Consider the following 230,686-nt stretch of genomic DNA (forward strand, 5'->3'; position numbering starts at 1 on the left):
TTAAACTCCTCAGCGCCAATGGTACTATGGCTCAAGCCCTGGGAGAGTAGGTCGCTGCCAGGCCTGCAAAGGACATCATCCTCTTCACAATCCAAAACGACAACGCCGCGCTGATAACCTCAGCGCGGCGTTGTCGTTTGTCGCGATGGATTGCGGTCTCATGCACTCGCATCAGTCAACGAGCGTGTTGACGGGATCGCTGATCGCGCCGCGCGGTTGTGATTGGTTCAGCGCTGCGGCTCGCTCCGGAGCGGATCAGCACTGGCCTGCTTGCCGCAGGCGCTAGCTAAGGCGCCAATCTCCGTCTCAGGAATTCCTCGCCTTCAGAGTTCAGCCATGGTCGCGGTCGCTTTGCGACGCGGTGGACCCGCGATGTGATACGATCGCTACAGCGGCGGCGCGGCCGCGCCGCAGGGGAGGACGCGAGGGCATGGAACAGACGATGCCTCAGGATCTGAAGACCATCGCGAGCTTTCACGCTCACGTCTATTACGATCAGGAGACCCGCACCGAGGCCGAGCTGCTGCGCAGCTGGATCGGCGAGCGCTTCACCGTGACACTCGGGCGTTGGCACGACGTCCTGGTCGGGCCTCACGAGCGATCGATGTACCAGGTCGCCTTCGCCGTCGAGGTGTTTCCAAAACTGGTGCCGTGGCTGATGCTCAATCACGGTCGCCTCAGCGTGCTGGTGCACCCGAACACGACCGAGCCGCTGGCCGATCACACCGCGCACGCGTTGTGGATCGGAGAGCCCCTGGGGATTCGCGGCGAGAAGCTGCCCGAGACCGCCGAGGCCGAGCTTCCGCTCGCGCCCAACACGACGCCGAGCCTTCCGGCCTGATGCGGGTGCTGCTCGCCGGCGGAGCGCGCTGGACCGAACAGGGTGCGTCCAACGTGATGCCGCGACGGGGGCGACGATGTCGGGCGCCGGCCAGACGGACGGCGGCCGTCACCACCTGGTCTTCGCCGCGATATTGGTATTGGTGACCGCGTTCGCCGTCGCCGACGTCGTGGCTGCCGTGTTGTTGATCAGCGTGAGCAGCTTGTAGTAGTCGACGACCTTGGCGTTGGCGACATACATCACGTCCTTGCTGCGCATCTGGAAGCCGGAGGCCAGCAGCATCCCGGAGGGGTCGCGCAGATTGATGTGATAGATGGTCGGAATGCGGTCATAGACGAAGCGGCCGGTGTTGACGCCGAGCTTCTGCAGCAGCGGACGTTCCTCATAGCGATAAAGAAACACCTCGGCAGGGTCGGACTGCTGGTCGTTCAGCCCGCCCGCCTTGCCGATGGCCTGCGCCAGCGTGAGCGTCTCGGTATCGAACGAGATTTCCGAATTGAAGCCGAAGACGTTCTGGTTGAGCGCACCGAGCGCCGTGAAGGTCGGGGATTCGCGCGTGATGTAGACGACGTCGTTGGGGCGGATGAAGATGTTTTCGCGCGGATCCTGAACGACGCGGCTGAGCAGCACGCGGACGCGGCGGCCGTCGCGCTGCAGGGTGACGTAGCTCTCGATGGCCTCGTGCTTCGGGCCACCCGCGCGCGCAATCACCGCCAGCAGCCGTTCGCCGACGCTGTTCAAGGCGAGCACGCCCGGCGTGTTGACGTCGCCGAGAACGCTCACGACGCTGGAATGCTGCTGGTTCAGGCTGACGACGACCTGCGGCTCCAGCGCGCGCTTCTGCAGCCGGAATACGACCTCCTGCTCGATCTCTGGAAGCGTACGGCCCGCCGCGGCAATCTCGCCGGCATAGGGCACGCGGATGTTGCCGCGCTGATCGACGGCTTGCGCGGGAAGGTCGACGAAATTGCCCGGACGGGCCCCGGCGGCGGTCGGCGGCGTGAACAGGCCGCCGGGTGCCGCTTCGAAGATCGAGACGTTCAGCACGTCGCCGATTCCAGCAACCTGCACCGGCTTCGGCCGCTTGTCCGGAAATACCCCCGAGAAGGTGACGACGTTGGGCTGCGATAAGAAGCCGATCGTCTCCGAGCTGACGTCGACGAGCGCGTAGGGAAGAGCCGTCGTCGAGCGCACGCTGGCGGTGGCGTTGTCGTTGACCGCCTCGCTGGTCGGACCGGTGCCCGGAAGCAGCGAGCAGGCCGGCATCAGCACAAGAAGTGCGAACGCGATCAGCAGCCGTGATCCGCGGCGAAGGTCATGAAACCTGCGTTGGCCCGAGACAAAATTTCGGATGCGAGATCCGGCACCGCAACTCGATCCGCGCGGTGCTGACGGGATGTTCAACGCGTTCAACGCAACCTCGGGTACAACAATACAACGTTTCCCCAGCGCTCTGCTCGTGAGCCGAAAAGGCGCTTTCTTAACAAGTTCCAACGTACCCGGCAGCCATGTCCGGTAAAAGGCATGCTTGTCAGCAAAACCGGCTTTTGCCGCGTCGTGCTAATTAGGTCACAGTTGCCTCACCGACGTACCTGCCGGGCACTATCAAGCCGATCGATGAGGCACCTGATCCCCAGCGTGGTACCAACCGAGCCCGTCGTCAGTATTGGACGCAGAAATCAGTTGAGCATCGGTTTCCGAGTTGATCGGTGTCGGCGAGCATGAGCGCCGAGCCCGGGTTGTCGGGCGTGGCCGATCATGTCTATGTTGTGGCCGTAGTTGTTTCGGAGCTCGGGAGCCGCCTTTGCCGCATGCAAGCATGATCGCCGCTACCGCCTTCGCAGTGGTATTTGCAGGGGCGGTGAGCCCGGCTCTCGCCCGCGGCAACTATCCGCTAACCGAGTGCGGCCCCGATCTCGGTCGGCTGTGCCGGCTGCACGGCGCGTTCGACGCCACTCCCTTTCATTATCATCTGGCGATCTATCCGGGATGCATTCGGCGCGTTGCGGTCGAGACACCGGGAGGCCCGCGCTACAACCCGCGCCGTGGTGTGCGGCGCGCCGGACCGGCCGATGATCCGGTAAGACCGGTCGCCGTCTGCACCCGATCGGCCGGCCCGATTTGTCGGGGAGGTGGTCATCAGTCCAATTCTGCGCAATCGCACGAATGATTGGCGCGCAGCCGCGGCTGGACCGCTGGTCTCGGAGCGGTGGTTCCCGCTTGCACGAGGGAGCCGGTATCGGCCGAAGGCGTGCGGCTCGAATTAAATTCACCGGTTGCATGCTTGATTAATTGCAATCTTGAATTAAATATTTTTGCTTCTGGTGGAACCGTTCTAGTCAATAAAAAAGGCGCGTCCTGAACAAACTTAAGCTTCAATTTTCCCCGACCAAAGGTGCTTAACAAGTCCTTTCGGCTCTGCGGTATTTTTTTACGTCGTTACCGCGTCAGGGGGTCGGGAGTATTTAATATCTTGACTTAAGATGGTAAATTAACTTGTCGCGAGTAGTTAATTTAATCTCGATCATCGAAGCCGGGCCTGGTTGCGATTCCCGTTCGCCGGCGTTCGACAAGAAGTCCCTGAAATCTCGCCAACGAGTGGGGGCCGTCCTTGCGTGACGAGTCTGGTGTTGCGTTGAGTGAAGGTGAGACGATGGAATTCGCGGACAACGGCCGCGTCGATCATCCCGTCTTCGAATCGCTGAAGAAAATACGGGCTGCAAGATCCCGCCTCCAACAGCTGACCTCCGGCCGTGCGACGCGGGCGGAACTGGCCTTGCAGATCGCGCTGTACGACGGCCTTCTCGCGGAGCTTCAAACGATCAGCGGCAGCCTGGAAAAGCGCCCCGAGGCTCGCAGCGTGGTCACCCGCCGCCCGGTGGCCACCCGGCGGCATCGCGGCACCGCTCATCTCCAGATCGTCCGTCCGAGCATCCCCCGCCGGACCAAGCAACGCAAATAGGCTCGAGGGCCAGAGCCGTCTGCATGTACCAGGCCGGCGCGCGCCCATGCCAAGCCGGTGCGGGTCTGCGCTCCAGGAGCTTCGAGGCCTGCGAGCCGCGCCGGGCCAGGACGGCGCGTCGCTCGGGATAGGGCGGCCAGCATACGATCTCCCGCCGATGCGACGAGGCGTCCTCCGCTGGGCCGATCTCCGGCTGAGGGCGATCTCCCGTGTTCCCCGCTCGCGCTGCTGTGACGTGGTGCCGCATCATCCTGGGCCAGGATTATGGCGGCGCATGATCACCGGCCAGCGGCATTGTGGCATATTCCTGTTATTGTGCTTATTAAAGCCGGTCTCCCTGATTTTTCGCTTATGCGAAAATATCCCAATTCGGGTTGAGGATCGCAGTGCCCGAATAGGTTGTGGATTTTCTTCAAGCTGTTGGCGTTTTTCTCCAGCGAGCGGACCGTGGACCTCGAGGCAGAGCGGCCGCGCAGCGCGAATTGAACGAGATGGACACGGCTCCGTCCGCTTTATTTGCGGGAATCGGCCGAAAAAACCCGTTTCTGGCGAACTCATCCCGATCGGCGCCTGATGTCGCGCGTGTTCCGATGGTCGGCACAACGTGGCGAAATAAGGTTGTGGGTTGCTGATTTATCGGGTTACAACCATTTACAAGTGATGGAAAAAGCGCAAAATCAAATAATCGAGTTTTGCTTCGGCGAACCACTTGCGGAACGAAATACCGAATTATATGACATTAATCCGGCAGGATAGAGATCACAGATAGAGGTCGCTGTATGTCCACCAAGAAGATCGATTTCGAAGCGATGTCTTTCGAAGACCTCTGGTCGCTTCACGAACAGATCAGCCAGATCCTGGCTGTGCGGATCGCGTCCGAGAAACGTGAGCTCGAGCGGCGGCTTGCTGTGCTCAACCGCAGCCGCGGCGTCATCGAGGGGGCCGACACGGACGGTGCGCAGTCCTACAATTCGAGCGGCAAGGCACGGCGCAAATATCCGCGCGTGCTGCCGAAATATCGCAACCCGCAGACGTCCGAGACGTGGTCCGGCCGCGGCAAGCAGCCGCGCTGGCTGGTGGCGGCGATCAAGACCGGTCATCGCATCGAGGAGTTTGCGATCAATGGGACCGGTGCAAAGGGCCGCCGTCAGAGGGCGTAGTGATCCGCGAACGCGACGATCTTCGCTTTCTTCGCTTTCTTAGGTTCGAAGCTGCGGTCGGGAATAGGGGCGGGGCCGACGCGCCACGCCGACCGATCGGCCCCGCGACGGTTCCTGGGGGCTCGGATCGCCTCTAGGTGGTTCTTCTTCGACCGCCCGCTTCAATACGCGTTGTCGCCGCGGATGAGCTCGATCGGCGTCCGGAGCAGGATGGCGACGTCGAGCGACAGGCTCCAATTGTCGATGTACCAGAGATCGTGCTCGACCCGCTCCTCGATCGACGCCCGCGTCGGCGTGGGGCCGCGGCAACCGTGGACCTGTGCCCATCCCGTCAGTCCCGGCTTCACGCGGCGCCGAAACGCGTAGTTGCGGACCAGCTTGTCGAATTCATTGTCGTGAGCGAGCGCGTGCGGTCGGGGGCCGACCAGCGACATGCTGCCGTTCAGCACGTTGAGCAGTTGCGGCAACTCGTCGATGCTGGTCCGGCGCAGCCAGGCACCGAGGCGGGTGAAGCGCTTGTCGCCGGCCTGGGCCTGCACAACCGTCGGGCCGTCCTCGAGCACCGACATCGTGCGGAACTTGTAGATCTGGAAGGACCTTCCGTTGAAGCCGCAGCGCTGCTGCCTGAACAGCACAGGCCCCGGCGAGTCGAGCTTGATGCCGATCGCGACGAGCGCGAGGAGCGGCGACAGGGCCGTCAGCGCCGCGCTCGCGATGACCACGTCCATGATCCGCTTCAGGCCATGCTCGAGCGGGCTCAGCATGCCTCGCTGCAGCTCGACGCAGACGGCGCTGCCGAGCTCGCGTTGCGGCCGCTTGAAGATGTCGGACGCCGTGCCGAGCGGAACGAAGCTCACGGGAAACGGCAGCACCCTCAGTTCGGCCCCGAGCGTCCGCAGATCGGACCAGGGATGGGGATTGGCGCCGACCACGATCTCCTCGACGTCGGAGCCGCGGACGAAATCAATGACGCTCGCAACGATGCGCTGCCTGTGAGCAAGGTCCGCGCCGGGTTCGGGAAGAAGGAAGTGCCGTTTGACGCGGAAGCCGGTGTCCGTGAGCGCCTGGGCCAGGCTCGCGCTGTCCTTGCCCGCCTCGTCGGTGATCAGGACGATGGCGCGGCCCGAAAACCGCCTTTCCGCGAGGCCCTTGGTAAGCAGAAAAGCCGTCATCCGCCGATGAACGAGCAGCGCCGCCAGCCCGAGCATCGCGAACACGATGCTGGTGCCGCGCGAGAATTCGCTGCCGATCTTGAGCGCGAACAGGGCGCCGGATAGCACCAGAAAGGCGGTGATCCAGGTCAGGCACGACGCCCGCACCTGATGCCGCAGGTTCAGCAGCTCGATCGGACGGTACATTCCGCGGATCTTCATCAGCGAAACGAACAGGGCGGAGACGAGGATCGCCATGCCGAACGATTTACTGACGTCGTTGGCCCCGGCCGTATCCTGGAGATGATAGAGGAAGCCGGAGGCAACGCTGGACAGGGTGATCGTCGCGATATCGGCGACGATCGCGAATGGCTCCACCGAGTCGAAATGGACCGGCCACTTGCGCCCCTGAAGCTGGCGTTCCACCAGAACGGCAGCTGGCAGACCGTTCCGATCGAGCGTCTCGCGCGGTTCAATATAATTCATGCGACAAATGGGTTTTTCGGAGCCGATTTATTTGGCGGTCGATCAAATTAAATATAATGCAACATTTAAATTAAACAAATGAAATTTGCGCTGCACCGTAGATTCGCGGGGTCTTTGGCGCGGGGGGCGGTCCTGCAGACCGCCTTGACGGTGTCGCAGCCGGAATAACCGGCGAAGGCTCGGTCTTCCGAGCAGGCCTGACACGCGCGCATGCGCGGCACGGCGGATGTGGCAAATTAATGTCGGCCGATTGAATATTTTGATCTGCGATGAGAATAATTAATATTTAAAGAGAGCGGTGCTTGGCCTATTAATTGGCTCGGGATGGCCGGCCTGACAAAGGTGGTGCTAGCGCTCGCAAAGGCCGGTGGCTTCACCGCCGGACGCCGCAAAGCCTGCCTGCATTGGGTTGAGTTGCCCGCGATGGAGCCGGCCATCGCGACCGGAACACGAATAATAACGCTTATTTCCGAGATTATGGATCCGAAGGACGTCGCGCCATGAAGGTTGTATTGTTCTGTGGAGGACTTGGCACCCGGATACGGGAATATTCCGAGAGCGTCCCGAAGCCGATGATTCCGATCGGCCATCAGCCGATCCTGTGGCACGTCATGCAGTACTACAGCCAGTACGGGCATCGTGATTTCGTCTTGTGTCTCGGCTACAAGGCGAATGTGGTGAAGGATTATTTCCTTAACTACAACCAGGCGGCCACGACCGACTGCACCATCTCGCAATTCGGCAAGAAGGTCGAGCTGCTGGGCGAGCGTCCCGCGGATTGGCGGGTGTCGCTGGTCGATACCGGGATCTGGCGCAACATCGGCCAGCGCCTGCGCGCCGTCCGTCACCTCGTGCAGGACGAGGAGATCTTCCTCGCCAACTACAGCGACGGGCTGACAGATGCGCCGCTGCCGGACATGATCGATCGCTTCAAGCGTAGCGGCCAGATCGGCTGCTTCATCGCGATTCATCCGCCGATCAGCTTCCATCTCGCTGAGTTCGACGCCGACGGCAAGGTCGGGCGGATGGCGGCCAGCAACGATTCCGACATCTGGATCAACGGCGGCTACTTCATCTTCCGCAAGGAGATCTTCGATTACATCGAGGAGGGCGACGAGCTCGTCGTGCAGCCGTTCAAGCGGCTGATCGATCGCGGCGAGCTGATGGCGTATCGCTACGAAGGCTTCTGGCGGGCGATGGATACGCTGCGCGATCGCCAGGTGCTCGAGGAGATGATCGAGCGCGGCGACACGCCGTGGCACCTCAGCGCTAGCATGCCGGCGGTGGTGAACGGATGAGGGCGCTGCAGCTCGCCGGCCGCGGGGAGCGGCTGTCGGTGTTGTGCCTCGGCGCGCACTCCGACGACATCGAGATCGGCGCCGGCGGCACGCTTCTCAGCTGGCTCGACCAGGGCGTCCGTCTCGACGTGCATTGGTGCGTGCTGAGCGGCAACGAACAGCGCGGCGTCGAAGCGCGCGCATCGGCGGACGATTTCCTGGCCGAGGCCGTCGCGCGCCGGGTCGAGACCCTGGGCTTCCGCGACGGCTTCTTTCCCGAGCAGGGTGAGGAGATCAAGGCCTGGTTCGAGGCGCTGAAAGGCAGGGTCAATCCCGACGTGATCCTGGCTCACCGGCGTGACGATGGCCATCAGGATCATCGCCAGGTCAATCGGCTGGTGTGGAACACGTTCCGGGATCATCTCATCCTCGAATACGAGATCCCGAAATGGGACGGCGATCTGGGCCGGCCCAACGTCTATATGCCGGTGTCGGAGCGCGCGATGAAGCGGAAGGTGGCGCTGTTGATGGCGCACTTCGGCACCCAGCGCTCGAAGCAATGGTTCGATCCCGAGACCTTCATGGGCCTCGCACGGTTGCGCGGGATGGAATGCCGCGCGCCGGAGCGCTACGCCGAGGCCTTCGTCGTGCGCAAGCTGTCAATTGGTTGATCGGCGTTGATGAGGCGCGGGACTGTCGTCCCGCGCGGCCTCGAGCTGGAAGCGCGCTGATCGCGAGCGCGCCTCCCGCGAGCCTGCTTTAGCCCGCTGCTCGTCTGGGAGCGTCGACAGGCTCTTCCTTCGCCACCGGTTCGATTGCCGTGGCCGGCACCTTCTCCAGCCAGACCTCGCGCCACCAGGCATAGATGCCGCGCGGGCAGAACAGGCGGTTCTCGCTGTAGCGCGACTGGCAATAGACGCCGTCGAGAATCACCGCGGGCGTCTTCATCCGGCGGATGAACCCGGTCCGTTCGTCGATGAATTTTTCGACGCGGGTCCGCACCCGGAAGATCTTGCCGCAATAGGGGACCATCTCGGCATCGAAGCCCATGCCGCGATTGTTGGTCTGCTTGTCGATGGTGGCGAGGATGTCCTTGTGTGAGCGGACGCGAACGAGGTCGCCCTCCTGCAGGCCGAGATGCGCAATGGGGGCGTCCTTGTCGGTCGCGAGATCGCCGCGCTTTCTGGGGAACGGCACACCGCCCCACAGCGACTGAATGCGATCATAGATCCAGCGCGCCGGCCGGCCGAGCCGCGGCCGCCGCGCCATGGTGGCGCCGACATAGGCGAAGTAGGTGAAGCTTCCGAGCATCTTGGGCAGCGGCACGTTGCCCGAAGTGATGTCCTCGGCATACTGCCGCGCATCCCACCATTTCAGCGGCTGCGTATAGTTCGGCAGTTCAGTCGCCTGGCAGCTGTATCTGATGCCCTTTCCGGCAACCTGGTCGGGCGACTTGGTCGCATCCCACACGTCGCGCACCGAGCATCCGCCGGCCGGAGCCGCGGCAGCGGCCGGGGCCGCAGCAGCGGCCGGGGTGGCGGATGTCGGCTGAGCCGGATCGACCGGCGAAAGCCACGCTTCCTTCCAGAAGATCAGGCAGGCCGCCTGGCAGCCGCCATGGGCCTCGCCGTCACAGCGCAGATCGAGATGCACGGCGTTCGGCAGCCGCCGCCCGAGCCACTCGCCGGTGTTGTAGCCCGTAACCGTATCGCAGGTCTTGTGAGCCCGCTTGTAGATCTGAAACCGCTTGCCGCACCATTTGAACATCTGCGGCATGAACGGCAGCCCTTCGAGCCGGCCGCTGGCATCCAGAGTTGCGAGGATGTCCTCCTTGCTGCGGACTTCGACCCAGTCACCGACGGATAGTGCCATGCATGGCCTCTCAATTCTTGAACGAAAATCATCGGCGAGACGCAGTGGCATCCGGACGGCCGATGGCGCCATAGTCTGAAGTACGCGATTTAAAGCTGTCGAGAATTGGGGTTCTGTTTTGTTCAATTCATGGCGCGTCCTATTTAATTTGATGAAGATCGTCCGTCAGGGGCTGGATCTTGGCCGGACGGTATGGATTGGCGGCGTCCGGCTGATTTTCCCGGACTTTCCCGGGGAGTCCTGCCGACTGGACCGGAACTGTCCGCTGTCTGGGCGGGCTCGCCCATGCCGCAGTTATTCGCTGGACGCGGGTGCAAATATTAAAATATAATACGGTCCAGATGGTTTAATCTTTTGTTTTAATCGAACGGCGCAGAGGGCGACGGTTTTGAAGGTACTCATCACGGGAAACATGGGCTATGTCGGGCCCGAGGTTGCGAAATATCTGCGGGCGCGCCGGCCGGATGCGACGCTGCACGGCTACGACAACGCCTATTTCGCGCATTGCCTGACCGGAGCCCCGGTGCTGCCGGAACGTCATCTCGACGAGCAGTTCTACGGTGACGTCCGCAACATGTCGTTGGACCTCAGCGGCTATGACGCCGTGGTTCAGCTGGCGGCGATCTCTAACGATCCGATGGGCAACCGCTTCCAGGACGTGACGCTCGACATCAACCAGAACACGACCGTATCCCTCGGCAGGGCGGCGGCTGCGGCAGGGGTGAAGAGCTTCGTGTTCGCATCCAGCTGCAGCGTCTACGGCATCGCCGACGGGCCGCCGCGCAAGGAGAGCGATCCGCTCAACCCGATCACCGCCTATGCCAAGTCGAAGATCGGATCGGAGCGGGAGCTGGCGGCGATCGACACCGACATGACGGTGACCTGCCTGCGCTTCGCCACCGCGTGCGGCATGTCGGACCGGCTGAGGCTCGATCTCGTCCTCAATGATTTCGTCGCCTGCGCGCTGAGCCGACGGCAGATCAGCGTGCTCTCCGACGGCACGCCGTGGCGTCCTCTCATCGACGTGGCCGACATGGCGCGTGCCATCGACTGGGCGATCGGCCGCCCGGCGGCACGAGGCGGGCGCTTCCTGACCGTGAATGCCGGCTCCGACGACCGCAACTATCAGGTCAAGGAGCTCGCTCACGCCGTGGCAGGCCGGGTGCCGGGCACCGACGTGTCCATCAACCTGTCCGCTCCCGTCGACAGCCGCTCGTACAAGGTCGATTTCAGCCTGTATCGCTCGCTGGCGCCCGACCATCAGCCCCAGGTGACGCTGGACCAGTCGATCCGCAATCTGATCGAAGGTCTCAGACGGATGAATTTCAAGGACAGCGAATTCCGCTCGTCCGATCTGATCCGCCTCAAGGTCCTGCAGGACCACATGGAGGGTGGCCGGATCAACGACAGGCTCGAGTGGGTCTGAGGGCCAGAGCCGTTACGCGATCTGCTGCGCCAGACCGAACATTGAGGGAGATGACCATGGAACTGAGCCTGCCCACGGCCGTCGGCGTCGCACCCAAGTGCCGCCACTGCGGCGACGACCTGACCTTGAAGCTGATCGACCTCGGCGCCTCGCCGGTGGCGAACGACTATGTCGATCCCGAAAACTACATGAAGGCCGAGCCGTTCTATCCGCTCGAGACCTTCGTCTGCCGCGAATGCCGCCTGGTGCAGACCCGCGACCTGCTGGCTGCCGCGGATATCTTTCGTGCGGACTACGCGTATTTCTCCTCGCACTCGACCTCCTGGCTCGAGCACGCGCGGGCCTATGTCGAGGCGACGGCCACGCGTTTCAAGCTCGGCCCGGCGTCACGTCATGTCGAAATCGCGTCGAATGACGGCTACCTGCTGCAGTATTCGATTGCGAAGGGCATCAAATGCCTCGGCGTCGAGCCTTGCGAAAGCGTGGCGCTGGCCGCGCGCGACAAGGGTATCGAAACCCGCGTCGAGTTCTTCGGCCGCGGCTATGCCGCCGAGCTTTGCGCCGAGGGCTGGTCGGCCGACCTGATCACGGCCAACAACGTGCTCGCCCACGTTCCCGACATCAACGATTTCGTCGGCGGCGTGAAGGCGCTGCTGGCGCCCGAGGGCGTGGCGACGTTCGAGGTCCAGCATCTGCTGACGCTGATGCAGCGGCATCAGTTCGACACCATCTATCACGAGCACTTTTCCTATCTGTCGCTGATCGCGGGTTCGCGAATCTTTGCCCGCGCCGGCCTGCGCGTGTTCGACGTCGAGCTCCCGGAAACGCACGGCGGCTCGATCCGCTTCTTCGTCTGTCATGCCGATGCGTCGCATCGGGAAAGCCCGAACGTCGCCGACGTCCTTGCGCGGGAGCGCGCCTACGGATTGCATGACGACGCCATCTACATCGCCTGGAACGAGCAGGTCAAAGAGACCAAGCGGGCGCTGCTCGAGCTGCTGACCGCGCTCAAGCGGGACGGCAAGAAGGTCGTCGGCTATGGCGCGCCCGCCAAGGGCGTCACGCTGCTGAACTACTGCGGCGTCAGGACGGATTTCCTCGATTTCACCGTCGATCGCGCGCCGTCCAAGCAGGGGCGCTACATGCCCGGCGTCCGCATCCCGATTCTGCCGCCCGAGGCGATCTTCGAGGCGCGGCCGGACTACGTGCTGATCCTGCCGTGGAACATCAAGAACGAGATCAAGGCGCAGATGGCCGAGATCCGCAGCTGGGGCGGCCGCTTCATCGTTCCGGTGCCGAAGGCCGCCATCGAGGACTAACCGGCGCGACCGACGACTTGGCGTCGCCCTGCCCATGCAGGGCGATGCGTGACCAGAGTATTTTCAGCGACGGCTTTGCCGGGATTTTGCTGCGAAAGAGTTTCCGATGAAGTTTCTACAGCTCGGACGATCCGATGCACGGCTGATCGAGCTGAACGTTCGCGCCGATGATCGCGGCAGCTTCACCCGGACCTGGTGTGCAAAGACCTTTGCGGATGAGGGCATCGATTTTCAGCCCGTTCAGGGCAACAGCTCCGTGACCCGCGTGCGCGGCTCTATTCGCGGCATGCACTTCCAGCGCGCGCCCAAGGCCGACGCCAAGGTTGTTCGCTGCACGGCCGGGTTGATCCTTGACGTCATCGTCGACATCAGGCCGTCGTCTCCGACGCGCGGCGAGGTCTACGCCTACGAACTCGGACCCTCGACCGGGCGCATGCTCTACATCCCCGCGGGCTTTGCCCATGGCTTCCAGACGCTGACCGATGACGTCACCGTCGAGTACCTGATGGGGATCGAATACGCCGAGGAGCTATCGGACGGCTTTCGTCATGACGATCCGCTGATCGGCATCAAATGGCCCGCGCCCGTGACCGTGCTGTCGGCGAAGGATGCCGCCTGGCCGTCGCTCGCAGACCGGCCGCTGTGGTGAATCGACCATGCAGATGTCGGTCAATCCGGATCATCTCATGACGGATCAAGGTCCGGACGTCGACCTTCATGCGATGGTCGCCGAGATGTATCCGCTCAACCGCAGCCTGACCGGGGCCGGGGTACGTCAGACACTGGCGATCGTTGCGCGCCACATCGATCTCGTCGGTCACGAGGTGGCATCGGGGACATCGGTGCTGGATTGGCACGTGCCGCAGGAATGGAACATTCGCGGCGGAACGATCAAGACGCTCGACGGACGGTGCCTCGTCGACTTCGCGCAGCATAATCTGCACGTGATGGGGTACAGCAAGCCGTTTCACGGCGTCGTCACCCGGGCCGAGCTGGCGCAGCACGTTCATACGCTGCCGGAGCAGCCGGATCTCATTCCCTATCGCACGGGGTACTACGCCGACAATTGGGGCTTCTGCCTGACCGACCGGGTCTGGCAGACGATGACGGACGAGGCCTATCGCGTCGATGTCGACAGCGAGCTTGCGCCGGGCGCGATGACCTACGGCGAGTTCTTCGTTCCAGGCGAGACCGACGATGAGGTTCTGATCACCTGCCACGTCTGCCATCCGAGCCTGGCCAATGACAATCTGTCGGGCATTGCGGTGGCGACGGCGCTCGCAAAAGCGCGAGCCGGGCGGAAAGGCCGGCTCGGCTACCGCTTCCTGTTTCTGCCGGCCACGATCGGCGCGATCACCTGGCTCGCGCGCAACGAGGCGCGGCTCGATCGCGTTGCGCATGGGCTCGTTCTGACCTGTCTGGGGGACGATGGGCCGTTCCACTACAAGCAGAGCAGGCGGGAAGGAGCGGTCGTCGACCGGGCCGTCGCGCATGTTCTCGCCCAGGCTGGCGAGCCGCATGCGATCCTGCCGTTCAACCCGTATGGCTATGACGAGCGTCAGTTCTGCTCGCCGGGATTTGATCTTCCCGTCGGCTGCTTCATGCGTGGTGTTCACGGCACCTTCCCGGAATATCACACGTCGGCCGACGACCTCGCCTTCGTGAAGCCAGAGGCGCTCAATCGCTCCTATGAGGTGCTGGGCGGACTGCTCGATCTGCTCGATCGCAACTGCCTCTATCAGCGCATCGACGGTCGCGGCGAGCCGCAACTCGGCCGGCGCGGCCTGTACCGCGCCATCGCAGGCCAGCGCGAGGCCGGCGGGGCGACGCAGATGGACCTGTTGTGGTTCCTGAATCTCGCCGACGGACGGCACAGTCTGCTCGACATGGCGATCCGCGCCAAAGTGCCATTTGCACGGATCGAGGCCGCCGCACGCCTCGCGCTGGACGCGGAGCTCGTTCGCCCCGTTGCTGCCGGGGAGACGTGAGATGGGCGCTCGGACTCACATTCGAAGCGGGACGCCGCAGAGGAGAGCTCGATGACCGACAGGCCCGACAAGCCGCGCGTGCTGATCTTTTCGCTGCGAAACATCTTCGGCAAGGCGCTCAATCGCGGCCCGCACTACGAGTTCGAAGACATCATCTGCGACATCGATTCTGTTGATCTGATCGCGCCCACGCTCGATCCGGCCAGCCGTCGCGCAGCGCTTGCCACGAGGCTGGCCTATCATGCGCCGCTGGCATTGAACCCCGGCCTCTCGATGCCGCCGGTGCAGGGTTCGTACGACCTGCTGTTCACGATCTGCAGCTTTCCGCAGGATCTCCTGATGTTCAACGCGGTCGATCATCTGCGCGATCGCTGCAAGACGTCGGTGTGCCTGCTGGACGAGCTCTGGGCCCGCGACATTCACAAGCACCGGCACTTCCTGCCGATCCTGGCCAAGTTCGACATCGTCCTGCAATACCACAGCCAGACGGTGCAGCCGCTCAGCGAACTGATCGGCCCGCGCTGCCGGTATTTCGCGCCGGGCGTCGATGCGGCCCTGTTCTGTCCCTATCCCGATCCGCCCGCGCGGCCGATCGATGTCTACAGCATGGGACGCCGTCCGGAGGCCGTGCATCAGAAGCTCGTCGCCATGGCTCGCGACAGCGGCCTGTTCTACCTGCACGATACGATCAGCGGCAGCCAGGCGATCGACACGCGGGAGCATCGCGCGCAGGTCGCCAATCTCGCCAAGCGCAGCCGGTACTTTCTCGTCAATCCCGGCAAGTTCGACAGGCCCGAGGAAACCGGCAACCAGGTCGAGTTCGGCTATCGGTATTTCGAGGGCGCGGCCTCCGGCGCCATCATGCTCGGCGAACGGCCGAAAAACGAGGTCTTCCCGGATCTGTTCGATTGGCCGGATGCCGTGATCGACCTGCCGCACCAGTCCTCCGAGGTCGACCGCCTCATCAGCGAGTTGGACCGCGATCCCGAACGGCAGGACCGCATCCGGCGGACCGGCATCGCGCAGAGCCTGATGCGGCACGACTGGGCCTATCGCTGGGAGGCGATCCTCTGCGCCGCCGGCGGGCTGCAGCCGATGCCCGGGCTTGCCGCACGCAAGCACCGCCTCAAGACGCTGGCGGACATGACGATGGCCGATGGTGCGCCAGTGTGGCGCGAGAAGCGGCAACGGGGCAGGGCAGGGATTTAATATGATCGGCGGTGATTATTAATCCTTGCCGCCGCCATAAAGGGACGTCATGGCTCCGCCGCTGCGCAACTCGCGTTTCGCGCAGCTGATTTTCCCGATCGTGATTTTGTTGGAAGCGGTTTCTGCCTGCTCCGGTTCGACCCGAACCGCCGTTCATGCCCGCTTCGGAAGCCAGTGCCGTTGAGAGGTCGTTGACCGGACATGTCAGACGCCGTTGCCGCCTATTTCGAGGAACACCGGGAATCGAGCGATCTCGGACGTCGCGCCCTGCGCGGCGGTATCATTTCCATCGTGATCCAGTACGGCAATGCCGTGCTCCAGATCGTTGCGGCCATCGTGCTGGCCCGCCTGCTGGCTCCGGAGGATTTCGGGCTCGTGGCCATCGTCACCGTGCTGACGAGCTTCGCGCCGTTGCTGATCGATTTCGGTCTGCTCGACGCGACCGCGCAGCGGAGCAGGATCACGCCGGCGCAGGTGAGCGGCTTGTTCTGGGTCAGTACCGGCATCGGCGTCGCCGTCGCTGTCGTCGTCGCAGCGTCGAGCCCGCTGATCGCCTGGATCTATGGCGATCCGCGGCTGCAGCCGATCGCGCTGTGCGTGGCGATCACCTTCGTGCTGTCGGGGCTCACCAATCAGCACATGGCCTTGCTCCGGCGCACCATGCAATTCGGGCGCATCGGCCGCATCCAGCTGTTCGGAACGCTGGCCGGGACGGTGGTCGCGATCGCTGCCGCGATCGCGGGCTACGGCTATTGGGCGCTGGTGCTGCGGCCCGTGATCAGTTCGGTCTGCGTCGTGGTAGCGGCATGGTCGGCGTGTCACTGGCGGCCAGGGGCACCGGTGTTTGACGACGATGTGAAGTCGATGGTGCGATTCGGGCTCCATGTCGTCGGCTTCACTGTCGCCTACACGCTGTCGCGTGCGGTCGACCGGATCGCGCTGGGATTGCTCTACCGGCCCGACCAGGTCGGCTACTACCAGAACGCGATGAACCTGTACGAGAACTCGATCTATTCGGCGCTCAATCAGATGCACGCGGTCGGCAGTTCCGCTCTCAGCAAGCTGCAGTCCAATCCGGCCGCGCTCCGGCAGAAATATGAGGCGGCGTTGTCGATGCTCGCCTTCTTCGTCATGCCGGTGGCGGCGATCCTGTCGGTCACCGCCGAGGATGTGACGGTGCTGCTGCTGGGCCAGAAATGGCAGGCTGCCGGCGCGCTCCTGAGCATCATCGCGCTGCGCGGCATTTCCCACGTCGTCGAGGGATCGCAGGGCTGGCTGCATTTGTCGCTCGGGAGAGCCGATCGCTGGCAGAACTGGGGCATCCTGTCGCTGGCGGTGCAGATCGTCGCCGTGCTTGCCGGACTGCCGTTTGGGCCAGCGGGCGTGGCCTGGGGCGTCGTCATCGGCTGCTCGCTGATTGCCTTGCCGTCGATCCTCTATGCCGGACAGCCGATCGGGATCGGCACGGACCTCGTCGTCCGGGCGGTGGGGCCGCAGACCATCGGCGCCGTGGCCGCCGCGGCCGCCGGTTGGTGGCTGCAATCGACGCTTCTGAGCAGTTACCCGGCTCTGGCGCGCCTGGTGCTCTCGGGCGGCTTCTGCGGCTGCCTCTATCTCGCGGTCGTCGTCGGCGTATTCCGTCAGGTCGAGCCGCTGAGGATCGCAGGTACGATCATGCAGGATTTCATTCGGAAACGGTGACCGCAGACGTGGCGCCGATCCCGCGAGCCGAGGTCACGATGTGCTGGCGCTTTCAATTAAATGCGGCATATAATGTGGTCGTGAATTTAATTATTTAAATGGTCATGGCGCACGATATCTCATCCTCAGTGGTCATGGAGTCCGAACCCGCGGCGTCTGCACGGGACGGCTCATCGCGGCCCGCGCCGGACCAGCGGCGGCGTCTCAGCATTCTCTGCGTCTCGCACATGCCGGCAAGCCCGCCGCGGTTCGGTGCCCAGGCGCGCATGCACGGGCTGATGACGCAGCTCGCGCGCCGTCACGACCTGACGGCCGTGATGCTGGTGGACGATGCCTTCGACATCGACGAGTGCCGGCATGCGATGCAGGCGTATTGCCGGAAGGTCGTGCTGGTGCCGAACCCTTACGGTCGCGATGGGCTCGCCAAGCGGCTGCTGCAATTGCGATCCCTGGGGTCAGCCAGCAGCTTCGACCGGCTGCGCGTGGCGCTGCCCGAACTGCAGCGCGTGCTGGACGAGGTTCTGCGCGCGACCCGGTTCGACATCGTCAATCTCGAGTTTCCCTATCTCGGTCATTGCCTGTTCCGTCAGGCGCCAGCCGGCGAAGCGCCGCCGCGCCTGATCGTGGATTCGCACGAGATCGCCTACGACTTGGCGAGACAGTTCGCGGTCACCGCGGCGAGCGTCGGCCGCCGGCTTTATGCCGGCGCGAACTGGCGCAAGCTGCGGCGCGAGGAGCTCGCGGCCTACGGGTCGGCCGACGGCGTCTACCTCTGCAGCACCGACGACGCGAAGCGGCTGCACGACGACCTTCCCGACGTTCGTACGGCCGTGATCCCGAACGCGGCCGATGTCGATTTCTATCAGCCGCGCAGCACTGATCCGTCGCCGGACGGGCGCACTATCGTCTACTTCGGACTGCTCTCGACCATTCCCAACATCGACGCAGTCGTTCACTTCATCCAGGACATCTGGCCTGATATCGCCAAGCGTCATCCCGACGCGCGATGCAAGATCATCGGCGGCCGGCCGCCGCCGTCGCTGTTGGCGCTGGCCGGGCCGCGGGTCGAGCTGACCGGCTTCGTCCCCGACCTTCGGCCGCATCTGGCTGCGGCTGCAGCCGTGGTGGTGCCGCTACGGCTCGGCGGCGGGACGCGGCTCAAGATCGTCGAGGCGATGGCGATGGGCAAGGCGATCGTCTCGACCAGCCTCGGCGCCGAGGGCATCGAGGCCGTCGCTGGCCGCGACATCCTGATCGAGAACGAGCCCGCAGGGTTCGCGGACGCCGTCAGCCGGCTGCTCGCCGAGCCGGCGCTGGCGGCGCAGCTCGGCCGCGCGGCACGGCAAGTCGCCGTCGAGAAATATGCCTGGAGCACCGCGGCACAAGAACTCGAACGCTTTTTCTGCGAGATCCTGGAGACCAGTCCGTCATGAAGGCCGCGCTCATCGGAGCCGGGCAGATCGCCCGTCAGCATCTGGCCTGCCTCAACGCGCTTCCGGGCGTTCAGCTGGCCGCCGTCTGCGACCTGTCGCCAGCGACCGCCGAAGCCGCGGCCGAGCGCTATGACGTCGGGTCCTGGTTCACCGATCACCAGGCCATGCTGCAGACGGTGCGGCCCGATGTCGTGCACGTGACGACGCCGCCGACCTCGCATTTCCGGCTGGCCATGGACGCGCTGCAAGCCGGCGCGCACGTGATCGTGGAGAAGCCGGCGACCGCGACCTTCGAGGAGCTCGAGGCGCTGACGCGGCGCGCCGGCGAGCTCGGCCGCCATGTCATCGAGGACTACAACTACATCTTCAACCGCGCGCCGCAGCAGATCCTGCAGAGGATCGCGAGCGGGGAGTTCGGCGCGGTCACGCATGTGGATGTCCTGATCTGTCTCGACATCCTCGGTCCCGACGGCTTTGCCGATCCCAACGCGCCGCATCCCGCGCTCAATCTCGCAGGCGGCGCAATCGCCGATTTCCTGCCGCATCTCGCCTCGCTGGCGCATGCGTTCGTCGGCCCGCATCGCAACGCGCAGACGGTCTGGAGCAAGCGCAAGCCATCGCCGCTGCCATTCGACGAGTTTCGCAGCGTCGTGGAGGCCGAACGCGGCACCGCGACGCTGGGCTTCAGCGCGAGTGCGCAGCCGGATGCGTTCTGGCTGCGGGTCTATGGCGAGCGCATGCAGGCCACCGCCAATCTGTTCGAGACGCGGCTCACCTTCGACGGTCCGCGCAACGTGCCGAAGCCGTTGCGCCCGTTCGTCAGCGGCCTGGAGGAGGGCCGCGACATCCGCCGCGCGGCGGTGTCGACCCTGCTGCGCAAGTTCAAGGGGCCCGGCGCCTATGAGGGATTGTGGGAGTGCCTGGCCCAGACCTATCGGGCGCTCGGCGCGGGTACTGCGCTGCCGATCGCGGCCGATGACGTTCTGGCGGTCAATCGGTTGGTCGAAGCCATCAAGCCCAGACAGCAGGTGAAAGTCACGGAGCCAGCGCTATGAAAGCTCTCGTCACCGGCGCCAATGGATTTCTCGGCCAGCACGTCGTCAGCGCGCTGCTTGCGCGCGGCGTCGAAGTGCGTGCCATGGTGCGCCCGGCAACCCGCGTGGACGCGCTAGGCTGGCCGACATCCGTCGACATCGTCAGGGCCGATCTGCGCAGCTCGCGCGATCTCGCGCGCGCCTTCGAGGACGTCGATGTGTTGATCCATCTCGCGGCCGTGGTCTCCGGCGGCGAGGACGCGCAGTTCGCCGGCACCGTCGGCGGCACCGAGCGGCTGCTCGACGCGATGGCCGACAGCGCCTGCCGCCGGCTCGTGCTGTGCAGCAGCTTTTCGGTCTACGACTACACGGCCACGCGCGATGTGCTCGACGAGAACTCGCCGCTGCAGCAGTCGCCGGATGTCTATACGCGCGGCGGCTACACGGTCGCCAAATGGTGGCAGGAGCGCGTAACCCGGCGTGAAGCGGAGAAGCACGGCTGGGAGCTCACGGTGCTGCGTCCCGGCTTCATCTGGGGACGCGGCCACGGCTATCTCGCGGCGCTCGGCCAGCAGATCGGGCGCCATCACGTCGTCATCGGGCCATTGACCCGCATTCCGATGACCCACGTGGAGAACTGCGCCGACGTGTTTGCGCTCGCCGCGCTGGATGCGCGGGCGCGCGGACAGACGCTCAATGTGGTCGATGGTCCCGGCGAGCAGGTCTGGAGCTATTTGTCCGACCACATGCAGGGGACCGGCGAGCGCGGATTGCGGCTGCCGATTCCGTATTGGCTCGCCAGCGCGGTCGTGCGGCTGGCCTTCGTGACGGTGTTCAGGAAGGCCACGAAAGTGCCGGCGATCCTGACGCCGAAGAAGTTCGATGCGATGCTCAAGCCGTTGCGGTTCGATAATCGCAAGCTGAGGGAGACGCTCGGCTGGACGCCGCCGTTCGACTACAAACAGTGCCTGGATCGCACCTACGGCCCGGTGCCGTTGCCGGCCGAAGCGCCGGCGTCGTGGTCCTCCGGAACGGCGGCTTCGGTGTGAGGAACGCCACGACGATGCGCCGGTCAGGAGGGAGCGCGGCGCTGATCGTGGTGGCTGCCGTCGGCCTGATCATCGCTGCTGTTCCCTCGGTGGCCAAGCCGCTGTTGCGCGCGGCAGGGCGCGCGCTGGTGCTGAGCGAGCCGGTTGCACCGGCCGACCTCATCGTCATCACGACCGATTCCGGCGGCGCGGGCGTGTTGCAGGCGGCGGACCTGATGCACGAGGGCATCGCGTCGCGCGTCGCCGTTTTCACCGATCCCCCCGGCAAGGAAGATTTGGAGTTCAGTCGCCGTGGTCTGCCCTACGAGGATGCCGCCGCCAGGCAGATCAGGCAGCTCGGCTCGCTCGGTATCAAGGATGTCGTCAAGATCCCGCGTGACGAGGCGGGATCGGGCGGCGAGGGGCGGGCGCTGGCGCCGTGGTCGGAGCAGCATGGCATCCGTTCCATCATCCTCGTCGCGGCCAGCGACCATTCGCGACGGCTGCGGCGCGTGCTTGATCGCGACATGAAGGACCGTCCGACGCGGGTGCTGGTTCAAGCCGAGCGCTATTCGGGATTCGATCCGGAGTGCTGGTGGCAGACGCGCGGCGGCCTGCGGACGGCAATCATCGAGTTGGAGAAGCTCGCCCTCGACGTCGTTCTCCATCCTTTGTCATTTTGATCTCGCCTATCGAACGGATTGCTTGAATGTGCGGCATTGCTGGGATCATCGGACGGGTCGACGACGACAACCGCGCAGCGCTGCAGCGGATGAACGATGCCATGCTTCACCGCGGCCCCGACGCCGGGGGCACGTGGGTCTCTGAGCCCGACGAGCGCGGCTGGGGTGCGCTGCTGGCGCATCGCCGGCTGGCGATCCTGGATCTGTCGCCGGCCGGCGTGCAGCCCATGACCGATCCGGTGACCGGGCACGTCATCGTCTTCAATGGCGAGATCTACAATTTCGCCGATCTGCGGCACCGCCTGATGGCCGGCGGCCAGCGCTTTACCTCGACCGGCGACACCGCCGTGATGCTGCGCGCGCTGGGTCTGCATGGGCCGGAGGCCGTGGCCTGGCTGCGCGGGATGTTCGCCTTTGCCTGCTGGGATCCGAGCCAGCGCCAGCTGCTGCTCGCGCGCGACCCGCTCGGCATCAAGCCGCTCTATGTCGCCCGCGCGGCAAACCGCGACGCAGGCTGGTCGCTGGCATTCGCCTCGGAGCTGCGCGCGCTGCTGGCGTCAGGCCTGCTCGGCACGCCCAGGCTCGATCCGCAAGCCGTCGCCAGCGCGGTGTGGAACGGTTTCGTCGTCGGCCCCGGCACGACGGTGAAGGGCGTCGAGCTGCTGCCGCCGGGCCATCTGACGGCCTTCGATGGCGTCGGCAACACCATCCGCGACGAGGATTTCTGGAGCATTCCCCCGCTCGCGCCGGAGCAGGGGATGGACGAGGAGCAGCTCACCGAGGTGCTGGAGGAGACGCTGCGGCTGCATCTCGCCAGCGACGTGCCGCTGGCGGTCTTTCTTTCGGGCGGCATCGACTCCTCTGTCATGGCCAATCTGGCGCAACGCGCGGCGACGAAGCCGATCCACACCTTCACGCTGGCCTTCGAGGAGCAGGAGCTGAACGAGGGGCCGATCGCGCGGCGCATCGCGGATGCGCTCGGCACCGAACATCATGAGGTGGTGCTGACTGAGCAGCACTTCGTCGACAATCTCGACGCCGCGCTCGACAGCCTGGACCAGCCGACCTTCGACGGCTTGAACGCCTACTACATGTCGCATGCCATCCGCGGCGCCGGCTTCACGGTGGCGCTGTCGGGCACGGGTGGCGACGAGCTGTTTGGCGGCTATACGTCGTTCCGCGATCTGCCGGTGCTGCAGCAATGGTCGCAGCGCACCGCATGGATGCCGGGCGGCCTGAAGGTCGCCGCCGCCACGCTGGCCTCCCGGATGCTGTCGCCGTCCGGCGGCGCCGTCGCCGCGCAGACGCGCTGGGCCAAGCTTCCGGACATGATCCGGCGTGGCGATGATCTCCTGGCGCTCTACCAGATGGCCTATGCGCTGTTCCTTCCCGGCTTCCAGCGCGAGCTGCTCGCGCCGGACGTCGCCGCGACGGTCAGCGACGGCCTGCCCGCGGCGATGAAGGCCAAGATCACAGCCGAGACCCGCGCCCGCACGCCGCTGTCTGCGATCAGCGTCATGGAGCAGCGCCTGTTCCTGGGCGAGCGCCTGCTGCGCGACAATGACGTGGCGAGCATGGCGGCCTCGCTGGAGCAGCGCGTGCCGCTGGTCGATCAGGTGCTGCTCGAAGCGGTCGACCGGCTGCCCGATGCGTCGCGCTACGAGCCCCTGCGTAGCAAGGCCATGTTGAGGCGCATCGGCCTGCGCGGGTTGGATCTGTCGCTGTTTGACCGGCCGAAGAGCGGCTTCGTGCTGCCGATGGACCGCTGGATCCGCCGCGGCCTCCAGGATGCGATGGACCAGACGCTGCGCGACCCGCAGGCGACGGCGCCCGTGGGTCTCGACCCGGCGGCGGTGGAGCGGCTCTGGCGTGCCTTCCTCGACGGCGCTCCGGGACTGTATTGGTCGCGCGTGTGGTCGATCTACGTGTTCGTCCGCTGGTGCCACCGCCACCGCGTCTTCCGTTGAGATGCCAGTGTCGGATCTAGCGCGAGGTCGAGCGCTAGACGCGACCTGACCGAAGCGGCAAGGCGGTCGCGCCCGGCGCCTCCGCCGCTCCGCTCGCAGCATTCTCCACGCCGACAGGCCTGAAGCTCTGTCTCAGACGTTTGAAATACGGCTCGACATAGCGCTCGATGGCAGCCGCGAAGGCCACCGAGATCAGCAGCGCCAACGGAAACAGCAGGTAGGGCTTGGCCGCGATTGCAGGAAGGTTCTTGTCGATCGTCCGGATGATCACATTGTGGATCAGATAGATCGCGTAGGAATAGGTTCCGAGCGTCATCACCCAGGGGCGATTGAGATAGCGAAACGGCGCAGCGTCCGCAAAGCGCACCGCAAAGTAGAACAACGGCATCAGGGCGAGGCCCTGAATGGTGTAGCGCGCGGTCTCGCGGAAGGAGGGATCGCGGTAGAGCAGGGAAAACAGCAGCGTCGCTGCAGCGGCCGCCATGATGGCCCAGTGCACCGGGGCGATCGTGCCGGCCGAGGATCGTTGCCGGATCGGATTCATGACGAGCGCGAGAATGCATCCGTGAGCGATCGAGTCGATGCGCGTGTCGGACGCGTAATAGGTGCGGTCGGAAAAGAAGCCGGGCGTGTGCAGCAGGTGGATACGCCAGGCCAGAACGGCAAGACACGCCATCGCGAGCAACGCGCCGATCGTGCGCGGCCGCAGCGCACATCCGAGCAGCAGGCTCATCAGCAGCGGATAGACGATGTAGAAGTGCTCTTCGACGGCGAGAGACCACAGAATGCCGGTGCCATCCGGGACGGTGTTGCCGGGATCGAAGAACAGACCATAATAGTTGGCGAAATACAGCAGCTGCGCCGCAAGGCCCTTGGCCGTGATGCCGCCGTCCAGCAGTCCGGCCCCGGTCAGACCATAGGCGATCCCCAGGGACAGCAGCAAGGGTGGCATCAGACGGAACACGCGGCGGGCATAGAAGCTTGGAACATGGAGTGTGCCGGTGCACTGATGTTCTGCCAGCATCAGCGTCGTGATCAGGAAGCCGCTCAGGAAGAAGAAGATCGTGACTCCGAAGCCGCCAGGGACCAGCGTCTGCAGCCCGGAATGCCCGAGCACGACGATCAGCACGGAGATCGCACGGATGCCGTCCAGCGAGGGAATGACGGGAGAATGATGGCCTCGCGCGACGGGCGGCGGTGCGGTGGCGGAACCCGCGGACTGTTCGCCGGTCGCCTCCGGACCCGTCGATCCCGGGCGATGCCGATTGAACTCGAGAATCTTGGCCATGGTGTCCAGGGGGGCTGGTCGATCAAAGATCGGCGGACTTGCGCGCGTTTGGCCCGGCTGAGGATCGGGCCGGCAGCATCATCGGGAATCAGTGAGCGGATGGCTTGCCTGCCAGAGCGGGGCGCGCTCGGCATTGATTCGAGCGGTCGCCGCGCGCTTGCCAAGCCGCAGGCACGCTGTCTGATAATCGCGAAGAAAGCGCCTGAATTCGAGATCGTCGTAGCGCGGCAGCCCCTTCAGCCAACTTCTGAAGTAACCCCACAGCATCGCCGTGCTGCCGATCAGCGCCGGATAGGCGGGCAAGTGATAGACGGCGACCGCGAGATGATAGAGCGGCGACGTGCCCATGAAATACTGGCCGAAGCCCTTGCGCAGGCGGCCGGTCCAGATGCCCTTGTGGCTGGCTCCCTGCGGCCGCAGGTGAACGAAGCGTAGCGCCTCGCTGTCGATGCTCTCGGCGATCCAGCCGAGCATCCGGCAGCGATGGCAGTCGATGCCGTCCCACATCACCTGGCGGACGAAGCCGCCGATCTCCTGGAAGCAGGCCACGCGGTAGAACTTGGTCATGCCGACCGACATCTCGTCGCCGCAGACCTCCGGCTCGAGGGCGCCGGTTTGCGGATGCACGAACCAGGGTTTTCCTGAGGTGGTGCCGACCCGCGGATCCGCTTCCATCCGCGCCATCAGAAGTTCGAAATAGCGCGGCGGCAGATCGAGATCCACGTCGAGCTTGCAGACATAGTCGAAATCATCGAGCGAGACCGTCTCAAGCCCGGCATAGAACGCCTCGATCACCCCGGGGCCGACTTTGCGTCCGCCGCGATCCGCGCGGCGCACCACGCGCAAATAGGGCAGGCGCCGGGCATAATCTTCGAGAATGGCGGGCGTGTCGTCGGTCGAGCCGTCGTCGACGACGATCCAGAGCGCCGGCGGCACCGATTGTGCCGCGACGCTGTCGAGCGTCCGACGGAGATACTGGGCCTCGTCCCGACAGGGCGAGATGAGCAGATAGCGGCGCGATGGCGTCACGTCTCAAATTCCTTCGCAGAAGCCCGCTGGCCGACGCAGATCCGTCTCGGAGCGTTCGTCGTTAACGGCTTTCAATAAATTAAATCCTGATTTAATATTAAATCATGACGCGTGTCAAAATAATGGTGAGACTGAATCGGGGTGGCCTGGGTGAGCATCCTGGCCGCTCGTCCTGGGCTGCGCTGGGCCCCGCGGGCTCAGATCCCCGGACGGCGACGGCCGGCGGTCACAAGCACTGGTCGCTGACAAGTCGGGCGCGGCTCCGAATGCTCTCCGCGGTCCTCCTTGCCGCAGCAGGTCTTGGCATCTCGGCGCTGGGGTGCGCCGATGCCGCCGACTCGGCAACCCCGGTGCAGTCATCGTTGGCCGGTGATCTCCTGCCGCCAGATCGCGTCGCCGCGTGGACTCCGGGTCTGATGTCGGAGGGCGGCATTCCACACCGCACCACGGTCTACCGGACGCTGCTTCCCAGCGGGCGCGACGACGGCGGCGCGATCCAGGCCGCACTCTACGCCGCGCCGGCGGGGCAGGTGGTGATGCTCGGGCCGGGCACCTTCATTGTCCGAGAACCGCTTCTGATCAGCCGCGCGGTCACCTTACGCGGTTCCGGTGCGGGCTCGACGATCCTGATGAAGCCGAATGGCGCGCGTGCCCGAACATCAACCGTCATTGCCGGCACCAGTGGGATTCTCGCTCCGGTCGATCCGGGATCATACAGCTATGATGCAAAGCCGATCATCATCGTCGGGCCATCGCGCTGGAACAACGGCCCCGACAGCAGCGCGTCGCAGAACCTGCGCGTGGACAGCGCCCAGGGCGCGACGTCGATCATGCTGGACAGCACCGCGGGCTTCAAAGCCGGCGATGTCGTCCTGCTCGATGAAGCCAGCGGCGCGTCATGGCAGCCGACCCCTGCCGGTTTCCCGGGAGCCGCCAAGGTCTGGCAAGGGGATCGCGTCGCCTGGAACATGCACCTTCCGGTGCAGCCCGGCGACGACAATGCCGGCGCGGATGCCGGCGGTCCGTTTGATCAGACGCCCGGCGTGCTGCCGAAATCGATGTCGTGGTTCGCGCGCGCCGACCGCCCGACGTCCGAGATCAAGCAGATCGCCTCGGTAACGGATGGCATGGTGACGTTCACGTCGCCGCTGACGATCAGCTATCGCGCCAGCCATCAGGCGCAACTCACGCCTTACAGCACCGATCCGAACAGCGGTCGCCATGCAGCCAACGCCCGCGACGTTCACATCGCCCATGCCGGCGTCGAAAACCTGAGCATCATCGGCGGTGCCGATGGCGCCTTGCGGTTCCAGACCGCCGCGTTCTCGTGGGCGAAGGCGATCGAAGTGACGCAGTGGCTCGGGGAGGGAGTGGCCATCAACAACTCGTTCCGGATCGAACTTCGCGACTCCTATATCCATGAGGGGTCCTGGCCGCAGCCAGGCGGTGCCGGCTATGCGATCAGCCTTGCCTCGGGATCATCGGAAATCCTGATCGAGAACAACATCCTGGTCGATGTCTGCAAGAACATGGTGTTTCGTTCCTCGGGCGCAGGCAGTGTCGTCGGTTACAACTATGCCGACGATTCGTTCGACTTCGATAATCCCGGGTGGGTCGAAGTCGGGATCAACGCCTCGCATATGGCCGGCCCGCATCACGTTCTGTTCGAAGGCAATCTGTCTCACAATGCCGACAGCGACTACACGCACGGCAACGCGATCTACCTGACCTTCTTTCGCAATCACCTGACGGGACAGCGCCAGCGTCTGGTCGACCGCGCAGGCCTCCGCACCGTCGGCCTGGCCTACGGATCGTGGTGGGATTCCTTCGTTGGAAACGTCCTCGGTCGTCCGCGGCGGATGTCCGGATGGAGCTACGATGATCCGTCGATGGTTCTGACCGGCGCCATGTGGGGGCAAGGGGGCCTCGGCAACATCTGGATGCTGGGTTATGATCCGGAGCGCTGGTCGATGTCTGCAGACCCGAAGACATTGGCTACCGTCATTCGTGGCGGGAATTTCGATTATCTGACCAACAAGGTGGTGTGGAGCGAGGGCTTGCAAGCTCGGCCTCTGCCGGCCTCACTCTACTTGAATACGAAGCCAGGCTTTTTCGGCACGCATCCGTGGCCATGGGTCGATCCGACCGGGGAGACCAAGCTTCATACGCTACCGGCCAAGGCGAGACTTGATGCCGGGGCGCCGTTCGCCGCAGCGCCCGGCGCTACGCAGTAGCCCGAAATCAAACGAGCAGGGCGCCCTCAGCAAGAGTTCAGATGCGGATGCCAACGCGGGGGCGCCATGCCGGGCGCGAGCGCCCGGCGCGAACCTGTGTTTCCTGCGGGCGAGGTGCGGGCACGCTCACCGTCGATCGGCGCCAGTAGCGTGCGGCGTCGACGGCGACGAGAACGAACAAGACCCAGGACACATCGAAGGCGCGCAGCCATAACGTTTCGAGGAAATTGTAAATCATGACGAACAAGGCAACGGAGAGCAGGATCCATGCCCGCTTGTAGTCATGGTCCATGACGCGGCCGATCACGTGAACAGTGGCTGCAAGAAACATGAGCAGAAAGGCGAGGCCGAAATATCCCAGCTCCAGCATCGCATCGTAATAGCCGTTGTGGGAATTCGGCATGCCCTTCACCCAGCCGGGCGCTTCCGTGATACTCGGCGCATCTGCTCCGACCAGCCAGAAGCCCTGATAGCCCCAACCGAACAGCGGCCGCTGAGCGATCTCTGATTTTGCGAAAGCCCAAATCGTCGTCCGACCCGTGAAGCTGGAGTCGCCTGTCAGCAGAAAGGCGATACGGTTGGTGCTGAAGTCAACCAGCTCGCTCAGAACGATGTAGCCCAGGATCATCGCCGTGAGGATCAGAACCGGCGAGATCCGGCAGCTCCGGGCAAGGAGAAGGACTCCGAAGGCCAGAGCCGGAGCCAGGAGGGCGAGGCCAAGGGCCGTCTTGGAACTCGAGATGAAGATCAAGGTGACTGCACCGCAGGCCACCACGATCGCCAAGACGCGGCGGTGGCCGGCATAACGCAGCTCGTGGATCGCGAGCAGAAGTGCTGCGGCGGCAAATTCGCCGAGCAGGTTCTTTCCCGAGAAATATCCCTGGTAGCCGATATCGACCAGCTGCGCGCCGTATAGCGCGTAGCTCGCATAGCCGCCGGGGATCAGCAGCACGTTCAGGATCACGCCGACGGCAAAGCAGGCGAACATCCCGCGCAGGATGTCTGCCGTCGGATTGGCCAGCAACGCGGGCAGCACGATCGCAGTGAGCACCATCGCTTCCTGCGCGAAGCGGACGAAGGTAATTTCGGGCTTGAGCGCCCATCCCACGCTGGCGCCGGCAAAGCAGAAATAAGCCAAGAGACTGACGATGTTCGGCGGAACGGACAGGCGGCCGCCGCGCGCGAGGCGCTGCGCGGCAACGATGAGGGCAATGGCCGCGAGAGCCGGCCAGAAGATGCGGTTCTCGAGGCGGCTCTCCAGCAGGCCTTCAAGCCCGGGCGATGGCGGGAAACCGAAATAGATCAGCGGCTGGATCAGCGAAGAATAGGCAAAGGCCGCAATCGGGATCAGCGCGCAGATGTCGAAGGTCGGCGCGGCAACGTGCGGCCCGGCTGATAGCTGCGTCGTTGAAGGTCGGGGCATCTGCGCTCTGTCTGAATGTCGTGGCCGGAAGAATTCGGACCGGTTGCCGTCCGTCTGATTATGGCCCGGGGCTGCAATTAAATCAAACGACATCCCGATATTCTCGATGAATTGCTTCAAGGCTGCCGGAAATCAAGTTGATGCCCACAATTAAACCACATTGAATAAATCAGATGATTTAAATTTAAATGGTTTAATTCAGGCCGTGCGCCCCCGGCGGGGGAGTTGCCGGAGCCGCGCCGTGGTGCGAGCTCGAGGGAGGCAGTCGATGTTGACCACGCAGGAACTGCAGGAGGCCGAACGTTCCTATCATCGCGTGGGCCGCGCCGGGACCGGGCGCGATCGGCCCGAGATCGATGCGCTGATGCCGGATCCGGCCGTTTCGGACGACGACCTGTCGCGTGACGTCTATTGCGTGCTCGGAATACCGATCGATGCCATCGGAATGCGCGGGGTTCTGCGTCGCATCCGCGATGCCGCCCGACGAAAGACACGGCTGCTGATCTCCACTCCCAATCTCAACTTCCTGGTCACGAGCCAGTCGAACAGGAGCTTCAGAGACTCTCTGATCTTGAGCGACCTCTGCACCGTGGACGGCATGCCGGTGGTGTGGATCGCCCGGCTCATCGGCATCCCGATCAAGCGGCGGACGGCCGGAGCCGACATCTTCGATGCGCTCAAGTCCGACGCCGGCCCGTCGAAGTCGCTCAAGCTGTTTCTGTTCGGCGGCCCGGAAGGCGCCGCCGAGCGCGCCGCTCGCACGCTGAACAGCCAGTCGGGCGGGCTTCGCTGCGTCGGCTGGTCGAACCCCGGCTACTGTTCCGCCGAGGAGATGAGCCGGGATCACATCATCGAGGAGATCAACGCCAGCGGGGCGGATTTCCTGGTGGCATCCTTGAGCAGTCAGAAGGGGCAATCCTGGCTCCAGCATAATCACCAGCGGCTCGAGATTCCGGTGCGCGCCCATCTCGGCGCTGCGCTCAACTTCCAGGCCGGCACGGTGAAGCGCGCGCCGCCGTTCATGCGCAGATTGGGCTTGGAGTGGCTCTGGCGGATCAAGGAGGAGCCTTACCTCTGGCGGCGCTACTGGAACGACGGCACGGCGATGCTGCGGCTACTGTTCACCCGCGTGCTGCCCTTCGTGGTCTCGACGTGGTGGATGCGGCGCACGCATGAGCGCGGAGAGTCTCTCACCATCACGCAGGACTACGGCTCGCGGGAGGTCACGCTCAGCCTCTCCGGACCTGCCGATGCGCGGCACGTGGATCGGGCCATTCCGGTCTTCCGGTCCGCGGTGGCAGTCCGCAAACGCGTGCGACTCGACTTTTCCAACGTTTGCGCCATCGATGCGCGCTTCCTCGGATTGCTGCTGATGCTGAGGAAGCAGCTGGAGACCCAGGGCTGCAGCGCGACCTTCGTCGGCGTCTCGCCTCAACTCGCCAGGATATTCCGCTTCGGCGGCCTGGAGCTGCAATGATGATGAAGTCATCGAGAGCGGCCGTCGCGGACACCCGCGCCGTGTCGACCGGGTTGCCGCCTGCGCTCCGTGGACACCTTCCGGCGCTCGATGGCGTGCGCGGGCTGGCTGTCATGATGGTCCTTGTCTTTCACTTCGTGGGATCGATGCTTTCGACCAATTCGGTCGAGCGTGCGATCCTCGCCGTCGTCAAGCAGGGCGTGATCGGAGTCGACCTGTTCTTCGTTCTGTCCGGCTTCCTGATCACCGGGCTGCTCTACGACGCGCGCGAGACGCCGCATTGTCTGCGCAACTTCTATCTTCGCCGCGCCTTGCGGATCTTTCCGCTCTACTACGGCGTGCTCGTGCTCGTGTTCTTCGTCGCCCCTCACATCCCGTCTTTCCAGGGGCCGACGTTGAACTCCCTGGTGGAGCGGCAGGGCTGGGCCTGGCTCTACGGCGTGAACGTCTATCTTGCCGGACACGAGGAGTGGTCGTTCTCCTACCTCAATCATTTCTGGTCGCTGTCGGTCGAGGAACATTTCTATCTGTTCTGGCCGTTTGTGGTGTCGTTGCTGGCCAAGCGGCCGAAGGCGCTCATTGCGGTCAGCCTGGCGATCTCTGTCGGCGCCATGCTGGCGCGCATTGTCGGCCTCGCGGCGGGGCTGAGCTGGTGGACGACGATCGTACTCACGCCCTTCAAGCTCGACGGTCTGGCGCTGGGGGCGGCCGTCGCGCTGATTGTGCGCCAGCCTGGCGGGTTGGATCGGCTGGTGGGCGCGCTTCCCAGACTCACAGGTGTGTCCGGCGCGCTCGTCGTTTTCACCTTCGTCTGGACCGGTCTCGTGTCGCGCGAGGGTCTCGAAATCACCGGGGCGATCCGGGCGGCGCTGCTCCAGATCATGCTCGCCTGTCTGCTGGTCTGGACCCTCGTCGCGCCCCAGCCTTCGGCGATCTCTCGCTTCTTTCGCAGCCGCGTCATGGTGTTTCTCGGCACCTACAGCTACGGCTTGTATGTCTACCATCATTTCTTCTCGTATTATTTCGCCAGCAACCGGACCGAGCTGGAGCTGGCCAGCCGGGTCGGCTCCCATGGACTGGCCGTCGCATTGCAGGCGGCGTTCGGAATCTTGGCCTCGGTGGCCGTCGCCGTCTTGAGCTATGAGCTGTTCGAGAAGCGGATTCTCCGTCTGAAGGGCCGGTTCGGAGGGGGCGGTGACCTCCCTGCGCGGGGGCGAGATGCCGCTCTTGCGGCGGCGACGTGATCGGTGCGCGCGCCTGACCGCCTTCTGAAGGCCTCGGCTTTGGGGTGGAGCGCGCCGCACAGGTCTGCAGCCGCAGTGCCAGACGCGGCAGGCCGGACACGGCGCGAAGTCTTGATCGACTTCTACCGTGGTTGCTCGATGCTGTTCGTGTGCTATCACCACACGGCGAACGTATTTCGCGACTCCGTAGACGCCGCCGCTGCTGCTGGCGCTGTTGTGGGCGTTGTTCGCCCGCACCAGGCAATCGCCCGTATCCTCTCCCGGTGCTGCAGCCGGGGGACCGCCGATAGCGATTTTTTGGCGGTGCAGTGTTGCTCCCCTGCGCTTGTTCGAATCCGCCCAGGCGGCTTAGTTCATCCCTAACCATTCGCCGCTAGCCTCTGACTTGAGCGAGGAGGCATGAATCTGATGTGGGTGATCGCGCTTCATTGCGGAGCCGGGGCCGTCGCGGGAGCGACGTTCAACGTTCGCACCCTGATTGCACTCGTGGCCATCGCCACCGTGGAATGCCTCGTGGCCGCGGCCATCAATGGCCTGTCCGCGGCGCTGTTGTCGATCGGCGCCCTGATCGCGGTCCAGGTCGGGTATCTCGCCGGCGTCTACCTTCGCAGCGCGCTCGAGCGCGCCGGCATCGCGCAGCCATCCGTCCGCCCGGAACACCAGCGGTAGCTCGTTCCCTCGCGTCGCGATCCGCTTCGGCGCGGTCGCCGTTGCGCGTCTGATCCCCCACCGCGGCGATGGCCCGCGTCAGCCGCCGCACGGCCCTGATGATCAGCCTGAGCGGATTGCGGAGCCTGGAGGAGTCTGCGGCGAGCGGATCGCGCACGGCTGCTACTCGGCCATCACCTGTCCGTAGCGGGCGTAGTGCTCGTGGTTGTAGTAGTCGCCGAAATGCGTGCCGTAGCGTTTCAGCGCCTTCATGTCGGTCTTGTTGAGCACGACACCGAGCAGCGCATCATAGACGTTCGGTGCGGTATTGAGCGCGTGCTCGATCACCTCCGCCGGCGTCCGTCCCCATTCGACCACCAGGAGGAAGCTGTCGAGCAGCGCCGAGATCGCGCGCGCGTCGGCGACCGGCGCCAGCGGCGGAAGGTCGACGATGACATAGTCGTAGGTGTCGCGCAGCCGATCGAACAGTTTTCTCATCTGCTCGTGGGCGAGGATGTCGCTGGTGTCGCGCGCGGCAACGCCCTTTCCAGGCAGGAAATCCAGGTGGGTTGCGGCATCGGTCCAGACCGTCTCTTCGAGGCTTCGTGCACCGGAAACGATGTCGGCAACGCCGGTGCCGGCCTCCGGAGCGAGCGTCGCGGAGAGCGACGGATTCCTGAGATCGCAATCCACCACGATGACCCGCTTACCGGACCTCGCCATGAGCTGGGCCAGCGAGGCGGCGATCAGGGACTTGCCCTCGTTGGGCAACGCGGATGTCAGCCCGAAGACCTTGCGCGAGGTTCGGCTGGGATCCTGCTCGATCGCGACCTTGAGGGACCGGATCGATTCGGCAAAACGGGAGGAGGGCATCGCCGACGCAGCCCAGCACGTGCCGGGACGTCTCGTCACCGTGCGCTCGCTGCAAGCCGTCTCTGCCGGCGCACTACCGACAGCTGCCTTTTGGGTGACCTTGATCACCTCGCCCTGGTTCAGCAGGGGCACGACCGAGAGGCAGGGCAGGCGCAGGCGGTCCTCGAGCTGCGCCGTGGTGCGGAAGCTGCGGTCCCTCATGTCGCGAAGCAGTCCCAGGCCGCCGCCGAACGCCAAGCCGCCGAACAGACCGATCGCCAGCAGCGCCATGGATTTCGGCTTGCTCTTCTTCTTGGGCGGCGTGGCCGCAGAGATGACCCGCGCCTTGGTGATCGGGAACGAGCCCTGCTGTACCGAACCCATGTAACGCTGCAGAAAACTATCATACAATGCGCGATAGCTCTTGGCGCTGGTCTCCAGCTCCTTGATGCTGAGCTCGGCAGCCCGCGTGTCCTGCGACCGCGCCACCGCATCAGCCAGCTGGCTTTCGACCTCCTGCTGCTGCCGCCTGGCCTCCTCGTAATCGTGCTTGGCGACATCGGCGAGGCGGCGAACCTCCTCCAGCATCGCCTGGCGAATGCTCTTCATCGTGGCGCGGATATTGATGACCGCCAGGTGGTCATTGCCGTATTTGGCGGCGTATTCGTACTCCCGCTTGGCAATATCGAGATACTGCTGGCGCAGGCCGTTGATGATCTGGGTGCCGTTGGAGTTGCTCAGGGACAGCCCGTCCGGCGGGTTGAGGTTGCCGCTGAGTTCTGCCGGGGAAAAGTCCGAGACGGCCGCGACGCTGTCGAGCGGCCCATTCGAATGTCCCGCGGCGAGCATGTCGTCGAATCGGTTCAGACGAGTCATCAGCGAGGCCGTATGGGTGCGGGCCGCGATCAGGCGGTTGGTCAGCTCCGTGACCTGCTGCTGGTCCATGAACCTGCCGTCGGCCGAAATGATGTTGTGGCGGTTCTTGAGCTCGTTCACCGAGCGCTCGGCCGCGGTTGCGTCATTCCCCAGTTCCCGCAGGCGCTCATGCAGCCAGGCCGTCAACGTGCGCTGCTCGTTGGTTTCCGCCTTCAGCTGCTGATCGAAATACTCCTTGACGATCGCATTGGCGATCACGGCCGCCTTCTGCGGATCGCTGGCGGTGAAATCGACCTCGACGACGGTGCTGGTGCCGATCCTGAAGGTGTTCATGCGCCGCTGGAATTCTTCGAGCAGATCATCCATCGACGGCGTCGTCGGCTCCGGAGCGGCGCCCAGCAGTGCGCGGATCGCGGTGACCGCGCCGTGCAGCGGGCTGGCCTTGCCGTTGAAATCGGGATCCTCAGCCAGGTTGAGCTTGGTGATGACCGCCGCCGCAATCGATTTGGACTTCATGATTTCGATCTGCGATTCCATGTCGAGCGGCGGATCGTCCTGGGCCGGTTGTGGCTGAACCGCCGGAGGCTTGGCACTGCCGATCATGATCTTGACATCAGCCGAATATGTCGGCGGGAGGATCTTGACGACGGCAATGCTGGCCAAGAGCGACACCGCAGCGGTCGCTGCAATCAGCCGGTAACGCCGGCGCAGGAATCCGAGCGCCATGTCGAGCGCGCCTGGCCTGTTGCGCTCCCAGCCCTGGTCCTGTTGAGGATTATAGGCAGCCGTGCTTGCGTTAGGGTTATGCAGCATGTTTTTGAAGCTTCATGAGTTGCGCTTCGGACGCTGGAGCCGTCCGGATGCCTGCCTGGACAATGATTTGTTTTTTCGCGTCATTAATCGATCTGAGGTGCCGCTTGATTTAATTTATAATAAATATAATGTCGCCCGGCAAGCGAGTTTTAAAAAATTAAATAGTACCGGCAAGGCTGTATGGCTAGGGGCAGTCGCCGAACGGGAAGCGGCGGCGGGCACCTCGCTGGCGTAGGGGACGTGATGCTGCGGCCTCGCGGCGCCGATGCGTCCGAGCTGTGCCGTTGGTCTCGCCCTCGAAAGAGCCGAGGGCGCAGGGAATGCCGGGCGCTGGCCGCACCCATGGCCCGCCTGCGAAAAAAATGCAGGCGGCAGGAACCACAGGTTCAGCCGAGACATCCCGGCATTCCCCGCGCGATGGTTTGACGGCTTATACGTTCTCTCCCCGGGGACCGGCTGTCTTGCCCCCGTCACGGACGGATCATCGTCACCATCCGCTTGGCCTCAGCACCGGGAGGCCAGGACCCTACGATTTCGCCGGCGCATCGGAGACGTTCGTCCGCATGATCACCATGCTGCGCTCCGACGCGCCCACCGCGTCCCACCCCGCGTGTCGTGACGATCGCGAAACGCCCCTCGTGCCGAGGCGGGACGGGCACAGACAATCATGATTTCCGAAAATTAGAAAGAGGAATATTTTGCGCGGGAGGACTGGACAGGGGTGATGTGGTTGGGACGGCAGCCGAAATGAGCTTTTCGGCGCAAGCCGTTGGGCTCAATCGGGCGGGCTTTGGGAGCTGCCGCACGCTCGTGACAGCGGGCGCAACCAACCTGAGTCGCCCGGCGGCCAGCAGCCGCGGCCGATGCGTCGCCGGGATGTTTAATTCTGCGACGTGTTCAGTTGCGACGGCGAGCCGACGCTGTGTCGCGCCGCTGACGGCGCTTCTGCAGGGGCGGTGATGGCGTCGCGGGCCGGTCCTGTGACGTCGCCGCATGCTTGGACGCCCGCGCGCGCACCAGCTCGGCGAACAGCACCGCCGATCGCGGTTCAGGCTGGTTGCGCCGGACCAGGGTGATCTCCGCCTTCGGCGCGTGAGTGAGGGGACGATAGACCACGCCGTCGGTCGACACCTGCGCCATGGAGCTGGGCACGATCGACACGCCGATGCCGGTCGCCACCAGATTGACCACCGATGTGAGCTGCGGCGCCACCTGAAGGATCTTCGGAGAGAAGCCGGCGGCCTGGCACGCGGACACGATGCTGTCGAACAGCGCGCGGCCATTCGGGCGCGGGTAGAGGATGAAGGCATCGTCCGCCAGCGAGTTCAACGCCACCGACCTGCGGCCGGCCTGCCGATGACCGCTCGGCATGGCGACCACCAGCGGTTCGGAGACGGCGCGCTGCGACAGCAGATGATCGACTTCGCCGGGGGCCGGGCGGAGAAACGCCACGTCGAGCCGGCCGGTGGCGAAGCGCTCGAGCAGGAAGCTGGTGGCCTCCTCGATCAGCTCGACCTCGACGTCCGGATAGGTGGTGCGGAAATCGCGGATCGCCCCGGTCACGAACGGATTGAACGAGGCCGAGGCGGTGAAGCCGATCCGGAGCAGCCCGAGCTCGCCGCGGCCGGCGCGGCGCGCCTTCTGCATCGCGGCCTCGGCTTCCGCCAGCACGGTGCGCGCGCTCGCGATCAGCACGCGCCCGGCCTCGGTCAAGGTGACGCCGCGCAGGCCGCGCTGGAACAGCGCAAAACCGATCTCCTGCTCGACGGCCTTGATCTGCCGGCTCAGCGCCGGCTGCGCAATCCGCAGCCGCGCCGCCGCGCGCGTGAAGCTCGCCTCCTCGGCAACGGCGACACAGTAGCGAAACAGGCGCAGCTCCATGGGGGGTCTCCTATCTACTCGTCAGTCGTGCCGCGACGTCAGGACTTCGCGGGCGACACAAGGCCTCTCCACACGTCGTCCCGGCGAACGCCGGGACCCATACCGCGTGATCTAACTTTGGGGCACGCGGGGAGAGATCGAGCGTCACAACAAAGCCCTGTGGTTATGGGTCCCGGCGTTCGCCGGGACGACAGCGGAGATTGACGCGCGAGTCGGGCCGTCATCGTCGGGACTGCTGCTTGCATCGCTACCGCCCCATACCTCCAGGGTATGGACAGGCTACCAATTATATATTGGACGGCAAGAGCGGATCGGCGGCAGGGTCGGCGCCACAAACAACCTGTCCGGGAGGAGACGGACCAAGCCGCACAAAGCGGGGGGCGGGGCCATGTCGCATCGCGTTGCGGCATGGCCTTCCCCCGCGCGGTGCCGCTCGCCGTCCCCCCGTTGCGGTGGTCGTGCCATGAAGCCCCTGAAAGACATCCTCGTCGTCGCCTTCGAGCAGGCGGTTGCCGCGCCGTACTGCACCTCGCGTCTCGCCGATGCCGGCGCGCGGGTGATCAAGATCGAGCGCGCCGAGGGCGACTTCGCACGCGGCTACGATGCCTCGGTCGGCGGGCTGTCGAGCTACTTCGTCTGGCTCAACCGCGGCAAGCAGAGCCTGGTCGCCGACATCAAGAACCGCGACGACGCCGCGCTGCTGCATCGGATCATCGCGCGCGCCGACGTGGTCGTGCAGAACCTCGCGCCGGGCGCCGCCGCGCGCGCCGGCTTTGGCTCCGCGGCGCTGCGCAAGGCGCACCCCCGCCTGATCACCGTCGACATCTCCGGCTACGGCGCCGGCAATGCCTACACCGACATGAAGGCCTATGACCTCCTGGTGCAGGCCGAGAGCGGCCTTGCCGGCATCACCGGCCATCCCGCCGGGCCGGGCCGGGTCGGCGTCTCCGTGTGCGATATCGCCTGCGGCATGGCGGCGCATTCGGCCGTTCTCGAAGCGCTGATCGCCCGCGGCCAGACCGGCCGGGGCAGTGCGATCGAGACGGACCTGTTCGCCGGCATGGCCGACTGGATGAACGTGCCGCTGTTGTATTTCGAGGGCACCGGCAAGGTGCCGCAGCGCATGGGCCTCGCGCATCCGTCGATCTGTCCGTATGGCGCGTTCGCGACGTCGGACGGTTCGCAGGTGCTGATCTCGATCCAGAACGAGCGCGAATGGCGGAACTTCTGTCGCGTCGTGATGAACGAGCCCGAACTGCCGGAGCATCCGCACTACGCTTCGAACAATGCCCGCGTCGCCAACCGCACCGAGGTCGATGGCCGCGTCGCGGCGGTGTTCGCGACGATGACGCGCGAGCAGGCGGCGGCGACGCTCCGCGAAGCCGGCACGGCCTACGGCTTCGTCAACGGCGTCGCCGAACTCGCGACGCATCCCGCGTTGCGGCGCGTCAGCATCGCCACCCCGAATGGTGAGGCGTCGATCATCGCGCCGCCGGCGCTGCGCGACGGCGCCATGCCGGCGCTCGGCCGTGTGCCCGAGATCGGTGAGCACGGCGCCGCGATCCGTGCCGAATTTGCCAGTCGAAACGTGCCTGCCGAGTGATCGTGCCAAAAACCCATCAACGCCCAAGGAGACCTGCCATGAAACGATCCATTGCCGCCGGCGTGACGGCCATCGCTGCCGCCGCGATGCTGTTCGCCACATCCGCCCGCGCCGACGAGAAGCCGTTCCGCATTCTCGTCATCGACGACCTCACCGGCATCTATCAGGGCAATGGCGGCCCGAACACGGTGCTCGCCACCACGATGGCGGCCGAGGATTTCGGCGGCAAGGTGCTGGGCCGCAAGGTCGAGGTGCTCTCGGTCAATCATCAGAACAAGCCTGATATCGCCGCGTCGCTGGCCGGCCGCTACATCGATCAGGAGGGTGTCAGCGCGCTGGTGCTCGGCGGCTCCAGCTCGGCCGGCCTCGCCGCGCAGGCAATCGCCAAGCAGCGCGGCATCACCACCTTGGTGACCGGCGGCTATGCCTCGAACTTCTCCGGCGACCAGTGCTCGCCCTACGGCACGCAATGGGCGCCGTCAACGGACGCGTTGTCGAACGCGGTCGCCAAGGGCCTGGTCGACGCCGGTGCCAAGAAGTGGTTCTTCATCACCGCCGACTACGTGTTCGGCAAGTCGCTGTCGGCGGATGCCTCAAAGGCGGTGACTGCGGCCGGCGGCAGCGTGGTCGGTGAAGCCAAGCATCCGCTCGATTCCCCCGACATGGCCTCGCAGATCCTGCAGGCGCAGAGCTCCGGCGCCGATATCGTCGCACTCGCCAATGCCGGTCCCGACCTCGTCACCACGATCAAGCAGGCGCGCGAGTTCGGCATGGGCGACAAGCTCGCCGCGATGCTGGTGTTCACCAACAACGTCGTCTCGATGGGCCTCGACGTCGCACAGGGCATGAAGTTCCCGGTCGCGTTCTACTGGGACCACAATGACGGCTCGCGCGCCTTCGGCCAGCGCTTCATGACCCGCAACGGCAAGCAGGTGCCGACGATGGGCCACGCGCTCGCTTACGTGGCCACCCAGCACTACCTGAAGTCGGTGCAGAAGGCCGGAACCGACGATGCGAAGGTGATTGCGAAGACCATTCGCGACCTCCCGATCGACAATGCCATGATCTCCAACGCCAAGATCCAGGCCAATGGCCGCGTCGTGATGGACCTGATGATCGCGGAGGTGAAGACGCCGAAGGAGTCCAAGGACCCGGCGGCCGATCTCTACAAGATCCGCACCACCATCCCCGGCGCCAGCCTGTTCACGCCGGCCGAGAAGAGCGGCTGCCCGTCGCTGCTGTCAGAGTAAGAGGTTGTCATGCGCATTCTGACCAACAGCACCAGCCCTTATGCGCGGATTGCGCGGATCGCGCTGGCCGAAAAGGGTTTCGATCTCGGTGGTACCGAGATCGTCAACCCCTGGGCCGACGATGCCAGCCTGCTGAAGCTGAACCCGGCCTCGCGGGTGCCGACGCTGGAGCTCGACTCCGGCATTCCGCTGACCGAGAGCCTGCTGATCGTGACCTGGCTGGAGCGCAAGGTGGCCTCGCCATCGCTGCTCGACGGCGATCTCGACCGCATCATCTCGCGCGCCGGCGCCGCGATGGGGGTCATCGATGCGATGGTCCACATCATGATCGGCGTGCTTCAGATGGACCCGAACTGGGGTGAGACCAAGGTCGGTCTGAAGCGGCGGCGCACCATCGTCACCGGCCTGCGCGCGCTCGAGGCCGACCCGCCGGTGTATGGCGGCGGCACGCCGGACATCTCGGTGATCACCACGGTCGTCGCCGTCGACTACATCCGGCTGCGCTTTCCGGACGCGCCGTGGCGCGAGCCGACGCCAAAGCTCGATGCGCTACGCGATGCCGTAGCTGCCCGCCCGGCTTTCGCAACGACGCTGCCTTACGTCTGAGGGAGAGAGAGATGACCCAGCCAAACCTGCTCGACGGCCGCACCATCGTCATCACGGGTGCTGCCACCGGCATCGGCCAAGCCTTTGCCGCAGGCTGCGCCGCGCATGGCGCCAATGTCGTCGTTGCCGACATGAACGCGGCGGACGAGACCGTCGCGCTGGTCGAGCGCGCCGGTGGCCGCGCCTTGCCGGTCCGCGTCGACGTCGCTGATGACGGCTCGGTGCGCGACATGGCGGGCGCCGCGATGAAGGCGTTCGGGCGCATCGATGGCCTGATCACCAACGCGGCGTATTTCCGCGAGGTCAAGCTGACGCCGTTCGAGGAGCTGGATCCGGCGGTGTGGGACCGCATCTTCGCCGTCAACGTCAAAGGCGTGTGGCACTGCTGCAAGGCGGTGGCGCCGGCCATGCGCGCGCAAAACTCCGGCAGCATCGTCAACATCGCCTCGGTGGTCGCCGTCGCCGGCCAGCCCGGCTATCTGCACTACGTCGCCACCAAGGGCGCGGTGCTGTCGATGACCAAGGGGCTCGCCAAGGAGATGGGCCCGAACGGCGTGCGCGTCAACGTCATCGCTCCGGGCTTCGTCATCACCGATGCGACCCGCAACCGTCCGGTCGAATGGCAGCAGAGTTTCCTGAAGGCGCGTGCGATCTCGCGCGAGCAGAAGCCGGACGATCTGGTCGGCACCGCGCTCTATCTGCTGTCCGATCTCGCCGGCTTCGTCTCGGGTCAGACCATCGTCGTCGACGGTGGCCACATCATGCACTGACGATCACAGCAACGACAAACAGGGAAGGGAGACGCCAGATGGCCGAGTTCATTCTACATCACTACGAGCTCTCGACATTCTCGGAGAAGGTCCGCGCGGCCTTCGGGCTGAAGCAGCTGGCGTGGCGCTCGGTCGACACGCCGCCGGCGCCGCCGCGTCCGTTTCTGATGCCGCTGACCGGCGGCTACCGGCGCATTCCGGTGCTGCAGGTCGGCGCCGACATCTATTGCGATACCAACATCATCCTGCCGGCGTTGCAGCGGCTGCATCCCGAGCCGACGTTCTATCCGGCCGGCAGCGAGGGCGTGGCGCGGGCGCTGTCGTTCGCCTGGGAGCGTGCGATGTGGATCCCGACCATCGGCGTGCTCGCGCATTTCATCGGCGACATGTTCCCGGCGGAGTTCATTCGGGATCGCAAGGAAGGCTATCTCGGCATCGACATTAGCAAGGCCGCGATGGCACCTCACCTGCCGCTGCACCTGCAGCAGGTCCACGCGCAATATGCCTGGCTGAAGGCCGCGCTCGCCGATGGCCGTCCCTTCATCTTCGGCAGCAAGCCCAGCGCGCTTGATCTGACCTGCTATCAGACGACGTTCCTGATGCGCAAGAACTGCCCGCCGGAGGTCGATACGCTGGCCGGCCTCGCGCCGCTCGCCGGCTGGTACGACCGCGCCGCCGCGCTCGGCCACGGCACGCCGCAGCCGATGAGCGCGGAAGAGGCGTTCGCGGTGGCCAGGGCCGCGAGCCCGACGCCGCCGTCGCATCTGCCGGCCAATGGCGATCCCTCTGGGCTGCGTGCTGGCCAGAAGGTGACGGTGACGCCGGATGACAACGCACGTGTCCCGGTCTCCGGCACGCTGGTGGCGGCGGATGCGACCGAGATCGTGATCCATCGGCATGATGCGCAGGCGGGAGATCTCCACATCCACTTCCCGCGGCTGGGGTTCGAAGTGGTGGCGGCTTAGTGGGAGTTTGAGTCGAGACGTAGCGACTCGGGCGGTGCACCTCGCCCCGCCTGAAGCAGAGCGATCGCATACTAAGGATATCACGGAAGCTACCAACACTTCCGTCAATTAGTTACGCCGTCATGCCCGGGACAGGCCCGGCCATGACGATGGGGCGAGCGACGAACACAAAGCCTCTACTGTCGTAGCAGCGAAAGCCACATCAAAGCCAACGAAGACCAAGGGAGAAGCACATGACGTCCGAGACCAACAAGCAGATCTGCCGGGACTACTTCAAGGCCTTCCTCGCGCGCGATGCGGCGTGGATGGGGAAGCATGTCGCCAAGACGTTCGTGCGCCACGATCCCGGACTGGATTTCGAAGTGCGCGGGCCGGAGGGCGTGCTGCAGCTGCATGATGCGCTGATGCCGGCGTTTCCCGACATGAAGCTCGACCTCCTGGATCTCGTCGCCGAGGAGGACAAGGTGCTGGTGCGGCTGGTGATCCGCGCCACGCATACCGGTCCGTTCGGGCCGATGGCGCCGACCGGCAAGCCGATCCGCGTCGCCGTGCTCGATCTGTTCAAGATCCAGGACGGCGTGCTGGTCGAGCACTGGGCGCAGCTGGACAATCTCGGCATGCTCAAGCAGCTCGGCGCGATCGCGGCCTGATCCCGGCGCCTGACGCTACTTGCGGCTCGCCGTCAGTTGCTGCCGGTAGCGTTCGGCGTCCCAGTTGAGCAGCATCTGCTCGTGCTGGGACGAGAGATAGGTGATGTCAGCCGACAGTGGCAGTCGGCTGGTCACCAGCGCGAGACAGCTCAGCATCGCCTCCGCGCCGGGCGTCGCGTCGCCGCGGATGATGGCGCCGAGACCGGGCGCGAGGGCTGCGACGGGGGCGGGCAGGCCGTTCGCCTGCGCGCGCGCGAGCAGGGTGGGGAGAGCCTCGCTGCCCTCGACCGTCGGCAGGCCTGGGCCGAGAAACACGACATGGTCCGGATACAGCGAGCCGCCGGTGGCAACCGCGCGGCTGAACGGATCGGTCGCGATGCCGTGGCAGCTGGCATCATGCGGCGGGCGATAGTCGGTGCCGGCGCAGAGCCGGTGCAAGGCGGTCTCGTCGCCGGTCGGTGTCGCGCGCACGGGCAGGGCGAGCCTCGTCTCCACGTCGTGGACCAGCGCCTCGGCCGCCTCGCTGGTGTCGGCGCCGACCACCAGGCCGTGATTGCCGAGGATCAGAACATCGACGTGTTCGCGCGCGACGATCGCACTGACGGCGCGTGCCAGCGGCAGCCCAGGGTGGACGTAGTCGACGTAGCGCCATGAGAGGCCTGCGAGCCGCGCGGCAAATTCGTCGCGCGCGTCGCGGCGGGACGCCCAGGCGATGGTGTTGACGGCGTGGACGTGCAGCACGATCCGGTGCGGCAGCAGCGCATGCAAAGAGGTTTCGATCGAGGCGCGCAACGGGCCGGGCGCGGCCAGCGGGATGCGCTCGTCATCGCGGGCGAGCGCCTCGCGGGCCGCGGGCAGCAGCACCGGAACGAAGATGTCCTTGTCGTCAGCATCGGATAGCCAGGTGCCCGATGCCTTGACCCAGAGCACGTCGTCGTCCTTCAGCGAGGAGTTGCCGCCGGCGCCCTGCACCAGCAGCATGTTGCGGCCGACGCGCGCCGACATCGCGCGCAACGTATGCAGCTCTCCGGGCTCGCGCATCTCTCGTCTCCTCGTCACCAGCCGAGCCGCGGCATCGTCCAGTTCGGCATGCGGCTCGCGGAAGCAGCGAGCTTGCGCGTCGCAGCAGCCAGGTCGGGTGCGCCGGCGAGCGTCGTGCGATGCACGCCATCGGCGAGCAGCAAGCTCTGCAGTCCCATCGCGCGGGCGCCGGCGACGTCGTGGTCGAGCGAGTCGCCGATCATCAGCACGCGGTGCGGATCGACATCGCCGAGTTGCTCCAGCGCCGCCGCGAAGATCGGCTGATACGGCTTGCCGACGAACGACACCGGGCCGCCGAGCCATTCATAGGCACGGGCGAGGGTGCCCGGCGCGGGCACGAGGCCGGTCGCGCCGAACATCATCAGGTCGGGATTGGCGCAGATCATGGGCACACGGCGTGCGGCCGCCTGTCTGAACCGCTCGCGCCAGAGGTCGGGCTCGGCGAGTTCGTCGTCGAGGCCGCCGAGCAGGATAAAATCGGCGTCGCGCGTGTCCGTCACCAGCGCGAGGTCGAGCCCTTCGATCAGCGAGCCGTCGTTGCCGCGCGTGATCAGGAAACAGGCGTTGCCGCAATCGGTGAACGGCGCGCGGGCGCGGTCGCGCAGGCCCGTCCAGGTCACTTCGCCCGAGGTGAGAATGCCGTCATAGCTCGAGCGCGGCAGGCCGAGCCGGGCGAGCCGCTCGGCATTGGCGGTCGCGCGCTTGCCGGAGTTCGACAGCACGACGATGTGCTTGCCGGCGGCGCGGAGCTTAAGCACGCAGTCATGTGCGGCCGGGAACACCGCGCGGCCATCATGCAGCGTGCCCCATTGGTCGAGCAGCACGTGATCGAACCGGTCGGCGATCGCGGACAGGCCGCTGATCTCACAGGCGGCGGCCGTCATCGCGGCGGCCCCTGCAAGGCCAGCAGCGCGGTGCCGTAGCTCGCCTCGGTCTGCGCGGCGACGCTGACGGGCACGCCGATGATGCGTTTGCGGATCGCAGTCCATCTATCGTTCTTCGCGCCGCCGCCGATGCTGATCACCCGCCGCAGCGCCGGCGCGCCGAGCGCCTGCAGCCGTTGATAGGCGAGCGCTTCGACGCCGGCGATGCCTTCGAGCAGCGCCTGGAAGAAGCGGTGGTCCTCGGCCGGCCGCGGCGTGATCCGCGGCGCCATCGCGGGATCGGCGATCGGGAAGCGCTCGCCCGGCTTGGGGAGCGGATAGTAGTCGAGCCCGGTCGTGTCGTCGGGGCGCAGCTGCGGTGTCATCAGGTCCATGTCGTCGGCGGAGAAATGCGCGAGCAGCGCGGCGCCGCCGGAATTCGAGGCGCCGCCAGCGAGCCATTTGTCGCCGAGCCGGTGCGAGTAGACGCCCTGCGCGGCGGCGAAGATCGGCTGCGTGGCGACCAGCTTCACCACCAAGGTGGTGCCGAGCGAGGTCACCGCATCGCCCGGCGTCTCGGCGCCGGTCGCGATGAAGGCCGCCACGCCGTCGGTGGTCCCGGCCACGATGCGTGCCGATGACGACAGGCCGAGCGCGCGCGCGATCGAGGGATGTATGTCGGAAAACGGCGTGCCGGGCACCAGGATCTCCGGCAGCACGGCACGGGGGACATCGAGCTGATCGAACCAGCGCGGCCATTCGCGCCGGATCGGATCATAGCCGAGCTTGAGCGCGTTGTTCTCGTCGCTGACGCCATGGCGGCCGGCGAGCCGTCCGGCGATCCAGTCGGCCTGATGCACGGCATGGCGCGCGCCGCCGGTTGCGGCGAGCAGATGCAGCAGCTTGGCGAGCGCGCTGCTCGCGCCATGCGCGCCGCTCTCGGCCGGCGCGATCGCGGCGATGCGCCGGGCTTCATCGGCCGCGCGCGCGTCGTTGTACATCAGCCCGCGCGAGCGGGGCCGTCCGTCCGCATCGATCAGCAGCAGCGTGCCCGAGGTGCCGTCGACCGCGATGCGCGCCACGGTTTGCAGATCGACGCTTCTGCCGAGCCGGTCGATCGTAGCGATCGTCGCCTGCCACCACAGCTCCGGGTCCTGATCGCTCGCCGCGCCGTCCTGTTGTGGCGCGGCGAGCGGAACCGCGGCCGCGCCCTGGATCGCGCCGCTGTGGTCGACGGCGCAGGCGCGCACGCCGCTGGTGCCCACGTCGATGCCGACAAACAACTCCGCCATACGACCTCACTCGTTGTCCGCCCGCGAGCATGAACCGGCTGGTTCCATCCGTCACGCCTGATGCGCTGCAGCATGTTTTCGGGATTGACGGCCGGATCGGTGTCTGCAATTTTTTGCAAGGTGTGAAGAATTTTGCAAGCAGGCAATCGCGCGTGACGACAGCTTCCGACAGGGCGCCCATGGTGGACGGCGAGGCCTCGCTGGCGACGCGCGCGGCGTGGCTGTATTTCGCGGCCGGGCTCACGCAATCGGAGGTCGCCGATCGCCTCAACATCCAGAGCACCAAGGCGCATCGCCTGATCGCCCGCGCCAGTCGCGAAGGCATGATCCGCGTCTTCGTCGAAGGCCCCGTCGCCGAATGCGTCGCGCTGGAGAATGCGCTGGCTGATCGCTACGGCCTCGATTTCTGCCGCGTCGCGCCGGATCTCGGCGAGGGCGACCTGCCGCTGAAGGCGTTGGCGCTGGAGGGCGCGAGCTTCCTGCGCCAGGTGCTGGAGCGCGGTGACGACAAGATCATCGGCGTCGGCCATGGCCGCACGCTCGCCGCCGTCGTCGCGCAGCTGCCGCAGACGCCGGCGCGCGACGTGCAGTTCGTGTCGCTGCTCGGCGGCCTGACGCGGAAATTCGCCGCCAATCCGTTCGACGTCATCCATCGTCTCGCCGAGCGCACCGGCGCGGAAGCCTATCTGCTGCCCGTCCCGGTGTTCGCCAACTCCGTTGCCGACCGCCGCGTGCTGATGCAGCAGTTCGGCATCGCGGACGTGTTCGCGCTGGCGCAGCAGGCTTCGCTCTTGTTCGTCGGCATCGGCCAGATCCACGCCGACGGCTTCCTGGTGTCGAGCGGCATGATCAAGCCCGACGAGGTCGTCGAGCTGAAGCGCGCCGGCGCCTGCGCCGACCTGCTCGGGCATTTCTTCAATGCCGACGGCGAGCTGCTCGATCTCGATCTCTCCGCGCGCGCCACCTCGATGGCTGCAAGCGATCTCAAGACGCACCGCATCGTCGCCATCGGCGGCGGCGGGGCCAAGATCAAAGCGCTGCGCGCGGTGCTGCGCAGCGGCTTCCTGAACGGTCTCATCATCGACGAGACCACCGCTCAGGCACTCACTACCGACAAGCCGGAGAAAACATCCGGTCACTTCAAGAACAAAAGTCGGAAGGGCAGGTAACGCGACCACGTCAACCAATAAGATTGGGAGGGTAGAAATGTACGATCGCGAAAAGAATCTCTTTGCATCCTACGCCGGCAAGCGCATCAGCCGACGTGATCTGCTCGACGGCGCCGCCAAGCTCGGCATCGCCGGTGCCGCCGCCAACACCGCCTTCGCCTCGGCGATGTCGAAGGCGATGGCCGCGGATTTCAACTGGAAGGCTCATAGCGGCAAGACCGTCAAGCTGCTGCTGAACAAGCACCCTTACGTCGATGCGATGATCGGCGACATCGAGGCGTTCAAGAGCCTGACCGGCATGAACGTCACCTACGACATCTTCCCGGAGGACGTCTATTTCGACAAGGTGACGGCAGCGCTGTCGTCGAAGTCCGATCAGTACGACGCCTTCATGACCGGCGCCTACATGACCTGGACCTATGGTCCGGCCGGCTGGATCGAGGATCTCAACACCTACATCAAGGATCCCGCCAAGACCAATCCGGCGTTCGCCTGGGACGACGTGCTGCCCGGGCTGCGCTCCTCGACCGCCTGGGACGGTGTCGCCGGCTCCGAGCTCGGCTCCGGCAAGGCCAAGCAGTGGTGCATCCCGTGGGGCTATGAGCTCAACAACGTCACCTATAACCGCAACATCTTCAGCAAGGTCGGCGTCAAGCCGCCGAGCAATCTCGACGACATGCTGGAGGTCGCGGCCAAGATCACCAAGGATGCCGGCGGCCCCTATGGCGTCGGCGTTCGCGGTTCGCGCTCCTGGGCCTCCATCCATCCCGGCTTCCTCTCGGCCTATGCGAATTTCGGCCAGAAGGACTTCGTGATGGAGAGCGGCAAGCTCAAGGCCGCGATGAACACCAAGGCTTCGAAGGAGTTTCACGAGAAGTGGGTCAAGATGATCCAGGGCTCGGGTCCGAAGAACTGGTCGACCTACACCTGGTACCAGGTCGGCACCGATCTCGGTGCGGGCGCCTCCGGCATGATCTTCGACGCCGACATCCTCGGCTACTTCATGAACGGCGGCGACAACAAGGAGCGCGGCAATCTCGGCTACGCCCCGTTCGCGGCCAATCCGGCCGCCAAGGCGCCGACGCCGAACGTCTGGATCTGGTCGCTGGCGATGTCGAGCTTCTCCAAGCAGAAGGACGCGGCCTGGACCTTCATGCAGTGGGCAACCTCGCTCGAGCATGATCTGTTCGGCGCCCGCAAGATGGACTTCGTCAATCCGGTCCGCACGTCGGTGTGGAAGGACAGCGAATTCCGCGACCGCATCGCCAAGTCCTACCCCGGCTATCTCGATCAGCACGACATGTCGGCGCCGGGCGCGAAGATCTACTTTACGGCGCAGCCGCTGTTCTTCGATCTCACGACGGAGTGGGCGGCCTCGCTGCAGAAGATGGTGGCCAAGGAGGTCAGCGTCGACGAAGGCCTCGACAAGCTGGCCGACAGCATCAACCGTCAGTTGAAGCAGGCCGGCCTCGGCTGAGGCCGGACGCCGACTCTCCACGACCACCTGCCGGTCCGGCCGCTCCCCACTAGCGTCCGGACCGGCTCATCTTCCTGGGACGATGTGATCACGCCTGTCATGAGCATGGCCGAACTTGTCGAGACAGAAGCGACGCCGCGCCGCACGAAACGCTGGCGCGGACGGCTGCTGCCGTATCTGCTGAGCCTGCCGGCGCTGCTGGTCTGCATCGCCATTCTGGTGCCGTTCGTGACCGCGGCGATCTATTCGCTGCAGCGCTACCGGCTCAACCTGCCGTATCTGCGCGGCTTCATCGGCATCGACAACTACATCGATTTCCTGTCCGATCCGGCGTTCTGGAACACGCTGCGGATCTCGCTGGTCTACACCGCGGTCACCGTGATCGCCGAGCTGCTGCTTGGCCTGGGCATCGCGCTGCTGCTGCGGCGGCCGACGCGCTTCCACAATGCGGTCTCGATCATGCTGCTGCTGCCGCTGATGACGGCACCGGCGATCGCGGCCCTGATGTGGAAACTGATGACCAATCCGAGCTTCGGCATCCTGTCCTATCTGGTCGGCCTGCTCGGCGTGACCGACTTCAAATGGGCATCCGACCCGTCGACCGCGCTGTTCACGGTCGTGCTGGTCGACGTCTGGGTCTACACGCCCTTCATCATGATCCTGCTGCTGGCCGGCCTGCGCTCGCTGCCGCGGCAGCCGTTCGAGGCGGCGGCGCTCGACGGCGTGCCGGCGAGCTTCGTGTTCTTCCGCATCACCCTGCCGATGCTCGCGCCCTACATCATCACGGCGTCGCTGTTCCGGCTGCTCGACTCGATCCAGCAGTTCGATATCGTCTATGCGATGACGCAAGGCGGGCCCGGCGACCGGCTGATGGTGTTCCAGGTCCAGGCCTATCTCGAATTCTTCCAGTACACCAATGTCGGACGCTCGGCCGCGCTGTTGATGATCCTGTGGCTGATCACCAACATCCTGTCCAACATCTTCATCAAGAACTGGCTGCGGCTGCGCGCACGCGCCCATGGTCACGCCTGAGGAGGATGTCATGGATCACTCCACTCTGGCAGGGCGCATCTTCCGCGGCATCGCGCTGTCGCTGGTGCTCGTCTTCTTCATGTTTCCGATCGTCTGGATCTTCCTGATGTCGTTCCAGACCAACGAGCAGATCCTGCGCATTCCGCCGCGCATCCTGTTCGAGCCGACGCTCGCCAATTACGAGGCGCTGATCTCGGGGCAGCTGAAGACCGCTGCCGGCAATCTGCAGCTCACCTTCATGCGCAACCTCATGAACAGCTTCGTGCTGTCGAGCGCCTCGGTGGTCCTGGCGCTGCTGCTCGGCGTGCCCGCCGCCTATGCATTCGCGCGCTTCAAGTTCCGCCTCGGCGAGACCATCGCCTTTACGCTGCTGTCGTTCCGCTTCGCGCCGCCGCTCCTGGTGCTGCTGCCGTTGTCGCTCTACTATCAGCAGCTCGGCCTCAACGACACGTATTTCGGCATCGTCTGGGTCTACCAGCTGATCGCGCTGCCGCTGATCCTGTGGATCGTGCGCGGCTATTTCGAGGACATCAGCCCCGACATAGAGCATGCCTATCGGCTGGCGGGGCACTCCTGGCGCGAGGCGTTCACGCGCATCGCCGTTCCGCTGGCGGGGCCGGGCATCGCCGCGGCAGGGCTGTTGTCCTTCATCTTCTGCTGGAACAATTTCGTCTTCGCGCTGATCCTGGCATCTGCCGACAAGCAGCCGGTCACAGTCGGCGCGCTCGCTTTCGTGACGGCTTCCGGCATCCAGTACGGCCAGATCGCCGCCGCCATCGTGCTGTCGGTGACTCCGACCCTGCTGCTCGCGCTGTATGCGCAGCGCTATCTTGTCGAAGGCCTGTCTCTCGGTGCGGTCAAGGGTTGAGGACACATGGCGCGTCTCGAGCTGAAATCCGTCGACAAGAGCTTTGGCGCCGTCAGCTGCGCCAAGGGCGTGTCGCTGACGGTCGAGCCCGGCGAGATCGTCGCCGTGTTCGGTCCATCGGGCAGCGGCAAGACCGTGCTGCTGCGCATGATCGCAGGCATGTTCGAGCCTGATGCGGGGGACATCCTGGTCGGCGGCCGCTCGATCGTCGATGCGCCGCCGGAGCAGCGCGGCATCGGCATGGCGTTCCAGAACTTCGCGCTGTTCCCGCACATGAGCGCGCGCGACAACATCGCAAGCGGCCTGCGCGCGAGCGGCGCGGCCGACATCGCCGCGAAAGTGACGGCGATGAGCCGGCTCTTGAAGATCGAGCACGTGCTCGGCCACCGGCCGCGCGAATTGTCCAATGGCCAGAAGCAGCGGACGGCGCTGGCGCGGGCGCTGATCGGCAATCCTGAGGTGCTGCTGCTCGACGATCCGCTGCGCAATGTCGATGCCAAGCTGCGCTACGAGATGCGGCTGGAGCTGCCGAGCCTGTTGCGCCGGAGCTCAGCGGCGGTGCTGTATGTGACACAGGACTATCGCGAAGCGATGGCGATTTCCGATCGGATCGCCGTACTGATCAATGGCCGGCTGGTGCAGGTCGCGCGCCCGGAGGACATCTATGCGCGGCCGGCGTCGGTCGCGGTGGCGCGGCTGTTCGGGGATCCCAGCATCAATCTCTCGGAGGTCGCCCCGGTGGCCGAGCAGGGCCGGCTGATCGCGACCGTGGCCGGGACCCACATACGGCTCGATGCCGACCTACAAGCCCTCGAGGCACGCCAGCGCTGCTGGCTCGGCGTCAGGCCCGACGATGTCGTCGTGACACGTCAGGGCGGCGAGGGAGCGATTCCGGCACGCATCGTCGCGATCACGCCGTTGCATGAGCGCGCCGTCGTGCTGCTGCGCTTTGCCGATGGGTCCGAATGGCTCGCTGCGCTGGCGCCCGAGGCCTTGGACGCTGGCGCCGACGATGAGGTGTTCGTCCGGTTCGCGCCCGAAACGGCGCTGCTGTTCGATCATGCCACGGGAGACCGCATCGGGCTCTCGCCACGGCGGCAGGCGGCGTGAGGATCTGACACTTAAGAGTTTGATATGGGCATGCTCGAAATCCGCAACGTCGACAAGATCTATCACACCAGGGGCAAGCCTGATGTCCATGCGGTGCGCGCGCTCGACATGGACATCAGGTCGGGTGAGATCGTCGCACTGCTCGGCTCGTCCGGCTGCGGCAAGACATCGACCCTGCGCATGATCGCCGGGTTCGAGAACGTGAGTTCCGGATCGATCAAACTGGCGCAGCGCCCGATCCACGATCTGCCGCCGGCGAAGCGCAGGGTGGCGATGGCGTTCGAGGGCTACTCACTGTATCCGCCGCTGACCGTGCGCGAGAACATCGGCTTCGCGCTCAAGGCGCAGCAGCTGTCGCGCGCCGAGATCGCGCAGCGCGTCGACAGCATCGCCCGGCTGGTCGAGATCGAGGACATCCTCGATCATTATCCGCGCGCGCTGTCCGGTGGCCAGCAGCAGCGCGTGTCGCTGGCACGCGCGCTCGTTCGTGACGCCGAGCTGTATCTGCTGGACGAGCCGATGGGGCAGCTGGAGCCGCAGCTGCGCGCGGTGCTGCGCGGCCGCATCAAGGGCCTGCTGGCCGAGCGCGGCATGACCGCGATCTTCGTGACCCATGACCAGACCGAGGCGAGCGCGCTCGCCGATCGCATCGCCGTGATGGAGGACGGCGTGCTGCAGCAGTTCGCCGGCGAACGCGAGCTGAAGAACCGTCCGGCCAATCTGTTCGTCGCAAGCTTCATCGGCGAGCCGCCGATGAACCTGCTCGACGTCGCGGTTGCCCAGGAGGAGGGCGGCTTCCGTCTGTCGGTGGGCTCCGACCTTGCCTTTCATATCGCCCGGCAGACGCTGGATTTGGACGCACAGCAGGCGCTGGTGCAGGCCGGTCGGATCAAGATCGGCATCCGGCCGCAGCGCATCGCGATCGGCAGCGGCGAGGCGCGGCTGCGCGTCGTTTCCAACCAATGGCTCGGCGATCAGGCGCATGTCGCTGGCGAATGCGCGGGACACATGCTGGTCGCGGTCAGTCCCAGCAAGGTCGCCGCGCGGCCCGGCGACCTCGTGCCCTGTGCGCTGGAGGCGCGTCATCTCCACATCTTCGGCGCCGACGGCAACTGCATCCGCCATGCGGAGGCGCGTTGAGCATGGGCTCCGCCGCGACCCGCGACGTGATCATCGGCATCGACGCTGGGACGTCGGTGATCAAGGCGGTTGCGTTCGCGCGCGATGGCAAGCAGATCGGCGACTTCGCGATCCCCAACAGCTACACCACGGCGCCGGGCGGTCGGGTCGAGCAGGACATGGCCAGGACCTGGACCGACACGGTGGCCGCGTTGCGCGGCCTAGGCGCCGCGCTGCCGGATCTCGCCCCACGCGTTGCCGCGATCGCCGTGACGGGGCAGGGCGACGGAACCTGGCTGATCGATGCCGACGGCCATCCGGTTGCGCCCGCTCTGCTGTGGCTCGACTCGCGGGCTGCAGGCCTGGTCGAATCGTTCCGCGCGGGCGAACTCAACGCCGCGCACTATCGACGCACCGGATCGGGGCTCAATGCCTGCCAGCAGGGTCCGCAGCTGGCTTGGCTGCAGACGCATGATGCCGAGATGCTGGGTCGCGCGCGCACCGTGTTCCATTGCAAGGATTGGCTCTATTTCAAGCTGACCGGCGAGCGCGCCACCGATCCGTCGGAAGCGACGTTCTCCTGTGGCAATTTCCGCAAGCGCAGTTTCGACGCCGAAGCCGCTGATCTGATCGGCATCTCCGACTCGGCACGGCTGTTTCCTGATGTCGTCGATGGCGTCGTGACGACGCATCGCATGACGGCCGCGGCAGCGGCGGAGACCGGCCTGCCGGAAGGCGTGCCTGTGTCGCTCGGCTATGTCGACGTCATCTGCAACGCGCTCGGCGGCGGGCTGTACGATCCCGCTCCAAATGTCGGCTGCACCATCATCGGCTCGACCGGCATGCACATGCGGCTGGTGAACGGCCAGGACGCCGTGACGCTGAACGCCGAAGCGACCGGCTACACGATGCCGTTCCCGGTGCCGGGTCACTACGCGCAGATGCAGTCGACCATGGCGGCGACGTTAAACATCGACTGGTTGCTCGATGTCGCGCGCGGCGTCCTCGCCATGGAAGGCATTGCGCGGTCGCGCCACGACCTGATCAGGCGGCTGGATGAGCGTGTGCTCCAGGCGAAGGCGGGTGAGCTGCTGTATCATCCCTTCATCTCGGATGCGGGTGAACGCGGCCCGTTCGTGTCGCACGAGGCATCTGCGCAATTGATCGGACTGCGCACCCGTCATGGCTATTGGGACCTGATGCGCGCGGTCATGGAGGGTCTGGCCTTCGCCGCGCGCGACTGCTACGCGGCGATGGGGTCGCTGCCGGCAGAGATCCGGCTGACCGGCGGTGCGGCCCGCAGCCGCGCGCTCGGTGCCATTCTCGGTGCCGCGCTCGGCAGCACGATCCGGGTCTGCCGGCGCGAGGAGGCGGGCGCTTCGGGCGCCGCGATGATCGCCGCCGTCGCCACCGGCCTTTACCCGGACATGACGGTTTGCGCGGAGGAGTGGGTGAGACCGTATCTGGATGAGCCGCAAGCGCCCGACGCGGCGCTGACGGAACGCTATGCGCAGCTGTTCCCGGCCTATGTCGACGCGCGGCTGGCGGCGCGTCCGGTGTGGAAGCAGCTTGCGGCGCAGCGCGCGGGAGCCAATCATGTCTAGCTCCATCGCGATCATCGGCGACCGCTTCATGCTGCCCTCGGTATTCGCCGAGCGCATCACCGCGATCTGCGGCGATCGTCTCGAGATCCGCATGCTCGAGCAGCCCTGGCCGGACGAGCCGATGGAGCATGGCTATGCCGGCTCCAAGCTCGACGGTCTGAAGGAGTTCATGGGCGATCCCGATGAGCTCGCCGAATTCATCGGCGAAGCGCCGCTGCTGGTGACCCATCTGGCGCCGATCTCGCGCGCGATGCTGCAGCGGCTTCCAAGCCTGAAATTCATCGCGGTGTCCCGCGGCGGCCCGGTCAATGTCGACATGCAGGCCGCGCGCGATCATGGTGTGCTGGTGGTCAACACGCCCGGACGCAACGCCAGCGCGGTCGCGGAATTCACCATCGGCGCGATGCTCGCGGAGACACGGCTGATCCGCAGCGGGCACGAGTCGATGCGGAGCGGGGAGTGGCGCGGTGATCTCTACCGCGCCGACCGCACCGGACGCGAGCTCGGCGAGATGACCGTCGGCATCGTCGGCTACGGCGCGATCGGCACCCGCGTCGTCAAGCTGCTGAAGGCGTTCGGCTGCAAGATCCTGGTCACCGATCCCTACGTCCAGCTCAGCGCGCAGGACCGCAACGACGGCGTCGAGCACGTCGCGCTGCCCGAACTGCTGGTGCGTGCCGATGTCATCAGCCTGCATGCCCGGGTGACGCAGGAGACCACCGGCTTCATCGATCGCGACGCGCTCGCGAGAATCAAGCCGGGTGCCATCCTCATCAACACGGCGCGCGGGCCGCTGGTCGACTATGACGCGCTCTATGACGTGCTCAGCTCGCAGCGCCTGGCCGGTGCGATGCTCGACACGTTTGCGGTCGAGCCGGTGCCGCCGGACTGGCCGCTGCTGCAGCTTCCCAATGTCACGCTGACGCCGCACATCGCCGGCGCCTCGGTGCGTACCGTCACCTTTGCCGCCGACCAGGCGGCCGAAGAGGTTCGCCGCTATCTCGCCGGCGAGCCGCCGCTCAATCCCTGCTGACGAAAGGTCTTTCGAATGAATCGCGAGGAACGACTGCTGCGCGAGAACATCATCGCAAAATGCCGATGGATGAACGCATCGGGGCTGAACCAGGGGACGTCCGGCAACATCTCCGCCCGTTACAAGGACCGGATGCTGATCACGCCGTCGGCCACGCCCTACGACGCGATGAAGCCGGAGATGATCGCCTCGATGCCGCTCGAAGGCGACTACGGCTCCTGGGACGGGCCGCTGAAGCCGTCGACCGAATGGCGGTTTCATCTCGACATCATGCGCGGCCGCCCCGATGTAGGCGGCGTCGTGCATACGCATTCGACCTACGCCACTGTGCTCGCGATCGCGCGCAAGCCGATTCCGGCCTGCCACTATATGATGGCGGCGTTCGGCGGCACCGACATCCGCTGCGCCGGCTATGCGCGGTACGGCACGGCCGAGTTGTCCGAGCTCGCGCTGCAGGCGCTGGAGGGACGCAATGGCTGCCTGCTTGCCAATCACGGCATGATCGCGGTGGGCGCCAATCTCGACAAGGCGATGTGGCTGGCGGTCGAGCTCGAGACCATCGCCAAGCAATATTATCTGTCGCTGGCGCTCGGCCAGCCGCACATCCTGGGCGACGCCGAGATTGCCGAGACGGCGCAGGGATTTTCCACCTACGGACTGCAGGATCCCAAGACAACTACAAAGGCAAAGGCCAAGCCCAAGCCGGCGAAGGCGACAACGAAGGCGCGGGCGGTTGCGGTGCGTCGCAAGCCTGACAAGAAGCGCAGCTCTTCGCGATGAACGCGACGGTCTCACGCAGCGGATCCGATTACGGCTTGTTGGACCTCGCCGTGATCGGCGGCGGCATCAATGGCGGTGGTATCGCCCGTGATGCCGCCGGCCGCGGCTTGAAGGTGCTGCTGTGTGAGAAGGACGATTTTGCGGAAGGCACGTCGTCGCGCTCGGGCAAGCTGATCCATGGCGGCCTGCGCTACCTCGAATACTACGAGTTCCGCCTGGTACGCGAGGCGCTGATCGAGCGCGAGGTGCTGCTGGCCTCGGCGCCGCACATCATCTGGCCGATGCGCTTCGTGCTGCCGCATTCGCCCGAGCAGCGCCCGGCCTGGCTGGTGCGCACCGGACTGTTTCTCTACGACCATCTCGGCGGCCGCAAGCAGCTGCCCGCGAGCCGCAATGTCGATCTCGCGCACGAGCCGGAAGGCGCACCGCTGCGCCCTGAGTTTCAACGCGGCTTCGAGTATTCGGACTGCTGGGTCGATGATGCCCGGCTCGTCATTCTCAATCTCGTCGAGGCCGCACGCAAGGGAGCCGTGATCCTGCCGCGCACCCGGGCGGTGAGCGCAAGGCGCGAGGGCGATTGCTGGCAATTGGAGATGCGGTCCGAAAGCGGCGAGCTGCGCACCGTCCGCGCCAAGGCGCTGGTCAATGCCGCGGGTCCCTGGGTGCAGGACGTGGTGCAGGGCGTCGCCGGCCTCAACTCGGCGCACAACGTGCGGCTCGTCAAGGGCAGCCATCTGGTGGTGCCGAAATTCTGGAGCGGATCGCAGGCCTATCTGCTGCAGAACACCGACCGCCGCGTCATCTTCGTGAACCCGTACGAGACTGATCTTGCGCTGATCGGCACCACCGACATCGTGCATGATGGCCGCGCCGAGGATGTTGCGATCGACGATCGCGAGACCGACTATCTGCTGGCCGTGCTCGACCGCTACTTCCGTGCCGCGCCCGGCAGGGCCGACATCATCCACGCCTTCTCCGGCGTGCGGCCGCTCTACGACGACAATGCCGACAATCCCTCGGCGGTCACGCGCGACTACGTGTTCGAGGTGCATGGCAGCGACGGCCAGCCGCCGCTGTTGTCGATCTTCGGCGGCAAGATCACGACGTTTCGCAAGCTCGCCGAGCACGCGCTGGAGCGCCTCGGTCCGTGGTTTCCGCAGATGGGGCCGGCCTGGACCGCGGGGGCCTGTCTGCCCGGCGGCGATCTCGGCTCGTCCTTCGATCGGTTCCTCGCCGATCTCACCAACGAGTATGCCGGCGTGCCGCGCGAGGTCGTGGCACATTACGCAAGGCTCTACGGCAGCTGTGCGCGCGATCTGCTCGGGCCGGCGCGGAACGCAGACGATCTCGGCCGTCATTTCGGCGGCACGTTCTATGAGCGCGAGCTGACCTATCTGCGCGAGCGGGAATGGGCGGTCACGGCCGCCGACGTGCTCGACCGCCGGACCAAGCACGGCCTGCATCTGAGCCGCGCCGAACGCGAGGCGTTCGAGCTGTATCTCTGAGCGCAGGCGAACGCTGTCCATCAAACATGGCGTGTCGGTGATCGTCGCGGGCCTGGTGCGATCGCAAGGAGAACTGGTGCAACGTTGACAGCGTCTGTTAGCGATAACATAATCGCCGCAACAAGGTTGAATCTGCAGGACGAGGAAACAAAGGTGGCGGTCGCGTTGTTCGATCTGGCAGGGCGGCGCGCCCTGGTGACCGGATCTTCCCAGGGAATTGGTCTGGCGCTCGCGCGTGGACTTGCCGAGGCCGGCGCGGAGGTCGTGCTCAACGGGCGCGACGAGGCGAAGCTTGCTGCTGCCGCGCGCGAGATCAAGGGATCGCGCGTCCTGGCGTTCGACGTCACCGATCACGCGGCCGTGCGCGCCGCGGTCGATCGCTTCGAGGCCGAGATCGGGCCGATCGACATTCTCGTCAACAATGCCGGCATGCAGCATCGCGCGCCGCTGGAGGACTTTCCCGAGGAAGCCTTCCAGCGCCTGCTGCAGACCAACATCGCCTCGGTGTTCAATGTCGGCCAGGCCTGCGCGCGGCACATGATCGGCCGCCACGCCGGCAAGATCATCAACATCGCCTCGGTGCAGACGTCGCTCGCGCGTCCATCGATCGCGCCGTATACCGCGACCAAGGGCGCGGTCGGCAATCTCACCAAGGGCATGGCGACGGACTGGGCCAAGCACGGCCTGCAGGTCAACGCCATCGCGCCGGGCTATTTCGACACGCCGCTCAACGCGGCTCTGGTCGCCGATCCCGCCTTCTCGGCCTGGCTCGAGAAGCGCACGCCGGCGGGACGCTGGGGCAAGGTGGAGGAGCTCGTTGGCGCCTGCATCTTCCTGGCCTCGGCGGCGTCGTCCTTCGTCAACGGCCACGTGCTCTATGTCGATGGCGGCATCACCGCCTCGCTCTGACGTCGACCTTAGAACCATCCATCGTGTTGCCTGCGGAGTGCCGAAATGAGTCGTGTCGTCGCGTTGATCGGCGCAGGTGCCATGGGTGGAGCGATCGGTGCGCGGCTCGCGCAAACCGGGACCCGGCTCGTCGTGTTCGATCTGGATCCCGCCAAGGTCGCAGCACTCGTTGCGCTCGGCGCGACAGCCGCTGCGTCGGCGGCCAAGGCTGCGGCCGATGCCGATGCCGTCATCCTCAGCCTCAACTCGCCCAAGATCGTGCGCGCGGCCGTGTTCGGCGCGGAAGGCGTTGCCGCTGGCGCGCGCAGGGGAACGCTGGTCATCGACATGTCCTCGATCGACCCCGAGGCGACGCGCGCGCTCGCAGCTGATGTGGCTGCAGCCGGGCTGCGCTGGGTCGACAGTCCGCTCTCCGGCGGCGCGCCCAAGGCTGCGATCGGCCAATTGACCTGCATGGCCGGCGGCGAGGCTGAAGATGTCGCCGAGGCGCGCGCGGTGCTGGCCGAGGTCGCGTCGAACTACACGCATATGGGGCCGAGCGGGGCGGGGCAGGTCACCAAGCTGATCAACCAGGTGCTGTGCGGCCTCAACTTCATGGCGGTCGCCGAGGCCACGGCGCTGGCGCAGGCGGCCGGCGTCGATGCGGCGAAAATCCCTCAGGCGTTGCGCGGCGGGCGCGCCGACAGCGCGATCCTGCAGGAATACATGCCGCGCTTCGTTGATCGCGACTATCGCCCGACGGGCCGCATCGACAACATGGTCAAGGACCTCAACGGCGCGCAGGACCTGGCGCGGCAGACCGGCGTCGCGATGCCGATGACCGCGGTCTGCGCCGAGATCCATCGGCTGCTGACGGCCGTGGGACTCGGTGCGATGGACCAGGCGGCGCTGATGGAATATTGGGCGACGCGCGCGCCGCCGGAATGATCAGTCGTGTCTCGTCTCAGTTGATCTCGTGGGCGTTGACGAAGATCGAATAGAGCGACGTCTGCGCGGTGATGTAGAGCCGGTTGCGCTTCGGGCCGCCGAAGGTGACGTTGGCTACGATCTCCGGCACCGGAATGCGTCCGATCAAGGTGCCGTCGGATGCGTAGATCGCGACCGCATCGCCGGTCGACGTCCAGATGTTGCCGTTGCGGTCGATGCGGAAGCCATCGAAGAAGCCGGCCGGAGAGGTCGCGAATACGCGGCCGTTGCCGACCGTGCTGCCGCTTTCAGCCACATCATAGACGCGGATGACCGCGGGCAGGCCCGGCACGTGGGTCGCACCGGTGTCGGCGACGTAGAGCAGGCGCTCGTCGGGCGAGAACGCGAGGCCATTCGGCTTGACCATGTCGGTGACGACGGCCGCGACCTCGCCGCTTGCCGGATCGAAGCGATACACGTTGCTGGCGCCGATCTCGCTCGCCGCCGCGTGGCCCTCATAGGCGCTGTCGATGCCGTAGGTCGGATCGGAGAACCAGATCGTGCCGTCCGACTTCACCACGGCATCGTTCGGCGAGTTGAAGCGCTTGCCCTCGACGCGGTCGACCAGCCCGGTCCAGCTGCCGTCATGCTCCAGCCGGGAGATGCGCCGGCCGCCGTGCTCGCAGGCGATGACGCGGCCGAGCGCGTCCCTTGTGTGGCCGTTGTGATAGCCGCACGGCGTCTCGAACACCGAGACCGAGCCATCGGTCTCGTCGAAGCGCATCAGGCGGTCGTTGGGAATGTCCGACCACAGCAGCGACTTCGCCGCGGGCACGTAGACAGGGCCCTCGGCCCAGCGGCAGCCGGTCCAGAGCTTTTCCAGCTTGGCGTGTCCGATGATCAGGGCATTGAAGCGCGGGTCGCGGATGTCGTAGGTGCTCACGGGCGAATGTCTCCGGCAGCTGATGTGCGGTCAGTCGGTGGGCAGTGGAAAATCGTCGGCCTTGAACACGGTGTGGAAGATCGAGCCGTCGAACATCTCCATCAGCCCGCCCGTCACCTCGCGGCTCTCCGCGCGCACTGGCGAGGCCAGCGCCTGCTCGATCGCGGCGTGCGACGGATAGCGGATCGCCAGCACCATCTCATAGCGCTGCGCGTCGCTGTCGCTGTCCTCCTGGCGCAGCACGCGAACCTCCTCGGCCCCTGGAAACCGCGTCCACAGCGGTACCAGTTTTTCGCGAACATAGGCGGTGAACTCGGCTTCCCGGCCGGGCTTTACGCGGCCATTGAAGAAAGCGCAACGGATGTACATCGGTATTTGCTCGTCTGCATGAGAATAAGGATCGGCGGCCGGCGTGGTGCCGGCCGCCGAGGGAGTGCAAGAGACGTGTTACTCCAGCCCCCAGACCTTCTTGTAGGCGTTGCGATAGCCGTTGCCGGGGTCGAACGTGTTGGTCGGGCCGCCGTCGAACTCGACATTGGCCTTGGTTACCACGTGCAGCGGCGAGACGTAGCCGGACCACTTCTCGCCGGCCACGGCGCGGTTCAGCTCGTCGACCAGCTGCCAGCCCTGCAGGTTGAGCGGCTCGGCGACCGTGACGGCCTGGTAGGAGCCCGAGCGGATGCGCTGGTAGGCGCTCTCGGAGCCGTCGCCGGCGGCGACGTTGACCGGCGCGCCGGTGCCCTTGATGCCGGCGGCGGCGAGCGAGGGCGTCATGAAGTCATAATAGAGGTCGTTGATCGCGAGCGAATGCGTCCACGCGGCGCCGTGCTTCTGCAGCAGCGAGGTGGTGAGCTGCGGCATGCGCGTCGAGGTCTCGGCGATCGGAGTGTCGACCCATTCGAGCACCTTGCCGCCGAGGCCCTCGATGACCTCCTTCATCTTCTTGGCCTTGGCGATCGCGATCTCATAGGTCGAATCGGTGAAGATGATCACGCCCGGCTTGCCGTTGGCGTCGACGAAGGCCCAGTTGGCGGCAGCGGTGGAGACGGCCATCGGGTCAGTCGTGACGTTGGCGAACACGCCGGCCTCGGCGACCGGGCCGATCACCGGCGCGGCATGCCAGGACACCATCGGGATCTTCGCGGCCTTGGCCGCTTCCATGCCCGGCTTCTGCTCGACGGCGTCGAAACCGCAGATCACGAGGCCGTCGGGCTTCAAGGTCATCGCCTGGCCGAACGCCGCGGTGCGGCCGGAGACCGAGCCGGCGCCGTCGAGCGTACGCACGGTCCAGCCCGCGGCCTTGGCGGCTTCCTCGATGCCCTTGGTGACGCCGAGCACGCCGCCGTTCTTCATGTCGGACGCGAGCACGACGATGGTCTTGCCCTTGGCGATCTTCGGACCCGTGGTCGGGCCATCCCATTTGTCGACCTTGGTGGCGTATTTGTCGACGAAGGCTTTTGCGTCCGCGAGCGGATCGGCATGGACGGCCGTCAGGCCGAAGGCGAGGCCGGCGGCGATGGCGCCGGTTCGTAGCAAGGCGTGCAACATGGACGTTCTCCCTGGTGTGATGCTGGTCCGGTTTGTCACCGGACTTGTTGTCGTGGCCGGCTCATCGCCGATCACGTAGTCCGTGAACTCAATTCTTCGGTTCGGGCGCTCCCATCGGCTGCTTGGCGACCGCGCCTCGCTTGCGCTGGGCATAGCCGGCCATGCCGATCGCCGCGAGCAGGGTGACGCCGTTGAACAGCGGCTCGACCCAGAACGAGCCGCCGAACTGCTGGATGCCGGCGATGCCGACGGCGAGCACGGCGACGCCGATGATGGTGCCCCAGACATTGACGCGGCCGGGCTTGATCGTGGTCGAGCCGAGGAAGGCGCCGACCAGCGCCGGCAGCAGATATTCGAGGCCGACGCTGGCCTGGCCGATGCGCAGCTTCGAGGCGAGCAGCACGCCGGTGACGGCGGTCAGCGCGCCCGAGGTCATGAAGGCGCCGACGGTGAAGCGCTGCACCGGAATGCCGTTCAGTGCCGCCGTCTTCGGATTGGCGCCGATCGCGTAGATGTAGCGGCCGAGCGGCAGATATTCGAACACCAGCCACATCGCGAGCGCCAGCGCGAGCACGTAGAAGCCGGTGATCGGCAGGCCGAAGATCATCTGGCCGTTGAGCGCGAGAAAACCCTCCGGCAGCATCGCCACGACCTGGCGGCCGCCGGTGTGCCACAGCGCCAGCGCATAGAGAACTGTGCCGGTGCCGAGCGTGGCGATGAAGCTGTCGATGCGCGCGACCTCGACCAGCAGGCCGTTGAGCAGACCGGTGAAGGCGCCGAGGCAGATGACGATCAGGACGGCGACGGGCCAGGGCAGGCCGAGCGAGGTCTGCAGGCTGATGACGAGGATGTGCCAGAGCACGATGCCATAGCCGACCGTGAGGTCGATCTTGCCGGCAGCCATCGGGATCATCGCCGCCAGCGACAGCATCGCGATGATCGACTTGTCGGAGACGATCGAGCGCAGGTTCAGCAGGGTGGGGAAGGTGTTGGGCAGCAGGATCGAGAACAGCACGATCAATGCGACGGTGATGATCGGCAGGCCGTAGACCGGCAGCAGCCGCGAGATCTTCTGCGGCAGCGAGGCGCCGGCGAGATCGGCGCGCGTCGGCTCCAGCGCATTCGACTCGATCGAGTTCATTCCCATCACGTTCCTCCCGGCCGACTTGCGTCGCCGCTCGACTTGTTCCTTACGCGGCCTCGGACGCCGAAGCGGCGGTGATCAGCGCTTCGGTCGTCAGCGCCGCCCCTGAAATCTCGGCAATGATCCGGCCGCGGTTGAACACCAGGGCGCGGTGGCAGATATGCGCGACCTCTTCGAAATCAGTGGAGACCACGACGACGGCGAGGCCAGCTGTGATGGCGCGCGCGATCAGCCGGTAGATCTCGGCCTTGGCGCCGACATCGACGCCGGCGGTCGGATCCTCGGCGACCAGCAGCTTGCGGCCCGTCGCCAGCCAGCGTCCGACCACGACCTTCTGCTGATTGCCGCCCGACAGGCCTTCGATCGCGAGATGCGGATCATTCGGCCGCAGCCCGACCTGCGCGCCGAGCTGGACCGCATCATCGGCCTCGCGTCGCGGCGCGAGCACGTCGAACAGGCCGCGGCCGCAGGCGCCGGGATTGAGGAATGCGTTCTCGCGGATCGACAGTGAGGCGGCGATCGACTCCTCGGTCCGGTCGCGCGCGACGAGGCCGATGCCGCTGGCCATCGCCGCCACCGGACTGGACAGATCGGGCGCCGTGCCGTCGATGCTGATCTCGCCGCGATGCGCCACCGCGCCGAACAGCGCGCGGCCGACATCCTCCTGGCCGGCGCCACGCAGGCCGACGAGGCCGAGCAACTCGCCCTCGCGGACGTCGAAATCCACCGGGCCTGCCTTGGGCGTGATGAGGTTGCGCACCGTCACGCGCGTCTTGCCCGTGTGCGAGGCAGCCTTCTCGAACATGTCGACCAGTGGCCGGCCGACGATCAGCCGCACCAGCTCCTCCGGCGAGGTCGCTGCGATCGCCGTCTCGCCGACCAGCTCGCCGTCGCGCAGCACGACGACGCGGTCGGCAATGCGGAAGATCTCGTCGAGGCGGTGCGACACATAGATCATGCCGACGCCCTGTGCGCGCAGCCGCCGCAGCGCTGCGAACAGCCGCTCGACCTCGTCGGCGGGCAGGCTGGCGGTGGGCTCGTCGAGCACCAGGAAGTCGCAATTGACGACCAGCGCGCGCGCGATCGCGACCAGCGATTTCTCGGTGCGCGACAGGCTGGAGACGCGCGTCGACGGATCGATGTCACAGCCGACCAGCGCCAGCGCCTTGGTCGCGCGCGCTTCGGCGCCACGCCAGTCGATCAGGCCGAACGGAGGCTTGCGTGGAAAGCCCTGGGCGAGGCCGACATTCTCGGCGACGCTCATCCATTCGATGAGCCCGAGATCCTGGTGGATGAAGGCGACGGGTTGGTGGTCGCCGCTGCGGCCGCCGGGGGAATGCTGGTAGGGGCTGCCCGCGATCGTCACCGCGCCGGCATCGGGGCGGTGGATGCCGCCGAGCACCTTGATCAGGGTGGATTTGCCGGCGCCGTTCTCGCCGAGCAGCGCGACGATCTCGCCGCGGCCGACGTCGAAGCTGACGCCCTTGAGCGCCCGGGTGCCGCCGAACGACTTGACGATCCCATCGAAGCGCAGAGCACCCGACGCCATCCCTCATCCTCCCGGCCGGCTCGCGCCGATGGCTGCGTGATTCCGCAACCGCTTGATCTTTGTTATCGATAACATCGTAGCGGGTGTCCAGTTGCTGTCAAGCCATCGGAGGTCAGGTGCTTTCGCGCTCGATCACCTCGAACGGAACGATCAAGGTTGCAGGGCTCGAGGTTCGCTGGCGCTGCACATCGTCGAGCGCGCCGAGCAGGATCCGGCCGGCCTCGAGGCCGATGTTGCGGCAATCCACCGCGACGGTGGTGATCCGCGGCCAGGACCAGCGCGACACCTCGAAATCGCCAAAACCGGCGATCGCGATCCGGCCGGGGACGGCCCAGCCGCGGCGGTGGCACTCCATGATCGCGCCGAACGCGGAGAGGTCGGAGACGCACACCGCGCAGTCGACATCCGGCCATTGCTGGATCAGGTGCACGATCGCCTGGCCGCCTTGCTCCATCGAGATCGGCGGATTGCCGAACGAGATCGTGCGGCCCGCGGGCAGGCCGAGCTCCTCGACGGCCCTGACATAGCCGAGCCTTCGATCGGCGCCGCGGGTGTCGCGCCGGCTGGCGCCGCCGATGAAGCCGATGTTGCGATAGCCCTTCTGATAGAGTCGGTGGACGAGGGCGCGTGACGCCTCGGCATTGGAGAAGCCGACCACGTGATCGATCGGATTTTCAGGCAAATCCCAGGTTTCCACGACCGGGATGCCCGCCGATTGCAGCATCCGCCGCGCCTTCGGCGTATGCCGTCCGTCGGTGACGATGATGCCGTCGGGCCGGCGCGTCAGCATCGCCTGGACGAGCTGCTCCTCCTTCTCCATGTCGTAGTCGGTGGTGCCGAGCAGCATCTGCAAGCCCTGGCTCTCGACGACCTCGGTAATGCCGCGGGCGGTGTCGGAGAAGTTGGAGTTGTTGATCGAGGGCACCAGCACGGCAACGAAGCCGGTCCGCTTCGACGACAAGGCGCCGGCCGAGAGGTCGAGCACATAGCCGAGCTCGTCGACGGCGGCGAGGATCCTGCGCCGCGTGTCCTCGGAGACGGCGCCGTCGCTCTTCAGCGCGCGGGAGACGGTCATCGCCGACACGCCGGCCCGCGCGGCCACCTCCGCCATGGTCGCTGGCCGCTTCGGGGGGATCCTGGTCGTCGGCCGGGTCGGTTTCATCTCGTGCGGTCTTCATCCTGGCTGCGCGCAGCCTGATCGGGCGGGCCGAAGCTGGCGGGAGCGGGAGGATACATCGCTTACGATATCGATAACAATCGGGAATGGGCCGGCGGCGAGGTGGACGATCCCTCGCCACATTCCGCCGTCGTCCCTGCGAACGCAGGGACCCATAACCACCGGCTTCGCTGGGAAGCCGTGCTTCCCCGAGAGCGTCCGCGGTATGGGTCCCTGCGTTCGCAGGGACGACAGCGGAGAATGTCGCAACGGCGCCCGAACGTCGTGATTGTAAGAGAGAAGCGGTCGGGGGCCATCTGGAAGGGAAGAGGGTCCTTCTGGAACCAGCGTCCGTTTGGGCATGTGTGACCGCCATCTCGCGGCGCATCGGCGTCCGAGCTCTGCAGGTCGTTCCGCCCTTTCGAGAGAGAGGGCGTGGGGAATCTAACGCGCAGAAGCGGAAGTCAACCGGCTGACGAAGCCGACTGAATCCGTCAAAAATGATCCGTAGCGGACCTTCCCTCGCAAGCAGCGAACCTTCTGCTTTTTGATCCTTTGCAGACCTTCTTCCAAATTTGACAAACGGCCAAAAGGTGTGAGACCCCTTCGCTTCAAGATCCATTTTTTGGCAGGTTCAATTGGCTATTCCCACATGCGTTAAATGTGAAGGGCACGCCTTCGAGCGCGGCCGTATCGTGCCCGTAGGAGAACAGCGAGAGGTTTTCGGTCTTCAGTGTGCCAGCTGCGGCACAGTGGCTGCAGTTTTGGACCTACAATCATCAGTCGAGAGCCTTCAAAGGCAGATTGCGAATATTGATTCCGGGATCATGCGCATCGTCAAAGCGATGCAAGAGCTTTGATCACCCAAACGGAGGCACACTTTGCTCTGCCTTGGGTTTGATGTCACCTACTGACCCTAGACGGACATTCGGGCCCAGTTCGCTTCTCGTTTTAAGTTGTCGCTCTGTTTTCATGGACCAGTTGGGACTGGCCTGTTTCCGATCGAAGTGGCCTAGTTTGAAATACGCAGTGACCTACTTTGCGAACCAAAGCCGCAGGCTGGCAAACAAGCACATCGCGCCGACCGAGCCCCAGATGACCGTCATGGGCATGAGAGGGCGCGGCTCCGGATAGAGGGTGCTGCACAGAAGCCCGAGAATGCTGCCGAGGAAGAAGCATCCGACGAGGCCCAAAACCCAAATTGCGATTATGCGCATGTATTTCTTCTCCAAGGGCCGCCTCAGTGGGCGGCCTCCTTCAGTATCAGGCCAAACCTGCAATGTCCCCTGATGGCCCGTTGCGGACATCGTGGAAACTCGGCATCATCGCGAGATGACCAAAACTTGGATTGCCGATATTGCTCGATGGGCTGTCTATTTGATTGCTTATTGCGCTGCTTGCCCCAGCGCAGAGGCCTGTCCGATGCCGGGTACACCAGCAGCGTTTAGAAGCATCTTCTTCGAGCATGTCCCGGCCGACATCGACGCACCGGTCGTCATCGAAGCGACCATATACGACGCAACGGATGTGGACTACGCGCACGACGGAACGTTTATAACGATCACCTTGATGAAAGCGCGAGTGGATCGAGTAATCAAGGGATCAATCGATACCAGGCATCTCAAGATATTCGTGCACATCAATAGCTGCGCCCACGTTGGCGTCGGGCGCGGAATAATTCTCGGCACACTTCGATCCGATCCTCAGCGCGGGGGCATGTTGGAAGCAATCCAGAGGGCCGACATGCGGGACTGGTCCAGAGAATTTTTCGCAAGACATGTTGCACTTCATGAATCCGCAAATTGCGAGAATAACGAGTACGGGGTCCGTCAGTGCCGGCTCCCCGGCATTGGTCCGGAATCGCCTCAGCCTTGATATCCGAAGCAGGTCCGCTTCTGGCCCAAGGCAGACGGGCGATCGAGGAACTAGAGCGAGACGGTTGTCAAAGGCCGGAAGCTCGACCAGTTCCCAAATATGCCCGTTACGCCTTCTGCCGGCCGTAGATCAGCAGCATCAGGATGATGACGGCGCCGTAGATCAGCTGGCGGCCGGCTTCGCTGATCTGCATCACCGACAGGATGGACTGCAGCAGCGTGATCAGGATGACGCCGGCGATGGTGCCGAGATAGCTGCCGCGGCCGCCGAGGATGTGGGTGCCGCCGAGTACGACCGCGGCGATGGAGGGCAGCAGATAGGCGTCGCCCATCGACTGCGCGGCCTTGGAGGCGTAGCCGGCGAGCAGCACGCCGCCGAAGGCGGCGAGGGCGCCCGACAGCGCGAACGCCAGCATGGTGACGCGGCGGGTGTCGATGCCGGACAGATAGGCGGCGCGCTCGCGGTTGCCGATGGCGTAGATGGCGCGGCCGAAGGTCGTGCGCGACAACAGCCAGATCGCGGCGCCGCCGATGATCGCCCAGGCCAGCACCGCATTCGGCAGGCCGGGCACGGCATTGCCGGTGGCAAGGTAGCGCATCGCCTTGGAGGCGGAATCCTGCGGTGAAAAGCCGCCGGTGTAGGCGACCATCAGGCCCTGCGCCACCGCGTTGGTCGCCAGCGTGATGATCATCGAGGGAATGCGCAAATAGGCGACGCCGATGCCGTTCAGCAGGCCGATGGCGGCGCCGCAGAGAATGCCGAAGGGGATCGCAAGGATGGCCCCCGTCGTGCCGTGCGCGGCGGCGGCGCAGGCCATCATCGCGCCCGACGTCACCACCCATGGCACCGACAGGTCGATCTGGCCGAGCAGGATCACCAGCATCATGCCGGTGGCGATCACACCCAGGAAGCTCGCCACCTTCAACTGCTGCAGCAGATATTCGGGCGACAGGAAGCTGCGCGAATATAGGCTGCCGACCAGCAGGAGCAGTACGATGCAGCCGAACGACGCCGCGACCGCCGGATCGATCCGGCGCAGCATGGCACCGCGCGGAGCGGATGGTGTTGCGGTTGCCTCGCTCATCCGAACCACTCCAGCCGATTGCGCACGCGCACCAGACCGAACGCGCCGATGGAGACCGCGAGCATCAGGACAATGCCCTGGAACAGCGGCTGCCACAACGGATCGAAGTCGAACACGAACAGCAGATCGCCGATGGTGCGGAAGGCGAGCGCGCCGAAGATGGCGCCGATCGCGCTGCCGCGTCCGCCCATCAGCGACACGCCGCCGAGCACCACCGCCGCGATCGAGAACAACGTATAGGCGTTACCGCTCGCATAGGCGGCCTCGCCGGTATAGGAGAAGAAGGTCAGGAACAGGCCGCCGATCGCGGACAACAGCCCGGCCAGGGTGTAGGCCGCGAACTTGGCGGCACGGATCGGCGCGCCCGACATGTAGGCTGCGACCTCGGAGGAGCCGGTGGCGAACGCGGCGCGGCCGATCACCGAGCGGCTGTAGGGCACCCAGATCAGCAGCGCGGCCGCGGCCAGCGCCACGAGGCTGGTCGGCAGCACGCCGAACAGGCGCCCGGTCAGGGCATCCGCCAGCGTCTCGTTGACGGAGCCGCCGGGATTGGGGCGCAGAAACAGCGCGACGCCGTAATACATCGCGCCCGTCGCGATCGTGGTCACGATCGGCTGCAGGCGGCCGAAGATCACGATCGCGCCGTTGATCATGCCGCAGACGAGGCCGGTGCCGAGCACGCCGGCGACGCCGAGCGCGGTCTCGGTGGCGGTGCCGACCACGATCCACGAGGCGAGGCAGTTGGTCAGCGTCAGGATCATGCCGACCGACAGATCGATGCCGGCGGTGATCACCACGATGGCCTGTGCCATCGCGACGAATGCCAGCAGCGTCGCCTTGTTGGACGCGGTCTGCACCATGTTGGCGCTGAAGCCGGCCGGATGGTTGGTCGCATAGATCAGGAACATCGCGACGAAGATGCCGATCGCCAGCAGGGTGCCGCGCTGCTCGGAGAGCCAGTACCGCCACTCGGTCATCCCAGACTCGCTTCCGCTCGTTCGCTGTCGTCGACGTTGAGGGCGCTGCTGACCAGCGCGCGCTCGGTGATGTCGGCGCCGGCGAGCTCGCGCCTGACCGCCCCATCATACATCACGAGCACGCGGTCGCAGCAGCCGATCAGCTCGTCATAGTCGGTCGAATACAACAGGATCGCGGCGCCCTCGTCGGCGAGCCGGCGCAGCAGCCGGTAGATCTCCTGCTTGGTGCCGACGTCGATGCCGCGCGTCGGGTCGTTCAGCAGGATGATGCGCGGCTTGTTCATCAGCCATTTCGCGATCACCACCTTCTGCTGGTTGCCGCCGGACAGCGCACTGACCGGAAGATCGGGGGAGGCGGTCTTGATCTCGATCAGGCGGATCATCTCGTCGATCAGCGCCGATTGCCGCTGCCGGTCGATGATGCCGAAGCGCGCGAAGCGGTCGAACGCGGCCGCCGACAGATTGTCGCGCACCGACATCGGCAGCATCAGCCCCTCGGTCTTGCGATCCTCGGGGATGAGGGCGAGGCCGATGCGATCCGACTTGGCGGCGACCGGGCTGTCGATCGCGACCTTGTCGCCATCGATGACGATGTCGCCGCTGATGTCCCTGAGCACGCCGAACAGCGCCAGCAGCAATTCGCGCTGGCCCTGGCCGTCGAGCCCACCGAGTCCGATGATCTCGCCGGCATGCAACGAGAAGGAAATGTCCTTCAGCCGGTCGCCCCAGCCGAGTCCCTTGCATTGCAACGCCGGCGGACGGCCATCGGGCTGCCGCACCGGCTTGTCCGGGAATGCGTGCTTGTATTCGCGGCCGATCATCAGCTCGATGACCTCAGCATCCGTCTTGGTGCCGGCGGCGAAAGTCGAAATCCGGCGGCCGTTGCGAAACACGCTGCAATCATCGGCGAGTTCGGCGATCTCATGCATGCGGTGGGAGATGTAGAGCAAAGCGAGGCCTTCGGCGCGCAGCCGCTTGAGCACCTCGAACACCTTGGTGACGTCGGACGCCGTCAGTGCCGACGTCGCCTCGTCGAGGATCAGGATCTTCGGCTGCCGCGCCAGCGCTTTCGCAATCTCGACCATCTGCCGCCGCGACAGCGGCAGGTCCTTCACCAGCGCGCGCGGATGGATGTCGCCGGCGCCGGCGCGGTGCAGGGCTTCCTCGGCGATGCGGCGCTGGGCGCGCCGATCGATCATGCCGAGCCGCGTCGGCGGATGGCTGATGACGATGTTGTCGGCGACCGACAGATCGGGGATCAGCGACAGCTCCTGGAAGATGCAGACCACGCCGGCATCATTGGCTGCAGACGGGCTGCGGAACGCGACCTCGCGCCCGCCGAGCGTCATGCGGCCTTCGTCGGGCGCGACCACGCCCACCATGAGCTTGATCAGGGTCGACTTGCCGGCGCCGTTCTCGCCGAGAATGGCGTGGATGCGGCCGGGATGGACTTCGAGGTCCGCGCGGTCGAGAGCGATCACGCCGCCATAGCGCTTGGACAGGCCTTCGGCGCGAAACAGCGGCTCGGCCGCGCTCATGTCTGCTTCCTCAGCGGTTCGGCAACGGGACATGCCCCTTGGCGAACGGGTTCACCAGTCGACACGGGGTCCACAAGGCAATGATCGGATCCGGACGATACGCCCGATCCGCCGCGTGCGCCATCAGGCCGCGGCGGACCGGGGTGAGCGTTGCGAGCCTACTGGTTTTCCTTCGATTGGCCCATGATTTCCTGCGCGGTGAAGTTGATGCCGCAGGTGGGGAAGGCGTTGCCGACGAAGAAGTTGTCGGACTGCGACGGGAAGTAGTCCTCGTCCTTCTTGAAGTTGGGATCCTCGACGACGGCGAGCGGCAGCTTGACCGACTGCGGCACGACCTTGCCTTCGAGCGCGGCGAGCGCAACCTTGATCGCGACCGCGACCTGTGCGGGGCCGGTGCCGGCCGAGGAGCACTTCAGGCCTTCCGACGCCTTGGCGGCGCAGAACTTGCGGAAGCCGTTCTCGGTCTCGCCGCCGAACGGCACCATCTTGTGCTTGGCGTCGAGCATCGCCTGCACGATGCCGGTGTCGCCACCCTGGCCGGAGATCGCGTCGAACGGACCGTTGGTTGCGATCGCGTCGGCAGTGGCCTTCTGGGCTACGCCGTCGTCCCACTTGCCGACGACCTCGGTGACCTGCCACTTCTTGCCGGAGCCGTTGAGCACCGAATTCAGGCCGTTATGCCGGTCGGTATCGACCGATGTTCCGGCGACGCCGCGCACCTCGAGCACCTTGCCGCCATTGGGCACGTTCTTGATCAGCCACCGCGCCCAGAGCTCGCCGAGGCCCTTCTGGTCGACGTTGACGTTGATGGCGTCCTCGGTGGCGAGGATGTTGTCGAAGGCGACGAGGACCACGCCGGCCTGCTTGGCGCGCTTGATCACCGGACCGAACGCGGTTGGGTTCTGGGCGTTGACCACGATCGCGTCATAGCCGGAGTCGATGAAATTGTTGATCGCCGAGATCTGCGCCGGCACGTCCTCGCCGGTTGACACGACCTTGAATTCCTTCAGCTTCGCCTTGACCTCGGGCTGCGCGGCATAGGCCTTCGCGGTCTGGATCATCTGGATGCGCCAGGTGTTGGCGATGTAGCCGTTCGCGAGTGCGACGCGGTAGGGGCCCTTCTTGGCGGGAAACTTGAAGAACTTGGTGTCGCCGGTCCATGGCACCATGCACTCGGGCTCAGCCGCCGGACCCTTGGTCACCTCGGGCTCGGCCAGCGCCTTGCCGGCAAAGGCCGTCAGCAGCACGAGCGATGCGCACGTAGCAAGGCAATGCGCCTTCATCGACTTGGAAATCGACTTGGAAGACATTCGTGACCTCCCCTGTTGTTGCAGCGCCAACAATTGACGCACATGCGAGACGCCTCACTTGTTGTCGGAGGTTGTTCGAGCGTCGCTCGTCGTCTCAGCGGAGCCAGCGTTACTGACCAATGACAGCGCTGTCAATTACTGTCGGTCCGCTTTTGAGACCCAGCGGAAAGCGGCGGCAGATGAACACTGCACATATAGCAGGGGTCAACGATTAGCAGGGGTCAACGATCAGCGATCGAAAGCACTGCGCCACATGCGAGGACGTTGCGTGTCCCGCCGATGTCAGCGCTGTCAAGATCGACGGGGCAGGTGGCGGAACGCATCGCACGTGGCGCAGGCTCAATCCTGGCGGTTGCAGGAACGCGGCCGTCACCCTCCAAGAGTCGTCCGGGTTGGTCGTCCGGGATTTCGGACTGCGCCCTGGCCGGATTTCCGGACCGTCGGATTGATCGTCCAGACCGAACCGCAGCACCCCGTCGCATCCTGCGGTGTTTCAGCTGAAAACCGCAGGGATGCGGAGATCTGGACGGCTTTCGTCGCAGCTGGCACAGATGCTGCTTTAAGGCTCGCAAAACGTAACGCTCGCAAAACGGATCAAGGCTCGTCCAACGGAGCCGTCGCTCCACAACAACGAGCCGAGGGGACGCTCAGATGCCATCCAGCAGTCAATCCGGGATCTGACGGCAACAGGTGAGTTCGCCTGGAGCGCTGCGCCGTTCGGCCCGTCCGACGGACACGGATTCTGCTGCTTGAGTTCGGCATCGCATGCAAGGGAGAGGTGAATGACGATCGCAGATGCGCGCGACCTGGATCCGCTGGAGACCCAGGAATGGCTGGAAGCGCTGTCGGCCATCCGGCTGCATCGCGGCGACGAGCGCGCCCGCTTCATCGTCAAGGCCGTGCTCGACGCGGCGCGCCGCGACGGGCTGCCGGTCGGCCAGTCCTTGACCACGCCCTATTGCAACACCATCCCCGTGCATCAGCAGCCGGCATTGCCGGGCGATCGCGCCATGGAGCACAAGCTCCGCTCGATCATCCGCTGGAACGCGCTCGCGATCGTGCTGCGCGCCAACAAGGAGAGCTCGGAGCTCGGCGGTCACATCGCGAGCTTCCAGTCGGCGGCGACGCTCTACGACATCGGCTTCGGCCATTTCTGGCACGCGCCGACCGAGACGCATGGCGGCGACCTCATTTTCGTGCAGGGCCACAGCTCGCCCGGCATCTATGCCCGGGCCTTCCTCGAGGGACGGCTGACCGAGGAGCAGCTCCTGAGCTTCCGCCAGGAGACCGGCGGCAAGGGTCTGTCGAGCTACCCGCATCCCTGGCTGATGCCGGACTTCTGGCAGTTTCCAACGGTGTCGATGGGCCTCGGCCCGCTGCTCGCGATCTACCAGGCGCGCTTCCTGAAATATCTCGAGAACCACAAGCTCGCCGAGACCGCCAACCGCAAGGTCTGGGCGTTCATGGGCGACGGCGAGACCGACGAGCCGGAATCGCTCGGCGCGATCTCGCTCGCCGGACGCGAGAAGCTCGACAATCTGATCTTCGTCATCAACTGCAATCTGCAGCGGCTCGACGGCCCGGTCCGCGGCAACGGCAAGATCGTGCAGGAGCTGGAGAGCGTGTTCCGCGGTGCCGGCTGGAACGTCATCAAGGTGCTCTGGGGCTCGGGCTGGGACCGCCTGCTCGAGAAGGACAAGACCGGCCTGTTGCTGAAGCGCATGGAGGAGTGCGTCGACGGCGAATATCAGGATTTCAAGAGCAAGAGCGGCGCCTATATCCGCGAGCACTTCTTCGGCAAGTATGACGAGCTGAAGCAGCTCGTCGCCGACATGAGCGATGACGAGATCTGGAAGCTCACGCGCGGCGGCCACGATCCGGAGAAGGTGTTCGCTGCCTATGCGGCGGCGGTCAACCACAAGGGCCAGCCGACCGTCATCCTGCCGAAGACTGTGAAGGGTTACGGCATGGGCGAGTCCGGCGAAGGCCAGATGATCGCGCACCAGGCCAAGAAGATGACCCAGGATGCGCTGCGCGGCTTCCGCGACCGGTTCCAGATTCCGGTCGCCGACGAGGATCTCGCCAAGGTGCCGTTCATCCGGCTGCCCGACGACAGCCCGGAGATGACGTACTTCCATGCGCAGCGCGAGCGGCTCGGCGGCAGCCTGCCGCAGCGCCGGCGCAAATCAACATCGCTGCCGATCCCGCCGCTGACCACGTTCCAGCGGCTGCTCGAGGCCACCGGCGAGCGCGAGATCTCGACCACCATGGCGTTCGTGCAGATGCTCGGCACGCTGGTGCGCGACAAGGCGATCGGCAAGCACATCGTGCCGATCGTGCCGGACGAATCCCGCACCTTCGGCATGGAGGGCATGTTCCGCCAGCTCGGCATCTACTCCTCGGTCGGCCAGCTCTACCGTCCGCAGGACGCCGACCAGCTGATGTACTACCGCGAGGACAAGACCGGGCAGGTGCTGCAGGAGGGCATCAACGAAGGCGGCGCGATGTCGAGCTGGATCGTCGCGGCGACCTCCTACAGCACCAACAACGTGCCGATGATCCCGTTCTACATCTACTATTCGATGTTCGGCCTGCAGCGCGTCGGCGATCTCGCCTGGCTCGCCGGCGACATGCGCGCCCGCGGCTTCCTGCTCGGCGGCACCGCTGGGCGCACGACGCTGAACGGCGAGGGCCTGCAGCACGAGGACGGCCACAGCCACATTCTCGCAGCCACCGTTCCGAACTGCGTGTCGTACGATCCGACCTTCGCCTATGAGGTCGTGACCATCGTCCGCGAAGGCATGCGCCGTATGTACGAGGCGCAGGAGGACGTCTACTACTACATCACCCTGATGAACGAGAACTACCCGCATCCGGCGCTGGCGGAAGCCGGCGCGGGCGCGGAGGAGGGCATCCTCAAGGGCCTTTATCTGCTCAAGAACGCAGGCGAGGCCGCCGAGGCGCCGCGTGTCCAGCTGATGGGCTCGGGCACGATCCTGCGTGAGGTGATCGCGGCGGCCGAGCTGCTGAAGGCCGATTTCGGCGTCATCGCCGACGTCTGGAGCGCGACCAGCTTCAACGAGCTGCGCCGCGACGGCATGGCGGCGGAGCGCTGGAACCTGCTGCATCCGACCGAGCCGCGCCGCAAGAGCTGGGTCGAGGCGCAGCTCGATGGCCACGCCGGCCCGGTCATCGCCTCGACCGACTACATGCGCAACTATCCCGACCAGATCCGCGAATACGTCCACGCCGCCGGCCGGCGCTACGTCGTGCTCGGCACCGACGGCTTCGGCCGCAGCGACTATCGCGTCGCGCTGCGGCGCTTCTTCGAGGTCGATCGGCACTACGTCGCGGTGGCCGCGCTGAAGGCGCTGGCCGATGACGGCCGCATCAAGCCGGAAATCGTCGCGGAAGCGATCGCCAAATATCAGATCGACACCGGGTGCGCTGCGCCCTGGACCCTCTAGACGCAGCCGGCCGAGGATAGAGCGATGACTGAAATCAAAGTACCCGATATCGGTGACTTCAAGGACGTCCCGGTGATCGAGATCTTCGTCAAGCTGGGCGACCGCGTGAAGGCGGAAGACCCGCTGATCGCGCTGGAATCCGACAAGGCGACGATGGAAGTGCCGTCGCCGCGCGACGGCGTCGTCAAGGCCATTGTCGTCAAGATCGGCGACAAGGTAAGCGAAGGCGCCGTGATCCTGCAGTTCGAGGATGCCGGCGCCGCGCAGGCCGAGGCGCGTCCCGTCGTCAGCGCGCCGCCATCGCCGGTGAGCGCGCCGGCCGGTGTCGCCGAAGTGCGCGTGCCCGACATCGGCGACTTCAAGGACGTTCCGGTCATCGAGATCTTCGTCAAGCCGGGCGACACCGTGAAGGCCGAGGATCCGCTGATTGCGCTGGAATCCGACAAGGCGACCATGGAGGTGCCGGCGCCGCTGTCCGGCACCGTGCGCGAGCTGAAGGTCAAGACAGGCGACAAGGTCAGCGAGGGCGCGATCATCCTGGTGCTGGCGACGGGCGAGGCGACTGCGGTCGTGAGCGCGCCGGCGCCTGCGCCAGCCGCGCCTGCAGCCGCTGTTCCTGTGGCGGCCGCGGTCGACGACGGCGCCTTCGCGCTGGCCTATGCCGGTCCGGCCGTCCGCAAGCTCGCGCGCGAGCTCGGCGTCGACATCGGCAAGGTGAAGGGCACCGGCAATCACGGCCGGATTCTCCGCGAGGACGTCGAGGCGTTTGCCAAGGGAGAGACCAAGGGCGCCACGCCGGCCAAGCCGCAAGCCGCGAGCACAGGCGGAGGCGCCGGCCTCGATCTGCTGCCGTGGCCGAAGGTCGACTTTGCAAAGTACGGTCCGGTCGAGCGCAAGGAGCTCGGCCGCATCAAGAAGATCTCGGCCGCCAATCTGCATCGCAACTGGGTGGTCATTCCGCACGTCACCACCCATGACGAGGCTGATATCACCGAGCTCGAGCAGTTCCGCGTCAAGATGAACAAGGAGCTGGAGAAGAGCGGCGTCAAGCTGTCGCTGCTGCCGTTCATGGTGAAGGCGGCGGTCGCCGCCTTGAAGAAATTCCCCGAGTTCAACGCCAGCCTCGACGGCGATACGCTGGTCTACAAGAACTACTGGCACATCGGCTTCGCCGCCGACACGCCGAACGGCCTGATGGTGCCGGTGATCCGCGATGCCGACAAGAAGTCGATCCCGGAGATCGCCAAGGAGATGAACGAACTCGCCAAGCTGGCGCGCGAAGGCAAGATCAAGCCGGACCAGATGCAGGGCGGCACGTTCTCGATCTCCTCGCTCGGCGGCATCGGCGGCATCTACTTCACGCCGATCATCAACGCCCCCGAGGTCGCGATCATGGGCGTCTGCAAGGGCTACTGGAAGCAGCATTCGAGCGACGGCAAGACCTGGACGTCGCAGCTGACCCTGCCGCTGTCGCTATCCTGGGACCACCGCGTCATCGACGGCGCCGCCGCCGCCCGCTTCAACGTCCACTTCGCCAACGTGCTCGCCGATCTCCGGCGCGTGCTGTTCTGAGACTGAAGGAGAGAACGGCATGGCTCAGCTGATCGACGTCAAGGTGCCCGACATCGGCGACTTCAAGGAGGTCGCCATCATCGAGGTGCTGGTGAAGCCGGGGGAGACGGTCGCCGTCGACACCAGCCTGATCATCGTCGAGTCCGACAAGGCGTCGATGGAGATCCCGTCGTCGCATGCCGGTACCGTCAAGGAGATCCGGATCAAGGCCGGCGACAAGGTCAGCGAGGGCTCGGTCATTCTCAGCCTGGAGACGACCGGTGCAGCCGCCAGCCCGGCGCCGGCTCCGGTCGCGCCGCCGCTGGCGGCAACTGCAGCGCCCGCGCCGGTCGCGTCCTCCTACACGGGCAAGGCCGACATCGACTGCGAGATGCTGGTGCTGGGCGCCGGCCCGGGCGGCTACTCGGCGGCATTCCGCGCCGCCGATCTCGGCATGAAGACCGTGCTGGTCGAGCGCTACGCCACGCTCGGCGGCGTGTGTCTCAACGTCGGCTGTATCCCGAGCAAGGCGCTGCTGCACACGGCTGCTGTCGTCGACGAGGTCAAGCATCTTCCCGATCACGGCATCTCGTTCGGCGCGCCGCAGATCGACCTCGACAAGCTGCGCGCGTTCAAGGACGGCGTCATCAAGAAGCTCACCGGCGGCCTCGCTGGCATGGCCAAGGCGCGCAAGGTCGAGGTCGTGACCGGCGTCGGCCACTTCGTCGATCCGCACCATCTAGAGGTCACGACGGCCAGCGGCAAGACCACGATCCGGTTTGCCAAGGCGATCATCGCCGCCGGCAGCCAGGCGGTGAAGCTGCCGTTCCTCCCCGACGATCCGCGCATCGTCGATTCCACCGGTGCGTTGCAGCTGAAGTCGATTCCGAAGCGGATGCTGGTGATTGGCGGCGGCATCATCGGGCTGGAGATGGCGACGGTCTATTCGACGCTCGGGTCGCGTATCGACGTGGTCGAGATGCTCGATGGCCTGATGCAGGGCGCCGACCGCGACCTCGTCAAGGTCTGGGAGAAGATCAACGCTCGCCGCTTCGACAAGGTGATGCTGAAGACCAAGACCGTTGGCGCAAAGGCCACCGACGCCGGCATCGAGGTGAGCTTCGAAGGCGAGCAGGCGCCGGCCGGTCCGCAGCTCTACGATCTCGTGCTGGTGGCGGTCGGGCGCAGCCCGAACGGCCGGAAGATCAGTGCCGAGAAGGCTGGCGTCGCGGTCACCGACCGGGGCTTCATTGACGTCGACAGGCAGCTGCGCACCAACGTGCCGCACATCTTCGCCATCGGCGACGTCGTCGGGCAGCCGATGCTGGCGCACAAGGCGGTGCACGAGGGGCATGTTGCGGCCGAGGCCGCGCATGGTGACAAGTCCTACTTCGACGCGCGGCAGATTCCCTCGGTCGCCTACACCGACCCCGAGGTCGCCTGGGCCGGCAAGACCGAGGAGCAGTGCAAGGCCGAGGGCATCAAGTTCGGCAAAGCGGTATTCCCGTGGGCTGCGTCCGGACGCGCGATCGCGAATGGCCGCGACGAGGGCTTTACGAAGCTGCTGTTTGATGCGACGACCCACCGCATCATCGGCGGCGGCATCGTCGGCACCCATGCGGGCGATCTCATCAGCGAGATCTGCCTGGCCATCGAGATGGGCTGCGAGCCGGCCGATATCGGCAAGACCATCCATCCGCATCCGACGCTCGGCGAATCCATCGGCATGGCTGCCGAAGTGTTCGAAGGGCATTGCACCGACCTGCCGCCGCAGAAGCGGAAGTAGGCGAACGAAACAAGACGTAGACTGACTGAGACCAGGGAGAGAAGAGACGATGTCTGCAACCCCAACCGCGGCCGCCGCACCGAAAAAACCATTCTACCGGGTCCTCTATGTTCAGGTCCTGGTCGCCATCGTGCTCGGCGTCATCGTCGGCTGGCTCTGGCCGGAGTTCGCCAAGAACGACTGGATCAAGGCGCTCGGCGACGGCTTCGTCAAGCTGATCAAGATGGTGATCGCACCCGTCATCTTCTGCACCGTTGTATCGGGCATCGCCCATGTCTCGGAGGTCAAGAAGGTCGGCCGCGTCGCGGTCAAGGCGCTGATCTATTTCGAGGTCGTCTCGACCTTCGCGCTCGCGCTCGGGCTGATCGTCGGCAATTTCATCCAGCCAGGGGCAGGCTTCCAGGGCCAGAGCAACGCCGCGGCGGTCGCCAACTTCGCCAAGCAGGCGAGCGAGATGAAGTCGGTCGACTTCGTGCTCCACATCATCCCTGACACGGTGGTCGGCGCGTTCGCGCAGGGCGAGATCCTGCAGGTGCTGCTGTTCTCGATTCTGTTCGGCATCGCGCTGATGAGCCTTGGCGAGCGCGGCCACACGATGCGCGCCTTCATCGACGACGCGGCGCACGCGATCTTCGGCGTCATCGCCATCGTCGTGAAGGCCGCCCCGATCGGCGCGTTCGGCGCCATGGCCTTCACCATCGGTCGCTACGGCCCGCAGGCGCTCGGCAATCTCGCCGGCCTCATCGCGACGTTCTACCTCACGGCGCTCACCTTCGTCGTGGTCGTGCTCGGCATCATCGCCCGCATCGCCGGCTTCTCGATCTTCAAGTTCCTGAAGTTCATCAAGGACGAACTCCTGATCGTGCTCGGCACCTCGTCGTCCGAGAGCGCGCTGCCGCAGATGATGGAGAAGCTCGAGCGTCTCGGCTGCTCCAAGCCCGTCGTCGGCCTCGTGGTTCCGACTGGCTATTCGTTCAATCTCGACGGCACCAACATCTACATGACCTTGGCGACGCTGTTCATCGCCCAGGCGATGAACGTGCACCTGTCCTTCGGCGAGCAGATCACGATCCTCCTGGTCGCGATGCTGACCTCGAAGGGCGCCTCTGGCATCACCGGTGCAGGCTTCATCACGCTCGCCGGCACGCTCGCCGCGGTCCGGCCGGAGCTCGTCCCGGGCATGGCGATCGTGCTCGGCATCGACAAGTTCATGAGCGAGTGCCGTGCGCTGACGAACCTGTGCGGCAACGGTGTCGCCTGCGTCATCGTCGCCTGGTGGGAAGGCGAGCTCGACCGCGACAAGCTGCGCGCCGCGCTCGATCGCGACATCGATCCGTCGGACATCGAAGTCGCCGTCACCACCGGCTAGTACTGATCATCCGGGGCTGGCACGGCCAGCCCCGGCTCCCGCCACACGCACGCGACTTCGAGGATCACGATGGACCGGGACCTGAAAGACGCCGCCCTCGAATATCATCGCCTGCCGACGCCGGGAAAAATCCAGGTGGTGCCGACCAAGGCGATGGCGACCCAGCGCGACCTCGCATTGGCCTATTCGCCCGGCGTGGCCGAGCCATGCCTGGTCATTGCGGCGGATCCGTCGCAGGCCGATGAGCTGACGGCGCGCAGCAATCTCGTCGCCGTCGTCACCAACGGTACGGCCGTGCTCGGCCTCGGCAATATCGGGCCGCTCGCCGGCAAGCCGGTCATGGAAGGCAAGGCCTGCCTGTTCAAGAAGTTCGCCGGCATCGATGTGTTCGACATCGAGCTCGCGGAGACCGATCCGGACGCGTTGATCGACACCATCGCGCGGATGGAGCCGACCTTCGGCGGCATCAATCTCGAGGACATCAAGGCGCCGGAGTGCTTCTACATCGAGCAGAAGCTGCGCGAGCGGATGAAGATCCCGGTGTTCCACGACGATCAGCACGGCACTGCGATCATCGTTGCCGCGGCGATTCTGAACGGGCTCAAGCTGGTGAAGAAGGATATCAGCCAGGTCCGGCTGGTGTGCTCGGGCGCCGGCGCCGCCGCGCTCGCCTGCCTCGATCTCATCGTCAGCCTCGGCCTGCCGCGCGAGCGCATCATCGTCAGCGACGTGTTCGGGGTCGTCTATGCCGGCCGTGCCGAGGGCATGGACGACAACAAGGCGCGCTATGCGGTCGAGACCTCGGCGCGGACGCTCGGCGACATCATCGAAGGCGCCGACATCTTTCTCGGCCTCTCCGCCGGCAACGTGCTGAAGCCGGACATGGTCAAGCGCATGGCGCGTGATCCCCTGATCTTCGCCATGGCCAATCCGACGCCGGAGATCATGCCGCAGGACGCGCTGGCGGTGCGCCCCGATGCGATCATCGGCACCGGGCGCTCCGACTTCCCGAACCAGATCAACAACGTTCTCTGCTTCCCCTTCATCTTCCGGGGCGCGCTGGACTGCGGCGCGACCACGATCAACGATCAGATGAAGCTCGCCACCGTGCATGCGCTGGCCGATCTCGCCATGACCGAGGTGCCGGAGGTGGTGGCCGCGGCGTACAAGGGCGAGGGACTGCGGTTCGGACGCGACTATCTGATTCCCAAACCCTTCGATCCGCGTCTGATCGAGGTGATCGCTCCTGCCGTCGCCAAGGCCGCTGCCGACACCGGCGTCGCCCGTCGCCCGATCACCGACATGGCGGACTATCGCGCGAAGCTGGCGCGGTTCGTCTACCGCTCCGGCAATGCCATGCAGCCGGTGTTCGCTGTCGCCAAGGGCGCGGCCAAGTCGCTGCTGCTGGCCGAGGGCGAGGAGGAGCGCGTGCTGCGTGCCGCGCAGATCATCGTCGACGAGGGGCTGGCGCTGCCGAAGCTGGTCGGCCGCCCCGCTGTCATCGCGGAGCAGATCAAGGCGTTCGGCCTGCGGCTCAAGCCGGGCCAGGATTGCGAGGTCATCGATCCGCAGGACGAGCGAGTCCATGCCGAATGCGCCGAACTCTATCATGCCCGCCGCAAGCGGGACGGCGTCTCCGCGGCGCTGGCGCTGTCGGAGACCCGGAACAACGCGACGGTGCTCGCCTCGCTGCTGCTCGCGCGCGGTGTCGGCGATGCGATGCTGTGCGGCGTGGTCGGCCGGACATCTGATCATCTCACCACGATCCGGAACGTGATCGGCCTTCGCCATGACGTTGCGACGCTCGCCGTCATGCAGATGCTCATGCTCGACCGGCATCAGCTGTTCATCTGCGACACGCACTGCAATGCCGATCCGACCGCCGAGCAGGTCGCTGACATCGCTCTGCTCGCGGCTGCGGCCATCCAGCGTTTCGGCATCACGCCGCGCGTGGCGCTGCTGTCGCATTCGAGCTTCGGCAGCTCGGCGGCGCCCGAGGCGCTCAAGATGCGGCAGGCGCGCGCCATCATCCACGAGCGCGCCCCCGATTTGGCGGTCGAAGGCGAGATGCGCGGCGACGCCGCGCTCTCGCAATCCATCCTCGAGCACGAGTTTCCGGAGTCCGGCTTCGAGGGACCAGCAAACGTGCTGGTGATGCCCAATCGTGATGCAGCCAATATCTCGTATAATCTGCTAAGGATGGCCGCAGGGCAGGGGCTCACGGTGGGAGGCATCCTGCTCGGCGCCGCCAAGTCCGCGCACATCCTGACGCCCTCGTCCACGGTCAGGCGGATCGTGAACATGGCGGCGGTTGCGGTGGCCGGAGCGGCGGTGATGCCGAGGACGTGATGCTGACGGACTGACACGGGCGTCGTCCGTCGCGGCATGGCCTGACTTGGGGAGGTTTGATGATGGCCGTGGCGCAGTCGGAAGTCCCTCGGGTCGTGATCGTCGGCGGCGGCGCAGGCGGCCTCGAGCTTGCGACCCGGCTCGGCGACAAATACGGCCGCAAGGGCAAGCTCGACGTCACCCTGGTCGAACGCAACCGCACCCATGTCTGGAAGCCGAAGCTGCACGAGATCGCGGCCGGCAGCATGGACATCTCGGCGCACGAGGTCGACTATCTCGCGCAGGCGTATTGGCACGGCTTCCACTATCGTATCGGCGACATGATCGGCCTGGATCGCGACAAGCGCGAGGTTCTGGTCGCGCCGTATCTCGACGCCGAGGGGCGCGAGGTCACGCCGCAGCGGACCATTCCCTATGACGTGCTGGTGATCTCCATCGGCAGCCAGAACAATGATTTCGGCACGCCTGGCGTGGTCGATCACGCCATCAAGCTGGAATCGCAGCGCGACGCGCGGCGCTTCCACGAACGCATGATCAACGCCTGCATCCGCGCGCATTCGCAGTCATCGCCGATCGCCGTGCACCAGTTGAAGGTCGCGATCATCGGCGCCGGTGCGACCGGTGTCGAGTTGGCGGCCGAGCTGCATCGCACGACGCGGGAGGTGGTGGCCTATGGTCTCGACCAGGTCGATGCCGAGAAGGACATCAAGATCACGTTGATCGAGGCGGCGGGCAGGGTGCTTCCGGCGCTGCCCGAACGGGTCTCGCGTGAGACCGAGAAGCTGCTGGCCAGACTGGGCGTCGAGGTTCTGGTCGGCGCCAAGGTGGCCGAGGTCTCGGCCAATCAGGTGAGCCTTTCCGATGGCCGCATCATTCCGGCCGAGCTGATCGTCTGGGCCGCCGGCGTGAAGGCCCCCGATTTCCTGAAGGATATCGCCGGGCTGGAGACCAATCGCATCAATCAGCTCGTGGTCAAGCCGACTCTGCAGACCACGCGCGACGACCGTGTCTTCGCCATCGGCGACTGCTCGGCCTGTGCGTGGGGCGAACGCGGCAACGTCCCGCCGCGGGCGCAGGCCGCGCATCAGCAGGCGTCGCATCTCTACAAGTACATCCCGCGCTTCCTACGCGGCGAGCCGTTGGGTGACTACCGCTATCGCGACTTCGGTTCGCTGGTGTCGCTCGGCGAGTTCTCAACCGTCGGCTCGATGATGGGCGCGCTGGTCGGCGGCAATCTGGTGTTCGAGGGCCTGTTCGCCCGCATGATGTACCTGTCGCTGTACAAGATGCACGAATACGCGCTGCACGGGCTCGCCAAGGTGAGCCTCGACACGCTGGCGCGCCTGATCACCCGCCGCACCGAGCCGCATGTGAAGCTGCATTGACGCTCGCGGTGGCCGAAGCGGCCGAATTTCCTGTCGCCTATTCCCGGGCAAAGCCTTAGACTCGCAGCGGAAATGGCAACGCGGCGGGTGCCGCCCGAGACGGCCTGAGCGGCCAGGTTCAGGAGATGACGGACCTTCCAATTCGGATCGGCCTCGAGGGGCAGCGGGACGTTCCGGCGGTGGGGCCTGGCCGTTCGGCGTGGCTGCTGCGCGGCGTCCTGGCGCTTGCGCTGATCGGCGCGGCGGCGTGGGTTGGCTACGCCATCGCCTTCTCGCGCGGATTGGATCAATTGCACGCCGCGGCCCAACAGCGGCTGGCGGTCGAAGCCGCCCAGCTCGACGGGCATCTCTCCCGGTTCGAATACCTCCCGTCGCTGCTGGAGACGTCGCCGGACGTCTATCGGCTGCTCGGCACGCCGGACGATCAAGCCCTGCAGCAAAGCGTCAGCCTGTACCTGAAGTCGATCAATCTGCTGGCCGGGGCCGATAACCTCTATGTCCTGACCGTCGCCGGCGATGCGATCGCGGCCGCCGATTTCGACCAGCCGGGCACACCGGTCGGCAGCAACCTGTCGTATCGGCCGTATATGCGCCAGGCGCTGGCGACCGGGCGCGGCGTCTTCTTCGGCATCGGCATCACCAGCGCCCGCGCGGGCTATTATTTGTCGTACGCGGTCAAGCGGGAGGGACGCACGATCGGCGTCGCCGTGGTCAAGGTCAACCTCGAGTCCTTCGAGCGCGAGTGGCAGAAGCGCGGCAGCGACATGGTTCTGGTCGACGCCCGCGGCGTGACCATTCTCGCCTCGCGCGACGAATGGCGTTTCCGGCCGCTGACACAGCTCTCGGTCGATGCGCTCGAGGAGATCGCCACCTCGAAGCCGTATGGCAGCTCCGCCCTTGCGCCACTGGGCTGGACCTTCAAGGACGCCGCGGATCGTGGCGGGCAGGTCGAGACCGAACGCGGCGCGATCTACAGTGTCGACGAGCGACCGCTCAATGGGCGGCAATGGCAGCTGATGGTGCTCGACGACGAGGCGCCGATCCGGCGAACTGCCTTGGTCATCGGAACGTTGTCGGGTCTTGCGGGCATCGTTGCGCTGCTGGTCTTCAGCCTGCTCGCACAGCGGCGGCGGGAGATCCGGCAGCGGCTGGCGTCACAGGCCGCGCTGGAAGCCGCCAACGACCGGCTGGAGACCCGCGTGCAGGAGCGCACCGCCGAATTGCGGGCCGCGCAGGACGAGCTCGTGCACGCCGGCAAGCTCGCGGTGCTCGGCCAGATGTCGGCCGGCATGGTGCACGAGATCAACCAGCCGCTGGCGGCGTTGCAGACTGCGTCCGACAATGCGGTCCAGTTCGTCGATCGCGGCATGATCGGCGAGGCCCGCGGCAATCTCGTGCGCATCGGCGAACTGGTTCGCCGGCTCGGCCGGCTGACTGGCCAGTTGCGCGTGTTCGCCTACAAATCCAACGCGCCGCTCGACGCCGTGTCGGTGGAGCAGGCGCTCTCGGAAACGCTCAACATTCTCGGTGCGCGGGTCAAGGACGGTGGCGTCGAGGTGATTGTCGATCTCGCACCGGGGCTCCAAGTCAAGGCCGATCAGATCCGGCTCGAGCAACTGCTCTGCAACATCGTCGCCAATGCGCTCGACGCGGTCGACGGCGCGGCGCAGAAGATGATCCAGATCCACGCCGTGCGCGAGGATGGGTCGTCGGACCAGTGTCGCATCACTATCGCCAATAGCGGCCCGGCGATCGCGCCGGACGTGCTGCAGCGCCTGTTCGAGCCGTTCGTGACGACCAAGCCGGCCGGCAAGGGCCTTGGGCTCGGCCTCGTGATCGCCAATCACATCGCGCGGTCTTTCGGCGGCGAATTGCGCGCGACGAACACCGAACCGAGCGGCGTCGAATTCGTCGTGTTGCTTCCGTCAGCAGAAATGAACGGGTCTTCGCATGAATCCTGAGCAGCAGATCGGCGTGATCTATGTCGAGGACGACGAGGACGTGCGCATCGGCGCCGTGCAGGCGCTGCAGCTTGCGGGCCTCTCAGTCACGCCATTCGGTTCGGTCGAGGCGGCGGGCGCGATCGTCCGCGCCGACATGCCGTTCGTGGTGGTCTCCGACGTGCGGCTGCGCGGCAAGAGCGGCACCGAATGGCTGTCCGAACTGCATCGCTTCGATCCCGACCTGCCGGTGATCCTGGTCACCGGCCATGGCGACATCTCGATGGCCGTGGACGCGATGCGCAACGGCGCCTATGACTTCATCGAGAAGCCGTGCTCGTCCGAGCAGCTCGTCTCGGTGGTACGCCGTGCGCTCGACAAGCGGCGCCTGACGCTCGAGGTGCGGACGCTGCGCTCCGCGTTGGCCGACCGCCAGGGCATCGAGGCGAGCCTGCTCGGGCGATCGCCGCAGATCCAGGAGGTGCGCCGCCTGGTCGCCAACCTGGCCTCGACCAATGTCGACGTCACGATCTATGGCGAGACCGGCACCGGCAAGGATGTCGTCGCGCGCTGCCTGCACAATCACAGCGTCAGGCGTGGCGGCAACTACGTCGCCGTGAATTGCGGCGGCCTGCCGGAATCGCTGGTCGAGAGCGAGTTGTTCGGCCACGAGGCCGGTGCGTTCACCGGCGCGACCAAGCAGCGCATCGGCAAGATCGAATATGCTGATGGCGGGACGCTGTTCCTCGACGAAATCGAGAGCATGCCGCTCAGCGTCCAGGTGAAGCTGCTGCGGGCGCTGCAGGAGCGTTCGATCGAGCGCGTCGGTTCCAACAAGCCGGTGGCGGTGGACTGCCGCGTGGTGGCTGCGAGCAAGGCCAACCTCTACGAGCTCAGCGAGCGGAAGCTGTTCCGCGCCGATCTGTACTATCGGCTCGGCGTTGCCTTCATCGAGCTGCCGCCGTTGCGCGAGCGGCGCGAGGACATTCCGATCCTGTTCGAGCATTTCACCCTCGATGCCGCGCGCCGCTTCGAGCGCGATGCGCCGATCGTGGACGATGCGACGATGTCGCTGCTGCTGACCTATGCATGGCCGGGCAATGTGCGCGAGCTGCGCAACGTCGCCGATCGCTTTGTGCTCGGGGTGCTCGACCGCCGGGCGCTCAACCGCTCGGCGGCCGCATCCTCCGAATCGTCGTTGCCGCGCCAGCTGGAGAACATCGAGCGGTCGATCATCGAGGACGCCCTGCGCCGCAAGCTCGGCGACGTGCAGGCGACGGCCGCCATGCTGGGCATCCCCAAGCAGACGCTCTACGACAAGATCAAGCGGCTCGCGGTGAACGTCGACGGCATCCGCGAGGGCACGACTGTTAGGACCGGATCGTGACCGGCTGCACCGCCAGCACTGGGACGGAGCGCCGAGCCGAAATTCACCTTGCCGTTCCGGAAGTTGCGGCGCCAGCGTGCGCCACTTTAAATAAATTCCAGCAGCTTTAGACCAATTCGGTTTGCTGCAGCCCTTCTCTTGCCGGACGGTCGGATCATGTCACGACATGGTTTCGGCGAAGGGTTCGAGCGCAATGCGGCTTTGGGTTCAGGTTCATACGTGGACGTCGCTGATCAGCATGATCTTCCTGCTGATGCTGTGTCTGACCGGGCTGCCGCTGATCTTTCATGACGAGATCAATCATCTGTTCGAGGACGAGATCGCCGCGCCGGCGATGCCTTCCGACACGCCGATTCTCCCGCTCGACCGGCTGATCGCGGCGGCCCGGCAGCAGCTTCCGCAGCAGCACGCGCTGTTCGTCAGCCTGAAGCAGGCGGAGCCATTAGTCGTCGTTGCGATGTCGCCGACCGCGATTCCCGTGCCCGGCCAGTTCCATCGCCTGACGGTCGATGCACGCACTGCCGCCGTGCTCGGCGAGGAGGTGCCGCATCAGGACGTCATGGACGTGATCCTGCGCATCCACCGCGACATGTTCACGGGCCTGCCCGGCGAGCTCTTTCTGGGCCTTATGGGACTCGTGTTTGCCGCCTCCATCGTCTCCGGCGTCGTCGTCTACTGGCCGTTCATGCGGCGGCTGCAGTTCGGCACCATCAGGGATCGCTCGGCGCGACTCACATGGCTCGACCGGCACAATCTGCTCGGCATCGTCACCGTGAGCTGGGCGCTCGCGGTCGGCCTGACCGGCACCATCAACACGCTCGCGGTGCCGCTGTTCGATCTCTGGCGCGCGCAGACAATGCCGCCGCTGCTCGCGCCCTATCAGGGCAAGCCGCTTGCCGAGCCGAAGTCCGTCGAGGCCGCCGTGGCCGCCGTTCGCCGCGCCCATCCGGATCGGCTGGTGACATCCATCACGCTGCCGACGACGACGCGGTTCGGCAGCCCTGTGCATGTGATGGTCTGGACCAAGGGCCGGACGCCGTTCACGGCGCGCATGTTCAAGCCGGTGCTGGTCGACGCCGACGACAGCAGCAAGATGGTGGCGCCCGGGCTCGCCTGGTACCTGACCGCGCTGCAGGTGTCGCGGCCGCTGCACTTCGGTGACTATGGCGGGCTGCCGCTGAAGATCATCTGGGCCGTCCTCGACGTCATCACGATCATCGTGCTGGGCAGCGGACTCTATCTGTGGGTCGCGAAGCGACGGGGCAGTAGGCGGAAGGTGACCGGCGTCGCCGTCTCCGCGGCGCCAATGGCGGTCTCGCGATGAGTTCGTCGAGGACGTCGTCCACTGCGCTGGAACGCGTCGCGCAGCTCTCGGTGTGGGAGGTCTTCCGTGCGCCGCTGCTGATCGGCCTCGTCGCCGCAGCCGGGCTCGTCTTCGGATTGCTCGGCGACGGCCTATGGGATGGACTGTGCTGGCTCGGACTTTCGGTGCCGATCCTGTTGGCGCTCCGCTATGGGACGCCCTGGATCCGCGCCGCCAGCACCGCGTCGGACGACGCGCGCTGAGGTCGGACGCGAGCTGCTGCCATTCCGGCGAATTCTCGTTCATCAAAAGCTATTCATCGCAACCAACGGGCGACGCGTCGGCTCGCGCGACATCGAGTCGCGCAGCTCGAGTCGATGGCAATGGATTTTGTCTTTGCCACGTCGTCTCAGCGTGCACGAGACTCATCGCCACTTGGAAACGATCAGTCACAAGAATCGCGCCGTCGGCTGCAGTTGGAGCGCGGCGCGGTGACCGTGTGGCGCATTTGAAAGCAAACATTGATCAAATAGTGCCCGCATGATTAGTTGCTACCTTGCGATCCCGAAGGTGACGTCGAGCAGTTCAAGAGTGATCGAAATCAGACGACTGAGTCTGATCGGTTCGCGGTGCTCTATCGCGCAACATGCGCTTCTTTTGAAAGCTTCAAAGCGCGCGAACAAGAAAAATCTCGTCGTCACGACAATCTGTTGAGCCGACGCGGCCGACGGATCTGTCGTTCGTTAGATGAGTTCTATGCCGCGTATCGTCACCCCCGAATACCTGTGTGTTAGGAGCACCGACGTACCGAGTTGCTATTTGGAATGTTGGGGTGTCAGGATGGTTTGTTGCGTTCGGGTGAGGGATGCTGCGTTCACGAACGCGTTCAGAGTGGTGAGCTCGCTGGCGCTCACTTTGACAATGGGCGGCGTTCAGCAGGCGTTGGCTCAGACCAAGCTTCCCGATGTCACCGTCGACGCGCCGAAGCCGAAGGCGCGGCAGACCACATTGAGGCCTCAGGCAAATTCGACACGGACGGCGCAACAGCGCCGCGTCGCTCCACGCGCTTTGCCGCCGGCCGCCCCCGTGGCCTACGTGACGCCGTCCACGGGCACGGTCGGCGCACCGCCGTCACCCTATGCCGGCGGCCAGGTGGCCAGCGGCGGCGGCCTCGGACTCCTGGGCAATCGCGGTGTGATGAACACGCCCGTCAACCAGACGAGCTTCACGTCGAAGACGATTCAGGATCAGCAGGCACGCACGATCCGCGATGTTCTGATCAACGATCCCTCGGTGCGCACAATCCAGGCCGCCGGCGGCGGCGCCGACAGTCTCTTCATCCGCGGATTCTACTACGATAGCGGCGACTACGCCCTGAACGGTCTCGCCGGCATCGCGCCATATTACTCGACGGGAGCCAATTTCATCGAGCGCGTCGAACTGCTGAAGGGCCCGGCGGCGCTGCTCAACGGCATGACGGTCGGCGGCACCGGCGCTTCTAGCGGCGGCGCCGTCGGCGGCAGCGTCAATCTGGTCACCAAGCACGCACTCGACACCGACATCACACAGCTGACGGCGACCTACGCCTCCAAGACTCAATTCGGCGAGCAGGTCGATGTCAGCCGCCGCTACGGCGAGCACAAGGAATGGGGTGTGCGGCTGAACAGCAAATATTCGAACGGCGATACCCCGTGGAACCGGCAGACCGACGAATTCGGCAATGCTCATCTCGCGGTCGATTATCATGGCGATCGGGTCCGCATCGACGCCGATATCGGCTATCAGGCGGACAATCTGAACCCGCCGTTGCGGTTCTTTGGCGTCGGCCCAGCCGTCACCGGCATTCCAACGCCGCCGGCGTCCGGCGCAAATTTCCAGGTTCCGTGGGCTTACTACGCGCCGACCGATTTCTTCTCGACGGTGAAGGGCGAGGTCGATCTGAGCGATCGCATCACCGCCTATGCCGGGTTCGGCTATCACGACAGCAACATCAATTACCGCTATCCGTCGCCAGTGCTCTCGAGCAACGCCGGAATTTTGACGTCGACTCCGGGAACAGGTAGCGAGACGTACAAGACGTATGCCGGCGAGGCCGGGCTGCGCCTGACCGCCGATACCGGTCCGATCAACCACGCCGTCAATGTCGGCTATTCGATCACCGACCGGACCTATACCCAGAAGGTGGTCGCCGGCCTGATGCCCAACTGGAGCCTTTACAGGGAGCCAACCGATATCGCGTTGCCAAGCTTCCCCACGGTTCAGAGCAATCAGATCGTCGGAGCCGATCTGTGGAGCGTCGGCGTCTCCGACACGATGTCGATCCTCGACAAGAGGATCCAGCTCACGGTCGGTGTGCGCCGGCAGACCGCCGGGACCGAGATCACCAATTACCTTCCGAACGGCGTCAGCCGGCCGTTTCAGGACACGTCCGTCTGGACGCCGGCCTATGCGCTGGTCGTGAAGCCGGTCGAGCAGGTCGCGCTCTATGCCAATTACATCGAAGGTCTGCAGACCCCGGCCGTCGTGACCAGCAACACCTACAACAATGTCGGGACCGTGTTTCCTCCTGGACAGACCAAGCAGATCGAGACCGGCATCAAGGTCGACTTCGGCCGCATCACCACGACGCTCAGCGCGTTCGACATTTCCAAGCCCAGCATCATCAGCGTCACGACTGCGGGAGTCGCGAAGCCGGACCAGGTGCTCAACGGCCTGCAACGAAACACCGGCGCGGAGTTCAACGTGTTCGGCGAGATCACGCCGGCGTTCCGGCTGCTTGGCGGCGTGGCCTATACACACGGCGTGCAGGAGAAGACGCAGGGCGGATCGACCGACGGCAAGCGGGCCGTTGGCGTCCCCGAACTGACGGCGAACCTGGGAGCGGAGTGGGATACACCGTTCGTGCGCGGCTTCACCGTGACCGGCCGCGTGGTCTACACGAGCGTGCAATATGTCGATATCAAGAACACGCTCTCGTTGCCGGATTGGACGCGCGTGGACCTGGGTGCGCGCTACACCTTCACATCGCCTTGGAACGGCAAGCCGATCGTGCTGCGGGCGAGCGTTGAGAACGTGTTCGACGAGGCGTATTGGGCTTCGGCCTATAGCGGCGTGATCACGCTGGGAGCGCCACGCACTTATCTCGTCTCCACGACCTTCAATTTCTGAGATCTCGCGCATGGCCCATGCAGTGGGATCGTTGCCGCGTGGCCATGATGCCGTCGTGCCTGCCAGGGGATATCGGCGGCCGCTGACGGAGTTTGGAATGAGCGATGGCTGAGCCGCATCTGACCGAACGGGTGGTGATATCGTTGCTGTCCAGCGACTATGCGCGGCTCGTCGGCCGGACCCCGTCGGAGCGCCTCGATTACCTCGTCGACATCGCCTCGCTGCATACGCGTGACGAGTTGTCGCGCCGCCTGGACCTCGGACGTGATCTTGTCCGTCAGGTCGAGACGTGGCTTGGCTTTCACGGCCGGCGCTTGCGCCGGCCGAATGAAAGCGTCGACGTTGTCGTGTGCGGCTTGGAGTTTCGAAAACGGCGGGTTCGGCGCTCACGCGGCGTGGCGCGACGGCGGCTGGCGTCCAAGATGATTGCGAAAGATTAGATCCGCCGACGCATGAGTGGCGTAGGTATGCCAGAACGTCAGGCGGTTTGTGGTTGACCAAGGTCATCACACCTGTTTCCGCGTCGCATCATACAAAATGAGACTCGTCGTCAAGGTGACGCCGGGATGACCTACGCGCGGCCCCACGCCATCCGCTAGCCTCCGTGGCGATGGGGGTGCTCGGCACTTGCAAGACAAGATGCCGTGAGCTCGCCGCCACCAAGGCCAGCAACGACAGGCCGGCACATTCGTGTGCTCCAGCAATTGGCGACAAGGGAGGAGTTCGATGCACATGCGACGCGTAGGGTTCGCCGCGGTTACGGCGCTTTTGCTGTCGGGTACGGCGTACGCGCAGGAAAAGATCAAGGTCGGCGTCACGGCGACGCTGGAGGGCACCTACACCGTGCTCGGTGAGGATGGCATGCGCGGTCATGTCACCGCCTTGAACGTCCTCGGCAAGAAGATCGGCGACAAGGAGCTGGAGTTCGTGGTGGCCTCGACCGACGCCACGCCGGACTCGGCGGTGCGTGCCGTTCGCAAGCTGATCGAGCAGGACAAGGTGCAGATCCTGCTGTCACCGCTGTCCGGCGACGAAGGCATCGCGGTGAAGAATTTCGCCAAGACGCATCCGGAGCTGACGTTCGTCAACGCCGCCTCGGGCGCGCAGGAGGCGACCTATGTCGATCCCGCGCCGAACTTCTTCCGCTTCAACATGGATGGCGCGCAGTGGCAGGTCGGCCTCGGCAAGTATGCCTTCGAGACCAAGGGCTATCGCAAGATCGCGACCGTCGGCGAGGACTACTCCTTCATCTACACCCAGGTGTTCGGGCTGGCGCTGGAGTTCTGCGGTCTTGGCGGCAAGATCACCAGCCGGCAATGGGTGCCGCTCGGAACCAAGGACTTCGCCTCGGTGATCGCGGCGCTGCCCGACGATGTCGACGCCATCTATCTCGGGCTCGGCGGCGCCGATGCCGTCAACTTCCTCAATCAGTATCAGCAGGCCGGCGGCAAGGCGCACTTGATGGGCGGCTCGATCATGATCGACCAGACCATCCTGTCGTCGAAGGGTAACGCCAAGAATGCGCTGATCGGCACCATCGCCGCTTCCGGCCAGGCCGATACCTGGGAGGATCCGCGCTGGCAGAAGTTCGTGAAGGCCTATCAGGACTCGTTCCCGCCGGAGAAGCGCTTCCCAAGCCCGTCGCTGCTCGCCACCAACTATTACGGTTCGACCATGGCGCTGGTCCTGGCGCTCCGCGAGGTCAATGGCGATCTGTCTGACAACCAGTCGAAGCTGAAGGCGGCGCTGGCCAAGATCGAGATCGACGCGCCGAACGGCAAGATCAAGCTCGACTCCAACCGGCAGGCGATCGGCACCAACTTTGTGACCGAGGTCGTGGACGACGGCAAGGGCGCGCTGTTCAGCAAGGTCGTGAAGGTGATCCCGGACGTCAACCAGACCCTGGGCTACGACGCGGCCGTCTTTGCCAAGATCGGCCTGCCGAGCCGGACTGTGCCTGAATGTAAGAAGTACTGACCTTTTTTCGCAAGCGCGACGCGGCTCGAGCATGCTCGGCCGCGTCTTCGCGTCTCTTGCTTTTGACGGAGCAATGATCGACGCTGACGCACAAGCAAGAAGCCATCTTCGGTGGGGAAGTGATGAGTAGGGCGCTCTCGGTTTTTCATGCCCGCTTCGGTCGCGCGACGGTCTACCAGCTCAATCGGCCGTTCAACGTGCATGCCCATCGTGAGGGGCATCTGATCTTTCACGTCGGCGGGACCCCGGCCGATATCGACGTCTGTGACCAGCGCTATCAGCTTGGCGAGGACTGGATCGTCGCGGTCAATCCGTGGGAGCCGCACAATTTCCTGCCCAATGACATTGGCAACGGCGCCATCTTTTTCGTCCTCTACGTGAACGCGGAGTGGTTCGCGCCGCGGGCGGCGCGCGAGCAGGGTCTGCGGTTCGGACGTACCTGTTTCAAGCGGACGGCCGCGCTCGACCGCTGCATTCGCCGCACCGCAGCGCTGGTCTGTGGGGCGCCATCTCTGGGCTGCCTCGATGGTGAATTGCGCCAGCTGATCGACAGCTGCTACGAAGAAAGCTGGCGGGTGCCCGAATTTGCGACCGAGCGGCCGTGTGCTGAGGTCACGGATTTTCGTGTTCGCAAGTGCATCAAGCTGATGTCCGATAGTCCCTGCGCCGAGATCGAGCTGGATGACATCGCGCGGGAATCGGGCCTGTCGCGGCCGCATTTCTATCGCCTGTTCCGCAGCCAGACAGGCGTCACGCCAAACCTCTATCTCAATACGCTGCTGATGGAGCGGGCGCTGGATGCGCTGGTCGCGACGGAATCGCCGATCGCCGACATCGGCTTCGATCTGGGATTCTCGTCGCAAAGCGGCTTCACCCGTTTCTTCGCCGGCAACGTCGGAATGGCGCCGACCGATTATCGCCGCGTCGCCAAGGTGCTGCGTGCCTGACGCGCGCGGCCGTGCATCGCGCGAAAAGAGACTGTCGATCAAACACGCGCGCTCGTCCCTCGCTACACTCCACTGAACGCGATCCGGAACAGGATCCGACGAGGGAGGACAAGCGATGGCCGGCAGACCCGGCGATCTACGGCTGGATGCGCGTTGCCGCTTTGAGCACGGAGCGGTCCGCCCGGATGTGAGGGAGGGCCGATGAGCCGTTTCATCGAGCGTCACCCGATCTGGTCGCTTGTCATCCTTCTGGTGGTCGCGCTGTTGGCCTGGCTGATCTTCGCTGTCTGGCCGCCGGGGCTGGAGGAGGCGATCGGCCGCAAGAAGGTGTTCCTGAGCGCGGTCTTCAACGGTATCACGCTGGGCGGACTCTACTTCCTGGTGGCGAGCGGCTTCACCTTGATCTTCGGCCTGATGCGCAACGTCAACCTGGCGCACGGATCGCTCTATCTGTTCGGCGGCTATGTCGGCTACGGAATCTCGGCCGCGACCGGCTCCTGGATCCTCGCGTTCATTGCTGCTTTCGTGGTCGTCGCGGTCGTCGGCGTCCTGCTGCAGCTGCTGGTGTTTCGCCGCATGGAAGGCCAGGACCTGCGCCAGACCATGGTGACGATCGGGCTCTCGATCGTGTTCGCCGATCTGATGCTGTGGGCGTTCGGCGGCGACTTCTATCAGGTGCAGACGCCGGCCTGGCTGATCGGCCCGGTGCAGCTCCCGCTGATGACGGCGATGAAGTCGTCGGGCGAAGCGGTGTTCCTGCAATATCCGCTGGTGCGGCTGGTGATCTTCTGCGGGTCGGTCGTGATCGGCGTCCTGATGTGGCTCGCCCTCAATCGTACGCGTGTCGGCATGATCGTCCGCGCCGGCGTTGACGACCGCGAGATCCTGGCTGCCACGGGCGTCCAGATCCAGCTCGTGTTCGTGCTGGTGTTCGCGCTCGGCGCAGGCCTTGCCGGGATTGCCGGCGTCGTCGGCGGAACCTTCCAGTCGATTTCGCCCGGCGAGGACACGCGCTTCTTGCTGGCCTCGCTCGTGGTCGTGATCGTCGGCGGCATGGGCTCGATTCCAGGGGCCGCGTTGGGCGCGCTGATCATCGGCCTCGCCGAGCAGCTCGGCTCGGTCTACATCCCGACCTACGCGATCGTCGTGACCTTCCTGATCATGGTGCTGGTGCTCGCGCTCCGGCCCCAGGGCCTGCTGGCGAGGCGCTAAGATGTCGCTGATCCAGGAGGCACGGGCACGGGACGGGATGCTGGCGAGCAGGGCCGCGGAGCGGCCGGCCGCGCAGTGGTCTGTGACCGAGAATCCGTGGGCCTGGGCAGTGGCGGCGCTGCTCCTGATCATGCCGATCATCGCCAATGGTTTCTTCCTCATCGAGATCTTCGGCACCACCCTGATTCTCGGCACCATCGCGCTGAGCCTGATGTTCCTCGCCGGCTATGGCGGCATGGTCAGCCTGATGCAGCTGACCATCGCCGGCTTTGCCGGCTACATGGTCGCGGTGTTCGGCGTCAGCGGCAACGCCAATATCAGCCTGGGCTGGCCGTGGTGGCTGGCGACGCCGATGGCACTGGTGCTCGCAGTGCTGTTCGGCACGCTCGGCGGCGCGCTGGCGGTGCGCACCGAAGGCATCTACACCATCATGATCACGCTCGCGATCGGCGCGGCGTTCTACTATTTCACCAACCAGAACTGGGCGATCTTCAACGGTCACACCGGCATCAACACGATCGCAACCCCACATTTTATGGGCTTCGATTGGCGGACCGACATCGCGTTCTATTATCTGACGCTGGCGGTGGCCGCTCTAAGCTATTTCGCGGTGCTCTATTTGTCGCGGGCGCCGTTCGGCTTGGCGCTGCAGGGCGTGCGCGACAATCCGAGGCGGATGGCTGCGCTCGGCTTCAACGTCAATGCGCACCGGATCGCCGCCTATGCGTTCGCGGCGCTGATCGCCGGGCTCGGCGGCGTGCTGCAGGTCTGGAACTACCGGCAGATCTCGCCAGGCTCGGTGGCGGTCGAGCGCTGCATCGATATCCTCATCGTCGCCGTCGTCGGCGGCATCACGCGCCCGGTCGGACCCTATATCGGGGCCTTCATCTTCGTCATCCTGCGCACCTTCGCACTCGACTTTCTGGTCAAGGTCGGACTCGACGGCAACCGTTTCCGTCTGCTGATCGGGCTCGGCTTCCTCGCCATCGTGTTCTGGTCGTCGGACGGCGTCATCGGCCTTTACGAGCGCTGGCGCAAGCGGGGCCAGAAGAAGGAGACGCGGCCGCGTCCGGGAGGGCACGGCCATGGATAGGGTCGCGGACCGTCTCTCGGCACTCGGCTCGGCCGCTGCGCTCGAGCTGCGCGGCGTGACGCGGATGTTCGGCGCGCTGGCCGCGCTGACCGACATCACCATCACGGTTCGGCCGGGCGAGCGGCGCGCGGTACTGGGCTCGAACGGCGCCGGCAAGACCACCTTGTTCAACTGCGTCACCGGCGACTTCCTGCCGACCTCCGGCACGATCCGTTTCTTCGGCGAGGACATCACCGCCTTTCCGCCCTATGAGCGGATCCGCCGCGGGCTGCGGCGGACGTACCAGATTTCGGCATTGTTTCTCGGCCTGACCGTGCGTGACAACGTCTATCTGGCGTGCCGCGGCGTCTCCCGCGCGCGCTTCTCGATGCTGCGTCCCCGCGCGAACGACGCGCTGATGCAGACGGCGGAGCAGCTGATTGAGGCGGTGCATCTCACGCCGGTGCGCGATCAACTGGTGTCGGAGCTCGCCCACGGCCAGCAGCGGCAGCTCGAGATCGCATTGGCGCTCGCCGGTGCCCCGCGCTTCATCCTGTTCGACGAGCCGGCGGCGGGCCTGTCGCCGACCGAGCGGCGCGAGCTGGTCGAGATCCTCACGTCGCTGCCGCAGCATATTGGCTACATCATCATCGAGCACGACATGGACGTGGCGCTGCGCGTCGTCGAGAGCGTCACGATGATGCACAATGGCCGCATCTTCAAGGAGGGCGCGCCGCACGAGATCGAATCCGATCCCGAGGTGCAGGAGCTCTATCTCGGAGGCGGCCATGAATGATGTCCGCCGCACCGTGCCTGCGCTCGAAGTTCGCGGTCTCGATGTCTACTACGGCCACTCCCATGCGCTGCAGGGCGTCGATCTCCGGCTCGACAGCGGCGTGTTCTCGCTGGTCGGCCGCAACGGCATGGGCAAGACCACGCTGTGCAAGGCCATCATGGGCCTGCTGCGGCCCTCCGGCGGCTCGGTGCGGCTGCGCGGCGACGACATCACCGGACTCAATCCGGCGCGCATCGCCCGGCTCGGTGTCGGCTACGTCCCGCAGGGGCGGCGTCTCTGGCGTTCGCTCAGCGTCGACGAGCACCTGCGGCTCGCGGCCGGCATGCGCCGCGGCGCCTGGACGATCGAGCGCATCTACGAGACGTTTCCGCGCCTCGCCGAGCGCCGCAACAATGGCGGCGGGCAATTGTCGGGCGGCGAGCAGCAGATGCTGGCGATCTCCCGCGCGCTGCTGACCAACCCGCAGCTCCTGATCATGGACGAGCCGACCGAGGGGCTCGCGCCGGTCATCGTCGCCCAGGTCGAGGAGATGCTGATCCGGCTCGGCCAGGATGGCGACATCGCCGTGCTCGTGATCGAGCAGAACATCGGCGTCGCCACCGCGATCTCGCCGCGCGTCGCGATCATGGTCAACGGCCGCATCAACCGCATCATCGACTCCGCGCGGCTTGCGGCCGACCGCGAGCTGCAGCAGCGCCTGCTCGGCGTCGGCCAGCACGCGGGCGACGAGACCGATCTGGGCACCGAGCAGGTCCGGGACGAGCCGACCGCGCGCACGGCGACACCTGCAGCAGCGCCGAAGGCGGCGCCGGTGAAGGTGTACGTTTCCAACCCGGTGCTGCCGACGCGCTGGTCGCAGCCGGTGCCGATCGCGCAGATCGAGGCAAAGGCCCGCACCGTCTCGACGAGCGTCACCCGGCTCGATGACACAGCGCGCCAGGGCCGTGAGCGCAGCGCGCCGACGGCGTCCGGGCCGCCGGCGGTGATCGTGGTCGGCACGCTCGACACCAAGGGCGACGAGCTGCGCTTCATCCGCGACATCATCGCGGGCCACGGCCTGCGAACGCGTCTGGTCGATGTCTCCACCAGCGGCAGGCATATCAGTTGCGACGTCTCGGCCCAGGAGATCGCGCTCAATCATCCCCGCGGCGGCTCGGTCGTGTTCGGCGCGGATCGCGGCGCCTCCGTCACCGCGATGGCTGAGGCGTTCGCGCGCTGGCTGCGCCGGCAGGACAACGTCGCAGGCATCATCTCGGCCGGCGGCTCCGGCGGCACTTCGCTGGTCGCGCCGGGCATGCGTGAGCTTCCCGTCGGCGTGCCCAAGTTGATCGTGTCCTCCATCGCGTCGGGCGACGTCGGCGCCTATGTCGGCCCGGCCGACATCGCAATGATGTACTCGGTCACCGACGTCCAGGGTCTCAATTCGATCTCGCGCGCCGTCTTGAGCAACGGCGCGAATGCGCTCGCCGGCATGGTCGCCGCGCGTCAGCAACAATCCGCGGCGGTCGATCGTGCCAAGCCGCAGCGGCCGGCGATCGGCATCACGATGTTCGGCGTCACCACTCCGGCGGTGCAGAAGATCACGGCCGAGCTGCGTGACGACTACGAGTGCCTCGTGTTCCACGCCACCGGCGTCGGCGGTCGCTCGATGGAGAAGCTGGTCGATTCCGGCATGCTCGCCGGCATCATCGATCTCACCACGACCGAGATCTGCGACCTGCTGATGGGTGGCGTCTTCCCTGCGACCGAGGATCGGTTCGGCGCGATCATCCGCAGCCGCGTGCCGTATGTCGGTTCAGTCGGTGCGCTCGACATGGTCAATTTCGGTGCGCCCGAGACGATTCCGGAGCGCTATCGCGGCCGCAAGTTCCACGTCCACAATCCGCAGGTGACGCTGATGCGGACGACGGCGGCGGAGAACGCGCAGATGGGGCGCTGGATCGGCGAGCGGCTGAACCGCATGGATGGGCCCGTCAGGTTCTTCCTGCCGGAGAAGGGTGTCTCGGCGCTCGACGCGCAGGGCCAGCCGTTCTTCGACCGTGAGGCCGATGAGGCGCTGTTCCGCAGCCTCGAACAGACCGTGCGGCAGACGTCTAACCGGCGGCTGATCCGCGTGCCGCATCATATCAACGACAATGAGTTCACAGCAGTCATCGTCGGCGCGATCAGGCCGATGCTCGGTCGGCTGCCGGCGCGGCGCAGACAGGCGAGGTGATGGGGATGCCGAGATTCGAACGCGCACCGCTGTTGAAGAAATTTCGCGACATGGTGCGCCGGGGCGTGCCGATCATCGGCGGCGGCGCCGGCACCGGCCTGTCGGCGAAGTGCGAGGAGGCAGGCGGCATCGACCTGATCGTGATCTACAACTCCGGCCGCTACCGCATGGCTGGCCGCGGCTCGCTCGCCGGGCTGATGGCCTACGGCGACGCCAATGCGATCGTCGTCGAGATGGCGAGCGAGGTGCTGCCGGTCGTGAAGAGCACGCCGGTGCTCGCGGGCGTCAACGGCACCGATCCGTTCCGCGACATGGATGTATTCCTCGATCAGCTCAAGACGCTCGGTTTCACCGGCGTGCAGAATTTTCCGACCGTCGGCCTGATCGACGGCACCTTCCGCGCCAATCTCGAAGAAACGGGGATTTCCTATGCGCTGGAGATCGACATGATCGGGCGCGCGCGTGACAAGGACCTGCTGACGACGCCCTACGTCTTCAGCGAGGCCCAGGCGGCGGGCATGGCGATCGCCGGCGCCGACATCATCGTCTGCCATCTCGGTCTCACGACCGGCGGCTCGATCGGCGCGCAGACCGCGCCGAAGCTTGAGGATTGTCCCGGCCTGATCGACAGCTGGGCGTCGGCGGCGCTCAGCGTCAACCCGGAGATTCTGGTGCTCGCGCATGGTGGCCCGATCGCCGAGCCGGCCGATGCCGAGTTCATCATGAAGCAGACCAGGAATTGCCACGGCTTTTACGGCGCCTCCTCGATGGAGCGGCTGCCGGTGGAGCGGGCGCTGACGGAGCAGGTGCGACACTTCAAGGCGATCAGTTCGCGGCCGCGCCGCGTCTGACACGACAACAGGAGATCCGGCAGCAACGGCGCCAAGCGCCAGCCTCGCCGGACGGAAGACCGAGGGAGGAATGGAGATGTCCGGGGTTCTGATCGGTGAGCTGATCCTTTGGCTGATCATAGCGATCATCGTCATCGTGGTCGCCGTCTACATCATCAATTGGCTGTATCATCGCTCCTCGAAGGAGGTCTCCTTCGTCCGCACCGGATTCATGGGCGAGCGTGTCGTGATCAACGGCGGCGCCTTCGTGCTGCCGTTCATCCACGACACTACGCCGGTCAACATGAACGTGCTGCCGATGGGGATCACGCGCTCCAAGCAGGACGCAGTGATCACGCGCGACCGGATGCGCGTCGACATCGAGGCCGATTTCTATGTGCGGGTGCAGCCGACCCGTGAAGCCGTCTCGATCGCCGCCGCGACGCTCGGCCGCCGCACCCTCGAACCCGAGCAGTTGCACGCGCTGCTGTCCGGCAAGTTCGTGTCCGCGCTGCGCTCGGTGGCGGCCGAAATGACCATGGAGCAGATGCACGAGCAGCGTGGCGATTACGTCGGGCGCGTGAAGGCAGCCGCGGCCGAGGCGCTGGCCCAGAACGGCCTCGAACTGGAATCGGTCGCCATCACCGATCTCGACCAGACTGATCTCGAGTTCTTCAACCCGTCGAACCGGTTCGATGCCGAAGGTCTGACCCGGCTGATGGAGGACATCGAGAGCAGGCGCAAGCTGCGCAACGACATCGAGCAGGACTCGATGATCAAGATCCGCACCCGCAACCTCGAAGCCGAGCGCGAGGCGCTGGACATCGAGCGTGAGAGCGAGACGGCGCGGCTGGAGCAGGAGCGCGACATCGAGATGCGACGCGCCTTGCAACGGACCGAAGTTGCGCGCGAGCGGGCGCTGCGCGAGACCGAGGCCGAGCAGGCGCAGATCTCGGCGCGCGAGACGATCGAGAAGGCGCGCATCGCCAACGAGCTGACGATTGCGGAGGCGCGTATCGCGGCCGAGCGCGACACCCGGCAGCGCGAGATCGAGCGCACCCGGGCGGTCGAGGAGCGCGAGCTGCTCGCGCGCGAGGACATCGAGAAGGCGCGGATCGCCAACCAGCGCGCGATCGACGCTGCACGGATCGAGTCCGAGCGTGAGGTGCGCCAGCGCGACATCGAGCGGACCCGCACCATCGAGGAGGCGGAGATCGCCGCGCGCGAGGCCGTCGAGAAGGCGCGCATTCAGCAGGATCGCGTGGTCTCCGATGCACGAATCGCCAATGACGAGGAAACCCGTCGCCGCGAGATCGAGCGCACCCGCGCCATCGAGCAGGCCGAGATCGCGGCTCGTGAGGCGACCGAGAAGGCGCGGATCGCCCAGACCATGATCGTCAATCTGGAACGGATCGGCTCCGACGAGCGCACCCGCGCGACCGAGATCGCGCAGGTGCGCGCGATCCAGGAGGCGGAGATCGAGGCGCAGAAGGCGGTGGAAGCTGCCAGGATCGCACGCGAGCAGGCGCTGTCGGCGGACCGCATCGCGGCCGAGCACGCCACGCGCAAGCTGGAGATCGAGCGCAACCAAGGCATCGAGATCGCCGGCATCGCCGCGCGCGAGGCCACGGAAGCCAGTCGCATCGCGCAGGAGGAGCGGGTGCGTGCGCTGGAGATCGCGCGCATCAGGACGATCGAGGAGGCCGACATTGCTTCGCGCGAGGCGATCGAAGCGGCGCGGATCGCGCAGGAACTCGCCGTGGCCGAGAAGCGCATCCGCTCGGAGCAGGAGACGCGCAGCCTCGAGATCGCCCGTACCGAAGCGGTCGAAGCGGCCGATTTGAAGCGGCGCGAGGCGGTGGAGCGGCGCCGCATCGAGGTCGAGCTGGCGCTCGAAGCCGAACGCATCACATCGTCGCGGACTCGCGAGGTTCTCAACATCGATCAGAAGAAGGCCATTGAATTGGCCGATGAGGTCAGGGTGATCGAGCTCGCCGCCAAGCGCGCCGAGCGGATCGATGCCGACCGGCAGGTCAAGGAGGCCGAGATCGTCGCGCGCAAGCAGGTCGAGACCGCCGACGTGTCGCGCGAGCAGGCGCTGGAGGCCGTCCGGCTGGAGCGTCGCCGCGCCATCGAGCAGCTCGAGGTCGCCCGCGTGCAGTCGCTGCAGGAGGCCGAGATCGCCGCCCGCGAGGAGGTCGAGCGCGCCCGCATTGCGTCCGACCGCGGCCTCGACGAGGCCCGCATCGGCCGCGAGCGCGAGCTGCGCAAGCTCGAAGTGAACAGGGAGAAGGACGTCGAGACGGCGCTGATGGAGAAGGCGATCGCGCTGTACCAGAAGTCGCTTGAGGAATCGGCCGCCAAGGTAACGGCGGAGGAGGCCCGCACGCGTGCCACCGAGGCGGCCGAGAAGGTCATCACCGCGCGCGAGAGCGAGATCGCCCGCCGCCGCAAGACGGTCGAGGTGCTGATCGCCGAGAAGCAGGCCGAGGAAACCAAGATCGCCGCAGATGCCGAGCGGGTTCGAGCCGCCGTCGAAGCCGAGGCGCAGCGGCTGCTCAACGAGGCCGAGAACGTGCTGACCGACCAGGCGCGCTACTCGCTGTTCCGCCGCAAGCTGCTCGACCGCATCGAGGGCATCGTGCGCGAGAGCGTCAAGCCGATGGAGAAGATCGAGGGCATCCGCATTCTCCAGGTCGATGGCCTCAACGGCAATGGCGGCAACGGCAATGGCGGCCGCAGCGCCACCGACGAGGTGATCGACTCCGCGCTGCGCTATCGCGTCCAGGCGCCGCTGATCGACTCGATACTCTCCGACATCGGCGTCGAAGGCGGCAGCCTCGCCAAGATGCCCGGCCTGATCCGCGAAGCCCGGGACATGCAGGGCATTCGGAAAGAGACGTCGGCGAAAAAGGATGCGGGCGGTGGCGGCACCGGCGACGGCTCGCCGCCGGAGCAGCCCACTGACCGCGGCCCACGCAAGAAGGGTTGATGCGAGATGGCGAGGGTTTACGTCTCCACGGTCGTCAATGCCCGCAATGATCGGGTCTGGGCGCGCGTCCGCGACTTCAACGGGCTGCCGAACTGGCATCCGGCGATCGCCGAGAGCCGGATCGAGGGCGGCGAGCCCGCCGACAAGATCGGCTGCGTCAGGGATTTCCGCCTGCGCAATGGCGACCGCATCCGCGAGAAACTGCTCGGCCTGTCCGACTACGACATGTTCTGCACCTACTCGATCCTGGAATCGCCGATGGGCGTGTCGAACTACGTGGCGACGCTCCGCCTGACGCCGGTCACGGACGGCGACAAGACGTTCCTGGAATGGACGGCGGAGTTCGACTGCGCGCCCGAACGCGAGGCTGATCTGGTCGGCTCGATCGGCGGCGGCGTGTTCCAGGGCGGTTTCGATGCGCTCAAGCGCGCGTTCGGGGGCTAGTGCCGTGCCGCACGTCGTCAAGAGCACCATCATCGACGCCCCGACCGACCGGGTGTGGGAGGTGCTGCGCGACTTCAACGGCCATGACCGCTGGCATCCGGCGGTCGCGATCTCGGCGATCGAGCGTTCGCAGACGTCCGACAAGATCGGCTGCGTCAGGCGCTTCCGGCTGAAGGACGGCTCCGAGCTGCGCGAGCAATTGCTGGCGCTGTCCGATCTCGAACAGAGCTTCAGCTACTGCCTGCTCGATACACCGGTCCAGCTGTTCAACTACGTCGCCCATGTCCGGCTGTTGCCGGTGACCGACGGTGACCGGACGTTCTGGCACTGGGAAAGCCGCTTCACGACGCGGCCGGAACAGGCCGACGCACTGACGCGCATGGTGGCGGAAGACATCTACCAAGCCGGCTTCGAGGCGATCCGATCGCATCTGAAGCAGGCCGCATGAACGACGAGGTGACGTGATGCCGGTGACGGTGAAGACATTTCAGGCGCTGAGCGAGGCGGCTTCCGCGCTGTCGTCGGACCGCGCCGCGCGCTACCTCGGCGGCGGCACGCTCGTGATGCGCGATCTCAACGAAGGCGACGTCTCGATCGCGACGGTGGTCCGCGCTACCGATCGCGCACTGCAGAGCATCGACGCCGCAGGCGCGCGCGTCCGTATCGGCGCAGGTGTCACTTTCGCCCGCGTGCTGGCCGAGCGCGATCTTGCCTTCCTGCATCCGGCGGCGCGGTCGATCGGCGGTCCGGCGGTGCGCAACATGGGCACGGTCGGCGGCAATCTGTTCGCGCCGGCGCCGTTCGGCGATTTCACCGTGGCGCTGCTGGCGCTGGACGGCATGGTCTCGGTGCAGGGCGGATTTGGCCTGCGCGACATTCCGATCGAGGAGTTCCTGCAGTCGCGCGATCGCCAGGCCGGCGCTCTGGTCGTTGCGGTCTCCTGTATCCGCCCGGCGTCGGCCGATGCGTTCCGCTACCGCAAGATCGCGCGCATCAAGCCGAAGGGCGGATCGGTTGTCACCATAGCGGCGTATGTTCCCCAAAGCAGCGGCCGCGTCACCGGCGCCCGGATCGCGCTGGGCTCGATGGCGCCGACCGCGATCCGCGCCAAGGCCGCCGAGCGCGCCATCGAAGGCCGGCCGCTGGATGCGAGCGCGATCAGCGCCGCGGCCGCGGCTGCGGGCGAAGGGACGGCGCCATCGGACAATTCGCTGGCGAGCGCATGGTACCGCCGCGAAGTGGTCGGCGTGCATCTGCGTCGGCTGCTGTCGGGACAGGAGAGCTAGGCCATGGCGAAGACCCCGCTCCAATTCCGTCACAACGGCCGCGACGTCGCGCTGTTCGTCGACGGCGGCACCAACCTGCTGGTCGTGCTGCGCGAGATGGTCGGCGACGTCACGCCGAAATTCGGCTGCGGGCAGGGCGGCTGCGGCGCATGCACCGTGCTGATCGACGGCGATGCGCATCTCGCGTGCCTGACGCTCGCCGAAGCCGTTGAGGGCCGCGCCGTCGAGACGCTCGACGGCATCAAGACCGGCCCGAATTTGCATCCGCTGCAACGGGCCTTCGCCGAAGGGTTTGCCGCCCAATGCGGCTACTGCACGCCGGGCATGCTGATGGCGGCCAAGGCGCTGCTCGACCGCAACCCGCAGCCGAGCCGCGAGCAGGTCGTGGAAGCGATCTCCGGCAACATCTGCCGCTGCACCGGCTACGAGCCGATCATCAATGCGGTGCTGGCGGCGGCCGCGTCGCTGCGCGCGAGCGCTTAAGGGGAGATCGCCATGCTGGAATTGCGCAAGGACATCTTCGCCGACGAGCGCGACGACAATCTCAACGAGATCGGCAAGGGCACCCAGCGCCAGGACATGCTGGGCCACGTCACCGGCACCTCGACCTATTTCAACGATCACAAGCTGCAGGGCATGCTGCATCTGAAGGTCGTCAGGTCGACGCAGCCGCATGCCCGGCTGCGCCGCATCGATACCAGCGAGGCCGAGCGGAGCGAGGGCGTTCGCCGCATCATCCGTGGCGCTGACGTGCCGCGCAATCTCAACACGCTGCTCAGCCTGATCAATTTCGGCAAGGACGACGAGCCGACGCTCGCCGTCGACAAGGTGCGCTACAAGGGCGAGCCGATCGTCGCGGTCGTGGCGGATACGCCGCGCGCGGCGGCCGAGGCGGCGGCCAAGGTGCGCGTCGACTACGAGACACTGCCGGCCGTGTTCGATGTCGAGGAGGCGCTGAAGCCCGGTTCGCCCACGGTGAACGAGACCTATCCGAAGAACACGTTCACCTATCACGACCGCTACGACCATCAGAAGCTTCGGTTCGGCGATGTCGAGCGCGGATTCGCCGGCGCCGACCATGTGCTGGAGCAGCGCTACCAGATGTCGCCGATCGAGCATGCGCCGGTCGAGACCAACGGCTCGATCGCCGCCCCCGACACCAATGGCCGCTACGTCGTCTACACCTCGACCCAGGCGCTGTTCTTCTCGCTCGACACCTGCGCCAAGATCCTCGATCTGCCGTCGAACACCTTCCACTTCATCGGCGGCACGGTCGGCGGTGGCTTCGGCGGCAAGGTCGACACGCTCACCGAGCCGCTCGCCATTCTCGCGGCAATGCTGACGGGACGGCCGGTGCGCTACGTGTTCGGGCGCGAGGAGGAGATGCAGTTCGGGCCGCCGCGCGGCGCCGAGCGCATCTACATCAAGGATGGAGTCATGCGCGATGGCCGCATCGTCGCGCGGCAGATCCGCGGCTATTTCGACTCCGGCGCCTATACGCGGTTATCGAGCTACGCCGTCGTCAAATGTGCCGCGCATCTGCCTGGGCCCTATACGATCCCGAACGTCCACGGCGACATCTACTGCGTCTTCACCAATCGCACGCCGGCGACCGCGATGCGCGGCTTCGGCATCACCGGCATGGACTTCGCGCTCGAATGCCAGATGGACAAGCTGGCGCATCTCATCGGCATGGATCCGATGGAGTTCCGCATCCTGAATGCGTACCGCGATGGCGACATGAAGGCCCATCGCCGCGAGGCCAAGAACACCGCGCTGATCGAATGCGTGCAGGTCGCGGCCGAGAAGGCGAAATGGCCGATCCGCGACGAGTTCCGGCGAATGTCGTCGCGCAAGGATGGCGGCGGTACCAGGGCGGCGGTGCCCACGACGCCGCGCGAGCCGGTGAGCGCGAGGCCTGCCCCGGCGCAGCAGCGCACGAGCTATGACCGCGGGCTTCCGATCGCGCCGCCGCCCGAGCCGCCGCCACCGCCGCCGCAGAGTCCCGCACCGTCTCCGTCACATGGCGCGACGCGGTTCTCGTCGGTGTTCGGCAACAGGAGGCGCTGAGATGACCAGGCACCGCGGCCGCGGCATGGCGGCGATCAACTATCCCATCGGCATGAATCTCGGCGGCGATCCGAGCCAGGCGCTGGTGCATTCGAACCCGAGCGGAAAATTCACGGTGGCGCTGTCGTCGATCGATCTGGGACAAGGCATGAAGTCGGTGACGCGGCAGATCTGCGCCGAGACGCTCGGCGTGCCCGTCGAGGACGTCTATGTCGACACGGCGGATTCCGACACCGGCCCGCATTGCATGGGCTCGTTCGCCTCGCGCGGCACGCATCGAGTCGGCAATGCCGTGATGGCGGCGGCCAAGGAGGCGCGCGGCGTGATGATGGAGGCGGCGGCCGAGGAGCTCGAGGTCAATGCGAGCGATCTCGAGACCGACGGCCGCGGCAACATCCACGTCAAGGGCGCGCCGCACCGCTCGATCTCGGTGAAGGACGTCGCCATTGCCGCGCAGTTCCGGCAGGGCAAGACGATCTCCGGGCGCGGCATCTTCCTGGTGCCGCTGTCGGATGTCGATCCCGAAACCGGCGAGATGTCGCCGGCGACCTGCTACGCGCATGCCTGTCTGGTCGCCGAGGTCGAAGTCGACGATGAGACCGGCGAGGTCGGCGTGGTCAGGATGGACTCGGCCTATGAGCTCGGACGCGCGCTCAATCCGCGCTTGGTCGAGCAGCAGCTGGTCGGCGGCGCCTGGATGGGTATGAGCCACGCGCTGTATGAGACCACCGAGCCGTATTATCCGGATCCAAAACAGGGCCCGCGCGACTTCGTCGACTATCTGATGCCCGGACCTGGTGACATCTGCCCGCACGACATCGCGGTGTTGGAACGTCCGGCGCCGGACGGCCCGTTCGGCGGCAAGGGCCCCGGCGAGATGTGCGCCAACCCCGTGCTGCCGGCGATCGCGAACGCGATCTTCAACGCCGTCGGCGTGCGCATCGACGAGCTGCCGATCACGCCGGAAAAAGTGCTGCGCGCGATCAAGTCCCAAGGCGGCGCGCGGCCGCAGACGCGGCGGTGACGCGGCATGGTGGTCCGCAGCAACATCGTCGGCATCGACTCGCCGCAGGCGCTGGAGAAGGCGCTGCGCGCGGCCTATTACCTCGCCGATGACGGGCTCTCGACCGCGGCCTATCTTGCGCTGGCTTTGGGCAAGCCGCTGCTGCTGGAAGGCGCGCCGGGTGTCGGCAAGACCGAGGCGGCGAAGGCGATCGCTGCGGTGCTGGGCCGCAAGCTGATCCGGCTGCAGTGCTACGAGGGCATCGATGCTGCCGCCGCACTCTACGAGTGGAACTATCCGCGCCAGATGCTCGCCATCCGCCAGGCCGGCGAAGAAAGCATCGACATCTATGGCGAGAGTTTCCTGATCGAGCGTCCCATGCTCGCCTGCCTGCGCGCGCCGGATGCGACCGTGCTGCTCATCGACGAGATCGATCGCGCCGACCAGGAATTCGAGGCGTTCCTGCTCGAATTCCTGTCCGACTTCCAGATCTCGATTCCAGAGCGCGGCACGGTCCGCGCCGCCGAGCGGCCGATCGTCGTGCTGACCTCCAACCGGACGCGCGACCTGCACGAAGCGTTGCGACGGCGCTGCGTCTATCATTGGATCGACTATCCCGATGCGGAGCGCGAGGCGCGGATCGTGATGATGCGCGCCTCCAGCGTTGCCGAAGCGACCGCGCGCGCCGTGGTCTCTGCCGTCGCCAAGCTCAGGCGCGAGCCGCTCAGCAAGGCGCCCGGAATTGCCGAGGCCGTCGACTGGGCCGAGGCGGCGACATTGTTGAACAGAACCGGTGCGCGCTGGCCTGAAGCGTTCAAGCGCTCGATCGGCGTGGCGCTGAAGGATGAGGAGGACCTGTCCTTCGTCGCGCCGCGGCTCGACGCGCTTTTGGCGGAGGCGATGACATGACCGAGCCGCGTCTGCCACGTGCGACCGAGATCTTCCTCACCTTCGCCGCCCTGCTGCGGCGGAACGCGTTTGCGATTGCGCCGGAGCAGACCACCGCATTCCTGGCCGCGATCGAACTGTTGGGGCCGACCAGTCTCGATGACATCCGCCGCGCCGGGGCGGCGACCCTGGCGCCGCCGCCCGAGCGCCTTGCGACCTACAATCTGCTGTTCGACATCCACTTCGGCCTCTCCGAGGCCTCCGTTCTCGGCGCGAGCGATCAGCAGGACGATGTCGTGCGGCTGCAGGAGGAGGGTGACGGCGCTGTCGATCCGGACCTCGCTCAGGAGCAGAATGAATCCGGCCTTGCGGCCACACGGGCCGAGGCGCTGGTCGCGCGGCGTCTCGCCGCGAGCAGCGGAGGCAATGCGTTGCTCCGTCTTGCGCGCCAGGCGCGAGCCAGGCTGCCGAAGCGGCGCGGTCACCGGCGCATGCGCGCGCGCCGCGGCAGTTTCGTCGATCTGCGACGGACGTTGCGCGAGAGCGTGCGGCGCGACGGCGAGGTACTGTCGCTGCGTCGCCTGAAGCGGCGGCCACGGCTGCGTCGTCTGCTATTGCTGATCGACGTCTCCGGCTCGATGAAGGCGCGTACCGAGGACAACATGCGGTTGGCGCATGTGCTGATGCAGGCGGTGCCGCAAGCTGAGGTCTTCACCCTGGGGACGCGGCTGACGCGCGTGACACGTCCGCTGCGGCTGAAGCGGCGCGAGCAGGCGCTGCTCGCGGCCTCGCATCTCGTCAGCGACTGGGACGGCGGCACGCGCATCGGCGAGGCGCTGCAGGCGTTCCTCGCCGTGCCGCGCTTCTCGACCTACGCGCGCGGCGCCGCCGTGCTCATCATTTCGGACGGGCTGGAGCGCGGCGATCACCAGACGCTCCGTGAGGCCGTGTGGAAGCTGTCGCTGCGCGCCTGGCGCCTAAGCTGGCTGACGCCGTTGGCGACAGGTCCGGGCTTCAGGCCGCAGACCGAGGCGTTGCAGGCGATCGAACCTTTCGTCGACGACATCGTGGCCGGCGGCTCCGACGAAGCCATCGTCAGCCACGTCCTGTCGCTGGCGCAGAGGAGGGCGGCATGACCGGCCATGTCGATGCGCACCATCACATCTGGTACCAGGCCGATCTGCCCTGGCTGGTCGGACCGATGCAGCCGCGGATCTTCGGTCCGTACGAGCCGATCCGGCGCGACTATCCGATCGAGGAATATCTCGGCGACATCGCCGGCAGCGGCGTGACGCAGTCGGTTTACGTCCAGACCAACTGGGCCAAGGACGGCTTCGAGGACGAGGCGGCATGGGTGCAGCGAACCGCCGAGCAGCACGGCTTTCCACACGCGATCGTCGCTTACGCTGATATGACAGTCGATGATGCGCGGCCGCAATTCGACCGGCTTGCGCGGTATTCCCTCGTGCGCGGCGTTCGGATGCAGCTGCATTGGCACGAGAACCCGCTGTATCGCTTCGCCGCTTCGCCAGATCTCCGCAGCGATCCCAGCATCCGCGCCAACATCGCGCGGCTCGCGGATTACGGCTGGTCGTTCGACCTGCAGGTATTCGCGGGCCAGATGGCCGGCGCCGCTGATATGGCCGAGAGCTGCCCGTCCGTGACCTTCATCCTGCAGCACGCGGGCATGCTGGAGGATTTGTCAGCAGCTGGTCGCGACGAATGGCGCGCGGGCATGCAGCGGCTCGCCGCCTGCCGCAACGTCGTCAGCAAGCTATCAGGGCTCGGCACCTTCATCCGCCGCAACGATCCGGCGCATGTCGCCGGCATCGTGCGCGAGACGATCGGTCTGTTCGGCGCCGAACGCTGCCTGTTCGGCTCGAACTTTCCGATCGAAAAACTGTGGACTGACTACCGCACGCTCGTCGCCGGCTACGAGGCCGCAATCCGCGACCTCGACGTGTCAGCCCGTGCGCAGGTGATGGGAGAGACCGCGCGGCGGGTCTATCGGCTTGCATGACGCTGCGCGCAACGACAACAAAAGCAACAGGGAACGCTCATGGCGCTGGAAATCAAGATCCTCGACTATGGTGACATCGAACTGGAATCGAGCTTCCTCGTGCTCGGCCGCGACTGCGGCCGCACGCGCCGCGTTCTCACGCTCGGCTTCCTGATCCTGGGCGGGCCGTATCCGGTCGTGGTCGATACCGGCTACCGCTCCAACCAGATCATGGAGACGCTGGGCATGCGCGGCCTGCAGTATCATGAAAACATGATCGAGAACCAGCTGGCGCGCCACGGCGTGCGGATGGGCGACGTCCGCTACGTCTGCCACACCCATCTGCACATCGACCACGCCGGCAAGGACGATTTGTTTCCGATGAACACGACGGTGGTGCTCAATCGGCGCGAGCTGGAGTATTCCGTCTCGGGCTTGATGCATCCGCAATATCCTGCGCCCGACATCAAGCACCTGATCGACCGGCTGCACACCAAGAGTGCGTTGCGCTTTCTCGACCTCGAGCTGACCGGGCCGGTCGAGCTGATGCCGGGTGTCTATTGCGACGCCGCCAACGCCCACACCGAGGGCTCGATGAACATCCATGTTCATACGGCCGACGGCATCGCCACCATCTGCGGCGACGTGATCTACGACTTCAACGATCAGATCGTAACCCCCTTCAACGAGCTCCAGGACGCCGAGCCGCGCACCACCGGCAACCACGGCACCAGCAAGCGCGCCGAGAAGGCGGCGATCAAGAAGCTGCTGTCGAGCTCGCGCTATCTGCTGCCGGTTCATGATCGCCCGGCCAAGATCGAGGGCGGGGTGGTGACGGGGCGGCTGCACGACCAGGTGCCGGGCCCGGTCGTTCAGTCGCTGCCGCAGCGGCACTGGTTTCCAGCGTGATCACCACGGAGCGCGGCAATGACCCATGTGACCTTGCGCAGTGAATTCGAGAGCCTGATCGACCCGTACGCGCCGGTGGGGCAGGTCGCGACCGGCTTCGAGTTTACGGAGGGGCCGATCTGGCATCCGGCCGAGCAGTTCCTGCTGTTCTCGGACATGCCCGCCGACATCCGCCGACGCTGGGATGCGAAGCGCGGCGTCGTCGAGATGCGGCGTCCCTCGAACAAGTGCAACGGCATGACCTATGATGCCGAGCTGAACCTGATCGTCTGCGAGCATGCGACGTCGTCGCTGGTGCGCGAGCGGCCTGACGGGCGGCGCGAGATCCTGGCGTCGCATTTCGAGACCCAGGAGCTCAACAGCCCGAACGATGTCTGCGTCCACTCCAGCGGCGCTACCTACTTTTCCGATCCCTGGTACGGCCGCATGCCGGTCTATGGCGTGGAGCGGCCGCGCCAGCTCGGTTTCCAGGGCGTCTATCGCGTGCCGCCGGGCGGCGGCGCTCCGCGGCTGCTGGTCGACCGTTATCTGTTCGATCAGCCGAACGGGCTGTGCTTCTCGCCGGACGAGAAGCTGCTCTACGTCAATGACACCGTGCAGGCGCTGATCCGCGTGTTCGACGTCGGCAGCGACGGTGGGCTGTCGAACGGCCGCGTCTTCGCCAGCGGCATTCGCTCCGAGCTGGAGCCCGGCGTGCCCGACGGCATGAAGTGCGATCAGCGCGGCAATGTCTGGGTCACCGCGCCGGGCGGCGTCTGGGTCTACGCGCCGACAGGTGAGCTGCTCGGCAAGGTTCGCGTGCCGGAGCTGGTCGCCAATCTGGCCTGGGGCGGCGCTGATTTCCGCACGCTGTATCTGACCGCAACGCATTCGGTCTATGCAGTGACCACCAAGGTCGGCCCGCGCCACGAGCCCTATATGCGGGCGCGGCCGGCGGGTGCGGCGCCATCATCCTCCTCGACGCAGGCGCCGCAACTCGCGTCGGGCGACATGCAGCTCGATCCGCGGCGTTGCGCCATGATCATTCAGGACCTGCAGAACGACGTCATCATGGACGGCGGCGCCTTTGCCGAGTCCGGCGCGCCCGGGCATGCCAAGCAGCAGCGCGTGGTCGACAACGTGCGGCGGGTGGCGGAGGCGGCGCGCGCGCGTGGCGTCGTCATCATTCATGTCTGGTTCGTGGTCGAGCCGGGCGCGCCCGGCGTCACCCTGAATGCGCCGCTGTTCGAGGGGCTGGTCGACAGCAAGGCGATGGTGCGCGGCAGCTGGGGCGCGGCGCCGGTGGCGGGCCTCGAGCCGCAGAGCGGGGACTTCGTCGTCGAGAAGATGCGCATGAGCGCCTGGGAGGGGACGCGGCTGGAAACCATTCTCAAGGCGACCGGCCGCGATGTCATCATCAACACCGGCGCCTGGACCAACATGTCGGTGGAGCACACCGCGCGGACCGGGGCCGACAAGGGCTACTTCATGGTGGTGCCGGAGGATTGCTGCTCGACGATGAACGCGGACTGGCACAATGCGGCGATCAACTTCGCCCTGCAGAACGTGTCCGTGGTGACCAACGCCGATGCGGTCATCAAGGCGCTGGGGTAGGGGATGCCCAAACTGTTTCATCTTGCTGCCTCGCCCCGCACGGACTCCGAGTCCGCCGCCGGGGCTCGCGTCTTCCTCGACCGCTTCAGGCAGGCGCAGCCGGGCTGGGACGTCGACGAGATGAGACTGTGGCGCGAGAGCCTGCCGGAGTTCGACGGCGAGATCCTGCAGGCCAAATATGCCCGCATGGGCGGACGCGCCTTCACGGACGGCCAGCGCGCGGCGTTCGCCGCCGCCGAGCGCATGGCGGTGCGGCTCGATCTTGCCGAGCGCGTCGTGATCTCGACGCCGATGTGGAATTTCGGCATCCCCTACAAGCTCAAGCATTGGCTCGACATCATCAATCAGCCGGGCCTCACCTTCCGCTTCGATCCGAACAGCGGTTATCTCCCGCTGCTGAAGGACCGGCCGACGCTGGTGATCCTGGCCAGCGGCGGCGACTTCACCACCGGCATGAGCCGCGGCCGCACCGATCTCGCCACGCCTTACCTGCGTGAGACGCTACGATTCATGGGCCTGCAGGACGTGCGCTTCGTTGCGATCGGGCCGACCAGCGGGCCGAGCGAGCACACGGCCGCGGCGCGTGAGCGCGCGCATCGACGACTTGCCGAGATGGCTGTGCGGTTTTGAGATCGGTCGAAGGAGGTCGCGCTGCCGATCGGGACGCGTCTCAGATCGGCATCGCCAGCTGCGTTTCGACTCCGGCCTCGGTCTCCTGCAAGGATGACAGGGACACGCCGAGCAGCCGTACCGGCTTGGGCAGCGGCATCTCGGCCTGAAGCAGGGCGAGGGAAAGGCGCTCCAGATCGTCCCGGCTTGCGACCGCCGTCGCAACCGACCGGCTGCGGCTGATGATGTCGAAATCGGCGAATTTCACCTTCAGCGTCACCGTCCGGCCCCTGTTGCCGGTCGCCTCGCAGTGCCGCCACACCTTGTCGATCAGCGGCTGCAACTCGGCCGCCAGCGGTGCGAACTCGGTCAGGTCGGTCGCGAAGGTGCTTTCAGCGCCGATCGATTTCCGGATGCGGTTGGCCCGAACAGGGCGATGATCGATCCCGCGCGAGATCCAATAGTAATAGCTGCCGGCCTTGCCGAAATGCTGCTGCAGGAACGGCAGGGTCTGATTGCGGATGTCGAGGCCGGTGTGAATGCCGAGCGCGTTGAACTTCGCGGCCGTGGCTGGGCCGATGCCGTGAAACTTGCCGACCGGCAGCCCCTCGACGAAGGCCGCTCCCATCTCCGGCGAGATCACATACTGGCCATTGGGCTTGCGATGATCGGAGGCGAGCTTCGCCAGAAATTTGTTGTAGGAGATGCCGGCCGAGGCATTGAGCTCGGTCTCTGCCTTGATCCTGGCCCGGATCTGCAGCGCGATGTCGCGCGCCAGCGGAATGCCCTGCAGATTGTCGGTGACGTCGAGATAGGCCTCGTCGAGCGACAACGGTTCGATGATGTCAGTATGCTCGGCAAAGATGGCGCGGATCTGCTGGCTGATCGCCTTGTAGACGTCGAAGCGCGGCTTCACGAAGATCAGGTCAGGGCACAGGCGCTTGGCCGTCACCGACGGCATTGCCGAGCGCACGCCGAACTTGCGTGCCTCATAGCTGGCGGCTGCCACCACGCCGCGTTCGCGCGAGCCGCCGACCGCCACCGGCCGGCCGCGCAGCTCGGGATTGTCGCGCTGCTCGACCGACGCGTAGAATGCATCCATGTCGATATGGATGATCTTGCGGATCGCCGGCGGCGCGGCATCCGGGTCTGGACCGGAGCTTGGCATGATCAGTTGGACGAACTCGACGGCGAAGAACGTCCGGTGCAATCAGGCATTGGTCGTTGCTCTCGCGACGTTACAGGCCGTGAGAGACTTCCAGCAGATCAGGAGTGCCCGACGTGATTGAGAAGCGAAATCCAGGCGTAGTGGAGGGTGCCGCTGACGGTCCGGCGACCGGATCCGGACGGATCTGACGCCGATGTTCGAGCTCACGTTCTTGGGAACCTCGGCGAGCGTTCCGTCGGAGGACCGCAATCATCCCGGCCTTCTGGTGCAGGCAGATGGACAGCGAATCCTCATCGATTGCGGCGAGGGAATCCAGCGCCAGCTCTTGCGCAGCGGAGCGGGCTTTCGCAGGCTCCACCGTATCCTGCTCACCCACGGCCATCTCGACCACATCCTCGGCATTCCCGGATTGTTTTCCACCCTGCGGCTGCGCAGCAGCTCCGAGGTCATGAGCGTTCATGGCAGCTCGGGCACGCTCGACGTGGTGATCCGCATGCTCGCGGGATTGTGGGGCGAGGGCCGCGCGCCAATTCCGCTTCAGCTCGTTCCGCTCACGCCTGGGCAGGTCGCGGACGCCGGGGCCTTCACCATCAACTGCTTCCCGGTCCGGCATCGCGACACCGACAGCATCGGCTTCGCATTCACGACCCAGGCGCGCCGCCGCCTGCTGCCGGAGCGCCTCGCAACTCTCGGCGTGCCCGACGGTCCAATCCGAAAGACTTTGGCGGAAGGACAGCCGGTCACGCTCGATGATGGGCGGACCATCGATCCCGAGGATGTCCTCGGGCCTGCGAGCGGTGGGAAGAAGCTCGTGATCATCGGCGACACGGAAACCACCGAGGGCCTGCACGACCATGCTCGCGATGCGGATGTGCTCGTGATCGAGGCGACCTTTCTGCACCGCGATTCCGCCACCGCGCGCGACTATGGCCACCTCACGGCGGCCGAGGCCGCCGCGCTTGCGGCATCCAGCAATGTCGGCCGGCTCGTGCTGAACCATATTTCCGGCCGCTATTCCGACGAGGAGATCCTGGCTGAGGCAAGGGCGGTTTTTCCGGCCAGCCGTATCGCCTCGGATTTCGATCGGCTGACCGTATAGCTGCTCGACGCCTGCTGACGAGTTGCGTAGGCAAGGGAACCAGGGCACCGCCCATCGTCTTGACTGTCAAAGTCCATGCCTTGCTGCAAGTATGGACCCGTGCTGTCGCCTTGGCGCGCAAAGGAGCTCGTATGGCCCTCGTATTCATCACTGGCAGCACCGACGGGCTTGGCCGGGCAGCCGCCGTGTCGCTTCTCGATGCCGGTCATCAGGTGGTGCTGCACGCCCGGTCGACGCAGCGCGCCGAGGCCATCGGCGATCTCCGCTCACGCGCGGCTGCTGTCGCGATCGGTGATCTCAGCGTCACCGCCGACATCGATGCGATCGCCGATCAGGTCAACGCCGTCGGGCGAATGGATGCGATCATCCACAATGCCGGCGTTTACACCGAGCCAAGTCGCGGCTCCACCCCCGAGGGGCGCGCCCGCACTGTCGCCATCAATACGCTTGCGCCCTATCTGCTGACGGCGCGGCTGCATCGGCCGGATCGGCTGGTCTTCATCAGCAGTGGACTGCATCGCGGAGGAGAGGGTCCGCTGGACGATCTCGACTGGACGCGCCGGCCGTGGGATCCGGCCCGCGCCTACGCCGAAAGCAAGCTGCATGTCGTCGCGCTGGCCCTGGCGCTCGCGCGCCGCTGGCCGAAGGTTCTGAGCAACGCGGTCGATCCAGGATGGGTTCGCACGCGCATGGGCGGCGCTGGCGCGCCCGTTGATCTGGAGACCGGCCAGCGGACCCAGTCATGGCTGGCGGTCAGCGAGGATCCCGCTGCGCTGGTCAGCGGCCAGTATTGGCATCATCTGCGGCGGGAAGCGCCGGCCGGACAGGCGTCAGATCCAGCCTTCCAGGATCAGCTCATTGCGAAGCTGGCTGAGCTCACCGGCGTGACCCTTGCCGACGTGTGACGTACCGACGTTTCCAATGGCTGGCGACCCGACCCTGTCCTGAGCTCTTCTCAAGCCTGGATGATCTTTCGATGAGCAGGCGCGAGTCTTCCGCCTGCGATCATCTGTAGAAGCCGGGCGCCCCGGCAGTCGCCGGGGCAACGGCCTTCACCTCGGCTTTTCCTGAGCCCCAAGTGCGGGTAAAAGCCGACTGAAGCCACGTGGTCGTGGTGTGGATGAGCTGTCTCGGCGGCCTGACAGGGCGGCGTGAACGTCGCCCCCTGCTGCACAAAGAGCTCTCAATGGTTTGTCGAAGTGTCTGAAACAACTGTGAAATATGGCCTCCCCGGAGTTGGGCGCTTCTCCGTGGCGCCGATGATGGATTGGACAGAGAGTTTATTGAAATCAAATAGTTAGACGTGGGTCGTGTGCAATTTCTGTGCACGCATGTTCTACGATTTTTTACTATTCGTTCTCGCAAAGTTGCCCTCTGCTGCTTTCGCTTTTGCGCCCCAGCACACTAAGCAACGTCAGCCATTTCAGATCTTACCGCGAACGCTCGCACGCGCGATGATCTCTTAGGTCGCGTTGAAGGACACTTGGCCACAATGGAGTAGCGGACGATGCTCTTCAAACGTTCCGAGGGGCTGACACCATCCGAGCGGCTTCTGGCCGAGCTTTGTGATCGTTCATTCCTGAAACTCTGGACCTATCCCAATCTTTTCAAGAAGCCGAGCAAGGAGCTCACGGACCTCTTGGTCGTCTTTGGCAACGACGTGCTTGTGTTCTCGGACAAATCCTGTGCCTTTCCCTTGACCGGCGACTCGATGCTTGATTGGTCTCGTTGGTTTCGGCGGTCCGTCGCCCGCTCGGCTCATCAGGTCGACCAGGCGGAACGCTGGCTTCGCACCTATCCTGATCAGGTCTTCCTCGACACCAGATGCGCGGAGCCTCTTCCGATCCGTTTGCCGCCACTTACGGAGATGCGTGTTCACCGCATTTGCGTGGCACTGGGCGCGTTGGATCGAGCCAAGGCGGAAACCGGAGTGCGTGCGCTCAGGATCAATCCAAGAATTGTCGACGATGCCGAACCGTTCACGGTCGGCACAATAAGCCAAGCCCGCGGCTGGGTTCATGTATTCGACGAAGACAGTATCAAGGTCGTGCTGACGGAGCTCTCAACGACGTCCGACCTAATCCATTACCTGAACAGCAAGATGGCGCTCTTTGAAAACGGGAAATTTGTATACGCGGAATCTGAACTGGACATCTTGGCCTACTACCTGTGGAACGGCCGCAAGTTTCCGCAACATGACAAGGAATATCGGCTCGAACCGGATTTGTGGGCGAAAGCGCAGGCGTCTCCCGAATTCCAGGCTGGGCGAGAGCGGAACAAGATAGGGCAGTTCTGGGACGGTTTGATCGAATACGTCACCGGCCATTATTTGGCGCAGACGCTTGAGTTCGGGAACGAAATACAGATGTCCGATCACGAGCGACTGGTTAGAGCAATGGCCGGTGAGACACGTTTCTCAAGACGCATCCTGTCAAAACTCATTCTGGAGCGCGCCGAGATTGCCCGCAATAACGCGGTAAGCACATTGCTTCCCTCCGACCAGGCAGACATCAACTACGTCCTGTTCATCGGTCGCGGCGATCAAGGGAAGGATTACGCGGCGTACCGCGCCGATCGCATGCTTCACCTGAGGTCGCGATGCATCGCTGCAAAAGCGGTAAGACCGGAAAGGCGCTTCATCGTCGGGATTGCACTCGATGCACGTGGGATACGCGGCTCGTCTGAGGATTTCATTTTCTGGGACACAGCGGATTGGACGGAGGAGTCCATCTTAAGAGCGCAAAAGCTGCGTGAGGAACTTGGATACTTCCAGCCCGGCCAGGTCATTGAAAGCCAGATGATTGAGGATGAATATCCGGCCGTGCGGACAACCAAGAATCTCGCGGCACTTGCGGACGAACTCTCCAGTCTTACGCTTGCTGAATCAGCGCAGCTTGCCGAGATGCTGCGGGACAGGTGGGCGCTGGTTTGAATTCCCTGACGTTTGACCTCGATTGAAGGCAATGGTCAGGTAGACACTGCGTGCCAGACACCTTCGTTGACTCGTCCTGCGTCAGAATAAGTAAGGCACGTAAGATTCGGCTTGAGATCCGAACAAAAATTGCTCGATCCGGTGGCCCAGCCTCGGCCAGCGAGCGTGCCATTGCAACTCCGCCCGTGTGCGATGGTAGTCGTCAAGCGTGATCGGTGTCGGACTTCCGCCGGATCGACGCGCAGGACGTCGTCTTTTCCACGAGCAAATAGGCTGACCGAGCGCGTCCAAAGATTGTACGGGCATGGCGGTGGCCGCAGTGAATACGTCGCGTATTGCGACGCAGGAACATGAATTAGCCGAAAAGTTCAATGCCGTGTTGCGGAGCACGCCCCGGTTGCACTAGCGTGGCGTTCATGCGCAAGGACGGGGAAACGGTCCATCTTACGGCGAGCGACCTGGTGGGGCATCTCAACTGCCGCTACCTGACAGCGCTCGATCTCTCTACCGCGCGCGGCGAGATCGCGAAGCCGTCCGTTTGGGATCCTGTCCTGGAAGTCCTGGCAGAACGCGGTGCGCAGCATGAAAAGGCTTACATCGATCATCTCAAAGGGAAGGGAGATGAGATACGCCTGATCGGCGGAATCGGCGTCGAAAAGGATGCCGTCAATAAGACCGTCGCCGCCATGAAGGGCGGTGCATCCATCGTTGTCCAGGCCGCCCTTCAGGATGGCGTATGGAGCGGGCGGGCTGACGTGCTTCGCCGCGTCGAGAAGCCAAGCGTCTTTGGCGCCTGGTCTTATGAAGTCGTTGACACCAAGCTTGCCAAGGAGACGAAGGGCGGCACAGTCTTGCAGCTTTCATTGTATTCGGAGCTGCTCGCATCGATGCAGAAGAAACTGCCCGAATTCAGCTACGTCGTTACCCCGGAGACAGGCTTCGAGCCGGAAATCTATCGGACGACAGATTATTCGGCTTATTACCGGCGCGTGCGCCGCAGTCTTGAACAGTCGGTCGACAATGGCACGGCCGACGATCTCTATCCCGAACCGAACCCGCACTGCGACATCTGCCGATGGCGGCGACATTGCGATGAGAAGCGACGAAAGGACGATCACCTCTCGCTCGTCGCCGGAATCTCGAAAAGCCAGATTGGCGAATTGAGACGCCATGATGTCGGCACGACCGCGACGCTGGCGGAAGTTGTTCTGCCCTGGCCGTGGAAGCCGGATCGTGGCGCCGCTCAGAGCTACGAGAAAATTCGCGAGCAGGCGCGACTGCAGGTCAAGGGACGGACGGAAGGCAAGGTCATCCATGAGGCCTTGCCGATTCAGCCCGGGTTCGGGCTTTGTTGTCTGCCCGAACCGTCGCCGGGAGACATCTTCTTCGACCTCGAAGGCGATCCCTTCGTGCGGGGCGGCGGGCTCGAATTCTTGTTCGGCTATGCCTATCAGGACGAAAGCGGACAAGCGCAGCATCGCGCGGAATGGTCGTTCACCCGGGCCGATGAAAAAGCTGCTTTTGAACGCTTCGTCGATTTCGTCTTTGAGAGCCTCAAAACATATCCGGGCCTGCACATCTATCACTTCGCGCCGTACGAACCGGCCGCCTTGAAGCGCCTTATGGGCCGATACGCAGCGCGGGAAGAGGAAATCGATCGCTTGCTGCGCGGCGGCGTGCTTGTCGATCTGTTCGCCGTGATCCGCCACAGCATTCGCGCCAGCGTCGAGAGCTATTCCATCAAGAAGCTGGAGCCGCTTTACGAATACAAGCGCGCGCAAGATTTGTCCGACGCCGGAAAGATACTTGCCAAGGTCCAGGCCTGCCTTGAGCTCGGCGATGTGCAGGGCATAGAAGATGCCGATCGCAAGGTCGTCGACGCTTACAACAAGGATGATTGTTTATCGGCATGGGCATTGCGTGATTGGCTCGAAGGATTGCGCGCCGAGCTCCTCACGGGAGGCGCGACAATAGACCGTCCCGAGCCCAAGAGCGGAGACGCAAGCGAAAAGCTCACCGCATGGCAGCAGCGTATTGCTCCGCTCGTCCAAAGCCTGACGCAAGTGGCTCCGGTCGATGTGACGGACCGGACACCGGATGAACATGCACGCTGGCTTCTGGGCAATGTTCTGGATTTCCACGGCCGCGAGATAAAGGCGACCTGGTGGGAGTATTTCCGCTTGTCGGCTCTGTCCGCAGAGGAGTTGCTCGACGAGCGTGCTGCGATCTCCGGCCTGACGTTCGCCGGCAATGTTGGAGGAACAGCAAAAGCGCCTATTCACCGCTACAGCTTCCCGGCGCAGGAAACGGAGCTGCGCGGCGATGAAGATCTGCGTGCGGTCGGAGGGAAGCCGTTTGGCAAAGTTAACGCGATCTCTCTTGACGACCGTACGGTGGACATCAAGAAGCGGCAGGATTCGGCTTCACTGCACCCGGAGGCAATTTTCTCGCATAAGGTGATTGGAACAGAGGAGCAGGCAGAAGCCCTCGTGCGTATCGCCGAATATGTCATCGCAAATGGAATGAAGGGGCCGGGACGCTATCAGGCGGCGCGCGATCTCCTTCTATTCGATGCGCCGAAGATCGGTGGGCAGCCGATCAGAAACGTGGATGAGACGACGCTCAGTGCAGCGGTTCGCATCTCGCCGGCATTCGAGCCTTGTGTGTTTCCCATTCAAGGACCTCCGGGCGCGGGTAAGACGCACATCGGCGCTCGCATGATTTGCGCCCTTGTTGCAACGGGAAAGAAGGTCGGTATCACCGCGAACAGCCATAAAGTCATCCGCAATCTGCTGGATGAGATTCAGCGCGCGTGCAAGCAGAGCGGCAAGCCAATTCAGAGCATCCAGAAGCTATCGGAAAAGGCGGACGACGTTCCCGGCATCCGGTTTACGACCGACAACGCCAAAATCTTCTCTTCGCTCGGGCCCGATTGTCCGGTGGCCGGTGGAACGTCGTGGCTATGGGCTCGCCCGGAAGCTTTCGAAGCCCTTGATGTATTGTTCGTTGATGAGGCGGCGCAGATGTCGCTCGCGAACGTCCTGGCGGTGTCGCACGCGGCAAAGACGGTCGTTCTGCTCGGCGACCCGCGCCAACTCGAACAGCCATTGCAAGGCAGTCACCCGGAAGGAACGGACGTATCGGCGCTCAAGCACATCCTGGGCGAACATGCCACCGTCACTGCCGACCGCGGGCTGTTCCTGGAAGAAACATGGCGGCTGCATCCGGAGATATGTTCGTTCACTTCTGAGCTGTTCTACGAAGACAGGCTGCGGTCGAAACCCGGCCTGCAGCAACAGGCGATCAAATCACAAAGCGGCGTGAATGGCTCTGGCTTGCGCTACCTAGCGGTCGAACATGAAGGCAATCAAAGCGCTAGCCCTGAGGAAGCGGACGTTATCAAGGCCTTGGTCGAAGAGATCCTTGCATCGAAGGCGACATGGATAGGACCGGACGGAGAAGAGGCTCCTGTTGCACTCGACAACATCCTGATTATTGCGCCGTACAACGCGCAAGTGTTCGAATTGCAAGATCGCTTGCCGGGTGCGCGGATCGGCACCGTCGACAAGTTTCAGGGGCAGGAAGCACCGATCGTCATCTATTCAATGACCACATCAAGCCACGCGGACGCGCCGCGCGGTATGGAGTTTCTTTACAGCGCCAACCGCTTGAACGTCGCCACGTCGCGGGCGCGCTGCGTTTGCATCCTTGTCGGCTCGCCGTCGCTGTTCGAAGCGGAATGCCGTACGCCGCAGCAGATGCAGCTTGCGAATGCCTTCTGCCGTTACTTGGAGATGGCGCAGGCAATATGACGCGCGGGCTAAGAATATCGGCCGTTGCTGCCTGACCATGGTACAATCGGCTATGCGACGTGATTCAATGACCAGGCGGATGTTGACCCATGCGCTTCAAGAATTTGGAGAGTTACAGGATCGGCGGGGTCGGCAGCGACATGCAGCTTGGAATTCCCCTGCCGAAAACGCCGGACGGCCGTGTCTATCGGTACTCACCGAACGAAAATGCGCATCCGCGACTTTTTCTGCTTGGCGACCGGGTGGAAGGCTTCGCTCTCCCGGAAACCATGAGCGCGCGTATGTCCCATATGCCGGGAACGCCCGGCACAATCTGTCCGTATAGCGGCACATTGGATGAAGACGATGCCTTCACACATCCGGACGACGTAGCGGCAGCGCAGGAAGTGGTCGCGCACGCCGCTGCGGCCGACGTCGCTGAGGCCTTTCATGGCATGTTCGCCGATCTTGGGCGCAAATTCGCCGGGAATAAGTTCGTCAAGATCAAGCCGGGTCCGCAGCCGCATCCGAAACCTCGACCCCGTTTCGCGCGCCGCGATTTGCTGCGCGAGTTGGTATGTGACGAATGCGGCCGCGATTACGGGGTCTTTGCGATCTCGCTGTTCTGCCCGGATTGCGGAGCGCCGAACATCCATCTGCATTTCGCCCGCGAGGCGATGCTCGTGCGGGAGCAAGTGGAGATGGCCGGCAAGCTGGGTGCAGAGCAGGGGGAACTGGCTTACCGGCTGCTCGGCAATGCGCATGAGGATGTCCTGACCGCATTCGAGGCAACTCTCAAAACCGTCTATCTCTACAAGCTCACGACGCGGCCCGCAGACGCGCCCGAGGTGAAGCCAGTCGGAAATGCTTTCCAGAACATCGAGCGGGGCCGGAAGCGTTTCGCCGAATTCGGCTTCGATCCATTCGGAAGCCTGAGTGTTGATGCGCTTGCTGTGCTCACGCTGAATATCCAGAAGCGTCATGTCATTGGGCATAATCTCGGGATTGCCGATGCGATGTTCACCGAGCACGCGGCTGATGCGCGCCTTGGCGAAACGGTGCCCTTGGTTGGCGAGGACATTCTTCAGTTCGCGGACATCTGCAAAATGACCGTCGACCACATCGATGCGTGGCTTGCGAGCGGCGCGCTGCCTCCAAGCCGCGATGTGCCGCCTGTAAAGCCGATTATCGCGCCTCCAGCGAAGGAGCCGGCGACATTGAGGGTCGGAAAATTAGGCAAGCTGGCCGTACGCATTGCACTATGGGTTGCGGAACGATCAGAAAAAGGCCTCGGTGATTTCATCGCCGAAGAGGAACTGACGAAGGCCTTTCCGGATTCCAGCATGGACGAGTTGGCGTTCGCCGTGGCCGAGCTTGCGAAGGACGGTTATCTGCGGACGAGCGCCGTAATCTCCAAACGCATTCCACGGATACGCGTCGCCGCCGAGCTGTTCATCACTTTCGATCCGCATGCGATAAAGACTGACCCGGCGTCGGATGTGGTTACGCTCGTGGACTTGGCGCTTGCCAGGAGCAACACGGTAGGCGTCGAAGAATTGCATGCAGCGACGGGATGGCCGCTTAGACGCTTCAATCCGGCCTTTGCTTATATGGTCTCGCAGATCGACGGACGGCGCGTTCTCGCCGGCGGGACCAATGATTATCCGGCTCGCGGCTTTTTTTTGATGGATGAGGATCGGGTTGATCTCAAGCGTTTTGCCGATCGCCTGAGGGGCTGAGACCCGTCCAGAGGAGGGGCGCATTGCGTCGTCCGGAGGGGAACGGCCGCCACGGCTGGCGGCCGTTGGGTTTGCATTTGTTCTCTAATTGTTCCATACTTTGGGTTCCGGGACAAGCCAGAGCTCCTGATTTGGTGCGGGTAGACCCCGCCTCAATCTTGGTGTGTGCTCACCAGGGGAAAAGCGCATCAAAAGTTGCACTCCGTAATGCCTGCAGGGGCGATCCACAGACAAATCGAATGCGTCCATGTCCGACCAGCGTTTCATTTCCGCCGATGCTGCGCCGCGCCTGACCAGCCATCTGCGAGCTCTGTCCTTGATTGCGCCCCTGCAGCGGGCCGAAGACAACAAAGGAATGCTGCACGTCTCCGCCAAGACGGCGGAGCGCGTGGACATGCGCTATCTGGCTCTTGCCGCCATCGAATTGCTGATCGACCGAATGGGCGCCGGCGGAACGGCGGGCCGCGCAGAGCTGATTGAATATCTTGCGGATTTGGCACGGCTTCAGTCGCGAAATCTCTCTGACCCGGATGCGACCGCGCTGGCAGAGCATGTGTTCGACGGCTTGACCAACGCTCGCGACCGCCGCGCGCGCTTCAAGGTCCGTCTGTTCGATCCAGATCAGCCTGAGGGGGTCTTTTTCGAATTCGCATTGCTGCGAGCGGAGCCGCTCCCGGACGGGACGGTGGGTTACCGGCTGACCCAGGAAGCGATTGAAATCCATCTCAGCTTGCTGGCGCACGATCCACTCACAGCGACGCAGGTCAGCGAGATCATCGTTGGAGAGTTTCTCAAGCGGGGACTCTACGATCATGCGGCGTCTGCGGCAGAACGGACGAGAACCAACAGTATTCGTCTTGCCGAAGCGATCCGGCTGCTTATGGCGGAAGCGCGCCGCGCCATCCTCAAGGTCATGTGGCATGAGGAGCTTGGCCCGAAGATGGAGGAGGCGCGCAGTCTGCTGGATGCGTCCATCATGCGCGAGGGCGCCATGCTGGCCCAATTGAGCGATACGGCGGCTGATGTAACGGATGAGACGGACCGCCGCCATCTCTCGCGCATCCGCACGCTGCTGCTCGATGTGCAAACGCGTCACCGCAAGCTCATCGTCGTGGTGCAGAAGACGGCAGATGAATATTTGCACCTCCAGGCTGACACCCTCAAGCTGCGGCCCTTGGCGCGATTGCCCGATCTCGAAAATGAGATTCTCGATCCTTTGTTGCGGGCTCCGGCGAACTTCTTGATTGAGAATGCATCCGGAGTTTTTGGCGCGATTTCCGGAACGCTGCCGCCGCTTGTCCTCGACATCGCAGCCGCGGTTGCCGCATTCGAGCCGGATGTTGAAGAGGCGGGCGTCTTCGATCCGATCATTGAATTCGATGATCCTACCGTGGGGCTGGAATTGCCTTTCGACGAGGCAACCATCACGCGGGCTGAACAATTTGCACGCGCGACCATCCTCGCGACGGGAGCCATCACCCTCGGTGAGCTTTTATCGCGGGCGGCCTCGGATCGACCTGATGACGCAGCCTTTCAACGCTGTCTTTTTCTTATCCTGGAACAGGCGATCGATCCGCGCACGACAGACGTTGCCGGCGGCGCGTCGATTTTGAGCACGCGTTTCGATGCGGGGTTCGTTGAGGGCACCGATGTGAGATTCTCGCGCGCCACGGGCGGAGGAGTTCATGCTTCCCAATGACGTGAAAGACGCCTCGAGACTTGTCGAATGGGGCTTGCATCCGCGTGCGCTGCCCGAAGCACATCCAGAATACCGCGATCTGGTCCGTCGTTGGATGGATGACGGAGGCTTCAAGGCCATTGTCGCTTCCGTCGCCGAAGGTCTGAAGCTGCGGGTGGTTGGTGTGAACGCGCGCACGGGCATTGTGCTGGGTACGGAAATGGAGTCCGTCTTCGCCTATACGATCTCGCGCTTCCGCCGGAACTTTTCAAATGACGACGCTGCGGTTGTGGCGCTCGTGTTGGTGGCTGCGTGCGCGACCTTTTATCCGGTACAAGATGCGCTCGACAGCGATGAGATCATGTCGCCTAGCGCGACATTGTCCGAGATCAGAGATCGTCTGACCAAGCTATGTCAGGCGTTGGAATCGCAGGATCGTACGGGCGATGCGGCAGCTGCACGCTGGCGAAAGGGCTGGCAATATATCCGGGCATTACCCGAGATCGTCGAGGATGCGCGACGGACGGCACGTAGCCACCTGCATGGCCTTGTCGGGCTGGTCCTCAATCATCTTTTTGAAACGGGTTTCGTGGCGGTCGATGAGCGTCAAGACGGAAACCATCTTTACGTTGCCACGCCGCGTTTTCGGATGATGCTCGCAGAGCATGCCTCCGTGCCGCTTCTCGATCTGGCCCGCGGCGCCAGTGAGGCGAGGGAGAATGCTCATGCTTAAGATCAGTCGCGCATATCTGGACGCCTGCGGTTATGTCGATGGCGTGTTTGAGGAGCTTCTGATCAAGCCGACAGACGCGACCGGTTCGGCACTGCATCACGTTATTCACGCGCCCAACGGCGTTGGAAAAACCACGATCCTCGCGCTCCTGTTCAGCATCTTCGAGCCGGATCGTCGCAAGTTTCTGCGCACGGAAATCAACCGCCAGCACAGGATCGAGCATTATTTCATGCCGGGACGCCTTGGCGTGGTCGCGCTTGAGCTGATCAAACCCGGCGTGAACAATAAACCGGTGCGTCATGTCATCGGCCAGGTATTTTGGCTCACGCCTGCTTCCAAGGGAGATGATGGAGAACCGGGACACCGGCGGTTCTTTGCATTCCAGGCCGACGCTGACGCCTCATTGGATACGTTGCCCTTTCGCGGGCTGTCGGGTGACACGCCATTGCGCTCGCTCGATGACTTCACGCGTTGGGCGCGCGATATGCGCAGCAAGCCGACATTCTTTTCCACCGACTCGCTCACTGCATGGCGCAAGCATTTGACCTCCGAACTCGGGGTGGAGCTGAAAGTCATCGAAGTGCAACGCCGGTTCTGCGGCACAGAGGGCGGCATCGGTGCGGCATTTCTCGATTTCAAGTCCGAGCAACAATTTCTCGAAAAGATATTCGCTTTTATGATTCCGCCGGATGCCGCCGACAGTGTCGTGCAGGCGTTGGAGACGGGACTTACGAAAATCCGCGGCCTGCCGCAGCGAAAGGACCAGCTTAAGGTTCTTACGCAGCTTGCAGATGGCTTCACGCCGTTCATTTCCGCCGCCGGAGCTCTGGAAGCCGCCGAAGCCGAGCGTGCCGACGACTTCAAGCGGCTCGGCCGTCTGTTTTCCCGCTTCAAGATCGATCAGACCAAGCTGGAAGTGGAATGGGAGATCGTCGGCGGAGAATTGGCTATCAAGGGGCAGGGTGTCGAAGACGCTCGCGCCCGCGAGCGCAAGCTCCAAGGAGAGGTTCTCTTTCTGGAGAAGGCTGCTGCCGACCGGCGATTTAGCGATGCCAAGGCGGCAGTAGAACGGGCAAAAGACAGCTCAGCAGCCGCAAGTCGCAGACTCCAAGCGGCGCGCGCCACTGATATCGGTCGCAAACTATCGTCGGCGCAAGGACAGCGAGAAGCCTTCGAGGCGGAGTTGGATCGCATCGATCGGGATCTTGCTCCTGACCGTGCACTCCTTGCGCGCGCCGGAGCGAATCTTCATGCCTTATTGGATCAGCTGGCTGCCGAGGCCGAGCGTGATGCCCATATCTACGAACAGCGGGCCCAAGAGGCAAATCAGCTGGCTGAAGCGCACGCCGAGGAGGATCGTGCGGCGAGCATTCGCGCACAGGAGTTGAAGGCCGAAGTCGAACGTCTCGCCGCACGGGTGGCGGAGCATGACCGCGAGCGCAAGGAGCTCGAGCGTCAGGGTGCCCTTCGCGCGGCAGAAAGTCCTGCTGCGGCGTTGGCGCGCATCGATAGCGAATTGAAGGTTCAAGGCGATGCCGTCGCCGATACCGAATTGCAAGACGAGCAGCGAGAAAAGGAAACGCGCGATCTTGAAGGTCTCCGCACTGCGGCACTTGCGGATTCGCGCCGCTGCGCAGAGGAGGCTGCGCGTCTCGCAAAGCTCGGCGAGGCTGGCCGGACTTTGGAGCAGGCCATTCTTGCCAGCGAGGTACTTGCCGCAATACTGGCTGGCGAATCCAAAGACCCATATCGACCGGATTTGCCGGAGCGCGCGCGCGCCGCGCGGACGTTATCCGAAGAAGTGCACCGCAAGCTTGCGACCGAGCGCGAGGCGATCGCAGGCGAGCTTAGTTTTCTCGACGCTGAAGGCGTATCGTCCGTGCCGGCCGATGTCGCTGTGGTCGCCCAAGCCCTTAAGGAGGCCGGTATTGTCGATGCGCAGCCGGCAGAACACTATCTGGCGCAGTTCAAGCCGGATGCCGACGAAGCATTGGCGCTGTTGCGCGATGATCCGGCACGCTTTGGCGGCGTGTTCGTTGCGCGCCTTGACCGCAAGCGCCTGTCGACGCTCGCAAGTGATGGCCGTCTGAAACTCAAGGGCCCGGTGGTCGTCTCTGAAGCGACGCTGCAGACCACGGCCACGTCTGCCACGGATACGGGAATCGTCTTTGGCCCCTTCAGCGCGGCGCGCGTTAACAAACAGGCGGCTGCGGAAGAAAAGTCCCGGCTTGCGGATGCTTTGTCAGCCAAGGAAGCGGAGCTTGCGTCCTGTGTGGCACAGATCGAGGCGATTGGCACGCTCGTCGATCAACTCCGCGAGCTTCACAAGAACTATCGCGATGACCGCCCTGACGACATATTGCGCCGTTGCGAGCAGTTTAAGTCCGATAAGGAGCGCGCGGATCAGCAGGTCAAGGATGCCATTGCCCGGCAAAAGGCGATTGCGCAAGAGCGCGCGCAATTCCGCGACCGTCTGCATGAGCTTACCGATGGAATCAGCCGGCTGAAAATGGCGACACAGGCTGTCGATCAGTTCTTACGTCGGTATGTTGATATCTCCGAAATGTCCGCGCGCATTCCGGTGGCAACTGCTGAACAGCAGCAACAGCAGGATGCCGCGCTGAAATCTCGCGGCGCTGCCGTGAAAGCGCGCGCGGCGGCGACCGATTCCGGGGGCCGTGCGGTGGCGCTTCGCGCCGATGCAAACGCACGCCGATCCGACAAGGCGCACTATCCGGAGACGGACGGTGCGGCCGCCGATCGAACGGGCACGTTTGACGATCTGCGCAGCCAATACAAAACGGCTGAACATGCCCTCGCCAGCAAGCGGGACGCGCAACAGGCGACAGTTTCGCTCCAGCTCTCGGCAGTGAAAGAGAGCATTTTTAAATTTGAACAGGAATACGCGCAGGCCAGCGACGGATTGGGGCCGGCCGATTTTGGGCCGTTTAGCGCTGTCGCCGATCTTGCGCGTGCAATCAAGGAAGCGGATCAGAATGACTTGGAATGCCGCGCGGCCGTCGTCCAGGCAGACGCGACGCTAACGTCGGCTCAATCGGCGCTTGGTCCCGTCAGTGGGAAGATCGAGCGGGCTGAAAAGAAAAGCGGTCTAAAACCCATTCCGGTTCCGGAATTCGCGCAAGCGCCAGCCGAACTGTGCGCCAATGAAGCTGCGCTGCGTGAGCAACAGGGAGAGGCGCTTGAAATTGAAATTCGCAACATGGAACGCGAGCATTCGGGTTTGCGCACGCGCCATGCTGACATCAAAGGCAAGCTGACCGGCGTCCAAGCGCTTGCCAAGCGGGCTGAAGGGCACCTCCCCGAAGCGAGCCGGGACGAATTGCCAGACCTAAGCCTGAATCATGATGAGCTCGAGCCTGCGCTCGATCAGGTTATCAGCCGGATCGGAGAAACGCGTGCCACAATCAGCCGGCTAGACGACGAGGCCGAAGCATGTTTCGAGCAAATTCGCCAACTGATTGAAAGCGAAAGCTTCCGCCGTCTTGAACCTCAAGTCGCCGATCACCTGCGCCGTTACTCGCACCGCTCGGCGGGAGCGGAGCGCGAGACGCTTCAAGCACGTATCACCGAGCGCATCGGAATTGTCCGCAGCGAGATCGAAAATCAGATGCGGGACCAAAATGCGTGTCTGGAACAGCTTCGGCTCCATGTCATACACGCCGATGATCTCCTGCTGCGCGCTGCTCGCTGTTCGAAGATTCCGGACCACATTGCCTTCTACGGCGGCGAGCGCATTTTGAAGATCAAGCGGCGCCTGCGTGACGTGCCAGTCGAAATGGTACGCAACCAACTCTCGATCTGGTTGGACGAGCAGGTACAGACCGGACGTGTTCCCTCAGATGGTGCCGTCCTGGCTGCCGAATTGCTGAACCGTGTACACGCCGGTCGTGCGCTTGAGATCGAAATTCTCAAGCCCAAGCGAGATGCAATCCAGCCGTATATGCGCGTGGACCGTATGGGTCTGTCAGGCGGTGAGGGCGTAACCGTTGCGATGATGCTCTATACGGTGATCCAGAAGCTGGCGATGGACGAGCGTACAGACGGAAAGAACGCAGCGTCGGGCGGCTTCTTGATGCTCGACAATACGTACGGCATGTCCAACATGATGGAGCACATTGTGTTGCAGAAAACGATGGCGGACCTACTGGACATTCAGCTGTTCGTGACGACGTGTAGCGAGGACAAGCACGTTCTCAACATGTTCCCCGCAATTACGCGTTTGGTGCAGGGCGAGCGCGTGCTGTTGGATGGCCAGCCGAAATACATCCGGGTGCGCTCCGGCGACTATCTCCTGAAGGGGGACGAGCGTGCCGCCTGAGGCCGCGCGTCGCTTTGTACGCGCTCTCAAGAAAACGGGGCGAAGGCGTATCCCGTTAGACATGCTCCGCCGGGAATTCGCCTCGGCATGCCCCGAGCTTGCCGAGCAGCCGGATCGGCGCACCCGCTTGGCTGAGGTGCTCCTCAATGCCGCGGATACGGGAGAGATACTTCTTCCCAAGCAAAGACGAAGCTGGGACCGCGCCGGCGGCGCGGCCCTGCCGGGATTTGTTATGCTCGCCGGGCAACGACAACCACGCCCACCCGTCGTTATCGCCGGCTATGCTTGGCATCCATTGCTTAGTTTTGCAGCAGGGGAGCGCAACCGGTTGCGGTTGGAATCGGCGAAGCGCATCAACGAGTGGCTCAAAAGTGATCCCGATTTGAGCCTCATCGTGCCGATCAAAGAACGCTCACTAGAAATTTTCGGCGACGAGAAGCGGCTCGATCACCTACGCGGCGGCACAACCAATCTCTTCGGGCAAGTCAGTCTCACTTCACTTGGTTGTCGTCTATGCCCCATTCCTTTGCCGTTCGAAGCGGGACCCGCAACTGCGCGCGGCCAGCCGATCCTCATTGTTGAGAACAACGACACATGGGCCTCGTTCTCCGCCTGGAACCGCGGTGCGGGACGCTACGCCGCCGTCGCCTATGCCGGCGGCGGTCACGGCAAGAGTCTGGCCTACGATGAGATGTTTATCGATGAGTTGATTAATCGTTTCCGGGCCGAAGGGCTTTTCTACTTTGGCGATCTCGACCCCGCGGGGCTGCGCATTGCGAGCCGAGCAGCGGAGCGCCGTGCTCAGCGCGGTGGGTTGCCGCTTGAGCCTGCTGCGTCTCTCTATGCGTGGCTTCTAAACCGAGGTGCGCGAACGGCCCTTCGCCCGAATGAAAGGGCTACGCTAGCCGATCTCGCCTGGCTTCCGGAAGATCTGCGGGGCGCGGTCGAATCTCTATTCGCCGACGGACATCGAATCCCGCAAGAATCTCTAGGTACGCGTGTGCTCACCGCTGGCGAGAGTCCATTTCATCCACGTTGAACGCGTCTGCTTGCTTGACCTGCACATGACTTGAGACGGATACCGCCACAATCAGCCGCCTGATCAGACCGATAACAATCAGATCAACGGCAGGAAAGCGTACCGGTTTAGGCTACGCAGCCGTCTCCGCTCATTTTATCGCTCCATCATGCATAAGAGCGTAGAGGCGTGTGGGAGCCTGGATCAGCAATACAGAGGGAGGTGGTCGTTCCGCCGCGAGCTGCCGAGCCGTGGCGCGGTCGAGCGCGGAAGGGCCTTGATCCGCCAGATGCGAGTGCCATGTACCGACGTCGAAAAGCGTCCCGCCGCTGGCTCGATGCCGCACTTTGATGGCAGCTTTCAAGCCGGCGGTCCCCAGCACGAAGCGGGTCGCTGAGCGCTCGCTGTCCGGCGGGGCCTCGATCAAGTCGACCACGATGATCGTTCTCAGGCGTGCGCTGCATGTGCCGATCAGGACTCCCCCGGTCTCCACGGTAGGATAGCGCGCCACCTCTTCTGCGATCTTGGTCATGACACGTGAGGAGGCCCGAACGGTCCATCCCTGCGGACCCTCAATGGTCACGACCTCGAAGGGAGCGACGCGTTCGTGCGTCCAGGTAGTGTTGGACGATCCTTCAGCTCTTGTTCCGACAACGATGCATCCCGGATCCTCATCGGCCTGCATCAGGCCGACAAGCTCTTCAGTGAGTGCCGCCGTCATCGCGGACAGACGCATGTCGGTCATCGGCATGGTGAGCGATCCGCATCCTTGACCGATTTGAATTTCCGTCAGGCCGAATTCAGGGTCAAACAACAGCTTGCGGACCCGGTCGTCCGTCACCGTGGCGTTGAGCTCGTCGGTCAGGTCGCAAAGCGTTGGATTGCGGGCAGCACCCTCAAACAGCAGGAAACCGCCATCGCCGCGCCCGAAGAGTGCCGCTTCAGCAAACCGGGCTTTGGCCTGCTTCGATCCGATCGTTGAGAGAGCTTCACGGACGGCGAGTGATGCCGTGGTATTGACAGCATAGCGCGCGTCCTTCGGCAGAAACATTTTGCGCTGCTCGTTCTTGGGAAGGTCGGCGACCATATCGCCGTCGTGCACCGCGGGCGATTGTCCGAGCAGCCCGAGCTCACTGGCGAGCTCTTTTGCCTTTGAACCGGCGAACGATGCACGGGCCAGCGCGTGTCGCGCCATGTTGTGCGGTCGAAGCATTCCATTGTCGCTGACCGCGCTAATAGTTACGCCCGACCGCGCGAGATGCATCGCCATCTTTGAACCGACGCTGCCGCAGCCCAGCATCGATACGGGAGCAAGTTCGGGAGCGCCGGAGACGTCGCGCAACAGCGTGGGATTCGTCGCATCGATCTGCATGGCCGGCACAACGGGCTCCGCATCACCTGCCGCGAAGAGTGCGGCGCGTCCCTTCATGGCCTTGATGTCCACCAGATAAGGCAGCAACTCGATATTGGATACCGATCCCACCAGATGCTCGGGCCTCCGCGCGCAGAGGATGATTCCGATTGGAACAGGCGCCTCGAGCACATAGCCCTGCCAACAGCGGTTGAGATTTTCGAGAAAGACGTCCAACCCTCGACCGCATCCAAGTTCGTTGGCGCGCTCTTTCAGACGGGCCAGGGTGTCGACGGTCTCAGGCATGTAGGCCGCAGCGACGAACTCGTCTCCACTCGGCTTCTTATCGGGCCAGACGAGGCAACTCACCGTGTCGCCGAACCAGTATCCATCCCGCGTATTTCGCCCGAATAGCTTCTTGTCATCCCGCTTGAGTGCAGCTTGAGTCTGGCTGACGTCCAGCCACGTGGTGCCTTGCTTGTCGACGAGCGAACCGTCCCCGCCGCTACGGAAGAAGGTGGACTTGAAAACCCGATATCCACCGTTGCGATCAACGACCGCGCGGCAAGCTTCGGCATTGAGCGCGATCACGTCGTTAAGGTCACGACGTAAGGTCGGCTCCCATCCTCGTCCGTGATGGATCAGCGTGCCTTCGGCTGCGCGCTGAAGCCAGAGAATAAGCTGATGCACGAGGTTGAAGATGCCGAGCTCAACCAGGCCAAACTGGAAGAAATACTCTCGCTGGTTGCCATCGATCAGGCAGGGGCGCGGCGGCTCGGTCACCGGACCTGGCTGAACGTGGGGAAGATCCCTCGGGAAGTCCATCCGCAAGGAGAACGAGGGCGATGACCATGGGTAGCTGGGCCAGAGCCTCACGTTGACCGTCTCGACAACGCGAACGCCGTTCGGGCTCGCGCCGTCGACCTTGAACTGGAGCGGCATCTCGACGTTCAAATCGAGCTCAATACGCGAGCCGCCAGCATCGACAGATACTAGGCGGCCGCCCCGGCACTCCGGATGACGAAGCGCTGCCGCAAGAAAACGTTCGGCGTGGCCGCGAAAGTCATTTCCCGCCATGCCCGGTTCCATGCGGGCGGGCCTGCGAGGCGGTCGCGCTGATGCCGAGAGCCGGTGCGGCGAGAGCCGATGCCTTGCCGATTTTCCGCACGATGCCGTTCGACTTCACCTCGAACTCCAAGGCGACCTTCTTGTCGTTCCAGTATTCGTCGGTGCAGAAGAACCGGTCGGCATCATCGTCGAGAATGTCGACGTACTCGCGCTTCGCCCGCTCGTGCGGCGGATTGTCGTCGTCCGCCTTGATGGGCTTGCAGCTCGCCACGATGATCGCGCCTTTGCGCGTCTGCGAGAGCGCGCTTCGCGCGTCAGGATCGACCTTGACCGCTTCGCCCATCTCGCTCCAGCGATCAAAGCTCAGACTGCGCCAGGAACAATGATGCGGTGTCTCCATGATGTCGTAGGTGAACCAGTCCGCGCGCTCTGCCTTGTGCAAATTCCACAGCCGATTCCAGATCGCGACTTCGGCGTCGCCGCCGGTCAGGAAGCGGCAACGATCGCTGATGCCGCCACCGCGCAGCGAGAAGCGGATGATGACCGACGACTGATTGTGCCGCAGCGTCTCCTCGTCGTCGTCGTCAATGGGAGGAAGGGGGGCCAGCAACCGCCCCTGGAACGAGCCGTCCTCCACCCGGTTGCAGGCGTCGATCGTCTCATCGCGCTTGATGACGATGTCGAGAATATCGTCGGTCTTCCCGTCGATGTCCTCGCCCATGATCAGAATGCGATCGCCTTCCCCCGTCGAAAACCCGTTCTCGCGGAAGAGCGCGACGCGTCGCCGTGCTTCCTTTTGCCAGGCTTTGGCATCCTCGCAGAGCGACTCGCCGTTGGCGCCGGCGCGGCGGAACACGACAGGTGACGACCACATCTCGCGGATCAGGATCTTGTCGTCGTCTTCGTCCCAGGAGTCTGGTGGCCCAAGATGAAAATGATTGCGCAGGCCCGCGACGTGGTCGCTATGGGGATGGCTGACCAGGAAGGCGTCGACGTAGAGGCGGCCCTGGTTGTCCCGCTCAAGCCTACTTCGCAGATCTTCGGCGACGTCCGGCGTGTCGTCATCGTCGTCGTCCGCCTTGCCGCGGATATTGATGTCGATGAGGATGCGCTGACCGTTGTCGAGGCACATCAGAACCATGTCTCCGTTGGAAACAGGGAAAAAGGTGAGAGAGGCGGTCATGGTCGTTCCCGTACTGGATTTGTTCTATAAACGTGGTGCGTCCCAAAAATGATGGGTCGCCGGCGCTTTGGAACCTGAGATAGGAACTCATCGGAGTTCCGCAATATTTGGTTCAATGTGATTCTTTTTCCACAAGATATTGACTCTGGGAGTGTTTGGAGTCCGCACAATTCCGCGATTCGGTAGGCTTGGTCGCTGCTCGCCTATTCGAGGTGAGTGCTCTTAAGAGCACTGAATGACCTTTTTGGTGCTCTTAAGGGCATAAGATACTTGCCGTTAAGGAGTTGCCTCCTATATGCTCTTAAGAGCACGAAAACCGGGATTTGGAGCCCTTAAGAGCCCATGACTGCCAAGAACAATCTCGTCCAGGCGCCCCCCTTCGAGGTCGATCGAACCTTGAAGAAGCTAGGGGCCGATCTGCGGACCGCCCGCCTGCGCCGCAACCTGACCGTCGACGCCACCGCCGCCAAGATCGGGACCGGCCGTCGTGCCATCCTGGACGCCGAGAAAGGCAAGGTCTCGACGCAGATCGGTGTGTATGCGGGCTTGCTGTGGGCCTACGGCCTGATCGATCGCCTTGGTGATGCAGCCGATCCGCGCTTCGATGAGGAGGGTCAGCGTCTCGCCTTGATTCAGGATCGTGTCCACGCCCGTAGCCCGAAGGGATTGGACAATGACTTCTAAGGTCACGCCGACGGAATGCTTCGTCTACATCACCTTGCCCGGTCAGACCGCGCCGGTCACCGCGGCGCGGTTTGAACTCACCAAGGACAGGCGCGACATTGCGATCGGCAGACTGGTCTACGGCCGTAGCTATCTCGCCCGCGCCGACGCGGTGCCGATCGATCCGATCGAACTCAGGCTTGCCGGCCAGACCTACGAAACTGTCGGCATGAAAGGCCTGTTCGGCGCGCTGCGCGACGCGGGACCGGACTATTGGGGGCGCCGCGTGATCGAGCGACATGTCGGTGCAGCCCAGCTCAACGAGATGGACTACCTGCTGCACTCACCCGACGACCGCGCAGGCGCGCTCGGCTTCGGACTGAATCAGCAGCCTCCAGCGCCCAAGCGCGATTTCAACAAGACGCTGAGCCTCGCTCGGCTGCAGAAGATCGCCGATGCCATCATCGATGAAGAAGATCGCCCAGACGATGCCGAAGCCGCTCAGGTCGAGGAGTTGCTGCTGGTCGGCACGTCGATGGGCGGCGCGCGGCCGAAGGCCGTCGTCGAGGACACCGACGGCCTATGGATCGCCAAGTTCAACAGGAAGGACGACAAATGGAACAGCGCGCGCGCTGAGCATGCGATGCTCGTGCTCGCACGGGCGTGCGGTGTCACAACGGCGGAGAGCAAGGTGATCGTCGTCGGCGGCCGTGACGTCCTCATGGTCAAGCGATTTGATCGCGAGCGGGCAGAAGGCGGCTATCTCCGCGCCCGCATGCTCAGCGGCCTGACACTCCTGCGCGCCGAAGAGGGGCACGACACACGCGACCGGTGGTCCTACGTTCTGCTGGTTGAAGAGCTGCGGCGAATTTCGGCCAACCCGCGTGCCGATGCTGCCGAATTGTTCCGCAGGATGTGCTTCAACGCATTGATCTCCAACACCGATGATCACCCGCGCAATCATGCGGTTATGGCGATGACGCCGGATTGGAAGCTCTCGCCTGCCTACGATCTCACGCCCACGCCGTTGATCAGCGAGGAGCGACGCGACCTCGCCATGGTCTGCGGCGACGCTGGCCGCTATGCCAACGCCGAAAATATCGTCTCGCAAAGCATGCGCTTCCTGCTTGAAAAAGACGAAGCCGAAAAAATCGTGTTGGAGATGGAAGAGCAGGTTCGAAACAAGTGGTACGAGGTCGCGCGGCGAGAGGGACTCTCGGAAGCGGACTGCAACACGATCAGCCGATCGTTTGTTTATCCTGGCTTTCGCCTCCCGATGTCGCCAGCCGCACCACCGGCCTGACCCTTCAATTCCGACTGCCTGACGGAGAACCAAGATGGCGCGCCATCCGCAACGCGATCTTTATGAATCGACGCTCGTCGAGATCGGCCGGATCACCACCACCTGGGCGAAGTTCGAGCACTGGGTCGATGTTGCAATCTGGTACTTGGCCGACGTCGAGGACCGGCGCGGCGCCTGTATCACGACGCAGCTCGGATCGATTCATGCGAAATTCCGCGCGCTCGAAGCGCTGATGGTCGAGGCCGGCCGGCCGGAGCCGATCCTCAAGATCATCCGCGGGATCGCCGGCGAAGCGGCCGAGGTGGTGAAGACGCGAAACAAGTTCGCCCATGGCCCGCTCGACATGGATGTGAACAAGGAGACCCGAGAGTTCGAAGTCTACCTCAAGCACATCAGCGTCAGGGGCAAAGGGGTGCTGACGTTGGAAAGTGAGGTGCTGACCAAGTCAGAGCTTGAGAGCGCGCAAGCGAAAGTGGCCGGCGTCTATCAGAAGCTGATCAAGCATTGGCACGAGATCATCGATATTCCGAGCGCCGAGGAACTTGCGCAGTAAGCGCCCGACACAGCGTCGAGCGTGCGACCGCGCTTTGCAAGAGAGCGCAAGGCAGCGACATACACATAGACCGCCGCTGATCTCTTGATGTGTTCAGGGTGACGGCTGTTGCGGTGCCTTCGAGCGAGATGCTGCCGCCTTCTTTGCTGGCTTTGTTGCGGCTTTTTTCGGCGTGATGAGCGTTTCGCAAGACAAGATCAGCTCTCGCGCATAAGTCCGCGCTGCGGCAATCACGCTCTTCCGGTTCACGGCCAGAAGAAAATACAGGGCATGGGCGGCAGCCACGATCAGGACGACAAGAACGCGTTTCGCGTCAGCGCTCCCGATGTCGAGCGTCCCGTGATAGACGAGCACAGCCGCACAAATAGCAACGACGATTCCGTTCAATGCGAGCGCCGTCCACTTCGCGCCCAGCAAATTCCGGCGGAAGCCATACGCGCAGTTCTCGTTGAACAAGATCGGGAATTTCTTGGCATCCCGGGTGTGCGTGCGAAGCCACGTCCCGGCAAGTTCATAAAATGCATTCGCTGCGGCGGGGTTCTGTTGCTCGTCGTTCGCGCTCGGCTCCGGCTTCTCGATCTTGGCCGCAAGAAAGGCGCGGTATCGATCCTTTGAGGCCTGGTCGATCGTGTTGTCAGAGCGATGCATCATCGTGACCGACGGCTTGCCGCCGATCTCGCTGTACAGGCCCGGCTCGAGCGCCTGTCCCTGTTTCCGTGCCCAGTCGGACAACGCATACAGCAGCGCCAGCATCGCCACCGTGGTCACCGCCACGTAGAGGTCCAGCTCCTTCCACGGCACGAGCAAGAACAGGGCGGCCAGAGCCGGTGCGACCGCGAGGATGGCGGGGATGAACCGAGCCCTCACGGTGTAGGCATCGAAGAAACGAAGCATCGAAGACCCCATTTGCTCGATCATGCCGCAACACCCGGCGCCGCCTTGTCTTCGACCTCGGCCTGGAACGGAACGGGCGTGCTCGACGGCCAACCACGGCTGCTGCCGGAATGGTGCATGATCGTGCTGCCCCGCGTCACATACACGGGATAGCCGCGGCGCAAGAAGGCGTTGCTGATCTGGCCGCGCGGATATTCGGGCTGGCCATCGCCGACCGAGCAGATCGCGCTTCCGCAGGTGACGCCACTGGCGACCTTTCCTCCCAGCCAGCGGTCGAGCACATTCGGCGTGACGTTTCGCCGGCTGCCATGATGAGGCACCTGAACCATGTTGGGGATCTTCAGCTTGCCCAGCAGCGCTGCGTAGTCGGCGGCTTCGTTGAGGCCTTCCGGTCCGACGTCGGCTGTCAGCAAGATGCGCTGCCCGTCGAGTTCGCCCAGTTGCACGACGCTGGTCTCGTTCGACGCCGATGTCGGGTCGGGGGAGTTTGAAAGCGTTTCGATGTCCCATGTCTCCAGCAACTTGTTCCGTGCCTTGCGCAGCGCTTCGAGGAGGAAGTTGCCGGCCGAATCCGCGGTGGTCATGCGCTGCGGCGTCTTCTCAAGATCCGGGACCAACCGCACATAGCGGGCGCGCGACGGCGCAAGCACCGTGAAGTTGCCAATCGTGGCGCCCTGGAACACTTCGTGCACGATGGTGCCTTGTTTGGCCGCAAGATCTTCGAGCTCCACAAGATAGGGATGCAGCTCGCGCATCTTGTTGATCAGACCCTGAAGCGTATAGCGCCCGTGGAAGTGCTGAAGCGTCTCCGCGGCGTACAGCCACGGCCGGTTCATCCAGAGATTCTGAACCTTCATCTTCTTCATCACCTCGACCAGACCGGTCGCGTGATCATCGTCGGCGTGCGAAAGCACCATGTGGTTGATGAAGTAGGAGCTGCCGTAATGTGTCTGAATGTGCGCGACGATCTTGTCGCCAACGTCCTTGTAGGCGCCGTCCACCACATGAACGAGGACGCCGCCCGGCACGCTGTACTGGACGCAAATGGCGTCGCCGTTGCTGTTGCCGACCGGCAGGAAATCAATTTCGAACATGAACTCCCCCGCTTGGGCGCAATTGCCCTAGTTTGTTCATGTAGTGTTCTGACTCCGGCGCCGCAAGGCAATGGTTCACAAGTTCTTAAGGCTGCACGAACGTTCAGAATTATCAATTAGATTCAATGGTTTGCCTGGAAGGCGGTATTAAATCGACCGAACTTCGTCGCCGGATCGGGGACTCGAACCCTGTACAGGCCGAGCCGGAACCTCGGTCTGGAGCTGCCGGGTCTGTTTCGTCGCCTGCAGACAGCGAATCCACGCCGCCAAGAGCTTATCCTCCCCAACCGCGGAGACGACCTCCCGGTTTTGCGGATGGCGCGCCGAGTCGAAGTGGCGCAGCAGGGCCTGCTCCATGCGAAAGGCATCGAACGCCGTCTCCCATATCTCGTGATAGACCGTGCGGTATCGCAACCCGCCGGCCGCAGGCATGGCCGCCTGATTGAATTGCCGCTCGCGCTGCTTCCAGTCAAAGGCCCAGCCGATCTTGAATGCGGACGTCGTCGCACCTTCTAGCCTCATGGCATAAGTAAAGGCCGGTGCGCGCCGGAGGTGCATGATGCCGGTGCGTGTCGTTGATGGGGGAGGCGCGGCTCTCCGCCGGGCGGCGTCAAGCCCTTCCACGCGGACTCTCGCGCGCAGCGGGCTGAGCAGCGGCACAGACTCGCGCGGTAAATTAAGGATCGCGTCCGCTTCGTTCGGCAGCAGCGGGACAATGCCTTGCGCGGAATCCATATGAAATTGCCGTGCCGAGATGTCGCCTAGCGCGGTTCGGGGTTCGGTGAAACGCCAGGCGGCGCGGAGTTCAAGGCCGAAGGGCCAACGATAGTTGCCGTGTTCGTCGCGATCGACCTCGCGCACCGCGTCGAGGTCGAAATAATCGAGCGAACTGACGACCACCGTCGACGGCTCCAACAGGCCGAGGATCATGCCGCGTTCCTGTTCGGGCGTATTGGCGCCGAATGTGCCGACAATGGCCACAAGATCGCCAGGTTGGAGCAAGCCACGAGCGCGGTCCCGAAATCCGCTCAGACTGAATTGCAACGGACCGCAGGGCACGCTGAAACCCCAGGTCTTGGTCATGTACATTGTCATGAGGAGCGCCCGCTCAGGCGTTCGTGTTCTCCGATAAGAAAGGTGATGTAGCTGCGGATCAGGTTGCAGTAGAGGCGGGCTTCGTTGATGTGAAACGCGAGCCCATCGCGCAGATCGACGCCGTGGCGAACGCCGCCACCGGTCGGCGAGGACAGATAGCCATGCAGCGTCATCATCCATTGCAGGATCTGATCCTGATGGCCGCCACGACCACGTGATTTCAGTTCGCCTATGATCTTGTTGAAATACCGGCCCTGGATGGAGCCGTCGAAAATCTCGTCGCTTCGGAAAGCGGTCGAGACCGTCTCGAGAAGCCATAGAACTTCTTGCACCGCCTGCCGGCCGTTGCCTTCGGCGAGAGCTCTCTCCGTCGCTTGAAGGGCCGTGTCGATCAGGGCGCGAGCTTGAGCATCGAGGGAAGGGGCCTGCTCAGGAACCGTGATCGGAATGTGAGTCCGCGTTGCGATGAGATTCGGAAGATCGATCTGATAGCCGGCCCCATGCTCGGTCAGGATGCGGTTGATGCGCGTTGCGTCGGGCAGCGCCATTTCGGGATTGCGCTGCTGCAACTGCTCACATCCGGAGTAAAAGGCGTCGATAAACAAGGGTGCGTTAGCAGCGGCCTCGTCCATCGCCCGATCGAGATCGCTGGCGGCCCAACTCGCGTCGCTGCTCGAATGATAGGGGATGCCGGCTGCGGCGGCGAAAGCCGATTTGAAGTGTTCGAGGATAGCCTTTCGCGACCCTTGACCGCTGATGCGGTTGATCAGATTGAGAAAATCGCTGACGACGCCGGGCTCGATCGGACCGGGACTGTCAAACCGCCATTGGTTGTTGAATCTCAGCATCGGTGGTCAGCCTTGGTTGTTCAGCGGCTCGGGATCGTCAGATTCCACGAGGCCCTCCGCGATCATGAGCTTCACGGCGTGATTGAGCGCTGCGCGCTCGCGGTCGGTGAAGGCATGATTGGGATGGCGCTCGTCGTAGTCGAGGCTCAATTCCTCGATCAAATGGATCATCAGGGTGATGTGCAGCGCAAAGGATCGACGGGCCAGGCCTGTATCGGTCTCGGGAAAGTAACGGGTCATGGCCGTGGGCCCAGGAAGATCTTCCATAGGACCATCCCAGGCAGTCACGCTTTCAACGACGTCGTGCTTCGACACATGCGCCGCAGCGGTGAGATCGCCATAGAGCCGGCGCAGGGATTTCTCGAGCGCCGTCACATTGGGGGAGCCATTCGGTTTGCGCCGACCTTCGCGGACCGCCTTTAGCTGCGCCAGGATTTCCATCTCCTGTCGCAGCAGCGCGTGCGCTTGCAGATAGCGCGCTTCTTCAATGGCGCTCTCGCAGGCGTTCAGCCCAATGACAAATCCAGCGAAGAGTGCGTTGCGCTCTTCCGACGTGGCAGTGATCGGTGTCACCACGCCATTGGTGCGCAGCAATCCGGCGCCCAGCACGCCGGCGACGAGAAGGTGGGCGTCGATGAGGCGTCCATAAGCCTGCTTGGCCTTCACTCTGGCCTGATCGCCAAACATCTTCTGAACACCGTAAAGCATCGCCGCCGGATGAATCAGCGCCTGCTTATGCTCTTCAATTGACTCATTATCGTCGCCAGACGCCGCCGCCATGTTTCCCGCCCGTGGTCACTGTCCTGGTCGAACCGACAATAGATGCTTTTGGGGGCATTCGGCGGAAAGTGGCAGTCAAAGGCGCTATCCGAGATGGATCGGGCGTCTCCCTGCGGGACCGCGCCGTCGGCTGTCGCTGAAGCCCCGGCTATGCCGGGTCTTCACCCTCCGGGCTTCCGTCCCTGACGCGGCGCTTGCGGATTCGTTCGGTGAAACCGACGCCCGCGTGCGCTGCTGGTGCGCAGGAGGAGAGTGAGAGTGCCGGCCGGGTGGGCCGTGACGGGTTGGAAGCCGCGGGAGAGGCTCGCGGCGCCCGTCGCGGAGACCCGCGATGTCGAGAAATGCTTATCGTGCGCGCGCCGGCGAGGACCGGGCGAGCCTCTATGACGAAATCACCGACAAGATCATCGCCGAATTGGAGGCCGGTCGCGTACCCTGGGTCCAGCCTTGGGGTACGGCTGCCGCAAAGGCGCCCCTCGCAATGCCGCAAAACGCTTCCACTCGGCGGCAATACAGCGGCGTGAACGTCCTGATCCTCTGGGGGTCTGTGATCGAGCACGGCTTCACCGGCCAGAGCTGGCTCACGTTCCGCCAGGCACTCTCGCTCGGCGGCCATGTCCGCAAGGGTGAGCGCGGCACGACTGTCGTCTATGCCGACCGCTTCATTCCCAATGATGAGAAGAAGCGCGCGGCAGAATCCGGGGAAGAACCGCAGGCGATTCCGTTCCTAAAGCGCTTTACGGTGTTTAACACCGACCAGTGTGATGCGCTGCCGGACGAGATCGTAACCATCGCGCCGCCGCCACCTCCCGGTGTGATCGAGCCGGAGGTAGAAGCGCTCATCAAGTCGACCGGCATCGACTTTCGTATCGGAGGCAACCGCGCCTTCTACATTCCATCGGAGGACTACGTGCAGGTGCCGCCGCCTGCCGCGTATTTCGAACCCATCAACTGGCACCGCACAGCCCTGCATGAATTGGGCCACGCCAGCGGCCATCGCTCACGCCTCAACCGCGACCTGTCCGGCGCGCACGGCTCGAAGAAATACGCCTTCGAAGAACTGATCGCTGAGCTGTGCGCGGCGTTCTCCTGCGCGTCGCTCGGCATCGTGCCGACCGTGCGCCATGCCGACTATATCGGCTCGTGGCTCGACGTGTTGCGCGAGGACAATCGCGCGATCGTCCGCGCCGCGTCGCAGGCAAGCAAAGCGGCTGATTGGCTGCTCGGCTTCCGCTCAGAGCCGCTTGCCAGCGCCTTCGCTGAGATCGCCGTCGGAGATCAGGAGGCCGCGTGACAGGCGTGGGTTGGGTCGCCAGAGAGGGAGAGGGGAGCGGGTTTTCCCGCGACGGGTTGGAGGTCGAGAGAGAGGCTTTCGGCCGCCCGTCGTGGAGAACTCACATGGCAAAGGCCGTGCAGAAGATCACTCTGTCGCGCTCGCGTGACATCCCATTCAACAAGCTGGTACTCAGCCAGTCGAACGTACGCCGCGTCAAGGCCGGCGTGTCGGTCGAGCAACTGGCCGAGAGTATCGCGCAGCGCACTTTGCTGCAGAGCCTCAACGTCCGCGCCGTCCTTGATGGTGAGGGCAACGAGACCGGCATGTTCGAGGTGCCGGCCGGCGGTCGCCGCTACCGCGCCCTCGAACTGCTGGTGAAGCAGAAGCGTTTGGCGAAGACGCAGCTCGTTCCCTGCGTCGTCCGCGAAGGGGGTATCGCCGAGGACGACTCGATCGCCGAGAACGATGAGCGCGTCGGCCTGCATCCGCTCGACCAGTTTCGCGCCTTCCAGACCCTGCGCACTCTCGGCATGAGCGAGGAAGACATCGCCGCGCGGCATTTCGTGACCGCGGCGATCGTCAAGCAGCGCCTGCGCCTGGCATCCGTGTCGCCGAAACTGCACGAGGTCTATGCAGAGGACGGCATGACGCTCGAACAACTCATGGCCTTTTCCGTGACCGGCGATCACGCGCGACAGGAGCTGGTCTGGGAAAACGTCAGCAAATCTGGCTATGACGAGCCGTACCAGATCCGGCGCATGCTCACCGAGGATACGGTGCGTGCGTCGGACAAGCGGGCGCAGTTCGTCGGCGTCGCGGCATATGAAGCCGCCGGCGGAGGTGTTTTGCGCGACCTGTTCGAGCGCGACGATGGCGGCTGGTGGCAGGACGTGCCGCTGCTCGAGCGTCTCGTCACCGAAAAGCTGAAGGCGGATGCGGAGACCATTGCCGCCGAGGGTTGGAAATGGATCGAGGTCGCAATCAGCTTTCCCTATGGCCATGACAACGGTTTCCGTCAGCTCGAGGGAACGCCTGCAGACATCACGGCCGAGGAGCAGGCGATGGTGGAAGCGCTGCAAGCCGAGCACGCGAAGCTCGAGGCCGAGTATCAGGACGCCGACGAGATTCCCGACGAGGTCGACGCCCGCCTCGGCGAGATCGAGAAGGCGCTGTCCGCCTTCGACAATCGGCCGCATATCTTCGATGCGGCCGACATCACCCGCGCCGGGGTTTTCGTTAGCATCGACAGCGATGGCAGCCTGCTGATCGATCGCGGTTTCGTGCGTCCGGACGACGAAGCGCCGGTTGAGGGCGCAGACGCAAATGCCGACCCTTCTGACACGGACGCTGTCGATCCCGACGCGTCATCCGTACGGCGGACCGTCATCACGGTTAGCGGCCAGCCTGAGGCCGAGGACGAAGAAGACGACGGCATCAAGCCGTTGCCTGAGCGCCTCGTGATGGAGTTGACGGCCCATCGCTCGCTCGCGCTGCGTGACGCCGTAGCGACCAATCCCCAGGTCGCGATGACGGCGCTGCTACACAAGCTCTGCCTCGATACCTTCCAGCGTGAGATGCCGAACGGCTGTCTGCAGGTAACAGTTCGGCAGGTCCACTTCTCTGCGCAGGCATCCGACCTGAAGGACTCCCCGCCGGCGAAAGCCATCGACGAAAGGAATAAGGCCTGGGCGGCGGAGATGCCGAACGACGAAGTTGCACTGTGGGATTGGCTCGCCGCGCTCGACGACGCCAGCCGTTCGGCGCTGCTGGCGCATTGCGTGTCGTTCGGCGTGAATGCCTTGTTCGAGAAGATTGATCGATACGGCGGCACCGGCGTGTCGGCGCACGGCCTGCGCCATCGGATCGATCAGGCCGATCGCCTGGCACGTGCCGTCAATCTCGACATGGCGGAAGCAGGCTGGCGCCCGACAGTCGACAACTATCTTGGTCGCGTCACCAAGAGCCGCATCCTCGAAGCCGTGCGCGAGGCAAAGGGTGAGGCGTCGGTGCAACTCATCGGCCATCTCAAGAAGAACGAGATGGCGAAGGAGGCAGAGCGGCTGCTCGATGGCATGGGCTGGCTTCCCGAGCCGTTGCGCCTTGCCGAGGTGGCTGCGGCATCAGGCGAACCCAACACCACAGGCGAACCGCTTCCCGAATTCCTCGCCGATGACGAGGACGAGGTGGGTGAAACCGGCGAGGACGAACAGCCCCACGCCGTTGCGGCTGAATGACTCCACGAGCGGGGCGGCTCCGGCCGTCCCGCTTCCTTTCAACAGCGACATTTGTTCGTCAGACCGGCCTGCGCGAACCGATGCCCACGATCAACTCGCTGTTTCTTGGAGTTGGCCCGTTCATGCGTTGGCGCAGGAGAGGGAGAGGCGGGCCGGGACGGATTTGAGCCGCCGTGGATCGAGAGAGCGTCCGGGCGGCTGATCCGTCCCCGCTCTCGCGAGGCTCCCTCCATGTCCCGCCGTTCAGTGTCCACGGCCGTCCCCGCGGCCAGCCCTGTCCCTGCCGCCGATCCGGCGTCCGCAGTCTTCGTCGCCGCGCGCCTTCTCCTTCCCCACCTCGAACACGGCCGCCGCATCGACGCGCCGATGTTGAGGACCGCGCTGGAAACCGCATTCGGCGCTTCCGACGCCGATGGCGCATGGGATTGGAAGACGGCTTACGACGCCTGCGAGGCGGCGAGCGTCCTGTTCGTGCGCAGGTTCGGGCCCGCGATGCGGGCGAGGTCCGGCTCGGACGCGGCTATGCTGCCGATGCTTGCCAAGCTCGCAAGACTTCTTCCTACCCACACGCGCCGCTCCGAAGAGAGCGAGGCATTTCAGCAGTTCTCGACACCGATCGCCTTGGGCTTCGCCGCCAGCGTCGCTGCCGCGATCACGCCAGCCGACATTGTGCTGGAGCCGTCGGCCGGCACCGGCCTGCTTGCCATCTTGGCCGAGCTGTCGGGCGCAGCGCTCGTTCTCAACGAGCTCGCAGATACCCGCGCTGGCATTCTCGAGCGGTTGTTCGCCGGCGTCTCCACGACGCGCTTCGACGCTGCGCAGATCGACGATCACCTCGATGCCGGGATCGTGCCGAGCGTCGTGCTGATGAATCCGCCGTTCTCGGCGGTCGCGCATGTCGATCGGCGCATGGCCGATGCGGCCTTGCGGCACATCGCATCCGCGCTTGCGCGACTGCCCGAAGGCGGACGCCTGGTCGCGATCACCGGCGCGAGCTTCGCGTCCGACAACCCCGCGTGGACCGACGCCTTCGTGCACCTGCAGGAGCGCGGCCGCGTCGTGTTCTCCGCCGCCATCGACGGTGCCGTCTATGCGAAGCACGGCACCACAATCGACACGCGCCTGACCGTGATCGACCGTCTGCCGGCTGACGATACGACGGTGTTTCCGCCGTATCGCGATGTCGCGCCCGACGTGACGACGCTGCTCGGCTGGGTCACGGAGCGCGTCCCGCCGCGACTACCGATCGCGGGCAACGTCATCGCTCCGACGGTTCAGCGCGCGGCCATTCCGCGGACCGTTCGCGCGTATGTCTCACGGCCGTCCGCGTCCACGACATCGACGGCCGATCCGGAGGCCGTCGAACTCGCTTATGAGCAGGTCGCGTGGGCACCCACGGAAAGCCGTAAACTCACGGATGCGATTTACGAAGAATACGGATTGCAGTCGATCCGTATTCCCGGATCGACGGCGCATCCGACGAAGCTCGTGCAGTCGGCCGCGATGGCGTCGGTCGCGCCGCCGATTCCGACCTATCGGCCGCATCTGCCGGCGAACCTCGTCCGAGGCGGGTTGCTCTCGGATGCCCAGCTCGAATCCGTCGTCTATGCCGGCGAGGCCCATTCCGACTTCCTCGCCGGGTCCTGGAGCGTCGACGAGACCTTCGATCTCGTCACGGCCGCATCGGATGATGCCGAAGATGCGGTGCGCTTCCGGCGCGGCTGGTTCCTGGGCGACGGCACCGGCGCCGGCAAGGGCCGCCAGGTCGCGGGCGTTCTCATCGACAACTGGCTGAAGGGCCGACGCCGCGCGGTTTGGATCAGCAAGTCTGACAAGCTGATTGAGGATGCCCAGCGCGACTGGTCGGCGCTCGGCATGGAGCGGCTGCTGGTAACACCGCTGTCGCGCTTCCGGCAGGGCACATCGATCCGGCTCGCCGAAGGCATCCTGTTCACGACCTATGCGACGCTGCGGTCCGATGCGCGCGACGAAAAGGCTTCGCGCGTCCGCCAGATCGTCGACTGGCTCGGCGCGGACTTCGACGGCCTGATTGTGTTTGATGAATCACACGCGATGCAGAACGCCGCCGGCGGTAGGGGCGAGCGCGGCGATGTCGCAGCCTCGCAGCAGGGCCGGGCCGGACTGCGGCTGCAACATGCCTTGCCGAACGCGCGCGTTCTCTACGTCTCGGCGACGGGCGCGACCACGGTCCATAATCTCGCCTATGCGCAGCGCCTCGGCCTCTGGGGCGGAGAAGACTTCCCGTTCGCGACGCGCGCGGAGTTCGTCGAGGCGATCGAGGCGGGCGGCGTCGCCGCGATGGAAGTGCTGGCCCGCGATCTCAAGGCGCTCGGCCTCTATGCGGCGCGGTCGCTTTCCTACGAGGGCGTCGAGTACGAACTGGTCGAGCACCGTCTGAGCGATGAGCAGATCCGCATCTACGATGAATATGCGGGTGCCTTCTCGATCATTCATAACAACCTCGATGCCGCGATGCGCGCGGCGAACGTCACCGGCGAGACCGGCACGCTGAACGCGCAGGCCAAGTCCGCCGCGCGCTCCGCTTTCGAGAGCGCCAAGCAGCGCTTCTTCAACCATCTCATCACGGCGATGAAGACGCCGACGCTGATCGCGTCCGTCGAGCGTGACCTGAAGGCGGGTCATGCCGCGGTGATCCAGATCGTCTCGACCGGCGAGGCGCTGATGGAACGCCGGCTTGCCGAAATCCCGACCGAGGAATGGGGCGACGTGCAGGTCGACATCACCCCGCGGGAATACGTGCTCGATTATCTGGCGCACAGTTTCCCGACCCAGCTCTACGAGCCGTTCACGGACAGCGAAGGAAACTTGTCGTCACGGCCAGTCTATCGCGACGGCCAGCCGGTGCAGAGCCGGGACGCAGTCGCACGCCGGGATCGCTTGATCGAGAAGCTCGCGTCATTGTCCCCCGTGCATGGCGCGCTCGACCAGATCGTGCAGCGCTTCGGCACGGACATGGTGGCGGAGGTCACGGGCCGCTCGCGCCGCATTATCCGCAAGACTGGATCGGACCGGATCGACCGCCTCGTCGTCGAGAACCGTGCCGGCTCCGCGAACCTCGCCGAGACGCAGGCGTTCATGGATGACGTCAAGCGTATTCTGGCGTTCTCGGAAGCTGGCGGCACGGGACGCAGCTATCACGCCGAACTGTCGGTCCGGAACCGGCGGCTGCGCATACATTATCTCTTGGAGGCCGGGTGGAAGGCCGACGCGGCGATTCAGGGGCTGGGCCGTACCAATCGCACCAATCAGGCGCAGCCGCCGCTGTTCCGGCCGATCGCCACCAACGTGAAGGCGGAAAAGCGCTTCCTCTCGACCATCGCGCGGCGCCTCGACACGCTCGGGGCCATCACCAAGGGGCAGCGCCAGACCGGCGGGCAGGGCCTGTTCCGCCCCGGGGACAACCTCGAGAGTCACTATGCGCGCGACGCCTTGCGTCAGCTCTATCTCCTTCTGGTCATGGGCAAGGTCGAAAGCTGCTCGCTTCAGACCTTTGAGGATGCCACGGGACTGAAGCTGACCGACGCGAACGGCATCAAGGACGAACTCCCGCCGATCACGACGTTCCTCAACCGTCTGCTGGCGCTGACCATCGACCTGCAAAACATCCTGTTCGTCGCCTTCGAGCAGTTGCTGACCGCACGGGTCGAGGGCGCGATCGCGTCCGGCACCTATGATGTTGGCCTGGAGACGCTGACGGCCGAGAGCTTCAGCGTCACGGATCGGCAGACCATCTATACGCATCCCAACACCGAGGCCGAAACGCGATTGCTGACGATCACGCAACGCCAGCGCAACCGGCCGGTTACGCTCGACGAGGCGTTGGAGCATCTCTCCGATCCGCGCGCCTTGCTGCTGGTCAACACGCAATCCGGCCGCGCCGCCGTGCAGGCGCCGGCGCGCAGCGTCATGCTCGATGACGGCCAGGTCGAACGTCGCGTGCGCCTGATCCGGCCCATGGAGCACCCGGTCATCGCGCTTGCGACCATGCCACAGACCCATTGGCGTGAGGCGGATCGTGAGAGCTTCGCGCGCGTCTGGTCGGCCGAACTGGCCGACGTGCCGGCGTTCACCGACAGCGAGATTCACATTGTCGCCGGTCTCCTGCTGCCGATCTGGAAGCGGCTGCCGAATGAATCGACACGCGTCTATCGGCTCCAGACCGATGATGGAGAACGCATCATCGGCCGCAAGGTGTCACCGGCCTGGGTTGCCAGTGCGACCGCGATCGGCGCCTCGACGCTGACGCCCGATGCAGCGCATTCGGCTCTGCTCGACGGCAAGACCATCCTCGATCTCGCTGAAGGCCTTCAGCTTCGCCGTGTCCGCGTCATGGGCGCGAACCGCATCGAACTGACCGGGTTCGCCGGTGCCATGCGCGAGCGGCTCACGGCCTACGGCCTGTTCCACGAGATCATCTCGTGGAAGCTGCGCATGTTCGTGCCGACCGATGCCGCCGGCGTGGATGTCCTGCGCAAAGTGCTCGACCGATATCCGGTTGCGCGCGTTGCCGAGCGCGTGGCCTGATCATGCCGGGACATGCGGCCGAACTGGCACGCCGTCTCGCGCGCGAGGCCGAGGCGGTGTGCCGGCACTATCTCTCCAGTGGTCGCCGCGAAGGCCGCTACTGGATGGTCGGCGACGTCAACAACACGCCCGGGCGCTCGATGTTCGTGCGCCTCAGCGGCCCTGAATCCGGCAAGGGCGCTGCCGGCAAGTGGACCGACGCCGCGACCGGCGAGCATGGCGACCTGCTCGATATCATCGGCGCGACTTGCGCGCTCGACGACTTCCGCGACATCGAGACGGAAGCAAGGCGCTTCCTGAGCTTTCCGCGACCGCAACATGAACTCGCGTTGAAGCGGCGTCTGACACCAGCTCCGGTCGGATCGCCGGAATCCGCCCGGCGCCTGTTTGCCATGTCGCACCCGATTCCGCGCACACTCGTGGAAACGTACTTGCGCAATCGTGGCATCACGGCTTTGCCCGAAACCGGAAATCTCCGTTTCCACCCACGCTGCTATTATCGTCCCGATCGCGACATGCCGACCGAGACCTGGCCGGCGATGATCGCCGCCGTTACCGATCTCGACGGCCGTATCACCGGCGCGCACCGGACCTGGCTCGATCCGAACGGCTTCGACCCCACCACGCTCGGCAAGGCGCCGATCGACTCGCCGCGGCGCGCGATGGGCCATCTGCTCGGCAACGCGGTGCGCTTCGGTGTGGTGCGCGACGTTGCGGCCGCGGGCGAAGGCATCGAAACCATGCTGTCGCTTCGCTGCGTCCTGCCCGACATGCCGATGATGGCCGCGCTCTCGGCCGCTCATCTCGCCGCCATTGTATTTCCGGCGACGCTGCGCCGGCTCTATATCGTGCGCGACAACGATCCGGCAGGCGACGGCGCGATGGCCAGTCTCTTCGACCGTGCCCACGCGGCACGAATCGACGCGGTGGTCTTGTCGCCCCACGGTGACGACTTCAACGCCGATCTGCGCCGCTTCGGCACCGATGCGCTACGGATGGCCGTGCGGGTTCAACTCGTGCCGGAGGACGTCGCACGCTTCATGCGTCTGTGAGATGTGGCCGGAACGGGTGACCGGCGCGTTGCCGCTGTGTCGGCGTGTGAAGGCGCTTCCGTCGGAGAGGGCCGGGCCACGGCCTTCTTGCGAGGGCGACCGTGCGGCAAGCGGCCCGGGCCGGCAATGGCTGCGGCCGGCTATTTTCCGCCGGCGCTACGCGCCTTTGCATCGCGAAGCAAAATAGCCGTCCTCCGCCATCCTCCGCTTCGCTCCGGCCGCTGCGCCTCGCGCCGCGGTGCAGGTCCGGTCCGCCCGCCGCCCTGTGTCGCCATGAAGGCCGCGATGGGCGCGGCCGATCCGACAGAAGGAAGCACCTCATGACGACCGACTATGACGACACCGGCTACGAGTCGCACGCCGCATCCGCCACCGACACCATCCTCACCGAACTGCAACTGCATGGCTATCGCCCCTTCCAGGACGAGCCCGATCCCAGACCGCTCCCCGAAGCGCGTAATGTCGCCGGTGCCGTCGCCGACATCTTCGATGCGCTCGTGGCAACCCTGACCGACACTCGCCTCGAACCGGACCTCGAAGACTTTCTGTGGTCGACCGTCAACCTCTTCCATCGCGCCAATGGCCGGATCGAGCGCCAGCTCGACGACAACGAGCAGGCGCAGCGGCGCTGCCAGCGTGAACAGGACGGCTCCGAGATCCGCTCCGTCGAACTGGAGCGCCTCACGGCCGAGGGCATGACGCTGGTCGAACGGCGCAACGTGATGGAGTTCTTCCGCGATCAGGCCGCGGAGCACTTCGCGCGCCACACCGGATCGCATTGGCATCCGCGCAACGGATCGATGGTCAACCATCGCACCTTGACCGCGGCGATGATCGATAGCCGCGACTTCATCGCAGCCAAGCGCCGGGCCGAAACCGAAGTGATGCTACCGGCCGGTCCGAAGATCGCCTTCACGGGCGGGCTCGACTTCAACGATCACCGCCTGATCTGGGATCGTCTCGATCAGGTCCGCGCCAAGCACCCCGACATGGTGCTGCTGCACGGCGGATCGCCGAAGGGCGCCGAACGCATCGCCGCCCGCTGGGCAGATCACCGCAAGGTGCCGCAGATCGCATTCAAGCCCGACTGGACGAAGCACGCCAAGGCTGCGCCGTTCAAGCGCAACGACGCGATGCTCGAAGCGTTGCCGATCGGCGTCCTGGTCGCACCGGGCTCGGGCATCCAGGAAAACCTAGCCGACAAGGCGCGCCGGTTCGGCATTCCGGTCTGGAAACTCGGAAAGAGCGGCGCGTGAGCGCCGCCGCTTCAATCGCAGGGACTCTCGCGCTCGCGAAACGCATGTCGCGACGAAACATGGCGATGGAGCCGATCCATTGCTGTCGTTTCGCGCGAATTCTGCTATTCTGCCGACCGCGCCGTGGAGGTGGTGGAAGGCGCAACCCATGTCATTGTTGTCACGGGAGGATCCACCATGCTCGCACTCGGCATCGTCCTCAACATCATCGGCCTCGGCTTCTTCTGCTGGGTGCTGTTCACGCTCGCGATCTACGCGCTGCCGTTCTTCGTCGGCATGACGGCTGGCCCTTACGCACACGGCGTAGGCGCAGGCCCGTTTGGCGCAATCGTTCTTGGCCTAGTCGCGGCTGCCTTCACACTTGTCATCGGCCAGACGATCTTTTCGATCGTCCGCACGCCCTTTCTGCGGATCGCGGTCGCACTGATGTTCGCGGTGCCGGCTGCGCTTGCCGGCTATTATGCAACGTTTGGGCTCTCCGGCCTCACCATGACGTCCGATCTCTGGCGGCAAGTCTTCGCCGTAATCGGCGCGATCGTGATCGGCGTGACGGCCTGGACGCGGCTTGCGGCATCTCCCCCCGACGGCTCCAGCGGGCATGGAAGACCGGCACTGTCGTAGTCCGGCGACGCCGCTACCTGATGAGTCGAGTGCTGCGCCGTGTCGCTCAGTGAGGGTACTGATCGGAGCAAAGCCGAAGCAGGGTGCTTTCAGGCCTGACGTGACAGTGAGTGTGCGGCCGGCGGATCGCTTGTCGCCGCGGCGCGCCGGGCTCCGGCGGACTGATGTTGCGATGGCCGGGCGTTCTTTGCCGCCGCGTGTCTTGGGGAATGCGAGACGTCGCCTGCAGCAGGGCAGAGCGATTTCAGCATCGGCGCGCGCGTGGTCTCGTGGTGGTGACGTTCGCTGGCTTCTCCTTGCACTATTCCTGTTTCGAGCAGCGCGTCCATTCGGGTCTCTACGATGGCCAGACCTGGCCGGACAACGGCTGCGCCTCGCTCGACTAGCCGCAATGCCGGCATTCAACTTTCTTCCCCTGGGCTTCGCCCATTCCTCGCGAGACAAGAAAGTTGCCTGCCTGGCATCCTCCGCTGCGCTTCGGTCCTTCGGATGCGGCGTCGATCGTCTCCGGCCTGTCGGTCGCCATCGAGACCGCGATGGTCGCGGCTCGGCAACAGAAAGCAAGGAGAACTATCATGGCGAACATCGGCACCTTCACCAAGACCGAGCAGGGCTTCGTCGGCGAAATCGTCACGCTCAGCTTCCAGGCAAAGAACGTCCGCATGGTCCCGGAGAGCAACGGCACCAACGAGAACGCCCCGAGCCACCGCGTCTATGTCGGCCGCGCCGAGATCGGCGCCGCCTGGGCCAAGCGGTCCACCGAGGGCCGCAACTACCTGTCGGTCAAGCTCGACGACCCGAGCTTCAACGCGCCGATCTACGCGAACCTCTTCGACGACGAAGACGGCGAGAGCTACACGCTCATCTGGTCGCGCGGCCGCAAGGCCAACGCCGACTGAGCCAGCCTTCCGACACCCCGCCCGGACCGCCGGGCGGGGTTCTGGCATGGCGTCGCGACGCCTCGCTCAGGCCGCCGGGCCCCGACATCGGCCCGGGGGGGGGGCGTCGACGCTCAACCAGACGCTCGGATTCCACGTGCATTAAACTCGCCAGCCCGACGAATCCCTAGTATACTGGGTGGCAGTATATTAGTGATCCGGCGACGTCTCCCGCATGCGATTGCGCGAGACCGTGGCCAGAAATTTGCGCCGGCTGCGGCAGGCTAAAGGCCTGTCGCAGGAGGAGCTTGCCGATCGTGCAGACATCAATCGCAACTATGTCGGAATGCTCGAACGCGAACAGCATGCGGCAACGATCGACATGCTGGAAAAACTCGCCGACGTCCTTGAAACGGATCCCGTGGAGTTCTTCCGGCGCGGAGCGTGAGGTCGGGTGCGACCCAGGTCCGCATTATAAAATACGCGGTCTGCTGGGCGAGCATGGCTCGATATCATTCGGCGATAGCGTAATGCCGCCTACGTGATGCCAGCGCGAAATCAATTCCGGTTGGCTAATTTCTGGTAAATAAGGATGAGCGCACGAGTAAACCTGTGACCATTACCCCCTTCGAAGACTGTCCTCCGCAGCTTGATCGCGTCAGTTCCTATGACGAGAAACATCTGGCGAGCTACATCCGGCTGCTGGATGCTGAGGCCGAAGGCGCGGATTGGCGCGAGGCCGTCTCGATCATTTTCGGCCTCGATCCCAACAAGCATCCGGAGCGCGCCAAGCTCGTGCACGATAGTCATCTCGCACGCGCACACTGGATGAGAGATAAAGGCTATCGGAATCTCCTCGAACCGCGCATGCAATAGCCCTCGCGTGCAGCGCACGCCGAGGTCAAACCCGACGCTATCGCGTCATTCAATCTTAATATCTAGCTGACGTTGCAATCCTCTCAATACTCAACGATTGCGATCCGTACCAAGGATCAGTCGATGGGAGGGTAGTAATCATGCCACCTGCGTCCGACTGGCGATCTGCGAGCACCGCCGAAAAACTCATGAGCCTCGATCGCCCGCAATTCGCCGCCGAGTTCCTCCGCCGCAATCACGACTACAGCGAAGATTACCGCGTCACACAGGATCAGATCGCGTCAGGCGTCGTCGAGCATGCCGCCGGAATGGACAGGCTCGCACGACGTTGGGGTTTGAGTTTTCGCGCATGCCCCCGACATCGCTGCCTGGAACTCGCCTTCCATATGGCGACCAGAACGTTCGCCATCCGCTGTTATTATTGCTCCCGCGCCTGAGACCTTCATCGCGGCGCGAACCATCCGTCTCGAAGATCTCTCGCCGATCCTGGCGAGCGTGACGACCGGCGATGGCCGTCATCTTCTCCTCGCTGACGCCGACGGCTATCATCAGGTCTGGTTCGTCGGCGGTCATCATGCGCGCGGCAGCAGTTTCATCATCCCCCGCGATGACGACCGCGCCGCGCGCATGCATGCCATTCAGCGTTTCGAGCGACGCCTGGCCGGCGAGCGGTCCGGTCCCCTGATGCGCAGCTTGCAGCTCTCGGTGCATCAGCGCAGCAGGTTCACGCTCCAACTCCGCGCGCTCGATGGTGTTCGGGATGGCGCGTCGCGTCGTGAGATCGCAGCGGTCCTTCTCGATCCGCAAGCGCGCGATATCCCCGCCATCGAATGGACTAACGCAGCACTGCGCAAGCGCATCAACCGCATCATCGCGCGCGCCACGCTTATGACAAACGGCGGCTATCTCGCGCTACTGCGCGGCGACGCCAAACGTGCGAGGCGCTTCCGCCGGCGCTAGCCGCGACCGCCCCGCCGAGCTCTCGGGCGCCAAACGAAGGGGACACTTCAGGAGGCCTCCTGGGGCGGGTCTCCCCCACGACGCCGATCTTCCGTCACGCTTGCCTCCGATCCGTTGCCTTGTCCGGCAGCGGCCGCCAATGACCCGGAGGCTCATCTTGGACACTTCTCCTCCTCGCGTTACGCCCCGTTTCTTGCGCACGCACGATGCCGCGGCGTTTCTCGGTCTCTCCGGACGCACGCTTGAGAAACATCGTTGCACCGGCACAGGCCCGATCTTCCGAAAGCTTGGCGGCCGCGTCGTCTACGCCATCGATGACCTCGAGACCTGGGCCGCCGAGCGCGCCCGCAACTCCACGTCCGATCCCGGCCCGCAGCCGTCCTCTCGCTCGGCGCGAGCCACGCCGTCGCGTAGCCGCTGACGGGTGTTCGCATGCGACGTTCCATCGACGACGATCATCAACTCGAACTCTTTCGCGCCAGGCCCGGCGATATGCCGCCGCGCGACGCGCAAGACCTCATGTCATGGCCGTTCTTCTCACTCGCCAAGACGCCGCGCGTCCGGCCCATCGACTTCCACATGGGGGACGTCACGATTGTCGTCGAAGCGACGCACGAACACGGCATGGCGACAATCTGGGACGCCGACGTGCTGATCTGGGCCGCGTCCCAAATCGTCGATGCGCGCGACCGCGGATTGCGCACATCACGGCTGATGGCTGCGACGCCATATGAGATTCTGAGCTTCATCGGACGCGGCGACTCCGCACAGAACTACGAGCGGCTCAAGGCCGGCCTCGATCGTCTGCAGTCGACAACCGTCGCCACCTCGATCCGTCAACCGACAGAACGCCGGCGGCATCGTTTTAGCTGGATCAACGAATGGAAGGAGCGTGCCGACAGCGCCGGCCGGCCGCGCGGCATCGAACTGATCCTGCCGGACTGGTTCTACGCCGGCGTCATGATGGAGGCGCTCGTCCTCACCATCGACCGCGAATATTTTGCACTCACCGGCGGACTTGAGCGCTGGCTGTACCGTCTTGTGCGCAAGCATGGCGGACGCCAGCGTCATGGCTGGATCTTCGACTTCCGGCACCTTCATCTAAAGTCCGGCAGCCTCTCGCCTTACAAGCGCTTCGCATTCGAGCTGCGCGACATCGTGCGCCGCCAGCCGCTGCCCGGCTACCAACTCGCCTGCATCGCCGGCGCCGAAAACGCGCCGTGCCTGAGCTTCCAGCCCGTCACCAATCCATTTCCGTCCGCACCACGCCTGCGCACGCCGCGGCCGCAACACGATGGGGATAAGCTGTGAAAAGAACCGTCCTATCAGGAACCCGAACACCCGTCCTATCGGGAACCGCAAACCCGTCCTATCAGGAACCCAAATCGTGCTTAACCCGCGAAGCACGCTTGCGAAATCACCCGCCTAACTTCTCTAACAGAGAATCCTTCGGATTCTTGCTAACGGCGGGCATCCGTTGCGGATTGCTAGGTGCAGCCACTCGCAACGACGTTGCCTCGCTGAGCAATGCAGAGTTCGCGGTGACGCCATGACCCGGCGACCGCGCAAAACCAAACTCAAGTTCTGGCCAGTCGACGTCAAGCGCCGGACCAAACGACGAAAGCCTCCGCGCCAGGCTCGGCGCAAGCGCAATGCCTTCTCGGCAAGACTGACCATCGACATCACGCCTGACCTGCGCGCCCGCATCAAGATCACGGCATTCGAGCGCGGCGTCACCGTCGCCTACATGCTGCGTCTCCTCCTGCTGAAGACCTTTCCTCGCGCCAGGGGAGGCCGGCGATGAAGGGCGTCACGATCACGGATGTCTCGCGCGCGCATGACACAGACGGCAGTCTCACCTTGGTCGAGTTGACCTGGTTTAAACAGCGCATTGAGAACCGCGTCCGCTTCGGGCATCCGGCAGGACAGCAGATCCTGGACCGCCATCGCCGCGTCCTCAGTTTCACTGCTGGAAGCATCTTCTGCTTCGTGCGGTGGGCAGCCAACGATTACGGCACCATCCTCTCGCGTGCCGACATTGTGCGCGCGATCGCTCCCGGCGCGCGTTACCAGACATTGCCGTTTGTGCGCCCCGGCGGCGACATCCTCCTGCGCATGGACGGTTGGCCCAAGGTCGAGCGTGTGCTGCATGCCGTTGACGCCGTCGAGGCGCTCGGCATCGATCCGGCCGATGTTGCGCCGGACTACTGGCAGCACGTCCACAACCGACTGTCCGTCAACGAGACGCCGCGCAATTACACGCGCACACGTCATCAAGCCTGGCTCAAACGGCGCGAGGTCGGCTCATGACCCGCATCGCCACGCTGCTCGCAACAGCGCTGTCTACGGTCACGGTCGGCGCGTCGGCATTCGTCGATCCGCCGATAGACCTGATCTGGAACGCCAGCGCCAGCGCGCCGATCGGCCTCTACACCGTGCAGCCGGCCGACGATCTCGACGTCACCGATCTTGTTGCGGTGGCGGCGCCGCCACTCATCGCCGAGTTCATGGCCGATCGCGGTTATCTGCCGATGGGTGTGCCCATGATGAAGCGCGTCCTGGCGCTTCCAGGCCAGACTGTCTGCCGCCACGGCCTCGACATCGTCGCCTATGGCTCGACCATCGGCCACGCCCGCGAACGCGATAATGCCGGCCGCAAGATGCCGGTCTGGCAAGGCTGCCGCCGCATCGGCGATGACGAACTGTTTCTCATGAACTTCGATGTCCCGGACAGCGTGGACGGCCGCTACTTCGGTCCGTTCCCGCGCGGTTCGGTCATCGGCCGCGTACTGCCCGTCTGGACCGACGAGGCCGGTGACGGCCGTTTCCAATGGCGCGCCGCCAGACGTTGACGCCGTGCCGAAAGACTCAACCTCACCAACAGAAGGGACCATGACATGGCGCAAATCGGCAACTTCATCCGCACCCGAAACGGCTTCTCCGGACGTCTGCGCACGCTCTCGCTAGACATCGAACTGACCATCGTGCCGGCCGATCATTCAGACACCGAGAACGCCCCGAATTACCGCATTCACGCCGGCGACGAGGAGGGACCCGAAGTCGGCGCGGGCTGGACGCGCACCGGCGAGAAGGCCGGTGAGTACGTCGCCGTGCAGATCGACGATCCTGGTTTCCCGCAGCCGGTTCGCGCCAACCTGTTCCAGTCCGGCAGCGATCGCTCCGCCTTCCATCTGCTCTGGACGCGTCCGAGCAAACGCGAGACGCGGAGCTGATCCGTGTCGCCGATGCGTGACCGGGATGTCGGACATCCGCGCACCACGCGTGAAACTGCCGTCATTCCTCTGTTCGCGAAAAGCGCGACTCATTCCTCCGTCCCGCTCAAGGCTCACGCGGCCGTCGCGCACAGCGGCGGTCAAGGGCGGCCGCAGGCCGGCGCTCGCGCCTTGCCCTTGACGGCCGCGAGCACGATGGCATCGGCCGGTTGCTTAGCGGGCGGAGGAGCTTTGTTCATGGAGCATACGTTATGGACCTTCTTACGCTCGTGACCGCGTGCGCGCTCACTGTCGATCCGAAGTTAATGCATGCGCTGGTCTGGCACCATTCGGGCGGCGAGCCCTGGGCGATCTCAATGCCGGGCGAGGCAAACCCGCGTGTGTATCGAAACATGCGTGACGCGATCCGTGAAACGCGGGAATTGTCTGTCGACAGTATCGTGCGCGTCGGTCTCGCCGGCGTGTCCGTATCTCCATCGCGAGTCTCCGCGTCGGTCCTTTTGCCGTGCCGCAACGTCGCGATGGCGGCATCCCAACTCACCAAGCTCGCCACTCGTTGCAAAGCTCATCCGCGCTTCAAGACCGATCCGAATCTCTGCGCCGTTGCAGCCTATCGTGGCTCGTGGGATCGGCCGGACGTCAAGTTCGCGACCGACGTCGCGGCGACGGCGGCGAAGGGCGATGCACCGAACTTCGACATGCCGCGCGGCACGAGCACTGAGATCTTCGATACGGCTGATGACGCGCCGTCCGACACCGGGACGCCCATCGTCGACATCACGACGACATTCGCCGACCAGGCGCGTAGCTGGTCGAGCGCACTCTTCCCGACGAAATCCAAGCCTCCGACGGAGGGATCGGAGCACATCCCAACGGCGGCGCCATCGGCACCTGAACCGCCATCGTCCGGTTCATCTGCCACATCTCCATTCAAGAGCAATCCGCAAGATCGCGACTTGTTCGTGCGTCGCATCGGGACCGGGCGTCCATGATGAAGCGTATCGCAGGCCATCGTCAGACAGCGAAGACCGGCGCACGAATGTGTGTAAGCGGGGAGGAGAGCGGCAACACGACCGTTGGAGGGCAAGATAAAAGGCCGCGAGGTGCGGCCCGGTTGGGGGACGGTCGGGGCATTGTTTCTGCACACGTTTCACCCCGCACACTGCGACGTGCGCGAGCATGGCGCGACATCGCGCACGCGAAGATTCCGCAATCTCTTCAACGTATATCGCACATCGCGGAGCATTCGCGATGAGCAACGAGGATGACTTCCGCATCCGCCCCGGCAAAATCCGCTCGCGTCCGAACATGCAAGCCAAGCCTTTCATCGCCCAGGCGCTCGCTGCCGCCGAACGTGCCGGGGGCCATGTTACCAGGTCGAGACGGATCACCGCGCCGCGACGTTCCCGCTTCGGCCGTGGCCGCGCCGCCAGCGTGCGGGCGAACCGACTGGTGACGTCCCGTTCGCGCCTTGCCACGGTTAAGACCCGCATCGTCCGCAACACCCGCGCCCGCGCGACGCTTCGGGCACATCTCAATTACCTGCGCCGCGAGGGCGTGACGCGAGACGGCGAGCGGGCACGTATGTTCGGTGCTGAGACCGACGACGCCGACATGAAGGCGTTCAGCGAGCGATGCGAAGAAGACCGGCACCACTTCAGAATCATCGTGTCGCCGGAGGACGCGGCGAACATGTCGGACCTGAAAGCGTTCGCGCGCGACCTGATGCGACAGGCGGAGAAGGACCTCGGCACGAAACTCGACTGGGTCGGCGTCGATCACTGGAACACCGACAACCCCCATGTCCACATCATCATCCGTGGCCGCGCCAGCGACGGCAAAGACCTCGTCATTGCGCGGGAATACATCAGCGAGGGAATGCGGGCGAGGGCGCAGGATCTCGTCACGCAGGAACTAGGGCCGCGCTCCGACCTCGACATCCGGCGCAGCCTCGAGAGCCAGGTGGAGTCCGAGCGCTGGACACGGCTCGATCGCCAGCTTGTCCGGGATGCAAACCGGCATGGCATCATCGACGTTGCGCCGATTGCGGGCAAACAACCCGACGAGTACCTCCCGCAGAAGGTCGGCCGTCTGTGCAAACTGGAGTCGCTCGGGCTTGCAAACCAGATTGCACCGGGACAGTGGATGATTGCCGACGAGGCTGAGTCCACCTTGCGCGAACTGGCCGAGCGCGGAGACATCATCAAGCGCATGAACAGGGCGCTCACCGAGCGCGGCCTCGAACGCGGCGCGTCGAGCTATGTGCTGGCTGGCGAGAGCCTCGCCGATCCCATCGTCGGGCGTCTGATTGACCGCGGCCTCGATGACGAGTTGAAGGCCTCTGCCTACGCCGTCGTCGATGGTACCGATGGGCGGACCCATCACATCAAGCTTGCCACCCTCGATGCCACGGGCGATGGCCCGACAGGATCAATCGTCGAACTGCGCCGGTTCGAGGATTCCCACGGCCGCGAGCGCGCTGCCCTTGCGGTGCGGTCCGACCTCGATCTCGATGCGCAGGTGAAGGCGTCAGGCGCGACCTGGATCGATCGGCAGCTCATCGCGCGCGATGCAACACCCCTCGGAAACGGCGGGTTCGGCGCCGAGGTGCGCGCCGCGATGGAAAGCCGGGCCGAGCATCTGATCGAGCAAGGTCTCGCTCGCCGGCAGGGGCAGCAGGTCATCTACAGTCGCAACCTCATCAACACGTTGCGGCAGCGTGAACTCGATTCCATGGGCGAGAAGCTCGCGACTGAGATGGGAATGCCGTTCCGGAAGACGGCGAGTGGTGAGTATGTCGCCGGCCTCTATCGTCAGCGATTGATGCTCGCGTCCGGCCGCTTCGCCATGATCGACGACGGTCTCGGCTTCCAGCTCGTGCCTTGGTCGCCGTCGCTGGAACGCAATCTCGGTAGGCATGTCTCAGGCATCGCCCGCGCCGATGGCGGAATAGACTGGAGTTTCGGGCGACAACGCGGATTGGGACTTTGATCCTGCGGCGGCGCGGTCAGTACGGGCAATCGACGCCTGGCCGCAGGACTCCCTCGACCACGACAAGGCCTTTGCCGACCTCATCGCCTTTCGCCGTCAGGCGGATGACAGACAGCATCTCAACCGTTGAGACCTCGATCAGGCCGGGCCGTTCGAGCATCGCGAGGCATTCTCTGACCTGCGCGCGCGGGCACGCGAGGCCCAGCCGGGTAAAGTAGCAGCCTACGATCTCTTCGTTGCTCGCATAGGACGGCTCACGCCCGAGCATCCGCAGGACGGCAAGCGCGCGATGCTCCGATTTCTGTTGTTCAAGCGGACTGGGACAATTGGCTTCGGGGACGGACATTCGGCTAACTCCACTGTCGGCATCACCGGCGAATCACACCTTCAGTATTTTTTCGCATTCCTACGCCTGTTTGCGATACGGGATTGATCGTTGTTGAAGCCCCTCACGGGCTACGCTTTGTTCGCGGTCGCCGCCGATGGCATCGGACAGGACCATGACCGCGACGAAAATCCTCTGGGGCCAGATCCTCACCGTCTTCTCGATCGCGCTTTCGACGATCTGGGGCGCGACGCAGTGGACGGCGTGGCGGCTCGGCTTCCAGCCGCAGCTCGGTTCATCGTGGTTCGACCTCGCCGGGCTACCGGTCTATCCGCCGCCGGCCTTCTTCTGGTGGTGGTACTTCTTCGATGCTTACGCGCCCGGCATCTTCCTTGAAGGCGCCGCCATAGCAGCGTCCGGCGGCTTCACGGCGATCGCCGTCGCCATCGGCATGTCGGTCTGGCGGGCGCGCGAGGCAAAGATCGCCGAGACCTACGGCTCGGCGCGATGGGCGAATGCCGACGAGGTGAGGACCGCAGGACTGCTCGGCCCGGACGGTGTGGTGCTCGGCCGGTTCGAGAGCGAATACCTGCGTCATGACGGACCCGAGCATGTGTTGTGCTTCGCGCCGACACGATCGGGCAAGGGCGTGGGCTTGGTCGTGCCGTCGCTCCTGACCTGGCCGGGCTCGGCCGTCGTCCACGATATCAAGGGCGAGAACTGGCAGCTCACCGCCGGACTGCGTTCGCGCTTCGGCCGCGTGCTTCTCTTCGATCCGACCAACGCCGAGAGCGCAGCTTACAACCCGCTGCTTGAGGTCCGGCCAGGCGAGTGGGAAGTCCGCGACGTGCAGAACGTCGCCGACGTCCTGGTCGACCCGGAAGGCTCGTTGGAACGGAGAAACCACTGGGAAAAGACCAGCCACTCGCTCCTGGTCGGTGCGATCCTTCACGTCCTCTATGCCGAGGACGACAAGACGCTCGCCGGCGTTGCTTCATTCCTCTCCGATCCTCGGCGTCCGATCGAGACCACGCTGGTCGCGATGATGACGACGCCGCATCTCGGCAGAGACGGGCCGCACCCCGTCGTCGCCTCGGCCGCGCGGGAGTTGCTGAACAAATCCGACAATGAACGATCCGGCGTCCTTTCCACCGCCATGTCGTTCCTCGGTCTCTACCGCGATCCCGTCGTAGCCCAGGTCACACGGCGCTGCGACTGGCGCATCGCCGACATCGCCGGAGACGTGAAGCCGTCCACGCTCTACCTCGTGGTGCCGCCGTCCGACATCAGCCGCACCAAGCCGCTCATTCGCCTGATCCTCAACCAGATCGGCCGCCGGCTGACAGAGGACCTGAAGGCAACCGACCGGCGGCATCGCGTGCTGCTCATGCTGGATGAATTCCCGGCGCTCGGCCGGCTCGATTTCTTCGAGTCCGCGCTCGCCTTCATGGCTGGCTACAAACTCAAGTCGTTCCTGATCGCGCAGTCGCTGAACCAGATCGAGAAGGCTTACGGCGCCAATAACTCGATCCTCGACAACTGTCACGTCCGCGTCAGCTTCGCGACCAATGACGAGCGCACCGCCAAACGCGTGTCGGACGCGCTCGGCATCGCGACCGAGATGAGGGCGATGAAGAACTATGCCGGCCACCGGCTCAGCCCGTGGCTCGGTCATCTGATGGTGTCGCGGCAGGAGACAGCCCGTCCGCTCATGACCCCGGGCGAAGTGATGCAGCTCCCACCCGACAATGAGATCGTCATGGTCGCCGGCGTTCCGCCGATCCGCGCGAAGAAGGCTCGATACTTTGAGGATCCGCGCCTGGCCGAGCGCATCCAGCCGCCGCCGAAGCCGGGTGGCTCAAAGCTGCCGCCGAAGCTCGACGACTGGTCGGCACGCGCTCCGCTTCGATCGGTCGCACCCGCAAAGGCAGACGGAGCGGCTGAGAAGGAGTCCACTTCATTCGTCAACCGCAAGTCGGCCGGCACGACCGACAGCGATCCGGCCAACGCAGGACTCCGGCGCGAGCCGGGGCTCGAACGGCACAAGGATATCGCGCCGGAGCCGGTCAAGTCCCCGGTGAACGAATTTGAGCCGGATCGCGAAGACGACGACAGCGATGCTATGCGTCTCCGTTTGGTCGGCCGCACCGTGCGGCAGGTCGCGCGGCAAGCGGCAATGGATCCTCGCGACGGCATCGAGCTCTGACATGGAAAAGAAATCCCGTCTCTCCGTCTATCTCGACCCGGACCTGATGCGCTCGCTGGCCGACTACGCCGCGCGGCGCGACCAGTCTCGCTCGCTCATTGCCGAGGCTGCCGTCGCGTCCTTCCTGTCTCCCGATGCCGACGAGCGCCGCGAGGCTGCCACCGCCAAGCGGCTCGACGGTATCGACCGGCGGCTGCAACGACTTGAGCGCGACATCGGCATTTCGGTCGAGATGCTGGCGGTGTTCATCCGCTTCTGGCTTGCCTCGACGCCGCAACTACCCGACGCCGCCCAGGCGGCAACGCGGGCCAAGGCCGGGGAGCGGTATGACAGTTTCCTCGATGCCCTAGGACGCCGCCTCGCCAAGGGGCCAAGACTTAGACAAGAAATCTGCGATGATATTTCAGAAGAGGCATGCAACCTCACACGTCGAGGTTAACCCGACAGCCGAATTAGTTCAGACATATTTGAGAATTCGCTACATCGATTTTGCTGCTAGCGCTTACGCACCTTAGTACGCGCTCTTATTGCTCCCATTGACCCTCGGTTCACCAATTCGGTTTCAACTTGACGTTCGCGATCAGCTTCCTGATGCAGCCATTCTCGAAAGGCTAGAAGTGCTGGATCCTCCCGACGAACAGGCCGATATTCTAGAAACCAGCTGTCTCGTGTGTGTGCGATGATCGGAAATGGCGCGACTAAGCGGCCCGTTGCCAGGGCGTCGCTGACGTAAGGGAATTGAGCTATGGCGACTCCGACGCCATCGAGCGCCGCCTGCATCGCCATGGCGTTGCTCTCGAATGACGCCTCCCCGGCGGGATGGGGCGGAGAGCGCAGGCGCGCCGCCTCGAACCAATGCGGCCATTCGTTGGGCATATTGGACACGACAATCAGAGTCGCGTTGCGCAAGTCGTCGGGCGAACGCAGCGTCGATGCGAGCTCCGGCGTACACACCGGTACGACGATGCTGGGGAACAGGCGCTCAGCAGTATAGCCCGGCAGCGCGTCGGTATCGCGCCGGATGGTGCAGGTCCAGTCGTCACGCACCGGACGGGTCGCGCCGCCGGTCGCCACGCGCACCTCGATGGCGGGGTGGCTGCGATAGAAAGTGGCCAGCCGCGGGATCAGCCAGCTGACCGCCAGGGTTGGTCCTACTCCCACCGTGAGCACGGGGCCGCCGCGCATCGCCTCGACGCTTTCGGTGAGGCGGGCGATTGAATCGAAAGCATCGGTCAGACCGGCCAGCAGCGCTTGCCCTTGAGCGGTTAGTTCGAGCGCACTCGCGTGGCGTCGGAACAGTGCAAAGCCGAGACGGTCCTCCAGCAGGCGAACCAAGCGGCTCACCGCGGTTTGTGTGACGTTCAGTTCTCGCGCGGCAGCGGTGAAACTGCCATGCCGGCCGGCCGCTTCGAACGCCCGCAATCCGTTCAACGAAGGCAAGCGCCGCGTCATGTTGGACCCCAACCTTTTGTTGGGCGAACATTAAGTTAAAGGCGTTTGCGGGACAATCATTTTCGCCCAATATGTCTTCCATCAATGAACATCAGAGCAAGACGCTCTATTGACTTAAGGCTCTGTTTTCAATGGGCTGATTCCAGATGGATCTGACTCGGTCAGAGTGACCGTTCGTCAGACACCCTCGCAGGGTCCGGAGGCAAAACGTGACCAAAGGTTCACTCTTCAGCATCGGCATTTTAACAGCAGGAGTTCTATGCATGCTCTACGCCCAGCCAGTTTCCGCCCAGGAAAAGCGAGGCGTGATCCCGCATGCGCCGCTGCTGAAGACGGCCGTGCCCAATACGGCGAACCAGGAAGTCGCCGTCTATCACGTCGAATACGAGCCTGGTGGCATCAATCCACGACACCTTCATCCGGCAGCGATCACCTTCCACATCCTTTCCGGCACCGCCGTCTTTCAGGAGGAAGGCAAGCCGGCAGTCACCCTACGTGCCGGCGACAGTCTGTTCGTTCCCGCCGGCACCATTCATGCGCACTGGAATCCGAGTTCAACGGAAAGTCTCCGCTTTCTCGAATTCATCGTTGCTGAAAAGGACAAGGGCCGGTCCATTCCCAAACCGTTGAAGGATTGATCGCGCCTCACGCCGGTCCGTTCGAATGAGCGGGTTTCCATCTACCGGCGGATCAAACGGGATCGCGGATATGTCTGCCCGAAACCTGTATCGCAAAGTTCTTGTTCTTGCGGGCGGAGCGATTGCTGTCACCGGATTGCTCTACTGGCAATTTGCGCCGAGTCCGCCGCCGCAGCGCAGCGGCGGATCGCAGACGCGCGCACCGGCGCCTGTGAGCGTTGCCACGGTGAAGCGACAGGATGTGCCGATCTACCTCACGGGACTGGGAACGGTGCAGGCGTCGTTTACCGTCGCTATCCGTTCCGAGGTCGATGGCAAGCTGCAGGAGGTGCTGTTCACTGAAGGGCAGCACGTCCGGAAGGGAGACGTCTTGGCGAAGATCGATGCGCGGCTGTTCCAGGCAGCGCTCGATCAGGCCGCCGCCAGAAAGCGCCAGAATGTTGCTTTGCTGACCGGCGCAGAGAAGGATCTGGCACGTTCCAAGGCCTTGGCGCAGAAGGATATCGGAACCCAGCAGAATGTCGATCAGCAGCAGAGCAAGGTCGATCAGCTGAAAGCCTCCATCGAGGCCGATATGGCGGCGATCGCCACTGCGCAAACACAGCTCGACTATACCACGATCACGGCGCCAAGCGACGGCCGCATGGGGGTTCGTCTGGTCGACCCCGGCAACCTGATACGCGTGTCGGATTCCGGACCGATCGCCACTCTCGTCCTGCCCCAACCGGCGGCAGTCCAATTCACGCTGCCGGCGCGGGCGCTGCCGGACATCCGTGAAGCCATGGCGCATGGGCCGGTCGAGGTGACGGCTTTCGACCAGGACAACAGTCGCGTACTCGGCACCGGAACGATCCTGCTCATCGACAACATCATCAATCAGGCTACCGACATGATTCGGCTGAAGGCTATGTTCGCCAATGCCGACGACCAGCTCTGGCCAGGTCAGTATGTCAATGCGCGCGTGCTGGTCACGATCAAGCGCAATGTGCTGACGATCCCCTCTAGCGCAGTGCAGCGCGGGCCGCGGGGGCTGTTCACCTGGATTGTGACCGACAAGAACACGGCGGAGCCGCGTTCGCTGCAGGTCGGCCCGACGTCGGGCGACCTGACGGTGGTTGCGTCGGGCCTGTCGGGAGAGGAGCGGGTGGTAACGGACGGGCAATACCGGCTGCAACGCGGCGGCACGGTGAGCATCACAAAGCAGCAAACCGCCGATGCACGGAGTGGATCGTGAACCTCTCCGAGCCATCGATCAGGAGACCGGTTGCGACCACGCTGCTGATGGTGGCGTTGGCATTTGTCGGAACGACGTCATTCTTCCTGCTACCTGTCGCACCGCTCCCACAGGTTGATTTCCCGACGATTCAGGTCACGGCTACGCTGGCGGGCGCCAGCCCCGAAACCATGGCTTCGTCGGTTGCAACGCCGCTCGAGCGCCAGATCGGGCAGATCGCCGGCGTCACGCAGATGACGTCCTTCAGCGCGCTCGGCGCGACGTCGATCACCATCCAGTTTGATCTGGACCGCAATATCGACGCGGCCGCGCAGGACGTGCAGGCGGCGATCGCTGCCGCCTCCAGGAACTTGCCAGACTCGATGACATCGCCGCCGACCTACCGCAAACTCAATCCGGCAGAGGCGCCAATCCTGATCCTCTCGGTGAGTTCGGAGACGTTGCCGCTGACGGCCGTCAGCGAATATGCGGACAGTTTCCTCGCGCAGCAGATTTCACAGGTGCAGGGTGTCGCCCAGGTTGCGATTGGCGGCGAGCAGAAGCCCTCCATTCGGGTTCAACTGGACCCGGGAAAACTTTCGGCGCGCGGATTGACACTTGAAGAGGTGCGAGACGCCATCGTCAATATCACCACCAACGCCCCAAAGGGCAGCCTGACCACACCGAAGGCGAGCTTCGCATTTGTCGCAAACGATCAGATCACCGAGGCAGATGAGTTCGAAGACGCGATTATTGCGTATCGCGACGGCGCTCCTGTTCGGGTACGGGACGTGGGGCGCGCGGTTTCGGCGCCATCGGACAGGAATACAGCAGCTCATTACAACAACGTTCCGGGCATCTTGCTTTCGGTCAATAAGCAGCCCGGTGCGAACGTCATCGCAACGGTCGACCAGATCAAGGCTCAACTGCCCAAGCTGACTGCGAACCTGCCGCCCGCGATTACGGTCGAGACCGTGCTCGATCGTACCATCACCATTCGGGCGTCCGTTCACGAGGTCGAATTCACGCTTGTTCTCACGGTCGCGCTGGTGGTGCTGGTGGTTCTGCTGTTCCTGCGCAATCTGTGGGCGACCCTGATCCCGAGCATCACAGTGGCGCTCGCGCTGATCGGGTCGTTCGCCGCGATGTATCTTCTCGGATTCAGTCTCAATAACGTTTCACTGATGGCGCTCATCATCGCGATTGGTTTTGTCGTTGATGACGCGATTGTGGTTGTCGAGAACATCTATCGGCACATGGAAGAGGGACAATCGCCGCTCGATGCGGCGCTGGCCGGGTCCCGCGAAATCGCCTTCACCATTGTGTCGATCAGCGTGTCGCTGGTTGCGGTCTTCATCCCGCTTTTGCTCATGGGCGGCATTGTGGGGCGGATGTTCCGCGAGTTCGCCCTCACGGTCACGGCCTCGATTCTGGTGTCGGCCATCGTCTCGCTTACGCTCGTGCCGATGCTCTGCTCGCGCTTCATGCGGCCGAATACCGACCAGCATGGGCGCCTCTATCGTGCGATCGAAAGCGCGTTTGACGGAATCCTCTCAGGATATCGCCGCACGCTCGACATCGTGCTTCGACACCAGGCAACGACTCTGGCCGTGTTCTTCGCAACCATGGCGCTCACCGTGTATCTGGCCGTTCAGATTCCGAAGGGGTTCTTTCCGATACAGGACACCGGACTGATCGGGGGCGTGGCGGAAACCGCGCAGGGGGCCTCGTCCGAGGAAATGCAGCGCCTGATGAAAGTGTTGGCCGAGGTCGTCCTGCGCGATCCCGACGTTGCGGGTGTCAGTGCAACGACCGCCAGCACGGGCGGCAACGGAAATGCGCAGACCGCCAACACCGCCCGCTTCACCATTGTCCTGAAGCCGCGCGAGGAACGCACTCAGACGGCCTCGCAGATCATCAACCGGCTGCGGCCGCAATTGGCCAAGGTCCAGGGTGCAAACCTGTCCATGCAGCCGATCCAAGACATCACGGTAGGCGGTCGAAGTTCGCGCGGAAGCTTTCAATATACACTGCAAAGCGTCGACGTCGGTGAATTGACGACGTGGTCGCAGCGCATGCTGGAAAAGATGCGCACGCTGCCGCAGATTGCGGATGTCGCAACGGATCTTCTCGCCAATGCGCCGCAAATCCAGGTGCAGATCAATCGCGATCAGGCGGCGCGTTTCGGGATTTCGCCGCAACTAATCAATGACACCCTCAACGATGCCTTCGGTCAAAGACAGGTCACGCAGTACTTTACGCAGCTCAACACCTACCCGATCATTCTGGAACTGCTCCCAGAGTTGCAGACGGATTTCTCCTCGCTTCAGCGCATCTACCTGAAGTCGCCGCTGACCGGAGCCGCTGTGCCACTTTCCGCGCTGGTGACTTTCGATACCACCAGGGTCGGGCCGCTGTCCGTGACCCATCAGGGGCAGTTTCCGTCCGTGACTTTGTCGTTCAACCTCGCGCCGGGGGGCGCTCTCGGCCAAGCTGTCGAGGCCATCAGACAGGCGGCACTTGATATCGGCATGCCCGGTGCGGTCACCGGCACGTTCCAGGGCAACGCACAGGCCTTTCAGGCCTCCCTGTCGAGCATGCCAATACTGATCATCGCCGCGCTCGTGGTGGTCTACATCGTGCTCGGGGTTCTCTATGAGAGCTTCGTCCATCCGCTGACGATCCTCTCCACGCTGCCATCCGCAGGCATCGGCGCACTGCTCGCACTGCAATTCGGCCATATGGATCTGTCGGTGATCGGAATCGTCGCCCTCATTCTGTTGATTGGTATCGTCAAGAAGAACGGCATCATGCTTGTTGACTTTGCCATCGTGGCCGAACGCGACCGACATTTGCCGCCAGTCGTCGCTATTCGCGAAGCCTGCCTCTTGCGATTTCGCCCAATTCTGATGACGACTGCCGCAGCGCTTCTCGCCGGTGTGCCGTTGGCAGTCGGGACCGGTACCGGCTCGGAGCTGCGGCAGCCGCTCGGTTACGCAATGGTCGGCGGGTTGTTGGTCAGCCAGCTGCTAACATTGTACACGACACCGGTCGTCTATCTCTATCTGGTTCGATTGCAGCAGTGGTTCACATCGCGGCAGCAAGACCTGCAATGCACGAAGAGTTCGTACAAAATACATAATGAATTCGCACAACGAAAAGATGGAGTGAAGCTGGTCAGTCGGTCAGGCGCGTGAAAATGAAACTATTATGCAACATCAATGTGGTCAGTTCAAGACAATGAAATCTGGATTGTCTGCTGTATCGGGTTCAGTTGTGAGGATCGACGGCTGTATCGCGAGTATGAAGGTAGCCCACTTCTTCTATTTCTCTATCGCGGCTAGGCACCGCAGTTTCCGTCGTGCAGCCATTGATCTAAACATCACGCAACCAACGCTGAGTAAACGAATTCGTGAACTTGAGGATCAATTCGACGTTCTACTCTTTGAGCGCCGTGCCGGCGGAGCGCGATTGACGCCCCCAGGTGAGAAGTTTGTGCAGTCGGCCGATCGCATCCTCGCCGAGTTGGAGTTTATGAAACAATCCGCGCAGGCTGCGAAGCGCGGAGATTTAGGCCGAATCGATGTCGGCTTTTATACTTCTCTATCGGCAGGAGCTTTGCGCGACACCTTGGTCGCATTCGCCAATCAGCATGCCGAAGCTGAGCTCAATATTATTGAGGAAACTCGTGCGGCACTAATTCCGCTTCTTGATCGCGGCGCGATTGATATCGCTGTGGTTTTGGGCGAGCCCGGCTATCGAGACTACGCGCATATGAGTCTGTGGTCCGAGCGGATCATGGTCGTGCTCCCCGAAACACATCGGCTTGCCGAACGTGATGTTGTGTATTGGACTGACCTGAGGAACGAGCGCTTCGTCATAAGCCACCGTGATCCAGGGCCGGAGATCAATGATGTCTTACTCAACAAGCTAGCGGCTCCTGGCGATCGTCCCCTAATCAAGCACATCAACGCCCACCATAGCGTGACGATCGGTGCCGTTCGCGGCGAGCGCGGCATTACACTGGCCTGTGAATCCTCGTTTGCCCCGTTGCCAGGGGTTGTGTTTCGAGAATTGCGCGACGGCAACGGACCAACTCGGCTTGGATTCGTCGCTTATTGGCGGCGCAATAATGACAATCCGACCCTGAAGCAGTTCTTGGCTCTGCTCCGGGCCCATCCCGCCGTTCCCCACCTCGTTAGCAGTGCATCCATGTCATAAGCGGCACCGCATCTCTCCTGTATTTTTTCGCTCCGCTACGATGACCACCTGACTCTTGTTGCGCTGCTACGTTTCCTGCCTCTTCTATTCGTCCCCGATGTCCGGCCCGACTCGACAGGCCGACGCAGCGCCGGGGGCAAGATGGGAAACGCAACTCCCAAGGCAGAAGCGGTCACGCGCGGTGCCCGCATGCTGCGCACGGCGCTCGGGCCGGACATCGCCACCTTTCTGGAAGACCCCGCCGTCGTCGAGGTGATGCTCAACCCGGACGGCCGCCTCTGGATCGATCGTCTCTCCGAAGGATTGTTCGATACCGGCGCGACGCTTCTTTCCGCCGATGGTGAGCGCATCATTCGCCTCGTCGCGCATCACGTCGGCGCCGAAGTCCATGCCGGCGCCCCGCGCGTCTCCGCCGAGTTGCCCGGAACGGGAGAGAGGTTCGAGGGACTGCTGCCGCCGGTCGTGTCCGCGGCGGCGTTCTCGATCCGCAAGCCGGCCGTTGCGGTCTTCACGCTCGATGACTATGCGGCCGCCGGGATCATGACAGTCGCCCAGGCAGGAGTCCTGCGCAAGGCCGTCACGGAGCGCCGCAATATCCTGGTCGCCGGCGGCACCTCGACGGGCAAGACCACGCTCACCAACGCGCTGCTCGCAGAAGTCGCCAAGTCATCCGATCGCGTGGTGCTGATCGAGGATACCCGCGAACTGCAATGCGCGGCGCAGAATCTTGTCGCACTGCGCACCAAGGACGGCGTGGCCACACTGTCGGATCTCGTGCGCTCCTCGCTGCGGTTGCGTCCCGATCGCATACCGATCGGCGAGGTGCGCGGCGCCGAGGCGCTCGACCTCTTGAAGGCATGGGGCACCGGCCATCCCGGCGGCATCGGCACCATCCATGCCGGCACCGCGCTCGGTGCCCTCCGGCGCCTCGAGCAACTCATCCAGGAAGCCGTCATCACGGTGCCGCGCGCTCTGATCGCGGAGACGATCAACATCGTCGCGGTCCTCGCCGGGCGTGGTGCGCAGCGCCGCCTCGCCGAACTCGCTTTCGTCGCCGGCCTCGATCCCGCAAGCGGCGACTACCTCATCCTCCCGTCTGAAGCGGGCGGAACATCAACATCCCACGGAGACCACCCATGACCGCACTGTCGCGCGGCCTGCGCTCGCAGGTCGCTCTGCTCACCGCCACGATCGCAATTGCTGCGATGTCGGCGTCCACGGCAAATGCCGCGGGCTCCTCGATGCCTTGGGAAGCGCCGCTTCAGAAGATTCTCGACTCCGTCGAAGGACCGGTCGCCAAGATCATCGCCGTGATCATCATCATCGTCACCGGGCTGACGCTGGCCTTTGGCGACACGAGCGGTGGCTTCCGGCGTCTGATCCAGATTGTGTTCGGCCTGTCGATCGCGTTCGCCGCATCGAGCTTCTTCCTGTCGTTCTTCTCGTTCGGCGGCGGAGCGTTGCTCTGATGCAGACGGGCGAGCCCATTGCCGGCTTCCATGCGCCGGTCCATCGCGCGCTGACCGATCCGATCCTGCTCGGCGGCGCGCCGCGCGCGGTCGCGATCGCCAACGGAACGCTCGCGGCCGCTGTCAGCCTCGGCCTGCGGCTGTGGCTCATTGGCCTCGTGCTCTGGGCCGTCGGTCACTTCGCAGCCGTATGGGCAACGAAGCGCGATACGCAGTTCGTCGACGTGGTGCGCCGGCATCTGCGTTATCCCGCGTATTTCCGGTCGTGAGGTTCGGTCCATGATGAACCTCGCCGAGTATCGCAATCGCACCGCAAGCCTTGCCGACTATTTGCCCTGGGCCGCCCTGGTCGCACCGGGCGTCGTCCTCAACAAGGACGGTTCGTTCCAGCGCACGGCGCGCTTCCGCGGCCCGGATCTCGACAGCGCGACGCCGGCTGAACTCATCGGCACCACGGCGCGCCTCAACAGCGCGCTCCGCCGCTTGGGCTCCGGTTGGGCCATTTTCGTCGAGGCGCAGCGCAGTCCGGCGACCGCGTATCCAGACAGCATCTTTCCTGAGGCCGCGTCCGCCCTGGTCGATCTCGAACGCCGTGAGCAGTTCGAAGCCGCTGGCGTTCACTTCGAGAGCCGGTACTACCTCACATTCCTCTGGATGCCGCCCGCCGAGGATGCGTCGCGCGCCGAGAGCTGGCTCTACGAGGGGCGGGATCAGACCGGCGTTGATGCCCGAGAGTTGCTCCGCGGCTTCGTCGACCGCACCGATCGCGTGCTGCAACTCTTCGAAGGCTTCGTACCGGAGGTCGATTGGCTCGATGATCCAGAGACGCTGACCTATCTTCATTCGACCGTCTCGACCAAGCGCCAGCGCGTTCGCGTCCCCGAAACGCCGATGCACCTCGACGCGCTGCTGATTGATCAGCCGCTGGTCGGTGGACTGGAGCCGCGCCTGGGAAACTCCCATCTGCGCACGCTCACGGTCATCGGATTCCCGACCGCGACCCATCCCGGAATCCTCGACGAATTGAACCGGCTTGCCTTCCCGTACCGCTGGTCGACGCGCGCGCTCCTGCTCGACAAGACGCAGGCCGTAAAGCTGCTCACGAAGATTCGGCGGCAATGGTTCGCGAAGCGAAAGGGCATCGCCGCGATCCTCAAGGAAGTGATGACCAACGAGGCGTCGGTCCTGGTCGACAGTGATGCCGCGAACAAGGCGGCCGATGCCGACATGGCGTTGCAGGAACTGGGGGCCGATGACGTCGGCCAGGCCTACGTCACAGCGACGGTGACGGTATGGGATGAAGACCCCAGCATTGCGGCCGAGAAGCTGCGGCTGGTCGAGAAGATCATCCAGGGTCGCGACTTCACCTGCATCGCCGAGGGCGTCAACGCGATAGAGGCGTGGCTCGGCTCTTTGCCAGGCCACGTCTACGCCAATGTCCGACAGCCGCCGGTCTCGACGCTGAACCTCGCCCACATGATCCCGGTCTCCGCGATCTGGGCCGGCGAGGTGCGGGACGAACACTTCGCGGCGCCGCCATTGTTCTTCGGCCGGATCGAAGGCTCGACGCCGTTCCGCTTCTCGCTGCATGTCGGCGACGTCGGACACACGTTGGTGGTCGGTCCGACCGGCGCCGGCAAGTCGGTCCTGTTGGCGTTGATGGCGTTGCAGTTCCGGCGTTATCCGGGCTCGCAGGTGTTTGCCTTCGACTTCGGTGGATCGATCCGCGCCGCCGCACTTGCCATGCAGGGCGACTGGCACGATCTCGGCGGCGGGCTGTCCGACGGCGCGGAGACATCCGTCTCGCTCCAGCCGCTCGCCGGCATCCACCACATGCCGGAACGCGCCTGGGCCGCCGACTGGGTCGTCGACATGCTCGCGCGCGAGCAGGTCGCGCTGACGCCCGAGTTGAAGGAGCATCTTTGGGCCGCGCTCGCTTCGCTCGCCAGCGCTCCACTCGGCGAGCGGACGCTGACCGGCCTTGCCGTCCTGCTACAGTCCGCCAAGCTCAAACAGGCGCTGCGGCCGTTCTGCATCGGCGGCGCCTACGGGCGGTTACTCGACGCCGAGCAGGAGAGACTCGGCGAGGCGTCCGTACAGGCATTCGAGACCGAAGGTCTGATCGGCACCGGCGCCGCCGGCGCGGTGCTCGCCTATCTCTTCCACCGCATCGAGGGCCGGCTCGATGGTCGCCCGACGCTCCTGATCATCGACGAAGGTTGGCTCGCGCTCGACGACGGGGGTTTCGCCGCGCAATTGCGCGAATGGCTGAAGACGTTGCGCAAGAAGAACGCGTCCGTCGTCTTCGCCACGCAGTCGCTATCCGACATCGACGGCAGCCCGATCGCGCCCGCCATCGTCGAGAGTTGCCCGACGCGCATCTTCCTTCCCAACGAGCGCGCGATCGAACCACAGATCACCGCGATCTACCGGCGGTTCGGCCTGAACGATCGGCAGATCGAGATCATCGCGCGCGCGACACCCAAGCGCGATTACTACTGCCAATCCCGCCGTGGCAACCGCCTGTTCGAACTCGGATTGGGTCCGGTTGCGCTCGCTTTCTGCGCCGCCTCGTCCAAGACCGATCACGCGGACATCGAGCGCGTGATCGCTGAGTTTGGCCACGAGGGCTTCGTTCACGGCTGGCTCGCCGCACATGACCTTCTCTGGGCCGCCGATCTCATTCCCAACCTGACCAACCTGGAGTCATCATGAGCATCAAGCAGTCCGGCCGCCGTGCGGCAATTCTTGCGGCAACTGTCGCCGTCATCTTGTCGATCGCGCCGGCATCGGCACAGATCGTGTTCGATCCCAACAACTATGCGCAGAACGTGTTGCAGGCGGCACGCGCGCTGGAGCAGATCAGCCATCAGGTTACATCACTGCAGAACCAGGCGCAGATGCTGATCAACCAGGCGCGCAACCTTGCGAGCCTGCCGCAATCATCGTTGAACCAGATCGTCGGATCGATCCAGCGCACCCAGCAGCTTCTCGGTCAGGCCCAACGCATTACCTATGATGTCGGGCAGATCGACCACGCCTTTTCCACGACTTACGGCGCAGCCTCAACGACCGCCAGCGACCAGGCGCTGATCGATGGCGCGCGCGAGCGGTGGCGCAATTCCGTCGCAGGCCTTCAGGACGCCATGAAGGTTCACGCCGGAGTCGTCGCCAATCTCGAGACCAACCGCACCGAGATGTCGTCGCTCGTGACCGCGAGCCAGTCCGCGACCGGCGCGTTGCAGGCGACCCAGGCCGGTAACCAGCTCATCGCCTTGCAGACACAGCAAGTTGCCGATCTCACCGCGGCCGTCGCGGCGCAAGGCCGCGCACAGAACCTCGAAGCCGCGCAACGCGCCGCTGCGCAGGAGCAGGGCCGTGAGCAACTCCGGCGCTTCCTGACCCCCGGCGCGGGCTACCGTCCCACCACAGTGCGGATGTTCCAGTGATCAAAGTCTGGCTGCGCGACAACGGCAAAGGTGGAAACGGGCGTGATGCGGCCGTCCGCTCCTTTCTGCGCTTCACCGCGATCGCTGTTGTCGTGGCGGCCATCGTCATCGCCATCGGTGAGGCCAGCCGCACCGATGACGCAAGCCACGATGTTGTGCCTCTAACAACGAAAAGCGATCCGATGGCAGCCGATCTCGCGCGCTGCCGCGACGTCACGGCCGAGCAACTTGCGGCCGACGACACTTGCCGCCGCGTCTGGGCCGAGAACCGCCGGCGCTTCTTTGCACCCAACAACAAACCGGCTGAGGCGCGCTGATGGGCGGCACTGGCGTCATCGATCATTTCCTCGAAGTCTTCACCCGCTACATCGATTCCGGGTTCGGTCTGTTGAGCGGCGAAGTCGCGTTTCTGGCCACGACCTTGATCGTCATCGACATTACGCTCGCCGCGCTGTTCTGGAGCTGGGGCGCCGACGAAGACATCATCGCGCGGTTGGTCAAGAAGACGCTGTTCGTCGGCGTCTTCGCCTACATCATCGGCAACTGGAACGCGCTCGCGAAGATCGTGTTCGAGAGCTTCGCCGGCCTCGGCCTGAAGGCGTCCGGCACGGGATTCTCCGCCGCCGACCTTCTGCGTCCCGGTCGCATTGCTCAGGTTGGGCTCGATGCCGGCCGCCCGATCCTGGAATCGATCTCCGGCCTGATGGGCTACATCGCCTTCTTCGAGAACTTCATCCAGATCGTCGTGCTGCTGTTCGCCTGGGGGATGGTGCTGCTCGCCTTCTTCATCCTCGCGATCCAGCTCTTCGTCACGCTGATCGAGTTCAAGCTGGCCACCTTGGCGGGCTTCGTGCTGATCCCGTTCGGTCTGTTCGGTCAGACCGCCTTCCTTGCCGAGCGCGTTCTCGGCAATGTCGTCTCCTCCGGCGTCAAGGTGCTGGTGCTCGCCGTCGTCGTCGGCATCGGCTCGACCTTGTTCTCCGAATTTACGGCGGGTTTCGGCGGCAATCAGCCGACCGTCGAAGACGCAATGGCAATCGTCCTTGCCGCACTCTCGCTGCTCGGCCTCGGCATTTTTGGACCCGGCATCGCCAATGGTCTGATCTCGGGCGGCCCGCAACTCGGTGCGGGCTCCGCGGTGGGAACGGCCGTGGCCGCAGGCGGTGCCGTCATGGCGGGCGGCGCGGCAGCCGGAATGGCCGTGAGGGGAGCAGGGGCGGCGATGGGCGCGACCGCCGCGGCCGCGCGCGGCGGTGCCGCGCTCGCCGGCGGCGCGTCAACATCCTACGGCCTCGCCTCAGCCGGACAGAGCGGCGCTTCCGGTGTCGCGTCCGGTCTATCCGGCGTTGCCCGCGCAGGTGCCGCGGCCGCGACGCGCCCGGTCAGCCGCGCGGCGAGCCGGGCTTCCGGCGCGATGGCCGAGAGCTATCGCGGTGGCGCACGGAGCGCCGCCGCTGCGACCGGCGGCTCCTCGACGATGGGCACGATCGGCGGGTCGAACGCCGGTGATGCTGCTGCGAGTCCATCTTCGCCGCCCGCCTGGGCGCAACGCATGAAGCGCCATCAGACGATGAGTCACGGCGCCACTGCCGCCGCGCATGCTGTCCGCTCTGGCGACAGTCATGGCGGCGGCGCCTCCATTTCCCTCCGACAGGATGAACGCTGATGAATGTCTTCCGTCGCCCTTCTGTGCGCTACGGCGCAACCCCTGAACCCGAGACGCCCTATCAGCGCGCAGCTCAAGCCTGGGACGAGCGCATAGGCTCTGCGCGGGTGCAGGCGAAGAACTGGCGGCTGATGGCATTCGGCTCGCTGTTCCTTTCGGCGGGCCTCGCGGCGGGCCTGGTCTGGCAGTCGGCGCGCGGCTCGATCGTCCCCTGGGTGGTGCAGATCGACAAGATCGGCGAGGCGCAGGCGGTTGGTCCCGCGATCGCCGACTACAAGCCGACCGATCCGCAGATCGCCTGGCATCTCGCGCGCTTCATCGAGCAGGTCCGCGCGATACCGGCTGATGCCGTGATCGTGCGCCGGAACTGGCTGCGCGCCTACGAGTTCACGACCGACCGCGGCGCATCGGCGCTCAACGACTACGCGCGCGTCAACGATCCTTTCGCAAAGGTAGGCAAGCGCCAGATCGCCGTCGAGGTCTCGAGCGTCATCCGCGCCTCGCCGGACTCGTTCCGCGTCGCCTGGTTCGAGCGCGCTTATGAGAACGGTCAACTCGCCGGCATCGAACGCTGGACCGCGATCCTCACCATCGCCCTGCAACAGCCACGCGATGCCGACCGCCTGAAGCAGAACCCGCTCGGCATCTATGTCAACGCCATCAACTGGTCGAAGGAGCTCTCCCAATGAAGCCGCCGATCCATAAGCAAAAGCTGCTCAAGACCCTTCTTCTGATCGGCACCGCGGGACTCGGAGGGTGCGCGCAAAAGCTATTTCCGCCCGACATCACTTACGATGACTTCGTACCGGCCGTTCAGGCCGCCGAACCGCCATCGCCGGTGCAAGTGGTCGAGCTTCCAAAGCCGCTGCCGCTGCCCGGTCAGTTGAAGCCGGTGCCGGGCGCCAAGGCGCCGCCGGAGCCAAAGGATCCGAAGGACCGCATCACGCAGGCAAACAAGGCAGCGCGCGTCCAGCCGGTGCGCAACGGTTTCATCAATGCCGTGCAGGTCTATCCATTCTCGTCCGGCGCGCTCTATCAGGTCTATGCCGCGCCGGGACAGGTGACGGACGTCGCCTTGCAGCCCGGCGAGCAGCTTGTCGGCTCCGGCCCCGTTGCCGCCGGCGACACCGTGCGCTGGATCATCGGCGACACTGAGAGCGGCACGGCCGAGACCAAGCAGGTCCATATCCTGGTGAAGCCCACGCGGCCGGACCTGCAGACCAATCTCGTTATCAATACCGATCGCCGCACCTATCTCCTCGAGTTGAACTCGACCGAAAAGACCTACATGGCCTCGGTGTCCTGGCAGTATCCGCAGGACCAACTCATCGCGTTGCGGCGTCAGAATGCAGCCGCGCATGCCGCCCAGCCGGTCGCGACCGGCGTCGACATCTCGTCGCTCAACTTCCGGTACGAGATCGAAGGCGACACGCCGGCGTGGCGACCGCTGCGGGCCTTCGACGACGGCATCAAGGTCTATATCGAGTTCCCATCGGGTATCCGGCAGGGCGAGATGCCGCCACTCTTTATTATAGGGGCTGGCGGCGACACTGAACTCGTCAACTACCGCGCCCGCCAGAACTACTACATCGTCGACCGCCTGTTCGGCGCGGCCGAATTGCGCCTCGGCGACAGCAACAGCGAACGCCGCGTCCGTATCGTCCGCACCGACGGAAGGCGCCGGTCATGACCGATGGAACGCAGAATGCATCGGACGTCGCGCCCGACTTGCGTCTGCGACCTGAGCGGCCACAGGTCACGCGTTTGTCGCGCAAGGTGCTGATCGGCCTCGGCGCCGTCTCTGGACTCGCGATTGCGGCGGCGCTGATCTACGCCCTTCAGACGCGACGCGCCGGCCAGGACAACAGAGAACTCTACTCGACTGAGAACCGTCCGACGGCGGATGGCCTGACGGGCCTTCCGCGCGACTATACCGGCATCCCCAAACTCGGACCGCCGTTGCCGGGCGATCTCGGCCGGCCGATCCTCAGCGCGCAGAACCAGGGACAACCGATCCCGCCGGGTGGCCCGCTGCCACAGCCGGGCGTCACGCCCGAGGAGCAGCGCCGCCTGCAGGAGATCGAAGCTGCCCGTTTGAGCAAGCTCTTCGCAGCGACGGCAATCCGCATCGCTTCGCCTGTAACGCCTGCAAGCGCGACTCCAGCGCCAGGCACGACGCTCGCGGTGCCGGCGGAAGCCCCGCCGCTCGACCCCAACGCCATGCAGAACATGCAGGATCGCAAGCTCGCATTCGTCAACGGCCCGATCGATCGCCGCACCGTCAGCCAGGATCGCTTGGCGAATCCGGCGTCGCCCTATGTGGTGCAAGCCGGCACCGTGATTCCGGCAGCGCTTCTCACCGGCATTCAGTCCGATCTTCCCGGGCAGGTCACAGCGCAGGTAACCGAACACGTTTATGATACTCCGTCTGGAAAACTCCTGCTTATCCCGCAGGGATCTCGGCTGATCGGCCAATACGACAGCCAGATTTCTTTTGGTCAGAAGCGCGTTTTGCTCGTCTGGAATCGCATCATGCTGCCTGACGGAAAGTCCATCGTGCTCGAGCGCCAGCAGGGTGCCGATGCACGTGGCTTCTCCGGCCTCGAGGACGAGGTGGACTATCACTGGTGGGATCTGATCAAGGCCGCTGCGCTGTCGACCTTGCTGAGCGTCGGCGCGGAAGTCGGGTCCGACCGCGACGAGAGCGACCTCGTCCGCGCCTTACGCCGTGGTTCCCAGGATTCGATCAACAGCACTGGCCAGCAGCTCGTGCGCCGTCAACTCAACATCCAGCCGACGCTCACCATTCGTCAGGGCTTCCCCGTGCGCGTGATCGTCAACCGCGATCTCGTGATGGCGCCCTACGGCCAGCAGGAGGCAAGCAGATGAGCAAGCTCAAGCTCGGCACGATCGAGGATGACAAGCCGGTAAAGCTCACGATCGAGTTGCCCGCCGCCGTGCATCGCAACCTGGTCGCCTACGCGGAAGCCATCGGGCGCGAGAGCGGGCAGCCGGCGCCGGATCCCAGCAAGATCGTGGCGCCGATGATCGAACGATTCATGGCGACAGATCGCGCGTTTGCCAGCGCACGAAAGTCCAAGCGAAGTATTGTGGCCAACTAACGATTTAGCACCTCGACTGTCCCAGACGGTTCGTTTCGAGATGCCGGCTCGGGCGTACTTACCCGGCGACTCCGATCACTCAGAAATTGATACGACGAGTGTGACCAGAAGTGGCGCGCCCGACACGATTCGAACGTGTGACCTCCACCTTCGGAGGGCAACGTTCGAACTAAGCAGCCTGTGATGCTTTCTTCAAATGCAATGTCTCTGGCTTCAGGTGCGTATAGCGCCGGAGCATCTTCCAGTCCTTGTGGCCGGTAACAAGTGCGACCTGTTCGATTGAGAAACCGGCTTCAAAGAGGCGGCTCGTACCTTCATGACGAAGATCATGGAAATGAAGATCTTCGATCTTGAGGTCTTTGCATTGACGGCGAAACGCCGTGCCGACCGAACGTCCGTTGTACGGAAAAATTCTACCTTCGCGAATATTTGAAAAGCGTCCTTGTTCTTCAATGATCTCGCACGCGTCATATCCCGACACGTCCAGCAGCGGGATGCGTTGATCGTTGCCTTTCTTCTTCCGAGGGTCCTTGCGATCTCGAATGAGAAGCATCTTGCTTTCGGGATCAAAGTCACGCCACTCGACGCGCGCAATTTCGTCCTGCCGCATTGCCGTTGCGACGGCAAATCTGATGATCCGGTCAACGGGGATTTGTTGCCGGTCATTGGCTGCGAGACTCGCGATGATGAGATCGAGCTCCTTTTGTGTTGGGCGACGGTCGCGCTCGTTGCCCTTGCCGACAAGACCAAGGCGTCCGAGAGCAATACGCGCGAGATTGATTGGTTCGATCGAAACGGTCACGCCATGTACCGCTGCGGCATGTGAGAGAATCGTCTTGATGTATCCCAAATCGATGCCAACCGTCACGGAACCCGCGCCCTCTTGCGCGCGCTCTTTTCCGAACTTGATGAGACGCTCGCGATCGAGTTCTCCCAAACGGAGATGTCCGAGCCTCTCGTCAAGGAATTTTAGACTCGCGTCCTTCGACCGCCCGATTTTCTTGCTGACCTCTTCAAGGTCTTGGCGGTGAAGAGCGATGAGATCGCCAAAAAGTTTGGCCTCTCGGGCTCGCGAAGTTGCAGGCTCCTGACGATCAATTCTTCGCTCGATGTCCAGTGCCCATTCCTCGGCGTCCTTACGGCGGACGAATGTCTCATTGACGTACTTTCCTTTACGTCGGACCTGAGCACGCCACGAACCTGACTTTAATCTGCTAAAGGTAGCCACGCGTGTGCGCTCCGTGTGCACTGAGGTGTCGAAAAGCCGGAAAAATCGTCGTATGACGTCGCAAAAATGAGTGCACACGACGGGACCTAACGATCTGAATGTACTGAAAAAATGCAGCTAAATCAATCACATAGATTTGCCGTGGCGCCTATGATGGATTGGACGGATCGGCATTGCCGGGCGTTCCATCGGCTGCTGTCGCGCCGGGCGCTGCTGTACACCGAGATGGTCACGACCGGGGCCGTGATCCACGGCGATCGCCGGCGGCTGCTCGGCTTCGATGCCAGTGAGCATCCGGTGGCGCTGCAGCTCGGCGGGTCCGACCCGGCCGATCTCGCGACCTCGGCGCGGATCGGCGAGGATTTCGGCTACGACGAAATCAATCTCAATGTCGGCTGTCCGTCGGACCGGGTCAAGGACGGGCGGTTCGGCGCATGCCTGATGGCGGAGCCGGCGCTCGTCGCGGCCTGCGTCGCGGCGATGAAGCGAGTCGTCAAGATTCCCGTCACCGTCAAGTGCCGCATCGGCATCGACGATCAGGATCCGGAGGTCGCGCTCGATGCGCTCGCCGATGCGGTGGTCGATGCAGGCGCGGACGCGCTGATCGTGCACGCGCGCAAGGCCTGGCTGAACGGATTGTCGCCGAAGGAGAACCGTGACATCCCGCCGCTCGACTATGACAGGGTGTACCGGCTCAAGGCGCGGTTGCCGCAGGTGCCGGTCATCATCAATGGCGGCATCGGCAGCATCGAGGCCGCACAAAAGCATCTCGCGCATGTCGACGGCGTCATGCTCGGCCGCGCCGCGTATCAGGAGCCGTGGCGGCTGATCGATGTCGATCCCGTGTTGTTCGACGAGCCATCGCCACATCGGGACATGAAGGACGCGCTGGCCGCGCTCGAGCCCTACATCGAACGTCAGATCGGGCAAGGCATGCGGCCGCATGCGATCACGCGGCATCTCGTCGGCGCCTATCATGCGGTGCCGGGCGCGCGGGCGTTTCGCCGTCATCTCGCCGAGCGCGGCGTCAAGCCGGAGGCGGGCATCGAGGTGCTGCGCGAGGCCGTGGCGATGGTCGAGGCGCGCCAACCGGCGGCCGTGCTGGCCTGATCCGTCAGCTGCGCTCGGGATAGCCGTGCATCATCAGCCGGTCCGGGCGCACCTCCCAGCGTTCCAGACGGTCGAGGAAGCTCATGCCGAGCAGGTTGGTCTTCATCTGCCCGTGCGGCACCACGAGGGCCGGCACCGAGCGCTCCACCAGCTTGCCGATCGCGAGCCGGTCGAGCGTCAGCCGCGCCGCCTTGGTGTGACCGCCGGCCGTCTCGACGTCGACGTCGTAATCGAGCATCTCGAGCGGCAGGCCCGCAGCCTTCGCCGTCTCGTAGGTCAGCACCACCGAGGTGGCGCCGGTGTCGACCACCATCGGCGCGGTGACGCCGTTGATCTTGGCGCGCAGCGCGAACTCGCCGCCTCGCGTGCGTTCGATCTCGACGGCATTGGTGTTCGGCGTCGTCTTGGCTCGCAGCGCGCGGCTGCGCAGAACCTCGGAGACGGTGTCGGTGGCGAGCGCTGCCTGCTCCGGATCCTTGTAGATGATGACGGCGCCCGCGGTGAGCACCATGGTGACGAGGACCAGCGCGACCTTGTTCATACGGCGCCTCCCGCCGGCAAAGCTGGGCTCAGTCGTGCTTGCGCGCCATCGCGGGAAGGCCGGCGTCGCGCATGCGCGTCGGCAGTCCGTCCATCAGCGCCAGCCGCTCGTCGCGCGACAGGCGTCCCCAGGCGGCAATCTCCGGCAGCGTGCGGCCGCAGCCGAAGCACAGCTTGGTCTTCGGATCGATCATGCAGACGGCAATGCACGGTGTGTCGTGGCTCATCATGCCCCAGTGAAAGGTTCTGGCACCGTTTTTCAAGTGCAATCATCTCACAGTCCCGTTCCGGCATTCATGATCGGTTTGCGCAACAGCCGCCGCTTCTCCTGGGCGGGCGCGGTGGCAGGATCCGGCTGCAGCGGCGGCGCGTCGTCGGACAGCGGCGCCAGCGCCGACATCACCCGTTCCGGCGGGAAGGTGACGATCACCTCGGTGCCGATGCGGACCTTGGATTTCAGGGTGAAGGTGCCGGCATGCATCTCGATCAGGTTCTTGGCGATCGGCAGGCCCAGGCCCGCGCCCTGTTCGGCCGACTTGATCGAATTCGAGCCTTGGCCGAACGAGGCGAGCACGATCGGAATCTCGTTCTCGGGGATGCCGGAGCCGGTGTCCCTGACGCTCAGATATTGTCCGCCGGACGCGGTCCATCCCGCCTTCAGCCAGATCTCGCCGCCCTGCGGCGTGAACTTGATGGCATTGGAGAGCAGGTTGAGCACGACTTGGCGGATCGCGCGCTCGTCCGCCCACAGCCGCGGCATCCTCTGCTCGAACACCTCGTGGATGGTGATGCCGCGGCTGGTCGCACGCAGCTTCAAGAGGTGGTGGCAGTCGGCGACGACATGCACGAGCGCGACGGCTTCCTCGTTCAGCTCGTAGCGGCCGGCCTCGATGCGCGAGAGGTCGAGGATCTCGTTGATGAGGTTGAGCAGATGGACGCCGGAATTGTGGATGTCGGCGGAATATTCCTTGTAGACCGGCACGGCATGGCCACCGAAGATCTCGCTCTTCATCACCTCGGAAAAACCGAGGATGGCGTTCAGCGGTGTCCGCAACTCGTGGCTCATCTGCGCGAGGAAGCGCGATTTCGCGACATTGGCGGCCTCGGCGCGATAGCGCGCCTCGTCGGAGATCGCCTTGGCCTGCTCGAGCTCGCCGATGAGGGCGTCCTTCTCGGCACGCGCCTCGAGGGTCGCGAGCGTGGTCGAATGCAGTTGATGCGCGAGCAGCACGAAATAGCCTTCCGCCGCAACGGCAAATCCGGCGAGCAGATAGTTGTCAAACGTTCCCGACAGCGCGAGGCTCAGCGTGATCGCCACGGTCACGGGGGCGGTGACGGCGACCGCCGCGAGGGGCAGATTGGCGGCGAGCATGCTGGAGACAGCGATGACCAGCAGCATCAGGAACATCATCAGCGTGCCCGATACTTCCGCCAGCGCGGGATGGATCAGGATCGCCATCCAGCACACGCCGTAGAGCAGATCGAGCAGCACGAAGCGCGTGCGCCAGCGCCGCGTGGCCGCCAGCGACGGCTGGTCGGCCAGGAAGCTGTGGCAGTTGCGCACGATCGCGGCATGGATGCAGAGCACGCCGAGCGTCCAGGCGCCGGCCGCGAGGGCATGCAGCCAGACGCTGAGCATCAGGCCGGCCGCGACCACCAGCAGCATGACGATGTAGGAGGCGGAGATGCGGGTCTGTGCGTATTGGCGCAGCAGCTCGCGATCGAACGCTGGCCGCGTTCCCGATGTCGATGTTAACCGGTCGCGCGCCTCGCGCACCCGCTGCTGCGCCGCTCGGCGCTGGCTTGCCGGCGCGACCGCCGGCGCATCGGCCGGAAGCTCGACAATCTCGGGCGTTTCCGCAGGCTTACTCATCACAACGACACATTCCTGCCCGGGGCCAACGGGCTGCTTTCTGCATCGTCTATAACTGGCTCGAAATCCTTAAGACGGACTATAGACAACGAAAAATTTGCGTTAACCGCGCGTTAAAATTAACCATTGGCGCGCGGCTCGGCGCCCAGGCTGCGCAGGCGCCGCCAGCCGATCACGACGCCGGTGAGGCTGAAGGCAAAGCCGGCCGCGCACAGGCCGACGATGAGCAGGGTGCGCAGCGTTGCGTGCCCAAGCAGGGTCGGGAAATCGAGCGTGTGCAACGCCTGATACAGCCAGCGATAGGTGCGCCTGGACGGATCGAGCCGCTCGAGCACGGCCCCGGTGGCGCCATCGACATGATACCAGGTCTTGCCGCAGACCACGCGATGGACCGGTGCTCCGGGCACGTCGGAGGCCAAGTGATAGTCGTCACCCGGCTCGACCTCGGCCGACCGCGCACAGTCGCCGCGCAGAGCCGTGGTCACGGTGTTGATGTCGGCCGGCTGCAGGAAGCGGCCGACGGTTCTCCAGGTGGACGCGTCGAGCACGGACATCTGCTGCTGGCTGAGCCCGCGCCGCACGCGCTGATACAGGCCGCCGCCGAAGGCGAACCATTCGATCTCCCTGATATCACCATGCACGGCTGCGAGCGCCGTGACGGTCAGTCGGGTCCAGTTGGGCGTGCCGATGAGCACGGCCTGTTCGGACGGCGCGAGACGGCCGGTCGCAAACAGCCGGCCATGATCCATCGACAGCCAGCCGCTGACGATCCAGGTTAGCACGAACTGCATGCAGACAAGCCCGGCCCAATGGTGCCACAGATGCCAGCCGCGATAGCGCGAGGAGAGCCGCGCCTTGCGCAGCCTCAGCCTGACCGGGCCGAGCAGGCCGCCCGCCACGGCAGCAATGACCGCCGCCAGCGACAACCACCAGACGATAGCGTCCCAGGTCGCCCAGTTTTTCCGCAGCAGAGTTGGATAGATCCAGTGGACGACGCTGCCGACGTAATTCCAGCCGCGTTCGGAACGCGTGGTGTCGAGCACGACCTCACCGGTTCGGGACGAAACGTAGAGCTCAGTGCCCTCGGGATCGTTGAGCGTGATCCGGTGCAGCGGCCGGTGCGCATCGAACCGGTTCGGCACCGTCCATTGATCGTAGTCGTCGCGTGCGGCGACGGCGGCGGCGCTGGCGTCGAGCCCGCGCTGCTGCGCGCTGGCGCGTGCGACCGCGAGGGCGAGGTCGGGCTCCGTCACGTCGGCCGCCGCGAGCGTGTCGGCATGAACGGCTGTGCTGCGGTCATGCGCTGATATGACGTAGACCGGGCCATCCACGCGCCGGATCAACCTGATGCGGTCCGGTTTGCCGATCCGGCTCGACGCCAGCGCCTCGGCAGGGCTGCGCAGGGCGGGTGTGAGCTCGAACGGCGCCAGCCCCGCGAAGCGCTCGCTCTCCGTTTGTGCCGGAAACGGAACGAAGTGCATGACGATGCCGGTCGCGAACCACAGCACGAACAGCGGACCGATGGGGATGCTGAGCCAGCGATGGGTGTGGATCAGCGCCCGGATCATGTTGGCGTCAGAATTTGAACGAGGCTTCGACCTCGTAGGTGCGGGGCGTGCCGAGGAAGATCTGGTCGGGATAGAACGGATCGCTCCACGCCGCGTAGCGCTTGTCGGTGACGTTGCGGACGCGGAAGGCGAGGCGCGTGCTGGTCGCGGTGGCGAACAGCGGCACTTTGGGCAGGTCGACGAAGGCGAACAGGTCGGCGGTGGTGTAGGCGAGCAGCTTCACGGTGTTGGCATCGGTGCTCCAGCGATCGCCGACATGGCGCACGGAGAAGCCGAGCTCGACCGGCCACCAGCCCGGATTGAGGAAACGGTAGGAGCCGCCGCCATTGACGATGACGGCCGGAATGTTCGGCGGCGTGTTGCCGGAGAATGAGCCGCCTTTCGCGAGATCGTAGTCGGCGTAGCGCGCGCGGACATAGGCAACGTTGCCCCACAGTTTGCTCTCCGGCGTTGGCCGTACCGCGGCTGCGAGCTCGATGCCTTGCGACTTCACCTTGCCGGCGAGGTTGAGCTGCTGGCCGGCCTGGGCGCTGTAGACGTTGTTGCGCTCGATGTCGAAGGCCGAGAATGTCCACTCCCCGCGTCCGTTCCACGCGAGCTGCTTCACGCCGGTCTCGTAGCTGCGGGAGTCCGACAGCGTGAGATTTTGTGTCGGCGTCAGGATGAAGATGCTGTCGGCCGAGATGTCCGTCGCCGTCGCATATTGGCTGTAGAAGGTGGTGCCCGGCAGCGCCTCCCAGGTGGTGCCGATGCGGCCGGTCAGCGGCTGCCAGCTTTTGGAGTAGGGGAAGCCGGCTCTCATGGTGCCATCCCGGATCCACGTGCGGTCGAGCGTGAACGGGTTGTAGCGCAGGCCACCGATCAGCGCGAAGCTGTCGGTGATCTTCAACCGGTCTTCGAGATTGAGCGCGATGCTGTCGATGGTGGCGGACTGGAACTGTGTCCTCAGGTCACCATAGGTGCCGCGATCGAAGCCAACCAGCGCGACCGACTCGCCGGGAAAGTTCGCGGCACCCGGCCGCGTGAAATCGGTGTGCGAGCTCTCGACCGAGGCCACGAGGCGGTTGGCGAAGCCGAAAAGGTTGGCATTCCAGGTCACGTCGGTGACATTGCCGACCATGTTGTGGTTGTGGTGGACGAAAAAGCGCTCGCGATCGACCATGCCGGTGCCAGCGTTGAACGCCGAGACCTCGTTGTTGTACCAGTCGCGGCTGGCATTGTAGTTGTAGATCTGGCTCCGCAGCGTGACGGCGTTGCTCAGGTCCCATTCGAACCCGCTGCGGACCCAGGACTCCTTGATCGTCTTGTGGCCGTCGACCACGTTGTAGTTGGTCGACAGCGTGCGACGGTCGATCGTGACCGCGCCGAGATTGCTGGGGTTGTAGTCGGACATCTTGGTGCCCGACACGATGCCGCTGGTCGCGTTGGCGCCGCTGACGGATACCGGCACCAGCGGCGTGCCCTCATAGGGCTTGGCCTTGTAGTCCTTGAACTCGGCGGCAACGAACGTTCTGAAGCTGTCGGACAGGCGGTAGTTCAGCTGGCCGGAGACGTGGACGTTCTTGAACTCGGTGTCGTCGATGAAGCCGACCTCCTTGGTCCGGCTGATGTCGAAGCGATAGTCGAGACCCTTGATCGTCGTGCTGCCGCCCGAGCCGAAGCCGCTGCGGAACGTGCCGCGCTGGTCGAAGCCGACGAAAGCTTCGTTCTGGACCGGTCCGGTGTGCGGCGCCTTGGTCACGAAGTTGATGGTGCCGCCGACCGCGCCCTGGCCAGAGATCAGGGAGGAGGGGCCCTTGAGGAATTCGACGCGATCGAGATTGAAGGTCTCCATCGTCAGCGCGGTGAAGCCGGCCGGGCCGATATTGATGCCGTTGTAGAGCACGTTGACCTGGTTGCCCTGGAAGCCGCGCATCGCGTAGCCGACATCGTTCGGCGCGTCGCCGGCGCTGACGCCGGCGGCGCCTTTCACCGCGTCCACGGTGGTGTGGTAGCCCTGTTCGCGCAGCGTCTCGGCGCCGACCACTTCGACCGTCGCCGGTACTTCGCGTGAGGTCAGGCCGAGCCGGCTGGCGGCTGCCGCGGTCGCATTGCCGTTGAGCGGCGCCGCGCTCGAGGCGGCGTTGGCGGAGGAGGGGACGGACGGCGCCGACGCTTGCGATGGCGTCGCCGCGGGGCGTGGCGCAGGGCGCCTGGTCCGATCAGCCGTCCGGCTCGTCGAGGGCGATCGGCTGACCGTCTGCCGCGGGGCATCGACCGTCACGTCCGGGAGCAAGGTGTCAGGTCTCCGGTCGGGAGTTGCAGCCTGGGCACGAACTGTCGGCCCGGCTGACCAGCCGGCCACCACCAACCCCGCCAATGACAGCGAGCCCAAAATCGTCCGCACGCTCATTCCGATCCCTACCGCAGATGCCGACCACGCCAGCGCCTGCGCCCCATGACGTTCACGATGACCAGGACGAGAGTTAGCCGAAGTCCGCCAATATGTAATGTTATAACATTTCGTTTGTCAGATTCCGACCCATGCTGTCTCCGTTCGGCAACATCTGCGAACGATTGGCGATTGCAACGGGTATCAGCGAGTCGCGGGGCGCGCAATGGAGCGCGCGAGGCCATTGGGAGCGGCAGGCGGCTCGTGTCGAAAGCGGCCGCGTCGCTCTCGCAACAGGCCCAAGCAAAACGGCCGCCGCTCGAATTGAGCAGCGGCCGTTGGAGTCGCAACCAGGCGTTGGCTCTTACTTCTCCAGCCGGGCCAGCAGGCTCGACGTATCCCAGCGCTTGCCGCCGAGCTTCTCAACCTCGGAGTAGAACTGGTCGACCAGCGCGGTCACCGGCAGATGGGCGCCGTTGCGGCGCGCCTCGGACAGGCAGATCGACAGGTCCTTGCGCATCCATTCCACCGCAAAACCAAAGTCATACTTGCCGTCGTTCATGGTCTTGTAGCGGTTCTCCATCTGCCACGACTGGGCAGCGCCCTTGGAGATGGTCTCGATCACGGCGGGTACGTCGAGGCCCGACTTCTTGGCGAAGTGGATGCCTTCGGACAGGCCCTGCACGAGGCCGGCGATGCAGATCTGGTTGACCATCTTGGTGAGCTGGCCGGAGCCGGCCGGCCCGAGCAGCTTGCACATCCGGGCATAGGCCGCGATCACAGGCTCGGCGCCGGCATAGGCGTCGGCGGTGCCGCCGCACATCACCGTCAGCACGCCGTTCTCGGCGCCGGCCTGGCCGCCGGACACCGGCGCATCGATGAATTTGAAGCCGGCCTTGGTGGCTGCGGCGTCGAGCTCACGTGCCACTTCAGCAGAGGCCGTGGTGTGGTCGACGAAGGTCGCACCCTTGGTCATGCCGGCGAAGGCGCCATCGGGACCGATCGTGACCGCGCGCAGATCGTTGTCGTTGCCGACGCAGCACATCACGAAGTCCTGGCCTTCGGCGGCCTGCTTCGGCGTCGCTGCGGACTTGCCGCCGAACTTGTCCGCCCATTCCTTCGCCTTGGCCGCGGTGCGGTTGTAGACCGTGACCTCGTGACCGCCCTTCTTCACGAGATGTCCTGCCATGGGGAAACCCATGACGCCGAGACCGATGAAAGCGACTTTAGCCATATGAGCTACCTTGACCTTGGGGTTCTGCCGACAAGCCTCGAGCGGGCCGGGCCGTTCTTGGAAGGAACACATCAGCATCCGGCCGCGGCTCGCGGCGGCATGCTGGACCGCCGCACCATAACCGCTTGCGAGGCGGGGGCAACGGCTTCGTGACGGATGCGAAGCCGCGCGTCCGTGCTAAAGAGGCATCATCATGACGGCTTGCAAAGCCGCCATCCCGCAACGAAATCCAGTCCATCAACGATCAAGCCAGGGAGTGTCTCGCATGGGCGTCAGCGTCGGCGTGCTCGATCATTTCAACATCCGGACCCGCAACCTCCAGGAGACGGTCCGCTTCTACGAGGACGTGCTCGGGCTGGAGAACGGCGCCCGGCCGAACTTCGCCTTTCCCGGCGCCTGGATGTACAGCGAGGGCCGGCCGGTGGTGCATCTGGTCGATATCTCGCCGACCTCGGAGGCACAGAAGCCGGATTCCGGCGTCGTCCATCACGTCGCCTTCGTCAGCCGCGGCTTCGCCGGCATGAAGGCGCGGCTCGCGGAAAAGGGCATGCCGTACGACGCGCGCCAGGTTCCCGGCGGCGAGCTGTGGCAGATCTTCGTGCGCGACCCGAACGGCGTGATGATCGAGCTGAATTACGAGGCGGCCAAGGAGCAGGCCGGGGATGCCCCGGTGGAGACCGCCGGTGACATCGGCACCAAGGTGGCGTTTTGAGCCGGGCTTCATTATGAAGCAGCGCAACAGAGGGCTGGCGCGATCCTTTCGGCAACGACGGAAGATCGCGTCCGGCCAACAGGATAGGGCGCGACGATGTGGCGCGTTCTGAACGTTTTCAGGAGACGCGCCGTGAGCGTGACGCAGCAGCAGGTTCTCGAGGCCCTCAAGCGGGTTCGCTCGCCACGCGGGGTGGCGCTGCCCGATGCCGGCGTGCTGTCGCCGATCACGGCCAATGACGGCAAGGTGTTCTTCTCGATCAATGTCGAGGCCAGCGAGGCCCGTGCCTGGGAGGATGCCCGCGCCCAGGCCGAAGCCGCGGTGCGCGCGATTCCCGGCGTGACCATGGCGATGATCGCGCTCACCGCCGAGCGCAAGGCGGGTTCGGCGCCACCGCCGCCGCGGCAGGGCGGCGTGCAGCCGGCCTCGGCCCATCGTCCGCATCAGCACCAGCATCCCTCCGATTCGCCGATGTCAAAGCAGGCGGCGATCCCCGGCATCGCCGCGGTCATTGCGGTTGCCTCGGGCAAAGGCGGTGTCGGCAAGTCGACCACCGCGATCAATCTCGCGCTGGGCCTGCGTGACCTCGGCCTCAAGGTCGGGCTGCTCGACGCCGACATCTACGGCCCCTCGGTTCCACGTCTGACCGGGCTGCACGAGAAGCCGCAGCTCACGCCTGAGAAGAAGATGATTCCGCTGTCGCGCTTCGGCCTGTCGATCATGTCGATCGGCTTCCTGGTCGACGAGGACAGCCCGATGATCTGGCGCGGGCCGATGGTGATGTCGGCGATCAACCAGATGCTGCGCGACGTCGCCTGGGGCACGCTCGACGTGCTCGTTGTCGACATGCCGCCCGGCACTGGCGATGCGCAGCTGACGCTGGCGCAGAACGTGCCGCTGAAGGGCGCGGTGATCGTGTCGACGCCGCAGGACCTGTCGCTGATCGACGCCCGCCGCGGGCTCGCGATGTTCCGCAAGGTCAATGTGCCCGTGCTCGGCATCATCGAGAACATGAGCTACTTCCAATGTCCGGAATGCGGCACCCGCTCCGACATCTTCGGCCATGGCGGCGCGCGCCACGAGGCCGAGCGGCTCGGCGTGCCGTTCCTCGGCGAGATCCCGCTGCACATGGACATCCGCTCCACCTCGGATGCCGGCAATCCCCTGGTCGAAAGCGAGCCGGCCGGACCGCATGCGGCGATCTACCGGAGCATCGCCTCCGCAGTCCGCGAGCAGCTCAAGGACACCATCGCGGCTGCTTGATGCAGTGCAGCGAAATGGTGCGACCATTGGACTGTTCGTCATCCCAACGTCGCGTTTTCGGTTAACCGGTTCCGTGCTAAAGCCCGGCCCGGATCGTCTTCGAGCTGACGCGACGAATCGCGTCGGTCGACAAAATGCTTTTCACGGGAAACGCCCCCAACAAGGAGATGCCTTAATATGAAGCGTCGTGATTTTCTGAAGGTCTCAGCCGCGGGTGCCGCGGCGTCGGCCGCGGTGGCCTCGCCGGCGATCGCGCAGTCGATGCCCGAGATCAAGTGGCGCTTGACCTCGAGCTTCCCGAAGTCGCTCGACACGATCTATGGCGGCGCCGAGTACATGGCGAAGCAGGTCGCCGAGATGACCGACAACAAGTTCCAGATCCAGGTCTTCCAGGCCGGTGAGCTCGTCCCGGGTCTGCAGGCGCTCGACGCCACCTCCAAGAACACCGTCGAGATGTGCCATACGGTGTCGTATTATTACGTCGGCAAGGATCCGACCTTCGCGATCTTCGCCTCGGTGCCGTTCGGCCTCAACGCCCGGCAGCAGAACTCCTGGCTGTACCAGGGCGGCGGCAACGAGCTCGCCAACGAGTTCTTCAAGAAGGCCGCCAACGTGATCGGCTTCCCCTGCGGCAACACCGGCACCCAGATGGGTGGCTGGTTCCGCAAGGAGATCAAGACCGTCGCCGACCTCTCGGGCCTGAAGTTCCGCATCGGCGGCATCGCCGGCCAGGTGCTGCAGAAGCTCGGCGTCGTGCCGCAGCAACTCGCCGGCGGCGACATCTACCCGTCGCTGGAGAAGGGCACCATCGACGCCGCCGAGTGGGTCGGTCCCTATGACGACGAGAAGCTCGGTTTCCAGAAGGTCGCCAAGTACTACTACTATCCGGGCTTCTGGGAAGGCGGTCCGACCGTCCACGCCTTCGCCAATCTCGACAAGTGGAACGAGCTGCCGAAGAACTATCAGAACATCCTCGCCAACGCGACGGTCAACGCCAACACCTGGATGGCGGCGCGCTACGACCAGGTGAACCCGGCGGCGCTGAAGCGCCTGGTTGCCGGCGGCACGCAGCTGCGTCCGTTCACCAACGAGGTGCTCGAGGCCTGCCTCAAGGCGACCAACGAGCTGTGGGGCGAGGTCTCGGCCAAGAACGCCGACTTCAAGAAGGTCATCGACGCGATGCAGGCCTACCGCTCGGATGAGTATCTGTGGTGGCAGGTTGCCGAGTACACCTACGACAGCTTCATGATCCGCTCGCGCACGCGCGGCTGATCGCAAGCTTCGCGATCGGCGGATCGACATGAGCCCGGCCTCGCAAGAGGCCGGGCTTTTGCGTTGCGACAACGTTTCGCAATGGCACTCTTGCGCGCTTTGATCCACACTGGAACCGAGGCCTCACAGAAGGCTGCCCAGGAAACGAGCAGATATCACCACACGAGGGAGGGAAGGCATGAAGCGGAGAGACTTTATCAAGGTCACCGGGCTCGGCGCTGCCGGTGCGGCCGCGATCGCGGCGCCGGCCATTGCGCAATCGATGCCGGAGTTGAAATGGCGCATGCCGACGAGCTGGCCGAAATCGCTCGACACGCTGTACGGCGGCGCCGAGATGATGGCCAAGATCGTCGGCGAGGCCACCGACAACAAATTCCAGATCCAGCCGTTCGCCGCGGGCGAAATCGTTCCCGGCCTGCAGGTGCTCGACGCCGTGCAGAACGGCACGGTCGAGATCGGCCACACCGCCTCCTATTACTATTTCGGCAAGGACCCGACCTTCACCTTCGGCTCGTCGGTGCCGTTCGGGCCGAACATGCGCATCAACCAGGCCTGGTACATGCTCGGTGGAGGACGCGAGATCCTCAACGAGTTCTACGCCAAGTACAATGTGGTCTCGCTGCTTGCCGGCAACACCGGCTGCCAGATGGGCGGCTGGTTCCGCAAGGAGCTCACCAGCGTCAACGATCTCAAGGGCCTGAAATTCCGCGTCGGCGGCTTCGCCGGTCGTGTGCTGCAGAAGCTCGGCGCGGTGCCGCAGCAGATCGCCGGCGGCGACATCTACCCGGCGCTGGAGAAGGGCACCATCGACGCCGCCGAGTGGGTCGGTCCGTATGACGATGAGAAGCTCGGCTTCGTCAAGGTCGCCCCGCATTACTACTATCCGGGCTGGTGGGAGGGCGGGCCGATGCTGCTCTCCTTCGTCAACCAGGACAAGTGGAATGCACTGCCCAAGCATTACCAGAAGATTCTCGAGCACGCCGGCCACTACGCCAACAACTGGATGATGGCCAAGTACGACCAGGGCAATCCGCCGGCGCTGCGCCGGCTGCTCGCCGCCGGCGCCAAGCTGCACGCGTTCTCGCCGGAGATCATGCAGGCCTGCCTGAAGGCGGCGCGCGAGCTACACGGTGAGGTCGCGGCCACCAACCCGGATTTCAAGAAGACGCTCGACTCCCTGAGCGCCTTTGCCGGCAACGGCTATTCCTGGTTCCAGGTCGCCGAGATCGGCTACGACGCCTTCATGGCGCGCAACCCGTTGAGCTGAGGCGCGACTGCGTCACATCCTCTCGCACAAAACAAAACCCCGGCGCATGCGCCGGGGTTTTTCGTTGTCTTGAGCGAGCGCCGCATCACTGCTTCGGGGGATCGGTGTCGAATTTCGGCGGCCCGAAGTCGAGCGCCGGGGCATCGATTTGCGGAATGTCGATCTTGATCGAGTTCGGATCGACGGTCGATGCGGTGCCCTTGTAGTGCATGACCATCGACGGGAACAGGATCACCAGGATCACCATGATCATCTGGATCACCACGAACGGCACCGCGCCCCAATAGATCTGTCCGGTGGTCACCGGCTCCATCCGCTTGCCGGTGACGCGGTCGAGATAGGACTCCTTCGGCGCCACCGAGCGCAGGTAGAACAGCGCGAAGCCGAACGGCGGATGCATGAACGAGGTCTGCATGTTGACGCCGAGAATGACGCCGAACCAGATCAGGTCGATGCCGAGCTTTTCGGCCGCGGGTCCGAGCAGCGGGATGATGATGAAGGCCAGCTCGAAGAAGTCGAGGAAAAACGCCAGCACGAACACGAAGGCGTTGACGAAGATCAGGAAGCCGATCTGGCCGCCGGGCAGGGAGGTCAGCAGGTGCTCGACCCAGACGTGGCCGTTGACGCCGTAGAAGGTCAGTGAGAACACGCGCGCGCCGACCAGGATGAAGACCACGAAGGCCGACAGCTTGGCGGTGGACTCCACCGCCTGGCGGACCAGGTCGAAGCTGAGCCGGCGCTTGATCGCGCCGAGGATGATCGCGCCGGCCGCACCCATCGCACCGCCTTCCGTCGGCGTGGCGAGGCCGATGAAGATCGTGCCCAGCACCAGGAAGATCAGGAACAGCGGCGGCACCATCACAAAGGTGGTCTGCTGCGCCATGCGCGACAGGAAGCGGTATCCGGTGGTGCGCTCCAGCAGCCAGTTCACGACTGCGACCGCGAATGCGAACACGATGCCGGAGAACATGCAGAGCACTACGAAGTCGGCGCCGTGATACTCGGAGCCGCGCATCACGTACCAGCCGAACACGCACGACGCGAGGAACAGCACGCCGAGCGATTTCAGGCCGCGGTCGCCGGAGTCCTCGCGAAAGCCGATCGCCTCGGCCGGCAGGCCAGGCGCCGCCTTCGGGAAGATCATGCTGACCATGAAGGCATAACCGGCGTAGATCGCAGACAGCACGAGGCCCGGAATGAACGCGCCCTCGTACATGTCGCCGACCGACTTGCCGAGCTGGTCGGCCATCACGATCAGGACCAGCGACGGCGGGATGATCTGAGCCAGCGTACCGGAGGCGGCGATGATGCCGGAGGCGAGACGGCGATCGTAGCCGTAGCGCAGCATGATCGGCAGCGAGATCAGGCCCATCGAGATGACGGAAGCCGCGACGACGCCGGTGGTGGCGGCGAGCAGGGCGCCGACGAACACGACGGCATAGGCGAGACCGCCGCGGATGGTGCCGAACAGCTGCCCGATGGTGTCGAGCAGGTCCTCGGCCATGCCGGAGCGTTCCAGCACCAGGCCCATGAAGGTGAAGAACGGAATCGCCAGCAGCGTGTCGTTGTTCATCACGCCGTAGACGCGTTCAGGTAGCGCCTGCAGAAAGTCCGGCCGGAATTCTCCGAGCTCGATGCCGACCAGGGCATAGAACAGGCCGACGGCGCCAAGCGAGAACGCTGCCGGATAGCCGAGCAGCAGCATGACGACCAGCGAGCCGAACATGATGGGCGCCATATTGGCGATCAGAAACGCAGTCATTGATTGATCCCCCCAGCCCGCCGCTTACTTCTTTTCGATCGCTTCGACGAGGTGCTCGACCTCGGCCTCGATGCCATGAGACTTCGAAGCGTGGGGATCGGGGATCAGCCCGCGCATCACCGCGATGCGCTTGATCAGCTCGGAGACGGCCTGCACCAGCAGGAAGATGAAGCCGAGCATGATGAGGGACTTCGCCGGCCATTGCGGCAGGCCGCCGGCATTGCTGGACTGCTCGTTGATCTCGAACGAGCGCAGGAAGAAGGGCACGCTGGTGATGATCATCACGATGCAGAGCGGGATCAGGAACAGCACATGGCCGACGACGTCGATGGTGTCACGCAGCCATTTGGGCAGCGCGGCGTTCACGATATCGATGCGGATGTGCTCGTTGTCCAGCAGCGTCCAGGGCGAGCACAGCAGGAACACGGCTGAGAACAGCACCCATTGCAGCTCGAGCCAGGAATTCGAGGAGGTGTCGAGCGTCTTGCGGACGATGGCGTTGATCGTGGAGATGATGACGGCGAGCAGGATCAGCCACGCCAGCCGCTTGCCGGTCCAGGTCGTGAAGGCATCGATCCCACGGCTCAATTTCAGCAACGCTTGCAACGCTGGTCCTCCCCCAAATGTCTTGCGACGTCCCCAAGGCCCGTTCTGGTTGCGCAGCGCGGCACAACGGCCTATCCGGCCCGGCAGGCTCTAAAAACCGGGGCACCATTTCAGCGCCTCAGGTTGCCGTCAATCGGAAAAGTGGGCAAAAATGGGCGTTGCCGCAACATGTTGCGCCGGTGGCGACACCGCGCCACAGCTGTCGCACCCGGTATGCCATCTGCAACAGCCCGTCTGAGACAGGGCTTGTCGACGGGAAGCGACCAGGCACTCGCGCGCCGCGCGTTTGGCGGACAAGCAGTGTCGCGTGCCAGCAAGCGACGCCCGCTCTTCTGGCTCACGGCCCGCGCTCACAGCACCACCACGCCGGAGTGCTTGGCCTTGTTTTCCGGCTCGACGTGAATGGTGACCGCGCTGTGCTCGTCGTCGTCGCGGAGCGCGGCTTCGATGCGGTCGCAGATAGCGTGGGCCTGGTTGACCGACATCTCGCCGGGCACCACCAAGTGAAACTCGATGAAGGTCATCCGGCCGGCGTGCCGGGTGCGGACGTCGTGCGCCTCGAGCGCGCCGTCGGCGTGTCCGCCGATGATCTGGCGGATGCGCGCGAGCGTGGCCTCGGGAACCGCTTCGTCCATCAGCCCGCTGGTCGACTCCTTCAGCACCTGCCAGCCCGACCAAAGGATGTTCACGGCGACCAGCAGCGCCAGCGCCGGATCGAGCACCGGCAACTGCAGTGCCACGGCAAGTCCGAGGCCGACCACGACGCCGCCCGAGGACACCACGTCGGTGAGCAGATGCCGTCCATCGGCCACCAGCGCGGGGGAGCGCAGCCGCTTGCCGCGCGTGATCAGCAGCCAGCACCACACGCCGTTGATCGCGCTCGCCAGCCCGTTCACGGCCAGGCCTTCGATCGGTGCCGAGAACGGTCGCGGTGCGAACAGATTGCCGTAGGCCTCGTGGACGATCAGCAGCGCCGCGACGACGATCATCACGCCCTCGATCACGGCGCTGAAATATTCCACCTTGTGGTGGCCGAACGGATGATTGGCGTCGGCGGGCTTGGCGGCAATGCGCACGGCGAGCAGCGCGACGCCGGCGGTGACCACGTTGACGATGCTCTCGAGCGCGTCGGAGTAGAGCGCCACCGAGCCCGTGATCCAATAGGCGAAGAACTTCAGGCCGAGGACGATGATCCCGACCACGAGGCTGCCGATGGCGAGCTTGAGCGATTGCGAAGGCATGAGGTTTCGATCCAGCCAGGCGCTGGCGTACTCAAGGCAGCGATGGAACGCAACGCTCGTTGCTGCGACCGAGTGTCAAAATCGATGCTCGGGTCGTATCGTTGCACCTGACATTCCGAAGCGACGTCGCCGTGCCGCTGTGGTCTGCGGAAACAGAAAGGTCGTGCCCCAGCGCGCTGGGCACGACCTTTCGCGTCTGTGGCAGACCCGGCAGGGTTGCCGCTGCCGACTACTTCTTGATGATGGTGGTCGTGCTGCTGCTGCCGACGGTGCCCTCGTCCTCGCAGACCTTGGTCTGCTTGATGCGGTCCTCGGCCTCCACGCGGCTCGTGAACGCCATCGGCCCGATCTGCGTCACGACCTCGCGGTCGGCGGGACGGGTGGTGGTGATGGTGCAGCGGTGGCTCGGTCCCTGCACGACGTAGTATTCGTCAGCAAGAGCTGGGGCCAGGGATCCGATGATCAATGCGCCAGCAAGAAGAAGGGGAGCTTTCATGATTGCCTCTCTGTCCAGTTACTGCCGAATGACAAGGTCGGCGCCATGGGCAGCGTCGCTGCTCATCGCTCGATCCTGTCCGCGGCTGGGCAACTCGCCCGGGCGTCCGCGGTTCCGGCACGCATCGGCGAGGCGATCGACGCGATGCAGCGTCCCGTGATATGGACGCTCGACGGCGTCGGGTGCTCGCGACGACAGCACCGACTCGTTCGAGCATAGGCCGTGAAGCGAGTTTGTTCATGAACGAGGCAAGACGCCTGCTGAAATCCTTGCCTGTTCTCGCCTTGGCCACCATGCTGTGCGGCTGCGTGGCGGGCGCTCAGAGCGTCGAGCCGAAAGCAGCGGCGGCATCGGATGGACGGGCGGGTCGCCCTGTGCGTCCGGTGAAATATGACCCGGACCTCTGGTACAAGGCCGACTTCTGGGGCCACGAATGGCCTGACGGGTTCACCGTCGATCGCAACATGACACTCGCCATCCGAGCGACGCCGGAGATCGGTGCGCCGAAATCGGTGTCCTGCGCGCTCAGGACAGGCGCGACCTATCATCCCTGGAATACGAAGCGGGTCATGGCGGACCGGCTGACCTTCGTGACGTTCACGCGGATCAAGAGCTACGAATTGACACGTGATCATACGTCCGATCTGTGGAAAGAACCGGGCCACGAACGGGCCAGGATCAATTTCAGCAAGGGTGATCGCTGGTCGTTGATCGGCCCAGGTTCGGAAGGAACGTTCATGATGCGGTTGGGCGACGACGTGTATGTCGCCGATCAGGATCTGGTCGAAGCGTCCATGGAGGTGGGCGCAAAGCCCACTGTGGAAACGGACGCCAAGGATGAAGGCTATCATCAGTGGCTGAAGCTCAGATGCGCCAATAGCGCGACGGGCTGGATTTTCTACGAGGAGATCAAGGACGCACCGGGGGTCTCACATTGGGATGACTGCGGCTTCGGCTGTGCTGAGGATCGCAAGCCGACGCGACGGTCGTCGCAGAGTCCGACGGGGGCGAGTCGATAGGTCGATTTTGCCGTTGAAGTCAGGCAATCGGCATTGTGCGGCTCCGAGCTGCGTCCGCTGATCTGCGCTGCGGATCCAGTACTCGGCTCTGAAATTGTGAAACCGCCGCCCGGCTGCGGCCGTAGCTTGCGGGCGGAGACGGCGGTGTCGCCATGCGTCACAAGCGCAAAGGATGCAGAATTGAGTGCCCGCGCGATCATGCGATGGATCATCGCGATATTTTATCTGGCGGCGGGCATCGCTCATCTGGCGGCGCCAGAGCAGTTGCTGGCGATTACACCCTCATGGGTGCCTTGGGCGCGCGAGGTCATCTTCGTCACCGGGTTGTTCGAGATCGGCGCGTCGGTGGCGCTTCTCGTTCCGCCGACGCGAGCCCTCGCCGGCATCGCACTGGCGATCTATGCGCTGTGCGTCTGGCCTGCCAACTTCAAGCACGCGTTCGACGGGGTGGTGCTGCCGCACATCCCCGACAGCTGGCTGTATCACGGCCCGCGGCTCGCGCTGCAGCCGGTCATCATCTGGTGGTCGCTGTACTGCGCCGACGTGATCGACTGGCCGTGGCGCCGGCCATCCCAGTCGTGATCATCAGCGTGCCGTCTTCGCGGACGCTCGCAAACGCGGAAGGTGGCGGCAAGGTCCTTGCGGAGCGTCCCCGGCTCAGGCGTGGAGCGTCGCAGGCTGTTGGTCGCGGTTAAAGCTTGCCCAGCCGTTGCGCCCGCGCTTCTTGGCGAGATACAGCGCGTGGTCCGCAGCACCCAGCATCGCCTCCGGCGTCGCGGTCCTGGTCTGGTCGATGCGGGCGAATCCGACGCTCGCGGTGACGACGTCGAGGCCATCGGCGCGCCCGGGATGCGGAATCTTCAGGGCGCGAATGTCCTCGACGACGCGATGGGCGAGGCGGACGGCCTCGTGCTCCGATTGCTGGCCGGCGAAAACCGTAAATTCCTCGCCGCCGAACCGCGCGACGGAGACCCCGAATCTCCGGCTGATATCGCGCAGGCAGGCGGCGATCCTGCGCAGGCAGTCGTCGCCGGCCGGGTGGCCAAACTGATCGTTGAAGTTCTTGAAGTGGTCGATATCGATCATCAGGATCGTGATCGATTGATCCTGACCGAACCGGGCGGCAAGCTCATTGTCGAGCGCGCGCCGGTTGGGAAGGCCGGTGAGGGCGTCGGTCAGCGACAGATCCTGAAATTTCCTGCTCGCCGCCGTCGCGGCCTCGGCCTCGGTCAGGACATCGAGCTCCCGAAGGAAGGCGCGGCAGCGGTTCGTTTCGGCGCGCCAGTTGGCATGCAGGCTGAAGATCGAACCGGTCGCGATCTGGATGACGAAGGCGATCGACAGGCTGGTGTCGATTCCGGCTTTGAGCATCGCCGCGGTGGAGGCCAGCGCCAGCGAGGTTCCGGTGAACAGGATCGCGTGGCGGAAGCGCAGCAGCAGCAGCATGTTTCCAAACACCAACGTGAGCGGAAACTCGCCGAACGTGAAGGCGGAGAGTGGAGCGTCCGAAACCAGGAAGAGGAGAACCGGGGAAGCGAACGCGTTGGTCACCCCGATGGTCATCAGCCACTCGCGGCAGGTGGCACCGACGCGCCCGATCATCCAGAGCAGCAGGATAGAGACCGGCGTAATCACCCCGACCCGCACGAACACCGAGAACCACAGGATGTCGGGCATCAGGTAGATGCTGGTGAAGTTGTAGAGGTTGTAGGTGCATAGCCCGAAGATGATCGACCGGCGCAGTTCGGCAACGCGGCGCTGGCGCGTCTGCGTCTCGTAGGCCGCCTCGATATCAGCGGAAAAGCGCAGCAAGTAGTCGAGGCGCGCGTGTGACGACGTTGTCATCGCCGCGTCCATCGATCCGCCGTGCGGCCCGGATGCGGCGTTAGCCCACGGCCGGGCGCCACGGGACGCACGTCGCGTGCGGCCTGCCGCGGCGGCGCCGCCGACGACGTCGTTCCCTCGGCGACGTATGGCGAATGGTCTCGCATGTCAGATGCAGAGGTCTCGCTGCGTTCAGATTGAATCGCTTTTCCGGAGCTCGGCCTGTGCAGGAGGAATTTGCCGTCCTCTGATGCCCATGTCGGCGCGCGATCCGCGAGGCTAGGCGGAGCGGGACTAATCCGCCGCTAACGCAGTTGGTTCGTGGGTAGTTAATTTGATTGCTGCAACTTATGGGAGCTTCGTTGTTGTCGGAGGTGGCTCTGCCAAGCGAAGTCGCGGAGGGATGATTGGCATGAAGATACCATTTCCCACGCGGCAATGAGCTGGCGGCGTCCGGCGTGGCACAGACCTCGAACCGCGTGCAGATCGTCGCTCGTTCACGAGCGTCCGAGGTGCATCGTGATCCGATCACGCGTGAATAGATCGGAGAGGTCTGCGCTAGCGCGTTGGCCGTGTCGCGATCCAGATCACGTGGCGGGCGCCGCCGCCACCGCGGCCGGTGGCGCGGATCTTGATCTCCTCGGCGGCGAAGCCGGCCTTGCGCAGGCGCGGCGCGAAGCGGTCGTCGGGATGCGACGACCACACCGCGAGCAGACCGCCAGGGCGCAGGGCCGTGAAGGCGGCGCGCAGGCCTGAGGGATCGTAGAGCGCATCGTTGGATTCGCGCGTCAGGCCCTGCGGGCCGTTGTCGACGTCGAGCAGGATGGCATCGTAGTCGCCGCGCGCAGCCGTGATCAGCTTGACGACGTCGCCCTCGCGGATGTCGACGCGCGGATCATTGAGGCTCTCGCCGGACAGCTCGGCCATCGGTCCGCGTGCCCAGGCGATCACCGCCGGCACCAGTTCGGCGACGGTGACGCGCGCCTGCGGCCCGAGCACCTTCAGCGCCGCGCGCAAGGTGAAACCCATGCCGAGGCCGCCGATCAGCAAGTGGGGAGTAGGGCGGTCCTTGAGGCGCGCGCAGCTCAACGTCGCCAGCGCTTCTTCCGAGCCGTAGAGGCGGCTGCTCATCAATTCGTTAGAGCCGAGCTTGATCGAGAACTCGCGGCCGCGCCGCATCAGCCGCAACGGCTCACCGCCGCCGGGCACCTCTGCGGTGTCGATCAGTTGCCAGGGAAGCACGAGGGATCAGCCGCCGGTCACGCTCATGTGCCGGCTGACGCTCGGGCGGTTGTGGCGACGGTCGATGATGAAGTCGTGGCCCTTCGGCTTCAGGCCGATGGCGCGGTCGATCGCGTCGCTGAGCTGCTCGTCGCTGGCGGACGCGCGCAACGGCTTGCGCAGGTCGGAGGCGTCCTCGTGGCCGAGGCAGGTGTGCAGCGTGCCGGTGCAGGTGACGCGCACGCGGTTGCAGCTCTCGCAGAAGTTATGCGTCATCGGCGTGATGAAGCCGATGGTGCCGCCGGTCTCGGCGACACGCACGTAGCGGGCGGGGCCGCCGGTGGTCTCGTCGAGATCGGTCATGGTGTACTTCTGCGCAAGACGTCCGCGCAGCAGCGACAGCGGCAGATACTGATCGATGCGGCCTTCGCCGATCTCGCCCATCGGCATCACCTCGATGAGCGTCAGCGCCATGCCCTTGCCGTGCGCCCAGTCGATCAAGGACGGGATCTCGTCCTCGTTCACGTTCTTGAGCGCGACCGCATTGATCTTCACCGCGATGCCGGCGGCCTGCGCGGCCTCGATGCCGGCGAGCACGCGGTCGAGATCACCCCAGCGGGTGATGGTGCGGAACTTGTCGGGGTCGAGGGTGTCGAGCGAGACGTTGATGCGGCGGACGCCGCAATCGGCGAGCTCGGCGGCATACTTCGCGAGTTGCGTCGCGTTGGTGGTCATCGTCAACTCGTTGAGCGCGCCGCTCTTGAGATGTCGCGACAGCGAGCGCACCAGGCCCATGACGTTGCGCCGGACCAGCGGCTCGCCGCCGGTCAGCCGGAGCTTCTTCACGCCCTTGTGGATGAACGCCGAGCAGAGCCGGTCGAGCTCTTCGAGCGTCAGCAGGTCGGCCTTCGGCAGGAAGGTCATGTCCTCCGCCATGCAATAGAAGCAGCGCAGGTCGCAGCGATCGGTGACCGAAACGCGCAGATAGCTGATGCGACGGCCGAACGGGTCGGTCATCGGGCGCGTCAGGGCGGTGTCGTCAAACGTCTCGGCGGTCATGGATGGCCTTGGCAAATGGCGTCACGTGGCGGCGATGCCACGACGCGGCCGCGCGGAGCGGCCGGATGTCGGTTCAAGGCAATCTAATCACGATCGGCGCCGCTCACAATCATCGTGACGCGGGTCTCGATGCTGCGCCGCACGAAGCGGCCGTTCTCATTGCCGCGGTGCGGCCGGTGCGGGGAACGCGGAACCGGTCGTGGCCGGCGCGGTCGCGGGTGCGGCGGCCGCCGGGGCAGCCGCCGACTTCGCCGGCTTCGGCTTCTTCGGCCGCATGTGCTTGACGGCCTTCGGCGCGGGCGCCGGCGGGGCCAGCTGCAGCTCGGCCATCACGGGGCTCGGATCGATCAGGATCGACGACGACGAGGTGAAATCAGCGGTGCGGCTCACCCGAACCGGAACCGTCGCAGGCAGGTATTTGTCCATCGTGAAGGTCACGCTGAACCCGGCATCCGGCGCGGGCACCTGGACCGTGCAGGGCGTGCGGCAGGCCTGTCCGGTCGAGGTCCTGGCCTCGGCGCCCGGCGGCACGGAGTCGAGTTGCACGGGGACCTCCGGCGCGGACATCTTGAAGGAGTCCATCGAGAAGGACGAGCAGCCTGCCAAGCCAGCTCCCGCAACCGCCATTGCGATGACACGCCGCATCATGATGTCCGCCCCACAAGCCCTGCGGCCATGGGCCGCATCCCAGCGCGACCATAGGAGTGTCCGAACAGCGGCGCAACTGCGGTCAACCCTATTCTCAACAGAACCCTGAGGTCGGCTGGAGCGCGCTTATCGCTGAATACGCAATGGTTTAGAGGGACGAGCGGCAGTGGAGATGCAGCGCGCCGCACGCCGGCGGAAGTTGCATCGAGGACACATTTCTAGCGATTCGAGCCGGTCGCTCTCTGCATGTAGTGGGCTGATCAGCCGATGCGGAGCGATGGACGGAGCGTTGTGACCGCAGCCGGCAGCTCGCGCATGTGGTCGATCAGGTGGTCGGGGTTGAGCTCGGCGATCGGCACATCGGTATAGCCGAAGGTGCAGCCAATCACCGGCACGCCGGCGCGGCGGGCGGCGCCGACATCGGTTCCGGCATCGCCGACCATGATCGCGGTGCCGATCTCGCCTCTCGCCTGGGCGATGGTCTGGCGCAGGATCGCCGGATCGGGCTTGGCCACGCCGAACGTGTCGGCGCCGCAGATCGCAGCGAAGCGGGACGACAGGCCGAGCTGGTCGAGCAGCCGCTTCGACAGCCATTCGAGCTTGTTGGTGCACACCGCGAACTGGCAACCGTGGCCGGCCAGCTCGTCGAGCGCGGCCTCCAGCCCCTCGAACGGGCGCGATTCGACCGCGATGTTCTCGGCGTAGAAATCGATGAAATCGACGGTGAGCTGGTCCATCTCGGCGGGGCTGGCGAAGCGGCCTTCCGCCTCCAGCCCGCGCTCGAGCAGCTTGCGCGCGCCGTGCCCGATCATCTTGCGCGCCGAAGCCAGCGGCACCGGCCGCAGCCCTTCGCGCTGCAATATGTGGTTCAGGGCGTTGATGAGGTCCGGCGCCGTGTCGACCAGGGTGCCGTCGAGATCGAAGACGATGGTGCTGGAGATGGGCATCGGTATCCGCTAGCGGTCGGCCCGCGCTGTTGCAAGAGGGCCGCCACGGCTTTTTGTCCGTTTTCGTGACCGGTGAGAGCTAGGCCCCGCGGCAAAACATCGCTAGAACTGCGCCGGTTTTCGACCCCGGCGCGACGGGGATCTGGGGTTTGAAGGACGGTTCCTTGGTCGACATGGATGCATTGAAGCGGCAGGCGGCGGCGCGTGCGCTGGAGGAGGTCGAGAGCGGCATGCGGCTCGGCCTCGGCACCGGCTCGACTGCCAAGCATTTCGTCGACCTGCTCGGCGAGAAGGTGCGTGCCGGCCTCAAGGTCGTGGGCGTGCCGACCTCGGAGGCGACGCGGGCGCAGGCCGAGGCCTGCGGCGTGCCGCTGACCACGCTCGACGAGATCGACCGTCTCGACATCACCATCGACGGCGCCGACGAGATCAATCCGGCGCTCGACCTGATCAAGGGTGGCGGCGGCGCGCTGCTGCGCGAGAAGATCGTCGCCAGCGCCTCGTCTCGCATGATCGTGATCGCCGACGACAGCAAATGGGTCGACCGGCTCGGCCGCTTCCCGCTGCCGATCGAGGTCATTCCGTTCGGGCTCGCGGCGACGCAGCGCGAGATCGGCGATGCCTTTGCCAAGGCCGGCGTGGCCGGGCCGATGAGCTTGCGCAAGTCCGCAGATGGCCACGTTTTCGTCACCGATGGCGGCCACTGGATTATCGACGCCCGCCTTGGGGAGATCGCTGATCCCCCGCGCCTGGCGGGTCTTTTGAGCGCAATTCCGGGCGTGGTCGAGCATGGGCTGTTCATCGGCCTCGGCAGCACGGCGATCCTGGCGGGCGCACAAGGAATTCGCGTTATCCGGCGGCCCTGAGTGCGCAGCAGTCGTCTGCACTTTGGGCCGCAATCTCACAGGAGACTTGGAATGAAGAGCGTGTTCAGAATCTTGCCGGCCGCCGGACTCGTGCTGGCCATCGGCTCGGCGGACCTCGCTGCCGCTCAGGCACAGGGCCAGGTGCCGCCGCTGAAGCCGGCCTCGGCCGCGTGCATGGCCGGCGCCAAGGAGATTCTGCAGATGAAGAACGCCTCTGCGCTCTATGCCAATGCCGTTCCGGGCATGGTGCAGCAGGCCAAGCAGGCGCTGCTGCAGTCCAATCTCAACTACCAGAAGGACCTCGACGAGGTCGCCGTGCTGGTCGCGCAGACCTATGCCGGCAAGGAGAAGGAGATCGGCGAGAAGATGGCGCAGATCTACTGCAACGAGTTCACCGATGCCGAGATCGCCAATCTCGTGGCCTTCTACAAGACCCCGCTCGGCCAGAAGCTGTTGAACGCCGAGCCGAAGGCGATCCAGATGAGCATGGCGGCGACCAACCAGTGGGCCGCGGAGTTCTCCGAGACGGTGACCGCGCAGTTCCGCGCCGAGATGCGCAAGCGCAACAAGCCGATCTGACGCGTGCGGCGGGACAGGTCGGGTCGGAGGACAGATGGCTGAGTTCGACGTCGACCTGTTCGTGATCGGCGGCGGTTCGGGGGGCGTGCGCGCCGCCCGCATCGCGGCCGGCTACGGCGCCCGCGTGATGATCGCCGAAGAGTACCGCATGGGCGGCACCTGCGTGATCCGCGGCTGCGTGCCCAAGAAGCTGTTCGTGATCGGCTCGCATGTCCGCCAGGAGATCGCCGACGCCGCCGGGTTCGGCTGGACGATCCCGGAGGCGACCTTCGACTGGCCGACGCTGATCAGGAACAAGGACAAGGAGATCGCCCGGCTCGAGGCGGCCTACACCAGCAATGTCGAGAAGTCCGGCGCCAGGATCGTCAAAACCCGCGCCGTGATCGAGGACGCACACACGGTGCGGCTGATGACGGGCGAGACGGTCCGCGCCAAATACATCCTCATCGCGACCGGCGGCGCGCCCAATCACGGCACGCCCATTCCCGGCATCGAGCACGTCATCTCCTCCAACGAGGCGTTTCACCTGGAGCAGTTGCCGCGCCGGATCGTGATCCAGGGCGGCGGCTACATCGCGCTCGAATTCGCCTGCATCTTCGCCAATTTCGGCTCCGACGTCACCGTCGTCTACCGCGGCGACAACATCCTGCGCGGCTTCGACGAGGACGTCCGCAAGCATGTGCGCGGAGAGATGGAGAAGGAAGGCATCACCATCCTGACCGGCTGCACGGTCACCAGCGTCGACAAGCACGGCCACGACTACACCACGCATCTGTCGAACGGCTCCAGCATCGCCTCGGACAAGGTGATGTTCGCGATCGGCCGCCATCCGGCGGTGGCCAATCTCGGCCTGGAGAAGGCCGGCGTCGCGATCAATCCGCGCAACGGCGGCATCGCGGTCGATGCGTTCTCGCAGAGCTCGGTGCCGAGCATCTATGCGATCGGCGATGTCACCCATCGCTTCAACCTGACCCCGGTCGCGATCCGCGAGGGCCATGCCTTCGCCGACACCGTGTTCGGCGGCAAGAGCGTGCGGGTCGACCACGCCGACATCCCGACCGCCGTGTTCTGCCAGCCCGAAGTGGGCACCGTCGGCCTGACCGAGACCCAGGCGCGCGAGCTCTATGAGCGCGTCGACATCTACAAGGCCACGTTCCGCCCGATCAAGGCGACGATGTCCGGCCGCGACACCCGCGTGCTGATGAAGCTCGTCGTCGACGGCGCGAGCGATCGCGTGCTCGGCTGCCACATCGTGGGCGACGCCGCCGCCGAGATCACCCAGGCCGTCGCCATCGCCATCAAGATGAAGGCGACCAAGGCCGACTTCGACGCGACCGTCGCGCTGCATCCGTCCGCCGCCGAAGAGCTGGTGACGATGCGCACGGTGACGGAGCGGCACGTACGGCAGGCCGCTGAGTAGGACACTCGGGAGCGAATGGCGCTGCCTTGCGCGAGCTGTTCGTCGTCGCGAACATGCGGCGACACGAGCCGTCAGAAGGCTTCCGACTCGATGTAGTCCCTGACGTCCTGCTCGGTCACGTCGCGGAATTCCCACGTACCGTCCGTGCGGCGCCGGCGCATTCCGATCGGTACGTACACGCCCGTCCGTACAACGAATTCCCACTCGCCTTCGGTGGGTTTTGCGATCGAACGTTTCGGCCAATCAGTCCCGCCCATGCGTGCCGCGGGTGACCGACCGATCGTCGATCTGAGTGGTTCATCGGCTAACGACGCAGCGATCTGCTCGGCATATTTGCTCATCGACAGCTGCAGGCCGATCTGCTGCCTGTAGGCGTCGTGGCAGGTCTGGATGAGCCATAGCAGCATGCTGTTCTCAAGCGCCTCGGAGTGTCGGAGCCTGCGTTCCAGCTAATCACAAGCATGCGGCGCCGATACCGACTCGTGGTTGAACGAGTCCGTTTTCGCTGTTGTCTGGCATTTTCATCACAGCGCGACCTGCGGGCAATGTCGTTGGAATCGCCCTGCAGTAGCAGCCTTGCGCGACGTAGCCGGCTTGCGCCGTCAGGCGATCAGCGCCTTCACGATACGAAGACAATACCTCGTTCGGGTGACGAACGAAGGACGCTGCGGTCCCAGCAACTCGGCTGTCGTTGCTGGAGATGACGCACATGGTTGGCGGAAGATGCCGTCCGACGGTTGGTGGCGAGGCTCCGGGCGTCGGGCAGCCAGCGTTCTCATGTCGCGAGACACCGGTTGACGTGCGGTGCGGCGCGGAATGAAATTGTCGCCCGCCGACGACAGATTTTTCTTTACGAAATTCAGAAATCGTGCTCTATTATGCGCATCCCGCCTCACTCGGAGGGGCGTTGCGCGCGATCGTCACGACACGCGAGGCGGGGAGGCGATGGCCGCGATGAGCCGCAGCGTGTCCTTGAGAGGATGCGCGGACGAACGGTTTGGCGCGGACGTGAAGTCGCAGCGTGCTGGCACCCCGACGCTGGTGTCCCGCGCAATGTGCGAAAGCGCGTTGTCGCGAATGGTGGCCAACAAGCCCGGCGCACCAGGCAGACTGCGTATAAGCGTTAAGACCGTCGCGCAGGGAAGGCCGGGTTTGTCCGGCTGCACCTGTGGTACTGCCGCCTGCATTTTTTTTCGCAGGCGGGCCGCAGGCGTCAGCCGACGCCTGGCCTTCCCTGCGCCCTCCGACCTGATGAGGGCGAAACAGATCAGCATGACTCGGGCAGGGATGTCGCGGGAATGCAATGGCATGTGTAGTTCGATATATGCTCGCTCGGTCCACCACCAGTGTCGTCCCGGGCTGACCCGGGACCCATAACCACAGGAAGCAATGAGAGCGCACGCTGGTCAATCATCGGGTCACACAACAACGGCCGGTGAGTATGGGTCCCGGGTCAAGCCCGGGACGACAGCGGAATGATTGGCGCGACCGCGATTCATCTCCACCCCGCGGAATATTTCATTGCTTGCCAAGCCCCCTGCAACGGTCCAAAAAATCTGCAACCATCAGGGACGAAACGACTGGAAGCGGAGACGGAATTGACCATCAAGGGCAAGGCCTACATTGCCGGGATCTATGAGCATCCCACCCGGCACGCACCCGACAAATCCACCCCGCAACTGCATGCCGAGGTCGCCAAGGGTGCGCTGGAGGATGCCGGGCTCAGCGTCAAGGATGTCGACGGCTATTTCTGCGCCGGCGATGCGCCGGGCGGTGCCTGGCCGATGGTCGATTATCTCGGGCTGAAGGTGCGGCACATCGATTCTACCGAGACCGGCGGCTGCTCCTATCTGATCCATGTCGGCCACGCCGCCGAGGCGATCGCCGCGGGCAAGTGCTCGATCGCGCTGATCACGCTCGCCGGCAAGCCGCGCACCGGGCCGATGCCGCCGCGCGCGGCCGGCGCCGAGGCTGATTTTGAAGCTGCCTATGGCGCCACGACGCACAACGCCTATGGCATGTGCGCGATGCGCCACATGCACGATTACGGCACCACCTCGGAGCAGCTCGCCTGGATCAAGGTCGCAGCCTCGCACCACGCGCAATACAATCCGCATGCGATGCTGAAGGAGGTCGTGACCGTCGAGGACGTCCTGAACTCGCCGATGATCTCCGATCCCTTGCATCGCATGGATTGCTGCGTCGTCACCGACGGCGGCGGTGCGCTGATCGTGACAACGCCTGAGATCGCCAAGAGCCTGAAGAAGCCGCTGGTGCGGCTGATCGGTCATGGCGAGGCAATGAAGGGGCCGCGCGGCGGCAAGGATCTGGACCTGACATATTCGGCCGGCGTGTGGTCCGGCCCGCGCGCTTTCGAAGAAGCGGGCATAACGCCCAAGGACATCAAATACGCCTCGATCTATGACAGTTTCACCATCACCGTGCTGATGCAGCTCGAGGATCTCGGCTTCTGCAAGAAGGGCGAGGGCGGCAAGTTCGTCGCCGACGGCAACCTCATCTCCGGGGTCGGCAAGCTGCCGTTCAACACCGATGGCGGCGGTCTGTGCAGCAACCATCCGGTCAACCGCGGCGGCATGACCAAGGTGATCGAGGCCGTGCGCCAGCTGCGCGGCGAAGCCCATCCCAAGGTGCAGGTGCAAAACTGCGATCTCGCCATCGCCCACGGCACCGGCGGACTGCTCGGTGTGCGCCACGCCGCCTCGACCTGCATTCTGGAGCGCGTCTGATGTCTGAAGCCAAGAAACTGCCGGCCAAGCTGCCGGCCCCGGTCACCAATCCCGAGACCAAGCCGTTCTGGGACGCCGCCGCCGAGGGCAAGTTCATGATCAAGCGCTGCACCGCCTGCGGCGAGGCGCACTACTTCCCGCGCTCGATCTGCCCGTTCTGTTTTTCCGACCAGACGGTGTGGGAGCAGAGCGCGGGCGAGGCGACGATCTACACGTTCTCGATCATGCGGAAGTCGCCGACAGGTCCGTATGCGATCGGTTATGTGACCTTGAAGGAGGGCCCGTCGCTGCAGACCAATTTCGTCGACTGCGACTTCGATAGCCTGAAGATCGGCCAGAAGGTGAAGGTGGTGTTCAAGCCGACCGACGGCGCCCCGCTGCCGTTCTTCACGCCGGTGTAGGCGAGGGAGCACGGATGCAGCCGCGCGTCATTGCGAGGAGCGAAGCGACGAAGCAATCCAGACTCCTCGCGCGGCCCTGGATTGTTTCGCTGCGCTCGCAATGACGATTTGGAGAGTGAGCTGCGTGCCGCATGGACGGTGCACCCTCTCCCCTTGTGGGAGAGGGTGGGCATCTCGGCGTTGCGAAGCAGCGCCGGGATGACCGGGTGAGGGGTTTCTCTCCGCACGGGCAGTGTCTCTGGGGAGGCATACCCCTCACCCGAGTGAGGTCGACGCTGATAGTTGTGTAGCCCTCTCCCACCCTGGCGAAGCTCCGCTTCGCTTGGGGGAGAGGGCACGGTCATTGGCACCGGAAACGGTGCGTAGGGTGGGCAAAGGCGCGGAGCGCCGTGCCCACCGCGGTCGTTGCGAGGAAGACGGTGGGCACGCTTCGCTTTGCCCACCCTACAAGAACGAATTTGGGGGAGACACCATGCCGGTCAACTACGATGAGCTGATGGCGATGAAGGCGATCGGGCAGAACTACGCCTACACCGATCGCGAGGTGATGCTGTACGCCTACGGCATCGGCATGGGTGCCGATCCCATGGATGAGAAGGAGCTCGCCTTCGTCAACGAGGCCACTGCCGAGCCGCGGCCGCTGAAGGTGGTGCCCACCTTTGCGTCGGTGGCGGCGTGGGGCGCGGGTCCCGGCGACATGAAGCTCAACCGCGTGCTGGTGGTCGACGGCGAGCGCGACATCACCTTTCACAAGCCGCTGGCCGTGGCAGCGAAGATCACCGCCGACTCGTCGGTGCTCGCGGTGTCCGACAAGGGCAAGGACAAGGGCGTCGTGATCCGCCATCAGACCATTTTGCGCGACGAGAGCGGCGCACCGCTGGCGACGCTCGTCGCCGCCCGTTTCGCCCGCGGCGATGGCGGCTTCGGCGGTCCCTCTGGCGGCATTCCCGAGCCGCATCCGGTGCCGTCGCGCGCGCCGGATCGCAGCGTCGACATCACGACGCGGCCGGACCAGGCGCTGATCTATCGCCTGTGCGGCGACCGCAATCCGTTGCACTCCGATCCCGAGTTCGCCCGCCGCGCCGGCTTTCCACGCCCGATCCTGCACGGCATGTGCACCTACGGCCTCACCTGCCGCGCCGTGCTGCAGACCTACGCCGACTACGACGCTGCGGCGTTCAAGCAGCACGCGGCGCGGTTCTCCTCACCGGTGTTTCCCGGCGAGACCGTGACGGTCGATCTGTGGAAGGACGGCGACGTGATCTCGTTCGAGGCGCGGGTGAAGGAGCGCAACGTCACCGTGATCAAGAATGGCAAGACGGTGCTGGGATAGTTATGAGTTAGATGCGTTGAGTTCGTAAGGTTGGCACGGGCCGTGGGCTCCCTCTCCCCGTTCTTCACGGGGAGAGGGTGGGGTGAGGGGCAGACGCGCGGGAAGTGCATCTTCGTGCAGCTGACTCCTGCCCGTCCGATGGACCTGCGACGTGGACAGGCCAGTGCCATGCCCCTCACCCGGATTGCTGCGCAATCCGACCTCTCCCCGCAAAGGGCGGGGAGAGGTACACCAAGCAAGCGGCGCGACGCTCGCGCCTCAAAGGCAGCGCTATCTCTCTGGTTCTTCCCGGAGAGGTGAAGAACACCGGCATCGCGGCCAACAACGATCGCAGGAGGACGCACCATGGGACTGCTCGACGGCAAGGTGGCGCTGATCACGGGGGCGGGCGGCGGGCTAGGGGAGGCCTATGCCAGACTGTTCGCGCGCGAGGGCGCGGCGGTGGTGGTCAACGACCTCGGCGGCCCACGGGACGGCTCCGGCTCGGACCTGTCGATGGCCGAGCAGGTGGTCGCGGCGATCAAGGCCGACGGCGGCCGTGCGGTCGCCAACGGCGCCGACATCTCCACCATGGCCGGCGGTCAGGCGGTGTTCGACGACGCCATCCGCCATTTCGGCCGTGCCGACATCCTGGTCAACAATGCCGGCATCCTCCGCGACCAGACGTTTGCGAAATCGAGCGAGGCCGATTGGGACAAGGTCATCAAGGTGCATCTCAAGGGCACCTTCTGCTGCACCCTGCCGGTGTTCCGCTGGATGCGCGACAATGGCGGCGGCGTGATCGTCAACACCTCCTCGACCTCTGGTCTGATTGGCAATTTCGGCCAGTCCAACTACGGCGCCGCCAAGGGCGGTATCTGGGGCCTATCCAACGTGCTGGCGATCGAGGGCCGCAAGTACAACATCCGGGTATGGACCTTGGCGCCGGGCGCGCTGACTCGGATGACAGCGGATCTGCCGCGCTACAAGGAAAACCCTGGCGCGGCGCTGACGCCCGAGGGCATCGCGCCGGCCGTGCTCTACATGGTGAGCCACCTCTCGGGAGACCAGACCGGCAAGGTGCTCGGCGTCTCCGCTGCGCGCGGGGTGCGGGAAATGCGCATGATGGAGATGGACGGCTGGAAGCCGCCGTCCTCAGCCTGGAGCCCCGAGGACATTGCCGCGCATGCAGGGGAGATATTCTTTTCGGAGGCCGATATAGCCAAGTCGGCCCGGCGGTTTTGATGTATTGAGGTCGTCATTCCCTGGCGCGACGACGTCGCGAGCCAGGAATCGATAACCACCAACTTGAGTATGGATTCCGGGCTCGCCCTGCGGGCGCCCCGGAATGACGGAGCAAGTGGAGATAGAACGATGAAACTCACCGCCGCCGCCAAGGGCACCTTCGCGATCGCGCCGACGCCGTTCCATGATGACGGCCGCATCGACGACGCCTCGATCGATCGCCTGGTCGAGTTCTACGCCGAGGCGGGCTGCGACGGCATCACCGTGCTGGGCATCATGGGCGAGGCCCCGAAGCTGGATGCGGCCGAATCCGAGCAGGTCGCGGTGCGCTTTTCCAAGCGCGCCAAGAATCTGCAGATCATCGTCGGCGTCTCCGCGCCGGGTTTTGCGACGATGCGCTCGCTGGCGCTGAAGTCGATGGACGCGGGCGCGGCCGGCGTGATGATCGCGCCGCCGCCCTCGCTGCGCACCGACGATCAGATCACGGGCTATTTCAAGCAGGCCCAGGAGGCCATCGGCGAGGACATTCCCTGGGTGCTGCAGGACTACCCGCTGACGCTGAGCGTGCAGTTCACGCCGGCCGTCATTCGCAAGATCGTCATGGACAGCCCGTCCTGCGTGATGCTCAAGCATGAGGATTGGCCGGGCCTGGAGAAGATCTCGGCGCTGCGAAACTTCCAGAAGGACGGCTCGCTCAAGCCGCTGTCGATCCTGTGCGGCAATGGCGGGCTGTTCCTCGATTTCGAGATGGAGCGCGGCGCCGACGGCGCCATGACCGGCTACGCCTTCCCGGAAATGCTGGTCGACGTCGTCAAACTGTCGCAGGCCGGCAAGCGTGATGCGGCGCACGACCTGTTCGACGCGCATCTGCCGCTGGTGCGCTACGAGCAGCAGCCCGGCGCTGGGCTCGCCGTGCGCAAATACGTGCTGCAGAAGCGCGGCGCCATCGCCTCGAGCGCGCAGCGCAAGCCCGGCTCGGCAATCACGGCGGCGGCGAAGGCCGAGGTCGACTATCTCCTGTCGCGCGTGGCGCGCCATGACGCGCGCGCCAATCTGCAACCTCGTGCGACTGCTGCGGAGTGACCATGGCTGACGCTGCCGCCGTCCGTCCCGCCTCGACCGTGCTGCTGCTGCGCGACAGCGCAGCCGCCGCCGAGATCGAGGTGTTCATGATGGTTCGCCACCATCAGATCGAGTTCAACTCGGGCGCCCTGGTGTTTCCGGGCGGCAGCGTCGACAGGGGTGACCGGGAGATCGCCGGAATGCCTGAACTCTACTCCGGCGGCGCGGGCGTGGCGGCCGAGGCGCTCGGCTTCCGCATCGCCGGCATCCGCGAGACCTTCGAGGAGAGCGGCATCCTGCTGGCGCGCACCAAGGGCGCTGATACGCTGATCGATGCCGCGGCGGCGCGCGAGATCGAGGCCGCGCATCGGCTGGCGCTGTGCGAGGGCAAGACCAGCTTTCTCGAGGTGATCGCGGCGCACGGCCTGGTGTTGGCGCTCGATGCGCTGGTGCCTTACGCGCACTGGATCACGCCTGAGGGCATGCCGAAGCGGTTCGATACATGGTTCTTCCTGGCTGCGGCGCCGCCGGACCAGCTCGGCGCCCATGACGGCCGGGAATCCACCGACTCCATCTGGGTGTCGCCGCGCGAGGCGCTGGCGGGCGGCGACGACGGCCGCTTCAAGCTGCCGTTTCCGACCACCCGTAACCTGATCCGGCTCGGCAAGCAGCCCGCCGTCGCCGCGGCGCTGGCGGCCGCGCGGGAGATGGACATCGTGACCGTGATGCCGGTCATGACCAGGACCGCCGATGGCGGCCGCCAGCTGCGCATTCCGCGCGAGGCGGGCTATGATGGCGAGGTGTTCGAGTTCGGTGCGGCCGGTTAACCGCACAGGCTATTTTTCGTCGCGCGGGGGATGCGCGAAGCTGTGTTGTTCCTTATTTGTTCGATTGGCCGCGCAGCGGCTCGTATATAGTACGGTTCCGAACATCGGATCCCATGAGTAAGTTACCGGACCTCGACACGGCCTGCAGCAGCCTCCGATCGATGACGATCGGGCGGATGATTTTTGGCAGTTTTTTGCTGCTGCTCGCGGTCATCACCGCGACCAGCATGGCGAGCGTGATCGCCATCCGCCACATCGATTCGACGTTTGCCGAGCTGCAGCGGCTGCAGGGCGTCGGCGATCTCGCCGAGGAGATCGATCAGCGGATGAACGAGCTGCGGCTCGCCGCGCGTGATTTCGTCACCGACCCCGCCTCGCGGTCGGACCGCGTCATGGAGGCGGCGACCGAGCTCAGCGCCTTGCTCAAGAAGACGCGACTTCAGCTGGCGCCCGAGCAGCAGGCGACCATCGACGGCGTGTCGCAGCGGCTGAGCAATTATCGCGAAGGCATCGACCGCATCAGTGCGCTGATCGCCCAGCGCGCCGAGCTGCTGTCGGGACTGCCGGCGGTGCGCGAGGGTTTCGAGGACGCGATCGCCGGGCTGACCGAGCGCGGCACCGCACGGGCGCTGTTCCAGGTGCAGAACCAGATCGGCGCCGCTCTGTTGGCGCGCGATCCGGCCGGCGCCGAGCAGGCGGCCCGCAGCATGCGTGCGCTGCCGATCGAGAACAGCGCGCTGCGTGCCGCGGCCGATCGCTACGCCGAGGCCATCATCGCCATCGCCGGCACCGAGGACGAGATCGCGCGCCTCGACAAGGAGGTGCTCGGCATCGAGGGGCGGCTGATCGGGCGGGTGACCGAGCTGCTGCGGGCGCTCAGCGCCAGCCAGGGCAAGGTGCTGTCGCGCGACTTCGCCCGCACTCTGGCCGAGACCAAATGGCAAAGCATCATCTTCGGAACGTCCGGGGTGCTGATCGGCATCTTTGCCGCGTCCTTCGTGGTTCGCCGCACGGTGAAGCCGCTGGCCTCGATCGCGCGCTCGATCCGGGCGCTGGCCGCGGGCGAGAAGGCGACGTCGATTCCGCAAACCGATGTCCAGAACGAGATCGGCGACATCGCCCGCGCCGCCGAGGTGTTCCGGCAGACCTTGCAGGATGCCGACGCCGCGCGCGAGGCGGCAGTGCGGGCGCTGGCCGAGCAGCGGCTGGCGGAGGAGAGCTATCGCAAGCTGTTCGAGGCTTCGATCGACGGCATCTACGTGACGACGCCGGGCGGTCTCGTGCTGAACGCCAATCCGGCGCTCGCGCGCATCATGGGCTATGATTCCGCGAGCGACCTGATCCAGAGCGTGAACGACATCGGCGATTCGATCTACGTGCATCCGCTGGCGCGCAAGCGCTATGAGAAGCTGATGCAGCGTGATGGCATGGTGCGCGAGTTCGAGTACCAGGTGCGCCGGCGCAATGGCGAGATCCGCTGGCTGTCCGACAGCGCCACGGTCGTGCACGACGAGAATGGCGAGGTGTTGCGCTATGAGGGCGTGGTCCGCGACATCACCGATCAGAAGCGGGCCGAGACGGCGATCGCCGAAGGCCGCCGGCTGCTGCAGCAGGTCATCGATACGGTGCCGGCGGTCATCAACGTCAAGGACCGCGAGCTGCGCTACGTGCTGATGAACCGCTACATGGCCGGCATCTTCAACGTCGAGCCGGAGGATGCGCTGGGACGCACCACCGGCGAGTTGATGTCGCGCTACGGCGCCAGCAAAACCGACTCGAACGACAAGCGTGTGCTGGCGACGAAGGCCGGCCTTGGATTCTACGAGGAGGAATACCTCGATTCCTGCAACGTCATGCGGCAGTGGCTGGTGAACAAGCTGCCGCTGCTGGATGCCGACGGCGAGGTCGACAAGATCGTCACGGTGGCGCTCGACATCGGTGAGCGGAAGAAGAGCGAGCAGGAGATGCGCAAGGCCAAGGAGGCCGCCGAGACCGCGCTGCGCAATCTGCGCGACACCCAGGCCTCGCTGATCGAGGCGGAAAAGCTCGCGGCGCTCGGCCGCATGGTCGCGGGCGTCGCCCATGAGGTCAACAATCCCGTCGGCATCAGCCTGACGGTGGCTTCCGCGCTGGAGCGCAAGACCGAGCGCTTCAACGAGGCGGTCACGCGCGGCGAACTCCGGCGATCGAGCCTCAACGAATTCATCGAGACGAGCCGCAGTGCGGCGGCGCAGCTGGTCGCCAACCTCAACCGGGCCGCCGAGCTGATTCAGTCGTTCAAGCAGGTCGCGGCGGACCGCAACTATTCCGACCAGCGCGCCTTCGATCTCGCCGATCTGACCGAGCAGGTCGTGACGAGCCTGCGGCCGGGTCTGCGTCAGCAGAATCTGACGCTGAACGTGAACTGTCAGCCCAATCTGACGATGAACAGCTATCCCGGTCCTTATGGTCAGGTCTTGACCAATTTGTTCCTCAATGCGGTCGCTCACGGCTTTTCGGACGGCCGCCCGGGTACGATCGAGATCCAGGCGCGGGAGTGCGGGCGCGACAATGTCGAGATCATCTTCTCCGACAATGGTTGCGGCATGAGTCTCGATGTCCGCCGCCGCGCCTTCGATCCGTTCTTCACCACGCGCCGCGACCAGGGCGGCACCGGGCTCGGCCTGCACATCGTCTACAGCATCGTCACCAATCGGCTCGGCGGGCGGCTCGAACTCGACTCGGAGCCCGGCAAGGGCACGCGGATCCAGATCATCCTGCCGCGTGTCGCGCCGCTGGAACAGGCAGCCGAGTAGGGCGGCTCCGCCCTGGCCGCGGTCAGGCGTATTTCTTGTCGCGCTCGAGGAGCTCGATCGAGATGCCCTGCGGCCCGCGAATGAAGCAGATGCGCACGCCGGGCCGGATCGTCGTCGGCTCGGTCGTGAAGGCGACGCCCTTGGCCTTGAGCTCGGCCGCCACGGCGTCGATGTCCTTCACGGTGAGGCCGAAATGATCGAGGCCCTGATAGGGCGTGGTCGGCGCCTCGTTGACCCCGTCGCCCGGCTCGACCTTGGCGATGAACACGCTGGCGCCGCCGAGCCTGACGTCGATGCGGCCCGGATGACGGATGATCTCGCCGCCGAGCATCTCGTGCAGCCAATTGGCGGTGGCGTCCGGATCGGGGCTGCGCAGATGAATGTGGTCCCAGATGACAGCGAACATCGGCGAGATCTCTCAAGGAGGTGAACCACCGGCAGAGCGCCGGCGTTTCGAAAACGAGATGGAAATTGCGAGCATCTTTATCGGCTGGCCGTCCAGAGCACCAGTACGACCACCGAACCGGTATCCGGGGCCTGCCCTGCTATTGTCGGCTTTGGATGCAACGCTGTCGACGTTCGTCAATTGAGGTTCCAGTTGTCCGGGCATCCGATGGTGCAGACATGAGCGCGGGTCTCTCTCGCTTGCAGGGTCGCAAGGCCAGGCGCGTGGATATTCCGCTGGGGTCGGCGCTGCTCGGCCTCACGGCGCTCGCGCTCGTCATGTTCGGCGCCGTGGCCGGGGTGATCATGGCCGTGGACGAGGGCGAGCCGGCCGATCCCGTTCTGGCCAAGCTCACCTTGGACAGGCCGGGCAGTCAGTACGAGGGCGACGAGGACGGCAGCGAGCCGTCGCGAGGCTTTGCGTCGATGGTCCCGGGCATGGCCGGCAGCAGGTGGGGCGCCGACGTCGGACTGGCATCGCCTCCGGTCGCATCGGGTGGCAACCCGATGGATGCGAATGCGAGTCTCGCTCCTGTCCAGTCATCGAGGTCGTCCTCGGCGCTGGATCCGGTCGCTCTGTCCGGTCTGCGGATCAGTTCCCAATCCTGGCGGCGCGGTGGTCTCGGATCGAGGGCGCTGGTAACCTTCACGATCAGCAACACCCACGCCTTCGCGATCAAGGATGTCGAGATCAACTGTGCCTTCAGCCGCCGGGACGGTAGTCAGGTCACGGAGCGCCGGCGGGTGGTGCCCGGCGAGGTAAGGCCGAGGAGCCGCAAGACCTTCGGGTCGGTCCATGTCGGATTTGTCAACGTTAATGTCAGCACGGCAAAATGCGCGCTGGTTGCAGCGACGAAAATCTAATTATGTCGCGCTAGTTTCCGCGGGTCGTTGAACCGGATGGGTCGGCTCGGGAACATACTTCCATGATCCTCCGTTAGGTGGATGGTCGGCGCAGGCGTGCCGACGGAGCGGTAAATTATGCCTATCTTGCGTTACTTTCTTTTCGTCGGCGGAACCTTGCTTGCATTGCTCGTCCTCGCCGACGCCGTTCTGCCAAGCGTGCCGTTGCCGGCGAATTTGGCCTCCGCGTCGGATCTTCCGGCGGTGCGCATCAAGTCCGCGCGGCAGTGGCCGGAGCGGATCGTGATGGACACGTCCGTCGCGATGCCGGCTCCTGCACAGATCGCAAAGGTCGAGCAGCCTGCGAAGGTTGCGGCCGCCGAGCCGGCCAAGACCAGCACACGCGATGCTTTTGCGCAGATGAGCGCCGCGGACGCCAAGCCGCAGGCCGTCGCAGTGAAACCCGTCGAGAAGCCGCAGGCGTCCACGACTTCGGAGAGCGCGTTCAGGTCCGCAGAAGCCAAGAAGCGGAAGGTGGCGAAGGCTCATCCCGGCCGGCCGATGATTCTGGTGGCGCAGCAGCCACATTACGGCCAGTTCGAATCGACCTGGTAGTTCCTCTGCGCGCGTCCCGTTCGTTCTGTGTGCAGCCTATTGGAGCGGGCCATGGTGCGCGTGGTTGACCACGCGCATGTCCACGCCGCCAGACTGCCTTGATCTTGCGCAAAGTGCGCTCCCGCCGGAGCGCCTAGCGTCCTTGCCATGGGACCCGGGCGCGTTGCCCTTCGGACCCACGGAGACGCTGCATGACGACCTCGACGCCCAACCTCTCGATCTCGCCGGAGAAGGTCGCCTTCATCGTGATGAAGGCTCATCAATACGAGATGGAGGCAGCCGAACCCGAGCTGCTGGCGGATCTGACGGATGACGATTCAGCGCCCGGAACGGCGGGTCGCGGAGTCAACACGGATCGATCCGTCATCGTCAGCTTCATCAAGGGTCTGAATGTCGACGAGCAGATCGATCTGGTTGCGTTGATGTGGCTGGGCCGCGGCGATGGCTCATTGGAGAACTGGGACGAGCTGCGCGCCCAGGCAGCGCAATCACACAACAATCGGACGGCAACCTATCTGACCGAGACGCCGATGCTCGGCGACTATCTGGAAGAGGCACTGTCGGAGTTCGGCCTGTCCCTGGAGGATTTCGAGGAAAGCCTCTGACGCGGCGGCTTCGCGCGTCCGATCGGATTGTCACGACATTCTTCATCGAGACTTTACGAACGGCCGCGCTGAAATGCAGCGCTTCTCTCGCCTTCTCGTCTTCGGCCTCATGACGCCGGCCGCTTCCGCGGCAAGAGGCTGGAGACGGACACCAAAGCGCCGCTGCAAGGTGCGGCGCGACGATGGAGTAGCTCAATGGACAAGATGAAAGTCGGGACCGGTGAATGGGTGGTGGTCTGCGACGGCCGCAAGGCGCTGATCCTCGAGAACATCGGCGACAGCATGTTCCCGAACCTGCACACCAAGGAGGTTCATGAGCATGTCAGTGAGCGAACTGCCGCCCAGGGCACTGACGCCCCGGGATCGGTGCAGCAATCGAGCGGCCATGCACGGAGTTCGGTGGAGCAGACCGACTGGCATGATCTGGCCGAACGCGCTTTCCTCAAACAACTCGCAGACAGGCTTCACCATGCAGTTCAGGCCGGGGAGACCAAAGGGTTGACCATGGTCGCATCGCCCCGCGCTCTCGGCATGATCCGCGCCGATTACTCGGATGCGGTGCGCAAGGTGTTGCACGGCGAGATCCACAAGGACCTCGTGAAGCTGCCGGTCTACGAGATCGAGAAGCAACTTCTGAACTGAGTGGACACCGTCGCTCGGACTCTTGAACGGATGAAGGCGGGCCGGCCGCCCTTCAGGGAAAGCCGGCCCGCGTGACCGTTGTCAGCCGACTTTGCTCATGGCGTTGACCAGATCCGCATCCGAAGGTGCGTCGGCAGGCACCAGGGTGACCGCCGGAGCATGCTGAGCCCGAACCGGCGGAGCCACGAAGGCGACGCTCGAGCGGCCAACCTTGATATGGGCCGTGATGACGGCCGGCACCCCGAGCCCGAAGGCGATGTGGACGATGCTGACCCACGACCGGAGCGCTTCGGAGCCAGCGTAATAGAGCCCGAACGCTGTCAGGACGAGCAGGCCATAAACTGCCATGCTTGCGGTGCCGGTCGCCCGGTTCTTCTTGGCCCGCCAGGCGCGCTGGACGTGCATCGGACCAAGCGCACCGAGCAGCATCAGCGTCACCATCGCCGCGCCGCCATGCATGCTCAGCAGGAACGCCGCGGCCTGCTGCCACATCTCGCTGTCCTCCGAGTGGGTCTTCAGCTGATCGGCAACGAGCCAAAAAGCACCACTGATGAACAGGAGCGCGAGAGTGCCATAGAGGGCGAACCGAAACGCGCCTTTAAGCCGCATGATGGAGAACTCCTTGCCAGTCCGATGTTGCGTGAATGTCGCCGCGCGTCGACAGGAACATCGCGCTCGCCTTGTGGCGGATCAGTTGCGCCGAGGCCTTCTCGCCCGAGACCATCACAACCTTCGTCAGCGCGTCGGCGACCATGCAGGTGGGGGCGCGAACAGTCGCGCCGTGAGCTCCATGGGCCGGCAGCTGCGTGGCGGGATCAACGACCGCTGTATCCGACGTTTCCTTCGATTCGAACGGATTGAAGCGGCGTGCCGAGGAAGCCAGCGCTTCATTGCTCAACTCGATCTGGCCCAGGATCCGGTCAGGAAATCGCGGGTCTCGAAGCGCGACGAAGCGCGGGACGGCGCCGAAGGCGGCGAGATCGCCGCCGGCGTTGACCAGTGCAGACTGCACGCCCTGATCTTGCAGGACGTCGATTGCGCGGTCGACGGCGAACCCCTTGGCGATTCCGCCGAGGTCGAGCTTCACGCCGGCATGCGGGAAGCGGACGTGATGGTCAGCCAGCAATTCGAAGGCGGAGACCGCCGGAGAGTCGGAAGGCGACGGTCTCGTTCCGGCAATGCAGATGTCGAATGCGCCATCTGAATGCCGCGCCATGTCCAGAGCCGCCTCCAGCACGGTGTAGGTCCAGGGATGCACCCTGACCGGGCCATGCGACGCGTCGCGATTCAACCGCGACAGGTCGCTGTCCGGATCGTGGAAGCTCATCAGCCGGTGCACGTCGGCGATCGCAGCGAAGGCCGCCTCGACGGCACGCTCGGTGTCGTGTCTCGTCGTGCCAGTCGCATCGATCTCGACGAACGTGCCCAGGAGAGCCTGGGCACGGCGAAGGCTAGCGGAAGTGGCTGGCATGATATGTCAGCACCTTCTTGACGCCCTCGGTCAAATGCGTCGACGACAGGGTGGCGCCGGAGATGTTGCGAATATCGGAGTTGATGCGCAGCTCGTTCTGGCTGCCCTTGCCGACGAATTGGCCGAGCCAGTTCGGATCATGCACCTCGCCGCCATAGGACTCACGGTAGTTCAGGATGTCCACGCGACGCACCCGTCCGTCGGGGCCGATCGCGACCGTATAGTCGATCAGGAGGTGCTTTCCGACGACATGATCGTAGTAGAAATAGCCGCCATTGCTCGCTTTCCAGACCCGACCGGCTTGAACCTCAGCGAAGCTCGCTCCCGGAAAGGCGGCCTTCTGTGCCTCCTCGACGCTCAGATATTGGATGGCATGGGCCGGTGCGGCGATCGACATGACGGCCGCAACAGGAGCCGCCCATTTCAGCCAGTCGCTCATCTTCTTCCTCTCAAGTGTGCTTCAACGTGACGATTTGGATTTGCTATTTGATGGTCAGTCTCGCGCGAATGCGTGTGCCAAAATGTCGGAAAAGATCCTCGACCCCATCGCGTTCTCCCTTCCCAGCGCGCTCGCTTGTTGCAAATCGCAACGAGCATCAGGAGCAGAAATGATAGCGGTCCGATTGCGGCGATTTACCGCGTTGATGTTGGCGATTTGCCGGAGCAGCCGGGGAATAACGATGTTGCCGGCGGACCGAATGGGTCAACACCACGTCGTTGCGAACCGCGCGGGGTGTTCCGCCACCATTGTGCTTGCGACGGTATGCGCGGAGAGCATCTGCGACAGGTGTCGTGCGGACCCGCTGCCGAACAACCGGTGCCCGATCAGTCGAAACGCCATCGAACGAATTAGAGCCATTCCAATGTGAGTGGGGCACATGCACGCGGCGTTGGCGCCAGCGTTTACCCGCATCCGTCCAACGATCAGCTCGCGAAATCCCGGCCGTTCAAACATGTTGTCGGCGTCGCGATCGCGACGCCGACTGAAGCGGGACCGTGGCACTGGTCTGTCGATGCTACCACGGCATATGGTTGAGAGCTTCCCGGGCCGAGCCGCCATAGGGCGAGGGCACGACCTTGATCTTAGCCATCATGCCTCCGTCCTCGTGCTCGAGGATATGGCAGTGATAGACGAACTCGCCGACCTGCGAGAACGGGATGTCCACCACGACCGGTTTCGACGTGCACTGCCCGCTGCGCCACTGCTCAATGGTACAAACTCCATTCTGAGCATCCATCACTTCCGGGACGTTCGGAGTGGCAACGCCGAGCGGGACATTGTCCTGCAGCATGCCGCCACCAATGTTCCGGTTCAGTGACATCGAAAGAGGGGTGTTGTCCGCTGAGCGGCTATCGACCGTCCTGAACCGGGTCTGGTGAACATGGAAGTTGTGGTTCTCGGTCGACAGTTGGATCAGCTCCCACGTCTCGTGCACCGGACGCTGCCCTGCGGCGAGCGGCAAGCAGACGATGCTTTGCGACGGATCGAACTGGCTCACGGGGAGCTGGGTGCCGGGGACGGGGTTGCCGTTCTGGTCGACCTCCTCATAGCCGAGACCGAAGGTCCCTTCGTCGTTGAGATCAGCAATACCGAAGAAGATGCGGCGCCGGTGTCCTGGAGGCAGGGGGCGGCAACCGTCGCGCAGCGGCGCTGCGTTCGCATACGGCACCTTGGCGTCGAGGATGCCTGAGGGTTGCATGGTCGCCAACGCGTCGCCCCTGATGTCGATGGCATGCGTGATGTGGTTGCGCCAGCCATGCTGGTGGAAGCGTACCTTGGCAAGATCCACCGCCGGCCATTCATCGCCGCTACCCATGGTCAGGCCGACCATCTTGAACGTCGCCGACGCCGACCGCCCGGGTGAGGCAATCGCACCGGTTGCCGGATCGCGGTAGTTCACGAACACCTCGGTCCGTGAGCTAGGCATCATCACGATCTGCGTGACGCAGACCGGCTTCGAGTGGAACCGCGCGTTCGGCAACGGTGGACAGGGCACGACCCGGAAGCGGGCGCCGCCGAGCCGGACCATGGTGTCCATCGTGGTGTCCTGCGGCAGGTTCACGCTGACGCCGTCGACCGAAATGAGCTGCATCACCATCGGCTTCTGCGCTTCATCGTCGGTCAGCTGCAGATTGTAGGACAAACTGCCCGAGGCATTGGTAAGCCGCCAGACCTCGCCGTCCGGGTCGGTCATCTTGATGGTCGGGAAGGTCTGGCCATTGACGGTGAAGAACCAATTGCCGCCTGTAAAATTGGAGCCCTCGTCTGCGGAATTGTCAACGCCCGGGCACGATCCCTGACGCACCTCGGAGCTGTCCGCCGGGAATTGCGCGCAAAAACCAGGGTCCTGCTGGTTGATCACTTCGCCGGGCTGCACGGTCACCGGGCCGCTGTCGAACTGCACGGTGCCACCGGGCGCGACCTGCATGTCCTTCAGGATCAGATGGCGGACGCTGGCGTCGGGGAAGGGCGTATCCCTGGCGTCACCATGCGCATAGTCGGAGACCTCGCCCACCGAGATGATGCCGGCCAAGCCCTGCGACACCTGATTGAGCGAGATGCCGTGGATGTGCGGATGAAACCAGAACTGCCCCGATGGGTGATTCTTCGGGATCTCGATCCGGTAGTCCGCATAGTCCATCTTGTTGGAGCCGTGCTGATGGGTCGTCTGCGGCACCGGCATGCCGTTCGCGGAATTAAAGATCTGGACGAAGACGTAGTCGCCGAACGTCTGGTCGGCCAGGGTCGGTGCGCGCGGCTCGACAATCAGTCCATGCGTGTGCAGGTTGGTCGGATTGCGAAACAGGTTGGCCTGGCCTGGATCGGTGTTGTGGTTGACCTTGGCGGCATCGAGCTGCGGCAGCTGGTTCACCAGCCTGATCTTCAGCGTGTCACCCTTCTGCAGCGCCAGCCTCACGCCGCCATAGTCCGCCACAGCGGAGCCCGCCGGACACTTGTTGCCGGACCACGGCCGGGGGCAGATCTCGTAGAC

General features: G+C 64.6%; 196 protein-coding genes (1 of these 196 cut by a window edge). 142 read left to right on the plus strand and 54 right to left on the minus strand.

Annotated features, from left to right (window positions below; all coding sequences use genetic code 11):
* Positions 1–430 precede the first annotated feature (430 nt).
* Positions 431–841, plus strand: a complete 411-nt coding sequence (locus tag ACQR07_RS15155; RefSeq protein ID WP_434903083.1) for a DOPA 4,5-dioxygenase family protein — start codon at positions 431–433, stop codon at positions 839–841.
* 108 nt (positions 842–949) lie between these two features.
* On the opposite strand, the gene ACQR07_RS15160 is transcribed toward ACQR07_RS15155, so the two are convergent.
* Positions 950–2,107 (minus strand): polysaccharide biosynthesis/export family protein, encoded by a 1,158-nt coding sequence (locus tag ACQR07_RS15160; protein WP_434903376.1) that lies wholly within the window; start codon positions 2,105–2,107, stop codon positions 950–952.
* A 1,387-nt stretch (positions 2,108–3,494) separates the two neighbouring features.
* Between ACQR07_RS15160 and ACQR07_RS15165 the strand changes: the two genes are divergently transcribed.
* The 3 genes from ACQR07_RS15165 to ACQR07_RS15175 all read left to right on the plus strand — a co-directional run bounded on the left by ACQR07_RS15165 (position 3,495) and on the right by ACQR07_RS15175 (position 4,963).
* Positions 3,495–3,803, plus strand: a complete 309-nt coding sequence (locus tag ACQR07_RS15165) for a hypothetical protein (protein WP_434903084.1) — start codon at positions 3,495–3,497, stop codon at positions 3,801–3,803.
* Between the two features lie 573 nt (positions 3,804–4,376).
* Positions 4,377–4,559 carry a hypothetical protein gene (locus ACQR07_RS15170; RefSeq protein WP_434903085.1) on the plus strand — a complete coding sequence of 61 codons (183 nt, stop codon included), beginning with the start codon at positions 4,377–4,379 and terminating at the stop codon, positions 4,557–4,559.
* A gap of 23 nt (positions 4,560–4,582) precedes the next feature.
* Positions 4,583–4,963, plus strand: coding sequence for an H-NS family nucleoid-associated regulatory protein (locus tag ACQR07_RS15175; protein WP_434903086.1), 381 nt, complete (start codon positions 4,583–4,585; stop codon positions 4,961–4,963).
* A gap of 161 nt (positions 4,964–5,124) precedes the next feature.
* On the opposite strand, the gene ACQR07_RS15180 is transcribed toward ACQR07_RS15175, so the two are convergent.
* Positions 5,125–6,600, minus strand: coding sequence for an undecaprenyl-phosphate glucose phosphotransferase (locus ACQR07_RS15180; protein WP_434903087.1), 1,476 nt, complete (start codon positions 6,598–6,600; stop codon positions 5,125–5,127).
* 500 nt (positions 6,601–7,100) lie between these two features.
* On the opposite strand from ACQR07_RS15180, the gene ACQR07_RS15185 reads away from it, so the two are divergent.
* Both ACQR07_RS15185 and ACQR07_RS15190 read left to right on the plus strand, forming a co-directional pair.
* Positions 7,101–7,898, plus strand: a complete 798-nt coding sequence (locus ACQR07_RS15185; protein ID WP_434903088.1) for a glucose-1-phosphate cytidylyltransferase — start codon at positions 7,101–7,103, stop codon at positions 7,896–7,898.
* On the plus strand, positions 7,895–8,548 hold the full coding sequence (locus ACQR07_RS15190) for a PIG-L deacetylase family protein (protein WP_434903089.1): 654 nt from the start codon (positions 7,895–7,897) through the stop codon (positions 8,546–8,548). Before ACQR07_RS15185 ends, ACQR07_RS15190 begins: the two co-directional genes overlap by 4 nt.
* Positions 8,549–8,636: 88 nt before the next feature.
* Here ACQR07_RS15190 and ACQR07_RS15195 read toward each other — a convergent pair whose 3' ends face one another.
* Entirely contained in the window at positions 8,637–9,749 is a 1,113-nt protein-coding gene (locus tag ACQR07_RS15195) for a hypothetical protein (protein WP_434903090.1), read from the minus strand.
* A gap of 388 nt (positions 9,750–10,137) precedes the next feature.
* Here ACQR07_RS15195 and ACQR07_RS15200 point away from each other — a divergent pair, with 388 nt between their 5' ends.
* The 11 genes from ACQR07_RS15200 to asnB all read left to right on the plus strand — a co-directional run bounded on the left by ACQR07_RS15200 (position 10,138) and on the right by asnB (position 23,537).
* Positions 10,138–11,175, plus strand: a complete 1,038-nt coding sequence (locus ACQR07_RS15200) for an NAD-dependent epimerase/dehydratase family protein (RefSeq protein ID WP_434903091.1) — start codon at positions 10,138–10,140, stop codon at positions 11,173–11,175.
* Positions 11,176–11,231: 56 nt separating this feature from the next.
* Positions 11,232–12,494: a methyltransferase domain-containing protein gene (locus ACQR07_RS15205; RefSeq protein ID WP_434903092.1), complete on the plus strand. Its 1,263-nt coding sequence runs from the start codon at positions 11,232–11,234 to the stop codon at positions 12,492–12,494.
* 106 nt (positions 12,495–12,600) lie between these two features.
* Entirely contained in the window at positions 12,601–13,143 is a 543-nt protein-coding gene (locus tag ACQR07_RS15210) for a dTDP-4-dehydrorhamnose 3,5-epimerase family protein (RefSeq protein WP_434903093.1), read from the plus strand.
* A gap of 37 nt (positions 13,144–13,180) precedes the next feature.
* Positions 13,181–14,482: a DUF4910 domain-containing protein gene (locus ACQR07_RS15215; protein WP_434903094.1), complete on the plus strand. Its 1,302-nt coding sequence runs from the start codon at positions 13,181–13,183 to the stop codon at positions 14,480–14,482.
* Positions 14,483–14,533: 51 nt separating this feature from the next.
* On the plus strand, positions 14,534–15,691 hold the full coding sequence (locus ACQR07_RS15220) for a glycosyltransferase family protein (RefSeq protein ID WP_434903095.1): 1,158 nt from the start codon (positions 14,534–14,536) through the stop codon (positions 15,689–15,691).
* Between the two features lie 201 nt (positions 15,692–15,892).
* On the plus strand, positions 15,893–17,392 hold the full coding sequence (locus ACQR07_RS15225; RefSeq protein ID WP_434903096.1) for a lipopolysaccharide biosynthesis protein: 1,500 nt from the start codon (positions 15,893–15,895) through the stop codon (positions 17,390–17,392).
* A gap of 227 nt (positions 17,393–17,619) precedes the next feature.
* On the plus strand, positions 17,620–18,825 hold the full coding sequence (locus ACQR07_RS15230) for a glycosyltransferase family 4 protein (RefSeq protein WP_434903097.1): 1,206 nt from the start codon (positions 17,620–17,622) through the stop codon (positions 18,823–18,825).
* Positions 18,822–19,880: a Gfo/Idh/MocA family protein gene (locus tag ACQR07_RS15235; RefSeq protein ID WP_434903098.1), complete on the plus strand. Its 1,059-nt coding sequence runs from the start codon at positions 18,822–18,824 to the stop codon at positions 19,878–19,880. Before ACQR07_RS15230 ends, ACQR07_RS15235 begins: the two co-directional genes overlap by 4 nt.
* Positions 19,877–20,908: an NAD-dependent epimerase/dehydratase family protein gene (locus tag ACQR07_RS15240; RefSeq protein ID WP_434903099.1), complete on the plus strand. Its 1,032-nt coding sequence runs from the start codon at positions 19,877–19,879 to the stop codon at positions 20,906–20,908. Before ACQR07_RS15235 ends, ACQR07_RS15240 begins: the two co-directional genes overlap by 4 nt.
* 14 nt (positions 20,909–20,922) lie before the next feature.
* Positions 20,923–21,570 (plus strand): hypothetical protein, encoded by a 648-nt coding sequence (locus tag ACQR07_RS15245; protein ID WP_434903100.1) that lies wholly within the window; start codon positions 20,923–20,925, stop codon positions 21,568–21,570.
* Between the two features lie 26 nt (positions 21,571–21,596).
* Entirely contained in the window at positions 21,597–23,537 is a 1,941-nt protein-coding gene (gene asnB / locus ACQR07_RS15250; RefSeq protein WP_434903101.1) for an asparagine synthase (glutamine-hydrolyzing), read from the plus strand.
* Between the two features lie 34 nt (positions 23,538–23,571).
* On the opposite strand, the gene ACQR07_RS15255 is transcribed toward asnB, so the two are convergent.
* On the minus strand, positions 23,572–24,825 hold the full coding sequence (locus ACQR07_RS15255) for an acyltransferase family protein (protein WP_434903102.1): 1,254 nt from the start codon (positions 24,823–24,825) through the stop codon (positions 23,572–23,574).
* 78 nt (positions 24,826–24,903) lie between these two features.
* On the minus strand, positions 24,904–25,854 hold the full coding sequence (locus ACQR07_RS15260; protein WP_434903103.1) for a glycosyltransferase family 2 protein: 951 nt from the start codon (positions 25,852–25,854) through the stop codon (positions 24,904–24,906).
* 416 nt (positions 25,855–26,270) lie between these two features.
* Here ACQR07_RS15260 and ACQR07_RS15265 point away from each other — a divergent pair, with 416 nt between their 5' ends.
* On the plus strand, positions 26,271–28,088 hold the full coding sequence (locus tag ACQR07_RS15265) for a pectate lyase (RefSeq protein WP_434903104.1): 1,818 nt from the start codon (positions 26,271–26,273) through the stop codon (positions 28,086–28,088).
* Between the two features lie 37 nt (positions 28,089–28,125).
* Here ACQR07_RS15265 and ACQR07_RS15270 read toward each other — a convergent pair whose 3' ends face one another.
* Positions 28,126–29,631: an O-antigen ligase family protein gene (locus ACQR07_RS15270; protein WP_434903105.1), complete on the minus strand. Its 1,506-nt coding sequence runs from the start codon at positions 29,629–29,631 to the stop codon at positions 28,126–28,128.
* A 148-nt stretch (positions 29,632–29,779) separates the two neighbouring features.
* Here ACQR07_RS15270 and ACQR07_RS15275 point away from each other — a divergent pair, with 148 nt between their 5' ends.
* From ACQR07_RS15275 to ACQR07_RS15285, 3 genes are all read left to right on the plus strand, one after another.
* Positions 29,780–30,988, plus strand: a complete 1,209-nt coding sequence (locus tag ACQR07_RS15275) for a WecB/TagA/CpsF family glycosyltransferase (protein ID WP_434903106.1) — start codon at positions 29,780–29,782, stop codon at positions 30,986–30,988.
* Positions 30,988–32,232: an acyltransferase family protein gene (locus tag ACQR07_RS15280; RefSeq protein WP_434903107.1), complete on the plus strand. Its 1,245-nt coding sequence runs from the start codon at positions 30,988–30,990 to the stop codon at positions 32,230–32,232. Before ACQR07_RS15275 ends, ACQR07_RS15280 begins: the two co-directional genes overlap by 1 nt.
* A 408-nt stretch (positions 32,233–32,640) precedes the next feature.
* The gene (locus ACQR07_RS15285) at positions 32,641–32,901 is read left to right on the plus strand and encodes a hypothetical protein (protein ID WP_434903108.1); all 261 of its coding nucleotides are present in this window, start codon (positions 32,641–32,643) and stop codon (positions 32,899–32,901) included.
* Positions 32,902–33,063: 162 nt separating this feature from the next.
* Here the strand turns inward: ACQR07_RS15285 and ACQR07_RS15290 are convergent, their stop codons facing one another.
* Positions 33,064–35,421 (minus strand): polysaccharide biosynthesis tyrosine autokinase, encoded by a 2,358-nt coding sequence (locus ACQR07_RS15290; RefSeq protein ID WP_434903109.1) that lies wholly within the window; start codon positions 35,419–35,421, stop codon positions 33,064–33,066.
* On the opposite strand from ACQR07_RS15290, the gene ACQR07_RS15295 reads away from it, so the two are divergent.
* Positions 35,420–35,656 (plus strand): hypothetical protein, encoded by a 237-nt coding sequence (locus ACQR07_RS15295; protein WP_434903110.1) that lies wholly within the window; start codon positions 35,420–35,422, stop codon positions 35,654–35,656. The two genes, ACQR07_RS15290 and ACQR07_RS15295, sit on opposite strands and share 2 nt — an antisense overlap.
* A 662-nt stretch (positions 35,657–36,318) precedes the next feature.
* Here the strand turns inward: ACQR07_RS15295 and ACQR07_RS15300 are convergent.
* A complete protein-coding gene (locus ACQR07_RS15300; protein WP_434903111.1) occupies positions 36,319–37,302 on the minus strand; it encodes a LysR family transcriptional regulator in 984 nt (327 codons plus the stop codon).
* A gap of 463 nt (positions 37,303–37,765) precedes the next feature.
* Here ACQR07_RS15300 and ACQR07_RS15305 point away from each other — a divergent pair, with 463 nt between their 5' ends.
* The 6 genes from ACQR07_RS15305 to ACQR07_RS15330 all read left to right on the plus strand — a co-directional run bounded on the left by ACQR07_RS15305 (position 37,766) and on the right by ACQR07_RS15330 (position 43,146).
* Complete coding sequence (locus ACQR07_RS15305; RefSeq protein ID WP_434903112.1) at positions 37,766–38,905, plus strand: CaiB/BaiF CoA transferase family protein; 1,140 nt, start codon at positions 37,766–37,768, stop codon at positions 38,903–38,905.
* Positions 38,906–38,943: 38 nt separating this feature from the next.
* Positions 38,944–40,155 carry an ABC transporter substrate-binding protein gene (locus ACQR07_RS15310; protein WP_434903113.1) on the plus strand — a complete coding sequence of 404 codons (1,212 nt, stop codon included), beginning with the start codon at positions 38,944–38,946 and terminating at the stop codon, positions 40,153–40,155.
* A 9-nt stretch (positions 40,156–40,164) separates the two neighbouring features.
* A complete protein-coding gene (locus tag ACQR07_RS15315; protein ID WP_434903114.1) occupies positions 40,165–40,761 on the plus strand; it encodes a glutathione S-transferase family protein in 597 nt (198 codons plus the stop codon).
* An 11-nt stretch (positions 40,762–40,772) separates the two neighbouring features.
* Positions 40,773–41,531: an SDR family NAD(P)-dependent oxidoreductase gene (locus ACQR07_RS15320; protein ID WP_434903115.1), complete on the plus strand. Its 759-nt coding sequence runs from the start codon at positions 40,773–40,775 to the stop codon at positions 41,529–41,531.
* Between the two features lie 38 nt (positions 41,532–41,569).
* On the plus strand, positions 41,570–42,496 hold the full coding sequence (locus tag ACQR07_RS15325; protein WP_434903116.1) for a glutathione S-transferase family protein: 927 nt from the start codon (positions 41,570–41,572) through the stop codon (positions 42,494–42,496).
* Between the two features lie 233 nt (positions 42,497–42,729).
* On the plus strand, positions 42,730–43,146 hold the full coding sequence (locus ACQR07_RS15330) for an ester cyclase (RefSeq protein ID WP_434903117.1): 417 nt from the start codon (positions 42,730–42,732) through the stop codon (positions 43,144–43,146).
* A 15-nt stretch (positions 43,147–43,161) separates the two neighbouring features.
* Here the strand turns inward: ACQR07_RS15330 and ACQR07_RS15335 are convergent, their stop codons facing one another.
* The 3 genes from ACQR07_RS15335 to ACQR07_RS15345 are packed head-to-tail and all read right to left on the minus strand — an operon-like array spanning position 43,162 to position 46,342.
* Positions 43,162–44,187 carry a class II aldolase/adducin family protein gene (locus tag ACQR07_RS15335; protein ID WP_434903118.1) on the minus strand — a complete coding sequence of 342 codons (1,026 nt, stop codon included), beginning with the start codon at positions 44,185–44,187 and terminating at the stop codon, positions 43,162–43,164.
* A gap of 14 nt (positions 44,188–44,201) precedes the next feature.
* Positions 44,202–45,071 carry a TIGR01459 family HAD-type hydrolase gene (locus ACQR07_RS15340; RefSeq protein ID WP_434903119.1) on the minus strand — a complete coding sequence of 290 codons (870 nt, stop codon included), beginning with the start codon at positions 45,069–45,071 and terminating at the stop codon, positions 44,202–44,204.
* The gene (locus ACQR07_RS15345) at positions 45,068–46,342 is read right to left on the minus strand and encodes an FGGY-family carbohydrate kinase (RefSeq protein ID WP_434903120.1); all 1,275 of its coding nucleotides are present in this window, start codon (positions 46,340–46,342) and stop codon (positions 45,068–45,070) included. Before ACQR07_RS15345 ends, ACQR07_RS15340 begins: the two co-directional genes overlap by 4 nt.
* A 179-nt stretch (positions 46,343–46,521) precedes the next feature.
* Here ACQR07_RS15345 and ACQR07_RS15350 point away from each other — a divergent pair, with 179 nt between their 5' ends.
* From ACQR07_RS15350 to ACQR07_RS15405, 12 genes are all read left to right on the plus strand, one after another.
* Positions 46,522–47,511 carry a sugar-binding transcriptional regulator gene (locus tag ACQR07_RS15350; RefSeq protein WP_434903377.1) on the plus strand — a complete coding sequence of 330 codons (990 nt, stop codon included), beginning with the start codon at positions 46,522–46,524 and terminating at the stop codon, positions 47,509–47,511.
* A 37-nt stretch (positions 47,512–47,548) separates the two neighbouring features.
* Positions 47,549–48,988, plus strand: a complete 1,440-nt coding sequence (locus ACQR07_RS15355) for an extracellular solute-binding protein (RefSeq protein ID WP_434903121.1) — start codon at positions 47,549–47,551, stop codon at positions 48,986–48,988.
* Between the two features lie 105 nt (positions 48,989–49,093).
* Positions 49,094–50,020: a carbohydrate ABC transporter permease gene (locus ACQR07_RS15360; protein WP_434903378.1), complete on the plus strand. Its 927-nt coding sequence runs from the start codon at positions 49,094–49,096 to the stop codon at positions 50,018–50,020.
* Between the two features lie 10 nt (positions 50,021–50,030).
* On the plus strand, positions 50,031–50,888 hold the full coding sequence (locus ACQR07_RS15365) for a carbohydrate ABC transporter permease (RefSeq protein WP_434903122.1): 858 nt from the start codon (positions 50,031–50,033) through the stop codon (positions 50,886–50,888).
* A gap of 6 nt (positions 50,889–50,894) precedes the next feature.
* On the plus strand, positions 50,895–51,998 hold the full coding sequence (locus ACQR07_RS15370; RefSeq protein WP_434903123.1) for an ABC transporter ATP-binding protein: 1,104 nt from the start codon (positions 50,895–50,897) through the stop codon (positions 51,996–51,998).
* Between the two features lie 30 nt (positions 51,999–52,028).
* On the plus strand, positions 52,029–53,138 hold the full coding sequence (locus ACQR07_RS15375; RefSeq protein WP_434903379.1) for an ABC transporter ATP-binding protein: 1,110 nt from the start codon (positions 52,029–52,031) through the stop codon (positions 53,136–53,138).
* A gap of 2 nt (positions 53,139–53,140) precedes the next feature.
* On the plus strand, positions 53,141–54,721 hold the full coding sequence (locus tag ACQR07_RS15380) for an FGGY-family carbohydrate kinase (protein WP_434903380.1): 1,581 nt from the start codon (positions 53,141–53,143) through the stop codon (positions 54,719–54,721).
* Positions 54,714–55,754, plus strand: coding sequence for a 2-hydroxyacid dehydrogenase (locus tag ACQR07_RS15385; RefSeq protein WP_434903124.1), 1,041 nt, complete (start codon positions 54,714–54,716; stop codon positions 55,752–55,754). Before ACQR07_RS15380 ends, ACQR07_RS15385 begins: the two co-directional genes overlap by 8 nt.
* A 15-nt stretch (positions 55,755–55,769) precedes the next feature.
* Entirely contained in the window at positions 55,770–56,534 is a 765-nt protein-coding gene (locus tag ACQR07_RS15390) for a class II aldolase/adducin family protein (protein ID WP_434903125.1), read from the plus strand.
* Complete coding sequence (locus ACQR07_RS15395) at positions 56,531–58,039, plus strand: glycerol-3-phosphate dehydrogenase (RefSeq protein WP_434903126.1); 1,509 nt, start codon at positions 56,531–56,533, stop codon at positions 58,037–58,039. Before ACQR07_RS15390 ends, ACQR07_RS15395 begins: the two co-directional genes overlap by 4 nt.
* A gap of 153 nt (positions 58,040–58,192) precedes the next feature.
* A complete protein-coding gene (locus tag ACQR07_RS15400; RefSeq protein ID WP_434903127.1) occupies positions 58,193–58,948 on the plus strand; it encodes an SDR family oxidoreductase in 756 nt (251 codons plus the stop codon).
* Between the two features lie 45 nt (positions 58,949–58,993).
* The gene (locus tag ACQR07_RS15405) at positions 58,994–59,875 is read left to right on the plus strand and encodes an NAD(P)-dependent oxidoreductase (protein ID WP_434903128.1); all 882 of its coding nucleotides are present in this window, start codon (positions 58,994–58,996) and stop codon (positions 59,873–59,875) included.
* A gap of 16 nt (positions 59,876–59,891) precedes the next feature.
* Here the strand turns inward: ACQR07_RS15405 and ACQR07_RS15410 are convergent, their stop codons facing one another.
* The 7 genes from ACQR07_RS15410 to ACQR07_RS15440 form a co-directional block, all read right to left on the minus strand.
* Positions 59,892–60,797, minus strand: a complete 906-nt coding sequence (locus ACQR07_RS15410) for an SMP-30/gluconolactonase/LRE family protein (RefSeq protein WP_434903129.1) — start codon at positions 60,795–60,797, stop codon at positions 59,892–59,894.
* Between the two features lie 30 nt (positions 60,798–60,827).
* Positions 60,828–61,166: a hypothetical protein gene (locus ACQR07_RS15415; RefSeq protein WP_434903130.1), complete on the minus strand. Its 339-nt coding sequence runs from the start codon at positions 61,164–61,166 to the stop codon at positions 60,828–60,830.
* Positions 61,167–61,244: 78 nt separating this feature from the next.
* Positions 61,245–62,345 (minus strand): ABC transporter substrate-binding protein, encoded by a 1,101-nt coding sequence (locus ACQR07_RS15420; protein ID WP_434903131.1) that lies wholly within the window; start codon positions 62,343–62,345, stop codon positions 61,245–61,247.
* A gap of 88 nt (positions 62,346–62,433) precedes the next feature.
* The gene (locus tag ACQR07_RS15425) at positions 62,434–63,486 is read right to left on the minus strand and encodes an ABC transporter permease (RefSeq protein WP_434903381.1); all 1,053 of its coding nucleotides are present in this window, start codon (positions 63,484–63,486) and stop codon (positions 62,434–62,436) included.
* Positions 63,487–63,535: 49 nt separating this feature from the next.
* A complete protein-coding gene (locus ACQR07_RS15430; RefSeq protein WP_434903132.1) occupies positions 63,536–65,038 on the minus strand; it encodes a sugar ABC transporter ATP-binding protein in 1,503 nt (500 codons plus the stop codon).
* Between the two features lie 112 nt (positions 65,039–65,150).
* Positions 65,151–66,149 (minus strand): LacI family DNA-binding transcriptional regulator, encoded by a 999-nt coding sequence (locus tag ACQR07_RS15435; RefSeq protein ID WP_434903133.1) that lies wholly within the window; start codon positions 66,147–66,149, stop codon positions 65,151–65,153.
* A 1,079-nt stretch (positions 66,150–67,228) separates the two neighbouring features.
* A complete protein-coding gene (locus ACQR07_RS15440) occupies positions 67,229–67,426 on the minus strand; it encodes a hypothetical protein (RefSeq protein ID WP_434903134.1) in 198 nt (65 codons plus the stop codon).
* Positions 67,427–67,526: 100 nt separating this feature from the next.
* Here ACQR07_RS15440 and ACQR07_RS15445 point away from each other — a divergent pair, with 100 nt between their 5' ends.
* Positions 67,527–68,069, plus strand: coding sequence for a hypothetical protein (locus tag ACQR07_RS15445; RefSeq protein WP_434903135.1), 543 nt, complete (start codon positions 67,527–67,529; stop codon positions 68,067–68,069).
* A 106-nt stretch (positions 68,070–68,175) separates the two neighbouring features.
* On the opposite strand, the gene ACQR07_RS15450 is transcribed toward ACQR07_RS15445, so the two are convergent.
* The 4 genes from ACQR07_RS15450 to ACQR07_RS15465 form a co-directional block, all read right to left on the minus strand.
* On the minus strand, positions 68,176–69,153 hold the full coding sequence (locus ACQR07_RS15450; RefSeq protein ID WP_434903136.1) for an ABC transporter permease: 978 nt from the start codon (positions 69,151–69,153) through the stop codon (positions 68,176–68,178).
* A complete protein-coding gene (locus ACQR07_RS15455) occupies positions 69,150–70,130 on the minus strand; it encodes an ABC transporter permease (RefSeq protein ID WP_434869839.1) in 981 nt (326 codons plus the stop codon). Before ACQR07_RS15455 ends, ACQR07_RS15450 begins: the two co-directional genes overlap by 4 nt.
* Positions 70,127–71,668: a sugar ABC transporter ATP-binding protein gene (locus ACQR07_RS15460; RefSeq protein WP_434903137.1), complete on the minus strand. Its 1,542-nt coding sequence runs from the start codon at positions 71,666–71,668 to the stop codon at positions 70,127–70,129. Before ACQR07_RS15460 ends, ACQR07_RS15455 begins: the two co-directional genes overlap by 4 nt.
* A 158-nt stretch (positions 71,669–71,826) precedes the next feature.
* Positions 71,827–72,978 (minus strand): sugar ABC transporter substrate-binding protein, encoded by a 1,152-nt coding sequence (locus ACQR07_RS15465; protein WP_434903138.1) that lies wholly within the window; start codon positions 72,976–72,978, stop codon positions 71,827–71,829.
* 782 nt (positions 72,979–73,760) lie between these two features.
* Here ACQR07_RS15465 and aceE point away from each other — a divergent pair.
* The 32 genes from aceE to ACQR07_RS15625 all read left to right on the plus strand — a co-directional run bounded on the left by aceE (position 73,761) and on the right by ACQR07_RS15625 (position 115,546).
* Positions 73,761–76,445 carry a pyruvate dehydrogenase (acetyl-transferring), homodimeric type gene (aceE, locus tag ACQR07_RS15470; protein WP_434903139.1) on the plus strand — a complete coding sequence of 895 codons (2,685 nt, stop codon included), beginning with the start codon at positions 73,761–73,763 and terminating at the stop codon, positions 76,443–76,445.
* 24 nt (positions 76,446–76,469) lie between these two features.
* Positions 76,470–78,017 carry a dihydrolipoyllysine-residue acetyltransferase gene (locus ACQR07_RS15475; protein ID WP_434903140.1) on the plus strand — a complete coding sequence of 516 codons (1,548 nt, stop codon included), beginning with the start codon at positions 76,470–76,472 and terminating at the stop codon, positions 78,015–78,017.
* A 19-nt stretch (positions 78,018–78,036) separates the two neighbouring features.
* Positions 78,037–79,782 carry a dihydrolipoyl dehydrogenase gene (gene lpdA / locus ACQR07_RS15480; protein ID WP_434903141.1) on the plus strand — a complete coding sequence of 582 codons (1,746 nt, stop codon included), beginning with the start codon at positions 78,037–78,039 and terminating at the stop codon, positions 79,780–79,782.
* Positions 79,783–79,831: 49 nt separating this feature from the next.
* Positions 79,832–81,151: a dicarboxylate/amino acid:cation symporter gene (locus ACQR07_RS15485; RefSeq protein ID WP_434869845.1), complete on the plus strand. Its 1,320-nt coding sequence runs from the start codon at positions 79,832–79,834 to the stop codon at positions 81,149–81,151.
* A gap of 69 nt (positions 81,152–81,220) precedes the next feature.
* Positions 81,221–83,500 carry an NADP-dependent malic enzyme gene (locus tag ACQR07_RS15490; RefSeq protein ID WP_434903142.1) on the plus strand — a complete coding sequence of 760 codons (2,280 nt, stop codon included), beginning with the start codon at positions 81,221–81,223 and terminating at the stop codon, positions 83,498–83,500.
* Positions 83,501–83,562: 62 nt separating this feature from the next.
* Positions 83,563–84,885 (plus strand): NAD(P)/FAD-dependent oxidoreductase, encoded by a 1,323-nt coding sequence (locus ACQR07_RS15495; protein WP_434903382.1) that lies wholly within the window; start codon positions 83,563–83,565, stop codon positions 84,883–84,885.
* 125 nt (positions 84,886–85,010) lie between these two features.
* On the plus strand, positions 85,011–86,846 hold the full coding sequence (locus tag ACQR07_RS15500; protein WP_434903143.1) for a sensor histidine kinase: 1,836 nt from the start codon (positions 85,011–85,013) through the stop codon (positions 86,844–86,846).
* The gene (locus ACQR07_RS15505; RefSeq protein WP_434903144.1) at positions 86,836–88,212 is read left to right on the plus strand and encodes a sigma-54-dependent transcriptional regulator; all 1,377 of its coding nucleotides are present in this window, start codon (positions 86,836–86,838) and stop codon (positions 88,210–88,212) included. The genes ACQR07_RS15500 and ACQR07_RS15505 overlap by 11 nt, the downstream gene beginning before the upstream one ends.
* Positions 88,213–88,405: 193 nt before the next feature.
* Positions 88,406–89,536 carry a PepSY-associated TM helix domain-containing protein gene (locus ACQR07_RS15510; RefSeq protein WP_434903145.1) on the plus strand — a complete coding sequence of 377 codons (1,131 nt, stop codon included), beginning with the start codon at positions 88,406–88,408 and terminating at the stop codon, positions 89,534–89,536.
* Positions 89,533–89,778: a hypothetical protein gene (locus ACQR07_RS15515; RefSeq protein ID WP_434903146.1), complete on the plus strand. Its 246-nt coding sequence runs from the start codon at positions 89,533–89,535 to the stop codon at positions 89,776–89,778. The genes ACQR07_RS15510 and ACQR07_RS15515 overlap by 4 nt, the downstream gene beginning before the upstream one ends.
* Before the next feature lie 577 nt (positions 89,779–90,355).
* A complete protein-coding gene (locus tag ACQR07_RS15520) occupies positions 90,356–92,683 on the plus strand; it encodes a TonB-dependent receptor (protein ID WP_434903147.1) in 2,328 nt (775 codons plus the stop codon).
* Between the two features lie 104 nt (positions 92,684–92,787).
* Complete coding sequence (locus ACQR07_RS15525; RefSeq protein WP_434903148.1) at positions 92,788–93,123, plus strand: hypothetical protein; 336 nt, start codon at positions 92,788–92,790, stop codon at positions 93,121–93,123.
* Positions 93,124–93,409: 286 nt separating this feature from the next.
* The gene (locus ACQR07_RS15530; RefSeq protein ID WP_434903149.1) at positions 93,410–94,660 is read left to right on the plus strand and encodes an ABC transporter substrate-binding protein; all 1,251 of its coding nucleotides are present in this window, start codon (positions 93,410–93,412) and stop codon (positions 94,658–94,660) included.
* A 122-nt stretch (positions 94,661–94,782) separates the two neighbouring features.
* A complete protein-coding gene (locus ACQR07_RS15535) occupies positions 94,783–95,607 on the plus strand; it encodes an AraC family transcriptional regulator (RefSeq protein WP_434903150.1) in 825 nt (274 codons plus the stop codon).
* Positions 95,608–95,808: 201 nt separating this feature from the next.
* The gene (locus tag ACQR07_RS15540; protein WP_434903151.1) at positions 95,809–96,819 is read left to right on the plus strand and encodes a branched-chain amino acid ABC transporter permease; all 1,011 of its coding nucleotides are present in this window, start codon (positions 95,809–95,811) and stop codon (positions 96,817–96,819) included.
* 1 nt (position 96,820) lies between these two features.
* Positions 96,821–97,912, plus strand: coding sequence for a branched-chain amino acid ABC transporter permease (locus ACQR07_RS15545; protein WP_434903152.1), 1,092 nt, complete (start codon positions 96,821–96,823; stop codon positions 97,910–97,912).
* A complete protein-coding gene (locus ACQR07_RS15550; RefSeq protein WP_434869856.1) occupies positions 97,905–98,687 on the plus strand; it encodes an ABC transporter ATP-binding protein in 783 nt (260 codons plus the stop codon). Before ACQR07_RS15545 ends, ACQR07_RS15550 begins: the two co-directional genes overlap by 8 nt.
* Positions 98,680–100,902, plus strand: coding sequence for an ABC transporter permease (locus ACQR07_RS15555; protein WP_434903153.1), 2,223 nt, complete (start codon positions 98,680–98,682; stop codon positions 100,900–100,902). Before ACQR07_RS15550 ends, ACQR07_RS15555 begins: the two co-directional genes overlap by 8 nt.
* Positions 100,903–100,907: 5 nt before the next feature.
* On the plus strand, positions 100,908–101,753 hold the full coding sequence (locus ACQR07_RS15560) for a phosphoenolpyruvate hydrolase family protein (protein ID WP_434903154.1): 846 nt from the start codon (positions 100,908–100,910) through the stop codon (positions 101,751–101,753).
* 76 nt (positions 101,754–101,829) lie between these two features.
* Positions 101,830–104,724 (plus strand): flotillin domain-containing protein, encoded by a 2,895-nt coding sequence (locus tag ACQR07_RS15565; protein ID WP_434903155.1) that lies wholly within the window; start codon positions 101,830–101,832, stop codon positions 104,722–104,724.
* A gap of 6 nt (positions 104,725–104,730) precedes the next feature.
* Complete coding sequence (locus tag ACQR07_RS15570; RefSeq protein WP_006609919.1) at positions 104,731–105,168, plus strand: SRPBCC family protein; 438 nt, start codon at positions 104,731–104,733, stop codon at positions 105,166–105,168.
* Between the two features lie 4 nt (positions 105,169–105,172).
* Positions 105,173–105,616, plus strand: a complete 444-nt coding sequence (locus tag ACQR07_RS15575; RefSeq protein ID WP_434903156.1) for an SRPBCC family protein — start codon at positions 105,173–105,175, stop codon at positions 105,614–105,616.
* Between the two features lie 16 nt (positions 105,617–105,632).
* Complete coding sequence (locus ACQR07_RS15580; protein ID WP_434903157.1) at positions 105,633–106,454, plus strand: FAD binding domain-containing protein; 822 nt, start codon at positions 105,633–105,635, stop codon at positions 106,452–106,454.
* A 3-nt stretch (positions 106,455–106,457) separates the two neighbouring features.
* On the plus strand, positions 106,458–106,937 hold the full coding sequence (locus ACQR07_RS15585; protein WP_434903158.1) for a (2Fe-2S)-binding protein: 480 nt from the start codon (positions 106,458–106,460) through the stop codon (positions 106,935–106,937).
* 12 nt (positions 106,938–106,949) lie between these two features.
* Positions 106,950–108,524: a xanthine dehydrogenase family protein molybdopterin-binding subunit gene (locus tag ACQR07_RS15590; protein ID WP_434903159.1), complete on the plus strand. Its 1,575-nt coding sequence runs from the start codon at positions 106,950–106,952 to the stop codon at positions 108,522–108,524.
* Position 108,525: 1 nt separating this feature from the next.
* A complete protein-coding gene (locus ACQR07_RS15595; protein WP_434903160.1) occupies positions 108,526–109,548 on the plus strand; it encodes a xanthine dehydrogenase family protein molybdopterin-binding subunit in 1,023 nt (340 codons plus the stop codon).
* A gap of 6 nt (positions 109,549–109,554) precedes the next feature.
* Positions 109,555–110,436: an AAA family ATPase gene (locus ACQR07_RS15600; RefSeq protein WP_434903161.1), complete on the plus strand. Its 882-nt coding sequence runs from the start codon at positions 109,555–109,557 to the stop codon at positions 110,434–110,436.
* Positions 110,433–111,551 carry a VWA domain-containing protein gene (locus ACQR07_RS15605; protein ID WP_434903162.1) on the plus strand — a complete coding sequence of 373 codons (1,119 nt, stop codon included), beginning with the start codon at positions 110,433–110,435 and terminating at the stop codon, positions 111,549–111,551. The genes ACQR07_RS15600 and ACQR07_RS15605 overlap by 4 nt, the downstream gene beginning before the upstream one ends.
* Positions 111,548–112,435: an amidohydrolase family protein gene (locus ACQR07_RS15610; protein WP_434903163.1), complete on the plus strand. Its 888-nt coding sequence runs from the start codon at positions 111,548–111,550 to the stop codon at positions 112,433–112,435. The genes ACQR07_RS15605 and ACQR07_RS15610 overlap by 4 nt, the downstream gene beginning before the upstream one ends.
* A gap of 39 nt (positions 112,436–112,474) precedes the next feature.
* On the plus strand, positions 112,475–113,323 hold the full coding sequence (locus ACQR07_RS15615; protein WP_434903164.1) for an MBL fold metallo-hydrolase: 849 nt from the start codon (positions 112,475–112,477) through the stop codon (positions 113,321–113,323).
* 18 nt (positions 113,324–113,341) lie between these two features.
* Positions 113,342–114,916, plus strand: coding sequence for an isochorismatase family protein (locus ACQR07_RS15620; RefSeq protein ID WP_434903165.1), 1,575 nt, complete (start codon positions 113,342–113,344; stop codon positions 114,914–114,916).
* Between the two features lie 3 nt (positions 114,917–114,919).
* Positions 114,920–115,546 carry an FMN-dependent NADH-azoreductase gene (locus tag ACQR07_RS15625; protein WP_434903166.1) on the plus strand — a complete coding sequence of 209 codons (627 nt, stop codon included), beginning with the start codon at positions 114,920–114,922 and terminating at the stop codon, positions 115,544–115,546.
* A gap of 40 nt (positions 115,547–115,586) precedes the next feature.
* On the opposite strand, the gene dinB is transcribed toward ACQR07_RS15625, so the two are convergent.
* Entirely contained in the window at positions 115,587–116,693 is a 1,107-nt protein-coding gene (gene dinB, locus ACQR07_RS15630; RefSeq protein ID WP_434903383.1) for a DNA polymerase IV, read from the minus strand.
* 193 nt (positions 116,694–116,886) lie between these two features.
* Here dinB and rnz point away from each other — a divergent pair, with 193 nt between their 5' ends.
* From rnz to ACQR07_RS15675, 9 genes are all read left to right on the plus strand, one after another.
* On the plus strand, positions 116,887–117,792 hold the full coding sequence (gene rnz, locus ACQR07_RS15635; protein WP_434903167.1) for a ribonuclease Z: 906 nt from the start codon (positions 116,887–116,889) through the stop codon (positions 117,790–117,792).
* Between the two features lie 131 nt (positions 117,793–117,923).
* On the plus strand, positions 117,924–118,697 hold the full coding sequence (locus ACQR07_RS15640; RefSeq protein ID WP_434903168.1) for an SDR family NAD(P)-dependent oxidoreductase: 774 nt from the start codon (positions 117,924–117,926) through the stop codon (positions 118,695–118,697).
* A gap of 602 nt (positions 118,698–119,299) precedes the next feature.
* Positions 119,300–120,724, plus strand: a complete 1,425-nt coding sequence (locus tag ACQR07_RS15645) for a hypothetical protein (RefSeq protein ID WP_434903169.1) — start codon at positions 119,300–119,302, stop codon at positions 120,722–120,724.
* A 416-nt stretch (positions 120,725–121,140) separates the two neighbouring features.
* Positions 121,141–124,536, plus strand: coding sequence for a TM0106 family RecB-like putative nuclease (locus tag ACQR07_RS15650; RefSeq protein WP_434903170.1), 3,396 nt, complete (start codon positions 121,141–121,143; stop codon positions 124,534–124,536).
* Between the two features lie 89 nt (positions 124,537–124,625).
* On the plus strand, positions 124,626–126,254 hold the full coding sequence (locus ACQR07_RS15655) for a hypothetical protein (protein WP_394017640.1): 1,629 nt from the start codon (positions 124,626–124,628) through the stop codon (positions 126,252–126,254).
* A gap of 247 nt (positions 126,255–126,501) precedes the next feature.
* Positions 126,502–127,953: a hypothetical protein gene (locus ACQR07_RS15660; RefSeq protein ID WP_086089405.1), complete on the plus strand. Its 1,452-nt coding sequence runs from the start codon at positions 126,502–126,504 to the stop codon at positions 127,951–127,953.
* A complete protein-coding gene (locus ACQR07_RS15665; RefSeq protein ID WP_086089406.1) occupies positions 127,940–128,665 on the plus strand; it encodes a hypothetical protein in 726 nt (241 codons plus the stop codon). The genes ACQR07_RS15660 and ACQR07_RS15665 overlap by 14 nt, the downstream gene beginning before the upstream one ends.
* Positions 128,658–133,004 (plus strand): hypothetical protein, encoded by a 4,347-nt coding sequence (locus ACQR07_RS15670; protein WP_434903171.1) that lies wholly within the window; start codon positions 128,658–128,660, stop codon positions 133,002–133,004. The genes ACQR07_RS15665 and ACQR07_RS15670 overlap by 8 nt, the downstream gene beginning before the upstream one ends.
* Before the next feature lie 136 nt (positions 133,005–133,140).
* Entirely contained in the window at positions 133,141–134,043 is a 903-nt protein-coding gene (locus tag ACQR07_RS15675) for a Wadjet anti-phage system protein JetD domain-containing protein (RefSeq protein WP_245303881.1), read from the plus strand.
* A 130-nt stretch (positions 134,044–134,173) separates the two neighbouring features.
* Here ACQR07_RS15675 and ACQR07_RS15680 read toward each other — a convergent pair whose 3' ends face one another.
* On the minus strand, positions 134,174–136,450 hold the full coding sequence (locus ACQR07_RS15680) for a Mov34/MPN/PAD-1 family protein (RefSeq protein ID WP_394017644.1): 2,277 nt from the start codon (positions 136,448–136,450) through the stop codon (positions 134,174–134,176).
* A complete protein-coding gene (locus tag ACQR07_RS15685) occupies positions 136,437–137,624 on the minus strand; it encodes a hypothetical protein (protein ID WP_245303458.1) in 1,188 nt (395 codons plus the stop codon). Before ACQR07_RS15685 ends, ACQR07_RS15680 begins: the two co-directional genes overlap by 14 nt.
* 342 nt (positions 137,625–137,966) lie before the next feature.
* Between ACQR07_RS15685 and ACQR07_RS15690 the strand changes: the two genes are divergently transcribed.
* From ACQR07_RS15690 to ACQR07_RS15700, 3 genes are read left to right on the plus strand one after another with little or no spacing between them, the layout of a single operon-like run.
* A complete protein-coding gene (locus tag ACQR07_RS15690; protein WP_086089410.1) occupies positions 137,967–138,308 on the plus strand; it encodes a helix-turn-helix domain-containing protein in 342 nt (113 codons plus the stop codon).
* Positions 138,298–139,590 carry a type II toxin-antitoxin system HipA family toxin gene (locus tag ACQR07_RS15695; protein WP_086089411.1) on the plus strand — a complete coding sequence of 431 codons (1,293 nt, stop codon included), beginning with the start codon at positions 138,298–138,300 and terminating at the stop codon, positions 139,588–139,590. Before ACQR07_RS15690 ends, ACQR07_RS15695 begins: the two co-directional genes overlap by 11 nt.
* A 34-nt stretch (positions 139,591–139,624) precedes the next feature.
* Complete coding sequence (locus tag ACQR07_RS15700; protein ID WP_086089412.1) at positions 139,625–140,143, plus strand: hypothetical protein; 519 nt, start codon at positions 139,625–139,627, stop codon at positions 140,141–140,143.
* A 93-nt stretch (positions 140,144–140,236) separates the two neighbouring features.
* On the opposite strand, the gene ACQR07_RS15705 is transcribed toward ACQR07_RS15700, so the two are convergent.
* The 5 genes from ACQR07_RS15705 to ACQR07_RS15725 form a co-directional block, all read right to left on the minus strand.
* Positions 140,237–141,061, minus strand: a complete 825-nt coding sequence (locus ACQR07_RS15705; RefSeq protein ID WP_086089413.1) for a hypothetical protein — start codon at positions 141,059–141,061, stop codon at positions 140,237–140,239.
* Positions 141,058–142,131, minus strand: a complete 1,074-nt coding sequence (locus tag ACQR07_RS15710) for a hypothetical protein (RefSeq protein WP_394017645.1) — start codon at positions 142,129–142,131, stop codon at positions 141,058–141,060. Before ACQR07_RS15710 ends, ACQR07_RS15705 begins: the two co-directional genes overlap by 4 nt.
* A gap of 147 nt (positions 142,132–142,278) precedes the next feature.
* Positions 142,279–143,214: a hypothetical protein gene (locus ACQR07_RS15715; RefSeq protein ID WP_434903172.1), complete on the minus strand. Its 936-nt coding sequence runs from the start codon at positions 143,212–143,214 to the stop codon at positions 142,279–142,281.
* An 8-nt stretch (positions 143,215–143,222) separates the two neighbouring features.
* On the minus strand, positions 143,223–144,074 hold the full coding sequence (locus ACQR07_RS15720) for a hypothetical protein (protein ID WP_434903173.1): 852 nt from the start codon (positions 144,072–144,074) through the stop codon (positions 143,223–143,225).
* A gap of 6 nt (positions 144,075–144,080) precedes the next feature.
* Entirely contained in the window at positions 144,081–144,854 is a 774-nt protein-coding gene (locus ACQR07_RS15725; protein ID WP_086089417.1) for a hypothetical protein, read from the minus strand.
* Between the two features lie 331 nt (positions 144,855–145,185).
* On the opposite strand from ACQR07_RS15725, the gene ACQR07_RS15730 reads away from it, so the two are divergent.
* The 19 genes from ACQR07_RS15730 to ACQR07_RS15820 all read left to right on the plus strand — a co-directional run bounded on the left by ACQR07_RS15730 (position 145,186) and on the right by ACQR07_RS15820 (position 164,797).
* The gene (locus ACQR07_RS15730; RefSeq protein ID WP_394017647.1) at positions 145,186–146,148 is read left to right on the plus strand and encodes an ArdC family protein; all 963 of its coding nucleotides are present in this window, start codon (positions 145,186–145,188) and stop codon (positions 146,146–146,148) included.
* A 104-nt stretch (positions 146,149–146,252) separates the two neighbouring features.
* Complete coding sequence (locus tag ACQR07_RS15735) at positions 146,253–148,364, plus strand: ParB/RepB/Spo0J family partition protein (protein ID WP_434903384.1); 2,112 nt, start codon at positions 146,253–146,255, stop codon at positions 148,362–148,364.
* A gap of 231 nt (positions 148,365–148,595) precedes the next feature.
* Complete coding sequence (locus tag ACQR07_RS15740; RefSeq protein WP_434903174.1) at positions 148,596–152,930, plus strand: strawberry notch-like NTP hydrolase domain-containing protein; 4,335 nt, start codon at positions 148,596–148,598, stop codon at positions 152,928–152,930.
* Between the two features lie 2 nt (positions 152,931–152,932).
* The gene (locus tag ACQR07_RS15745; RefSeq protein WP_394017650.1) at positions 152,933–153,982 is read left to right on the plus strand and encodes a DUF7146 domain-containing protein; all 1,050 of its coding nucleotides are present in this window, start codon (positions 152,933–152,935) and stop codon (positions 153,980–153,982) included.
* A gap of 320 nt (positions 153,983–154,302) precedes the next feature.
* On the plus strand, positions 154,303–155,238 hold the full coding sequence (locus tag ACQR07_RS15750) for a DUF2493 domain-containing protein (RefSeq protein WP_086089423.1): 936 nt from the start codon (positions 154,303–154,305) through the stop codon (positions 155,236–155,238).
* A 177-nt stretch (positions 155,239–155,415) separates the two neighbouring features.
* Positions 155,416–155,859 (plus strand): hypothetical protein, encoded by a 444-nt coding sequence (locus tag ACQR07_RS15755; protein ID WP_086089424.1) that lies wholly within the window; start codon positions 155,416–155,418, stop codon positions 155,857–155,859.
* Positions 155,860–156,434: 575 nt separating this feature from the next.
* Positions 156,435–156,758 carry a DUF736 domain-containing protein gene (locus ACQR07_RS15760; protein ID WP_086089426.1) on the plus strand — a complete coding sequence of 108 codons (324 nt, stop codon included), beginning with the start codon at positions 156,435–156,437 and terminating at the stop codon, positions 156,756–156,758.
* A gap of 214 nt (positions 156,759–156,972) precedes the next feature.
* On the plus strand, positions 156,973–157,185 hold the full coding sequence (locus tag ACQR07_RS15765) for a helix-turn-helix domain-containing protein (protein WP_086089427.1): 213 nt from the start codon (positions 156,973–156,975) through the stop codon (positions 157,183–157,185).
* Between the two features lie 164 nt (positions 157,186–157,349).
* Positions 157,350–157,613, plus strand: coding sequence for a DNA -binding domain-containing protein (locus ACQR07_RS15770; protein ID WP_086089428.1), 264 nt, complete (start codon positions 157,350–157,352; stop codon positions 157,611–157,613).
* A gap of 140 nt (positions 157,614–157,753) precedes the next feature.
* Positions 157,754–158,050 carry a transcriptional regulator domain-containing protein gene (locus ACQR07_RS15775; protein ID WP_434903175.1) on the plus strand — a complete coding sequence of 99 codons (297 nt, stop codon included), beginning with the start codon at positions 157,754–157,756 and terminating at the stop codon, positions 158,048–158,050.
* A gap of 22 nt (positions 158,051–158,072) precedes the next feature.
* Positions 158,073–158,573 (plus strand): DUF2285 domain-containing protein, encoded by a 501-nt coding sequence (locus ACQR07_RS15780; protein WP_394017823.1) that lies wholly within the window; start codon positions 158,073–158,075, stop codon positions 158,571–158,573.
* Between the two features lie 139 nt (positions 158,574–158,712).
* Positions 158,713–158,994, plus strand: coding sequence for a helix-turn-helix transcriptional regulator (locus ACQR07_RS15785; protein WP_394017653.1), 282 nt, complete (start codon positions 158,713–158,715; stop codon positions 158,992–158,994).
* Between the two features lie 11 nt (positions 158,995–159,005).
* Positions 159,006–159,884 (plus strand): replication initiator protein A, encoded by an 879-nt coding sequence (locus ACQR07_RS15790; protein ID WP_086089432.1) that lies wholly within the window; start codon positions 159,006–159,008, stop codon positions 159,882–159,884.
* 238 nt (positions 159,885–160,122) lie between these two features.
* Complete coding sequence (locus tag ACQR07_RS15795) at positions 160,123–160,377, plus strand: ribbon-helix-helix protein (protein WP_120265346.1); 255 nt, start codon at positions 160,123–160,125, stop codon at positions 160,375–160,377.
* On the plus strand, positions 160,374–160,883 hold the full coding sequence (locus ACQR07_RS15800) for a DUF2840 domain-containing protein (RefSeq protein ID WP_434903176.1): 510 nt from the start codon (positions 160,374–160,376) through the stop codon (positions 160,881–160,883). The genes ACQR07_RS15795 and ACQR07_RS15800 overlap by 4 nt, the downstream gene beginning before the upstream one ends.
* Positions 160,880–161,425 (plus strand): S26 family signal peptidase, encoded by a 546-nt coding sequence (locus ACQR07_RS15805; RefSeq protein ID WP_086089434.1) that lies wholly within the window; start codon positions 160,880–160,882, stop codon positions 161,423–161,425. The genes ACQR07_RS15800 and ACQR07_RS15805 overlap by 4 nt, the downstream gene beginning before the upstream one ends.
* 45 nt (positions 161,426–161,470) lie before the next feature.
* A complete protein-coding gene (locus tag ACQR07_RS15810; RefSeq protein WP_086089435.1) occupies positions 161,471–161,806 on the plus strand; it encodes a DUF736 domain-containing protein in 336 nt (111 codons plus the stop codon).
* Positions 161,807–162,057: 251 nt separating this feature from the next.
* Entirely contained in the window at positions 162,058–162,798 is a 741-nt protein-coding gene (locus tag ACQR07_RS15815) for a hypothetical protein (protein ID WP_086089436.1), read from the plus strand.
* A 259-nt stretch (positions 162,799–163,057) separates the two neighbouring features.
* Positions 163,058–164,797 (plus strand): relaxase/mobilization nuclease domain-containing protein, encoded by a 1,740-nt coding sequence (locus ACQR07_RS15820; RefSeq protein WP_394017655.1) that lies wholly within the window; start codon positions 163,058–163,060, stop codon positions 164,795–164,797.
* Between the two features lie 16 nt (positions 164,798–164,813).
* Here ACQR07_RS15820 and ACQR07_RS15825 read toward each other — a convergent pair whose 3' ends face one another.
* The gene (locus tag ACQR07_RS15825; RefSeq protein ID WP_086089437.1) at positions 164,814–165,143 is read right to left on the minus strand and encodes a VpaChn25_0724 family phage protein; all 330 of its coding nucleotides are present in this window, start codon (positions 165,141–165,143) and stop codon (positions 164,814–164,816) included.
* A 154-nt stretch (positions 165,144–165,297) separates the two neighbouring features.
* Here ACQR07_RS15825 and ACQR07_RS15830 point away from each other — a divergent pair, with 154 nt between their 5' ends.
* Positions 165,298–167,328, plus strand: coding sequence for a conjugal transfer protein TraG (locus tag ACQR07_RS15830; protein WP_434903177.1), 2,031 nt, complete (start codon positions 165,298–165,300; stop codon positions 167,326–167,328).
* Between the two features lies 1 nt (position 167,329).
* Positions 167,330–167,767, plus strand: coding sequence for a ribbon-helix-helix protein, CopG family (locus ACQR07_RS15835; RefSeq protein ID WP_086089438.1), 438 nt, complete (start codon positions 167,330–167,332; stop codon positions 167,765–167,767).
* A gap of 56 nt (positions 167,768–167,823) precedes the next feature.
* Here ACQR07_RS15835 and ACQR07_RS15840 read toward each other — a convergent pair whose 3' ends face one another.
* A complete protein-coding gene (locus ACQR07_RS15840; protein WP_086089439.1) occupies positions 167,824–168,780 on the minus strand; it encodes a LysR substrate-binding domain-containing protein in 957 nt (318 codons plus the stop codon).
* Positions 168,781–169,043: 263 nt separating this feature from the next.
* Here ACQR07_RS15840 and ACQR07_RS15845 point away from each other — a divergent pair, with 263 nt between their 5' ends.
* The 15 genes from ACQR07_RS15845 to ACQR07_RS15915 all read left to right on the plus strand — a co-directional run bounded on the left by ACQR07_RS15845 (position 169,044) and on the right by ACQR07_RS15915 (position 184,558).
* Positions 169,044–169,418: a cupin domain-containing protein gene (locus ACQR07_RS15845; RefSeq protein WP_086089440.1), complete on the plus strand. Its 375-nt coding sequence runs from the start codon at positions 169,044–169,046 to the stop codon at positions 169,416–169,418.
* A gap of 70 nt (positions 169,419–169,488) precedes the next feature.
* Positions 169,489–170,652 (plus strand): efflux RND transporter periplasmic adaptor subunit, encoded by a 1,164-nt coding sequence (locus ACQR07_RS15850; protein ID WP_157699684.1) that lies wholly within the window; start codon positions 169,489–169,491, stop codon positions 170,650–170,652.
* Positions 170,649–173,828, plus strand: coding sequence for an efflux RND transporter permease subunit (locus ACQR07_RS15855; protein ID WP_394017658.1), 3,180 nt, complete (start codon positions 170,649–170,651; stop codon positions 173,826–173,828). Before ACQR07_RS15850 ends, ACQR07_RS15855 begins: the two co-directional genes overlap by 4 nt.
* Positions 173,829–173,883: 55 nt before the next feature.
* Positions 173,884–174,852 carry a LysR family transcriptional regulator gene (locus ACQR07_RS15860; protein WP_183044158.1) on the plus strand — a complete coding sequence of 323 codons (969 nt, stop codon included), beginning with the start codon at positions 173,884–173,886 and terminating at the stop codon, positions 174,850–174,852.
* Positions 174,853–174,993: 141 nt separating this feature from the next.
* Positions 174,994–175,992, plus strand: coding sequence for a P-type conjugative transfer ATPase TrbB (gene trbB, locus ACQR07_RS15865; RefSeq protein WP_086089443.1), 999 nt, complete (start codon positions 174,994–174,996; stop codon positions 175,990–175,992).
* A 65-nt stretch (positions 175,993–176,057) separates the two neighbouring features.
* Positions 176,058–176,321 (plus strand): TrbC/VirB2 family protein, encoded by a 264-nt coding sequence (locus ACQR07_RS15870; protein WP_245303882.1) that lies wholly within the window; start codon positions 176,058–176,060, stop codon positions 176,319–176,321.
* On the plus strand, positions 176,321–176,590 hold the full coding sequence (locus ACQR07_RS15875) for a VirB3 family type IV secretion system protein (protein WP_394017660.1): 270 nt from the start codon (positions 176,321–176,323) through the stop codon (positions 176,588–176,590). Before ACQR07_RS15870 ends, ACQR07_RS15875 begins: the two co-directional genes overlap by 1 nt.
* A gap of 10 nt (positions 176,591–176,600) precedes the next feature.
* Positions 176,601–179,036, plus strand: a complete 2,436-nt coding sequence (gene trbE, locus ACQR07_RS15880) for a conjugal transfer protein TrbE (RefSeq protein WP_394017661.1) — start codon at positions 176,601–176,603, stop codon at positions 179,034–179,036.
* Positions 179,033–179,770, plus strand: coding sequence for a P-type conjugative transfer protein TrbJ (gene trbJ / locus ACQR07_RS15885; RefSeq protein WP_086089447.1), 738 nt, complete (start codon positions 179,033–179,035; stop codon positions 179,768–179,770). Before trbE ends, trbJ begins: the two co-directional genes overlap by 4 nt.
* Positions 179,767–180,087 carry a putative entry exclusion protein TrbK-alt gene (trbK-alt, locus tag ACQR07_RS15890; RefSeq protein ID WP_183044159.1) on the plus strand — a complete coding sequence of 107 codons (321 nt, stop codon included), beginning with the start codon at positions 179,767–179,769 and terminating at the stop codon, positions 180,085–180,087. Before trbJ ends, trbK-alt begins: the two co-directional genes overlap by 4 nt.
* Entirely contained in the window at positions 180,087–181,436 is a 1,350-nt protein-coding gene (trbL, locus tag ACQR07_RS15895) for a P-type conjugative transfer protein TrbL (protein ID WP_394017662.1), read from the plus strand. Before trbK-alt ends, trbL begins: the two co-directional genes overlap by 1 nt.
* Positions 181,436–182,125 (plus strand): conjugal transfer protein TrbF, encoded by a 690-nt coding sequence (gene trbF / locus ACQR07_RS15900; RefSeq protein ID WP_394017663.1) that lies wholly within the window; start codon positions 181,436–181,438, stop codon positions 182,123–182,125. The genes trbL and trbF overlap by 1 nt, the downstream gene beginning before the upstream one ends.
* Positions 182,122–183,126, plus strand: coding sequence for a P-type conjugative transfer protein TrbG (gene trbG / locus ACQR07_RS15905; protein ID WP_394017664.1), 1,005 nt, complete (start codon positions 182,122–182,124; stop codon positions 183,124–183,126). Before trbF ends, trbG begins: the two co-directional genes overlap by 4 nt.
* On the plus strand, positions 183,123–184,325 hold the full coding sequence (locus ACQR07_RS15910) for a TrbI/VirB10 family protein (RefSeq protein WP_434903178.1): 1,203 nt from the start codon (positions 183,123–183,125) through the stop codon (positions 184,323–184,325). Before trbG ends, ACQR07_RS15910 begins: the two co-directional genes overlap by 4 nt.
* A complete protein-coding gene (locus ACQR07_RS15915) occupies positions 184,322–184,558 on the plus strand; it encodes a DUF2274 domain-containing protein (RefSeq protein ID WP_394017666.1) in 237 nt (78 codons plus the stop codon). Before ACQR07_RS15910 ends, ACQR07_RS15915 begins: the two co-directional genes overlap by 4 nt.
* 169 nt (positions 184,559–184,727) lie before the next feature.
* On the opposite strand, the gene ACQR07_RS15920 is transcribed toward ACQR07_RS15915, so the two are convergent.
* Positions 184,728–185,786 (minus strand): site-specific integrase, encoded by a 1,059-nt coding sequence (locus tag ACQR07_RS15920; RefSeq protein WP_394017667.1) that lies wholly within the window; start codon positions 185,784–185,786, stop codon positions 184,728–184,730.
* A gap of 111 nt (positions 185,787–185,897) precedes the next feature.
* On the opposite strand from ACQR07_RS15920, the gene dusA reads away from it, so the two are divergent.
* Complete coding sequence (gene dusA / locus ACQR07_RS15925; protein WP_434903179.1) at positions 185,898–186,896, plus strand: tRNA dihydrouridine(20/20a) synthase DusA; 999 nt, start codon at positions 185,898–185,900, stop codon at positions 186,894–186,896.
* Positions 186,897–186,900: 4 nt separating this feature from the next.
* Here dusA and ACQR07_RS15930 read toward each other — a convergent pair whose 3' ends face one another.
* The 6 genes from ACQR07_RS15930 to ACQR07_RS15955 form a co-directional block, all read right to left on the minus strand.
* On the minus strand, positions 186,901–187,437 hold the full coding sequence (locus ACQR07_RS15930; protein ID WP_434903180.1) for a TIGR02281 family clan AA aspartic protease: 537 nt from the start codon (positions 187,435–187,437) through the stop codon (positions 186,901–186,903).
* A gap of 28 nt (positions 187,438–187,465) precedes the next feature.
* Positions 187,466–187,663, minus strand: coding sequence for a DUF1289 domain-containing protein (locus ACQR07_RS15935; RefSeq protein ID WP_434903181.1), 198 nt, complete (start codon positions 187,661–187,663; stop codon positions 187,466–187,468).
* Positions 187,664–187,710: 47 nt separating this feature from the next.
* Positions 187,711–189,309 (minus strand): sensor histidine kinase, encoded by a 1,599-nt coding sequence (locus ACQR07_RS15940; RefSeq protein ID WP_434903182.1) that lies wholly within the window; start codon positions 189,307–189,309, stop codon positions 187,711–187,713.
* 119 nt (positions 189,310–189,428) lie between these two features.
* Positions 189,429–190,877 carry a PepSY domain-containing protein gene (locus tag ACQR07_RS15945; protein ID WP_434903183.1) on the minus strand — a complete coding sequence of 483 codons (1,449 nt, stop codon included), beginning with the start codon at positions 190,875–190,877 and terminating at the stop codon, positions 189,429–189,431.
* 7 nt (positions 190,878–190,884) lie between these two features.
* Entirely contained in the window at positions 190,885–193,269 is a 2,385-nt protein-coding gene (locus tag ACQR07_RS15950) for a TonB-dependent receptor domain-containing protein (protein ID WP_434903184.1), read from the minus strand.
* A gap of 343 nt (positions 193,270–193,612) precedes the next feature.
* On the minus strand, positions 193,613–194,482 hold the full coding sequence (locus tag ACQR07_RS15955; protein WP_434903185.1) for an NAD(P)-dependent oxidoreductase: 870 nt from the start codon (positions 194,480–194,482) through the stop codon (positions 193,613–193,615).
* A 265-nt stretch (positions 194,483–194,747) separates the two neighbouring features.
* Between ACQR07_RS15955 and ACQR07_RS15960 the strand changes: the two genes are divergently transcribed.
* The 4 genes from ACQR07_RS15960 (at position 194,748) to ACQR07_RS15975 (ending at position 198,996) form a co-directional block, all read left to right on the plus strand.
* Positions 194,748–195,194: a VOC family protein gene (locus tag ACQR07_RS15960; protein WP_434903186.1), complete on the plus strand. Its 447-nt coding sequence runs from the start codon at positions 194,748–194,750 to the stop codon at positions 195,192–195,194.
* A gap of 132 nt (positions 195,195–195,326) precedes the next feature.
* Positions 195,327–196,457 (plus strand): Mrp/NBP35 family ATP-binding protein, encoded by a 1,131-nt coding sequence (locus ACQR07_RS15965; RefSeq protein ID WP_434903187.1) that lies wholly within the window; start codon positions 195,327–195,329, stop codon positions 196,455–196,457.
* 177 nt (positions 196,458–196,634) lie between these two features.
* The gene (locus tag ACQR07_RS15970) at positions 196,635–197,729 is read left to right on the plus strand and encodes a TRAP transporter substrate-binding protein (protein WP_434903188.1); all 1,095 of its coding nucleotides are present in this window, start codon (positions 196,635–196,637) and stop codon (positions 197,727–197,729) included.
* A gap of 178 nt (positions 197,730–197,907) precedes the next feature.
* On the plus strand, positions 197,908–198,996 hold the full coding sequence (locus ACQR07_RS15975) for a TRAP transporter substrate-binding protein (RefSeq protein WP_434903189.1): 1,089 nt from the start codon (positions 197,908–197,910) through the stop codon (positions 198,994–198,996).
* Positions 198,997–199,081: 85 nt separating this feature from the next.
* On the opposite strand, the gene ACQR07_RS15980 is transcribed toward ACQR07_RS15975, so the two are convergent.
* The 4 genes from ACQR07_RS15980 to ACQR07_RS15995 form a co-directional block, all read right to left on the minus strand.
* Positions 199,082–200,758, minus strand: a complete 1,677-nt coding sequence (locus ACQR07_RS15980) for a TRAP transporter large permease (RefSeq protein ID WP_434903190.1) — start codon at positions 200,756–200,758, stop codon at positions 199,082–199,084.
* A gap of 24 nt (positions 200,759–200,782) precedes the next feature.
* Positions 200,783–201,364, minus strand: a complete 582-nt coding sequence (locus ACQR07_RS15985) for a TRAP transporter small permease subunit (protein WP_434903191.1) — start codon at positions 201,362–201,364, stop codon at positions 200,783–200,785.
* A gap of 350 nt (positions 201,365–201,714) precedes the next feature.
* Positions 201,715–202,605 carry a cation diffusion facilitator family transporter gene (locus ACQR07_RS15990; protein ID WP_434903192.1) on the minus strand — a complete coding sequence of 297 codons (891 nt, stop codon included), beginning with the start codon at positions 202,603–202,605 and terminating at the stop codon, positions 201,715–201,717.
* Positions 202,606–202,834: 229 nt separating this feature from the next.
* Positions 202,835–203,101, minus strand: coding sequence for a hypothetical protein (locus ACQR07_RS15995; RefSeq protein WP_434903193.1), 267 nt, complete (start codon positions 203,099–203,101; stop codon positions 202,835–202,837).
* A 239-nt stretch (positions 203,102–203,340) separates the two neighbouring features.
* Here ACQR07_RS15995 and ACQR07_RS16000 point away from each other — a divergent pair, with 239 nt between their 5' ends.
* Both ACQR07_RS16000 and ACQR07_RS16005 read left to right on the plus strand, forming a co-directional pair.
* Positions 203,341–204,120, plus strand: a complete 780-nt coding sequence (locus ACQR07_RS16000; RefSeq protein ID WP_434903385.1) for a hypothetical protein — start codon at positions 203,341–203,343, stop codon at positions 204,118–204,120.
* 198 nt (positions 204,121–204,318) lie between these two features.
* Positions 204,319–204,702 (plus strand): DoxX family protein, encoded by a 384-nt coding sequence (locus ACQR07_RS16005; RefSeq protein ID WP_434903386.1) that lies wholly within the window; start codon positions 204,319–204,321, stop codon positions 204,700–204,702.
* Positions 204,703–204,777: 75 nt separating this feature from the next.
* On the opposite strand, the gene ACQR07_RS16010 is transcribed toward ACQR07_RS16005, so the two are convergent.
* The 5 genes from ACQR07_RS16010 to ACQR07_RS16030 form a co-directional block, all read right to left on the minus strand.
* Positions 204,778–205,965, minus strand: a complete 1,188-nt coding sequence (locus ACQR07_RS16010; protein WP_434903194.1) for a diguanylate cyclase — start codon at positions 205,963–205,965, stop codon at positions 204,778–204,780.
* Positions 205,966–206,502: 537 nt separating this feature from the next.
* Positions 206,503–207,186 carry a spermidine synthase gene (locus ACQR07_RS16015; protein WP_434903195.1) on the minus strand — a complete coding sequence of 228 codons (684 nt, stop codon included), beginning with the start codon at positions 207,184–207,186 and terminating at the stop codon, positions 206,503–206,505.
* A gap of 6 nt (positions 207,187–207,192) precedes the next feature.
* Positions 207,193–208,224, minus strand: a complete 1,032-nt coding sequence (moaA, locus tag ACQR07_RS16020; RefSeq protein ID WP_434903196.1) for a GTP 3',8-cyclase MoaA — start codon at positions 208,222–208,224, stop codon at positions 207,193–207,195.
* A gap of 156 nt (positions 208,225–208,380) precedes the next feature.
* Positions 208,381–208,851 (minus strand): hypothetical protein, encoded by a 471-nt coding sequence (locus ACQR07_RS16025; protein ID WP_434903387.1) that lies wholly within the window; start codon positions 208,849–208,851, stop codon positions 208,381–208,383.
* Positions 208,852–209,132: 281 nt separating this feature from the next.
* Positions 209,133–209,819, minus strand: a complete 687-nt coding sequence (locus ACQR07_RS16030) for an HAD family hydrolase (RefSeq protein ID WP_434903197.1) — start codon at positions 209,817–209,819, stop codon at positions 209,133–209,135.
* 173 nt (positions 209,820–209,992) lie between these two features.
* Between ACQR07_RS16030 and rpiA the strand changes: the two genes are divergently transcribed.
* The 3 genes from rpiA to gor are packed head-to-tail and all read left to right on the plus strand — an operon-like array spanning position 209,993 to position 212,684.
* A complete protein-coding gene (rpiA, locus tag ACQR07_RS16035; protein ID WP_434903388.1) occupies positions 209,993–210,685 on the plus strand; it encodes a ribose-5-phosphate isomerase RpiA in 693 nt (230 codons plus the stop codon).
* Between the two features lie 51 nt (positions 210,686–210,736).
* Entirely contained in the window at positions 210,737–211,264 is a 528-nt protein-coding gene (locus tag ACQR07_RS16040; RefSeq protein WP_434869908.1) for a DUF2059 domain-containing protein, read from the plus strand.
* Positions 211,265–211,298: 34 nt separating this feature from the next.
* Positions 211,299–212,684 carry a glutathione-disulfide reductase gene (gor, locus tag ACQR07_RS16045; RefSeq protein ID WP_434903198.1) on the plus strand — a complete coding sequence of 462 codons (1,386 nt, stop codon included), beginning with the start codon at positions 211,299–211,301 and terminating at the stop codon, positions 212,682–212,684.
* A 71-nt stretch (positions 212,685–212,755) separates the two neighbouring features.
* Here the strand turns inward: gor and ACQR07_RS16050 are convergent, their stop codons facing one another.
* The gene (locus ACQR07_RS16050) at positions 212,756–213,091 is read right to left on the minus strand and encodes a hypothetical protein (RefSeq protein ID WP_434903199.1); all 336 of its coding nucleotides are present in this window, start codon (positions 213,089–213,091) and stop codon (positions 212,756–212,758) included.
* Positions 213,092–214,282: 1,191 nt separating this feature from the next.
* Between ACQR07_RS16050 and ACQR07_RS16055 the strand changes: the two genes are divergently transcribed.
* From ACQR07_RS16055 to ACQR07_RS16085, 7 genes are all read left to right on the plus strand, one after another.
* Entirely contained in the window at positions 214,283–215,431 is a 1,149-nt protein-coding gene (locus ACQR07_RS16055; RefSeq protein ID WP_434903200.1) for a thiolase domain-containing protein, read from the plus strand.
* Positions 215,431–215,832: a Zn-ribbon domain-containing OB-fold protein gene (locus ACQR07_RS16060; RefSeq protein WP_434903201.1), complete on the plus strand. Its 402-nt coding sequence runs from the start codon at positions 215,431–215,433 to the stop codon at positions 215,830–215,832. The genes ACQR07_RS16055 and ACQR07_RS16060 overlap by 1 nt, the downstream gene beginning before the upstream one ends.
* 472 nt (positions 215,833–216,304) lie before the next feature.
* Positions 216,305–217,165: a MaoC/PaaZ C-terminal domain-containing protein gene (locus ACQR07_RS16065; protein WP_434903202.1), complete on the plus strand. Its 861-nt coding sequence runs from the start codon at positions 216,305–216,307 to the stop codon at positions 217,163–217,165.
* 345 nt (positions 217,166–217,510) lie between these two features.
* Positions 217,511–218,389, plus strand: a complete 879-nt coding sequence (locus ACQR07_RS16070) for an SDR family oxidoreductase (protein ID WP_434903203.1) — start codon at positions 217,511–217,513, stop codon at positions 218,387–218,389.
* 129 nt (positions 218,390–218,518) lie between these two features.
* The gene (locus ACQR07_RS16075) at positions 218,519–219,472 is read left to right on the plus strand and encodes a dihydrodipicolinate synthase family protein (RefSeq protein WP_434903204.1); all 954 of its coding nucleotides are present in this window, start codon (positions 218,519–218,521) and stop codon (positions 219,470–219,472) included.
* A 2-nt stretch (positions 219,473–219,474) separates the two neighbouring features.
* Entirely contained in the window at positions 219,475–220,278 is an 804-nt protein-coding gene (locus tag ACQR07_RS16080) for an NUDIX hydrolase (RefSeq protein WP_434903205.1), read from the plus strand.
* 113 nt (positions 220,279–220,391) lie between these two features.
* A complete protein-coding gene (locus ACQR07_RS16085) occupies positions 220,392–223,073 on the plus strand; it encodes a PAS domain S-box protein (RefSeq protein ID WP_434903206.1) in 2,682 nt (893 codons plus the stop codon).
* A gap of 22 nt (positions 223,074–223,095) precedes the next feature.
* Here ACQR07_RS16085 and ACQR07_RS16090 read toward each other — a convergent pair whose 3' ends face one another.
* On the minus strand, positions 223,096–223,479 hold the full coding sequence (locus tag ACQR07_RS16090; RefSeq protein WP_434903207.1) for a VOC family protein: 384 nt from the start codon (positions 223,477–223,479) through the stop codon (positions 223,096–223,098).
* 218 nt (positions 223,480–223,697) lie between these two features.
* Here ACQR07_RS16090 and ACQR07_RS16095 point away from each other — a divergent pair, with 218 nt between their 5' ends.
* The 4 genes from ACQR07_RS16095 to ACQR07_RS16110 all read left to right on the plus strand — a co-directional run bounded on the left by ACQR07_RS16095 (position 223,698) and on the right by ACQR07_RS16110 (position 226,222).
* Positions 223,698–224,381, plus strand: a complete 684-nt coding sequence (locus tag ACQR07_RS16095) for a hypothetical protein (RefSeq protein ID WP_434903208.1) — start codon at positions 223,698–223,700, stop codon at positions 224,379–224,381.
* Positions 224,382–224,498: 117 nt separating this feature from the next.
* Positions 224,499–224,975 carry a hypothetical protein gene (locus ACQR07_RS16100; RefSeq protein WP_434903209.1) on the plus strand — a complete coding sequence of 159 codons (477 nt, stop codon included), beginning with the start codon at positions 224,499–224,501 and terminating at the stop codon, positions 224,973–224,975.
* A gap of 191 nt (positions 224,976–225,166) precedes the next feature.
* On the plus strand, positions 225,167–225,580 hold the full coding sequence (locus ACQR07_RS16105; protein ID WP_434903210.1) for a DUF3775 domain-containing protein: 414 nt from the start codon (positions 225,167–225,169) through the stop codon (positions 225,578–225,580).
* 195 nt (positions 225,581–225,775) lie between these two features.
* A complete protein-coding gene (locus tag ACQR07_RS16110; protein ID WP_434903211.1) occupies positions 225,776–226,222 on the plus strand; it encodes a host attachment protein in 447 nt (148 codons plus the stop codon).
* An 81-nt stretch (positions 226,223–226,303) separates the two neighbouring features.
* On the opposite strand, the gene ACQR07_RS16115 is transcribed toward ACQR07_RS16110, so the two are convergent.
* From ACQR07_RS16115 to ACQR07_RS16130, 4 genes are all read right to left on the minus strand, one after another.
* Positions 226,304–226,831 (minus strand): hypothetical protein, encoded by a 528-nt coding sequence (locus tag ACQR07_RS16115; protein ID WP_434903212.1) that lies wholly within the window; start codon positions 226,829–226,831, stop codon positions 226,304–226,306.
* Complete coding sequence (locus ACQR07_RS16120; RefSeq protein WP_434903213.1) at positions 226,821–227,693, minus strand: FAD:protein FMN transferase; 873 nt, start codon at positions 227,691–227,693, stop codon at positions 226,821–226,823. Before ACQR07_RS16120 ends, ACQR07_RS16115 begins: the two co-directional genes overlap by 11 nt.
* Positions 227,674–228,132 carry an FMN-binding protein gene (locus tag ACQR07_RS16125; protein ID WP_434903214.1) on the minus strand — a complete coding sequence of 153 codons (459 nt, stop codon included), beginning with the start codon at positions 228,130–228,132 and terminating at the stop codon, positions 227,674–227,676. Before ACQR07_RS16125 ends, ACQR07_RS16120 begins: the two co-directional genes overlap by 20 nt.
* Before the next feature lie 577 nt (positions 228,133–228,709).
* On the minus strand, positions 228,710–230,686 hold the 3' portion of the coding sequence (locus ACQR07_RS16130; protein WP_434903389.1) for a multicopper oxidase domain-containing protein. Its footprint extends 18 nt past the window's final position; 1,977 of the gene's 1,995 nt are visible here — the last part of the coding sequence; its start codon lies beyond the right edge, outside the window; the stop codon is at positions 228,710–228,712.

Origin of the sequence: Bradyrhizobium sp. HKCCYLS20291 (assembly GCF_051167715.1) — a bacterium.
In the GTDB taxonomy this organism is placed as follows: Bacteria; Pseudomonadota; Alphaproteobacteria; order Rhizobiales; family Xanthobacteraceae; genus Bradyrhizobium.

Coding starts and splice junctions, on each gene's coding strand:
- ACQR07_RS15155 (WP_434903083.1), top strand. CDS start 431: ATGGAACAGACGATGCCTCAGGATCTGAAGACCATCGCGAGCTTTCAC.
- ACQR07_RS15160 (WP_434903376.1), bottom strand. CDS start 2,107: ATGCCGGCCTGCTCGCTGCTTCCGGGCACCGGTCCGACCAGCGAGGCG.
- ACQR07_RS15165 (WP_434903084.1), top strand. CDS start 3,495: ATGGAATTCGCGGACAACGGCCGCGTCGATCATCCCGTCTTCGAATCG.
- ACQR07_RS15170 (WP_434903085.1), top strand. CDS start 4,377: ATGTCGCGCGTGTTCCGATGGTCGGCACAACGTGGCGAAATAAGGTTG.
- ACQR07_RS15175 (WP_434903086.1), top strand. CDS start 4,583: ATGTCCACCAAGAAGATCGATTTCGAAGCGATGTCTTTCGAAGACCTC.
- ACQR07_RS15180 (WP_434903087.1), bottom strand. CDS start 6,600: ATGAATTATATTGAACCGCGCGAGACGCTCGATCGGAACGGTCTGCCA.
- ACQR07_RS15185 (WP_434903088.1), top strand. CDS start 7,101: ATGAAGGTTGTATTGTTCTGTGGAGGACTTGGCACCCGGATACGGGAA.
- ACQR07_RS15190 (WP_434903089.1), top strand. CDS start 7,895: ATGAGGGCGCTGCAGCTCGCCGGCCGCGGGGAGCGGCTGTCGGTGTTG.
- ACQR07_RS15195 (WP_434903090.1), bottom strand. CDS start 9,749: ATGGCACTATCCGTCGGTGACTGGGTCGAAGTCCGCAGCAAGGAGGAC.
- ACQR07_RS15205 (WP_434903092.1), top strand. CDS start 11,232: ATGGAACTGAGCCTGCCCACGGCCGTCGGCGTCGCACCCAAGTGCCGC.
- ACQR07_RS15210 (WP_434903093.1), top strand. CDS start 12,601: ATGAAGTTTCTACAGCTCGGACGATCCGATGCACGGCTGATCGAGCTG.
- ACQR07_RS15215 (WP_434903094.1), top strand. CDS start 13,181: ATGACGGATCAAGGTCCGGACGTCGACCTTCATGCGATGGTCGCCGAG.
- ACQR07_RS15220 (WP_434903095.1), top strand. CDS start 14,534: ATGACCGACAGGCCCGACAAGCCGCGCGTGCTGATCTTTTCGCTGCGA.
- ACQR07_RS15225 (WP_434903096.1), top strand. CDS start 15,893: ATGTCAGACGCCGTTGCCGCCTATTTCGAGGAACACCGGGAATCGAGC.
- ACQR07_RS15230 (WP_434903097.1), top strand. CDS start 17,620: ATGCCGGCAAGCCCGCCGCGGTTCGGTGCCCAGGCGCGCATGCACGGG.
- ACQR07_RS15235 (WP_434903098.1), top strand. CDS start 18,822: ATGAAGGCCGCGCTCATCGGAGCCGGGCAGATCGCCCGTCAGCATCTG.
- ACQR07_RS15240 (WP_434903099.1), top strand. CDS start 19,877: ATGAAAGCTCTCGTCACCGGCGCCAATGGATTTCTCGGCCAGCACGTC.
- ACQR07_RS15245 (WP_434903100.1), top strand. CDS start 20,923: ATGCGCCGGTCAGGAGGGAGCGCGGCGCTGATCGTGGTGGCTGCCGTC.
- asnB (WP_434903101.1), top strand. CDS start 21,597: ATGTGCGGCATTGCTGGGATCATCGGACGGGTCGACGACGACAACCGC.
- ACQR07_RS15255 (WP_434903102.1), bottom strand. CDS start 24,825: ATGGCCAAGATTCTCGAGTTCAATCGGCATCGCCCGGGATCGACGGGT.
- ACQR07_RS15265 (WP_434903104.1), top strand. CDS start 26,271: ATGTCGGAGGGCGGCATTCCACACCGCACCACGGTCTACCGGACGCTG.
- ACQR07_RS15275 (WP_434903106.1), top strand. CDS start 29,780: ATGTTGACCACGCAGGAACTGCAGGAGGCCGAACGTTCCTATCATCGC.
- ACQR07_RS15280 (WP_434903107.1), top strand. CDS start 30,988: ATGATGAAGTCATCGAGAGCGGCCGTCGCGGACACCCGCGCCGTGTCG.
- ACQR07_RS15285 (WP_434903108.1), top strand. CDS start 32,641: ATGTGGGTGATCGCGCTTCATTGCGGAGCCGGGGCCGTCGCGGGAGCG.
- ACQR07_RS15295 (WP_434903110.1), top strand. CDS start 35,420: ATGTTTTTGAAGCTTCATGAGTTGCGCTTCGGACGCTGGAGCCGTCCG.
- ACQR07_RS15290 (WP_434903109.1), bottom strand. CDS start 35,421: ATGCTGCATAACCCTAACGCAAGCACGGCTGCCTATAATCCTCAACAG.
- ACQR07_RS15300 (WP_434903111.1), bottom strand. CDS start 37,302: ATGGAGCTGCGCCTGTTTCGCTACTGTGTCGCCGTTGCCGAGGAGGCG.
- ACQR07_RS15305 (WP_434903112.1), top strand. CDS start 37,766: ATGAAGCCCCTGAAAGACATCCTCGTCGTCGCCTTCGAGCAGGCGGTT.
- ACQR07_RS15310 (WP_434903113.1), top strand. CDS start 38,944: ATGAAACGATCCATTGCCGCCGGCGTGACGGCCATCGCTGCCGCCGCG.
- ACQR07_RS15315 (WP_434903114.1), top strand. CDS start 40,165: ATGCGCATTCTGACCAACAGCACCAGCCCTTATGCGCGGATTGCGCGG.
- ACQR07_RS15320 (WP_434903115.1), top strand. CDS start 40,773: ATGACCCAGCCAAACCTGCTCGACGGCCGCACCATCGTCATCACGGGT.
- ACQR07_RS15325 (WP_434903116.1), top strand. CDS start 41,570: ATGGCCGAGTTCATTCTACATCACTACGAGCTCTCGACATTCTCGGAG.
- ACQR07_RS15330 (WP_434903117.1), top strand. CDS start 42,730: ATGACGTCCGAGACCAACAAGCAGATCTGCCGGGACTACTTCAAGGCC.
- ACQR07_RS15335 (WP_434903118.1), bottom strand. CDS start 44,187: ATGCGCGAGCCCGGAGAGCTGCATACGTTGCGCGCGATGTCGGCGCGC.
- ACQR07_RS15340 (WP_434903119.1), bottom strand. CDS start 45,071: ATGACGGCCGCCGCCTGTGAGATCAGCGGCCTGTCCGCGATCGCCGAC.
- ACQR07_RS15345 (WP_434903120.1), bottom strand. CDS start 46,342: ATGGCGGAGTTGTTTGTCGGCATCGACGTGGGCACCAGCGGCGTGCGC.
- ACQR07_RS15350 (WP_434903377.1), top strand. CDS start 46,522: ATGGTGGACGGCGAGGCCTCGCTGGCGACGCGCGCGGCGTGGCTGTAT.
- ACQR07_RS15355 (WP_434903121.1), top strand. CDS start 47,549: ATGTACGATCGCGAAAAGAATCTCTTTGCATCCTACGCCGGCAAGCGC.
- ACQR07_RS15360 (WP_434903378.1), top strand. CDS start 49,094: ATGGCCGAACTTGTCGAGACAGAAGCGACGCCGCGCCGCACGAAACGC.
- ACQR07_RS15365 (WP_434903122.1), top strand. CDS start 50,031: ATGGATCACTCCACTCTGGCAGGGCGCATCTTCCGCGGCATCGCGCTG.
- ACQR07_RS15370 (WP_434903123.1), top strand. CDS start 50,895: ATGGCGCGTCTCGAGCTGAAATCCGTCGACAAGAGCTTTGGCGCCGTC.
- ACQR07_RS15375 (WP_434903379.1), top strand. CDS start 52,029: ATGCTCGAAATCCGCAACGTCGACAAGATCTATCACACCAGGGGCAAG.
- ACQR07_RS15380 (WP_434903380.1), top strand. CDS start 53,141: ATGGGCTCCGCCGCGACCCGCGACGTGATCATCGGCATCGACGCTGGG.
- ACQR07_RS15385 (WP_434903124.1), top strand. CDS start 54,714: ATGTCTAGCTCCATCGCGATCATCGGCGACCGCTTCATGCTGCCCTCG.
- ACQR07_RS15390 (WP_434903125.1), top strand. CDS start 55,770: ATGAATCGCGAGGAACGACTGCTGCGCGAGAACATCATCGCAAAATGC.
- ACQR07_RS15395 (WP_434903126.1), top strand. CDS start 56,531: ATGAACGCGACGGTCTCACGCAGCGGATCCGATTACGGCTTGTTGGAC.
- ACQR07_RS15405 (WP_434903128.1), top strand. CDS start 58,994: ATGAGTCGTGTCGTCGCGTTGATCGGCGCAGGTGCCATGGGTGGAGCG.
- ACQR07_RS15415 (WP_434903130.1), bottom strand. CDS start 61,166: ATGTACATCCGTTGCGCTTTCTTCAATGGCCGCGTAAAGCCCGGCCGG.
- ACQR07_RS15420 (WP_434903131.1), bottom strand. CDS start 62,345: ATGTTGCACGCCTTGCTACGAACCGGCGCCATCGCCGCCGGCCTCGCC.
- ACQR07_RS15425 (WP_434903381.1), bottom strand. CDS start 63,486: ATGAACTCGATCGAGTCGAATGCGCTGGAGCCGACGCGCGCCGATCTC.
- ACQR07_RS15430 (WP_434903132.1), bottom strand. CDS start 65,038: ATGGCGTCGGGTGCTCTGCGCTTCGATGGGATCGTCAAGTCGTTCGGC.
- ACQR07_RS15435 (WP_434903133.1), bottom strand. CDS start 66,149: ATGGCGGAGGTGGCCGCGCGGGCCGGCGTGTCGGCGATGACCGTCTCC.
- ACQR07_RS15445 (WP_434903135.1), top strand. CDS start 67,527: ATGACCAAAACTTGGATTGCCGATATTGCTCGATGGGCTGTCTATTTG.
- ACQR07_RS15450 (WP_434903136.1), bottom strand. CDS start 69,153: ATGAGCGAGGCAACCGCAACACCATCCGCTCCGCGCGGTGCCATGCTG.
- ACQR07_RS15455 (WP_434869839.1), bottom strand. CDS start 70,130: ATGACCGAGTGGCGGTACTGGCTCTCCGAGCAGCGCGGCACCCTGCTG.
- ACQR07_RS15460 (WP_434903137.1), bottom strand. CDS start 71,668: ATGAGCGCGGCCGAGCCGCTGTTTCGCGCCGAAGGCCTGTCCAAGCGC.
- ACQR07_RS15465 (WP_434903138.1), bottom strand. CDS start 72,978: ATGTCTTCCAAGTCGATTTCCAAGTCGATGAAGGCGCATTGCCTTGCT.
- aceE (WP_434903139.1), top strand. CDS start 73,761: ATGACGATCGCAGATGCGCGCGACCTGGATCCGCTGGAGACCCAGGAA.
- ACQR07_RS15475 (WP_434903140.1), top strand. CDS start 76,470: ATGACTGAAATCAAAGTACCCGATATCGGTGACTTCAAGGACGTCCCG.
- lpdA (WP_434903141.1), top strand. CDS start 78,037: ATGGCTCAGCTGATCGACGTCAAGGTGCCCGACATCGGCGACTTCAAG.
- ACQR07_RS15485 (WP_434869845.1), top strand. CDS start 79,832: ATGTCTGCAACCCCAACCGCGGCCGCCGCACCGAAAAAACCATTCTAC.
- ACQR07_RS15490 (WP_434903142.1), top strand. CDS start 81,221: ATGGACCGGGACCTGAAAGACGCCGCCCTCGAATATCATCGCCTGCCG.
- ACQR07_RS15495 (WP_434903382.1), top strand. CDS start 83,563: ATGGCCGTGGCGCAGTCGGAAGTCCCTCGGGTCGTGATCGTCGGCGGC.
- ACQR07_RS15500 (WP_434903143.1), top strand. CDS start 85,011: ATGACGGACCTTCCAATTCGGATCGGCCTCGAGGGGCAGCGGGACGTT.
- ACQR07_RS15505 (WP_434903144.1), top strand. CDS start 86,836: ATGAATCCTGAGCAGCAGATCGGCGTGATCTATGTCGAGGACGACGAG.
- ACQR07_RS15510 (WP_434903145.1), top strand. CDS start 88,406: ATGCGGCTTTGGGTTCAGGTTCATACGTGGACGTCGCTGATCAGCATG.
- ACQR07_RS15515 (WP_434903146.1), top strand. CDS start 89,533: ATGAGTTCGTCGAGGACGTCGTCCACTGCGCTGGAACGCGTCGCGCAG.
- ACQR07_RS15520 (WP_434903147.1), top strand. CDS start 90,356: ATGGTTTGTTGCGTTCGGGTGAGGGATGCTGCGTTCACGAACGCGTTC.
- ACQR07_RS15525 (WP_434903148.1), top strand. CDS start 92,788: ATGGCTGAGCCGCATCTGACCGAACGGGTGGTGATATCGTTGCTGTCC.
- ACQR07_RS15530 (WP_434903149.1), top strand. CDS start 93,410: ATGCACATGCGACGCGTAGGGTTCGCCGCGGTTACGGCGCTTTTGCTG.
- ACQR07_RS15535 (WP_434903150.1), top strand. CDS start 94,783: ATGAGTAGGGCGCTCTCGGTTTTTCATGCCCGCTTCGGTCGCGCGACG.
- ACQR07_RS15540 (WP_434903151.1), top strand. CDS start 95,809: ATGAGCCGTTTCATCGAGCGTCACCCGATCTGGTCGCTTGTCATCCTT.
- ACQR07_RS15545 (WP_434903152.1), top strand. CDS start 96,821: ATGTCGCTGATCCAGGAGGCACGGGCACGGGACGGGATGCTGGCGAGC.
- ACQR07_RS15550 (WP_434869856.1), top strand. CDS start 97,905: ATGGATAGGGTCGCGGACCGTCTCTCGGCACTCGGCTCGGCCGCTGCG.
- ACQR07_RS15555 (WP_434903153.1), top strand. CDS start 98,680: ATGAATGATGTCCGCCGCACCGTGCCTGCGCTCGAAGTTCGCGGTCTC.
- ACQR07_RS15560 (WP_434903154.1), top strand. CDS start 100,908: ATGCCGAGATTCGAACGCGCACCGCTGTTGAAGAAATTTCGCGACATG.
- ACQR07_RS15565 (WP_434903155.1), top strand. CDS start 101,830: ATGTCCGGGGTTCTGATCGGTGAGCTGATCCTTTGGCTGATCATAGCG.
- ACQR07_RS15570 (WP_006609919.1), top strand. CDS start 104,731: ATGGCGAGGGTTTACGTCTCCACGGTCGTCAATGCCCGCAATGATCGG.
- ACQR07_RS15580 (WP_434903157.1), top strand. CDS start 105,633: ATGCCGGTGACGGTGAAGACATTTCAGGCGCTGAGCGAGGCGGCTTCC.
- ACQR07_RS15585 (WP_434903158.1), top strand. CDS start 106,458: ATGGCGAAGACCCCGCTCCAATTCCGTCACAACGGCCGCGACGTCGCG.
- ACQR07_RS15590 (WP_434903159.1), top strand. CDS start 106,950: ATGCTGGAATTGCGCAAGGACATCTTCGCCGACGAGCGCGACGACAAT.
- ACQR07_RS15595 (WP_434903160.1), top strand. CDS start 108,526: ATGACCAGGCACCGCGGCCGCGGCATGGCGGCGATCAACTATCCCATC.
- ACQR07_RS15600 (WP_434903161.1), top strand. CDS start 109,555: ATGGTGGTCCGCAGCAACATCGTCGGCATCGACTCGCCGCAGGCGCTG.
- ACQR07_RS15605 (WP_434903162.1), top strand. CDS start 110,433: ATGACCGAGCCGCGTCTGCCACGTGCGACCGAGATCTTCCTCACCTTC.
- ACQR07_RS15610 (WP_434903163.1), top strand. CDS start 111,548: ATGACCGGCCATGTCGATGCGCACCATCACATCTGGTACCAGGCCGAT.
- ACQR07_RS15615 (WP_434903164.1), top strand. CDS start 112,475: ATGGCGCTGGAAATCAAGATCCTCGACTATGGTGACATCGAACTGGAA.
- ACQR07_RS15620 (WP_434903165.1), top strand. CDS start 113,342: ATGACCCATGTGACCTTGCGCAGTGAATTCGAGAGCCTGATCGACCCG.
- ACQR07_RS15625 (WP_434903166.1), top strand. CDS start 114,920: ATGCCCAAACTGTTTCATCTTGCTGCCTCGCCCCGCACGGACTCCGAG.
- dinB (WP_434903383.1), bottom strand. CDS start 116,693: ATGCCAAGCTCCGGTCCAGACCCGGATGCCGCGCCGCCGGCGATCCGC.
- rnz (WP_434903167.1), top strand. CDS start 116,887: ATGTTCGAGCTCACGTTCTTGGGAACCTCGGCGAGCGTTCCGTCGGAG.
- ACQR07_RS15640 (WP_434903168.1), top strand. CDS start 117,924: ATGGCCCTCGTATTCATCACTGGCAGCACCGACGGGCTTGGCCGGGCA.
- ACQR07_RS15645 (WP_434903169.1), top strand. CDS start 119,300: ATGCTCTTCAAACGTTCCGAGGGGCTGACACCATCCGAGCGGCTTCTG.
- ACQR07_RS15650 (WP_434903170.1), top strand. CDS start 121,141: ATGCGCAAGGACGGGGAAACGGTCCATCTTACGGCGAGCGACCTGGTG.
- ACQR07_RS15655 (WP_394017640.1), top strand. CDS start 124,626: ATGCGCTTCAAGAATTTGGAGAGTTACAGGATCGGCGGGGTCGGCAGC.
- ACQR07_RS15660 (WP_086089405.1), top strand. CDS start 126,502: ATGTCCGACCAGCGTTTCATTTCCGCCGATGCTGCGCCGCGCCTGACC.
- ACQR07_RS15665 (WP_086089406.1), top strand. CDS start 127,940: ATGCTTCCCAATGACGTGAAAGACGCCTCGAGACTTGTCGAATGGGGC.
- ACQR07_RS15670 (WP_434903171.1), top strand. CDS start 128,658: ATGCTTAAGATCAGTCGCGCATATCTGGACGCCTGCGGTTATGTCGAT.
- ACQR07_RS15680 (WP_394017644.1), bottom strand. CDS start 136,450: ATGGCGGGAAATGACTTTCGCGGCCACGCCGAACGTTTTCTTGCGGCA.
- ACQR07_RS15685 (WP_245303458.1), bottom strand. CDS start 137,624: ATGACCGCCTCTCTCACCTTTTTCCCTGTTTCCAACGGAGACATGGTT.
- ACQR07_RS15690 (WP_086089410.1), top strand. CDS start 137,967: ATGACTGCCAAGAACAATCTCGTCCAGGCGCCCCCCTTCGAGGTCGAT.
- ACQR07_RS15695 (WP_086089411.1), top strand. CDS start 138,298: ATGACTTCTAAGGTCACGCCGACGGAATGCTTCGTCTACATCACCTTG.
- ACQR07_RS15700 (WP_086089412.1), top strand. CDS start 139,625: ATGGCGCGCCATCCGCAACGCGATCTTTATGAATCGACGCTCGTCGAG.
- ACQR07_RS15705 (WP_086089413.1), bottom strand. CDS start 141,061: ATGATCGAGCAAATGGGGTCTTCGATGCTTCGTTTCTTCGATGCCTAC.
- ACQR07_RS15710 (WP_394017645.1), bottom strand. CDS start 142,131: ATGTTCGAAATTGATTTCCTGCCGGTCGGCAACAGCAACGGCGACGCC.
- ACQR07_RS15715 (WP_434903172.1), bottom strand. CDS start 143,214: ATGACCAAGACCTGGGGTTTCAGCGTGCCCTGCGGTCCGTTGCAATTC.
- ACQR07_RS15720 (WP_434903173.1), bottom strand. CDS start 144,074: ATGCTGAGATTCAACAACCAATGGCGGTTTGACAGTCCCGGTCCGATC.
- ACQR07_RS15725 (WP_086089417.1), bottom strand. CDS start 144,854: ATGGCGGCGGCGTCTGGCGACGATAATGAGTCAATTGAAGAGCATAAG.
- ACQR07_RS15730 (WP_394017647.1), top strand. CDS start 145,186: ATGTCGAGAAATGCTTATCGTGCGCGCGCCGGCGAGGACCGGGCGAGC.
- ACQR07_RS15735 (WP_434903384.1), top strand. CDS start 146,253: ATGGCAAAGGCCGTGCAGAAGATCACTCTGTCGCGCTCGCGTGACATC.
- ACQR07_RS15740 (WP_434903174.1), top strand. CDS start 148,596: ATGTCCCGCCGTTCAGTGTCCACGGCCGTCCCCGCGGCCAGCCCTGTC.
- ACQR07_RS15745 (WP_394017650.1), top strand. CDS start 152,933: ATGCCGGGACATGCGGCCGAACTGGCACGCCGTCTCGCGCGCGAGGCC.
- ACQR07_RS15750 (WP_086089423.1), top strand. CDS start 154,303: ATGACGACCGACTATGACGACACCGGCTACGAGTCGCACGCCGCATCC.
- ACQR07_RS15755 (WP_086089424.1), top strand. CDS start 155,416: ATGCTCGCACTCGGCATCGTCCTCAACATCATCGGCCTCGGCTTCTTC.
- ACQR07_RS15760 (WP_086089426.1), top strand. CDS start 156,435: ATGGCGAACATCGGCACCTTCACCAAGACCGAGCAGGGCTTCGTCGGC.
- ACQR07_RS15765 (WP_086089427.1), top strand. CDS start 156,973: ATGCGATTGCGCGAGACCGTGGCCAGAAATTTGCGCCGGCTGCGGCAG.
- ACQR07_RS15775 (WP_434903175.1), top strand. CDS start 157,754: ATGCCACCTGCGTCCGACTGGCGATCTGCGAGCACCGCCGAAAAACTC.
- ACQR07_RS15785 (WP_394017653.1), top strand. CDS start 158,713: ATGACCCGGAGGCTCATCTTGGACACTTCTCCTCCTCGCGTTACGCCC.
- ACQR07_RS15790 (WP_086089432.1), top strand. CDS start 159,006: ATGCGACGTTCCATCGACGACGATCATCAACTCGAACTCTTTCGCGCC.
- ACQR07_RS15795 (WP_120265346.1), top strand. CDS start 160,123: ATGACCCGGCGACCGCGCAAAACCAAACTCAAGTTCTGGCCAGTCGAC.
- ACQR07_RS15800 (WP_434903176.1), top strand. CDS start 160,374: ATGAAGGGCGTCACGATCACGGATGTCTCGCGCGCGCATGACACAGAC.
- ACQR07_RS15805 (WP_086089434.1), top strand. CDS start 160,880: ATGACCCGCATCGCCACGCTGCTCGCAACAGCGCTGTCTACGGTCACG.
- ACQR07_RS15810 (WP_086089435.1), top strand. CDS start 161,471: ATGGCGCAAATCGGCAACTTCATCCGCACCCGAAACGGCTTCTCCGGA.
- ACQR07_RS15815 (WP_086089436.1), top strand. CDS start 162,058: ATGGACCTTCTTACGCTCGTGACCGCGTGCGCGCTCACTGTCGATCCG.
- ACQR07_RS15820 (WP_394017655.1), top strand. CDS start 163,058: ATGAGCAACGAGGATGACTTCCGCATCCGCCCCGGCAAAATCCGCTCG.
- ACQR07_RS15825 (WP_086089437.1), bottom strand. CDS start 165,143: ATGTCCGTCCCCGAAGCCAATTGTCCCAGTCCGCTTGAACAACAGAAA.
- ACQR07_RS15830 (WP_434903177.1), top strand. CDS start 165,298: ATGACCGCGACGAAAATCCTCTGGGGCCAGATCCTCACCGTCTTCTCG.
- ACQR07_RS15835 (WP_086089438.1), top strand. CDS start 167,330: ATGGAAAAGAAATCCCGTCTCTCCGTCTATCTCGACCCGGACCTGATG.
- ACQR07_RS15840 (WP_086089439.1), bottom strand. CDS start 168,780: ATGACGCGGCGCTTGCCTTCGTTGAACGGATTGCGGGCGTTCGAAGCG.
- ACQR07_RS15845 (WP_086089440.1), top strand. CDS start 169,044: ATGCTCTACGCCCAGCCAGTTTCCGCCCAGGAAAAGCGAGGCGTGATC.
- ACQR07_RS15850 (WP_157699684.1), top strand. CDS start 169,489: ATGTCTGCCCGAAACCTGTATCGCAAAGTTCTTGTTCTTGCGGGCGGA.
- trbB (WP_086089443.1), top strand. CDS start 174,994: ATGGGAAACGCAACTCCCAAGGCAGAAGCGGTCACGCGCGGTGCCCGC.
- ACQR07_RS15870 (WP_245303882.1), top strand. CDS start 176,058: ATGTCGGCGTCCACGGCAAATGCCGCGGGCTCCTCGATGCCTTGGGAA.
- ACQR07_RS15875 (WP_394017660.1), top strand. CDS start 176,321: ATGCAGACGGGCGAGCCCATTGCCGGCTTCCATGCGCCGGTCCATCGC.
- trbE (WP_394017661.1), top strand. CDS start 176,601: ATGATGAACCTCGCCGAGTATCGCAATCGCACCGCAAGCCTTGCCGAC.
- trbJ (WP_086089447.1), top strand. CDS start 179,033: ATGAGCATCAAGCAGTCCGGCCGCCGTGCGGCAATTCTTGCGGCAACT.
- trbL (WP_394017662.1), top strand. CDS start 180,087: ATGGGCGGCACTGGCGTCATCGATCATTTCCTCGAAGTCTTCACCCGC.
- trbF (WP_394017663.1), top strand. CDS start 181,436: ATGAATGTCTTCCGTCGCCCTTCTGTGCGCTACGGCGCAACCCCTGAA.
- trbG (WP_394017664.1), top strand. CDS start 182,122: ATGAAGCCGCCGATCCATAAGCAAAAGCTGCTCAAGACCCTTCTTCTG.
- ACQR07_RS15910 (WP_434903178.1), top strand. CDS start 183,123: ATGACCGATGGAACGCAGAATGCATCGGACGTCGCGCCCGACTTGCGT.
- ACQR07_RS15915 (WP_394017666.1), top strand. CDS start 184,322: ATGAGCAAGCTCAAGCTCGGCACGATCGAGGATGACAAGCCGGTAAAG.
- dusA (WP_434903179.1), top strand. CDS start 185,898: ATGCAGCTAAATCAATCACATAGATTTGCCGTGGCGCCTATGATGGAT.
- ACQR07_RS15930 (WP_434903180.1), bottom strand. CDS start 187,437: ATGAACAAGGTCGCGCTGGTCCTCGTCACCATGGTGCTCACCGCGGGC.
- ACQR07_RS15935 (WP_434903181.1), bottom strand. CDS start 187,663: ATGAGCCACGACACACCGTGCATTGCCGTCTGCATGATCGATCCGAAG.
- ACQR07_RS15940 (WP_434903182.1), bottom strand. CDS start 189,309: ATGAGTAAGCCTGCGGAAACGCCCGAGATTGTCGAGCTTCCGGCCGAT.
- ACQR07_RS15945 (WP_434903183.1), bottom strand. CDS start 190,877: ATGATCCGGGCGCTGATCCACACCCATCGCTGGCTCAGCATCCCCATC.
- ACQR07_RS15950 (WP_434903184.1), bottom strand. CDS start 193,269: ATGAGCGTGCGGACGATTTTGGGCTCGCTGTCATTGGCGGGGTTGGTG.
- ACQR07_RS15955 (WP_434903185.1), bottom strand. CDS start 194,482: ATGGCTAAAGTCGCTTTCATCGGTCTCGGCGTCATGGGTTTCCCCATG.
- ACQR07_RS15960 (WP_434903186.1), top strand. CDS start 194,748: ATGGGCGTCAGCGTCGGCGTGCTCGATCATTTCAACATCCGGACCCGC.
- ACQR07_RS15970 (WP_434903188.1), top strand. CDS start 196,635: ATGAAGCGTCGTGATTTTCTGAAGGTCTCAGCCGCGGGTGCCGCGGCG.
- ACQR07_RS15975 (WP_434903189.1), top strand. CDS start 197,908: ATGAAGCGGAGAGACTTTATCAAGGTCACCGGGCTCGGCGCTGCCGGT.
- ACQR07_RS15980 (WP_434903190.1), bottom strand. CDS start 200,758: ATGACTGCGTTTCTGATCGCCAATATGGCGCCCATCATGTTCGGCTCG.
- ACQR07_RS15990 (WP_434903192.1), bottom strand. CDS start 202,605: ATGCCTTCGCAATCGCTCAAGCTCGCCATCGGCAGCCTCGTGGTCGGG.
- ACQR07_RS15995 (WP_434903193.1), bottom strand. CDS start 203,101: ATGAAAGCTCCCCTTCTTCTTGCTGGCGCATTGATCATCGGATCCCTG.
- ACQR07_RS16000 (WP_434903385.1), top strand. CDS start 203,341: ATGAACGAGGCAAGACGCCTGCTGAAATCCTTGCCTGTTCTCGCCTTG.
- ACQR07_RS16005 (WP_434903386.1), top strand. CDS start 204,319: ATGCGATGGATCATCGCGATATTTTATCTGGCGGCGGGCATCGCTCAT.
- ACQR07_RS16010 (WP_434903194.1), bottom strand. CDS start 205,965: ATGACAACGTCGTCACACGCGCGCCTCGACTACTTGCTGCGCTTTTCC.
- moaA (WP_434903196.1), bottom strand. CDS start 208,224: ATGACCGCCGAGACGTTTGACGACACCGCCCTGACGCGCCCGATGACC.
- ACQR07_RS16025 (WP_434903387.1), bottom strand. CDS start 208,851: ATGGCGGTTGCGGGAGCTGGCTTGGCAGGCTGCTCGTCCTTCTCGATG.
- ACQR07_RS16030 (WP_434903197.1), bottom strand. CDS start 209,819: ATGCCCATCTCCAGCACCATCGTCTTCGATCTCGACGGCACCCTGGTC.
- rpiA (WP_434903388.1), top strand. CDS start 209,993: ATGGATGCATTGAAGCGGCAGGCGGCGGCGCGTGCGCTGGAGGAGGTC.
- ACQR07_RS16040 (WP_434869908.1), top strand. CDS start 210,737: ATGAAGAGCGTGTTCAGAATCTTGCCGGCCGCCGGACTCGTGCTGGCC.
- gor (WP_434903198.1), top strand. CDS start 211,299: ATGGCTGAGTTCGACGTCGACCTGTTCGTGATCGGCGGCGGTTCGGGG.
- ACQR07_RS16050 (WP_434903199.1), bottom strand. CDS start 213,091: ATGCTGCTATGGCTCATCCAGACCTGCCACGACGCCTACAGGCAGCAG.
- ACQR07_RS16060 (WP_434903201.1), top strand. CDS start 215,431: ATGTCTGAAGCCAAGAAACTGCCGGCCAAGCTGCCGGCCCCGGTCACC.
- ACQR07_RS16065 (WP_434903202.1), top strand. CDS start 216,305: ATGCCGGTCAACTACGATGAGCTGATGGCGATGAAGGCGATCGGGCAG.
- ACQR07_RS16070 (WP_434903203.1), top strand. CDS start 217,511: ATGGGACTGCTCGACGGCAAGGTGGCGCTGATCACGGGGGCGGGCGGC.
- ACQR07_RS16075 (WP_434903204.1), top strand. CDS start 218,519: ATGAAACTCACCGCCGCCGCCAAGGGCACCTTCGCGATCGCGCCGACG.
- ACQR07_RS16080 (WP_434903205.1), top strand. CDS start 219,475: ATGGCTGACGCTGCCGCCGTCCGTCCCGCCTCGACCGTGCTGCTGCTG.
- ACQR07_RS16085 (WP_434903206.1), top strand. CDS start 220,392: ATGAGTAAGTTACCGGACCTCGACACGGCCTGCAGCAGCCTCCGATCG.
- ACQR07_RS16090 (WP_434903207.1), bottom strand. CDS start 223,479: ATGTTCGCTGTCATCTGGGACCACATTCATCTGCGCAGCCCCGATCCG.
- ACQR07_RS16095 (WP_434903208.1), top strand. CDS start 223,698: ATGAGCGCGGGTCTCTCTCGCTTGCAGGGTCGCAAGGCCAGGCGCGTG.
- ACQR07_RS16100 (WP_434903209.1), top strand. CDS start 224,499: ATGCCTATCTTGCGTTACTTTCTTTTCGTCGGCGGAACCTTGCTTGCA.
- ACQR07_RS16105 (WP_434903210.1), top strand. CDS start 225,167: ATGACGACCTCGACGCCCAACCTCTCGATCTCGCCGGAGAAGGTCGCC.
- ACQR07_RS16110 (WP_434903211.1), top strand. CDS start 225,776: ATGGACAAGATGAAAGTCGGGACCGGTGAATGGGTGGTGGTCTGCGAC.
- ACQR07_RS16115 (WP_434903212.1), bottom strand. CDS start 226,831: ATGCGGCTTAAAGGCGCGTTTCGGTTCGCCCTCTATGGCACTCTCGCG.
- ACQR07_RS16120 (WP_434903213.1), bottom strand. CDS start 227,693: ATGCCAGCCACTTCCGCTAGCCTTCGCCGTGCCCAGGCTCTCCTGGGC.
- ACQR07_RS16125 (WP_434903214.1), bottom strand. CDS start 228,132: ATGAGCGACTGGCTGAAATGGGCGGCTCCTGTTGCGGCCGTCATGTCG.